The 227,396-nt window shown below is 58.2% G+C and carries 232 protein-coding genes, 3 tRNA genes, 1 other RNA gene and 1 pseudogene (2 of these 237 running past the window's edge); 100 read left to right on the forward strand and 137 right to left on the reverse strand.

Annotated features, from left to right (window positions below; translation table 11 throughout):
• From phnF to phnP, 14 genes are all read left to right on the forward strand, one after another.
• Positions 1–60, forward strand: the end of a protein-coding gene (phnF, locus tag LF599_RS08835) for a phosphonate metabolism transcriptional regulator PhnF (RefSeq protein WP_279523033.1). Its footprint begins 690 nt before the window's first position; the window shows 60 of its 750 coding nt (coding positions 691–750); its start codon lies beyond the left edge, outside the window; its stop codon occupies positions 58–60.
• 127 nt (positions 61–187) lie between these two features.
• Complete coding sequence (phnD, locus tag LF599_RS08840; RefSeq protein ID WP_279523034.1) at positions 188–1,066, forward strand: phosphonate ABC transporter substrate-binding protein; 879 nt, start codon at positions 188–190, stop codon at positions 1,064–1,066.
• A gap of 84 nt (positions 1,067–1,150) precedes the next feature.
• A complete protein-coding gene (gene phnC / locus LF599_RS08845; protein ID WP_279523035.1) occupies positions 1,151–1,933 on the forward strand; it encodes a phosphonate ABC transporter ATP-binding protein in 783 nt (260 codons plus the stop codon).
• Positions 1,893–2,696 (forward strand): phosphonate ABC transporter, permease protein PhnE, encoded by an 804-nt coding sequence (gene phnE, locus LF599_RS08850; RefSeq protein WP_279523036.1) that lies wholly within the window; start codon positions 1,893–1,895, stop codon positions 2,694–2,696. Before phnC ends, phnE (LF599_RS08850) begins: the two co-directional genes overlap by 41 nt.
• Positions 2,697–3,482: a phosphonate ABC transporter, permease protein PhnE gene (phnE, locus tag LF599_RS08855; protein WP_279523037.1), complete on the forward strand. Its 786-nt coding sequence runs from the start codon at positions 2,697–2,699 to the stop codon at positions 3,480–3,482.
• Positions 3,479–3,955, forward strand: coding sequence for a phosphonate C-P lyase system protein PhnG (gene phnG / locus LF599_RS08860; RefSeq protein ID WP_022661749.1), 477 nt, complete (start codon positions 3,479–3,481; stop codon positions 3,953–3,955). The genes phnE (LF599_RS08855) and phnG overlap by 4 nt, the downstream gene beginning before the upstream one ends.
• A complete protein-coding gene (phnH, locus tag LF599_RS08865) occupies positions 3,952–4,548 on the forward strand; it encodes a phosphonate C-P lyase system protein PhnH (protein WP_279523038.1) in 597 nt (198 codons plus the stop codon). The genes phnG and phnH overlap by 4 nt, the downstream gene beginning before the upstream one ends.
• Entirely contained in the window at positions 4,536–5,648 is a 1,113-nt protein-coding gene (locus tag LF599_RS08870) for a carbon-phosphorus lyase complex subunit PhnI (RefSeq protein WP_269943288.1), read from the forward strand. Before phnH ends, LF599_RS08870 begins: the two co-directional genes overlap by 13 nt.
• Positions 5,645–6,550, forward strand: a complete 906-nt coding sequence (locus LF599_RS08875; RefSeq protein WP_279523039.1) for an alpha-D-ribose 1-methylphosphonate 5-phosphate C-P-lyase PhnJ — start codon at positions 5,645–5,647, stop codon at positions 6,548–6,550. The genes LF599_RS08870 and LF599_RS08875 overlap by 4 nt, the downstream gene beginning before the upstream one ends.
• Positions 6,547–7,377, forward strand: coding sequence for an ATP-binding cassette domain-containing protein (locus LF599_RS08880; RefSeq protein WP_279523040.1), 831 nt, complete (start codon positions 6,547–6,549; stop codon positions 7,375–7,377). Before LF599_RS08875 ends, LF599_RS08880 begins: the two co-directional genes overlap by 4 nt.
• Positions 7,378–7,388: 11 nt before the next feature.
• Positions 7,389–8,111: a phosphonate C-P lyase system protein PhnL gene (gene phnL / locus LF599_RS08885; RefSeq protein ID WP_279523041.1), complete on the forward strand. Its 723-nt coding sequence runs from the start codon at positions 7,389–7,391 to the stop codon at positions 8,109–8,111.
• Positions 8,111–9,265 (forward strand): alpha-D-ribose 1-methylphosphonate 5-triphosphate diphosphatase, encoded by a 1,155-nt coding sequence (locus LF599_RS08890; protein WP_279523042.1) that lies wholly within the window; start codon positions 8,111–8,113, stop codon positions 9,263–9,265. Before phnL ends, LF599_RS08890 begins: the two co-directional genes overlap by 1 nt.
• Positions 9,258–9,866: a phosphonate metabolism protein/1,5-bisphosphokinase (PRPP-forming) PhnN gene (gene phnN, locus LF599_RS08895; RefSeq protein WP_269943294.1), complete on the forward strand. Its 609-nt coding sequence runs from the start codon at positions 9,258–9,260 to the stop codon at positions 9,864–9,866. Before LF599_RS08890 ends, phnN begins: the two co-directional genes overlap by 8 nt.
• Positions 9,863–10,735: a phosphonate metabolism protein PhnP gene (gene phnP, locus LF599_RS08900; RefSeq protein WP_279523043.1), complete on the forward strand. Its 873-nt coding sequence runs from the start codon at positions 9,863–9,865 to the stop codon at positions 10,733–10,735. The genes phnN and phnP overlap by 4 nt, the downstream gene beginning before the upstream one ends.
• Before the next feature lie 82 nt (positions 10,736–10,817).
• On the opposite strand, the gene LF599_RS08905 is transcribed toward phnP, so the two are convergent.
• The 44 genes from LF599_RS08905 to LF599_RS09120 all read right to left on the reverse strand — a co-directional run bounded on the left by LF599_RS08905 (position 10,818) and on the right by LF599_RS09120 (position 53,356).
• Entirely contained in the window at positions 10,818–11,855 is a 1,038-nt protein-coding gene (locus tag LF599_RS08905) for a type I glyceraldehyde-3-phosphate dehydrogenase (protein ID WP_022661740.1), read from the reverse strand.
• Positions 11,856–12,012: 157 nt separating this feature from the next.
• Positions 12,013–13,065, reverse strand: a complete 1,053-nt coding sequence (locus tag LF599_RS08910) for an HTH domain-containing protein (protein ID WP_279523044.1) — start codon at positions 13,063–13,065, stop codon at positions 12,013–12,015.
• Positions 13,055–16,048 carry a type I restriction endonuclease subunit R gene (locus LF599_RS08915; protein ID WP_279523045.1) on the reverse strand — a complete coding sequence of 998 codons (2,994 nt, stop codon included), beginning with the start codon at positions 16,046–16,048 and terminating at the stop codon, positions 13,055–13,057. Before LF599_RS08915 ends, LF599_RS08910 begins: the two co-directional genes overlap by 11 nt.
• Positions 16,045–17,088 (reverse strand): PDDEXK nuclease domain-containing protein, encoded by a 1,044-nt coding sequence (locus tag LF599_RS08920; RefSeq protein ID WP_279523046.1) that lies wholly within the window; start codon positions 17,086–17,088, stop codon positions 16,045–16,047. The genes LF599_RS08915 and LF599_RS08920 overlap by 4 nt, the downstream gene beginning before the upstream one ends.
• Positions 17,075–18,496 carry a restriction endonuclease subunit S gene (locus LF599_RS08925; protein WP_279523093.1) on the reverse strand — a complete coding sequence of 474 codons (1,422 nt, stop codon included), beginning with the start codon at positions 18,494–18,496 and terminating at the stop codon, positions 17,075–17,077. Before LF599_RS08925 ends, LF599_RS08920 begins: the two co-directional genes overlap by 14 nt.
• Complete coding sequence (locus LF599_RS08930) at positions 18,496–20,628, reverse strand: type I restriction-modification system subunit M (protein ID WP_279523047.1); 2,133 nt, start codon at positions 20,626–20,628, stop codon at positions 18,496–18,498. Before LF599_RS08930 ends, LF599_RS08925 begins: the two co-directional genes overlap by 1 nt.
• Positions 20,629–20,637: 9 nt before the next feature.
• A complete protein-coding gene (locus LF599_RS08935; protein ID WP_269943305.1) occupies positions 20,638–20,853 on the reverse strand; it encodes a helix-turn-helix domain-containing protein in 216 nt (71 codons plus the stop codon).
• A 160-nt stretch (positions 20,854–21,013) separates the two neighbouring features.
• Entirely contained in the window at positions 21,014–21,538 is a 525-nt protein-coding gene (locus LF599_RS08940; RefSeq protein ID WP_279523048.1) for a gamma-glutamylcyclotransferase family protein, read from the reverse strand.
• The gene (locus LF599_RS08945; RefSeq protein WP_011367004.1) at positions 21,535–22,332 is read right to left on the reverse strand and encodes a glucosamine 6-phosphate synthetase; all 798 of its coding nucleotides are present in this window, start codon (positions 22,330–22,332) and stop codon (positions 21,535–21,537) included. Before LF599_RS08945 ends, LF599_RS08940 begins: the two co-directional genes overlap by 4 nt.
• Complete coding sequence (locus LF599_RS08950) at positions 22,317–22,838, reverse strand: DUF5049 domain-containing protein (RefSeq protein WP_011367003.1); 522 nt, start codon at positions 22,836–22,838, stop codon at positions 22,317–22,319. The genes LF599_RS08945 and LF599_RS08950 overlap by 16 nt, the downstream gene beginning before the upstream one ends.
• 11 nt (positions 22,839–22,849) lie before the next feature.
• A complete protein-coding gene (locus LF599_RS08955) occupies positions 22,850–23,806 on the reverse strand; it encodes an amidoligase family protein (RefSeq protein WP_028588142.1) in 957 nt (318 codons plus the stop codon).
• 245 nt (positions 23,807–24,051) lie between these two features.
• On the reverse strand, positions 24,052–24,309 hold the full coding sequence (locus tag LF599_RS08960) for a hypothetical protein (RefSeq protein WP_028588143.1): 258 nt from the start codon (positions 24,307–24,309) through the stop codon (positions 24,052–24,054).
• A gap of 12 nt (positions 24,310–24,321) precedes the next feature.
• Positions 24,322–27,870: a DUF4815 domain-containing protein gene (locus LF599_RS08965; protein WP_279523049.1), complete on the reverse strand. Its 3,549-nt coding sequence runs from the start codon at positions 27,868–27,870 to the stop codon at positions 24,322–24,324.
• A gap of 15 nt (positions 27,871–27,885) precedes the next feature.
• The gene (locus tag LF599_RS08970) at positions 27,886–28,419 is read right to left on the reverse strand and encodes a hypothetical protein (RefSeq protein ID WP_269943311.1); all 534 of its coding nucleotides are present in this window, start codon (positions 28,417–28,419) and stop codon (positions 27,886–27,888) included.
• Between the two features lie 12 nt (positions 28,420–28,431).
• Positions 28,432–28,935: a hypothetical protein gene (locus LF599_RS08975; protein ID WP_269943312.1), complete on the reverse strand. Its 504-nt coding sequence runs from the start codon at positions 28,933–28,935 to the stop codon at positions 28,432–28,434.
• Between the two features lie 10 nt (positions 28,936–28,945).
• Complete coding sequence (locus LF599_RS08980; RefSeq protein WP_269941971.1) at positions 28,946–29,539, reverse strand: hypothetical protein; 594 nt, start codon at positions 29,537–29,539, stop codon at positions 28,946–28,948.
• Between the two features lie 10 nt (positions 29,540–29,549).
• The gene (locus tag LF599_RS08985; protein WP_279523050.1) at positions 29,550–31,124 is read right to left on the reverse strand and encodes a phage tail protein; all 1,575 of its coding nucleotides are present in this window, start codon (positions 31,122–31,124) and stop codon (positions 29,550–29,552) included.
• On the reverse strand, positions 31,124–32,533 hold the full coding sequence (locus LF599_RS08990) for a baseplate J/gp47 family protein (RefSeq protein WP_279523051.1): 1,410 nt from the start codon (positions 32,531–32,533) through the stop codon (positions 31,124–31,126). The genes LF599_RS08985 and LF599_RS08990 overlap by 1 nt, the downstream gene beginning before the upstream one ends.
• A gap of 99 nt (positions 32,534–32,632) precedes the next feature.
• Positions 32,633–33,550, reverse strand: a complete 918-nt coding sequence (locus LF599_RS08995; protein ID WP_279523052.1) for a GPW/gp25 family protein — start codon at positions 33,548–33,550, stop codon at positions 32,633–32,635.
• Positions 33,550–34,440 carry a hypothetical protein gene (locus LF599_RS09000; protein WP_279523053.1) on the reverse strand — a complete coding sequence of 297 codons (891 nt, stop codon included), beginning with the start codon at positions 34,438–34,440 and terminating at the stop codon, positions 33,550–33,552. The genes LF599_RS08995 and LF599_RS09000 overlap by 1 nt, the downstream gene beginning before the upstream one ends.
• A gap of 12 nt (positions 34,441–34,452) precedes the next feature.
• The gene (locus LF599_RS09005; RefSeq protein ID WP_279523054.1) at positions 34,453–35,463 is read right to left on the reverse strand and encodes a hypothetical protein; all 1,011 of its coding nucleotides are present in this window, start codon (positions 35,461–35,463) and stop codon (positions 34,453–34,455) included.
• The gene (locus tag LF599_RS09010) at positions 35,460–35,768 is read right to left on the reverse strand and encodes a hypothetical protein (protein WP_011366989.1); all 309 of its coding nucleotides are present in this window, start codon (positions 35,766–35,768) and stop codon (positions 35,460–35,462) included. Before LF599_RS09010 ends, LF599_RS09005 begins: the two co-directional genes overlap by 4 nt.
• Before the next feature lie 10 nt (positions 35,769–35,778).
• Positions 35,779–36,042: a PAAR domain-containing protein gene (locus LF599_RS09015; protein WP_013258605.1), complete on the reverse strand. Its 264-nt coding sequence runs from the start codon at positions 36,040–36,042 to the stop codon at positions 35,779–35,781.
• On the reverse strand, positions 36,039–36,413 hold the full coding sequence (locus tag LF599_RS09020; RefSeq protein ID WP_011366987.1) for a hypothetical protein: 375 nt from the start codon (positions 36,411–36,413) through the stop codon (positions 36,039–36,041). Before LF599_RS09020 ends, LF599_RS09015 begins: the two co-directional genes overlap by 4 nt.
• A 12-nt stretch (positions 36,414–36,425) precedes the next feature.
• Positions 36,426–37,475, reverse strand: a complete 1,050-nt coding sequence (locus LF599_RS09025; protein ID WP_279523055.1) for a phage baseplate assembly protein V — start codon at positions 37,473–37,475, stop codon at positions 36,426–36,428.
• Positions 37,468–37,887 (reverse strand): DUF1353 domain-containing protein, encoded by a 420-nt coding sequence (locus tag LF599_RS09030; protein ID WP_269941961.1) that lies wholly within the window; start codon positions 37,885–37,887, stop codon positions 37,468–37,470. The genes LF599_RS09025 and LF599_RS09030 overlap by 8 nt, the downstream gene beginning before the upstream one ends.
• Positions 37,884–38,258 carry a YcbK family protein gene (locus LF599_RS09035; RefSeq protein ID WP_279523056.1) on the reverse strand — a complete coding sequence of 125 codons (375 nt, stop codon included), beginning with the start codon at positions 38,256–38,258 and terminating at the stop codon, positions 37,884–37,886. The genes LF599_RS09030 and LF599_RS09035 overlap by 4 nt, the downstream gene beginning before the upstream one ends.
• Positions 38,251–39,534, reverse strand: a complete 1,284-nt coding sequence (locus tag LF599_RS09040) for a phage late control D family protein (RefSeq protein WP_022661715.1) — start codon at positions 39,532–39,534, stop codon at positions 38,251–38,253. Before LF599_RS09040 ends, LF599_RS09035 begins: the two co-directional genes overlap by 8 nt.
• A 66-nt stretch (positions 39,535–39,600) precedes the next feature.
• The gene (locus LF599_RS09045; protein WP_022661714.1) at positions 39,601–39,891 is read right to left on the reverse strand and encodes a LysM peptidoglycan-binding domain-containing protein; all 291 of its coding nucleotides are present in this window, start codon (positions 39,889–39,891) and stop codon (positions 39,601–39,603) included.
• Positions 39,888–40,358, reverse strand: coding sequence for a CIS tube protein (locus LF599_RS09050; protein ID WP_011366981.1), 471 nt, complete (start codon positions 40,356–40,358; stop codon positions 39,888–39,890). The genes LF599_RS09045 and LF599_RS09050 overlap by 4 nt, the downstream gene beginning before the upstream one ends.
• 9 nt (positions 40,359–40,367) lie before the next feature.
• On the reverse strand, positions 40,368–40,673 hold the full coding sequence (locus LF599_RS09055; RefSeq protein ID WP_269941957.1) for a DUF7768 domain-containing protein: 306 nt from the start codon (positions 40,671–40,673) through the stop codon (positions 40,368–40,370).
• An 8-nt stretch (positions 40,674–40,681) separates the two neighbouring features.
• Positions 40,682–44,317, reverse strand: a complete 3,636-nt coding sequence (locus tag LF599_RS09060) for a phage tail tape measure protein (RefSeq protein WP_279523057.1) — start codon at positions 44,315–44,317, stop codon at positions 40,682–40,684.
• 143 nt (positions 44,318–44,460) lie between these two features.
• On the reverse strand, positions 44,461–45,138 hold the full coding sequence (locus tag LF599_RS09065; protein WP_279523058.1) for a T4 family baseplate hub assembly chaperone: 678 nt from the start codon (positions 45,136–45,138) through the stop codon (positions 44,461–44,463).
• A 15-nt stretch (positions 45,139–45,153) separates the two neighbouring features.
• Positions 45,154–45,600, reverse strand: coding sequence for a phage tail protein (locus LF599_RS09070; protein WP_225940361.1), 447 nt, complete (start codon positions 45,598–45,600; stop codon positions 45,154–45,156).
• Positions 45,601–45,630: 30 nt separating this feature from the next.
• Positions 45,631–47,160, reverse strand: a complete 1,530-nt coding sequence (locus LF599_RS09075; protein WP_269941951.1) for a phage tail sheath C-terminal domain-containing protein — start codon at positions 47,158–47,160, stop codon at positions 45,631–45,633.
• 2 nt (positions 47,161–47,162) lie between these two features.
• Positions 47,163–47,420, reverse strand: a complete 258-nt coding sequence (locus LF599_RS09080) for a hypothetical protein (RefSeq protein WP_269941950.1) — start codon at positions 47,418–47,420, stop codon at positions 47,163–47,165.
• 12 nt (positions 47,421–47,432) lie between these two features.
• On the reverse strand, positions 47,433–47,981 hold the full coding sequence (locus LF599_RS09085; protein WP_054033025.1) for a hypothetical protein: 549 nt from the start codon (positions 47,979–47,981) through the stop codon (positions 47,433–47,435).
• A 59-nt stretch (positions 47,982–48,040) separates the two neighbouring features.
• Positions 48,041–48,526: a phage virion morphogenesis protein gene (locus LF599_RS09090; protein WP_011366973.1), complete on the reverse strand. Its 486-nt coding sequence runs from the start codon at positions 48,524–48,526 to the stop codon at positions 48,041–48,043.
• Positions 48,516–48,875, reverse strand: a complete 360-nt coding sequence (locus tag LF599_RS09095; protein WP_279523059.1) for a hypothetical protein — start codon at positions 48,873–48,875, stop codon at positions 48,516–48,518. Before LF599_RS09095 ends, LF599_RS09090 begins: the two co-directional genes overlap by 11 nt.
• Entirely contained in the window at positions 48,862–49,326 is a 465-nt protein-coding gene (locus LF599_RS09100) for a hypothetical protein (protein WP_279523060.1), read from the reverse strand. The genes LF599_RS09095 and LF599_RS09100 overlap by 14 nt, the downstream gene beginning before the upstream one ends.
• On the reverse strand, positions 49,313–49,672 hold the full coding sequence (locus tag LF599_RS09105; protein WP_011366970.1) for a hypothetical protein: 360 nt from the start codon (positions 49,670–49,672) through the stop codon (positions 49,313–49,315). The genes LF599_RS09100 and LF599_RS09105 overlap by 14 nt, the downstream gene beginning before the upstream one ends.
• Before the next feature lie 18 nt (positions 49,673–49,690).
• Positions 49,691–50,554 carry an HK97-fold major capsid protein gene (locus tag LF599_RS09110; RefSeq protein WP_049675249.1) on the reverse strand — a complete coding sequence of 288 codons (864 nt, stop codon included), beginning with the start codon at positions 50,552–50,554 and terminating at the stop codon, positions 49,691–49,693.
• Positions 50,555–50,572: 18 nt separating this feature from the next.
• Positions 50,573–50,935 carry a hypothetical protein gene (locus tag LF599_RS09115; RefSeq protein ID WP_013219066.1) on the reverse strand — a complete coding sequence of 121 codons (363 nt, stop codon included), beginning with the start codon at positions 50,933–50,935 and terminating at the stop codon, positions 50,573–50,575.
• A gap of 12 nt (positions 50,936–50,947) precedes the next feature.
• Positions 50,948–53,356 carry a DNA adenine methylase gene (locus LF599_RS09120; protein ID WP_279523061.1) on the reverse strand — a complete coding sequence of 803 codons (2,409 nt, stop codon included), beginning with the start codon at positions 53,354–53,356 and terminating at the stop codon, positions 50,948–50,950.
• Between the two features lie 131 nt (positions 53,357–53,487).
• Here LF599_RS09120 and LF599_RS09125 point away from each other — a divergent pair, with 131 nt between their 5' ends.
• Genes LF599_RS09125 through LF599_RS09135 form a run of 3 tightly spaced genes read left to right on the forward strand, consistent with a single transcriptional unit; the run spans position 53,488 to position 56,280 of the window.
• Positions 53,488–53,796: a helix-turn-helix domain-containing protein gene (locus LF599_RS09125; RefSeq protein WP_235896538.1), complete on the forward strand. Its 309-nt coding sequence runs from the start codon at positions 53,488–53,490 to the stop codon at positions 53,794–53,796.
• Entirely contained in the window at positions 53,789–55,327 is a 1,539-nt protein-coding gene (locus tag LF599_RS09130) for an Eco57I restriction-modification methylase domain-containing protein (protein ID WP_084458312.1), read from the forward strand. Before LF599_RS09125 ends, LF599_RS09130 begins: the two co-directional genes overlap by 8 nt.
• On the forward strand, positions 55,324–56,280 hold the full coding sequence (locus tag LF599_RS09135) for a BsuBI/PstI family type II restriction endonuclease (RefSeq protein ID WP_084458314.1): 957 nt from the start codon (positions 55,324–55,326) through the stop codon (positions 56,278–56,280). Before LF599_RS09130 ends, LF599_RS09135 begins: the two co-directional genes overlap by 4 nt.
• Positions 56,281–56,337: 57 nt before the next feature.
• On the opposite strand, the gene LF599_RS09140 is transcribed toward LF599_RS09135, so the two are convergent.
• The 5 genes from LF599_RS09140 to LF599_RS09160 form a co-directional block, all read right to left on the reverse strand.
• On the reverse strand, positions 56,338–57,897 hold the full coding sequence (locus LF599_RS09140) for a minor capsid protein (RefSeq protein WP_279523062.1): 1,560 nt from the start codon (positions 57,895–57,897) through the stop codon (positions 56,338–56,340).
• Positions 57,897–59,405 carry a phage portal protein family protein gene (locus LF599_RS09145; RefSeq protein ID WP_279523063.1) on the reverse strand — a complete coding sequence of 503 codons (1,509 nt, stop codon included), beginning with the start codon at positions 59,403–59,405 and terminating at the stop codon, positions 57,897–57,899. The genes LF599_RS09140 and LF599_RS09145 overlap by 1 nt, the downstream gene beginning before the upstream one ends.
• A gap of 114 nt (positions 59,406–59,519) precedes the next feature.
• Complete coding sequence (locus LF599_RS09150) at positions 59,520–61,043, reverse strand: terminase large subunit domain-containing protein (RefSeq protein ID WP_279523064.1); 1,524 nt, start codon at positions 61,041–61,043, stop codon at positions 59,520–59,522.
• The gene (locus LF599_RS09155) at positions 61,043–61,321 is read right to left on the reverse strand and encodes a hypothetical protein (protein WP_011366961.1); all 279 of its coding nucleotides are present in this window, start codon (positions 61,319–61,321) and stop codon (positions 61,043–61,045) included. The genes LF599_RS09150 and LF599_RS09155 overlap by 1 nt, the downstream gene beginning before the upstream one ends.
• Positions 61,318–61,590: a hypothetical protein gene (locus LF599_RS09160; protein ID WP_011366960.1), complete on the reverse strand. Its 273-nt coding sequence runs from the start codon at positions 61,588–61,590 to the stop codon at positions 61,318–61,320. The genes LF599_RS09155 and LF599_RS09160 overlap by 4 nt, the downstream gene beginning before the upstream one ends.
• Positions 61,591–61,729: 139 nt before the next feature.
• On the opposite strand from LF599_RS09160, the gene LF599_RS09165 reads away from it, so the two are divergent.
• Genes LF599_RS09165 through LF599_RS09175 form a run of 3 tightly spaced genes read left to right on the forward strand, consistent with a single transcriptional unit; the run spans position 61,730 to position 63,227 of the window.
• Positions 61,730–61,924 carry a hypothetical protein gene (locus LF599_RS09165; RefSeq protein WP_011366959.1) on the forward strand — a complete coding sequence of 65 codons (195 nt, stop codon included), beginning with the start codon at positions 61,730–61,732 and terminating at the stop codon, positions 61,922–61,924.
• A gap of 33 nt (positions 61,925–61,957) precedes the next feature.
• Entirely contained in the window at positions 61,958–62,332 is a 375-nt protein-coding gene (locus LF599_RS09170; protein ID WP_011366958.1) for a hypothetical protein, read from the forward strand.
• Positions 62,313–63,227: a tyrosine-type recombinase/integrase gene (locus LF599_RS09175; protein ID WP_011366957.1), complete on the forward strand. Its 915-nt coding sequence runs from the start codon at positions 62,313–62,315 to the stop codon at positions 63,225–63,227. Before LF599_RS09170 ends, LF599_RS09175 begins: the two co-directional genes overlap by 20 nt.
• 609 nt (positions 63,228–63,836) lie before the next feature.
• On the opposite strand, the gene LF599_RS09180 is transcribed toward LF599_RS09175, so the two are convergent.
• From LF599_RS09180 to LF599_RS09255, 16 genes are all read right to left on the reverse strand, one after another.
• Positions 63,837–64,325, reverse strand: a complete 489-nt coding sequence (locus tag LF599_RS09180) for a hypothetical protein (RefSeq protein ID WP_279523065.1) — start codon at positions 64,323–64,325, stop codon at positions 63,837–63,839.
• Between the two features lie 110 nt (positions 64,326–64,435).
• Complete coding sequence (locus LF599_RS09185; RefSeq protein ID WP_269943730.1) at positions 64,436–64,705, reverse strand: helix-turn-helix domain-containing protein; 270 nt, start codon at positions 64,703–64,705, stop codon at positions 64,436–64,438.
• Complete coding sequence (locus LF599_RS09190; protein WP_279523066.1) at positions 64,702–65,451, reverse strand: hypothetical protein; 750 nt, start codon at positions 65,449–65,451, stop codon at positions 64,702–64,704. The genes LF599_RS09185 and LF599_RS09190 overlap by 4 nt, the downstream gene beginning before the upstream one ends.
• Positions 65,452–65,929: 478 nt before the next feature.
• Complete coding sequence (locus tag LF599_RS09195) at positions 65,930–69,250, reverse strand: CHC2 zinc finger domain-containing protein (RefSeq protein ID WP_279523067.1); 3,321 nt, start codon at positions 69,248–69,250, stop codon at positions 65,930–65,932.
• Between the two features lie 29 nt (positions 69,251–69,279).
• On the reverse strand, positions 69,280–71,511 hold the full coding sequence (gene recD2 / locus LF599_RS09200) for an SF1B family DNA helicase RecD2 (protein ID WP_450091454.1): 2,232 nt from the start codon (positions 71,509–71,511) through the stop codon (positions 69,280–69,282).
• A complete protein-coding gene (locus tag LF599_RS09205) occupies positions 71,481–71,942 on the reverse strand; it encodes an ERCC4 domain-containing protein (protein ID WP_279520529.1) in 462 nt (153 codons plus the stop codon). The genes recD2 (LF599_RS09200) and LF599_RS09205 overlap by 31 nt, the downstream gene beginning before the upstream one ends.
• Before the next feature lies 1 nt (position 71,943).
• Positions 71,944–72,432, reverse strand: coding sequence for a DUF669 domain-containing protein (locus LF599_RS09210; protein ID WP_269943724.1), 489 nt, complete (start codon positions 72,430–72,432; stop codon positions 71,944–71,946).
• Positions 72,433–72,455: 23 nt separating this feature from the next.
• Positions 72,456–73,235 carry an ATP-binding protein gene (locus LF599_RS09215; RefSeq protein ID WP_279520530.1) on the reverse strand — a complete coding sequence of 260 codons (780 nt, stop codon included), beginning with the start codon at positions 73,233–73,235 and terminating at the stop codon, positions 72,456–72,458.
• 23 nt (positions 73,236–73,258) lie between these two features.
• On the reverse strand, positions 73,259–74,392 hold the full coding sequence (locus tag LF599_RS09220; RefSeq protein ID WP_279520531.1) for a PD-(D/E)XK nuclease family protein: 1,134 nt from the start codon (positions 74,390–74,392) through the stop codon (positions 73,259–73,261).
• On the reverse strand, positions 74,389–74,703 hold the full coding sequence (locus tag LF599_RS09225) for a hypothetical protein (RefSeq protein ID WP_269943721.1): 315 nt from the start codon (positions 74,701–74,703) through the stop codon (positions 74,389–74,391). Before LF599_RS09225 ends, LF599_RS09220 begins: the two co-directional genes overlap by 4 nt.
• Before the next feature lie 138 nt (positions 74,704–74,841).
• Positions 74,842–75,429 (reverse strand): sigma-70 family RNA polymerase sigma factor, encoded by a 588-nt coding sequence (locus LF599_RS09230; protein ID WP_269943720.1) that lies wholly within the window; start codon positions 75,427–75,429, stop codon positions 74,842–74,844.
• Positions 75,430–75,605: 176 nt separating this feature from the next.
• Positions 75,606–75,938, reverse strand: a complete 333-nt coding sequence (locus LF599_RS09235; protein WP_279520532.1) for a hypothetical protein — start codon at positions 75,936–75,938, stop codon at positions 75,606–75,608.
• A 423-nt stretch (positions 75,939–76,361) separates the two neighbouring features.
• Positions 76,362–76,784, reverse strand: a complete 423-nt coding sequence (locus LF599_RS09240; RefSeq protein WP_269943718.1) for a hypothetical protein — start codon at positions 76,782–76,784, stop codon at positions 76,362–76,364.
• Positions 76,781–78,367, reverse strand: coding sequence for a recombinase family protein (locus LF599_RS09245; RefSeq protein WP_279520533.1), 1,587 nt, complete (start codon positions 78,365–78,367; stop codon positions 76,781–76,783). The genes LF599_RS09240 and LF599_RS09245 overlap by 4 nt, the downstream gene beginning before the upstream one ends.
• Positions 78,360–78,884, reverse strand: coding sequence for a DUF2924 domain-containing protein (locus LF599_RS09250; protein WP_279520534.1), 525 nt, complete (start codon positions 78,882–78,884; stop codon positions 78,360–78,362). The genes LF599_RS09245 and LF599_RS09250 overlap by 8 nt, the downstream gene beginning before the upstream one ends.
• A gap of 63 nt (positions 78,885–78,947) precedes the next feature.
• Positions 78,948–79,169 (reverse strand): hypothetical protein, encoded by a 222-nt coding sequence (locus LF599_RS09255; RefSeq protein WP_279520535.1) that lies wholly within the window; start codon positions 79,167–79,169, stop codon positions 78,948–78,950.
• Between the two features lie 303 nt (positions 79,170–79,472).
• On the opposite strand from LF599_RS09255, the gene lexA reads away from it, so the two are divergent.
• From lexA to LF599_RS09270, 3 genes are read left to right on the forward strand one after another with little or no spacing between them, the layout of a single operon-like run.
• Positions 79,473–80,096 carry a transcriptional repressor LexA gene (gene lexA, locus LF599_RS09260; RefSeq protein WP_269943715.1) on the forward strand — a complete coding sequence of 208 codons (624 nt, stop codon included), beginning with the start codon at positions 79,473–79,475 and terminating at the stop codon, positions 80,094–80,096.
• Positions 80,097–80,143: 47 nt separating this feature from the next.
• Positions 80,144–81,310, forward strand: coding sequence for a hypothetical protein (locus LF599_RS09265; RefSeq protein ID WP_279520536.1), 1,167 nt, complete (start codon positions 80,144–80,146; stop codon positions 81,308–81,310).
• Positions 81,303–82,376: a hypothetical protein gene (locus LF599_RS09270; RefSeq protein ID WP_279520537.1), complete on the forward strand. Its 1,074-nt coding sequence runs from the start codon at positions 81,303–81,305 to the stop codon at positions 82,374–82,376. Before LF599_RS09265 ends, LF599_RS09270 begins: the two co-directional genes overlap by 8 nt.
• Positions 82,377–82,742: 366 nt before the next feature.
• Here LF599_RS09270 and ssrA read toward each other — a convergent pair.
• The 7 genes from ssrA to LF599_RS09305 form a co-directional block, all read right to left on the reverse strand.
• Positions 82,743–83,127: a transfer-messenger RNA gene (gene ssrA / locus LF599_RS09275) on the reverse strand.
• A gap of 519 nt (positions 83,128–83,646) precedes the next feature.
• The gene (locus LF599_RS09280) at positions 83,647–84,780 is read right to left on the reverse strand and encodes an ABC transporter permease (RefSeq protein ID WP_279520538.1); all 1,134 of its coding nucleotides are present in this window, start codon (positions 84,778–84,780) and stop codon (positions 83,647–83,649) included.
• The gene (locus LF599_RS09285) at positions 84,777–85,712 is read right to left on the reverse strand and encodes an ABC transporter ATP-binding protein (RefSeq protein WP_279520539.1); all 936 of its coding nucleotides are present in this window, start codon (positions 85,710–85,712) and stop codon (positions 84,777–84,779) included. The genes LF599_RS09280 and LF599_RS09285 overlap by 4 nt, the downstream gene beginning before the upstream one ends.
• A 15-nt stretch (positions 85,713–85,727) precedes the next feature.
• On the reverse strand, positions 85,728–86,696 hold the full coding sequence (locus LF599_RS09290) for an HlyD family secretion protein (protein ID WP_279520540.1): 969 nt from the start codon (positions 86,694–86,696) through the stop codon (positions 85,728–85,730).
• 258 nt (positions 86,697–86,954) lie between these two features.
• Entirely contained in the window at positions 86,955–87,860 is a 906-nt protein-coding gene (locus LF599_RS09295; RefSeq protein WP_319023418.1) for a THxN family PEP-CTERM protein, read from the reverse strand.
• 911 nt (positions 87,861–88,771) lie between these two features.
• Positions 88,772–88,848 (reverse strand) — tRNA-Met (locus LF599_RS09300).
• 93 nt (positions 88,849–88,941) lie between these two features.
• On the reverse strand, positions 88,942–89,733 hold the full coding sequence (locus LF599_RS09305; protein ID WP_279520542.1) for an undecaprenyl-diphosphate phosphatase: 792 nt from the start codon (positions 89,731–89,733) through the stop codon (positions 88,942–88,944).
• 138 nt (positions 89,734–89,871) lie between these two features.
• Here LF599_RS09305 and LF599_RS09310 point away from each other — a divergent pair, with 138 nt between their 5' ends.
• From LF599_RS09310 to LF599_RS09320, 3 genes are read left to right on the forward strand one after another with little or no spacing between them, the layout of a single operon-like run.
• Entirely contained in the window at positions 89,872–90,054 is a 183-nt protein-coding gene (locus tag LF599_RS09310) for a hypothetical protein (protein WP_269943706.1), read from the forward strand.
• A gap of 9 nt (positions 90,055–90,063) precedes the next feature.
• Positions 90,064–91,230: an LPS export ABC transporter permease LptF gene (gene lptF / locus LF599_RS09315; protein WP_279520543.1), complete on the forward strand. Its 1,167-nt coding sequence runs from the start codon at positions 90,064–90,066 to the stop codon at positions 91,228–91,230.
• Positions 91,227–92,360: an LptF/LptG family permease gene (locus LF599_RS09320; protein WP_279520544.1), complete on the forward strand. Its 1,134-nt coding sequence runs from the start codon at positions 91,227–91,229 to the stop codon at positions 92,358–92,360. The genes lptF and LF599_RS09320 overlap by 4 nt, the downstream gene beginning before the upstream one ends.
• Here LF599_RS09320 and yihA read toward each other — a convergent pair whose 3' ends face one another.
• Positions 92,361–92,942 (reverse strand): ribosome biogenesis GTP-binding protein YihA/YsxC, encoded by a 582-nt coding sequence (gene yihA / locus LF599_RS09325; protein ID WP_279520545.1) that lies wholly within the window; start codon positions 92,940–92,942, stop codon positions 92,361–92,363. It lies immediately after the preceding gene.
• A 108-nt stretch (positions 92,943–93,050) separates the two neighbouring features.
• Here yihA and LF599_RS09330 point away from each other — a divergent pair, with 108 nt between their 5' ends.
• The 4 genes from LF599_RS09330 (at position 93,051) to LF599_RS09345 (ending at position 97,175) form a co-directional block, all read left to right on the forward strand.
• Positions 93,051–93,509: a type II 3-dehydroquinate dehydratase gene (locus LF599_RS09330; RefSeq protein WP_269943701.1), complete on the forward strand. Its 459-nt coding sequence runs from the start codon at positions 93,051–93,053 to the stop codon at positions 93,507–93,509.
• A gap of 50 nt (positions 93,510–93,559) precedes the next feature.
• Positions 93,560–94,117 (forward strand): elongation factor P, encoded by a 558-nt coding sequence (gene efp / locus LF599_RS09335; RefSeq protein WP_269943700.1) that lies wholly within the window; start codon positions 93,560–93,562, stop codon positions 94,115–94,117.
• Positions 94,118–94,203: 86 nt separating this feature from the next.
• Positions 94,204–96,468 carry a DNA translocase FtsK gene (locus LF599_RS09340; RefSeq protein ID WP_279520546.1) on the forward strand — a complete coding sequence of 755 codons (2,265 nt, stop codon included), beginning with the start codon at positions 94,204–94,206 and terminating at the stop codon, positions 96,466–96,468.
• Between the two features lie 14 nt (positions 96,469–96,482).
• The gene (locus tag LF599_RS09345) at positions 96,483–97,175 is read left to right on the forward strand and encodes a LolA family protein (protein ID WP_269943699.1); all 693 of its coding nucleotides are present in this window, start codon (positions 96,483–96,485) and stop codon (positions 97,173–97,175) included.
• Here LF599_RS09345 and LF599_RS09350 read toward each other — a convergent pair.
• Entirely contained in the window at positions 97,172–97,927 is a 756-nt protein-coding gene (locus LF599_RS09350) for a pseudouridine synthase (RefSeq protein WP_279520547.1), read from the reverse strand. The genes LF599_RS09345 and LF599_RS09350 overlap by 4 nt on opposite strands.
• Positions 97,928–97,937: 10 nt before the next feature.
• Complete coding sequence (yedF, locus tag LF599_RS09355; RefSeq protein ID WP_279520548.1) at positions 97,938–98,564, reverse strand: sulfurtransferase-like selenium metabolism protein YedF; 627 nt, start codon at positions 98,562–98,564, stop codon at positions 97,938–97,940.
• Positions 98,565–98,730: 166 nt separating this feature from the next.
• Here yedF and LF599_RS09360 point away from each other — a divergent pair, with 166 nt between their 5' ends.
• Entirely contained in the window at positions 98,731–99,378 is a 648-nt protein-coding gene (locus LF599_RS09360; RefSeq protein WP_279520549.1) for a lysophospholipid acyltransferase family protein, read from the forward strand.
• A 123-nt stretch (positions 99,379–99,501) separates the two neighbouring features.
• On the opposite strand, the gene gcvT is transcribed toward LF599_RS09360, so the two are convergent.
• On the reverse strand, positions 99,502–100,587 hold the full coding sequence (gene gcvT, locus LF599_RS09365) for a glycine cleavage system aminomethyltransferase GcvT (protein WP_279520550.1): 1,086 nt from the start codon (positions 100,585–100,587) through the stop codon (positions 99,502–99,504).
• 21 nt (positions 100,588–100,608) lie between these two features.
• A complete protein-coding gene (locus LF599_RS09370) occupies positions 100,609–102,345 on the reverse strand; it encodes a hypothetical protein (protein WP_279520551.1) in 1,737 nt (578 codons plus the stop codon).
• Positions 102,346–102,619: 274 nt separating this feature from the next.
• On the opposite strand from LF599_RS09370, the gene LF599_RS09375 reads away from it, so the two are divergent.
• On the forward strand, positions 102,620–102,823 hold the full coding sequence (locus LF599_RS09375; protein ID WP_269943695.1) for a DUF6485 family protein: 204 nt from the start codon (positions 102,620–102,622) through the stop codon (positions 102,821–102,823).
• 68 nt (positions 102,824–102,891) lie between these two features.
• Positions 102,892–103,686, forward strand: coding sequence for an inositol monophosphatase family protein (locus LF599_RS09380; protein ID WP_279520552.1), 795 nt, complete (start codon positions 102,892–102,894; stop codon positions 103,684–103,686).
• Here LF599_RS09380 and LF599_RS09385 read toward each other — a convergent pair.
• Positions 103,683–104,219: an NUDIX hydrolase gene (locus LF599_RS09385; RefSeq protein ID WP_279520553.1), complete on the reverse strand. Its 537-nt coding sequence runs from the start codon at positions 104,217–104,219 to the stop codon at positions 103,683–103,685. The two genes, LF599_RS09380 and LF599_RS09385, sit on opposite strands and share 4 nt — an antisense overlap.
• An 86-nt stretch (positions 104,220–104,305) precedes the next feature.
• On the opposite strand from LF599_RS09385, the gene rimI reads away from it, so the two are divergent.
• The 6 genes and pseudogenes from rimI to tnpA all read left to right on the forward strand — a co-directional run bounded on the left by rimI (position 104,306) and on the right by tnpA (position 107,958).
• Positions 104,306–104,761, forward strand: a complete 456-nt coding sequence (rimI, locus tag LF599_RS09390; RefSeq protein ID WP_269943693.1) for a ribosomal protein S18-alanine N-acetyltransferase — start codon at positions 104,306–104,308, stop codon at positions 104,759–104,761.
• A gap of 11 nt (positions 104,762–104,772) precedes the next feature.
• Positions 104,773–105,969 (forward strand): phosphoglycerate kinase, encoded by a 1,197-nt coding sequence (locus LF599_RS09395; RefSeq protein ID WP_279520554.1) that lies wholly within the window; start codon positions 104,773–104,775, stop codon positions 105,967–105,969.
• 2 nt (positions 105,970–105,971) lie between these two features.
• Positions 105,972–106,727 (forward strand): triose-phosphate isomerase, encoded by a 756-nt coding sequence (tpiA, locus tag LF599_RS09400; protein ID WP_279520555.1) that lies wholly within the window; start codon positions 105,972–105,974, stop codon positions 106,725–106,727.
• Between the two features lie 40 nt (positions 106,728–106,767).
• Positions 106,768–107,118 carry a preprotein translocase subunit SecG gene (secG, locus tag LF599_RS09405; protein ID WP_269943692.1) on the forward strand — a complete coding sequence of 117 codons (351 nt, stop codon included), beginning with the start codon at positions 106,768–106,770 and terminating at the stop codon, positions 107,116–107,118.
• A 16-nt stretch (positions 107,119–107,134) separates the two neighbouring features.
• Positions 107,135–107,221 (forward strand) — tRNA-Leu (locus tag LF599_RS09410).
• A 307-nt stretch (positions 107,222–107,528) separates the two neighbouring features.
• A pseudogene (gene tnpA / locus LF599_RS09415) lies at positions 107,529–107,958 on the forward strand (IS200/IS605 family transposase).
• A 135-nt stretch (positions 107,959–108,093) separates the two neighbouring features.
• Here tnpA and LF599_RS09420 read toward each other — a convergent pair.
• From LF599_RS09420 to LF599_RS09485, 14 genes are all read right to left on the reverse strand, one after another.
• Positions 108,094–109,215, reverse strand: a complete 1,122-nt coding sequence (locus LF599_RS09420; protein WP_279520556.1) for an ABC transporter ATP-binding protein — start codon at positions 109,213–109,215, stop codon at positions 108,094–108,096.
• A 9-nt stretch (positions 109,216–109,224) separates the two neighbouring features.
• Entirely contained in the window at positions 109,225–110,037 is an 813-nt protein-coding gene (locus LF599_RS09425; protein ID WP_279520557.1) for an HAD-IIA family hydrolase, read from the reverse strand.
• Entirely contained in the window at positions 110,027–110,596 is a 570-nt protein-coding gene (locus LF599_RS09430; RefSeq protein WP_279520558.1) for a glycerol-3-phosphate responsive antiterminator, read from the reverse strand. Before LF599_RS09430 ends, LF599_RS09425 begins: the two co-directional genes overlap by 11 nt.
• A 57-nt stretch (positions 110,597–110,653) precedes the next feature.
• The gene (locus tag LF599_RS09435) at positions 110,654–111,907 is read right to left on the reverse strand and encodes an ABC transporter substrate-binding protein (RefSeq protein ID WP_279520559.1); all 1,254 of its coding nucleotides are present in this window, start codon (positions 111,905–111,907) and stop codon (positions 110,654–110,656) included.
• A 44-nt stretch (positions 111,908–111,951) separates the two neighbouring features.
• Positions 111,952–112,791, reverse strand: coding sequence for a carbohydrate ABC transporter permease (locus LF599_RS09440; protein ID WP_279520560.1), 840 nt, complete (start codon positions 112,789–112,791; stop codon positions 111,952–111,954).
• A 9-nt stretch (positions 112,792–112,800) separates the two neighbouring features.
• Positions 112,801–113,694, reverse strand: coding sequence for a carbohydrate ABC transporter permease (locus LF599_RS09445; protein WP_279520561.1), 894 nt, complete (start codon positions 113,692–113,694; stop codon positions 112,801–112,803).
• Between the two features lie 25 nt (positions 113,695–113,719).
• Complete coding sequence (locus tag LF599_RS09450) at positions 113,720–114,631, reverse strand: PHP-associated domain-containing protein (protein WP_269943685.1); 912 nt, start codon at positions 114,629–114,631, stop codon at positions 113,720–113,722.
• 322 nt (positions 114,632–114,953) lie between these two features.
• Positions 114,954–115,388: a GNAT family N-acetyltransferase gene (locus LF599_RS09455; RefSeq protein ID WP_269943747.1), complete on the reverse strand. Its 435-nt coding sequence runs from the start codon at positions 115,386–115,388 to the stop codon at positions 114,954–114,956.
• 28 nt (positions 115,389–115,416) lie between these two features.
• Positions 115,417–115,713 carry an AzlD family protein gene (locus tag LF599_RS09460; protein WP_279520562.1) on the reverse strand — a complete coding sequence of 99 codons (297 nt, stop codon included), beginning with the start codon at positions 115,711–115,713 and terminating at the stop codon, positions 115,417–115,419.
• A complete protein-coding gene (locus tag LF599_RS09465; protein WP_279520563.1) occupies positions 115,700–116,392 on the reverse strand; it encodes an AzlC family ABC transporter permease in 693 nt (230 codons plus the stop codon). The genes LF599_RS09460 and LF599_RS09465 overlap by 14 nt, the downstream gene beginning before the upstream one ends.
• Positions 116,393–116,395: 3 nt before the next feature.
• Positions 116,396–118,474 (reverse strand): tetratricopeptide repeat protein, encoded by a 2,079-nt coding sequence (locus LF599_RS09470; protein WP_279520564.1) that lies wholly within the window; start codon positions 118,472–118,474, stop codon positions 116,396–116,398.
• A 764-nt stretch (positions 118,475–119,238) separates the two neighbouring features.
• Complete coding sequence (locus LF599_RS09475; protein ID WP_269943681.1) at positions 119,239–119,514, reverse strand: transcriptional regulator; 276 nt, start codon at positions 119,512–119,514, stop codon at positions 119,239–119,241.
• A gap of 24 nt (positions 119,515–119,538) precedes the next feature.
• Positions 119,539–120,042: a 2-amino-4-hydroxy-6-hydroxymethyldihydropteridine diphosphokinase gene (gene folK / locus LF599_RS09480; protein WP_279520565.1), complete on the reverse strand. Its 504-nt coding sequence runs from the start codon at positions 120,040–120,042 to the stop codon at positions 119,539–119,541.
• Positions 120,039–121,205 (reverse strand): LL-diaminopimelate aminotransferase, encoded by a 1,167-nt coding sequence (locus LF599_RS09485; RefSeq protein ID WP_279520566.1) that lies wholly within the window; start codon positions 121,203–121,205, stop codon positions 120,039–120,041. The genes folK and LF599_RS09485 overlap by 4 nt, the downstream gene beginning before the upstream one ends.
• 206 nt (positions 121,206–121,411) lie before the next feature.
• Between LF599_RS09485 and xerD the strand changes: the two genes are divergently transcribed.
• The 10 genes from xerD to LF599_RS09535 all read left to right on the forward strand — a co-directional run bounded on the left by xerD (position 121,412) and on the right by LF599_RS09535 (position 133,623).
• Positions 121,412–122,335, forward strand: a complete 924-nt coding sequence (gene xerD, locus LF599_RS09490) for a site-specific tyrosine recombinase XerD (RefSeq protein ID WP_279520567.1) — start codon at positions 121,412–121,414, stop codon at positions 122,333–122,335.
• Positions 122,336–122,368: 33 nt separating this feature from the next.
• Entirely contained in the window at positions 122,369–125,047 is a 2,679-nt protein-coding gene (locus LF599_RS09495) for a CBS domain-containing protein (RefSeq protein WP_319023419.1), read from the forward strand.
• Positions 125,048–125,165: 118 nt separating this feature from the next.
• The gene (locus LF599_RS09500) at positions 125,166–125,654 is read left to right on the forward strand and encodes an HIT family protein (RefSeq protein WP_269943677.1); all 489 of its coding nucleotides are present in this window, start codon (positions 125,166–125,168) and stop codon (positions 125,652–125,654) included.
• A gap of 9 nt (positions 125,655–125,663) precedes the next feature.
• Complete coding sequence (locus LF599_RS09505) at positions 125,664–126,023, forward strand: LapA family protein (RefSeq protein WP_269943676.1); 360 nt, start codon at positions 125,664–125,666, stop codon at positions 126,021–126,023.
• Between the two features lie 8 nt (positions 126,024–126,031).
• Positions 126,032–127,177: a tetratricopeptide repeat protein gene (locus LF599_RS09510; RefSeq protein ID WP_269943675.1), complete on the forward strand. Its 1,146-nt coding sequence runs from the start codon at positions 126,032–126,034 to the stop codon at positions 127,175–127,177.
• Positions 127,178–127,222: 45 nt separating this feature from the next.
• Positions 127,223–129,832: a DNA mismatch repair protein MutS gene (gene mutS / locus LF599_RS09515; RefSeq protein ID WP_279520569.1), complete on the forward strand. Its 2,610-nt coding sequence runs from the start codon at positions 127,223–127,225 to the stop codon at positions 129,830–129,832.
• A 3-nt stretch (positions 129,833–129,835) separates the two neighbouring features.
• Entirely contained in the window at positions 129,836–130,282 is a 447-nt protein-coding gene (locus LF599_RS09520) for a hypothetical protein (RefSeq protein ID WP_269943674.1), read from the forward strand.
• 95 nt (positions 130,283–130,377) lie between these two features.
• Positions 130,378–131,616 (forward strand): diaminopimelate decarboxylase, encoded by a 1,239-nt coding sequence (gene lysA / locus LF599_RS09525; protein ID WP_279520570.1) that lies wholly within the window; start codon positions 130,378–130,380, stop codon positions 131,614–131,616.
• A 46-nt stretch (positions 131,617–131,662) separates the two neighbouring features.
• Positions 131,663–132,403, forward strand: a complete 741-nt coding sequence (locus LF599_RS09530) for an RsmE family RNA methyltransferase (RefSeq protein WP_269943673.1) — start codon at positions 131,663–131,665, stop codon at positions 132,401–132,403.
• Complete coding sequence (locus tag LF599_RS09535) at positions 132,400–133,623, forward strand: replication-associated recombination protein A (protein WP_279520571.1); 1,224 nt, start codon at positions 132,400–132,402, stop codon at positions 133,621–133,623. The genes LF599_RS09530 and LF599_RS09535 overlap by 4 nt, the downstream gene beginning before the upstream one ends.
• A 72-nt stretch (positions 133,624–133,695) precedes the next feature.
• On the opposite strand, the gene LF599_RS09540 is transcribed toward LF599_RS09535, so the two are convergent.
• Positions 133,696–134,967 carry a CgeB family protein gene (locus tag LF599_RS09540; RefSeq protein WP_279520572.1) on the reverse strand — a complete coding sequence of 424 codons (1,272 nt, stop codon included), beginning with the start codon at positions 134,965–134,967 and terminating at the stop codon, positions 133,696–133,698.
• A gap of 4 nt (positions 134,968–134,971) precedes the next feature.
• A complete protein-coding gene (locus LF599_RS09545) occupies positions 134,972–136,222 on the reverse strand; it encodes a glycosyltransferase family 9 protein (protein ID WP_269943672.1) in 1,251 nt (416 codons plus the stop codon).
• 104 nt (positions 136,223–136,326) lie between these two features.
• On the opposite strand from LF599_RS09545, the gene LF599_RS09550 reads away from it, so the two are divergent.
• The 6 genes from LF599_RS09550 (at position 136,327) to LF599_RS09575 (ending at position 141,289) form a co-directional block, all read left to right on the forward strand.
• Complete coding sequence (locus tag LF599_RS09550) at positions 136,327–137,004, forward strand: precorrin-2 dehydrogenase/sirohydrochlorin ferrochelatase family protein (RefSeq protein WP_269943671.1); 678 nt, start codon at positions 136,327–136,329, stop codon at positions 137,002–137,004.
• Positions 136,991–137,803, forward strand: a complete 813-nt coding sequence (locus LF599_RS09555; protein ID WP_269943670.1) for a cytochrome C assembly family protein — start codon at positions 136,991–136,993, stop codon at positions 137,801–137,803. The genes LF599_RS09550 and LF599_RS09555 overlap by 14 nt, the downstream gene beginning before the upstream one ends.
• Positions 137,800–139,170: a glutamyl-tRNA reductase gene (gene hemA / locus LF599_RS09560; RefSeq protein ID WP_279520573.1), complete on the forward strand. Its 1,371-nt coding sequence runs from the start codon at positions 137,800–137,802 to the stop codon at positions 139,168–139,170. The genes LF599_RS09555 and hemA overlap by 4 nt, the downstream gene beginning before the upstream one ends.
• Positions 139,170–139,517 carry a hypothetical protein gene (locus LF599_RS09565; RefSeq protein WP_269943669.1) on the forward strand — a complete coding sequence of 116 codons (348 nt, stop codon included), beginning with the start codon at positions 139,170–139,172 and terminating at the stop codon, positions 139,515–139,517. Before hemA ends, LF599_RS09565 begins: the two co-directional genes overlap by 1 nt.
• Position 139,518: 1 nt before the next feature.
• Positions 139,519–140,529 (forward strand): tRNA lysidine(34) synthetase TilS, encoded by a 1,011-nt coding sequence (gene tilS / locus LF599_RS09570; protein WP_269943668.1) that lies wholly within the window; start codon positions 139,519–139,521, stop codon positions 140,527–140,529.
• Between the two features lie 94 nt (positions 140,530–140,623).
• Positions 140,624–141,289, forward strand: coding sequence for an adenylate kinase (locus LF599_RS09575; RefSeq protein WP_279520574.1), 666 nt, complete (start codon positions 140,624–140,626; stop codon positions 141,287–141,289).
• Between the two features lie 421 nt (positions 141,290–141,710).
• On the opposite strand, the gene secF is transcribed toward LF599_RS09575, so the two are convergent.
• The 8 genes from secF to LF599_RS09615 all read right to left on the reverse strand — a co-directional run bounded on the left by secF (position 141,711) and on the right by LF599_RS09615 (position 150,060).
• Positions 141,711–142,775, reverse strand: coding sequence for a protein translocase subunit SecF (gene secF / locus LF599_RS09580; RefSeq protein WP_269943666.1), 1,065 nt, complete (start codon positions 142,773–142,775; stop codon positions 141,711–141,713).
• A gap of 10 nt (positions 142,776–142,785) precedes the next feature.
• Entirely contained in the window at positions 142,786–144,381 is a 1,596-nt protein-coding gene (gene secD, locus LF599_RS09585; RefSeq protein WP_279520575.1) for a protein translocase subunit SecD, read from the reverse strand.
• Between the two features lie 125 nt (positions 144,382–144,506).
• Positions 144,507–144,860 carry a preprotein translocase subunit YajC gene (gene yajC, locus LF599_RS09590; RefSeq protein ID WP_279520576.1) on the reverse strand — a complete coding sequence of 118 codons (354 nt, stop codon included), beginning with the start codon at positions 144,858–144,860 and terminating at the stop codon, positions 144,507–144,509.
• 42 nt (positions 144,861–144,902) lie between these two features.
• A complete protein-coding gene (locus LF599_RS09595) occupies positions 144,903–145,664 on the reverse strand; it encodes a GltB/FmdC/FwdC-like GXGXG domain-containing protein (RefSeq protein WP_279520577.1) in 762 nt (253 codons plus the stop codon).
• Positions 145,665–146,762, reverse strand: a complete 1,098-nt coding sequence (locus LF599_RS09600; protein WP_269943665.1) for a class II glutamine amidotransferase — start codon at positions 146,760–146,762, stop codon at positions 145,665–145,667.
• Between the two features lie 12 nt (positions 146,763–146,774).
• On the reverse strand, positions 146,775–148,061 hold the full coding sequence (locus LF599_RS09605; protein ID WP_279520578.1) for an NAD(P)/FAD-dependent oxidoreductase: 1,287 nt from the start codon (positions 148,059–148,061) through the stop codon (positions 146,775–146,777).
• Positions 148,062–148,071: 10 nt separating this feature from the next.
• A complete protein-coding gene (locus LF599_RS09610; protein WP_279520579.1) occupies positions 148,072–148,518 on the reverse strand; it encodes a 4Fe-4S dicluster domain-containing protein in 447 nt (148 codons plus the stop codon).
• 12 nt (positions 148,519–148,530) lie between these two features.
• The gene (locus tag LF599_RS09615; protein WP_279520580.1) at positions 148,531–150,060 is read right to left on the reverse strand and encodes a glutamate synthase-related protein; all 1,530 of its coding nucleotides are present in this window, start codon (positions 150,058–150,060) and stop codon (positions 148,531–148,533) included.
• 511 nt (positions 150,061–150,571) lie between these two features.
• Between LF599_RS09615 and LF599_RS18305 the strand changes: the two genes are divergently transcribed.
• From LF599_RS18305 to proC, 16 genes are all read left to right on the forward strand, one after another.
• Positions 150,572–150,706 (forward strand): symporter small accessory protein, encoded by a 135-nt coding sequence (locus LF599_RS18305; protein ID WP_404823752.1) that lies wholly within the window; start codon positions 150,572–150,574, stop codon positions 150,704–150,706.
• Entirely contained in the window at positions 150,703–152,310 is a 1,608-nt protein-coding gene (locus LF599_RS09620; protein WP_279520581.1) for a sodium:solute symporter family protein, read from the forward strand. The genes LF599_RS18305 and LF599_RS09620 overlap by 4 nt, the downstream gene beginning before the upstream one ends.
• 211 nt (positions 152,311–152,521) lie before the next feature.
• Complete coding sequence (gene dut / locus LF599_RS09625; RefSeq protein WP_279520582.1) at positions 152,522–152,980, forward strand: dUTP diphosphatase; 459 nt, start codon at positions 152,522–152,524, stop codon at positions 152,978–152,980.
• 15 nt (positions 152,981–152,995) lie between these two features.
• Positions 152,996–154,204 (forward strand): aspartate aminotransferase family protein, encoded by a 1,209-nt coding sequence (locus tag LF599_RS09630; protein WP_269943661.1) that lies wholly within the window; start codon positions 152,996–152,998, stop codon positions 154,202–154,204.
• 58 nt (positions 154,205–154,262) lie between these two features.
• Positions 154,263–154,472: a hypothetical protein gene (locus LF599_RS09635; protein WP_269943660.1), complete on the forward strand. Its 210-nt coding sequence runs from the start codon at positions 154,263–154,265 to the stop codon at positions 154,470–154,472.
• Positions 154,473–154,552: 80 nt separating this feature from the next.
• The gene (locus LF599_RS09640; RefSeq protein ID WP_279520583.1) at positions 154,553–155,416 is read left to right on the forward strand and encodes a 50S ribosomal protein L11 methyltransferase; all 864 of its coding nucleotides are present in this window, start codon (positions 154,553–154,555) and stop codon (positions 155,414–155,416) included.
• Positions 155,417–155,420: 4 nt separating this feature from the next.
• Positions 155,421–156,074: an endonuclease III domain-containing protein gene (locus tag LF599_RS09645; protein WP_279520584.1), complete on the forward strand. Its 654-nt coding sequence runs from the start codon at positions 155,421–155,423 to the stop codon at positions 156,072–156,074.
• A gap of 5 nt (positions 156,075–156,079) precedes the next feature.
• Complete coding sequence (locus LF599_RS09650) at positions 156,080–157,186, forward strand: murein hydrolase activator EnvC family protein (protein ID WP_279520585.1); 1,107 nt, start codon at positions 156,080–156,082, stop codon at positions 157,184–157,186.
• Positions 157,187–157,235: 49 nt separating this feature from the next.
• A complete protein-coding gene (locus tag LF599_RS09655; protein WP_279520586.1) occupies positions 157,236–158,519 on the forward strand; it encodes a S41 family peptidase in 1,284 nt (427 codons plus the stop codon).
• Between the two features lie 135 nt (positions 158,520–158,654).
• Entirely contained in the window at positions 158,655–159,776 is a 1,122-nt protein-coding gene (locus LF599_RS09660; RefSeq protein ID WP_279520587.1) for a divergent polysaccharide deacetylase family protein, read from the forward strand.
• A gap of 379 nt (positions 159,777–160,155) precedes the next feature.
• Positions 160,156–161,133 (forward strand): flagellar motor switch protein FliM, encoded by a 978-nt coding sequence (fliM, locus tag LF599_RS09665; RefSeq protein WP_279520588.1) that lies wholly within the window; start codon positions 160,156–160,158, stop codon positions 161,131–161,133.
• A 138-nt stretch (positions 161,134–161,271) separates the two neighbouring features.
• Positions 161,272–162,222 (forward strand): ABC transporter substrate-binding protein, encoded by a 951-nt coding sequence (locus LF599_RS09670; protein WP_279520589.1) that lies wholly within the window; start codon positions 161,272–161,274, stop codon positions 162,220–162,222.
• A gap of 126 nt (positions 162,223–162,348) precedes the next feature.
• Positions 162,349–163,248, forward strand: coding sequence for an ABC transporter permease (locus tag LF599_RS09675; protein ID WP_279520590.1), 900 nt, complete (start codon positions 162,349–162,351; stop codon positions 163,246–163,248).
• Positions 163,245–164,039, forward strand: coding sequence for an ABC transporter ATP-binding protein (locus LF599_RS09680; RefSeq protein ID WP_279520591.1), 795 nt, complete (start codon positions 163,245–163,247; stop codon positions 164,037–164,039). The genes LF599_RS09675 and LF599_RS09680 overlap by 4 nt, the downstream gene beginning before the upstream one ends.
• 80 nt (positions 164,040–164,119) lie before the next feature.
• On the forward strand, positions 164,120–164,542 hold the full coding sequence (gene ndk / locus LF599_RS09685) for a nucleoside-diphosphate kinase (RefSeq protein WP_279520592.1): 423 nt from the start codon (positions 164,120–164,122) through the stop codon (positions 164,540–164,542).
• Positions 164,542–165,345, forward strand: coding sequence for a pyrroline-5-carboxylate reductase (gene proC / locus LF599_RS09690; RefSeq protein WP_279520593.1), 804 nt, complete (start codon positions 164,542–164,544; stop codon positions 165,343–165,345). Before ndk ends, proC begins: the two co-directional genes overlap by 1 nt.
• A 242-nt stretch (positions 165,346–165,587) precedes the next feature.
• On the opposite strand, the gene cbiB is transcribed toward proC, so the two are convergent.
• The 9 genes from cbiB to rsmA all read right to left on the reverse strand — a co-directional run bounded on the left by cbiB (position 165,588) and on the right by rsmA (position 174,779).
• Positions 165,588–166,544, reverse strand: coding sequence for an adenosylcobinamide-phosphate synthase CbiB (cbiB, locus tag LF599_RS09695; protein ID WP_279520594.1), 957 nt, complete (start codon positions 166,542–166,544; stop codon positions 165,588–165,590).
• A 50-nt stretch (positions 166,545–166,594) separates the two neighbouring features.
• Entirely contained in the window at positions 166,595–168,346 is a 1,752-nt protein-coding gene (rpoD, locus tag LF599_RS09700) for an RNA polymerase sigma factor RpoD (protein ID WP_279520595.1), read from the reverse strand.
• On the reverse strand, positions 168,333–170,084 hold the full coding sequence (gene dnaG / locus LF599_RS09705) for a DNA primase (RefSeq protein WP_279520596.1): 1,752 nt from the start codon (positions 170,082–170,084) through the stop codon (positions 168,333–168,335). The genes rpoD and dnaG overlap by 14 nt, the downstream gene beginning before the upstream one ends.
• Positions 170,085–170,105: 21 nt before the next feature.
• Positions 170,106–172,400 (reverse strand): endonuclease MutS2, encoded by a 2,295-nt coding sequence (locus tag LF599_RS09710; protein WP_279520597.1) that lies wholly within the window; start codon positions 172,398–172,400, stop codon positions 170,106–170,108.
• 23 nt (positions 172,401–172,423) lie between these two features.
• A complete protein-coding gene (locus LF599_RS09715) occupies positions 172,424–172,870 on the reverse strand; it encodes a GatB/YqeY domain-containing protein (protein ID WP_279520598.1) in 447 nt (148 codons plus the stop codon).
• Positions 172,871–172,873: 3 nt separating this feature from the next.
• The gene (gene rpsU / locus LF599_RS09720; RefSeq protein ID WP_279520599.1) at positions 172,874–173,074 is read right to left on the reverse strand and encodes a 30S ribosomal protein S21; all 201 of its coding nucleotides are present in this window, start codon (positions 173,072–173,074) and stop codon (positions 172,874–172,876) included.
• Between the two features lie 184 nt (positions 173,075–173,258).
• Positions 173,259–173,432: a hypothetical protein gene (locus LF599_RS09725; RefSeq protein WP_279523125.1), complete on the reverse strand. Its 174-nt coding sequence runs from the start codon at positions 173,430–173,432 to the stop codon at positions 173,259–173,261.
• Between the two features lie 12 nt (positions 173,433–173,444).
• On the reverse strand, positions 173,445–173,717 hold the full coding sequence (locus LF599_RS09730; RefSeq protein WP_269942595.1) for an HU family DNA-binding protein: 273 nt from the start codon (positions 173,715–173,717) through the stop codon (positions 173,445–173,447).
• A gap of 276 nt (positions 173,718–173,993) precedes the next feature.
• Positions 173,994–174,779 (reverse strand): 16S rRNA (adenine(1518)-N(6)/adenine(1519)-N(6))-dimethyltransferase RsmA, encoded by a 786-nt coding sequence (rsmA, locus tag LF599_RS09735; RefSeq protein ID WP_279520600.1) that lies wholly within the window; start codon positions 174,777–174,779, stop codon positions 173,994–173,996.
• Between the two features lie 113 nt (positions 174,780–174,892).
• Here rsmA and LF599_RS09740 point away from each other — a divergent pair, with 113 nt between their 5' ends.
• The 14 genes from LF599_RS09740 to dapA all read left to right on the forward strand — a co-directional run bounded on the left by LF599_RS09740 (position 174,893) and on the right by dapA (position 188,616).
• Positions 174,893–175,414 carry an adenine phosphoribosyltransferase gene (locus tag LF599_RS09740; RefSeq protein WP_279520601.1) on the forward strand — a complete coding sequence of 174 codons (522 nt, stop codon included), beginning with the start codon at positions 174,893–174,895 and terminating at the stop codon, positions 175,412–175,414.
• Between the two features lie 12 nt (positions 175,415–175,426).
• Positions 175,427–176,176 carry an S-methyl-5'-thioadenosine phosphorylase gene (gene mtnP, locus LF599_RS09745; RefSeq protein ID WP_279520602.1) on the forward strand — a complete coding sequence of 250 codons (750 nt, stop codon included), beginning with the start codon at positions 175,427–175,429 and terminating at the stop codon, positions 176,174–176,176.
• Between the two features lie 3 nt (positions 176,177–176,179).
• The gene (locus LF599_RS09750) at positions 176,180–177,526 is read left to right on the forward strand and encodes an amidohydrolase (RefSeq protein ID WP_279520603.1); all 1,347 of its coding nucleotides are present in this window, start codon (positions 176,180–176,182) and stop codon (positions 177,524–177,526) included.
• Positions 177,527–177,654: 128 nt separating this feature from the next.
• Positions 177,655–177,942, forward strand: a complete 288-nt coding sequence (locus LF599_RS09755; protein ID WP_279520604.1) for a PxxKW family cysteine-rich protein — start codon at positions 177,655–177,657, stop codon at positions 177,940–177,942.
• A gap of 101 nt (positions 177,943–178,043) precedes the next feature.
• A complete protein-coding gene (locus LF599_RS09760; protein WP_279520605.1) occupies positions 178,044–179,267 on the forward strand; it encodes a M20 family metallo-hydrolase in 1,224 nt (407 codons plus the stop codon).
• Between the two features lie 15 nt (positions 179,268–179,282).
• A complete protein-coding gene (gene mnmG, locus LF599_RS09765; RefSeq protein ID WP_279520606.1) occupies positions 179,283–181,166 on the forward strand; it encodes a tRNA uridine-5-carboxymethylaminomethyl(34) synthesis enzyme MnmG in 1,884 nt (627 codons plus the stop codon).
• A gap of 131 nt (positions 181,167–181,297) precedes the next feature.
• Positions 181,298–182,119 (forward strand): hemolysin family protein, encoded by an 822-nt coding sequence (locus tag LF599_RS09770; RefSeq protein ID WP_269942593.1) that lies wholly within the window; start codon positions 181,298–181,300, stop codon positions 182,117–182,119.
• A 3-nt stretch (positions 182,120–182,122) separates the two neighbouring features.
• Entirely contained in the window at positions 182,123–183,640 is a 1,518-nt protein-coding gene (lnt, locus tag LF599_RS09775; RefSeq protein ID WP_279520607.1) for an apolipoprotein N-acyltransferase, read from the forward strand.
• Positions 183,640–184,759, forward strand: a protein-coding gene (prfB, locus tag LF599_RS09780) for a peptide chain release factor 2 (protein ID WP_279520608.1) whose coding sequence is annotated in 2 segments (ribosomal slippage) — positions 183,640–183,714 and positions 183,716–184,759 — 1,119 coding nt in all. Because the reading frame shifts where the segments join, the coding sequence is not laid out codon by codon here. The genes lnt and prfB overlap by 1 nt, the downstream gene beginning before the upstream one ends.
• A complete protein-coding gene (locus LF599_RS09785) occupies positions 184,737–185,588 on the forward strand; it encodes a GGDEF domain-containing protein (protein WP_279520609.1) in 852 nt (283 codons plus the stop codon). Before prfB ends, LF599_RS09785 begins: the two co-directional genes overlap by 23 nt.
• Before the next feature lie 12 nt (positions 185,589–185,600).
• A complete protein-coding gene (locus LF599_RS09790; protein WP_279520610.1) occupies positions 185,601–186,410 on the forward strand; it encodes a MinD/ParA family protein in 810 nt (269 codons plus the stop codon).
• 137 nt (positions 186,411–186,547) lie between these two features.
• Positions 186,548–186,823, forward strand: a complete 276-nt coding sequence (locus LF599_RS09795; RefSeq protein WP_272699714.1) for an HU family DNA-binding protein — start codon at positions 186,548–186,550, stop codon at positions 186,821–186,823.
• A gap of 1 nt (position 186,824) precedes the next feature.
• Positions 186,825–187,685: a UshA-like (seleno)protein family 2 gene (locus LF599_RS09800; protein ID WP_420705224.1), complete on the forward strand. Its 861-nt coding sequence runs from the start codon at positions 186,825–186,827 to the stop codon at positions 187,683–187,685.
• A 49-nt stretch (positions 187,686–187,734) separates the two neighbouring features.
• On the forward strand, positions 187,735–188,616 hold the full coding sequence (gene dapA, locus LF599_RS09805; protein ID WP_279520612.1) for a 4-hydroxy-tetrahydrodipicolinate synthase: 882 nt from the start codon (positions 187,735–187,737) through the stop codon (positions 188,614–188,616).
• Positions 188,617–188,835: 219 nt separating this feature from the next.
• Here dapA and LF599_RS09810 read toward each other — a convergent pair whose 3' ends face one another.
• The 15 genes from LF599_RS09810 to LF599_RS09880 form a co-directional block, all read right to left on the reverse strand.
• Entirely contained in the window at positions 188,836–189,117 is a 282-nt protein-coding gene (locus LF599_RS09810; RefSeq protein WP_269942588.1) for a hypothetical protein, read from the reverse strand.
• Between the two features lie 171 nt (positions 189,118–189,288).
• A complete protein-coding gene (locus tag LF599_RS09815) occupies positions 189,289–190,209 on the reverse strand; it encodes a manganese-dependent inorganic pyrophosphatase (protein ID WP_269942587.1) in 921 nt (306 codons plus the stop codon).
• Positions 190,210–190,301: 92 nt separating this feature from the next.
• Positions 190,302–190,976 carry a PTS sugar transporter subunit IIC gene (locus LF599_RS09820; RefSeq protein ID WP_279523094.1) on the reverse strand — a complete coding sequence of 225 codons (675 nt, stop codon included), beginning with the start codon at positions 190,974–190,976 and terminating at the stop codon, positions 190,302–190,304.
• Positions 190,977–191,004: 28 nt separating this feature from the next.
• Entirely contained in the window at positions 191,005–191,469 is a 465-nt protein-coding gene (locus LF599_RS09825) for a PTS sugar transporter subunit IIB (protein ID WP_279520613.1), read from the reverse strand.
• Between the two features lie 10 nt (positions 191,470–191,479).
• Positions 191,480–191,917, reverse strand: a complete 438-nt coding sequence (locus LF599_RS09830; protein ID WP_279520614.1) for a PTS sugar transporter subunit IIA — start codon at positions 191,915–191,917, stop codon at positions 191,480–191,482.
• A 2-nt stretch (positions 191,918–191,919) separates the two neighbouring features.
• Entirely contained in the window at positions 191,920–192,801 is an 882-nt protein-coding gene (rapZ, locus tag LF599_RS09835; RefSeq protein ID WP_279520615.1) for an RNase adapter RapZ, read from the reverse strand.
• An 18-nt stretch (positions 192,802–192,819) separates the two neighbouring features.
• Complete coding sequence (locus LF599_RS09840) at positions 192,820–193,269, reverse strand: PTS sugar transporter subunit IIA (RefSeq protein ID WP_279520616.1); 450 nt, start codon at positions 193,267–193,269, stop codon at positions 192,820–192,822.
• Positions 193,270–193,271: 2 nt separating this feature from the next.
• A complete protein-coding gene (gene hpf / locus LF599_RS09845; protein WP_269942584.1) occupies positions 193,272–193,811 on the reverse strand; it encodes a ribosome hibernation-promoting factor, HPF/YfiA family in 540 nt (179 codons plus the stop codon).
• A gap of 36 nt (positions 193,812–193,847) precedes the next feature.
• Positions 193,848–195,257 carry an RNA polymerase factor sigma-54 gene (gene rpoN, locus LF599_RS09850; protein ID WP_279520617.1) on the reverse strand — a complete coding sequence of 470 codons (1,410 nt, stop codon included), beginning with the start codon at positions 195,255–195,257 and terminating at the stop codon, positions 193,848–193,850.
• 237 nt (positions 195,258–195,494) lie between these two features.
• Entirely contained in the window at positions 195,495–196,220 is a 726-nt protein-coding gene (lptB, locus tag LF599_RS09855) for an LPS export ABC transporter ATP-binding protein (protein WP_269942583.1), read from the reverse strand.
• A 2-nt stretch (positions 196,221–196,222) separates the two neighbouring features.
• Positions 196,223–197,026, reverse strand: a complete 804-nt coding sequence (gene lptA / locus LF599_RS09860) for a lipopolysaccharide transport periplasmic protein LptA (protein ID WP_279520618.1) — start codon at positions 197,024–197,026, stop codon at positions 196,223–196,225.
• Between the two features lie 40 nt (positions 197,027–197,066).
• Positions 197,067–197,684, reverse strand: coding sequence for an LPS export ABC transporter periplasmic protein LptC (lptC, locus tag LF599_RS09865; protein ID WP_279520619.1), 618 nt, complete (start codon positions 197,682–197,684; stop codon positions 197,067–197,069).
• The gene (locus LF599_RS09870) at positions 197,685–198,209 is read right to left on the reverse strand and encodes a KdsC family phosphatase (RefSeq protein ID WP_279520620.1); all 525 of its coding nucleotides are present in this window, start codon (positions 198,207–198,209) and stop codon (positions 197,685–197,687) included.
• A complete protein-coding gene (kdsA, locus tag LF599_RS09875; protein ID WP_279520621.1) occupies positions 198,202–199,005 on the reverse strand; it encodes a 3-deoxy-8-phosphooctulonate synthase in 804 nt (267 codons plus the stop codon). Before kdsA ends, LF599_RS09870 begins: the two co-directional genes overlap by 8 nt.
• A 3-nt stretch (positions 199,006–199,008) precedes the next feature.
• Positions 199,009–200,646, reverse strand: a complete 1,638-nt coding sequence (locus LF599_RS09880; RefSeq protein ID WP_279520622.1) for a CTP synthase — start codon at positions 200,644–200,646, stop codon at positions 199,009–199,011.
• Between the two features lie 173 nt (positions 200,647–200,819).
• On the opposite strand from LF599_RS09880, the gene LF599_RS09885 reads away from it, so the two are divergent.
• The 6 genes from LF599_RS09885 to LF599_RS09910 all read left to right on the forward strand — a co-directional run bounded on the left by LF599_RS09885 (position 200,820) and on the right by LF599_RS09910 (position 204,309).
• Positions 200,820–201,635, forward strand: coding sequence for a phosphoribosylformylglycinamidine synthase subunit PurQ (locus LF599_RS09885; RefSeq protein ID WP_279520623.1), 816 nt, complete (start codon positions 200,820–200,822; stop codon positions 201,633–201,635).
• 9 nt (positions 201,636–201,644) lie between these two features.
• Positions 201,645–202,133, forward strand: a complete 489-nt coding sequence (locus tag LF599_RS09890) for a nucleoside deaminase (protein WP_279520624.1) — start codon at positions 201,645–201,647, stop codon at positions 202,131–202,133.
• A gap of 74 nt (positions 202,134–202,207) precedes the next feature.
• Complete coding sequence (locus LF599_RS09895) at positions 202,208–202,594, forward strand: NifB/NifX family molybdenum-iron cluster-binding protein (RefSeq protein ID WP_269942641.1); 387 nt, start codon at positions 202,208–202,210, stop codon at positions 202,592–202,594.
• A 265-nt stretch (positions 202,595–202,859) separates the two neighbouring features.
• Positions 202,860–202,955: transfer RNA gene (locus LF599_RS09900), tRNA-Ser, on the forward strand.
• 144 nt (positions 202,956–203,099) lie between these two features.
• Positions 203,100–203,276, forward strand: coding sequence for a helix-turn-helix domain-containing protein (locus LF599_RS09905; RefSeq protein ID WP_279520625.1), 177 nt, complete (start codon positions 203,100–203,102; stop codon positions 203,274–203,276).
• Between the two features lie 187 nt (positions 203,277–203,463).
• Positions 203,464–204,309 carry a hypothetical protein gene (locus tag LF599_RS09910; protein WP_269942581.1) on the forward strand — a complete coding sequence of 282 codons (846 nt, stop codon included), beginning with the start codon at positions 203,464–203,466 and terminating at the stop codon, positions 204,307–204,309.
• A 452-nt stretch (positions 204,310–204,761) separates the two neighbouring features.
• Here LF599_RS09910 and LF599_RS09915 read toward each other — a convergent pair whose 3' ends face one another.
• The gene (locus LF599_RS09915; RefSeq protein WP_269942580.1) at positions 204,762–205,082 is read right to left on the reverse strand and encodes a TIGR03905 family TSCPD domain-containing protein; all 321 of its coding nucleotides are present in this window, start codon (positions 205,080–205,082) and stop codon (positions 204,762–204,764) included.
• Between the two features lie 1,287 nt (positions 205,083–206,369).
• Here LF599_RS09915 and LF599_RS09920 point away from each other — a divergent pair.
• The 4 genes from LF599_RS09920 to LF599_RS09935 all read left to right on the forward strand — a co-directional run bounded on the left by LF599_RS09920 (position 206,370) and on the right by LF599_RS09935 (position 208,482).
• Positions 206,370–206,624 (forward strand): hypothetical protein, encoded by a 255-nt coding sequence (locus LF599_RS09920; protein ID WP_279520626.1) that lies wholly within the window; start codon positions 206,370–206,372, stop codon positions 206,622–206,624.
• 84 nt (positions 206,625–206,708) lie between these two features.
• Positions 206,709–207,041: an MGMT family protein gene (locus tag LF599_RS09925; RefSeq protein ID WP_279520627.1), complete on the forward strand. Its 333-nt coding sequence runs from the start codon at positions 206,709–206,711 to the stop codon at positions 207,039–207,041.
• Between the two features lie 57 nt (positions 207,042–207,098).
• Complete coding sequence (locus LF599_RS09930; RefSeq protein ID WP_279520628.1) at positions 207,099–207,968, forward strand: DMT family transporter; 870 nt, start codon at positions 207,099–207,101, stop codon at positions 207,966–207,968.
• Between the two features lie 67 nt (positions 207,969–208,035).
• Positions 208,036–208,482 carry a DUF1499 domain-containing protein gene (locus tag LF599_RS09935; protein ID WP_269942576.1) on the forward strand — a complete coding sequence of 149 codons (447 nt, stop codon included), beginning with the start codon at positions 208,036–208,038 and terminating at the stop codon, positions 208,480–208,482.
• A gap of 68 nt (positions 208,483–208,550) precedes the next feature.
• Here the strand turns inward: LF599_RS09935 and LF599_RS09940 are convergent, their stop codons facing one another.
• A complete protein-coding gene (locus LF599_RS09940) occupies positions 208,551–208,730 on the reverse strand; it encodes a ferredoxin (protein WP_269942575.1) in 180 nt (59 codons plus the stop codon).
• Between the two features lie 158 nt (positions 208,731–208,888).
• Between LF599_RS09940 and LF599_RS18310 the strand changes: the two genes are divergently transcribed.
• Both LF599_RS18310 and LF599_RS09945 read left to right on the forward strand, forming a co-directional pair.
• Entirely contained in the window at positions 208,889–209,269 is a 381-nt protein-coding gene (locus tag LF599_RS18310; protein ID WP_404823691.1) for a sulfite exporter TauE/SafE family protein, read from the forward strand.
• Positions 209,190–209,402, forward strand: coding sequence for a hypothetical protein (locus LF599_RS09945; RefSeq protein WP_269942574.1), 213 nt, complete (start codon positions 209,190–209,192; stop codon positions 209,400–209,402). Before LF599_RS18310 ends, LF599_RS09945 begins: the two co-directional genes overlap by 80 nt.
• A 124-nt stretch (positions 209,403–209,526) precedes the next feature.
• Here LF599_RS09945 and LF599_RS09950 read toward each other — a convergent pair whose 3' ends face one another.
• Complete coding sequence (locus LF599_RS09950) at positions 209,527–210,789, reverse strand: NAD(P)/FAD-dependent oxidoreductase (protein WP_279520629.1); 1,263 nt, start codon at positions 210,787–210,789, stop codon at positions 209,527–209,529.
• A 246-nt stretch (positions 210,790–211,035) separates the two neighbouring features.
• On the opposite strand from LF599_RS09950, the gene LF599_RS09955 reads away from it, so the two are divergent.
• From LF599_RS09955 to LF599_RS09965, 3 genes are all read left to right on the forward strand, one after another.
• On the forward strand, positions 211,036–212,454 hold the full coding sequence (locus tag LF599_RS09955; RefSeq protein ID WP_279520630.1) for a biotin carboxylase N-terminal domain-containing protein: 1,419 nt from the start codon (positions 211,036–211,038) through the stop codon (positions 212,452–212,454).
• A gap of 3 nt (positions 212,455–212,457) precedes the next feature.
• Complete coding sequence (locus tag LF599_RS09960; protein WP_279520631.1) at positions 212,458–214,704, forward strand: carboxyl transferase domain-containing protein; 2,247 nt, start codon at positions 212,458–212,460, stop codon at positions 214,702–214,704.
• Positions 214,705–214,936: 232 nt separating this feature from the next.
• Positions 214,937–217,168 (forward strand): GGDEF domain-containing protein, encoded by a 2,232-nt coding sequence (locus tag LF599_RS09965; protein ID WP_279520632.1) that lies wholly within the window; start codon positions 214,937–214,939, stop codon positions 217,166–217,168.
• Between the two features lie 217 nt (positions 217,169–217,385).
• Here LF599_RS09965 and ettA read toward each other — a convergent pair whose 3' ends face one another.
• From ettA to dnaX, 8 genes are all read right to left on the reverse strand, one after another.
• Complete coding sequence (gene ettA / locus LF599_RS09970; RefSeq protein WP_269942567.1) at positions 217,386–219,068, reverse strand: energy-dependent translational throttle protein EttA; 1,683 nt, start codon at positions 219,066–219,068, stop codon at positions 217,386–217,388.
• Positions 219,069–219,106: 38 nt separating this feature from the next.
• Positions 219,107–219,937: a 2-oxoacid:ferredoxin oxidoreductase subunit beta gene (locus LF599_RS09975; protein ID WP_279520633.1), complete on the reverse strand. Its 831-nt coding sequence runs from the start codon at positions 219,935–219,937 to the stop codon at positions 219,107–219,109.
• Positions 219,938–219,954: 17 nt separating this feature from the next.
• On the reverse strand, positions 219,955–221,640 hold the full coding sequence (locus tag LF599_RS09980; protein ID WP_279520634.1) for a 2-oxoacid:acceptor oxidoreductase subunit alpha: 1,686 nt from the start codon (positions 221,638–221,640) through the stop codon (positions 219,955–219,957).
• A gap of 72 nt (positions 221,641–221,712) precedes the next feature.
• Positions 221,713–222,219 carry a ferritin gene (locus tag LF599_RS09985; protein ID WP_269942566.1) on the reverse strand — a complete coding sequence of 169 codons (507 nt, stop codon included), beginning with the start codon at positions 222,217–222,219 and terminating at the stop codon, positions 221,713–221,715.
• 162 nt (positions 222,220–222,381) lie between these two features.
• A complete protein-coding gene (recD2, locus tag LF599_RS09990; RefSeq protein ID WP_279520635.1) occupies positions 222,382–224,592 on the reverse strand; it encodes an SF1B family DNA helicase RecD2 in 2,211 nt (736 codons plus the stop codon).
• A gap of 11 nt (positions 224,593–224,603) precedes the next feature.
• The gene (recR, locus tag LF599_RS09995) at positions 224,604–225,209 is read right to left on the reverse strand and encodes a recombination mediator RecR (RefSeq protein WP_269942565.1); all 606 of its coding nucleotides are present in this window, start codon (positions 225,207–225,209) and stop codon (positions 224,604–224,606) included.
• Positions 225,210–225,305: 96 nt separating this feature from the next.
• The gene (locus LF599_RS10000) at positions 225,306–225,617 is read right to left on the reverse strand and encodes a YbaB/EbfC family nucleoid-associated protein (protein ID WP_269942564.1); all 312 of its coding nucleotides are present in this window, start codon (positions 225,615–225,617) and stop codon (positions 225,306–225,308) included.
• 22 nt (positions 225,618–225,639) lie between these two features.
• Positions 225,640–227,396, reverse strand: the 3' portion of a protein-coding gene (dnaX, locus tag LF599_RS10005) for a DNA polymerase III subunit gamma/tau (RefSeq protein WP_279520636.1). It continues 103 nt past the right edge of the window; only the last 1,757 of its 1,860 coding nucleotides appear in the window; the start codon falls outside the window, past its right edge; it ends in the stop codon at positions 225,640–225,642.

Consider the following 227,396-nt stretch of genomic DNA (forward strand, 5'->3'; position numbering starts at 1 on the left):
CGGGCAGATATGATTCAGTTGCGAATCGACATGAACGACAGCGTTAATTGTTGGATGTGAGATTTAACGAAATTGAAACATGCGCGACACATAACTCTGACATCTTCACTGTATCTTTATTGCTGTCGACAGGATCAGGCGGCCTGATCCTGTCTAGATAACTATGCCTGATAAGGAGAAAGAAGAAATGAAGACGGTCTTGAAAAAAATTGGTGTTTTTTGCGCTGGAGTGGCGTTATCAGCCATGCTTGTGCTTCCGGCTGCAGCCGGGGAACTCGTCATGGGTCTGATTCCAGCCGAAAACAACGAAGAAATGGTCAAGCAGTTCGAACCGATGCGGGCCTACCTTGAATCAAAAACCGGCCAAAAAGTCAAAGTCTTTACCGCCACCGATTATACCGGCGTTATCGAGGCGATGCGCAAGAAGCGGGTCGATATCGCGTGGTTTGGTCCTCTGTCTTATTACCTTGCCGAGCAGGAAGCAGGCGCGGAAGCGTTCGCGGCCGGTATCCGCAAGGGCAGCGATTCCCACACCTATAAGAGTATTTTTGTCGTTCCGGGCAACAGCACCATCAGGACTATTCAGGATCTGAAAGGGAAAAACGTGGCCTTTGTCGACCCTGCCTCCACTTCAGGAGGGCTGATGCCCACATTCATGGTGAAAAAGGCCACCGGCATGATGCCTCAGGACTTCTTCGGCAAATTCACCTATGCGGGCTCCCATGACGCCGCAGAGCTGGCCGTCAAAAACAAGACCGTGGATGCCGCCGCCGACAACGACATCACCTACGGGAAGATGTTGAAAAAAGGTCTGATCACCAAGGAAACAAACCGAGTTCTGCTGGAATCCGATCCCTTACCCGGTTCCCCCCTCGTCTATCGCAAGGATCTTCCCGAAGATCTGAAAGCCAAGATCCGGGAGGCGATTCTGGATGCCCACAAGGACATCCAAGTCACCGGCTACGGTGAGTTGAGCCATTACGTCGCCGTGACTCCTGCGGACTACCAGGTCATTCGGGATATGGTGCGGGAACTCGGGTTGAAGAAAGAGAATATACTCAAGTAATTTTTACAACAACTTGTTCAAACAACACGGATGCAGCGCCGCTCGAATGCGGCGCAACATCCTTCTTTATAAGGAGGCCAGCAAATGGCAAGCATTTCCCTGCAAGGGGTTACAAAGAAATTCGGCAATGGTTTTCAAGCATTGCGCGGTGTAAGCGTTGACTTCGCGCCGGGTAGCCTGACGGCTATCATCGGACCTTCAGGGGCGGGCAAATCCACCATGCTTCGGATGATCAACGGACTGGAGCTGCCGACAAGCGGCGAGGTAAAAGTGGCGGAGCGGGTCGTCAACCGATCCAATCTCAGAGAGGTGCGCGGCGACGTGGGAATCATCTTCCAGCATTACAATCTCGTGAGCCGCCTGTCCGTCATGACCAACGCCCTGACCGGCAGGTTGAAATACCGCTCCTGGGTGGGGAGCATGCTGTATCTCTTTCGAAAGAGCGACATGGATCACGCTTTTCAGTCGCTTGACCGTGTGGGACTGCTTGATCGCGCCTGGGATCGGGCCGACAGGCTTTCCGGCGGACAGCAACAGCGAGTGGGGATTGCCCGGGCGTTGGCGCAACAGCCCCGGGTTCTCCTGGCCGATGAGCCGGTTGCAAGCCTTGATCCGGTGACCAGTGAAGAGATCATGCAATTGCTTCGGGAGATCTGTGACCGAGACGGCATCACCGTGATCGTCAATCTGCATCAGGTGGATCTGGCCAAACGTTTTGCCTCCCGGGTCATCGGCCTGAATGCGGGGCAAATTGTTTTTGACGGTCATCCCAATGACCTTGATCAGCGCTCGCTTGACCAAATCTATCACACCAAGAAGGAAGCCAATGATGAACAACAGCCTGCCCCTTTGCTGGCCTACGCGTAACGGGCTTCCATCTATCGCGGTAGTGATCGCTTTCGTTGTCGTCGTCGGTTTGTTGGCCTGGGCCGCTCCCATCGCGGAAATCGATCCTCTGCGTCTGGTGGCGTCCATTCCCCGCCTCCTGAGCTTTCTCGGCAACATTTTCGTCATGCCGGACATTGAGTATTTGCCCGAACTTTTTAAGAAAATGCTGGAGACCATCGAAATGACGCTGCTTGCCACGAGTATCGCTCTGGCAATCAGCCTGCCCCTTGGCTTCCTTGCGGCGAAAAACACCAGCCCCCACCCGATTGTATTCCATGTTACGAGGACCTCACTCTCATTCATGCGTGCCTTGCCGGAATTGGTCTGGGCGCTAGTTTTCGTCTCGGCGGTCGGCCTCGGCCCACTCCCTGGCGTCATGGCTCTGTCATTCGTGACGGTCGGCTTCATGGGCAAGTTTTTCGCCGAGAGTATCGAAGTAGTCGACGTCAAACCCATTGAAGGGGTTGAGGCGCATGGGGCCGGATGGTTTCAGGTCCGAACCTATGCCTACCTCCCCCAGGCCATGCCTGATTTCATCGGTTCGACGCTGTACATTCTCGACCATAATCTCCGTGCGGCGGCGATTCTCGGCCTGGTCGGGGCGGGTGGCATCGGCTACGACATGATCATGGCAATGCGTCTTTTCGATTATGACCGAATCCTCGGCATCGCTTTGGCCATATATCTCATCGTTGCGTTACTGGATCGTCTATCCAGCCATTTCAGGGCGAGGGTGATTTAAATGAAGAAGCTCTCCGCGCTCCCGCCCAAAAAACCGTTCAATCCCGCGCCGGTCTGGTTTTCCTTATGGATTGTCCTGCTTTGGCTGATCGTTTTCGACCTGGATATTTCCTTCCAAACGCTGCTCTACGGCGTGGAGGACATGGCTGAATATTTCAGCCGCTATACGGCTCCGGATTTTTCGGAGATGTCTAGATATCTACAACTCATGGCACAGACCATCGCGACGGCCTTGTGGGGCACGCTCATCGCCTTCGTCACGGCTTTTTTACTGGCCCCTTTCGCGGCGCGCAACCTGACGCCCGGCAGGGCGACATACCGGATTGCCCGAGAAACACTGAATTTTCTCCGCGCCATGCCCGATCTGTTGCTGGCGCTTATTTTTGTAGCGGCCCTGGGCCTCGGTCCGCTTCCCGGCGCATTGGCCCTTGGTGTTCATACCGCAGGATTCCTAGGGAAATTTTTCGCCGAGAACCTGGAGCGTATCGACAAGGGGGTTATTGAGGCGGTCCAGGCGACCGGCGCGAGCAGAAGTCAGGTTGTGATGTACGCGGGCTGGCCTTCCATTCTACGCGAAGCCATCGGCTACACCCTCTACATCATGGACCGGAATGTCCGCATGGCGTCAGTGCTTGGCCTGGTAGGAGCAGGCGGCATCGGTCTCGCCCTCCACGATACCTTGCGACTGGTCAAGTACGATGAATCCGCCGCCCTGATCCTGGTGATTCTGAGCGTCATTCTTGTTTTTGATTATTTTTCAACCTGGTTGAGAGGAAAACTCACATGACCGATTCCATATCATATCAGCGCCGTGACTGGCCGCGTTTGCTTTTATCACTACCACCGCAAAAGATTAAAGAAGCTGTGCGAACCATTACGGAGCTGTGCCGGGTCGATGACCAGGCCCTGCCGCAATCGGGACTCGCACTGCTTCAATTACGCGACGGTGCCTTGGCTGAACCCTATTTTATCGGGGAAATTCCTCTTTCCCGAGCCCAGGTCAGGGTCATTGATAAAAACGGTAAAAAGGGCGCGGGCGCGGCACAGATTCTTGACGACCGGACGAGCTTGGCGAGAGATGTCGCCATCTTGGACGCCATTCTCGCCAACAGGTTAAACGGGCATGAAATCATCGCGCATTTACTTGAGGAAGGCGCGCGTGGACTCGCGCGCAATGAAGCATCCCGCAGTGTGATCCTTGAGCGCACCCGCGTGGACTTCTCTCTGCTCGACGCAACCGGTGAGGACAATGACATATGAAGATCGAACCAATCTGCAAACCACAATCAGCCGTATGGGAACCAGCCGTCCAACAGAAGGCTTTTCGCCAACTGATGAATGCCTTCGCCTTCCCGGGGTCACTTGAAACACTGCTTCCTGAGGTTCAGGAACGCGAAAACAACCTGTTGCGCCTAATTCTGGCGACTCTGACCGATGGTGCGGTCACCGTCGCTGATCCGCATCATTTGATAGACGACCAGGACTGGGCGAAACTTGAAACAAACAAGGAAGCACCAGAAAAGGCGAGATTCATTGTCGCTCGCGGCGATACCGCCCCGATATTTTCTCCGGCTCTTGGTTCCCTGGAATGCCCCGAGATGGGGGCAACAGTCATCCTGAACGTTGCCTACATCGGTCGGGGCGAAGCCTTGGTCATGCGAGGCCCCGGGATTCAATCTGAAAAAGTAATTGCCTGCTCGGGACTCACCCCGGCCTGGCTGAACAAAAGAAGTGAGTGGAACGGAGCATTTCCGCTGGGCGTGGACATGATTCTCTTTGATACGGCTCGGGTCATCGCCATTCCCCGCACCACGCGGATCAAGATAAAGGAAGGACAGTCATGGGATATGTAGCGATCAAAGGTGGCGGCGTCGCCATCAAGGGGTCACTGGAAGCGCTTGAAGCGCTGCGTGCCGCCGAGGGAGAGCAGGGCGTTCCGCTTTCTCTTTCAGCCATCGAGAATCAATTACGTCTGCTCACCTCACGAATCGTTTCCGAAGGTGGGCTGTACCACCCGCGCCTGGCCGCTCTGGCGATCAAACAGATGCAAGGGGACACGCTTGAAGCGGCCTTCGCCCTGCGTGCCTATCGTTCCACCAAGCCGCGCCTGATGTCGACGCCGGTACAGGAGACCAGTCGCATGCGTGTCATCCGCCGCATTTCCAGCGCTTTTAAGGACATACCAGGAGGGCAGATGCTGGGGCCGACCTATGATTACGCGCTGCGGCTCATGCGGATCGATCTGACGGATGAGTCTCCCGAGGTATTTCGGGAAATCGCCGCAAAGTTCATGGCCGACACTCCGGGCGATGCTTTGCCGGAAACCTACCCCAAGGTTGTGGAGGCGTTGCGAAAGGACGGCTTGCTGCCGGAAGCCCCTGCCCACGACATCGAGCCTTTCGACATCACGAGAGAACCCCTTATTTTCCCCATTCCGCGCTCGGCTGTGCTGTCGAGCATGGCGCGGGCGGAGACCGGCTCCCTGCTGGCTCTGGCCTATTCCAACATGCGCGGCTATGGCGATGTCCATCCGACCATCGCTGAACTGCGCGTCGGTTATCTCCCGGTTTACTTACCCCATCCGGTTACAGGGGAAGAGATTGAGGCCGGGGAAGTGCTGATCACGGAATGCGAAGTGGTCGCCATGTATGAAAACAGCGACAACAGGAGCAAGCCGGTGTTCACGCTCGGCTACGGAGCCTGCTTTGGTCACAACGAAACCAAGGCCATATCCATGGCGGTACTGGATCGCGCCCTACAAAAAGGGATGAAGGAAGGTCCGGCGAATCCGTCCGAAGATCCGGAGTTTGTAGTCCTGCATATCGATGGCGTTGATTCCATGGGTTTCGCCAATCATTACAAGATGCCGCACTATGTGACGTTCCAGTCGGACATGGACCGGTTGCGCACGACACAAGCGAAGGCAGAGCAAAAACAAGGAAACGAAAAATGAACCCATATTATGAATTGCCGCAGGACGAAGCGGGATACAGCTTCGGTTTCCTGGATGAATACGCAAAGCGGGAAGTGAGACGCAACATCCTCAAGGCCATCTGCATTCCCGGATACCAGACCCCCTACGCTTCCCGTGAAATGCCGATGGGACGTGGTTTCGGCACGGGGGGGCTGCAACTGACCCTGAGTCTTGTCGGCCGGAGCGACACACTCAAAGTCATCGATCAGGGATCGGATGATTCGGTGAACGCGGTCAATTTGCGCCATTTTATCGAATTGACCTGCCCAGGCGTAGACACCACGGAACGCACCCAGGAGGCGACGCTTATCCAATCACGCCATCGCATCCCCGAGAGGCGACTGACGAGTGCGCAAATCTTAGTGTTGCAGGTGCCGTATCCAGATCCATTGGTCGTTGTCGAGCCTTCAGAAGCACGGCGTAAGATCATGCACGGCGAGGGAGATTATTCCCGGTTGCTGACCAAACTGTATGAAGACATAGTCCACTTCGACGAAATCACCATCTCGCACCGCTACCCCACGCGCATCAACGGCCATTACGTGCTTGATCCCAGCCCTATTCCCCGGTTCGATGTACCGAAGCTTCACCAGTCGCCCGCACTGATTCTGTTCGGGGCCGGTCGTGAAAAAAAGATATACGCAGTGCCACCCTATACCAACGCGGAACCCCTGGTCTTTGAGGACGTGCCATTCAGGACAGAGGACTTTTCCGACGCACAGGGGCGGCGGCGATCCTGTCACCGTTGCTGCGCGACGGATTCTTTTCTGGATGAATTCACCAGCAATGACGGCGTGCGGATCTATCAATGCTCAGATTCGGATTACTGCAATCAGCGGTTGTCCACGCAACACAGTGCCGCAAATGAGGCTTCGCGATGAAAAAAATTCTTGGAGTAAAAAACCTCGGCAAGATTTACGGCTCCGGATGCCCTCGCTGCCTTGAAAGCACTGGGCCGGAAGCGGGCAGCAACATCTGCTCCCACTGTGGCTCCGTGGTGGCCGCAGCCAATATCAGCTTTGATCTGCATGCCGGAGAAATTCTCGGCATCATGGGCGAATCGGGTAGCGGCAAATCAACCATCGTGAAAATGCTTTTTTTCGATGAAGAGCCATCGCTTGGCGAGGCCGTCTTTTTCGATGACGAACGCCAGTGGGATCTGTTTAGTGTCAACGCCGCCGAGCAGCGTTGGCTGCGCAACCATCGTTTCGGCATCGTCTATCAAAACCCCCATCTCGGACTCAATTTCAATTTTTCAGCGGGCGGCAACATCGCCGAGCGGCTTCTCATGAGCGATCTTGCGAATTACGGTCAAATTCGCGAGCGGGCGCGCGACCTATTGACCCGCACCGAGGTCATGCCCGAACGAATGGATGAGTCGCCGAAAAAGTTTTCAGGCGGCATGCAGCAGCGTGTCCAGATCGCCAAGGCGTTGTCCACAAGCCCCCCTGTTCTCTTTCTGGATGAAGTGACCACCGGCCTCGACCTGTCGGTCCAGGCCAGGATTCTCGACCTCATTCTCGAAATTCAACAGGAACTCGGCACGGCAATGATCGCGGTGACTCATGATCTCGGCGTCATACGCTTGCTGGCGACTCGTACCATTGTCATGAAGAACGGACGAATCATCGAAGCGGGGCTGACGGATCAGATACTGGAAGACCCCCAGCACGCCTATACCCAGCAGCTTGTTGCGTCCGCATTATAAGGAGAATTATTGTGAATAAAAGGATTTTAACTGTTGAAAAATTAAGCAAACAGTTTTTCCTGCACGAACAGAAAGCGTTCATTCCTTCTTGCAAGGACGTCAATTTGACAGTTTACTACAAAGAGATGACGGCCCTGGTCGGGCCGACCGGCTGCGGCAAATCATCTGTGCTGAAATGCATCTATCGCACCTATCTTCCGCGCGGCGGCCGCATACTTTATCACGACGAGACGGGCCATACCACCGATCTGGTGCAGGCGTCGGATCATCGGATACTGGAATTGAGGAAGCGGGATATCGGGTTTGTGACCCAGTTCCTTCACTGTCTGCCGCGAAAGGCCACCCTGGACGTGGTCGGGGAGCCACTGGTCGTTCGAGGCGAGAAAAAAGAAGCGGCCCGTGACGCCGCCGCCGATATTCTGCGTCTTCTCAATGTCCCGGAACGTCTCTGGCATGTGCCGCCCGCCACGTTTTCCGGAGGAGAAAAGCAACGAGTAAACCTGGCGCGCGGGCTCATTTCAAGACCCCGTCTGCTCCTGCTCGATGAACCCACCGCAAGTCTTGATCCGGCAACCACCGACCGAGTCATCGATCTCCTTTCCTCCATCAAGGCCAAGGGCGTCGGCATGCTGGCTGTGTTCCACCACCCCGAACTGGTCCGCCGTCTCGCGGACCGGGTCGTTGAACTGACGCCTCAAGGGGCGGAATTCCATGTAATCGAGGAAAAATTATAATGAAGCAAACTTTGCTGACCCATGCTCGGGTCGTATTTCCAACCGAAGTAGTTGAGGACATCGCTGTTTTAATAGAAGACGGGCGCATCGCCTCCATTGATCCTGACAGAACGGAAAAAACGGAGATCATCGATCTTGACGGAAGGATTCTTATCCCAGGCATGATAGACCTGCATTGTGACGCCCTGGAAAAAGAAATCGAACCGCGTCCCAATGTGCATTTCCCTTTGGATTTCTCCTGTGCCCAAGCAGACAAACGTAATGCTGTGGCTGGAATTACGACTGTATTTCACGCTTTGTCCTTTGCTAATCATGAATTAGGTGTGCGCAATAATGCCTTCGCCGCCAAGATCGCCCGTGCCATAAGATCTTTTAGGCTACAAGCATTGATCGACAATCGGGTGCATGCCCGCTATGAAGTTACTGACGAAACCGCGCCGCCGATCTTGCGTGAGCTTATTGAACAAGGCGATGCCCATCTGATATCCTTCATGGATCACAGTCCAGGTCAAGGCCAATTCCGAGATGTGGAGACCTATCGCAACTACCTCTCTCATACTTACAAAACAAATGAGGACACGATTGAGGGGATTCTGACCCGCAAGCTGAAGGCAGCACAGGGGGCAATGGATCGCATGCGGTACCTGGCTGAAATAGCCCAACTCCACGGAGTACCAATCGCTAGTCACGACGACGACTCGCCGGAAAAGATTGCTACGGTGCAGGCGTTTGGCGCAGTCATCTCCGAGTTTCCGATCAACATAGAAACCGCCCGAGCCGCCCGCAAAAACGGCTTGGCAACCCTGTTCGGAGCACCCAATATTTTGCGCGGAAAATCCCAGTCGGGCAATATGCGAGCGCTTGATGCTGTCATCAACGGTGTAGCTGACTGCCTTTGCGGAGATTATTCCCCTGCTGCACTTTTGCCATCCATTATGCGTCTGCCTTCTCTTACAGATATTACCCTTAGCCAAGCTGTGGCCATGGTGACCGTCAATCCAGCGCGCGCCATAGGGTTGTCTGACCGTGGAGAGATAGCAATTGGCAAGCGAGCAGATCTTGTTGCTGTGAAAATGTATGGTTCTCTCCCTCATGTGGAAAAAGTCTGGAAAGACGGTAAGCTCGTAATCTCAGCAACATATAATCATGTTTAATGAAGATCGTAAGATGAAAGCCAATCTCATTTACATTATGGGAGCATCAGGTAGCGGCAAAGACAGCCTGATGCGTTACGCCCGGGAAAAACTTGCAAAGCACACCAACATCGTTTTCGCCCATCGCTACATCACCCGTCCAGCGGATGTAGGAGGTGAAAATCACGTGTCGCTCAGCCCTGATGAATTTTCCTCGCGGGTTGCGGCAGGACTTTTTGCCTTGCATTGGCAAAGTCACGGTTATTATTACGGGATCGGCATTGAAATCGATCTATGGCTTACAAGAGGCTTGACCGTAATTGTAAATGGCTCCCGTAAATACTTACAAAATGTGTACAATCGATATACTAACGTAGTGCCGATTTTGATCGAGGTTTCACCGGATATCCTACGATTAAGGCTTCAGAATCGAAACCGTGAAACCGGGGAACAGATTGAAAAACGTCTGCAACGTCACCAGATTCTGGCTAACGCCTGCGAGGGCTGTCTAAAAGTCAATAACGACGGACAGCTTAACGAAGGCGGTGACACTTTAATCGATCTCATCCTGCATTATTCCGTTAATGACTTTTTACACCCAGACAGGGGTATTCATCCATGAGCACACTGAAATCAGGGATCCTTCGATCATCCATGGAAGTTGGTTCAAGATATGACTTCAGGAATGGCCCAAAGCCACTGAAAAACACAGATGATTTGCGTTTAATCCTTCTGGGAACAGGCGATGCAGGTGGTGTGCCGCTTTATGGGTGCAAGTGTCCTGCCTGTGAACGGGCAAGGTTTGATCCCCGTTTCATAAGGCGTCCAAGCACGGCACTTGTTGAATCCAGAGGTACGCAGGTCTTAATCGACGCAGGGTTGGTCGATCTCGTCGAACGGTTTCCTCCCGGAAGCATAACCGCGATCCTGCTCACCCATTTTCACCCCGATCATGTACAGGGGCTGTTTCATCTCCGCTGGGGCAAAGGCCCGCGGATAGATGTCGGAGTACCTCCCGATCCGGAGGGTTGCGCCGACCTTTACAAAAACAACGGCTTGCTGAAGTTTCAGCGGCTCCAGGAATTCAGCCCGGCTCTCTTTGGTGACGTGAGGGCTACCCCTGTTCCTTTGATGCATTCCAAGATGACCTTTGGCTACTGTCTTGAAGCGGCCTCGGCAAGGATTGCCTATCTTTGCGATACCGTCGGTTTGCCTTCCGACAGCATAGAGTTTTTGAAACAGTGGCAGCCTGATTGCGTTATCCTCGATTGCTGTTATCCACCTCTGGGAAGGAAACCACGTAACCATAATGATGTGCACACCGTATTGGAAAGCGCGGATGCCATCGGAGCAAAGAGGGTGATCCTCACCCATGTAGGTCATGAGTTGGATTTGTGGCTGATGGACCACGCAGGAACCCTACCCCGCCACGTTGCGGTTGGAAGGGATGGAATGGTAATCGATGATCGAAATACTGAGCCCTCAAGGTAATCACTTGGTTTGAGTAAACACTGGGATGCTTATTCGATTTTTATTTTTTGACGGGGCAAGACTCGAAGATCTTCCTATAAGCTTATTCCCCCGCCAGGCTCTGCCAGGTTTGCGCTACATCGAGCATGCGATTGGCGTAACTCCACTCGTTGTCGAACCAAGCCATGAGTTTGAGCAGCCTGCAGGCGCTCACCCGGGTCTGAGTTCCGTCGATGATCGCCGAGCGGGGGTCGGTGTTGAAATCGACCGAAGCGTGGGGCTCTTCGGTGTATCCCAGGAGCCCCAGCAAGCGTCCTTCCGAGGCTTCACGAAAGAGGGCGTTGACCGAAATGGCATCCGCAGGACGACGTAGGTTGATGGCCAGGTCCATCAGAGAAACATTGATGGTCGGTACGCGCAGGTGCAGACATTCGAAACGGCCGCTCAGGGCGGGCATCATCTTGCCAATCCCCTGACTCAGGCCGGTATCGACCGGGACCATGGACTGCATGGCGCTGCGGGTCAGCCGCAGATCGGTGTGGTGATAGCTGTCGATCACCGGCTGGTCGTTCATTGCCGAATGGATGGTCGTGGTTACGCCGTTCTCGATCCCGTAATGTTGGTCGAGCAGGTCGAGGATGGGAACGATGCAGTTGGTGGTGCAGGAGCCGCAGGAGACGATCCGATGGCCGGGTTTTAGGTGCCTACTGTTGAAACCGTGGACAATGGTGGCATCTATGTCCGCATCGGCGGGCTGTGAAAAGAGCAACCGTCGCGCACCGCTGGCCAGGTGGCACTCCGCAGTGGAGCGATCGGTAAAGGTACCCGTGCATTCGAAAACAAGATCGACATCCAGGTCCTTCCAGGGTAGATTCTCGGGGCTTCTCTCGTTCAGTGCCCGGATGCGGTCTCCGTTGATCAGCAGATGGCTGCCGTCGTTCCTCACCTCCACGGGGAAACGGCCATGGGTGGTATCGTAGCGTGTCAGATAGGTCAAAGTGTCGAGGTCGGACAGCTCGTTGATCGCCACCACCTTCAGGTCGCTGTGGCGGCGACCGACATAGAGCGCCCGCAGGACGCTTTGACCGATGCGGCCATAGCCGTTAATGGCGATGCGGAATTTTGGGGCGGTTCTGGACATGGCGGCTCAAGCTCCTCTTGATCAACCAATCCCTTTGAATAGGGGGTGTGAAAACCGGTGAATGTCAGCAGGATATCCATCACTTTTTACCCCGCACCAATTCGTGTTGTGGATTGATAGGTGACGCCAAAGATTGTTTCTACATCATTCCATATGGCTATTCCTTAATTGCATTCTGGTGAGCAGCAAACTCCTCATCGATCTCAAACAGATCAGGCGTCGAGCGATGAACGCCGATGCCGTGTTCCATCAGCAGCATCACAAGCTGGTCCCCGTTCATCAGGGCGATGGGGGTTTTGTCTGCCTGGGCGGCCTCCTTGACGGCTCCGGGGCTGAAATCGCTTGTGGTGATGATCAGGCCTTGCTCGTGCGCCCCCAGGCTGCCGCGCACCTGCTGCACCACCGGAGCCTGGATGTTGTTCTTGAGCTTCCATTTCTTGACCTGGACTGCCATCTTGATGCGGACCACGTCACCGACCACCAGGGTGCCCCGGACATCGATGCCGCCGTCGCCGCTGAGCTTGGTCACTTTAACCATCTCGAAGCCCATCTCCGCCAGCAACTGCGAGATAAGCTCCTCGAACTCGCCGGGTTTCATTGCCAGCAAGCGCTCACGCAGGACCTTCCGGACCTGGTGGTTGTGCTGTTCGATCTGGAACGCCAGTCCGCGTCCCATCCATTGGCTCAGACCGATATAACCACGGCCGTGCTGAACGAAGCGGGGCCGCTCACCGCGTTTCTGCTGACGCTTGATCTCGGTGATCACCTGGGCGTACATGGTGGCCTCGGGCGTTTTGCCGCCTGTCACCAGCCAACCTTTTTGTAGGGCCTTCTCGGTGATCTCCTTGTAGTGCATCGGCTTCTTGTCGCCGAACTCCTCGAGCACCTTCTGAGCGCAATCGGTAAAGGAGAAACCCGCGTTCGGATGATGTTTTGGGGCTTCTTCGACGGCCACAGGAACCGACGCAGCGCCGCTCGGTATTTCAGTGGAATCCCGAAGAGCGAAGGTCTGAGGGCCGACCTTTACAAAGGGTGACTTGTCTCCGTTGTTCTTGATGTCGGAGTAGAGCCGGGCGCTGACAGTGGCGTCTGGGGTCTTGCCATCGGACTGCCAGAGACCGGCAGCCATGATCTGCTCGGCGATGTCCTTGGCGTTCAGTGCCATTTCGGCCTGCTGCAAAACCTGAATAGCTGCCGTTTTAACGTCCATGGCTCGCCCCCGTTGCGGATTGTTCGGCCTGTTGCTGATAGGTCACGCCGAAGATGGTGTCACCCAGCCATTTCTTGAAAGACGGGTTGTCGCTGAACTGCTTGAACAGCTCGGTGTGGTCGGACAAGAGGTCGATCATGACCCGCTGCAGCGCGGCGTCGTGCTCGATCCGGGCGGTCTTCTTGTCGTTGTTCTTCATGGCGTTCTGGTAGGCCGCGTCAGCCGCCACCTTGGCCGGGATCTCCTCGGCGATGACCTTGCGGATCTTGTCACCGTCTTTCCACTCGATGTTGCCGAACTGGTCGTTGAACGCCTTGATGATGTTGCTCAGTTGGTCCAGCTCCGGTTCCGGTTTGCGGCCGCCGCCGCTGGTCGGCACCGGTCCGATTTCGGCATCCTGATCCGCAAGGCCTATCTTCAGGCTGGTCTTCACCTCGACACGGTAGCTGTCCATGTCGATGGCCTCCAGGATGCCCCGGGACAGGTCCTCTTCCTTGGGCGCGGGGAGTTTCGGGATCAGGAAGTTCAGGAAGATCGACAGCTTTTCCCAGTCGGCATTCGAGTACGCCAGGATCGAGGACAGAAAGCCGTAGGTGCGGACGAAGGCCTTGGCTTTGCCTTTGAAGTCCACCTGGCCGTCCTCATCGAGATCGGCGTTGTAGGTGGCCACGCAGGCATCCAGGATCGGGTCGAGCTTGTCGCGGTCCGCGCCGTTCAGATAGAGCCCCACCAGGTCGTCGATTTGTACCTGCGAATAGACCTGGTAGCCGTCCAGATCCGACTTCAGATCATGGAGCTTGTTGGGGTCGGTCTCGTCACTGAGGATGGTGGTGCGGTAATAGGGCTCGAACGACCTCTGGATGGTCTCCGAGTCGTTGTAGAAATCGAGCACAAAAGTGTCGTGCTTCTGCGGATGGGCGCGATTGAGCCGCGAGAGGGTCTGCACCGCCTTGATGCCGGAGAGCGCCTTGTCCACGTACATGGTGTGCAGCAGCGGTTCGTCGTAGCCGGTCTGGAACTTGTCGGCGACGATCAGGAAGCGGTACGGGTCCTGTTGTACCTTGTCCGGGATCTGGCTGCTGGGAAAGCCGTTCAGCGTCGACTCGGTGACTTTCTTGCCGCCGTACTCGTGCTCCCCGGAAAAAGCCACGATGGGTGCGTAAGGGCTTTTGCGCTCTTTGAGATAGTCCCTGAAGGCGTGGAAATACTGGATGGCCCGCTCGATACCGTTGGTGATGACCATGGCCCGGGCATGGCCGCCGATCTTGCGGTGGCCGATCACCTGGGCGTGGAAATGGTCCACCATAATCTCCGCCTTCTCGCGGATGGCGTGCTCGTGGGACTCCACATAGCGGCGCAGCTTTTTCTGGGCCTTGTTGGCGTCGAAGAGCGGGTCGTCCTCCACGGTCTTGGCCAGGCGGTAATAGCTCTCCACCGGGGTGTAGTTCTTCAGCACATCGAGGATGAAACCCTCCTGGATGGCCTGCTTCATGGTGTAGCTGTGGAACGGGTGATGCTTCACGGTGCCGTCCGGCTGCGGGTCCGGCTCGCCGAAGATCTCCAGGGTCTTGTTCTTGGGGGTCGCGGTGAAGGCGAAGTAGCTGGCGTTGGTCACCATCTTCCGGCCTTCCATGATCTTGTTGATCTTGTCCTCGACCGTCTCTTCCTCCTCGTCATCAGAGCCGCCATAGGGCGCGGTCTCCTCCAGCACGCGGTTCATGGCAGCGGTGGTTTTGCCGCCCTGGCTGGAATGGGCCTCGTCGATGATGATGGCGAATTTGCTCTTGCGGTGTTCGTCACCGATCTCGTCGAGGATGAACGGAAACTTCTGCACGGTGGTGATGATGATTTTCTTACCGGCCTTGAGGAAGCGGCGCAGGTCGCCGGAGTGTTCGGCATGGCCGACTGTGGCGGAGACCTGGGCGAACTGCTTGATGGTGTCGCGGATCTGTTTGTCGAGCACCCGTCGGTCGGTGACCACGATCACCGAGTCGAACAACGCCTTGCCGTCCTTCTCCAGTCCCACCAGCTGGTGCGCCAGCCAGGCGATGGAGTTGCTTTTGCCGCTGCCCGCCGAGTGCTGGATCAGGTAGCGCCTGCCGATGCCGCTCTCAGCGGCATTGGCCAGCAGCATGCGCACCACCTTCAACTGGTGGTAGCGAGGGAAGATCTGCTTGTACCTCTTTTTGCTGGTCTTCTCGTCCTTTTCCTCCACCACCTGGGCGTAGTTTTCCAGGATATCGGTCAACCCCTCTTTGGAGAGGGTCTCCTTCCACAGGTAGTCGGTGGCGAGCCCGGCCGGGTTGGGCGGATTGCCAGCACCGTCGTTGTAGCCTTTGTCGAAGGGCAGAAACCACGAGCCCTTGCCCTTGAGGTGGGTGCAGAAACGCACCTCGTGATCGTCCACGGCAAAATGAACGACGCAGCGGCCGAACTGGAACAGCAGCTCCTTTGGGTCGCGGTCGCGCTGGTACTGCTGCACGGCATCGAGCACCGTCTGCTTGGTGAGCTTATTTTTGAGTTCGAAGGTGGCGATGGGCAGGCCGTTGATGAACACGGCCATGTCGAGGGCGAGCGCGGTTTCAACGCGGCTGTAGCGGAGCTGGCGGGTGACGCTAAAGATGTTGGCTGCGAACCGTTCCGCCGCCTTCACGTTGCCCGGCGTCGGCGTGCCGTAGAAAAGGTCCACATGGGCCGGGCCGTGCTTGATGCCGCCGCGCAGCACGTCTACCACGCCGCGCTTGGCGATCTCGCCCTGCAGGCGGTGCAGGAATTGTGTGCGTTTGGGGCCTTCCTCGTCGATGCCGAGAGCCTCATAGGTATCGGGCTGGGTGGCGGCGAGGAACTGCAGCAGTTTGGCCAGGTCGACAGCGTGTTCCCTGTCGTAGTCCTGCGGATCACCATGAACGTATCCGGCTTCCTCCACGAGGGAGGCGACGATGATCGATTCCAGGCCCTTTTCGCTGGTGTCGGTAGGTTTCATAGATCCTCCAGCAAATGGGCGATGTCCTTCGGCGACGGCAGTTGGCCTTTTAGCGCCTTGGGCAGGGTCTTGGTGATTTCATAAGTGGCCACGCCGATGGGCTTGCGGGCGTCGTGCAGGGCGTATTCCACAATCGTGCGGCTCTTCTCCTTGCACAGGATGATGCCGATGGAGGGGTTCTCGTCCTCCTGGCGGACCTGCCGGTCCAGAGCCGCCAGATAAAACTGCATCTTGCCGACGAACTCCGGCAGGAATTCGCCGACTTTCAATTCAATGGCGACAAGGCAGCGCAGGCGGCGGTGAAACAACAGCAGGTCGATGAAAAACTCTTTGCCGTCCACCTCTAGCCGGTATTGACTGCCCATGAAGGCGAACATGCCGCCCATGGCCCGGAGAAAATCCTCGATCCGGGCGATGAGCGCCCGTTCCAGCTCCCGCTCGCTGTGTTCCTCGCCCAGCTCCAGAAAATCGAAGGTGTATTCGTCCTTCACCGCCAGCTTGGCCTGGGCGCGAAGTTCCGGCGTCAGCGCCTGGTCGAAATTGGTCTGGCCCAGCAGGGATTTTTCATAGCTCTGGTTATCGATCTGATGAATGAGTACATTCTTGGACCAGCCGAACTTGCGGGTCATGCGCAGATAGAATTCCCGCTCCAGCGGCTCCTTGCAGCGCTCCAGGATGGCCAGGTTGTGGCTCCAGCCGATTTCTCGCACCAGTGGTGCGAGTTTTTCCAGACCGGTGTAGGCTTCGAAAAAGGCCTTCATTCGCCAGAGGTTGGAAGCCGAAAAGCCACCTACGCCGGGGAACTCCGTCCGCAGATCGGCGGCGAGCTGTTCCACCACCGCCTTGCCCCAGCCTTCAACATCCTGCCGCTCCACGATCATCCGGCCGATATCCCAGTACAGGCCGACCAGCTCCTTGTTGACCGCCTTGAGGGCTTCGTACTGGGCGGAGCGGATGCGCTCCTTGATCTCGGTCAGCAGGCGCGGATAGTCCTTCGGTTTGCTGATGCTGTTTTTTGGGGTTTTGTCAGTCGGTTTCATCCATGTCCCCCTCGTCATCGATTACGTCATCGGCATCGGTGGTGTCCTCATCCAGCGCCAGCAGTTTTTCCTCGGCGACCTCCGGCACCTCGACGCCACGTACATCCACTTGGCCGGTGACGACATCGGAAATCAGCCGGGTGCGGTATTCGCGCATCAGCTCGATCTCGCGTTGGGTGCGGTCAATAGCCTGGTCGAGTACACTTGTTTCGCTCCGAATAAAGTCACAGATTGCGGATTGCTCTGAGATTTCAGGAAGAGGCAACTTTGATGACAGATACTCTCCCACACGCAGATTTGGATAAGTGCTGCCTGCCACCATTCGCTTGACCCTCTCTCGGGTCAAATGCGATGTAAGCAAATAGAAGAGATATAACGGCAAGACTTTCTCGTGCTTGGCTGTTAGTCGCATCAGGAAATTACTGAATGCGAAATCAGGAGTATCCTCAGTAAATATCCCGGCTTTCCCAGTAATGACGTTTGAAATCGAACCGCTCGATTTGACAACGAGTATTTCACCTGGCTTGCACGAATAGCGCTTCGCCTCAGCTTCAGTAAACCCTCTGATTGGCATTTTTTTGACGAGAAATCTGCCGTCTTTGTCTATCTGAGCAGTTGTCGCGACAGGCAGAACGACCTCTCCAAGTTCTGGCTCTACACCATAACTTCCACTGTTATCTGCTCTGGCAATCTGCTTGAGGGGTATTTCCGCCCAATGCTCCGGAATATCTCCAATCCATTCCACGCCGCTGGGCTTGAGCTTGACCTTGGGATCGAGCCCCCGGGTCACGGCCTGGTTGATGATGTTCTGCTTCTGTTCCTTGAGCAGTTCGATGAGCCGCCGCTTATTGCGGATGAATTTGTTGATCTGTGCGGATTCATTTCTCATGAACCGAGAAATTGCCTTTTGCTCTTCCGGCAAAGGAACGGGGAGCGTTAGTGACGCGAAGGTATCGAATCGAAAATCTGTTGATCTCTCCCTGATACCCTTTGCAAGCGAAGTTATAAAATACGAGCGAGACATCTCACGCACCAGTTGTGCGTAGTAATGCGTGTCTAAATCTCTTTTGGGGAGACAAACAGAATAAACTGGAGTCCCCTTCCCATCGGAGTCAGATACCCCAACTGCGCCAGCAAAGGCATCCATTTGATGGATAACCAGATCGCCTTTGCGAATACCTTGGTATCCGATTTCCTTGAGAGATTCGGTAAAGCCCCGGATTCGACGATTCTTTCGCAAGGTAACTGTTCCATCGCGAAAGCATGTGACTACTTCATCTTGCGAGCGAACCGGCCTTTCCATTTTGCGAAAAAGCCATTTTCCACGATGTAGTTCCCAGTGCGCCGGTATCTTCCCTAACCACGGAACACCAGAATCCTTGTATTCTGGATAAGGGGCCAGCTTCATCACTCAGCCTCCCCGACAATCTGTTCCAGCAGCCCCTCGGTCTCCTGCTCCAGGGCGTAGATATCGGCCTTGATCTCCTCCAGGGTGCGCATGGGCGCGGGCTTGTAGAAATGGCGGGTGAAGGAGATCTCGTAGCCGATCTGGGTTTTGCTGGCATCAATCCAGGCATCCGGGGTGTAGGGCAGCACCTCGCGCCGGAAGAAGGCCTCGATGCCGCCGTCTTCCAGCAGCGGCACCTGTTCGCTGTCGCGCAGGGCGGTATCCGGCTCGTATTCGACCACGCAGGTCTTGCCGTTCACCTCGGCCTCAAAGAGGCCGTGGATGGGATCGGGCGTGGCCTTGCCGGGCTTGTGAACCTTCTTCAGTACCGGCGCGGCGTCCTCGCGGGTGTCGCAGAGGTCGCTTTGCAGCAGCTTCTTGCGCTTGGCGGTGAGCTTGACGCCGTGCTTGTCGGCATCGGCATGGGCGACGTCCATAAAGGCGTTGAAATCCAGGTGAGGACCGGCTCCAAGCGTCTCTGCCACGCGGCGGGCCAGCTTGGCCAGCGGCTCTTCCTTGGCCTTGGCGCAGGCCCGCTCGAACCGTTCCAGCCGGGCCGGGCTCAGGTGGGCGGCGAGGCGCAGCGGGCGGTCCACCGTCACCTTCCAGTAGCCGAAGGCCTCGTTGGGGAAGATCTTGGATTTCTCGGTTTCGACCGGATTCACCACCAGATCGCAGATGGCGCGGATGTGTTCCTCGGAGAACTCGCAGTTCTTCTTGCCGAGGTTGCGGCGCAGTGGCACGTACCATTCGGTGGCGTCAATGAGCTGGACCTTGCCTCGGCGCGTATCAGACTTGCGGTTGGTCAGTACCCAGATGTAGGTGGCGATGCCGGTGTTGTAGAACATGTTCTCCGGCAGGGCGATAATGGCCTCCAGCCAGTCGTTCTCGATGATCCAGCGACGGATGTTGCTCTCGCCCTGACCGGCGTCGCCGGTGAAGAGTGACGAGCCGTTGTGGACCTCGGCGATGCGACTGCCGAGGCGGGTGGTGTGCTTCATCTTGGAGAGCTTGTTGACCAGAAACATGAGCTGCCCGTCCGAGGAGCGGGTGATCATCTTGTATTCCGGGTCGCCGCCGTGCTGGGTGACAAAGCGCGGGTCCTTGATGTCCCCCTTGCCGCCCAGGCGCTCCAGATCGGTCTTCCAGCTCTTGCCGTAGGGCGGATTGGAGAGCATGAAGTCGAATTCCTGCGACGGGAAGGCATCGCTGGAGAGCGTGGAGCCGTACTTCATGTTCTCGGCCTCGGCCCCTTCGCCTTTGAGCAGCAGGTCGGCCTTGGAGATGGCGTAGGTTTCCGGCTGCACCTCCTGACCGAACAGATGGATAGAGACATCCTTTTCGTGACTCTGGGCCAGCTCGGCCAGGCGTTCCTCCGCCACGGTCAGCATGCCGCCGGTGCCGCAGGCCCCGTCATAGACGAGGTAGGTGCCGGATTCGATGTCGTCGGCCACCGGCAGGAAGATCAGGTCGGCCATGAGCTTGACCACGTCGCGGGGGGTGAAGTGTTCTCCGGCCTCTTCGTTGTTCTCTTCATTGAAGCGGCGGATCAGCTCCTCGAAGATGGTGCCCATCGAATGGTTGTCGAGCGCTGGAAGGATCTCGTTGCCGTCCACGTCCCGCACCGGCTTGGGACTGAGGTTGATGCGGCCGTCGAGGAACTTCTCGATCAGGTGGCCGAGGATGTCCGCCTCGATCAACGTGGGGATCTGATTGCGGAACTTGAACTTGTCGAGGATCTCCTGGACGTTGGGCGAAAAGCCGTCCAGATAGGCTTCGAAATCGGCCTTGAGCTGTTGCTGCTTGGCGCGGTTCTTCAGGTCGCGCAGGGTAAAGGGCGAGACGTTGTAAAAGGCCTCTCCGGAGGCCTGGCAGAGCGCGGCGTGTTGATTGGCGATCCCGGCCCCGTCGAGCTGCTTCTTCATGCCGAGCACCTTTTCTTTGCTCGGCTCCAAGAGCGCATCGAGGCGTCGGATGACCGTCATCGGCAGGATCACGTCGCGGTACTTGCCGCGCACATAGACATCGCGCAACACGTCGTCGGCAATACCCCAGATAAAATTCACAATGCTGTTGTGGATCACATGGTTCATAGCCCGTTATTACTCCTTGCGCTTCTTGTCGGTTTCTACAGGCTCGGCCGCGCCGCCAGCCTTCACCCACTCGTCAACCTCGTCTTTCTTGAACTTCCAAAGACGGCCCATGCGATGGGCGGGCATCGCATGCTTGTCGATCCAGCGGTAAACGGTGTCACTACTGACACCGAGGTACTTGCAAATCTCGGTTATTGATAACCAGCGGTCTTCCATCTCGTTCATTCTCTTGCTCCACGGGCGTTTTGGTTGTTTGCCACGTCCGCCAGAGGCGAAACGGGAGAGACTGGACGCACCTCTCCCAGGTTAAAAAACTTCATCAATATACAAAGGCACTATGTGCTATGTCAAACGATCTTTACCGATTTGAACCGATTATTTTCTATCACGCTCGATGCCAGACGCCGGAGTCAAGCCGGGTGCCGTTTTCAACACGGGGCATCCAATAGGTCCAAGCGGGGACCGAAGTGCGCCCACACAGCACCGCCACCATCACCCGCTGGTACATGCTGTGCCCCCCGGGCCGGAAGCCTTCCAGCCGGTCGATGGGCGGCAGGTCGCGTTGCGGGTCGGTGAAGGTCACCAGCTCTCCGTGGATCAGATTCCAGTCGCCGGTCGGGCGGCCGAAGCACGGCGTGCCGATCTCCTGCTGTCTGCGGGCGTCGGCCAATGGATCAACACTGCCCCGGGCCAGGATCAGGCCTTCCGGCACCTCGATGGCCGGGAACCCGGCGTGGAGATGGTAGAGCCTGCCCCAGACCACGGCTGGTTCGATGCTGCGGGCCTGGGCGCAGAAGCGCTGATGGTTCCAATAGCCCCGTTTCAGGGTGCCGTAGACGAAGAGCCGGAGGATGGTCTCGGGACTGTCTTCCGGATTTGTGTTCAGCTTTGATGGTTCTCCAATGTTCATGCATTCACTCCTTCGGGCAGTGTCCCTTTGCGCTCCTGGGGTATGAAGCGGAATTCGCTGTTTTCGATGGCCCGCACATCCTTGTGGCGGATGGTGAGCATGGTCATGGGCGGCACCTCCAGCTCGCGCCAGCCCGGATCAAAGTCCACGGCAAAGTCGATGAAGGCTGGCTCCGAGGCGTAGAGCACCACCCGGTGCTGGCGGTGGATGCGCAGGCAGAGCGGTTTGTTGCCCTTGAGCACGGTGATGGTGCCGGGGTCGAGCCGCGAGGCCAGCACGGCGCTCATCTGGCCGCGACAGAGGGCGAGCGCCTTCTTCAGGCCCTCCTGGTCGATGGGGCCTTCGGGCGCGAAGCGGTCGGCCAGGCGGAAGATCAGCTCGCTGTCCACTTCGGCGAAGCGCGGCAGCCCGAGACGGCGGAACAGATAATCGGCGTTGTAGATGGTGCCGTTGTGGGTACCGATGACGATCCCGGCCCGGATGGGATGGTTGTTGCGGTTGTTGAACTCGTTGCCCCGGGTGCGCCAGCGGGTGTGGCCCATGAGGATGGTGGTCTCGTTGTCGACCTGCCCGAGCAGCTCCTGGAACGGCTTCTCGTAGACCAGTTCGTGCGCCCGCATCGGCCGCTTGAAGATCCGGTGGCTGCCGTCGATCTTGAGCCAGGCCAGACCGGAGGCGTGCGGGCCGCGCTCCTCGCTGTGCAGCAGCATGCGGATGAAGACCTCGCGCAGGTAATCCTGCTCGTCCGGCCGTCTGCGCTTGCGGCCGAAGATGATGCCTACTTGTCCGCACATGGAGCCGGGTCCTCCTTGCCGCCGAAGTTCTTGCCGAGCGGTCTTGTCCCATCGAGGACGAAGGCCGCGTACTCGCGCCGGTGGCCCGTCAGCCACTCGGCCACCTCTGGGTAGCCCATCTCGGCGGTCAGCCGGGTCACCTCCAGGTGGTCGAGCATGTTGGTGCGCCCGGAGAGCCGCACCGTTTCCAGGGCTTCGAGGAATCGTTCCGGCCAGGGATCGCTGGCCTTGTCGTCGGGCAGGAACTCGATCAGGCCGTGCCGCGCCAGGCGGGTGAGAAACTCGGCGGCCGCAGCGGCGGCGTCCTCCGGCAACGGCTGGGTCGGACCGCCTTCGATGCCGGAGAGCACCTCGGTCATGTAGTCCCGGGGCGCTCGGCTGGCGGTAAACGGCGTCTGGCCGCGCATCAGTTCGACAACTTCGAGGCAGTCGGCGGCCTGCAGGGTTTCCCCGCTGCCGGGGATCGGTTCGCCGGAAAGCCGGGTGGAGCGGATCAGAATTTTCATGGAGCCCCTCCTTAAACAGTGAGGCCGGGAACTTGCCCGGCCTCGTTGGTGTGAGTGGTGGTTTCGTCCGGAAGGACCTCCTCCGGTTTAGGCCGTCCGTTCTTGAAGGCGGCGTCGCCGGGCATGTTGGCCATCAGATGCTTGCGGGCGGTCTTAAACTCGTCGCCGATCAGGCCGAGGTGGAGCAGGAAGACTCGAAAGTCGTACTTGGCGCTCTGGGGATCGAAGTCCCGCTTGCGGCTGGAGGCGGCCCGACCGTTGAGCGCCTTGGCGGCGACGGCGAGGCAGAACTGCAGGTAGGCCTTGATCCGTCCCGCGTGGAGGGTCGCCTCGAACCAGCGGAACTCCACCGTGCCCCGGTACCAGATGTTGTGCAGGTTGACCCCGTGGTAGCGGCTGTTGTCGTAGTGCTGGGGCTGGCGGTTGTGATAGCCGTACCAGATGCGGTTGAGCTGGTCCTTGGTGCGGGGGCGATGCTGTTCGATGCGCTGGATCAGCTCGTCGCTCACCGGCCGGGTGTAGCGGTTGAGCCGGTCGCGGCTGATGCCGAGGGCGTGGAGGATCAGCGGCTCCTGCTTGTAGATGATCTTGGCCAGGTTACCCAGGTGCCTGCCGTCGAAGGGCGCGGCGTCGATATGGATGTGGATGCCGCACTGGCTGTTGATCTTGCCTCCGGCGCGGCGGATGGCCCGGACCGCCTCCTGCAGTTGCGGGATGTCGTCGTAGCCGAGCACCGGGCTGACCACCTCGGCCCGCAGATGGGCCGGGACGCTGGTCAGGGAGGCGTCCCCCACCACCTTCCAGACGCGGCCGCGCAGGTCCTCGACCTCCCAGGGGTCATAGCTGCTGGGGATGCCGACATGGCGGACCGTGCCGCCCACCACCGAGTGGATGGCCCAGGCGATCTGTTCCCGGGTGCGTTTTACGGTCTCGATCTCGATCCCGTAGTGGATCTCTTTCAGGTTCATGCGTGCCTCCGTCGTTCGTGGCGCTTCTAAGTCGTTGTCAGGCAAGGCTTTTTAGCCTCCGCTTACACCATGAATGCTTCTTTCCGGACACAAATCAAGTAGAAGAACAGCCGAAGCCGACATTTAACACGTTTATTTTCAATGACTTGCGAACTAGGCCGGATTGGGCGGCGCACAGGCGGCAGAAACCCCGGAACGGGCTGGCCGTATCCGGGGTTTCTGGGTTGGCGGTGGCAGTGAGCCGGTCAGCCGGAGGCGGTATCAGCGGTGATCAGGCTGGCGTGCAGCTCGAGGTTGCGCGACTCGTCGGCCCGCATCCGCGCCAGCAGCGCCGTGAAGGCCTCCGCTTCGTCGGCCGGGAGCTTTGATGCCCGTTCCAGCCGCGCCAGGCGCTGGTGCAGGTTTTCGAGCAGGCCCAGGGCATGGTCGCGGATCAGCCCGTCGCGCTTCTCCTGCGGCGAGGGAATGAACTCGGTCAGGCCGCCTTTGCGTCGAACGATCATGGCCGTGCCTCCTTAGCTCAGGGTCGCGCCCAGCGAATGGATGCGCGGGTAGATCAGCGGCGTGCCGGTCATCTCGGCTTTGTAGCGCACCTTGTTGCCGGTGTTGTCGGTGAAGGTGCGCACCAGGGTGTACTCGGTCCAGTTCTCGTCGATGGGCCGGGTGTCCTGGATGGTCATCGCCTCCCAGGTCAGGCCGCCGTCGTTGCTGGCGAACCACTGCAGGGTGGTGCCACTGGGGATCTGCATCTGCACATAGGCTTTGGTCGATTCCACACCCTGGGTCAGCTCGTTCTCGCGGGTCAGGTAGGCCCCGGTGGTCTTGTTGAGGTAGCCCACCAGGTTGACGTCGCGAAAGTTGATGGCCGGAGTGTCGTTGGAAAGCGAGCTGCTCAGGCGCACGCGGATCTGGACCCGGGTGGCGAGGTTGGGCAGCCGTTCCTCCTCGGCGGGAACCATGGCGTCCCAGGTCACGCCGCCGTCGGTGGAGTATTCCCAGTCGAGACCGGTACCCTGGGGGATGGCCGAGTATTCGTCGAGGTTGATGTCGGAGAACTGCACGCCGGTGATCGGCTGAAAGCGAATCATCCCCTCGGACTGGAAGTTGTAGCCGTAGATCTTCATCGCCAGGTCGGAGCCGTTGAGCGGCGTCCAGGTCTCGGCGTTGGAGCTCTCCAGCAGCACGCCTTCCATGTAGGTCTGCCGGGTGATGATGCCCCAGCGGCCCATCTTGCCGAGGGTGGCGGTGCGCACCTTGTAATTGGTGCTGTTGGTCAGCAGCACCACGGAATAGCTGGTGTTGGCCTCGGCGTAGAACGGGTCGTCGAAGCGAATGCGGGTCTCGCCGCTCAGGCTGATCTCGTTCGGGGCCAGCACTTTCTCGGCGAACACCACGCCGTTGGGCAGACCGGTGGTGACGCCGCGAATCTGCACCGTGACCGGAATGCTCGGGTCCCTGGCGGTGAACTGCAGTCCGATGCTGGAAATCACCTGGTTTTGGGTGAAGCTGAAAGTCTGGGCCAGCGGATCGCGGGGCACGAAGATGGTCTGGGTGCGCCAGACCACCTGCACCACGGGCACGCGGATGATGCGGTTCTCGATGATGCGCTCGATGCGGGTGATGACCAGCGGATCGTTGATCTGCAGGCTGGCCCGGGCCGAGTAGACGCCGTCGGCCATCTCCACGATGCGGTTGCCGTTGCGGGCGTTGGTCGGGATGGTGAAGGAGGCGCTGACCCGACCGGCCTCGTCGCTGATCAGGTTGCTGGCCATCACCTGGCCGTCGCAGCGCAGTACGATGCCGGATTTGCTCGGGGTGAAGTTGATGCCGGTGACGGCGATGCCGGTCTGGCCGCGCCGCCCGAGGTTGGGCGTGATCTGCAGCATGGCCGGGGGCTTGTCGAACACGGCATAGGGGTTGATGTTGCGCTCCTCGGACCAGTCGTTCTGCTCCACCAGCACGGTCTCGTTGCCCGGCAACAGCGCCAGGCTGCCGAAGAAGGTAGCAACGCTGCCCGCCTGATCGACCGAGAGCACCGTGGAGTGCGGAATACGGTCCGGCGCGACGAACCGGGCGATCTCGTTGACTCGGGCGTCCCATTCGGCGTGGTAGATGTCTGACTGGGCGGTGTTCGAGAAGTCGTCCGAGTAGATGCCTTTCTTGGTCTGGGCGTCCCGGTTCTGCAGCTCGTTGTTCATCTGGTACTGGGCGTCGTTGTACTTCAGGTCCTCGACGTCTTGGATGATGTCGTGGATCTGGTCCATGGTGATGCGGGTCAGGCCGAAGTTGCGGATCTCCATGTCGGTGGAGTTGGGCGGGCAGTCGATGCTGCACAGCCCCAGGGCGTTTTCCGGCACGATGGGCAGCTTCGGAAAATCCGCCGGAGCCCCTTCCAGCCGTTTGATCTCGGTGGTGGTGGCGTAAACGATGTCGCGGCGGCCGAGGTAATAGTCGTAGTCCAGGCTGCAGTTGGAGCCGTTCACCGGCTGATCGCCGAGGCTGCCGCGCCCGAAATTGATCACGTTGAGGTTACCCAGCTCGAGCTGCACTGGCGACATGGTGAGCCCGGCGGTGTTGGTGGCCGGAGGCGAAACGGTGCCGATCTCCTCGACGCCGTCGTCGACGTAGGATAGCGCCTCGCTGCCCAGTTCCATCAGGCGCTTGTAGTCGGTGCGTGCGCCGTTGGTGGCGGCCCGGTAGACGCGATAGCCAGTCGCGCCGCTGACCGGCAGCCAGGAGAGCTTGTTCATCTCCCCGGCGGCGGTTGCCCGGGCGATGACCGCAGCGGCGTTGAAGGCCGTCTCGCCGGTGGCGTTGTAGGCAGTCACCAGATAGAAGTAGTTTCCGGCCGCCGGATGGTTGGCCTGCCCGAACCAGCCGCTGTCCACGTAGTCGGTGCCCTTGACCATCTGCTTGGTGTAGGTCCAGCGCACCGTGTAGGTGGTGCCGATGGCCGGTTCGTTGCCGGAGCCGAGCCAGTCGACATGGTTGCCCGACTGTTGCCAGTCCACGCCCTCCTGGAAGATGGTCGCCCCTTGGCTGACCTCGAGGATGTCCACCACGGGATTGGGGTCGAGCAGGTCTTCGCCGCCGCCCACCGAGCCGCGAGTGACGTTGCGGGTAATCTCGACGATGGCCTCCACCTGGGTCGTCTCCTTGAGCGGCGTGGAGTTGACCGGATAGCGGTGCTTGTTGATGTCGAAGGTCTTCTGCTCCCCGCGCACCGACTTGGTGGCGATGGATTTGGGCACCAGGGTCGAAGTGGGCAGATCGCGCTGATGCCGGAAGCCCTGGATGTAGGCGCGTCCGGCGTTGGTGATCGCCTCCACGCTGTCGTCGTCGACGCCGCCGATGAAGGTGTCGAAGCCCCGCACCAGATAGCTTCCGGCCTGGTCGAAGGTGCGTTCGGCCAGATTCTGAATCAGGGAATTGAGCCCTTCGGCGGCGGCGAAGGAGAGCTGGTCCTCGGTGATCGAGGAGACGGTGATCCGGCTGCCCGGCAGCGTGCCCAGCAGATCCCGCAGGTAGAGGTTGGACTTCTCCTGCACCGTGGGCGTGACGTCGCCGCTCTCCCGGTCGAACTTGTAGATCGGGATCACCCGGCGCTCGGCCACGTTGTTGGGCAGCGTCTGGCCGCTGGTGTCCGTCGCCTTGAGGGAGAGCGCCCATTTTTCCCGCTCGGCGGTGGGCTCGCCGGTGGCCGGATTGATCAGGGCCGGGTCCTGGGTGTAGCCGTAGTTGTACTTCAGCAGCTCCACATAGACGTAATCGGCTCCGCTGGTGGTGGCCGGATCATAGGTCAGGGTCGCGCCGCTCACCTGTTCGAGATGGCCGTCGATGTAGACCACGCCCGGGGCCAGGGTCAGGACGTTGGCGGCCGCGCTGACCTCGAGGCCCATGATGATGGAGCCTTCCTTGAACAGGATGTCGGCGATCTTGCGCCGCTCCAGGTTGATGATGTCCTGCTGCTCGTTGAGTTCGGAATCCAGCAGGTCGCGATCCTGATGGTAGCGGATGCGCTTGTAGTTCTTGGTCGGGTCGAATGTCTCGCGTGAGATGCTCATGTTTGAATCCTCCAGTTAGATCTTGATGATCCCGACCAGCTCCACGCGGGTGTCGGAAATCTTGTTGAAGTCGGGAATGTTCTTCACCTCGTACAGGTAGCCCGGGTGCACCACCTCACCGGTCGGGTTGGTGTCCTGATGGAACACGCCGCCCATGGCGAGATCCCCGGTGACGCTTTGCACGTACTGCACGTCGCCGCCGAAGAAGCCGTATTCGCGGATGGTGATGCCGTTGGCCTCGGCCTCGTCGAAGCGGAAGAAGACACCGATGGTGTTGGTCTCCTCGCCGGTTTCGAGATAGCGCACGCCGTTGACCAGCAGCGCCCCTTCAGCGTCCTCCTTGAGGAAGGTCCGCTTGTAGTAGCGCTTGCGGGCGCGTTCGTTTCTGAGCCCGGTCTGGCCGATATCCGGCGCGGGTGGATTCTGCGGGTCGTTGAAGCTGGCATCCCCGTCGCCGATGGCGCAGTGGGTGATGCCGTCCACGGCCTGGCCGAGGAGGAGTTTGGCCGTCAGTATCCGGCCGGTTTTGACGATGAGTCCCAGTGCCATTGCTGTTCTCCTTTAAGTCTGAATTTCGTGGTCTTGATCGATGAGCACCGCGAACAGGATCTGGCGCGTGTCGGCCAGCAGCCCGGCCGGGATCGCGATGCGCTGAACGGTGTCGGATAGACTGATGTGTGCGCCGGATGTCCGGACGCTGGTGTCGATGCTCCGCAGCCAGGGGCGCGTCACCCGCACCGCCGCGTCGGCATCGACGCCCAGACGGCCATGGACGACGAGCCACAGGTCGGCGCTCCGGTTCAGGCGGTTGTGGACTGCCTGGCCGGTGGCGAGCAGCCTGGTGATTTCGGCAAACACGACAGCCTGAATCCGCGCCAGCACATTGACGGGCTGATGAATACGGCACGCCGCATCCACCTCAGCTTCGAAAGCGCAAACCACCCGGTTGGCGGTATCCGTATCCACCAGGATTGAGCCCAGGAGCACTTGACGTGTGTCCAGGTCGCTTGCCCAAGGCCGGGTCACCCTTGCGGAAATATCGATATCAATCGTGATGCCAGCCATCTATGCGCCTTTAGAGAATCGGGTTTTCCGTGCCGGTCAGGCGCAGCTTGATGTCGAGTTTGTTTTGCACTGGGGTGCCCGGGAGCACGGTGCAGCGCCGCCAGAAAGACAACGTCTGCTGAAATGCCTTATCACCGAGGTTGAGCGGTGCGCCCTGGGTGGCGGTATCGAGTTCGGTTTGGGTCAGGGCCAGGCGGTACCAGACCGATTCGTCGGTGCCGGTCTCATCGATGGGATCGAGCACCAGCCCGGTGTAGTCGTAGCCGGAATAGACGGTCGTCCCTGCGTCGTGCGCGGCCGGAGCGGTGTTGGCAACGCCTCGCTGCACGGTGAGATTGACGGTGCCGCAGCCGCTTTCGACGAGCATCTGCTCGCCGTCGATGATGATGAGTTCGCCGTCGTCAAAGCGCGGTTCGGCCAGGACGATGGAGGTCTGCGCCGCGTCAATGGCCGTAAGGAGGCTCGTCTGCTCGTTGGCGACGTAGAGCTGCCGATCCTTGATGTCGCCGTCGGTGCCGTTGTAGCTCTCGGCCTCGGGGCGGCTGAAATCCCCCTCGGAAATCTGCTGAGTCAGCGCTTCGTCAAGATAGAGGTGAATCGCCATGGGTTCTCCTTCAGGTGGGCCACTGGGTGGCGCGATAATTATTGGTGGCGGCCTCGAACCCGGCCTGCGTGGGCGCGTGCAGGTCCTGCTGACGGAACAGCCAACGGTAGGACGGCCGCGACCAGCGGAATCCGGCCTGGTTGAGGCGCATGCGGCTGACGCGCATCGGGCGGGTCCGATCCACGGAGAGGCGCAGGCCGGTGGTGTTGAGCGGGCTCGCGCCCAGCTTCATGGTCTCTACCCGATGGCGCTGGAGAGAACCTGTGTCCACGTAGATCTCAAGCGAGGCCCGTTCGCCGGTCAGATTCGCATTGCTCAGATACCGGGTGTTCAGGGTGTTCGCGTTGAGCCGGAACACAGGCCCTCTCCGCCGCCATCGGTCGATCCGGTCGACGGCCAGGGTGACGTCCGCGTCGCAGCCAGCGGTGGAGGCGAGCAGCAGATTGCTGATGCCGCCCTGGTTGGTGGTGAGATCGAGACCTTCGTTGAGCCTGGCGCGGCCAAGCTGGAAACAGAGGCGGTGCCGGGATTCCAGGGGCAGGCGCAGGTCGTACTTGGCTTCCGCCCGTTCGACCGGTTCCGCCAGCGTGTCGAAGAAGAAATCCTTCTGCCGGAAGCAGTAGCGCAGCGCGGTCTCGCCATGGGTCAGCGGCTTGCGGTTGAGATGGCTCTCGCCCAGCCCGAAGCCGCTTTCCAGCACATCCCCTTCGAAGTCGCGGCCGGTGTAGATGGGCGTGCAGAAGGAAACCCGATCTTCGCCGACGCGGGTGTGCGGCAACCGCCAGTCGTTGAGGGCCTTGTGGTTCAGACGCATCCGGTTCTGGCGGCCGTGAAAACGGGAGACCTTCACGGCGGCCCGGTCGATCTCCGGAATCATCTCCGTGGTGCTGGTGAGCTGCAGCAGCTCCCAGGCCCTCTGCTTGTTGGTCAGGTGACGACAGGAACCGAGCGAGGAACGTCCGAGGACGAAGGTTTCGTCGAGGAACGCCAGCACGATCCGGCGCACGGCGTTGGCATGCCCGAAGTCGAGCATCGCGCCGCCTTCGATCCATTCGAGCAGGAACTGGAGCCAGAAACAGCGCGTGCCCGCCGGGTGGTGAAACACCAGGGCGTCGCGCAGCCCCTCAGTTTGGTTGAGACACAGCACGCGAAACACGCCGAGGCTGAACACCAGCCCGGGCAGCTTGGCTTTGCTGAGTCTGGAGCGGGCATTGAGACGCAGAGCCGAGCGGAAGGTCTCCTGCAGTTCCCCCTGCCAACCGAGCGCGTTGAAGTCGCGTTCGATGGCCGGAATGGTGCCCTTGCGGCGATAGATTTCGACCGCCTCCCGCACGCGGCGGCGCTGGCAGTCCGGCGAACAGGTGCCGTCCACTTCGAGGCCGACCAGTCTCGCCAGCAGCGGCAGGAAGCGCTCGTCGCAGTGATCGACGTCGAAAATGGTCGGGAAGTCGTCGATGGCCTGCTTGAGCTCGTCGAGCGTTCCGGCGGGAAGGCTCAGAAAGGTGCGCAGGTCACCGGCCTCGTCGTTGTGCTCGTAAAGCGGCGGCAGCAGGCCGAGCAGATTGTCCTTGAACCAATCCGACATCAACCGGCCCTCCGCAGATCGAGGTTGACACTGCCGAGGACCGGGATTTCGCCGTGGCGCAGCTCGATGTCCTGCTGCGGTGCGTAGAGGTGCATGTGGCTGACGCCGCGCACGCCGTCGATCAGGGCCACCAGGTCGGAGAAGTGAATGGTCTGCCCGAAGGAGACCCGGTCGAAAGAAAAGAAATCGGTGAGCGCGGCTTCGATACGGCTGCGCACGTTTTCCAGTGGTTCACCGGGCCAGACGTAGACCTCGGCGTCGATGGAAACGGGGCGGTAGATCGGATCGAACAGATTGATCTCGACCGTGATGACCTTGCGGCGTTCGAGAAACTCGGCGAGGTCCCGCTTGAGCAGCGCCGAGGGCATTCCGCCGCCGTTGGGGGCGATGGCCAGTTGGACGTTGTAATAGCGGATGTTCTGGCAGGCATTGGTGTCGAGCACCTTGGCCTTGGCGACGCCGGGGTAACCTTCGGCGAGGGCCTGATAATCCTCCAGGGTGACGGCCTTCCAGAGACTGCGCAGCTCCGCCGGTGCCTGTCGGCGGGCGTGTTCGAGGGCTTCCCGCGAAGCGCCGCCGGTGGCGGGAACCGGGTTGGTGACGGTCAGGGAAACCTGGCCGCCGTCGAGGTAGACCGGGCTCAGCAGTTGGGTGATCCGGTTCGGACCGAGATTGCCCTGGTCCCCGATGGTCTGCAGATAGCTGACGGTGATGGCGCTTTCCTGAGCGGGTACAGCGCCGCTTTGCCCGTCGCCGAAAATCAGGGTGGAGATGTCGAGGGCGTCCAGGTCGGCCATGAAATGACGGCTGTCGGCCAGGCTGTCCTGGAAATGATCGACCTCGCTCCAGGCGTCGTCCCCCACCGTGACGGTGATGGTGCCCTGGGCGATGACGTCGCCGGTCAGGCGGATGCGCTGGAATGGCAGCCCCGTGGAAGTGAAGGTCTCGGTGCGACGCACGCCTTGACGGGCCGGGATGTCCACCGAGAGCACGCCTCGCGGGATCAGACCGTCCTCGACCGTCTCGAAATCCGCCTCGCCGTCATTCAGCAAGGCGCGGCAGGCCGTCCCCGCCGGAATGGTCAGATCCTTGCCGAGCGGGGCGGAGAGCCGAAAACGCAGCGTGGTGGTGGAGGCCACCGGCGAATCCAGCCGGTAGCCGATGAGTTTGCAGAGGTTGATGACGTTCTGGCGCTGGCGGGCCGTGGGCAGAAAGGCCTCCGCCGCCTGGGCGTCCAGGTAGTAGGCCAGCATGTCTCCCACGCCGCAGAACAGATCGAGCAGGACGACGCCGAGATCGGAGTGGTTGAAATCGGTCCAGCGGTCGGTGAGCTGCGGGATCTTCGCCAGCAGCTCCTGGCGGATCGATTCGTAATCCTTGTTGATGTATCCGATGCTTGCGCGGCCCATGGTCTCTCCGGTTTTCGGCGGTTATGCGAGAGCGCCTGATGCTCTCGCCACGCCGGTTACTTACCGGAAGGGACCTGGATGTGTCGGAGGCGGGATGCCTCAGAGCGGGCCGCGCAGTTGCCAGACGGGATTGGGCTGCCCGGAGGTGTTGTTGAGGTAGTGGGATTCCTTCTTGCCCTCGAAATAGAACAGGCCGATGCGACCAGACTCCGACGTGGTGATCCGGTGAACGGTGCCAGCGGCGTTGTCTTCCGCCTGGCTCTGGGTGTTGAAGCCCAGACCGCTCGCAGCCAGATAGAGGGCATGCTCGGCCTGGGGCGCTTCCGTTTCAGGCGCTCCCTCGAAGACCAGATAATGGCCGTGATTGTCACCCGGATCGCTAACGATCCATTTGCCGTTGCGGTCCTGAAAGGCTCCCTCGATGTAGGCGATCTCGTATTCTCCGGCTGGCCAGATGAAGGAATCGTCCGGATCGGGACTCATTTCGGCCGCGTCGAACCAGAACAGATTGAACAGCGAGCGCACGTCCGGTGACAGGCGCACGCTGCGCACCGGCGGCGGTTCCGGCTCGGGTTCCGGTTGGGGATAGCTGGGCGCGGGATTGTTCGGGTCTTCTCTGTAGAAGGGATAGACCAGGTTGCCGTCCACCTGGCTCTGGATCACCCGGTAGGCGATATGTACCAGCAGCAGGTTGCCGTCGATGTTCAGCGGCCGGTCGTCGAAGCGCACCTCCGTGATGATCACCCGCTTTTCCCAGCGCTTGATAGCGTCGATCACGTAATGACGCAGCAAGCCCTTGAGCACCTCGTCGTTCTGTTCGAACACCAGATCCTTCAGCCTGGAGCCGAACTCCGGATTCATGAACCGTTCGCCGATCCGGGTGCCGAGGATCTGCAGGATGCTTTCGCGGATGTGCTCGTGCTCCCGCGAGGTGGCGGTCGAGACCTGGGTGCCGCCGGATACCGACTGAAACCGGAACGGGTAACGCAGCCCCTTGCCGAGAAAGTCGTAGCTCATCAGGTACGCTCCTCGCAGTCGAGGCCGCACTGTCCCGAGCAGCCATTTTCCGGTGCGCCGTCGTCGATGGCTTCTCCCTGGAACCGGACCACCAGATCTAGACCGCTCTTGAGTCCCAGATGGATGGTTCCGTCCGCCTCGATCAGTCCGCCGTGGACGGACTGGCCGCACTGGAATCCCTTGGCTCCGCCGGAGAGCAGACGGACAGCGATGGTTTCGCCGATGCCCTCGATGCGGCCGATGCCGATGATGTCGATAGGACCGGACGGGTTGATCAGGGTGATGAACCGCTCCCGGTGATCGACGTCGAGGCGGATGCCCTCGGGCAGAACCACCGCGAAGCGTTCCGCGCCCATGGCGGTCGGATCGATCCCGGCAGGCAGTCCGCTGATACCGGCTGCCTCCTGGGTCGAACGCAGATAGGACTCGACCAGGGTGTAAAGGCGTCCCGGGGCGACCTCGACGGCCGTGCCGGGTCCGGGGGTGATGACCTGCTGTTCCCCGCCGTCGATGACGCAGATTCGCTGGTCGTCCGTGGTTCGCAGGATCATGCCGTCGGGCAAGGTGAAGAGCCGGTTGCCGTCCGGCAGATCCCGGGGTTCGGTGCCCGCAGGCAGTTCGACGAAGGGATAGAAATCGGGCTCCGGCTCGATCTGTACCTGGTCCAGATACTCCTGGGTCCTGGCCTGCTGGGCCTCAAGATAGGACTGGGCCTGGCCGCGCATCGCCTCAGAGGCGGCGTGACCGGCCTCCAGCAACGTGCGGATACCGGAAAGCTCCTCACGGATGCCGGACAGGTGATCGCAGAGCGCCCGCAGCACATACTGCTGTTCGCCGGAATCGGTCTGTTCGATGGTGGCCTGCAAGTCGGCGGGTTCTTCGGAAATCATGGACAACCTCCACTACATGCCGACGTTGGCGGGTTGGGATTGATAGCTCATGGCGTTGACCGGCGTCACTGTTCCGGTCGCGCCGTCGATTTCGAACACGGTCCAGACCGTACCCGGGGCGTTGGGAACGGTGAAGGTCTGCTCACGGCCATCGCTCAGGAACACTTTCACAGTGGCTCCGGACTGCGCCAGGCCGGTGCTCGGATTGGCGTTGCGGTTGGTGTAGTCGTGGACCGCGTAACGGTAGACGCCGGGGATGAGCCGATGGATGGTGATGGTCTCTGGCCCGTAGGAACTGGTGTCGTCCACGTCCAATTCCGCCGCCTCGTTTTCGATGGTGTGGGAATAGAACACATGGAAGCGACCGCCCGATGGCGTCGGTCCGGTGAGATGGGAATCGAGATCCCGGGGGTTGAGCCCCCACTGCAACACGATGCGGGCGACCTGGCCGTCGAGTTCGGGCGAGAGAACGATCTGGATGTCGCCGGAGGTGTTGGTGTCGGCGTTCACCCAGCCATGCCAGGCGATGTATCCCGGCGCGGTGACCTCCACGTAATAGAACCCCTCGGGCACGGTCAGCTCGAACCCGCCATAGGCGTTGGCGAAGGTCTGGAACGCCGCCGGGCCGGTTTCCGAGCGGCGGAATTCGATCAGCGCGTTGCCGACGCCGCTGGTGTTGAGGGCGTTGACCACAGTGCCGCTGAGGAAGACCGATGCTCCGCTGGCAAAGTCCGGGTGGTCGGCGAACCAGGACGGATCGCGGACCTCCACCAGAACATGGCGGAGGCTGTCCCGGGCCGAAGACCGCCAAACCATGAGCACGGCGTTGCCGATGGTCCAGCCGCAGCGAATGACGCCATCCTGCCCGATCTCCGCGACCTCCGGATTGCTGGAGGCAAAGACCGGGGCGTCCACGTCGCCGCGCAGGGAGAGCGGAACCCTTTGCTCGAACTCGCCAGCGGAGAGGCGGATGGAGCGAGGCTGAACCTCCCAGTGGTTATAGGCTGACGCGGTATCGGTCATGAAGGAACCTCCACCGGTGCGGAGACGCCGCCGCCATAGACCTCGACCTGGACGTGACGCAGGCTGAGCCGCTCGGCAGAATCCCAGACCAGGATCATGGCCGCCCCGGGAACGAAGCCGCACTCTACATTGCCGTCCTCATCGACACTGGCCACGTCGGGATTGGACGATTCGAACACCGGCGCTTCGGGTAGACCACGGATCGAGAGCGGAATGCGCTGGACGAATGGGGATCGCGAGACCCGGATCAGTTTCGGGAAAACATCCCAGTAGTGCGGTTCCTGCGGCTGTTCAAGATTGTTCATGGCGTCCCCCTCAGTTGTCGATGGTGTTGGGACTGCCGGTGACTATGATGGCTCCGCAGGCGGTGATGTCGCCGATGCGGGCGTTGGGCAATCCTTCGGTGATGGTGTCGAAGCTGCCGGTCACGATGGGCGTCACGCCATGCCCTGGGATGGGACAGACGTGCAGATCCCCCATACGGGCCACCGGCATGCCGTTGTCCAGCGTCCGGCTCGCCCCGGTGATGATGACGCCGCCGTGACTGCTGATGTCGCCGAGTCGCGCCTGGGAGCTCATGGGTTCACCTTCAGCAACAGGTGGATCAGAAAGCCGACGAGTCCGCCGATGGTGCTGCCGATGGTCAATACCAGGCCGACGATCTTCCACATGGTCTCGGTTCCCATCTTGGAGCCGACCCGGGCATGCAGCCGGTCGATCTCCTCGGCGTGCCGGTGCAGATCGGAATAGATCGAGCGGACCAGCACCTCGACGTTTTCCTTGTCCGATTTCTTCTCGATTTCGCGCTCGATCTTCTCGAGGCGATCCTGGATTTCCCGGCGGTGGTTTTCGAGGATGCTGCGGAATTCCTCCCGCCAATGCTCGAAGGTCCTGGCCAGCAATTCCTCGCTGGCCGAGAGTCCGGAGGGCGTTGTTGTTCTTTCTCCCATGCGATGCTTCCTTCAGGTGTTGATCAAGACGGTGTTCGTCGAGCGAATGATGATGTTTCCGGCCACCCCATCCATGAACACGAGGCTGCCGGACTTGTCGGTGGCGCTGATGCTCTCCTGGCCGGGCGCGGCGTTCATGCGCACCACCTGACCGGCCTTGTCGGTGAGGCGGATCTGTTCGGCGGCGGCGGTGGAATCGACGAGGATTTCCTGGGTGCCGCCCAGCCCCCAGATGTGAACCTTCTCTCGGCCCTTGGTGGTATCGATGAGGATCTTCTGCCAGCGGGAGCGGCCCTTGTCGCACGAGAGGATGTGGACCTTCTCCTTGTCCTGCCAGGCTTCGAGGATCACCTGCTGGCGGCAGAGGTCGGTGAGCTGGACGCGGGCGCGGGAGCCGACGATCTGCGAGGCGATGTCGAGCTGGTCGCCCTTCTCGGCGTCCTTCGTGCCTCGGCGCAGGGCGTTGCCGCTCTGCATCTCCGGCTTCACCTTCCCTTCCATGGTGAGGATCTGTCCGGCGCGGTCGATGATCCGCAGCAGCTCGTCGCCGTCGCGGTCATCGGCCAGGATGGTGTGGCCGGTTTCGGTCTTGAGCAGGACCTTCAGGCGCGGGCAGTAGTACGGCGGATGGCCGTGGTACTTCTTGTGTTCGAGATCGTCGTGCCGGTTGGCCTGATGCTCGACCTTGTCCTCGCAGTCATGGCAGAAGGCATTCGCGCAGGTGCGCTTGGATTCCTCGGGCTGCTCGCCGGGATTGCTCTTGGCCAGCCAGACCCCGGTCCAGATCGGATACTGGACGACGCCGCCCTCGAACTCGGCCCAGACCGAGGCACCTTCCTCGGGGACCAGGAACATGCCGGTGTCGTCGTTGCCGCCGTAGGGGAAACAGGGAGCGGCCCATTCGGACCAGTTCTCCCGCCCGCTGCCGAGCACGGCGGGGATCTCCAGCCGGACCCGGCCGAGGCGTTCGGGGTCGTTGTTGTCGCGCACGAAGGCCCGGTACTTGCCGTACCAGCGGTTGCGGTAGCGTTCCTCGGATTGACGGTCGCGGGTTTCAAGCATGCTCCGCCTCCCGCTTTCGACTGGCGTCCCAGGCCAGCCAGCCGCCCAGACGAACCGCCCAATACATGACCTGCCTTTTCCACAGAGGCACGCCCAGGGCCGCCATCAGTTCGAGAAAGAGGCGGTCGGCAGCAAGCCGCGAGACCTTGCCGGTGTGGTAGAGATAGTCGTGAACGACGGCCGCCGGGGAATATCGTCCCCAGGGCGGCACCACGCGCCAGAACAGGCGCGGCACCGAGGCGAAGTCGGTCTCGAACCCGGCGGGCACTTCGATGATGCGGCCAGCGCCGGTGCGGACACGGAACGGCTGGGTCAGCCTCGCGGTCATTCCATTGGGCAGGATCTCCACCCGAAGAGGCCCGGACAGTCCCAGCGCGGTGCCGGAAAACAGGGTCTTGGTTTCGGTGCTCATGACCGCCACCTCGCCTTGCCCGACCGGCGCACGTCGAGATGAACCCAGGAGGCATAGACGCCGATGCCGCCCTCGCGGAAGAGAGGGATCTCCTCGGCGATGACCGCCAGTTCCTCGGGCCAAACGCCTGCGGGACAGCTCACGTCGGCCGCCATGCCCAGCGTGTGGAAACTCTGCTCCGCGCCGCCCACCGCCTTGTTGTGTCGGTTGCAGCGAAAGCCGCTGGTGATGGACAGCGGTTTACCGATGCGGTCGCGCAGCGTCTGCAGGGCGTCGACCAGGTCGGGATGGACCGCAGCCGAATGGCCGCAGCAGTTTTTGCCCTTGCAGGCGAATTCCGAACGGTTGAAATTTTTGCTGAGATCACCCATTGCCGCCTCCTTGTGTGACCGCGCCGGAGTCCGCGTCGATGGTCACCATGGCTGGCGGCTCGTTTTGCGGCGTGGGCGGGGCCTCCTTGTCGTTGGGTTTGCCCTGGGACTCGGCGGACTTGTCGCCCGCGCCCTTGCCGAGGGCGTTCTTCTTGAGTTTGAGTTCGCAGAGATAGCCTGCGCTGCTGATGCTGTGGCGCACCGAGTGGCAGTAGTAGATGCCGGAAAACTTCTGGCCCACGCCCTTGATCTCGACGTTTTTCTTGGCGCGTAGCTGGGGAATGCCAATGGTGGCGGCGTCCGCCTCGACCTGGCGCAGCTCGGCCTCGCGGAACTTGCCTTCGGCGCTGTCCTGGGCGGGCTCCTGGCGCGGCTCTTCGTGAAAGCCTTCGGAACGGTCGAAGCAGGGCACGATCTGCCCCGTCTCCTGTTCCTTGAAGCTGCCTTCGCCGGTGTTGCCGTCGACCAGATAGGTCTGCTTGCCCAGGGCCGTCCGCTCGGGCGTGGTGGCGTTGTTGGCCTTGTGCTCGACTACGTCCTTCTTGCGCGGGTCGACGCCGACCGTCTTGGTCTCGACACCCGCGCCCTTGGCTCCCTGGGATTGGGTGCTGGGGCGGAACGAGCGCAGCAGGCCCTTGGTGTCGGTGAAATATTCGAGGGTCAGAAGCGGCGTCTGGTCGAGTTCGCGGGGATGGAAATGGAGTTCGTCGTCCTGGATGTAGAAGACATAGCCGCTGACGCCGTCGCCATCGCGGTCGCGGGCCTTTTCCGCCAGCTCCTTGAGGAACTGGGCGTCCGAGATGTTGCTCTGGGTGACGCGGAGATGGGTCCCCTTGGTGGCCGTGACCACCGGCGTGAGGCCGTTGGCGGCGGCGACTTGTTCGGCGATTTCCGAATAGAGGATGCCGGGAGCAGGTTTTTGCCAGACCTTCTGGTTTTCCTTGCCCGCGAGTTTGAAGCCCTTGTCGTAGGCCTTGATGCGGATGGTCGGATCGCCGTTTTCCGGGAAGTCGTAATCGATGTCCTTGATGACCGCTTTCTTGCGCGGAGAGAGGTTCCCCACGTAGCCGAAGCGGGCCACGATCTCGTTGCCTTCCTGGAACAGCGGATCGTCGACGAACTGCAGGTTGCGGTCGGTCACCGACAGTTCGAGGACATCCAACTCCTCCTCGTTGTCGGTGAAAACGAACGAGGTGATCTCCTGGGTGATGTCCTTCGAGAGGTCTTGCCCCTCGATCTGAATCAGAAATGTCGGCTTGAAGGTATCCAGATCCATGCGTCTCTCCGGTAGTTCGCAGTTCCCTGCTTACTTACCGGAAGGCATGGCGAGGTGTCGGACGCTTCAGTCGAGCAGGCGCATCTGGACGTGTTCGCGGGAGGGAATGCGCAGCGCCAGACCCGGCTCGAGCGCCAACGGGAAAAAGAGGTCGTTGTAGTCGCAGATGATCCACCAGAGCCTGGCGTCACCCAGATAGCGGTGCGCGAGCAGATCCAGGCGGTCGCCCTCGACCACGGTGTGCAGGCGGTCGTCGTGTCTGGGGGTGGTGTCGATGCGCTGGCGCATGCCGAGGGAGGTGCCGTCGCTGTCCCGGTAGAGAACGCAGCGGGCGTAGCGGGAATCACGGCCGATCATGAACGTACCTCCGACCAGTTGATGGAACGGTCCACATATTCCTCGAGGACGATGTCCACCTCGGCCCGTTGCGGCAGCAGGTTGTCCCGGTCGAACAGGCCGAAGAAACGCGCCTTCACCTGCCGGACGATGCAGGTCACGCCCGGGTAGAGATCTCCGAAAATCAGCAGCACACGGTGCGGCGCGTTCTTGAGCATGGTTCCGGCGTGTTCCGGATATTGCAGCGAGCGGAGCCAGTCGACCTTCTGTTTCACCGGCCCCTTGAACAGCTCGACCTTGAAGGCGATCCGGCGCGGTTCCCCGGCGACGTACTGGTAGCGCGGATGGCTCATGCCGGGGATTTTGATCGTCGCGTAGTCGGTCGACTTCTCGTCGCTGATGGAGTTGGGGTTGTACTGGAATTCGAGCCGCTCCCCCGTGTCGGCGTCCACCAGATATCCCTTGATGGGCTGTTGATCCCAGGCCATTCCTTACACCTAGGCGATCTCGATGATCGGCTTGCCCAGTTGTCCGGCCCGGTCGAGTTCCAGCCGCATGCCGCTGGAAATGCCGTTGCCGGTGAACGCCCACACCTCGTCGCAACATTCCATGTAGGCCAGGCCGCAGGCGATGCCAGTCTCCCGCTGCTCGGGAACGCTGTCATCGGTGAAGGTCGGATACAGCAGATGCGGCGCGAACGGCGCGTGACCGTTTCTCATGACCTGGCGGCAAAGCGCCTCGGCGACCTTGACGTTTCGGGCTATGTCACCCGCGAACGGGCTGCAGACAAAGATGCGTTTCATCGGTCCTCTCACAGGGTTTCGTAGTTTCTGATCTTCCGCTCCCGCAGGTCCCTGTAGACCGCCTCGGCCACCTTCCGGCCATCGATGTTGGTGGTCACGCTCAGTTCCACCGGGCGGTCGGCCAGACCATCGAGGCGTGAGAGCAGGGATTCCAGCAGCTCGCGCAGACCCGGACCGGCTTCCTCTCCCCGCAGTGGTGTCGCGGGAGCGGTGCGGGCCGGAGTAATCAAGCGTTCGGAAGGCACCGTCTCGGCGAGTCCCGATTGCAGGGGCTTCGCTATCGGAGTCGGCGCGGCCGTCTTGGGCCGTTCAATCCCGGCCAGAGCCGGAGAAGCACTTCCGATTTCCGGTGCCGGTTCCACCGCAAACGGCTGGATGTAATTCTTACTTACCAGTTCGACGGCCGCCGCGACGGTCTGCACGGTGCCGTTCATCGGTTGCGGGGGTGGCGCGGCCGTGGCCATGACCGGCTGGAGCATCAGCATGGCGCTCAGGGCCTTGGGCACCAGGCACTCGTCCAGACGCGGCACGAGACTGAGCACGCTTTCGATGATGCGTTGCCCAATCGATTCGGCGGGCGGCGCAGCTCCGAGCGGTTGCTTCTGTTCGGCCACCTGCGGAATCGGGGTCTGGACTCCCAGCATGGCGCGAGCGGAGGAGAGCAAACCGTTGGCGATCCCAGCGCTTCTATCCTTGATCGCCTGGATGCCCGCGCTCGCGCCGCTGGAAAGCCTTTGCCAGAGGGATTGCCCCTCGGTACCGGCACTGGCAAAGATTCGGCCCACAGCCCCGGGGACGGCAGACAGCGTGGCAACGATCCGGTCGCGAACAGTGACGGCTCCCGTGGCCAGCGCGTCCCAGGCATTGACCTGGGGCGGCGTGATCGCCAGCTCAGGCGTGCCGCCAAACAGGGATTGTTTGAGACCTTCGAAGATGGCACCGGCCTTGGCCGCGACGGTTTGTGCGCCGGAGGTCAGACCGTCCCAGAGTTTTCCGGCCATCCGGAAAGGAGCCGAGGCGGCGTCCATGAGGTTTCCGCCCGCCGTTTTGACCTGCTGCCACGCTCCCGCAGCGGCCGAGAGAATCCCGCGAGCGGCGAAGCCGAACACTTTCGCGGGCAGCGACTGGGTAAGGCTCATGCCGTCGGCGAGAGTCTTGAGCAGCGCGGAACCGGAGGCGGTCAGGCTGGCGAGTGGTCCCTCGCGGGCATCGGAGAACGGCAGCAGATTGCGCAGCTTGCCCAGGGCGTTCTTGAGCATGGTGAAGGGATAGGTCACCGCCGACCAGATCCCTTCGCCCAGGGCGATCAGCAGCTTTTTGCCCGCCTCGAAGAAGGTGGTGTCCCCGGCGAAGAAGGAGCGCACGGTGGCAAACAGATCCCGCAGGGTGCTGATGATCGGCAGATTCAGAATCGCCTGGCGGATCTGTCCGGCGGCGTCGGCCACCAGGCGTCCGAAGGAGGTGAAGATGCCGGAAATGAAATCCCAGACACCGACCACCACATCCCGCGCCCAGCGGAACGGGGTGGCAAGAAAATCGTAGACCGCGCCGCCAATGGCCTTGAGACCATCCAGCAGGGAGATGTCACCGGTCAGCACCTGCCAGACGGAATAGACGATCTTCCCGGCGGCCACGAAGGCCTCGCCGATCATGCGCACGGGCAGCAGGAACTTGTAGATGAACTTGGTCGCGCCGACCAGGGACCCGACGATGATCTTGCCGACCCAGACCACGCTGCGCACCACCACCGCCAGGGCTCGCACGATGAGCGACAGGTTCCAGGCCACGATCTTCAGGGCGAACGCCAACCCCTGCAGAAGCACACCGGCGACGGTGCCGATAACCGTGCCGAAGTTACGCCAGGACGACCCGTCGGTGGCGCTGGCGGCCACGCCGAAGATCTCCACTACTGAAAAGACCGCGCTGGCCAGTGCCGCGTAGGCGCTCATCAGTGTGCGGACGGTCGGTTCGAGGATGGCGCGGATGCGGCCAAAGGCATGAGAAAAAGCGTCCCACAATCCGGCCAGGGCCTCACGAACGCGGTAATAGGCCTTGAAGACGGTGACCACGAAACCCAGCAATCCGGCGGATTCGAGCTTATGGGCCAGTTCGGCCGACATCTGCCCGACGCCGCCGCTGAGCGAACCCACCAGCTCTCTGATCCCCTGAAACACCAGCGAGACCTCGTTCCAGGCCCCGGTGATGACATCCTGGATGCCGCCGAAGTTGGTTTCCCAGGCGCGTTTGAGCAGATACACCGAGAGGATCACGCCCGCGATGATCGCGGTGACGGGCAGAAAATAGGTCGCGACCGCCGAACCCACCCCGGCGAGCGCGGCGCTGATGGCCACGAACCCGGCCTTGATGGCGGGAAGCATGAGTCCCACCATGCCTACGGCGGCGGTGACGGCTCCGGCCACGACCAGAATGGTGCCGAGAGCCATGGACAGTCCCAGGACCACCCGGGTCACGCCCGGCATCGACTTGGCCATGCGCTGCAGGAACAGAATGAAGCGGGATACGCCGTTGATCACCGGCGTGACCACCGGCAGCAGAGTGCGGCCCAGAATTTCGCTGAGGTTGGCCATCTGCTGGCGCAGGAGCAGAAACTGGGCTCCGATGTCCTGATTCATGGCGTCGGCCATCTGTTCGGTGACCGCCGTGCCGGTCTTCATGGCCCGGCCTACCGACTGGATATTGCCTTCGAGGCTCTCCATGCCCGCCGACATCTGCAGCAGGAACTTGACCGCCTCGTCGGAGCCGAAGGCCTTCTTCAGCTTCACCTGGGCGGCGGCGTTGGAGAGATCGGGGAACTGGCGCTTGATCTCTTGCAGGATGGGAACCACGCCCTTGAGGCGGCCGCTGGTGTCGGTGAAGGACAGGCCAAGCTCGTCACCGGCCTCGGCCGCCTTCATGATGAACGCCTTGTACAACGTGCCCGCCTCGGAGCCGGGCATGGTGGTCTGAAGCTGGCCAAGCACGGCGAGCTGCTCGTTCAGGGGAATGTTGCTCGCGGCGGCCACCGCGCCGATGTTCTTGATGGCGTCGGCCATCTGGGTGCCGTTGGTCTTGAACGAGGCCACGGTCTGCGCCATGGCTCCGGAAAAGGCGGTCGCCCATTCCATGTCGTTCATGTCGGCCATGATGGGCTTGAATATCCCGTAGGCCGTGGTGAAGGTGCCGACCATCTCCTGGGTGGTGGCCTTGGTCGCCTTGGCGGTCATGGCGGCCATGGAGGTGAAGACGCCCACGGCCTCGTCGCTGAGGTTGGACAGGGCCGATTTCACATCGTAGGTGGCGGTGATGAAGGCGGCCTTGTCGGCACCGGACCATTGGTTAGTGAAGGATTCGGCGGCGTCCTCGATGGCCCGGAGGTCCTGCACGCCGAGGGACGCCAGCTCGCCCAGGGCTTTCTGGGTCGCGGCGGTGGAGGCGACCAGGGCGGCGGGTACTGCCATCAGGGCCAGTCCCGCCCCCAGCATCATGGTGCCTTGCTGGATGCGGTCCAGGTTGCGGGTCATCCGCTCGCTGGCATCCGCCACGGTGGAATCGAGGTCCATCATGGAGCCACGGATGCGCTGCGCGTTCTGCGAGAACGCATCCTTCATCGATACCACTATGCCCAGTCCGAGATTGCCGTTCATCTATCGCCGTTCCGTTTGCTCACGTTCAAAATCAAGTTGCCGCTCGAGGGCCTCGACGAACTGACGCCGGACCCTGAGCGGCAGCGAGCGGGTTTCCGACCAGCCCCAGTGCAGTCCGCCGTAAGCGAGAAAGAATGCGTCGCTTACAAGCGAACTCCTGGGAACAAAAAAGACGGTTCGGCCTCCAGTCGGGTGCGGATCTTGGTTCCGCAGCCATCGCATTCGGTCTCCACCGAGGTGTCGATTCCCGCGTCGACCCGCGACATCTCCTGCCGCAGCGCGTTGCGGTCGCGCATCGACATTTCCGACAGGCTCTTCTTGGAAGGGGCCTTGCCGTCGATGTCGAGGATGCGAATGAGCATGGCCGAGGAGATGTTGGGCTCGCGCAGGCTGGCCAAGCGTTTTTCCTTATGGCCGTCGAGATATCCGAAGCGCACGGTTTTCTTCGAGCCGGGCAGCTTGAAGACGAACTCCCGCTCCTCGCCGTAGGGGGTGAACTTGAGATCCTCGAGATTGATGGTCACAAAGTTGGTCATGCGGCAGGCGCTGTTCGGGCAGCTCAGCTCCAGCTCCACCTCGTCCCCCAGGGAAATCTGGCGCAGGCGGACCAGAGCGAACAGCCGGTCACCCGAGAGCAGGTTCATCACCTCGGAAAGATCGGGATCGGTCTTCTCGCCCAGCCGGACGAAACAGTTGCGGAGCACCTGGTTGATCGCCTCTCCGGAACGGATCAGGCGTTGGTTGGTGAGCAGTTCTTCCTCGGTCCCGGTCATTTCCCGGAGTTCGAGTTCAGTGCCGCTTGGCAGTTCAAAGCTGTACATGGTCGATCCTCCGGTTTAGGTCCAGTATTGGAAGCAGATGGTGAGCTTCTCGATGGTGTTCTCGGTGTTGCCGCCCTCGAGCTCGTCGTATTCGAGCGCCTTCACCCAGGCCCCGTGCAGGGTCCAGCGGCGGGTCTCGTTACCGGTGCGGTCGTAGCGGACAACATCGATGTCGCGCATGTAGTCGGCCGGAAGACCGCCGGTGACGGCGTTCACGTCCACCTGTTTCTTGATCCATTCGCGGGCCGCCTCGTCGGAGCCGTCCTGCAGGTTGCCTTTCTCGAGGGTGATGTCCTCGAATTTGACCCGCCCCGCCACCTTCTGGTCGAACATCGAACCGGCCGGGGCAAAGGCCACTTCCTCGAATTCGGTTTTGGGCTCCTGTCCCTTATGGAACAGGGCCACGTCGAAGCCGTTTACCTCGATGGCGAACTGCCAGTTCTGGTAAAGGCTCTTGGGCATATTTCCGCTTCTCATAGCCGTGTTCTCCCGTTAGATGATTTCTTTGAAGTCCGCAGAGGTAGCGGTCAGGATGAAGTTCAGCTCGATGAACTCCGCCGTCTTGGTCGGCTTGACGAACACGCGGGCCACCATTTCGTTGCGGTCGATGACCGCCGGGGTATTGGTCTCCTCGTCGCACTGGAAGGCGAAGTCGTACAGGCCACCCTTGTCCTTGATGTCCTGCAGGAAGGGATTGATCAGGCGGCCGAGGGCACGCCAGGTCTGGGGATGGTTCGGCTCGAACACCACGAAGCGGGAGGATTCCGAGATGGCTTCCTCCATGAACATCATCAGGCGGCGGACGTTGATGCGGTCCACGGCCGAGGGCTGGCTTTGCAGCGTCTTCTGGCCCCAGATGTTGATGCCGGTGTCGGGGAACACGGCGATGACGTTGACCCCTTCCGGATAGAGCACATCGCGCTCGCCACGGCTGGTCTTGTAGGCCAGGGAGAGCGTGTTGAAGATGCGGCCACGGTCGATACCGGCGGGCGCGTTCCAGACGTTGGTCTTCTGGTCGCTGCGGGCGATGCAGCCCGCCACCGCGCCGCAGGGCGGCACCAGCTTCTTGCGCGAGTTGACCGGATCGCTGATCTCCAGCCAGGGGTAGTAGAGCGCCGCGTAGGAGGAGTTGAATGCCGCGTGGCTGTACATCCCTTGTCCCTTGCGGAAGTCGACCGCTTCGAGCGGCTCCAGGTGCATGGGCGTGTCGGCGATGAACAGCAGATCCTTGCGCCCCTCGGCATAGGCGATTCCGGCGTTGATCACCGGCACCGTGGTGACGCCGGGGACCATCAGCAGATTCAATGCGTCGATCTCGTCAAAGCCATAGAGGCCGGTACGCTGCGAGGGATCGCCGATGAAATCCGCATCGGCCAGATCGGTCAGCCCGTTGTCGCCGCCATTGAGCGTGAACACGCCCAATGCCGGACGGTCGCCGGGTGTTCCCGTTGCTGCGGCCAGATCCTGGACCAGGATGAAATCCGAGCGGTCGTTGATCGCCAGCTCCACATGGTTGGGCAGCGTCTCGTCCATGCTCAGATCCTTGAACACCTCGACCACATCGCCTTTGTGCCGGACCACCAGGTTGAAATGGTTGGCCGGATCGAGAGAACCGTCCTCGATGGAGATGGAGAGTCGGTCGCCCCAGACGCCTTCGTTCACGGCCTCGATCCGCAGGGCGTCGGCGGGCGTCGCCTCCCGGTTCTGCAGCACGATGGAAGATTTGAGCGCCGTCAGGGTGTCCCGGTCGGTGGAGTCGGTGAGATGGGCGATGCGGGTGACGTAGAGGACCGACCCGCCGTTGTCGAAAAACGCCCGTGCGGCGTAGGCCAGATAGCTTTCGTTGATATAGGAGCCGAAACGGTTGATAAACTGTTCCCAGCTCGTCACCAGCACGGGCTTGTTGATCGGGCCTTTCTCGGCCACTCCGACCATGGCAGCCGACGAGGTCGAGATCTGCTTCACATAGAAACTGAAGTCCGTTTCCCGGGTGTAAATCCCGGGCGATAGATAGGTCGGCATGGTTATTTCCTCCGCTTGCTGGTGGTCTTGGCCTCATCGGCTGCGGCGTCCTCGGTCGCCGTTGGCTTTTCCGGCTCCGGTTCCGCGCCGCCGGTCAGGTCGGTGATGCGCACCAGGCCGCGTTTTCCGGCGGTCTTGATCTCTGCGGAGAGGTCCTTGCGGGCGATGCTCTTGCGCTCTCGCGGCCCGAGGTGGAGGGTTCCCTGGTCGGAGAGGTTGAACGTCAGGGGTTGGAACTGCAGGTTTCTGATCTCGATCACGGTTGTTCTCCTTTACGGTTGAATGGTTCGTTGCTCTGTCACGTCGCCGTGAAACTGGAAGGTCCGGTCCCGGATCAGCCGACCGTCGCGCAGGTCGCCGTCGTACACCGGGCAGGATTCGATGCGGATGCGTCCGGAGCTTTGCCGGAGGTTGGAGAGGTTCACCCGGGCCAGGCCGCCCAGAGGAACCAGTTCGGTAAGATTCAGGCTGCCCTGGTCGGCGATGGCGATCTCCGGGTAAAGCTGGAGGAACCGCGACACCGATTCGTGAAAACCAAGCAGTTCGGCCTCCCGGTCCACGGTCACCACCAGGTCGAAATCGAGGTGATAGAGACGGGGAAACCGGCACTCCTCGAAACTCAGCTCCGCGACATTCTTCTCGAATAGGCGGCTCTGGCTGCGGCGGAAACGGTCTTCCGTCAGTTTCGGCCCCTGGAGGATGACGCTGGGGGTGCGCTGGACCTCGAACAGGTCATCCGGGAACACCAGCACGGTGTCCGGATGGATGGCCTGCTTGGCCAGGCGGATCAGGGTTTCTGTGACGGTCTGTATCGTGCTCAAGGGACGCCTCCGTTTTCTGCCTGGTTACTTACCGGAAGCGCTGGCGATGTGTCGGAGGCTCAAAGCGCGGAGCGGATCGCCTCACGATAGTTCTGGAGGATCTGCTCGCGGTACTTCTCCATCACCGGATGTAGAAAAGGTCTGGCGGGGATGATGATGGTCGCGCCGTTCGGATGTTTGATGGTGGCTCCGTACTCCATGACGGCACCGATGTTCACCATGTCTTCACCGTCCTTGTTGACGGTGCCGCGCAGCAGTCCGACGAACGCCTTGTCTGCCATGATTTTTTGGGTGATGGCGTTGATGAGAAAGCCGGTGTCGATGAGCGCCTTGCTGGAACCTTTGCGCTCGATGGTGCTTTCGGCGAGTTTCACGAAAGCCTGTCCGCCCGGGGCCTGGGAGCGAATCCCCCGCTGGATCTCGCGCACCAGAAAAAGGGCGTTGCGGATCGTGGCCTGACGCAGGGCCGTGGCCAGGCGCGGCCCCATGCCGGTGGTCAGCTTGGCGCGGGCCTTGTCCCAGTCACCGGTCCGCCTAACGCCCATTGAGCTTCACCAGTTGCAGGTTCTTATGAGTGACGGTGCCGAAGAAGTGTTCTTCTTCCACACTCTGTATGCGATAGGTTTCCCTGTCTGAGGCCAGGCGGTCTTCACCCCGGACATCGGCATCCGGAAGGACACAGGCAAGCGCGTCGATCTTGCCGCTCAGCTCCTCCGGCGGGGTTTCATTCAATTCAAGGGGGATGACAGAGACTTCCGCGTATTCGGCATCATCGGTGCCGTAGAGCCGCTCGCCGGGAACGACGCGCAGGACGCGTGCGGTCTGGCCGGAGGAGAGGATCAGCCGGGCGACGTCGGCCACGGCTTCGGCGCGTTCCCGGTCATTCAACAACATCGAGATCGATCCCTTGTTCGTAGATGACCGGCATAAGGCCGCTCGGAGTCAGGATGTAGGCTTCCTGATCGAGCTGGGTGGCCGGACGCAGCTCGGTGAGCCGCTGGCGGTAGTCGACGAGCAGATCGGCTTCGAGCTTGGCCCAGTGGCCGGGCTGGCCGGTTTTGTCCACCCGCTTGTCACCGCTGGAAAAGGAGAAGGCGTTGGCGGTGGCCGAACGCATGACCTGGCAGGCGTGGATCTGCGCCATGATCACCAGGAGCTCGCGGACCTCGCCGGTGGGATCGGGGGTGATCTCTCCGACCGTGATCGTCAGCGATTGGTCGAGGTCGCGGCCAACCCGGAAAACGGCTTTCCGGACGCATCTCTCCAGAGTCTGGTCCTCGAAGAGAGATGCGCCCGGATCGGACAGGTCGAGCCGCAGGTCGGCGATCAGGTCACTCAGCAGCACCTTGCAGGCCCTCCAGACGGCTCTTGAGCGCGTCGATCACCGTGCGGCGTTTTTCGGTTTCCATGTAGCCTTTGAGGGTTTCCGGATTGGCTTCCTCATTGACCTTGGAGATGGCGTCGGTGGCGGAGAGTTTGCTCAGGTCCACCGGTTCCGCGTCCTGGTCGGGCTCTGGAGGGGCGAGCGGTTCCTGCTTCGGTTTGTCGGCCATGGCCAGGCGGCCGTTCTTGAGCGCCGCCTGGATCTGCTTGGTGAGGCGTTCCACCTCGACCACCTGGCCGGGCTTGAGTTTCAGCCCGGCGTCGGGGATCACCAGAACGCCGGGACGGATGTTCTTGATTCGATTCATCTCACGTCACCTCCCGGATTACGGAACCAGTTTGACCTTGGCCATGATGTCGGGGCGGGTAATGCCCTGGCCGATTTCGGACCACACCAGCCAGCCGGTCTTGAAGCGGGTCTTCTGATCGATGGACTCCGTCTTCAGGTTTTCGCGCACCGGCATCTTTCCGACCTCTTCATCCGGGACGATGATGATCTCGTCCAGCGGCATGGAGGCGGTCAGCAGAATGCCGCCGGTGCCGTAGTTCTTGATGACACCCTTCTGGCGCAGCTCGAGCTTGGTCTGGGGATCGAGGTTCCAGCCGCGCATGTCGTTGAACCGGCGGCCGCGCAGGACGATGTACTTCACCGACAGCTCCAGGTCCTCGATGATCGAGATGGCCTCGTTCAGTGCATCCTCGGTGAGCAGGTCGCCAGTGACCTCGATGGTGTTGGTCGCCGGGATGGCCGAGGAGAGCACCGAGATGGTGCGGCGGTCCATCTCCTTGCGAATAGCGTCGGCGGCGCTGGTCTGGATGTCCATCAGCGTGCCGATGTTGCCGTTCTTGAGGACGGAAACGTCCACCATCGGATTGGAGTGGATGCGGTTGGTGGGGAACTCGACCTCGTCCTTGCCCACCTCCTGCTCCTGGGCGTCGCCGTCCTTGCTGATCCAGTGGGCCTTGACGGTCGGTTTCTTCTGGTAGACCGGACGTTCGCCCTTGGGCAGCGTGTGCTTGGTGAGCAGCAGCGAGGAAATCTCCTTGCGCTTGATCTCCTGTTCGATGGGCGCGGCAATGGCGGCGGCAAGCGCCCGCATGCCTTCGGGCGACTCGAGAGCCTCGCTCATGAGCCGCGCCATGGTTTCCATGTACTCCTGGGAGTGGATCTTCAACTGATTGGTTTTCATGTGCGTGGGCTCCTTGGGTTAGACGAGCAGGCGGAATTTGAGGACGCCGCTCTGTACGGAAATGGCGTGGGCGACGACGTGCTCCCCGGCCGCGACGCCGTTGGTCAGACGACCGCCCGCCGAAACTTTCAAGTCGTCTCCGGCGACGACGGTCCCTTCGAAGGCGTCGGTCTCGTAAACGCCGCCGTCGCAGTAGATGCCTGGCATTTCGCCACCGGCGTAATCCTTGATCAGGATGCCGAAGGAGCGCTTGGTGGGATCGGTGTTGACGGCGAACAGGTCGTCGCCGACCACGCGGACCACCTGGCCGAGTTGGCCGTCGCCCTGGATGTGGCCGTCGCCATAGGCGAGGCTGCGGTGACACGGATTGATGAATGACATGGTGTTTCCTCCTTAAGCGTTGATTTCCGAGTGTTCGGGAGTGTCCTCGCCGACACGGTTGCGGTAAGCGGCCATGAACCCGTCGCGCAGGCGGTCCTCGAGCGACACCTTGCGGTCGTCCACATCGTGGGGCCGGACACCGGCGTCGCTGCGCAGCGGGGTTTCCGTCGATGCCTTGGCGGCGGGCTTGCCGCCCTGGTCGCTGTCGGCGGGTTTCTCTTCCTTGTCCTTGTCCGCTTTTGCCGACTTGGGCAGGCGTTCGTAAGCGGCCTCGGTGGCGGCGAATGCTTCGTCGGACAGTTCGGCCAGGCGTTTCAGTTCGGCTTCCCGGTCCTCATCGGAAGCGAAGGAGAGTCCCTGCTTCTCAAGCCGGGTGAGCAGCTTCTTGGCCCGGGAGCGGCAGGCGGCCGCCTTTTGTTCGGCTTCCAGTTCCTGGACGCGTTTCTGCAGCTCGGCCACCTGGGCCTTGAGCTGCCGGTTTTCCTTTTCCAGGTCGGTAACGCGGGCAGGATCGCCTTCCTGCTGGGCCGGTTTCTTCTTGGCCGCGTCAGATTCAGTCTTGGCGGCCGGGTCTTCGGTAGGTTTGGTTTTGTCTTCCATCGTGGAATCTCCTTCGGGTTGGGATTGGTCGGGCTGGCTCTGAAGGGACGCCACCTGCAGAATCCTGGCGTTCTCGTCCGCGCCTTTGCGGTCGAGCAGTCCCAGTCCGGTGAAAGTGACGCCGTGCAGAATCTCGAAAACGGGTTGGCCGCCCACATCACGGCCCTTGAATTTGCGCAGGTGGGTGCAGTAGTCGGCCTTGTTCTGGAAGCGCTTGTGGCAGACCGAGCATTCGCCTTCCTGGTAGTCGCACTCCATGGAGACCTGGGAGATGATCCCGCGCTTCATCAGCTTGTAGGCCAGCCGGGCGGCCGGGGTGTCGTGGACATACAGCTCGCCGACGCATTCCACGCGGCCGCCGTTGTCGTCCTCCAGGTAGTCGGCGGCGACGATGCCACCCACGATGTCGTTGAACTCCTGCGAATGCTGCAGATCGACCTTCTTGTTCACGGCCGTCATGTGCCGACCGGACAACTCCTCGGCGGTGAAGTGGTCGCCGTTCTTGTTGGTCCCGGTTCGGCAGAGCACGAAGCTGAACTGGGGGTCGCCCGCCGAACCGACATCCATGGCCTCGGTCGCGAGGCGTTCACCATCGCCCAGCCGGATGTCCACGGGGATGCTGGTGTGGAAGTTCGCGGCGGCGGCCATCGGAACGGGTTTCTCCTCCCGTTCGGCGCTGGCCTTGGCCCCGGGAGCGCAGACGAACAGACGTTCTTTGGCGTTGGAAGCCTCGCCGTGCTTGGAGGTGATGGCGTAGTGGTGATCCTTGGACTTCATCCGGCTCTGTTTGCCGAAGGAGCCGATGATCCGCTTCATCTCCTGCTCGTTGGGATAGGCGTGATCGCGGTAGGAAATCAGCCAGTGCGGAATGTGCTTGGCATTGCCGAGAAAGGTCTGGAAGAACTCGCTGGCGTTGGCCTTGGTGACGGTCTTGTGGTCGGTCTCGTAATACTTGACCTTGGTGTCGGCCTTGATTTCGAGCCCTTCCCAATAGGTCATGAGCCCTTCCACGAAGTGGTAGGCCCGCTCGTAGTTGGTAGTCGAAAACTCGGTGGCGTAGGGCGGATCGAAGTAGGCCAGATCCGCCTTGGCTTTCGGCAGCAGGTCGTTGATGTCCTGCCGGTGGGCCTTGTTCTCCTTGTCGTTGTCGAAGACCAGGGCGTTGATGCGCTGCAGGTTCTTGCGCAGACGATCCTTGAATTCGTCTGGGGTGTCCTGGCGGCGGCCATAGTCGGTGGACGACGAGAAGTGGCCGAAGCCGCCCTTGCCGCTCATGCAGGTCTTGCCGAGGCCGAACAGGGCGATGTCTTTCTTGAAGCCGGAGAGCTTGTCGCAGTTGGCGCGGATGGTGTCGATCAGCGCATGGACGCCCTTGGCGAAGAAAATGCCCTTGAAGTTGTCCTGAACGAAGCTGCCCGCCTTGGCGTTGTCGGCCAGGAGCGCCTCGATCTCGTCCTCGCTCAGGCGAACCGAGTTGTTCTCGATGATCGCCTTGGCGGCGTGGTGGCAGTAGCGGAGCCGGTCGTTGGCGATGACCTGGAGGCCCTTGGTCTTGTACATGTAGGCCACGACCGCAGACCCCGAAAAGGCGTCGAGCACGGTGCCAACGCCTTCCGGGGTATGCTTCCAGATCCAGTCGACGAGCTTCTGCTTACTGCCGATGTAGTTGGTGATGTACTTGGGGCGCTTCTCGGGAGGGAGCTCTTCAGGAGCGGACTGTTCGGCGGCCTCGGTCCCGAGCGCATCGGGATCGAGAGTCAGCGCCGCATCGGCCTCCAGTAGAAACGCCAGCCTTTCCAGGTCTGTGGCGAACAGTTCCATCAACGTCTCCGGTCAGTTTGCTGTGCTCTCCGCGACCTGCGGGGAGCGTTCAGCGGTTACTTACCGGAAGCGTCGGCGATGTGTCGGAGGGTGACGGCGAATTTCAGCGGACGGGACTTGGGGGGAAATTTATGGAAGTTGCCGAGATTTGGCTTGAAAATCGGCCTGGTATTCGTTATTTTCTATTATCATGTTTTATTACAGAATTCAGAAAAGCGGTGACTGACATGGAACCACAAGACAAATGGCTGACCATCGAGGAGCTTTCCGGTTATCTGAAGATGAGCCGCAGCAAGCTCTACCAGATGGCCCAGAAAGGCGAGCTGCCCGGTTCCAAGATCGGAACCCAGTGGCGGTTCGACCGGGACCGGATCGATGCGTGGATGAACGAAAAAATGAGCGCACCAAGCAAACGAAAAACGGGGGCTCAACATGCCTGAAGCTTTATTGAAAGAACCTCTAAATCTTCTGTCTCGGGCGGATGCTTCGAGGAAAATTGCAAACGGCAAGCTCAAGGTGGAAACCAAAAGTGCTTTTGGCCAGTATATGACCCCGGCCACGGTTGCCTCGTTTATGGCTTCGTTGTTTCCCGCCCCATCAAGTCAGAATATCCGGCTGTTGGACCCCGGAGCAGGTGTCGGCAGTCTGACATCCGCTTTTGTCGAACATCTCTGCAAAGGTAAAAACGGCTATCGTATTGATTTGGACGCCTACGAAATAGACTCGGTAATGCGTTCCTATCTGGAGAAGAATCTTGATCTGTGCGAAATAACCGCAGCGAAAAGCGGTGGTTCGGTGGCGTGGCGCATTATTGCTGAGGACTTCATAACCGAAGCATCAAAGAAGGCGGCTTCGCTTAATAGCCTGTGGCCTGAAAAGGTGGATAAGTACACGCACTGCATTATGAATCCTCCCTATAAAAAGATTTCCAGCGCATCACGCCACCGGGCATGTCTTCGCACCGCCGGAATTGAAACGGTTAACCTGTATTCAGCTTTCGTTGCCTTGTCCTTGCTGTTACTGGAAAAAGGCGGATATCTGGTTGCAATCATTCCCAGGAGTTTTTGCAATGGACCGTACTATCGTCCATTCCGGGAGTTCATGCTGAAACATGCCGCTGTGCGGCGCATTCATCTGTTTGGCTCCAGAAACAAGGCGTTTAGGGAAGATAAGGTTCTTCAGGAAAATATCATCGTGGCGCTTGAAAAAGGTGGTCTGCAAAAAGGTGTCACTGTCTCGACTTCCACCGACGATACATTCTCCGACACATTCATTTCCGATTATCAATTCAGAGAAATTGTCCGCGAGGATGACAAAGAACTTTTTATTCATATCCCGGCGACACCGGAAGCTGATTTTCTGGACGATGCGAAAGCATTTAACTACTCGCTTTCGCAACTTGGCATACAGGTTTCAACCGGTCCGGTTGTGGATTTTCGCATGAAGGATCACTTGAAAGCCATGCCTGAAGCCGGAACAGTGCCGTTGTTGTACCCATGTCATTTCAAGGGACAGTCCATGCAATGGCCGATAGTAGGAGGGAAAAAGCCCAATGCGATTCTGTGCAATAAGGAAACGCAAAAATGGCTTTATCCGAATGGCTTTTATACTGTGGTGCGCCGTTTTTCATCAAAAGAAGAAAGGCGGAGAATTGTGGCGAGCGTTGTTGCCCCTGCGGTGTTTGGTGGAGTGGAGAAGCTTGGCTTGGAAAATCACCTCAATGTTTTCCATAGCAATAAAGGGCCGCTAACAGAGGCCCTTGCAAGAGGGCTTTCCGTCTTTCTGAATTCAACGGCTGTTGATGACAACTTCCGGCGGTTCAGCGGCCACACACAAGTCAATGCAACCGATCTTAAACTTATGAAGTACCCGAGCCGCAAGGCCCTCATTGAACTCGGACAATGGGCAATCAAGCAAGGGGAGTTGACTCAGGATATGATCGACGAAGAAATGGAGAGAATTGCGGAATGAACCAGACCAACAACCATAAGCAAATCAGTGACGCGATCAATATCCTGGTAGCTCTTGGAATGCCGAGGGCGCAGCAGAACGAACGTTCCGCGCTCTGTCTTCTTGCCTTGTTGAATCTCACACCCGGCAAGAAGTGGAAGGAGTCTGAAAAACCGTTGATGGGGATAACGCCCATCATGGATTGGGCGCGTGAGCACTATCAAAAAGAGTACGCCCCAAATACTCGGGAAACCGTCAGGCGGCAAACCATGCATCAGTTCGTGGATGCAGGAATCGCACTCTACAATCCAGACAAACCCAACCGGCCTGTAAACAGCCCCAAGGCCGTTTACCAGATCGAAGATACCGTTCTGGAGTTGCTACGTTCCTTCGGTACTTCGATGTGGCATGACAACCTGACGTCCTACCTTGCCGACCGCGAAACCCTTGCGGCGCGTTACGCAATGGAACGGGAGCAAAATCGGGTTCCCGTGAAAATCGCCAAGGGCAAGGAGATCACCCTGAGTCCCGGCGAGCACAGCGAATTGATACGAGACATTATTGAGGAGTTCGGGCCTCGATTCGTTCCCGGCGGCGTGCTGATCTATGCTGGCGATACCGGTGACAAATGGGGATATTTCGATGCGCCTTTGCTCTCCGATCTTGGCATCAGTGTCGATTCTCACGGGAAAATGCCCGATGTCGTTCTGTTCTGTCCGAAAAGAAACTGGCTGTTACTCGTTGAATCCGTTACCAGTCACGGCCCTGTGGACGGCAAAAGACATGCGGAACTGTCACAGCTTTTCGCCAATTCCAAAGCGGGGCTTGTCTATGTCACCGCCTTTCCAAACCGTTCTCTCATGGGGCGGTATCTTGGAGAAATCGCCTGGGAAACGGAAGTATGGGTGGCTGACGCCCCTTCCCATCTGATTCATTTCAACGGAGAGCGATTCCTCGGACCTTACAAGGACTGAACAACTACTGCCTTCCCCGTCCATTCATGGTCCAAAGCCTCTTTCGGCAAGGTTTCATTATCGGTCCCGGATCTGCCGGAGAATCCACTTTCTCAGCGTTTCCTCGGTCGCCAGCCGGATCAGCGCCTCGACAAGCTGCTGCTTGTTCTTGAGGATGCCGATGCCGTGCTTCTGTTTGGCCGCCGCGAGTTCCTTGCCCATCAGGCCGCTGTGATCCACGCCGGGCTCCAGCTTGTCCAGCAGCTCGATGGTCTCCTGCTTGGTCATGTTGAGGGAGATGCCGTTCTCCTTCGCCATCTCCTTGAGCTGCTGGGCGGTCATGCCCTCCAGCCCCTCGGCGGGCGGGATCTTCGCCATCTGGGCTGCGAGCAGCTTGGCCTGTTTGAGTTCCGCCTGTTTCAGTCCGAGCAGCTCGACCAGTTCTTCCTTGGTCCGCAGCAGGCCGATCTTGTGTTCCTTGAGCTTGGCGCTGAGCGCCGCTCCGGCCAGGTCACCGTGATCGATCCCCGGTTCGGCCAGGTCGAGCAGCTTGATGAAATCGGCCTTGGTCCGGGCAATGGCCACGCCGTTCTGTTTCGCCAGGGTCTGGAGCTGTTTAACCGTCAGCGAGCCGAGGTCGGCAATGTCGCCGTTTTCAAAGGCGCTCTTGAGCTTGGCGTTCTCCTTGGCCTGGGCGTCGGCCATGCCTTCCAGCACGTGGGGCGGGAGAATGCAGGCGTCCCCCTGCGATGCCTGGGCGGCGGCCTTGGTGGCCATCTCGCTACCGCAGACGGTCATCGGCCAGGCCACGATGTTGGTACAGCGGCAGTGCGGATGCGCGGGTTGCTGGGGGAACTTGTCGATGGGAAAGGTCTTGCCGTCCAGGCCGCCGCAGACCGGGCACATGCGCTCATCCTCCATGGCCAGCCATTCCAGTTTCTGGATGCCGACCCGCTCGTGGAACTTGAGCCTGCCCATGTTGTGGGCGCGGAGGACCTCGGTGCGGGCGATCATCTCCATGCGGTACTGAGCCTTGTTGAACACCCGGCTTCCGGCCTGGCGAAAGGAGTCCTTGTCGATGATCACCTTGCCCATATCCCGGACGATGTCGTCGGCTCCCTTGCCCGTGGCGACGCCGTTCAGGATGGTGCGCTTGATGCCGTCTGCGAGTTCGCGGTGAACGTCACCGGCGAGTGTGAGGTTGTACTGCGCCATGAAGTCGAGAGCATTGGTGTCGACGATGGTGAACACCTTGGTGGCCAGCTTGTCGATGCCTTCGGGTTTGAGGTCGGCGTAGAACGGCAGCGCCGCGTCGGCGAGTTCGCCGATTCCCTGCTGGATGCCGAGCTTGAAGGAGTCCTTGGTTGTCTTGCGAAAGACCAGGGTCTGCTCCCGCTTGAGCCGCTTCATGGTGTCGTCGAGTTCGAGCTGGAGCTTTTCCAGCCCTTTGAGGGCGGCGAGCTTGTTGTCCGGCAGGGAGCCGAGGGAGCGGTACTGGAGAATGGCGCGGGCGACCTCGTCTTCGGCCTGTTTCAGTGCCTGGGTGAGTTGGGCCGTGACCTGGTCGTTGTAGCGGTTGCGGGCCGTCAGGCTTTTCAGGGTGGCCGCCTGGATGCGCTGCTTGAGGTCCGACGGCATCAGCGGGGCTCCCGGCGGTCGATGAAGCGACAGGCCGGGGCGTCGAAAGTACGCTCGCTGTTGTGGACCCGGCAGTGGTTGGTGTCGGCAATGAAGTGGCTGCACTCGTCGCACACGGCAGCAATGCCGGTGGACTCCAGGTCGCCCGACCAGACCAATGCCGCCTCCGCCGTGGGTTCATCGTTCTCGGCCGGAATCCCGAGCATCTTCCGGGCGCGAGGCACGCTGAGGATGCCGGAGACGACCATATCCACCACCGGCTTCACCTGCTTCTCGTCCATCAGGTCGATCTGCTTACGTTCGGTCTCGCGGTTGGCGGCCTCGATGTCCGGGTCCAGGTCCATCTTGAGCTGAAGGCTGGAGCGGCTGATGAGCTTGCGGTCGTAGAGTTCGATGAGGAGCTTCTTGAAATCGACCGCGTCGCTGGGGTCGAGGTCGTTGAAGATGAACTGGATGCTTTTGTCGCCGTGGCCGTTTAGCTCCATCCAGTCGTCGAACACCCAGTCGAGGAGCTTGCGTGCGGCCTGTTTGATCTCGCGGATCATGACCATCATCTTCTGCATGCTCACCGAGGCGGTGGCGAAATTCGGGCCGTCGCCGGTCACCAGCGAGCGTGACAGACCCAGGGCCACCACGATGTCTTCCTTCACCTCCTTGACCTTGTCCTCGACGTTGAGGACCTGACCGTCGGTGCCGTGGGTTTCGACATTGACGTAGAACGGGACCACCAGGCCGCTTTTCATGTCCATCTTGTTGACCATGTCGCGGACCTGTTCGAGCATCCGCTGATCCGGCATCACCATCTTCTGGCCGAACGCGCCGCCCACCTTGAGCAGGCGGAACGGTGTGGCCCAGCGCTTGGCGATGGCCTGTTCGGCCCGGCGGTAGTCGCGCAGCAGTTCGATGGCTTGAAAAGCGGGAAGCACGAGGGAGTTGCCCCGGGGCGAGAAGGCCGGTGCGTCCCATTTGAGGTGGACCACCTGCTCGACGGGCAGTGGAATGGATTCGCCGCCGCCGGGTGTGTCCTCGGGAAATTGCCGGGCCTCGATCAGTTCGCCCTGGGCGTATTTGACCTTGACCGAAACCGGGTTGACGCAGACCAGCTCCTCGATGTCCTGGCCGGACTTGGTGAAGCGCTTGAAGCCGATGGCGTCGCCTTTCACCAGGAGCTGAAGAACCATGTCCTTGATGAACTGCGAGACGTTCAACCGCCAGGCAGCCTCCAGAGCCTGCTCCTTGAGGGTCTCGTCATCGCTGGTGATTTTGATCTCGTCGCCCACGGCGAAGGTGCGCCAGGAGTTGACGCAGTTCTTCACCAACGGCTCCTCGACGTAGTATTCCCAGGCCTTGCGGGCGCGTTCTTCCCAGGTGGCCGGAATCGCTTCGGCGGCGTTGACCTTGCTGAAGGCGGCCGAGTCGAGCGCGGCCGCTGCGGCCAGCGGCGCGATGACAAAGCCGGTGGTGTCCAGGCTTTCGGGTTGTTCGTCCTGATTGGCGGTGCTTTCCACGTGATCCTCTCGGTAGTTTCGGCCATGACAGCCGCACATCCGGCCCGTGTGGACCGAACCCGGCTCGATGCCGGTTACTTACCGGAGCGGGGTGGAAAGCGTCGGAGGATGCGATCAGATGAAGATCGGATTGGTGAGTACGGGCTTGAGCGAGACCACCTCTTCGCCGACCGGGTCGAGGTTGCCTTCCTCCCGGATCAGCATGGCGCAGCGCACCGCGTCAATGATGTGGTCGTTGCCCTTGGAATAGATGATCTTGCCGTCCCGCAGGGTGTAGGTGTGGGTGGTGAACTGGTCTTCCACCTCCAGGTCGTCCGAGGGGAAAATGATCTGCTTGCGCTGCAGTGCCCCGTTGATGAGGCTGGTCATCAGCTCCTTGGTCTGCTTCTTGATTTCCTTGCCGTCGCGGACCGCCAGCCGGGTCATGCCGCCGAAGTCGTATCCCTTTAGCCTGCCTTCCAGTTCCAGCCCCTTGTACTTGTCCAGGGTGAGCAGTTCCTGAACCACGGCCAGGCCATTGCCGCCGTTGTCCACGCCGATTCCCGCCGGGGTGTAGTACCGCTCCAGCAGCGCGATGATCTGGGCGATGTGCGGATAGGAAACGTGTTCAAGATGCACGCGCAGGATCATCTTCAGCAGCGTCCGCTCGCCGATCTCCATTTCCTGGAATACGACAATCTCGGTGGGATCGTTGGTGTAGCCCAGGTCGCCGCCGACCCAGAACTGCCCGCTGCGGGGCGTGAGGTTGAGCAGCATCTCCAGCCGGTCGTGGGCCGCTTCCTCGGTGTCGCAGTCGCGCAGCTCGGAATCGGTGATGACGATCTTCTGGTACTCCAGCAGATCCTGCCGACAGAGGTTGAACTGCTCGACATTGAAGGCCCCATAGGAGGGCTTGCCGTGTTCACCGGCCACCTCGTGCTGCCAGCCGGAGCTGTCGCGGCCGCCGTAGAACTCCAGCAGTTCGGCCTCGCGATCTTCGGTCCACAGGGGATTGAGCCAGGACGGCCAGCGGAACACATGGAACTGATCCGACGAGGTGAGCCGGTAATAGGTTGTGTCGCGCAGGCCGTTGGGTGTGGAGTAGATGCGTAGCGTCCCCCCGGCCTTGAGGCACTGGCGCAGCGCCTTCCAGGCCCGTTCGGTCAGCCAGGCTCCTTCATCGACCCAGACACGGCCAACATGCAGGGACCGAAAGGCGTCACCATAGGCCCCGGCCGGGCGGAAATAGAGCACCGAACCGTTGGTGAACTCCAGCCGGAAATAGGGTTTGCGGTGGATCTTGGGCTTGCCGTACTTGGTCAGGGCGATGCTGTTCATCAGATCCGGGTTGCTGTCGAGCTGGAACTCGATCTCCTCGATGATGGTGTCGAGGTGCCCCTGGTGCGGAGCCGCGATGAGGCCCTGGCCGCCTCGGGTGGTGAAGGCGTAATGGAGCGCGTCGGTCGAGAGCACGATGGACTTGCCCACGTCCCGGCCGTCGAGGTGGATGATGTTCTTGGCCGGGCAGCGCAGGTCCTCCACCTGGTGCAGCCAGTAGTCGCGGCCTGAGCCATCCCGGTTGTAGAGGTAGGCTTGCCCCCACAACACGGGATCGCTCAGGGTCGCCGCAAGTTTGCGCTCCTTGTCGGTTACCGCCATCAGTGCATTCCCGTCCTCAAGGCGCTGCCGAGGATGGTGCCCACCAGTTCCGTCAGGATCTGCTGCACAGCCAGAGTGTTCTTCCTGTCGTGGACAGCCTCCTGAATGTCGATGATGGCCTGGTCCAACTCCGCCCAGGCCCGGTACTGCTGCTGGGCCGCTTCCAGACGGCCGAGGGCGTTCTCGATCCGTCCCGCCGCCAGTTCGGTGCCGATTTCGACCAGGGCCTCACCGGCCTGGCGAACGGCATCGCTGTTTTCCTGAAGGATCTCTTTCATTGGCCTGCCTCCCGGTTCGAGCCGTTGGCCCACTGGTCAAGGGCGTCCACGGCGGTCTGCAGGCGCAGACCGACTCCGGTCAGGCGCTCGGCGTCCGGGTGGCCGACCTCGCGCAGCGCCTTGTTGGCCTCGGTCACGTACTCGGGCGTGTGGCGGTTGACGGTGGCCACCGCCGACTGGATCTGGGCCGGAGGCCGGTAGGTGGCGCAGCCGGTCATGATCCCGGCCAGCGCCAGTGGGATGGTCCATTCGAGGGTCTTCTTCAACATGTTGATCTCCTTTGGGTTATGGGTTTGGGGCACATGCAGAAAGATCTCTGCAAACACTTGATTTCCAACGAAATAGAAGCGTCATTGGATGTGACGCGGGATGGTCCCGCATCCACGAAAACGGAACCGGAGGCAGGCCATGACCTACGACAGAAACCGCCAGCAGGCACTCAAGGCGTACCGAGAAAAGCAGGAGAATATCGCCCGGCTGATCGAGGGCATTCGCGGCAAGCTCGAAGCAGACGCGAAGCAGCCGGACATCACCTGGGCGAGCGTCGGCTCCCTCGGTCACGTCGAGGAACTGCTGCGGGAGCTGGACGAGTTCCTGTCCTGAACACACCGGGCCACCGACAAAGGAGACATCGACATGACCGAATGCACCGTGCATCAAGCCGCCGAGGCTTTCATCGGCCACCTGCGGGAATCCGGAAAGAAAGAGCGGACCCTTTACACCTACCGGAAGGACCTCGATGTAGTGGAGGTCTTCTTTGGGGCGGATCGCCAGCTCACCGAGATCCGGCTTCCCCAGGTCGGCAAGTTCTACAAGTCGGATCTGCTGCTCAAACTCCCCGACGGCAAGGAGCGGGCTGAACGCACCGTCGCCAAGACCGTCCGGGTGTTCCGCATGATGATGGTATGGGCCAGGGAATCGGGGCGCATCGAGGAGCTGCCGCTGCCCAAGAGCACACCCATGGGTCACAGCAGGGTGAAGGAGTCCAGCGATGAGCAACCGAACGGCTGACCTCGACCTGACGGGCGCGACAGAGGCGTTCTGTGCCCGCCTGTCGGCCGAAGGACGCTCCCCGGCGACCATAGCCGCATACCGCCGGGACCTTGCCCTGGTGGCCCGCGTTGCCGATGAGCTGGCCCCGGGCATCATCTGCCGGGCGATCACGGCCGGGCTCCTCGACCGGGCGTTCTCCGCCGGGGCGGTCACCGAGAGCGGGCGCGGCCCACGCTCGGCGGCCTCGCTCCATCGGATGAAGGCGGCGGTGCGGGCCTTTTTCGCCTGGGCCTCCGAGGCTGGCGTGGTCGATGACAATCCGGCCCGGTCCATCCGCATGCATCGGCTGCCGAGAAAGCTGCCGGTGTTCCTGACCACCGCCGAAAAGAAACGACTGCTCAAGGAACTCAAGGGACGGACCGACTTCTCCGCTCTGCGCGACCGCGCCATGATCGAGGTGCTGCTGGGCACCGGGATCAGGCTTGGCGAGCTGGCCGCGCTCGACATGGATGACATCGACCTCGACGCCAAACATCTGCGGGTGCGGGCCAAGGGGAATGTACCGCAGGTCAAGTTCATCAAGACCGACCTCCGCACATTGCTGCGCCGTTACCTGGCCGAGCGCCGCCGACATGGCCGTCCGGAAATGGAAGCCCTGTTCCTGTCGAACCGGGACGGCAGACTCTGCCAGCGGCAGATTGCCAACCGGCTCGCCCACTGGCTGCGGAAGGCCGGGATCGAAAAGGAACTGACGCCGCACGGGCTGCGGCATACCTTCGCCACCCACCTCTACGGCGCGACCAATGACCTGCTCGTGGTGCAGCGGGCCTTGGGGCATCGGGACGTGTCCACCACCCAGATCTACACCCACCTCGTGGACGGCCAGCTCGAGGAAGCCCTCGAACGCCTCTGATCCTTCCGGACCCGACGATGGGAGCGGCCTCGGCTGCTCCTGTTTTCGTTGGGGAAGACAGTATCGAAGACAGTGAATGACAGTGCCCGCAGAAGAACACATCCGCCGATGATGAATGATCATGACGATGGTTCTCGGCCTCCCGGGCGGAGCGGGAAATATCGATTGACCGGAATTTCTCCTTTTCTGTCTGTCGGCCGCACATCGCTATAACTGCTTGGCTTGTGCGCTCCGGGCGCGGAACACACATGGCAATATCTGCTTGGCTTATGTGGGGGCCGCTGCCGAAAAAATGGCTGTTTGCGGGGCCTGGCCGGTTCTGCCTGGGGCTCGACATGCCCATATTTACTTGGGTTGTGTGAGAGAGCCCCGGCGTGAACATGCCAATATCTGCTTGGCTTATGCGGCTCGGCTTATGCGCACACATGCCAATCGGGTATCGAGAGCTGCAGGAAGAAATAGAGGAGTGGAAATGATGATCGGCGGCCGAAGAATGCCGATTCCGAAAGTGCAAGGAACACGTCTTATCTGACATTCCCTCAGACAGAAACGCCGTAAACCCGCGTCCCTGGCGGTCTCTTTTCCGGGTCGCTCCGGTGTTATCCGACATCATTTCCGCGTTTTCCTTCTCTTGGCCGACTTCCCGGCCGGTTTCTTTTGCGACTCGGCCAGTTTTTCCAGCAGGGCGGTGGCCCACTCAGCGGGTGTGGTTTCCGGTCCCCTGGAGGCTTCGCCCTCGCGGGCGATCTTGGTGGCCTTCAGATCCTTGAGATGGCAGCGGATCATCCGGTCGAGTTTTTCGGAAGCGTCCATGTCCCCGTTGATCTGTGCCCTCACGAGCTTCACGGAGTAGACCGCCACCAGCTCGACCTGGAGGAAGTCGCTGGATTTGTTGAATTCGAAATCATTCCAGAGCCGCTGAATGATCTCCCTGAAAAGCTCCCGTTCCTCGTCGTTGAGGCACTGGTTGGCCCAGATGCCGTGGGTCATGGGGTTGAGGTTGTTTTCTGGGGCACCGGTACGCTTGGGCGGTTTGGCTGTTCCCTCGGCACGATGCCAGCGGTCCAGGTGCTGCTTGTCTTTTTCGTTCAATCCCACAGTCGGCTCCGGATATATGTTCAAAACAGAGATTCTTGTGTCCCCATCTCGGGGTTCGGGGCGGGAGGCGGATTTCGCCCCATATCGCGTCCTCGCGGACCGCCCCCTGGTTACCTACCGGAGGCCGCTTCAACGTGTCGGTTTTCGATCTCCTTCCGGTGTGCAGCGAGGATCTGATTGACCCGTCGTGTGGTGACTCCGGCCAGCTGGGCTATCTCCTTGGTGTTGACGCCCTGTTCATGCAGGGCAATGACGAGTTGGCGACGTTCCTGGTAGAAGCGGCTTGGGCAGGGAATCCAGAGCACACCGGTATGATATTTCTGGACCTTCTTGAGCAGTTCCTTGGGCAGGATCTTTCCCGCGTTGGCGTATCTCTTCATTTGTCGGTCTCCACCTTCTTGAGCCATGGCTGCGGGACGTCCGGGTTGTAGAACCGCAGGGTGCTGGGCCGCTGTGTTCCCGCGCCATGGATGATTTCAATGAATCGGTCCGTAACCGCTCCGATTTCCCGGTCTCCGTCGACAAAGCAGACCAGTCCGTAATCCTGGCCGCAGGGAAATCGAAACCGGCCCTGGTTCTGGTACAGCCGGGCCTCACGCCATCCCTTGGCCATGGCCTCCTCGCGGATGGCGTCCACTTTGGCAACGGCCCGGGAAGTCACCGGCTGCTTACACTTCCAGGCTTCTTCCGCGGGATAAATCCAGTCCTTTTTCTGATGCTTGGCGGGCGCTTCATACGTTTTCGGATTCAGGCTGCGAACAGACTTCTGCAGGGCCTTGTCGCCGAGCTCCTGAATCGCCAGTTCTTGTACGCGGTTGAACCGTTCCCGCAGGAGGTTCCAGGTTCTGTCTGGCAGTTTCCCGGCCTGATGGGCGTTGCGGGCCGCGACCATCCTGGAACGAAGCCAAGCGAAGTATTCGGGATCGAGCTGGCGGAATACTTTCCCGTCGTATTCAATGTCGCGATCCTTGGCTTCCACCTGGTCGAATTTCCGGAACTCCAGGTCGGTCGCCACGAAAAGGATGCGGGTAGGAACGGGAACTTCTTTGGTTTGCTCGACGGGATTCTGGACGGGCAACTCATCCTCTTTGCCGAGGTGAGTCATCATCGTTCGTAACAGGCTCATACGCACCTCTCCGGAAGTTGGGATTTACCGTTCTTCCCGTTACCTACCGGAGAGCCTGCCTGAACGTCGGGCTGCCGAATGTGCCGAAAGGTCTTTCGGCGCTCCGAGACTTTCGGCACCACCTTTCGGCGCAGCAGGCAGCCTTTTATCTCCTTTTATTACAATAAGTTATAGATAGATGTAGATAGATATGCCGAAAGCGCCGAAAGGTTACGGGTATGTTTCCACGTGTGGAGCCATTTTTTCCTACACAGCGCGTTCGAACCTGATGAGTGAAAAAAAATATCAAATATGGGGTGAGACCTCTGAAACCTTTCGGCACTTTCGGCGCTTGGCCTTAAATCCAGTATTGACAAGCAGTTACAGCGCCGAAAGTACTTTCATGCCGCCGAAAGGTAGCTTTCGGCAAAGACTACATCGGGCACAAAAAAAGCCCGAAGGCGTGAGCCAACGGGCCTGATATGAGCTGATTGTTGTTTCAGTCCGCTTGTATCGTGTAGAGCTTCGTGCCGTTCCTGTTTTTCGTGATGTGGACTTCGAATCCCGCCTCGCGCAAGGTCTCCAGGTCGTTTGCGAATCGCTGGGCGAACTGCCGGGATGAATCCATGTCGAACCGCAGGCCAAAATCGCGAGCGATGCGTTTCAGCGCCACGAAGAGGTCGCGGGAAAGGACGTTCTCGAGCCTTCCCTCATCGCTGAAGATGACCTGGTAACGCTGGACGAATTCCTGCACGTGATTTTCTTTCCTGTCGCTGTATGCCAGGTCCCGGTCCGCCTCGACGGCGTTGCGCCATGCCTTGAACAGCGTGGCCAGAGCCGTGGCGGTGTGATTTGAATCCCGGGCCGTTTCCCGGCTGGTCCGGTTTATGGCTTCTATCTGTTCGGTGAAGGACGGGACCAGGCGTTTCATCCCCGCCTCGATCTCTTCGGTGGGCGACCCGGCCAGGAGCATGAGATACATCAGGCTCAGGTACTCGTTGCACCGGCGCTTGTCGTGATTCCCAAGGGTCTCGTGCAGCAGTTTCATCGTCCGCGTCCGCAAACCGGCGCGCATCATGGCCAGGACTTCCCTGGTTCTCTTCATGATGGCCGAGATGATCAGGTCCCGGTGTTTCTGGATTGCGGCGATGATTTCGGACTCGATAAAGCAGTCGTTCCCCTGGTTGGCGATATCGAAGTTGATGACAAAGGTCCGAGACTGGATTTCCGAGAGTTCTCCCAAAAGAGGTTCAATGCCGGTGGTGTTGAGCAGGCATTTCGTGCGCTCGGTGACGGTCTCGCTGTCGGTGCCGCTCTTGCGCTTCTCCTTGGCGATGCCGGTGATACTGGTCAACATGAAGGTCGTCAGTTCTTCGGTCATCTGGCGGGCTTCGATATTGTCCAGCACGATGAGCGGATTCTGCGAGCCATCGGTGTAGTTGGCCGCGTCGGTGGCCTTCTTGTGCTGCGGCTCCCCGTAAAGCAGGGCCGAAATCAGCTTGCTGGCCGTGGTCTTGCCCGAGCCGGCCGGACCTTCGAAGCGGGTCATGGGGCGTGTCCCGGTGAAATCGAGCAGCAGGAAACAGGAAAGCCAGGAGAGGATGAGAAAGCGGTCGCCCTTGGGGCAGGTGATGTTGCCGACCAGCAGTTCCACCAGCTTGCGGTCGGCTTCCTCCGGATCGGCGTCGTCCAGGTACTTGATCGGCTTCATTTTCCGCGAGCCGTCGAGGATAATGCCGTCGGGGTTGCCGCCGTTTTTCATGATCTCGATAGCGTCCGGTGTGATCTTGGCTATCTCGTGCTCGGCGTTGTTGAGGTTGAAATAGACCGTGTAGTTCGAGACATCGGTGTGGAGCCAGGAGAAGTGATCCCGCACCTGTCCGCGGATGATGGCCAGGCTCGGCAGCACCTCGAAAAACGTCCGGCCGCCGCCCGATGTCGGCACCAGCCCGGTGTGTTTATAGAGCATGGCCGCGTACTGGCGCTTGCGGCCTCGGTCCGGGGAGTCCATCCAGTAGATGGCGTTGTCAAAATACATGAACGGTTCGCCCTGCCGGGTGTGAAAGAACTGAGCGCCGTTGGCGGTGAACCAGTCATAGGCGGCCTCGGCGGCCTGGGTGTAGTCCGGAGCACCGTTTTCCAGCTCGGTGTCTATGAGGATTTCCTCAATCCTGGCGCGGCAGGAACCGGATGGTGCGTTCGACCGCCGTTTCTCCCGCTTTTTCTCCTGTTTGGCCTGGGCGCGTTGGTCTTTCTGGATCGCCCGGACCTGGTCGCGTAGGGTGGCGAGGGACAGACCGGATTTGCCGAAGTGTTCCTGTATGAGTTTCAAGTGCCGGGTCTGCTCCAGGGGCGACAGTTGCGCCACCTCGCGCAGCACCGGTTCCAGTAAGCGGTTCCTCTCTTCCTCGGACACGTCCGCGGGCAGCCGCGAGATCCCGAACTCAAGCGGCATCTTCGCCTCGGCGATGAGGCCTTCGAAATCCTCAGCGGTGTGCCCGGCGGCGAAGTAGTCGTTGACATCGATCTTGGCCGCGGCCAGAAGTTCTTCCGCTTCCCTGACTTCTTTTTCCGGTCGTCCGGTAAAACGCTGGGTGAGCTCCCGCGGACCCACCGCCGCGTCCAGGCCGAAGCGCTCCTTGAGCTCCTTGCGGGCGTTTTCCCGACGCTCGTCGAGGGGAAGGACCACCAGCCTGGTTTGAATCTTGTGTCCGGCGAGGACGGACGCGGTTTTGAGCGCACCGTGCAGTCCGGCTTCGGATATCTCGTTGTCCTGGCAGATATAGACGGTCTTGACGCTGCGCAGGCGAGGCAGCAGCCGTTCCCAGTCGGCCTCCCGGATATGGACCGTGACCGGCGACACCGCTGCAAACCCGTGTTCCATCAGAGAGATGCAATCGGTGACGCCTTCGGTGATGATCAACCGCTCCGGGTTGGCGAGCAGACAATCCTCGTTGAAGAGATACCCGTTGTTGACACAGGGGGCGATGTGTTTTTTGAAAGCGTCGTTATGGACCGGGAGCTTCTTGTACTTGCTATGCTCCCAGTTGGTATCGGGCGTCCACGGCGTTTTGCGTCCGATCATGAAGACCACGCGGCCGCGGCTCCAGTAAGGGAAAACGATCCGTCCTTTAAAGAAAGGGATAAGGCCGTCCTGGCCGGTCGGGACAAACGCTCCCGTGGCGGCGAGCTCTCGCAGACTGAAGCCGTGTTCCTTGCCGGTCAGCGTGGCGATGACGCCTTGACGATTTTCCGCGCCGGGACCATTGTCCGCGTAACCGATCAGCAGTTCCTCGATGGTCTCGTCTTTGATCCCGTACTTGGAGCGAAGCCACTGAAGCGCCTCCGGTGATTCCTTGAGGCGGCGGTGATAGAATTTTGCTGTCTCGGTCAAGACCGCTTGAACGCGGAGTTCCAACATCCGCGCCGATTCGGCCTCGGCCATTTGCTCCGGCGACAACCCGTAGCTGGACAACGGGGGAAGCCCGGCCTTGGCGGCCAGGAAATCACGAGCCTGCTGGTGGCTCTCCGGCATGGGGCCGGACTGGCCCCGCGTTACGACTCCGAAACGGACGAACTCCACCAACTGCAGCACATCGCCGCCCACGCCGCACCCGAAGCAGTACCATCCCTGCTTGTCCAGCATGACATGCAGCGACCGGTGGGATTGGCTCTTGTGGTTGGGGCAATCGCACTGAAGAAGGCGGGGGGACTCCTGCACGATCCTGCCGGCCAGAAGTTCTCTCGCCACGAGGCCGATGTCGACCTCGGTAACCAGGCGATAATACTCCTTAACGTTGTTCGGCTGTTCCGATGCCATGCCGGTTCCGCTCCCATTGATATCCACGCCTACAACTCGACCGAATTCGCCGAAGCGCGTGACGGTTCCACGGGAGGATGGGCAAGAAGCAACGAGAGAAATGTCTTTCTTTCATCCTGCCGGCGCTTTCGGGCGCAGTTCTGCATTCCCCAGCGATCCCCGATGATGACCGCCGTTTTCCTGGCCCTGGTCACACCGGTGTACAGGAGGTTGCGGTGATGCATGAACGAGTGGGCCTTGTGGACCACCACTATGGCGCACGGAAACTCAGATCCCTGGGCCTTGTGTATCGTGAGCGCGTAAGCCAACTGCAGGTCCTGCAAATTCGGTGAGCCCGATTCAATATCTACCGGCACTCCGTCGAATTCGATGGTCATCGATCCATCCCGGCCTATGTGCGTCACCTTGCCCATCGCGCCGTTCATCACGCCGAGTTCATAATTGTTGCGGGTCTGAATGACCTTGTCGTGGACGAGGAACTTCGGTCTGCGTCCCGGCTTCGGAACCGGTGCCTCGACGCCCCACAGCTTCTTCTGGATCAGCCTCTGAAGCTCGGCGTTGAGCGCCCTGGTGCCGAGTGGGCCCTTGTGCGTCGGTGTCAGGACCTGGACGTCGTCCCGGAGGTGAAATCTCAGCCGCTCATCGAGCACGTTCTCGAACAGTTCGAGCAGGAATCTTTGCGCGTCGGATTGGTCGGTGAATTGATCGACCACATACCACGCCCGGCGACCGGAATCTTCCGGGTCACTGGTCTTGCGGATCTCGCCGCCCAGCACGGCTATGCTGTTTTCCTTGAGCACGCCCGCCTGACGAACGACCGTGTCCAACAGCACCATGGGGACGGCCCGTGACTGTGTGAGGTCGCGAAGCAGGCTCCCGGGCCCCACCGGGGGCAGCTGGTTATGGTCCCCCACGAGAACCACCGCGGTACGCTCCAGGTCGATGGTCCTGAACAGGTGCCAGGCCAGCGGAATGTCGACCATCGACACTTCGTCGATGATGATGACATCGGCATCGATGGGATCTTCCGGGCCCCGCACATAGTTCTTGCCGTTGAAACCCAGGAGACGGTGAATGGTGCTCGCGGAATGCCCGACGACTTGCTCGAGCCGCTTGGCGGCCTTTCCGGTCGGCGCGGCCAAGACCACTCGCAGGTCGTGTTCCTCGAATATGTCCGTGACGGCTGAAACGGTGAAGGTCTTGCCGCTGCCCGCGCCGCCCGAAATGAGCGAGATGGAATTCTTCAGGACGGTCAGAACGGCGGCCCGTTGCCCCTCGTTTAGCTGCGGCGCGACGTGTGAGATCAGCGTTTGCAGGTCGTCCTCACCGTCGAAGTGGGGATTCGCCCGCTTTCCGTTTGCGAGAGTCGCCGCCAGGTCCTCTTCCATTCGGCGAATCTCGGGTTTCGCCACAAGGAACCGTCCGCCCCAGGATGTACACGAGAGCGAGCCATCCTCTATAAGGGCGTCCAGCGACTTTTCGATCCGCTCACGGCTGTCGAGAACATCCATGACAAGCAACGTGTTGGCCCGGTCCACCAACTCCTCGTACTCGACCCAGCAGTCGCCGTCATTGAGAGACTCCTCCACGCAATGGAGCAACCCGGCCCGGATGCGCGTACCGTGCTCCTTGGGCGTGCCCATCTTTCGGGCGATCTTGTCCACCCGTTTGAATCCGAAGCCGCGCACCTCCCGGACGATGATGTACGGGTCGGCTTTGAGCAGGCCGAGGACGTTGTTGCCGAGTTTCTTGACGAGGCTTGTCACCTGGTGGTGGGTCAGACCGAAAGCGGCCAGCCAGGTGATCGCCCTGTTGACCTCCCTGGTCTTCCGCCACTCGTCACGCAGCCTTTCGACCGCCGCCAGCGGAAGTCTCGCCGCTTCGGATACGGTTTCCGGTTGTTCAATGAGCACCCGGTCGAAATCCCCTCCGAAGCGTTCGGCGATGAGTCGCGCCTTGACCGGCCCGATGCCCTTGATCTCCGGATGATTGGCCAAGTAGTGGGCGAGTCCTTCCGTATCCAGCTCGAGGTCGTATTCCATGGCTTCGACATCAAACTGGCGTCCGTACTTGGGGTGTGTGATCCAGCGGCCGCGGAGGACGACCTGCTCGTGCTCACGCACAAACAGCCGGCCCGCGAATTGGATCTTTTCGCCGGAGGGCGTTACCAGCCTGCCCGCGGAAAAGCGCGGACCGGCATAGAACACCGCTTCGACGCGACCGCGGACAGTTACTGGAGCTTGGGTTGTTTTTCTTCGCATCGTCTCGAAACCTTCCGGTGAAATCGCAGTAAAAATTCCTCCACAAACCGGCAGGCGACCTGCCGGTCGGAGCAAAAGAAGACCGGAATTTGGAAGTCGACGACGATGGAAAGGACGGTTCCAAGGACCGCGTTCGGATGGGCTCCTGATCGATAATGCCCGTTCAGGACATCACGCAGATCGGATTCGACCACGACGCACGCGGCTTCGCACTCTTCAAGGCGCTGCAGCTCCCTGTAAAACCGCTTCCTGTTGCGGATGACGGTGGAGACGAAATCCTCGAGGGTCTTTCGCTCCACCGCCACGGAGTCTTCGAGTCCTTCAATCGAGTAATCTCCGGCGGGAAGTGCTCGGCGGACCACCTCGCACCGGGGATCGAAGGCGTAGGGCTCCTGTTCCCGCGTATCGACGACGACGGTAATCCGGTCCACGTTAGAACGGAGCCAGGGCGTCTTTGGCCGCGGTGTCGTACTCGTCGCCGCCGTCTTCGAGCACAATGCGCTTGTTGAGGTACACGTTTTCGTTTTCGCCCCGCGTGCGTTTGGTGACCTCCAGCTTGATGTTGATCAGCTTCTCGAGGTTGGCCGGAAGATCCGAGATCTTCTCAAGGCTCAACCCGCATGTGTGCAGGTCGGTCTTGAGCCACTTGATATTCTCTCGGGTGGCCATGACGTTGTTGCGCCAGAGCAGGCGTCCCCGGAACCGGGGCGCGATGATGCGCAGGGTCCACTTGAGCATCGGATTGCCCGAGGTCTGGGCGCGTGTCAGCTCCACCCGCTCGACGTTGACCTGGTACTTGCCGTCGGGGATCGGCTCGAAATCGCGCTCTTCGACTTCCGCTTCGGCGAAATCATCGTCGAACTGCGTGAGATCGATGTCGTCCTGACCGTAGTCGTAGTTTCCGTAGTTTTCGTTTTCCATGGTTCTATCCTCCAATCAGGGGTTTATTTCCCGGCGGAAGCAGGCACCTTGCTCTGCTTATCCCCGGAGCCGACTTGAGACCGCGAGGCACTCGCCTTGTGCGCGGTCGCCGGCGCGTTGAACACTTCAATGAACTTGTTGAAATCGAGATCGATGGTCTCGGGAAGGCGTCCGGTGCGGTCGCCGGCCTCGTAGTTGGGACTCGGTTTCGTCCGCATCACACGGCGGTACGTGGGATTGCCGTCCTCGTCCTTCGTTACCTCGAGGTCGCAGAAGAGAATGAGATCGACCATGCCGAGCACGATCTTCCGCGCCTTGTCGGGCAGGGTCGGAACGATGCGGGTATGTTTGCCCGTGCGGGTTTCGATCTCCTTTTCCTGGGAGTGCGAAACGAGAAAGAGGCCGTAGAACATGAAGGCCAGCTTGGTCAGGACGCGGTGGAATTCGTTGTTGATCAGCGCCCAGCCCTTGCCGTAACCGAGATCGGATTCATGCTCGATCTTGAATTTCTTGCAGATGTAATCGCTGCACATCCGGTAGGCGTTGTCGACGGTGTCGATGATGATGGTCTTGAATGGATGCTTGCCTTCGGCGATCTCGCCGCAGGCGGCAAGCAACTCGTCCCAACTGCTCACCGGAACCTGGAAGACATCCAGGGCGTTGAGTCCGGGTTCGGTCGCCAGGAACAGCGCGCCGTCGGACTTTGAACACCAGGTTGATTTGCCGATCTTGCTGCGGCCATAAACCAGCACCGTGAGATCGGCCAGGTCTTGTTTGGGTGGGGTTTTCTTCGTCGGTAACATGTTCATCTCCTTTTCTTTGGTCCTCAGAATGCCGGGGCCTCTTCGATGTGCGAGCCGCACAGGCAATCTTGCGGTTCGCCACCGGTCCCGGCTTGCCGTGGCGGATTGTGTCGGCCACAACAGGCGTTTGCGCGGCGAGCACAATTCGCCTGCGGTGGCTCACCGCCCCCGTCCCGCAGCTCTTCATGCGGGGGGACTTTGTGGTACAGGTTCTCGATGACGTTGGGACTGCCGCCGGAGCGACACAGCGGGAAGTAGGCGCAAGGCCGGTGGTAGTGGAAACAGAAGGCGGTGTTGCGGTAGAAGACACCGCGCCTCCGCGCGTCCAGGAAAGCCTGGGTCAGTTCCCAGAGCTCCGCCTGCAGAGCGGCGAACTGGTCGCGGGAGATGTAGAGGGTCTCCCGGTGAAACATGCCGGGCTCGGCATATTTGGCGGCCAGCCGCTCCTGGAACGCTTCATCTGATTCAGGGAGTTTGCGCTTGGCCGAACTCTTGCCGGTCTTTGACTTGGCGGCAAGACGCCGGCGGCGTTCCTCGAACTCCGCTTCCGTCTCGCCGCGGCCCTGCTGAAGTCGGGCTTTGACCAGGATATTGTAAAGAATGCCCGCGATGCGGAGCCCCAGCGTCCGCTCCACATACCAGGCGTAAAGAATGATCTGGAAGTCGGTCCACAACCGTTCCAGGTAATCGGCGTCGATCTGCGAGGCGGTCTTGTGCTCCAGCAGGAAGAACTCGTCGCCGATCTGGACAATGCCGTCGACTTTCCCCGCCAGGACGAAGCTCCGGGATGAAGCTCCCGTGGCAGGGTTGACGATCTTTCCCTTAAAGGTCTTCTCCAGCGCGACGACCTCAAACTCCTCGGTGGGGTAGCGCGCGGCGTAACCCTTCATCATGGCCGTGGCCAGATGCCAATCGCGCAGCTCGCGCTCGTCCTGGGCCTGGTTGGGACACGCCCGGTCGATGTGGTCCAGTACCCGCTTCAGTTCCCGGTCCCGATGCCAGATCTCCAGGCATTCATGGATCAGGGAGCCGAAGCTGAGATTGTGGTCGCGCTCCAGCGGCACGAGCTCATGCAGATAGCGCCAATCGCAGGCCTTCCGGCAGTTGCGGAAGAGACTCCACATCGAGTAGGTGGTCAGCATAGGCCCGCTCATCATGCCGCCCCCGTTGCCTGGAGTTTTCTTTCCTGCTCACCACTCTGGCCCAGACGTTCGACCCTGAAGGCCTCCTCGCCGAACTCACGAGTAATGAAGCCGGTGAAGATGCGGGCGATGTGGCGGCCCACTTCGGTGCCGGCGTCGACAACGCAGGTCCGTTTCTTCTCTTCCAGGCAGAAGGATGCGTCCAGCCGAACAAGGGAGCGCCCATGCAGACTCTCAGTCGCAAGCACCGCCAGGAGCAGCGACTCCTCCACGTCCCTGAACGGGACTCCGGCGGTGAAGTTGTATCTGTAAATTTCTCGGTTCATGACTTTGCCTCCGTTCCCTTCGATTGCTGTTTACAGAAGGGGCGCGCCCGGGTCCGATGCCGGGAAGCCTTGTTGCGCTTCCTCCGGACATCCGACCCGTTCAATACCTACCGGAGCAGGGCGAAGAGCGTCGGACGATTACAGGTAGTCCTTCAGGCCCGCGTCCTCGAAGATGGCGCGAAGCTTCTTGATGGACTCGTAGATCGTGCCCCGCGGGATGCCCGTGTCGCGGGAGATCTCCGTGACGCTCTCGGTTTGGAGCCGCTTGCACAGTTCACGGAGTTCGGGCGGCAGCGTCTGAACGGCGCTTCGGAGATCAATGGACAGATGCCGCAACTCGGACATGGGGCGGGAGAGCTTGCCGGTGCGTCGCAGGTAGTCTTCCTGGTCGATGGTCTCCATCCGCTCTATGGACCTGCCTTCTTCGTCCTCCAGGCGGTCGTTCAAAGAGCAGGAGCAGAGACGGTAATCCCGCATCCCGGCTTTCTGTGCCTCGATGATCGTGGCGACCTTGTGCTCGACAATCCGAGCGATGAACGTGTTGCGCCCGGCGCGTTTCGGATCGAACTTCGGCAGGCGGCGGAGCAGGTCGAGCACCATTTCCTGCTCCAGATCTTCGCGGTCGGACTCGGTAAACCCGACCCGTCCGACCAGTTGCCTTGCCTTGTACTTGATGAGCTGAACTGCATAGTCGTCGATTCCCTGATAGCGATTTTCGTAACCCATTTGAGCCTCCTCGAGGCCGAGGAGGAGCTCGTGTGGGTGCCGACATTCGCCGGGACGGCCGCGTTACCTGTGCCTTGCGGAGGAGCTGCGAGTTCGCCGGTTCTGGCGACACCCACAACGACCTCCGCTCTGCGGCCAGTCTGTTGTCTGGTGACCTTGTTTTGTGGCTCGGGACTTTACACCCGAACCGTCTCTTTCAAACTCATGCGGAAGGGGAGCCCGTGCTTGATTTCCAGGCTCAGCACCGTTCCGTTCCCCAGGCGGTCGAGCTGCGCGAAAAGCTCAACGGCCTGGGACTTCAAGGCGAAGTCTTCGACCGTCATCTCTCGCCTCGGGCCGTTTTCTCCGCCGAACTTGATTTCACGAACCACTTGCGGGGGCGGATCGAAGTCCGGTTCGCCGTCGCGCACGGCCAGTTCCTCGATCCGCCCGAAGTTGATCCCCTGCATCAGTTCAAGCAGGCGTCTCCGTTGGGGAGACAGCGACGCCTTCGTTGCCACGTTGTTCATTCCGAACCTCCTTTCGCGCCTCGCGGCGCACAAAAAAGCCCCTGGGAGGCAGGTCCGGCGAAGGGTCCTCCCAGGGGCACTCGCCCGGTTTCCCGGACGATGTTCTTACGGGGTGAAGGTCTCGCCGAACCTGTCACCCTTCTTTGGCGAAATTTCGTTCGAGGCTCGGATTGGTGTGGCCTGAAGAATGGAGCGGAAGGAGAAATGCTTGAAAAAGCGGTGGATTGGCGGAATCAGAGAGGAGAAATTTTTCTTAACTTTTTTTGCCGCCCCTCAGTGAAATTTCGCTGACCTCACCGATTACCGGACAATTCGGCAGGACAGCCGAAGGGTGCGAGCCAGGGACGGCGAGCATCAAACGGGCATAAAAAAAGCCGCCCGCGAAGGTCGGCCCCTGTGTCGGCTGCGGTATGTGGTTTACGTTCAGTCGGTGGTGAACCCGAACATGGCCCGCTGCTCCTCCCAGTCCACCGGGAAGGTTCTGGTCAGCTTGGCCAGCGACAGGCCGGCCGGCTGCTCGCCGTTCAGGATCGCTTCGATGATGTCGGGGGCGAGCGTGGTCAATTTCAGAATGCGGGCCACGTAGGAGTTGTCCACATCCAGGTTCGTCGCAAGTTCACTGATGGACTTGACCTCTCCGCTCTCGATCACCTCCGCCCAGGAGAACGCCCGGGCCAGTGCCTGCACGATGGCGGTCTGCACCGTTCCCGGGCTGTCGGAAACATCTCCGTCAAGCGCCTTGGGAACGATGATGACCTTCCGGCCGCGCATCCGGCGGATCAACATCGGAATATGGATATGCAGATTGCCCGTCTCGGTAACAGTGATGGTGGGTTGCTTGCTCATTTACCATTCCTCCGTTCCCTGACTTCACACGCCAGTCCGGTCAGCTCGGTGATGAGGGTGGTCAAGCCGTTGGTTTTGAGCTCCATATCGATGCCGGTTTCCCTGATTTCCACTTTCTCGACCAGCAGTCGCACAAGCCGGTTACGTTCCAGGGGAAACAGGTCTTCCCAGAAGGTTTCGATGCTCTCGAAGGCTTCCGATACATCCCGTTCGGTCACATGATTACCCTCGAACACCCGCAGCCTGGCCGACACGTTTGCCAGATGTCGGGTCAGGGTCACCGCGCGCTGGTTGACCTTTGCCAGTTTTTCTTCCCGGTCAGGCTCGTTGTTGCCGGGTGACATCAGTTCAAGCGCCCGCTTGCGGACCGCAGCGAGGTTTTCTTCAAGTTGCTCTTTCTGTTTCACTAATCTTTCCCGCTCCGCTTCTTCCATCTCCTTGGCCGCGAAGTAGGTTTTTGCCACCAGCGTCGGGGTTCGGAATACAGCGCCCAGCTGTTCCAGCACAGCCTTCTCGATGTCTCCGGCCGGGACCCGCTTCAGCGGACATCGGCTGACAGCCCGCTTGGCATCCTTCTCACAGATGTAATAGGTATAGCGCCGCTCACCCTTTTGGGTGTAGGTGGGGCCCATCGAACAGTCACAATGGCCACAGCGAATCACCCCCTGCAGGGGGGAGATCATCTTGGTCTTTGCTTTGCTGAGCTTGGCCCTGGTGTTTTCCGAAAGAATCGACTGGACTTTCTCCCACAACTCCTTGTCGACGATGGCCTGGTGCTCTCCGGGATAGCTTTCACCCTTGTGGACCACCTCGCCGATGTATATGCGGTTGCCCAGCAAGCGGTAAATGTGGCCGGTGTTCCATTCGGTCCCTTCCCGATGTTTCCCTTTCTTCGTGACCCACGACTTGGTTTTGTATCCCTGCTCATTGAGTTCCCGCGCCAGCTTTCTGGCCGATGCCAGTTGCGTGAATCGCCGGAAGATGTGTTGCACCAGCGGCGCTTCATCCGGATTGACCAGCAGTTTCTTGTTCTCCCGGTCGACATCGTATCCGAGTATGGCCGGGCCGCCGCAGTATTTGCCCCGCCGTTTCGCCGCTGCCACCTTGTCCCGGATTCGTTCGGCGATGACCTCCCGCTCGTATTGCGCGAAGGTTATCAGGATGCCGAGAAACATCCGGCCGGTCGGGTCGGTGGTGTTGAAATGTTCGGTAACCGAGACGAAATTGACACCCTTCTTATTGAACAACTCTATCATGTTCATGAAGTCGAGCAACGAACGTGAAAGGCGGTCGATCTTGTAAACCACGATCACATCCACTTTCCCCGCGTCCACGTCGGCCAAAAGACGCAGCAAGGCCGGACGCTCCATGTTGCCGCCCGAGAATCCACCGTCGTCGTAGCGGTCGACCAGGGCCCGCCAGCCCAGCATTCGTTGGCTTTCGATATACGACTCGGCAGCCTCCCGCTGGGCATCCAGCGAGTTGAATTCCTGTTCCAATCCTTCCTCGTGACTTTTCCGGGTATAGATGGCACAGCGCAGCGGCTTCTTCCTGGTGGAGGTCATGTTGACGTTATCAGGCATTCTTGCCACCTCCGTTCTTTTTTCCGTAGGTCTTCTTCAGGCCGAAAAAGACCTTGCCGTTCCAACGGGTGCCGGTAATTTCCCGAGCCACCGCGCTGAGTGATCGAAAGATCCGGCCGTCGTATTCAAAGCCTTTTTCCCGGGCGACGACCTCATATCGACGGTCATTCCAGACCCTCACGAACCTTGTACCCGGCAGGATGTTTTCATTGGACTTGCGCTCCTCGGGCACCTTGCGCTCGACCGTCGCCACGGGATCATCCTGGGCGATTTGCCGTAGACGCGTCTTGGCGCTCTCGGACAGGCCACCGTAAAAGAGCTCCTGAATACGATAGGCGAGGCGTTTGACGAGGAACTGTTTCTTGTACCGGGGCGGGTCGCTGCCATAAAGGTCGAGCCACTTCTCGCGAAGTTGCTCCAGCGTCATATTCTGTAACGTCGCCAGTTGCCGCAGGACGGAATTCCGGGTCCGTCCGCCGTTCTTCCCGTTGCGGGTTTGTTTTTGTAACTCATTCATACACAACTCCTTATCATGCGTTCCGGACGCGTTTGTCATGAATGAATGCTTAAGTTCCTGCAACTAATCAAGTCCTTCTCCGGCAGTTCCGGAAGATTCTTCGATATCCTCCATACGCCAGCTGGAAGCGGCTTTGCGGACTTTCGAACGCAGCACAGCAACCGCCAGGATCGAGGCGATTGCCCCCAGTCTCTTTTCCGGGGAAAGGAGTTCGGACTCGGGAAATACATCCGCTTCAAGCGGGTCGGGATCGGTTGTTTCAAGAGCAAAATCGGCATCCAACATCGTGACCTCCGGCTTGCGTGACCGGGTCGGTCGGTGTGGATGCCGGGAAACTCGCCGGACGGTTGGGATGCGGGTTCACTGGCACCCACAACCGCCTAAGCTCTGCTTCCGGTCAGTTGTCTGGTTTCTAACTCTCAAGTCCGGGCGAAATGCCCGGCCCTGTCGATGGTTACATACCGAAGGCGTTCCCCGACTGTCGGAAGGGTTTTTCCATAAGACTTCTTGACCTGACGGATATCAGGTCGTATATTATAGTTTTATTCGGCCCGATGGGGCTTTTCGTTTTTGGTAAATGTGGGAGCCATGGGCAGAAGCAAAACAGACGAGATTACACCACTGCAGCGGGAGACCCTGGACGAGATATGCCGCCATATCGACGCCAAGGGGTACCCGCCGACAGTGAAGGAATTGAGCGAGACCTTCGGGATCAGCCATTCGAGCGTGCATGAACGTATCAACCAGCTGGTCCGCAAGGGATATCTGAAACGTGAAGGCCGCAAGGCTCGCGGGCTGACCGTGGCCAAGCGGCCGGAAGACATGGCGGCCGCCCTCGTGGCGGTGCCCGTTATCGGTACGGTCGCTGCGGGACAACCCATCCTGGCGGAAGAAAACATCATTGGGGAAGTACTGGTTGAGGCATCCACGGTCAGGTCAGGAGAGTATTTTGCTCTCCACGCTTCCGGCGACAGTATGATCGGAGCGGGGATAAACGATGGCGACCTGATCATCGTGCGACGTCAGCCGCTGGCGGAAACCGGAGATATCGTCGTGGCTCTTCTGAATGACGAGGCCACTGTGAAACGATTGAGAATCGAGAATGAGCGTATCGAGCTCGTCCCGGAGAATCCGAGACACGCGCCGATTACGCTTCGTCCGGAGGATGACCTCCGGATATTGGGTAAGGTTGTGGGTTGGAAACGAACATGAGAGTAGCCCATGAAAGGAAACTGACGAACGGAAAGTAGGAGGAAAAAATGGCAACTTTTAATCTACGCCGCTTTTCGAAGCCGGAAATGCTCCGGAGGATCGACCGGGAGCACCTCATTGCATTTCTTGAACCGCATGCCGACTATTTTTCGGCTCGCGGCGTGGAGTTGCCATCGTTGAACACCGAGGACGAGCTGGATTACAACGCTCTGAGCGAGGTCCTGCTCAACCCGAGCACTTCCACGCCGGAGGACTTGGCCGAAGCGCTGTATTACGTGAACGAGATGTCAACCCCGGAAGGCTTCGACTCCATCCAGGACGCGATTGACGGGACCGAGATCGACGTTGTCATCGACAAGGACGCCGCCCGCGCCGATCTGGCCATTCAGGTGTGGATGAAGGACCGCGATCTCATTGAACGTCTTCATGCCGAACAGTTTCTCTTCCGTCCCCGTTCGTTCGAGTATTTCAGGGCCACAAACGGTTCCATCCCCGAGTTCGAAGATCCTTCAGAAGAGACAATCCACGCCCTGGAGGCCGAACTTGACGAGTGGTTCTCCAAGAAGCGGCGGGGCCGGGCGTCAAAGGTGTTTGTGTATGTGAAGCCCGACTTTGTCTGGTTCCTGGTTCGCCACGGAGAACCCTTCACCCGCGAGAGCATCATCAAGGACGGGGAATCGTCGAGTGTCTACTATCGCCCCGAGAAATACGATGTCCTCGTTTACAACCCTGAGACCGGGGAAATCCGCATGAACGCCCGATCCAAGGGCGAGAAGGAACTCTACCGCACCAAGTTCGGCCAACATTTCTTTGGTGACAGCGAGTTCTTCAACGGCAAGAGCAAGTTCACCCTCGAGCCGCTGCGGGAGGTCGGCGAGGATTCCCTCCTGTGCGACGACATTGACGGGCTGGAGTGGGTGAGGCTCAAAGAGTTCCAGATCTTCCGTGGCGGTTCTCAGAAGGAAGTGGAGATCCGCAAAGCCGAGGATATCTTCGCATCCTTGCGCGAGCGTGAACGGTCATTCCCCAACAGCGGTCCTATTATCAAGGCCAGCTTCCTGATCAAATTCACCGACTCCAAGACCGCTCGAACGGTCACCATAAGCTCCGGCAACAGGGCCGGGTTCAAGCGTGATGACGATGCTGACATCCTTGAAACCTGGATGACCAGGCGCGGGTTCATCATCGCGGATGCAGAGAACGGCGATGAGTGAATACGCGATCTGGAAATACCTGGAAGACTTACCCGGCCAAGCCGCTCCTCTGGTCGAGTGGAATCAGCACCTTGACGGGTGGCCGGGATTTCAGGGGTTTCACGGACGCTACCTCAAACTGACCCGCGATCACGCAACGGCTGTGGATTGCCCGACGGAATGTGGCCTGGGGTGCCCGCGCAAAGTCGTAACGCACTCTCGCAACGACATCGTGGCCGTGTGCCCTGAGCAGGAGGAAAAACCATACCCCCTCAAGCGGCAGGACATTCTCATCTATTCGGTGAACAGAGCTTCCCTGCACAAAGACATCTGTTCGGCGTTGGGGATCGAGCATCGCGAAAGCAAGGTCGACGCATGCCGGCGAACGTGGCGTCTGGGTGACTTTGTGCCCACGGCCGGGCTGGTCTTTCCCGTATTCCTGACTCAACAGGAAAATCCGGACGAGTTGCTTGAGGTCGTAAAGAACATTTGTCTGCTCCATGGCGATCCCTTCGTACTCTTGGCTCCGACGCGGCGACGGGTGTCCCCTCCAGTTGAACAGATCCTGGCGCAGCGCAACGCCATCTTCCTGGCACTGGATGAAGAGATGCCGTTCGACGAGCAGGGCTGCCTCCAGGTACGTCGGACTCCCGACGAGCTGTTCGCACCGCTCCACGAAAAAGTCCCGGAGCCTGGTTCCGGTGGCATGGTGCATTTCCCAACGCCGGCTGGAACCCGTTGGTCCGATATCAAGATTCAGTTCCGGGATGGATTCACAGTCACAGTCTGGGCTGGCGAAGAGTCTGGGCGATACAATTACACCCAGATGGGCATGGCCAACAAACGGAATGGAGAAGCGACAAAGCAGTGGACGCTCCTCCTGGACTTTGCTGAAAACCGCGGGGAGATTGATAAAAACAGCCGCAAAGAGACCCCGTATCATTTCTTGAAAAAACGAAAGCAGGAACTGTCGAGATGCCTGCGGGAATTTTTCCGCCTTGACGAGGACCCCATCGAATGGGTCAAGGGAGAAAAATGCTACCGCTGCCGGTTCCGTATCCTGCCCGAGAGCGCCGACGATTATTGATATTCCCCGCCGGGAAATCCGCATTAATCCCATTTCTCAAATCCTGCGAGGGACTTTTGGTTCGAAAATTCGGGTGTTTTTTCATACCACAGGACGTGTTTCCATAACTCCCAAACTGGCTGGTCGGCTCAAATCCTTAATATATCAGGGATTGCCCCACCGGACGAGCTTCGGACTTCGTCCAGAGAAAACAGAGAATCAGGGGGCAAACAGAGAATGAAAGACTGGAGAATGGTAGAAATGAGGCGGGTGGAGAGGGGGCGGGCGTCGATGTGAAAATCGCTCAAACCCTTTGAAAACAAGGGGAAATAGAAAACCCGTCGTCCCGGAGAATAACCCCGGAGAGACGGGTTGTCTTTTTTCAAATGGTGGAGGCGGGGAGAGTCGAACTCCCGTCCGAGAACGATCCGCGAAAGCGTCTACAGGTTTAGGTCCGGAATGAAGTTTCGCCAGTCGGGTTGCTCCGGGCCAGACGGCCGACTGACTAGTCCCTTAAAGAGTTTCGCATCAAGGGCAAGGAACGAACGCTTGATGCTAGCCCTATGGTTTGACGATTCAGCCCGCTTATAAGGCGTCGGCGAGTGAATCGTGACAAGCTATGTTGTCAGGTGCAACTCTGCAATTAAGCAGCCATTGCGTATTCGTAATTGTCGTTGGCAATTATCTTTGTGGTCGATTTTAACGAGGCCATCGACCAACCTCGACCTGCAGCTTCGGCTTCAACTATCCCCGTCGAAACCAGTGCGCCCCCATGTCAAAGAACTATTCGGACAAGATCTATATAAGTTCTTTCCCCTGTTTGGCAACCAAAACCGGCGTTTTCCTTTTTTTCGTGGATATCTGAACTTTTAAAATAATACGCAATATTATCAATTGGATGAGAAAAGTCTAGAAAAAGTCTAGATATAATCTAAATTTCTAGTGACCCGAAATTGTCTAGTCTTACGGTGCAAGACGCATCGTTTGTGTGTGTTTTTAGGTGGCTTGATAGCGGATTTTGCGCATGTTGTGCATTGACTCGGGCTATGCGCATAAAGGCGACTGAATTGAGAGGAGGAGAGTGGGACGGGCGGCATCATCCGAATAGGTCCGGATGCCTGTGTCGAGGTTTGGAAGACGAATTGATGGGGTCGGCAACCGTTTGGACAAAGGGTTCATGAAGAGTCTTGTCACTATGATGGTGAGTCTGGAACGAAACTTGGTGGAATGACTTGGCATGAGAGGCCGGGGATGTTGTGTGCGTCCTATGTGGCGCGCACGACCCGCGTGGCTAATCCAAGGTCCGGCGGTAGCGCTTGAGGCCGATGGCGACGATTACAAGCCAGAAAAGGAGAATGGGCCAAACATGGATCATGGACTCCTCCCATCCGTTGCCTTTGAGCAGAATGCCTCGAATGAGGCGCAGATAGTGGGTCAGGGGAAGAACAGAACCGATCCACTGCGCCCATTGGGGCATACCGCGAAATGGAAACATGAAGCCGGACAGGAGCAGAGAGGGCATGAAGAAAAATATAGAGACCTGAACCGCCTGCAACTGATTCCGCACCGCAGTGGAGATGGTGACGCCCACGGACAGGTTCGCGCCGATGAAGATCAGGGACAGGGCGAAGACCAGGGGTATGCTTCCATGCATGGGCACGCCGAACAGGAGATTTGCGGTAGTGATGATGAGAGTTATCTGGATGTAGCCGACGAAAATATAAGGGATAATTTTACCAAGCATGACTTCAAGAGGGCGGACGGGCGTGGCGAGCAGATGTTCCATGGTGCCTCGTTCCGACTCTCGGGTGATGGCCAGGGAGGTAATCATGACCAAGGTCAGGGTCAGGATGACGCCCATAAGGCCGGGTACGATAGTGTATTGCGTCTCGACTTCTGGGTTGTAGTCGTAATGAACGCGAATATCTACCGGCGGTTGGTTCTGGTTTAGGGCGAGAGCCGGGCCGGTCAGGTCCTTGGCAAGGGCGCGGCGCACGATCTCGGGGAACGCGCTGCCTGCATTGCCGGTGGCCATGGGGTCCGTGGCGTCGGCTTCTAGGAGCAGCACGGGGCGGTCTCCCCGAAGCAGGTCTCGGGCGAACTGCTCGGGAATGGTCAGGACGAACTGCACTGTTCCTTCGTTCAATAGTTGTTCGGCCTCGGACCGGGTTGCAGGGTGCTTAGTGATATCGAAAAAGGTGCTGGCCTGCATTCCGGCCACAATGGATCGGGAATACGATGAATTGTCGCCGCTGAGTATGGCGGTTGGCAGATGCCTGGGATCGGAATTGATGGCATATCCAAAGAGAATAAGTTGGAAAAGCGGAATGCCGATAAGCATGGCAAAGGTCAGCCGGTCCCTGCGCATCTGCACGAATTCCTTGGCGATCATGGCCCCAAAACGCTTGAAGGAGAAGGAACTCATTTGAGCGCCCCCTTACTTTGTTGCGTGAGGTCGATGAAGACTTCTTCCAGGCTTGTCTCGATCTTGGACCACGCATAGGGGCCGCCGCGGAACGGTTCGATGTTTCGTTCAAGCTTTTCGGCGTCTCGCCCGCTGACATGCAGCGTATTGCCGAAGGCCACCACTTGCTCCACGCCGGGGAGCGGCTTGAGTTGTTCAGCCAGGGTGTGAAGCGGGGAGCCGCTGTCTTTTGAGCTTACGGCCCAGGTTGTGAGTTTCGCGTCCCGGATCATTTCTTCCAATGTGCCCCTGGCCAGAAGTTTGCCGTAGGCGATGTAGGCCAGCCTGTGGCAGCGTTCCGCCTCGTCCATATAGTGGGTGCTGATGAGGGCGGTGATGCCTTCGGCGGCAAAGGCATGAACTTGGTCCCAGAAATCACGCCGCGCGCCGGGGTCAACTCCCGCAGTGGGTTCGTCGAGCAGGAGAAGTCTCGGGGAATGCAAGGTGGCCACGCCGAGGGAAAGACGTTGTTTCCAGCCGCCGGACAGATTTCCAGCCAATTGCTTTTCGAAGGGGCCGAGCCCCATGCGCTCTATGCATTCGGTTGTCCTTTTCGCGGGAGCGGGGAGTTCGAAGATGCGGGCCGTAAATGCAATATTTTCCCGGACGGTCAAATCCTCATATAAACTGAACTGTTGGGTCATGTAGCCAACATGCGGTTTGATCTTGGCTGACTCGGTGATGACGTCGAAGCCGAGACAGGTGCCGGAACCGGCGTTAGGTTTGAGAAGTCCGCAGAGCATACGGATGGAAGTGGTTTTGCCCGAGCCGTTGGGGCCAAGAAATCCGTAGATTTCGCCTTTGCGAATCTGCATGTCCAAACCGTCCACCACGGTCTTGGGACCGAATGATTTGGTCAGTCCCTGGACGTCGATGATGATGTCGGAAGCCATGGCTGGGCGGCGGGGTCAGGGGGCAAGGCCTGGCACAGTGACGTCCACAGGCTGCCCGGGGTGGAGCTTGGCCGCGTCTTTGGGGGACGGGGCGGCTTTGAGTTGGAAGACCAGCTTGGCCCGGCTTTGGCTGGAATAGATGACCGGGGGCGTATATTCGGCGGACGGAGAAATATAGGAGACGGTAGCTTCCACTGGGGACGCTGCCCCGTCAAAATTGACATTGACCTGCTGGCCGATTTGCAGCTTGCTCACCACGGTTTCCGGCACATAGAAGCGCACTTCAATGTTTTTGGGCGGCAGTAGGGAGACCACGGGTTGTCCGGCGGGTATCCATTCGCCTTCCCGGAACAGGGTGTCGAACACAAATCCGTCGGCCGGGGCGGTCGTTTGCTTCTGGTCTAGGTTCCATTGGGCCTGATCGAGTTGAGCCCGGGCCTGGCGGACTTCGGATTCGGCTGCCAGAATGAGATCGCTACGCGCACCCAGGCGGGCGGTTCGCAGTTCTGATTCTATTTCACTTACGAGTTGCTGTTTTTGTTCGTAATCGCTTTCGGCCCGGTCCAGCTCCTCCTGGGAGATGGTTTCCGCGGCCACGAGCTTGACGCGGCGTTCATATTCGATCTTGGCCAGGGAAACGGAAGACTTGGCTTTTTGCAGCCGCGCCTGGATGGAGGCTATCTCCGAAGGCCGTTGGCCCTTGCGGAGGTTGGCGAGATTGTCCTGTGCGCGTTGCAGCCCGTGCGTCGCTTCGTCCACGGCAGCTTGTTCGTAATCGCGCTCCAGAGCAAACAGGGGAGCTCCTGCGGCCACGATTTGGCCTCGTTTTACGGCCAACTGCTGAAGGGTGCCGCCCAAGGCGGCGGCTACATGCACGTACTCGCCTTCCACATACCCCTGGAAGACGTTGCCGGGTTCACGGGAGCACGCCGCTAAAAAAAGCAGGGCGAGGAATATCTGTATGAAACGTGTCGTGTTCAGCATGATGCACCGATTTCTTTGGAATATTTCTACCCTTGTTTTGAAAAGAAAACAATATGGCTCGGTGTATTGGAGCAAACGTGAGATTCGATTCACTCCGTATGTCGGAAATTCGGGCCATACTCTGGAGGGAATCATGTGTTTTCCCGTTCTGCCAAGAATGTGCGGCGGAACGGGAAAACATGAGGCATATGTTGTGAAGAGAAGAAAAAAGTAAAGCCCATGTATTGCTACATGGGCTTTGAGGGGGGATTGATTAAGCTATTGCTTGCGCTGCATCCTTCTGCCGACAAAGGCCAGGGTGGCGATGCCGAGACCAAAGATGATGAAGGTGGACGGCTCGGGAACGGGCGGGGTGCCGGTGACCGTCAGTTCGGAATCAATCAGGGTCAGGGTGTCTTCCGGGGTTTCCCAGCCGAAGTACAATCCGCTTTCAGGGACGTAGTAGTAGGGGCTACCTTCGGTCTGCAGCAGATCCCACACGGAGGCGTAACCGCCGCCAGTGGCCGGGGGACCCATGTGCATGGCGGTCAGGCTGTCCGGATTGATAGGATCGATGCCGTTGAGGAACGAGAAGGAGTACTCCCAATCATCGTACATGAAGGTCTGCGAGGCAGCCTCGGGGTTCAGCAGAATGAACAGGTCGTTGGTGTTCGAGAATTCGGAATTGTTCGAAGTTTCGAAGAACAGGAATTCCAGAACGGTGGAGAAGGTTGCGACGGTGTCGGAGTAGGGATTGTAGCCCTGCAGGGTCAGAGTCGCACTCAGCTTGCCGCTCATGAGAGAGTCGGTGCTTGCACTGATGGGCTTGTTGAGGTGGAACAGATGGGCTTCGATGGTGGTAGAGCTGTTGGTAGTAACGTTGCCGGTTTTATCCACGGAACCGATGGAGCTTCCATCAGGGTGTAACGCGTCAACGCCCCAAGTAAGCGTCCATCCATCATATCCCGTGGGGGTTAAGTCGAGGGTCATTCCATCCTGGGTGCCCGCTTCATTCGTGTAATCACTCAGCTCGTAGGAGAGCGAGTAAGACCATTCATTGATGAAAGCCGCATACGCAGGTTGCGTCACGAGCATCATCAGGAAGAAGGCTGCCAATAACTTGATCGAAATCTTTTTCATAACGGTCCTCCCATTTTTTGAGGGATAATGCACAACCCGTTCCATTTATGTAACCATCTGTAGTTACTTCTTTTCTAGGTCAAATTATGGAACTAAAAGGGCATATTTGGTGTAAATTATTCCGACAGGAGTGGGCGTTGGTTTACACTTTTTTGTTTCGCCGGGGTTCGATTGTTCGGACGACTACGCAGCGTCACATCTGCTAATTCAATAACTATTCTGATTTATCGCTAATCATAGCTTTGGATTGCTGATTTTTAATGTCGCGTGCGAGCAATTGAGGCAGAGCTGGGAGGAGTCAGGTGATGCCTGGGTTGAAAAGAAAAGACCTTTTTATTTGTGCCGAAGGAAATGGGGTTCAGTCTCATGTCCTTCCGTTGTTTTTCGGCGTTTTATACAGGAAAATCATCTCGCTAAACCGAATGCCTTTTTTGGTTCACGTTGGTTATGACTTGGTTGAGACGGGCCAATTTCGCGTCACGCCGGATGCCGTTCAAGGTACCTGAAGTATGGCGGGTTTTACGGGCGATTTTCGTAAGCTTTCGTTTTCGAAGACCGTACGTCGGAATCCATTACATGCTAACCGACTGATCCAGTACGCGATCCGTGGCCGCATATATAATGATATGAGGCCGGTCCGGATAATCCGCTACACTAGATAAGTTGGGCATGGCTCGGTTTGTCGAGATTCGCTTTCAAGCCACATAGGCGGTCATGTGTGAATGAAACATCGAAATGTGAACCCGCCAAAGTTGGGTGGAAGAAGGCGTAATCGGCAGGGCGGGAAGGCGAGTCTCCAATGAGAATCGAGAAAAGGACGGAAACCTATTCCAAGTGTTGCCTTAAAGACGAATCCCTCGGAGGTACGTGTAAGTAAACGGCCGGGGCGTGAAATATGGCAAAAAAAGAAAGCCCTTGGAATCTGATGTGATTTCAAGGGCTTTCGATTTCATTCGTGGTAGCGAGGAGAGGACTTGAACCTCCGACGCTGCGGATATGAGCCGCATGCTCTAACCAACTGAGCTACCTCGCCACGTTTGTTCCGTCGAAGCGGTCACAGTCTATAGACCGTCTTTTTGGGCTTGGCAAGTGGAAAATCCTTGTTTAGGCAAAAAAAAGGAACATATTACAAAAACAGGAGAATCAGGGCCGCCAGGATAACGCGGTAGACCGCAAATGGACGCAGTGTGAGCCTGCCGAGCAGGACGATGAATCCTTTTACTGCAAGCCAGGCGGAAATGAAGGAAACCACAAAGCCTATGAGCAGGAAAAGGAGGTCTCCGCTTTCGAATAGTTTGTAGTTTTTGAGAAAGTCGTAGCCGGTAGCGGCGAACATGATGGGCACGGCGGCGATGAATGAGTATTCAGCGGCAACGGTGCGTTTCGTGCCCAGGAGCATACCGCCCATGATGGTGGACGCCGACCGCGAGAAGCCGGGCCACAGCGCAAGGCATTGGAACAGGCCGATGCCGAAGGCTGTCTTGGGAGTGAGGTCATCCAGGGAGTGGGTGACAGCGCGTTTGTTCATGCCTTCCACAATGAAAATGAGTCCCGCGCCTACGGCAAGGGCCAGGGCCACGGTGAAGGGGGAGAACAAGTATTCCTTGATGTAGCTGTGCGTCAGCAGGCCGACGACCGAGGCGGGCAGGGACGTCAGGAACAGAAGCCAGAGGCCGTAGATTCCGGAAAACTTGCGGTCTTTGGGGGGAAAGAGCAGGCCCACGAAACGGTCCCAGTACAAAACCACCACGGCCAGGATAGCCCCAAGTTGGATGACGATCTCGAAGGTTTCGGCCTTGGGCCCGGTGAAATCGAGGAGGTTGCCCGCAATAATCAAGTGCCCGGTGCTTGAGATGGGCAGAAATTCGGTCAGGCCTTCGACAATGCCGAGAATGATCGCAACATACCAGGGTGCCATATAATCCTCAGGGGGTAATGAAAGGTTGGGGTGCGTATTACGCTACGATCTAGACCAACTAACACCGTCTTGCAACCCCTCGGAAGCTGGTGTATTTCCAGTTCCACTGGGAGCACGTTAAAAGACAGGAGACTATTCATGACGACCGTAATGCCTCAGAGCGAATTGAGCCGCAAGGCCGTGGCCTGGATCTGCGAGATGCGGGACAACGGAGACGAGAGAGCCATCTCCGCTCTTATCGAGGAAGCGGGCGCCCGCTTTAACCTCGGCCCGAAGGATATGGAGTTCCTCCTGCGCTTCTTCAAGGAAAACAAGGGCTGATTTCAACCTGTGAAGCTTCTCCACCGCCAAATATTTCTCGAACTTCTCAAGCTCTTTGGCTTGACCGTATCCTGCCTTTTGGGTCTGATCCTTGTGGGCAGGATGCTTCAGTTGCGTTCGCTTTTTCTTTCGCAGAACATCGGCATTCTGAACATCTTCCAACTGTTCTTTTTCCTGACGCCGTTTTTTCTGCTGCTGATAACTCCCATCGCCACCATGCTCAGCGTTTTTCTGACCTTTCTGCGCATGAGTTCCGACAACGAGCTCGTGGCGCTCAAGGCCAACGGAGTCAGCTTGTATCGGATGCTTCCCGCTCCCTTGCTTTTTTGCAGCCTGTGCACGCTGTTCGCCTTCTTTATTTCCTTCTGGGGATTGGCCTGGGGCATGGATATGTTCAAGACCAAGCTTTATGAGTTCGCCAAGACGCATTCCAAGTTCGCATTGCAGCCGGGCGTGTTCAATAAGGAATTCCCTAGGATCACCTTTTATGCCCATCAGGTCGACAACGAGAAGGGTGAGTTGAAGTTCGCCTTTGTTCGCGATGACTCCGTCAAGGGCGTCTCCGTGGTCGTGGTGGCCCCTGAGGCCGAGATCGTTTCCAACCCGCAGGAAGCGAAGATTCACGTTGTTTTTCATAACGGTCGGATTTTTCGGCAGGACGGCGACGAGTTGAATATTCTCCGTTTTGGAAGATACGCCATCAAGCTCGATCTCGGAAAGCTGCTGACAGGCTTTAATTTCGCCGAACAAAAGGCCAAGGACATGCCGTTTTTTCGTTTGCGGGATATTCGAAAGGATCACAGTCTCATGCCGAAGGAAGGCGACCGCTTCTTCAGAAAGGTGGATACCGAGTATTTCAAACGACTGACGCTGCCGTTGGGATGCTTTATTCTCGGTATGTTCGCCATTCCCATCGCTTCGGTGTTCAGAGGGTTGAAGCAGCAATACGGCCTGCTCTTGGCCATGGGTTTGTTCATGGTCTATTACACCATGTTCTCCGTCGGCGTGAGCATGGGTGAATCAGGAGCGATTCCACCGCAGTACGGAATGTGGGCTCCGAATCTCCTGTTTGTATTCGTGGCCCTGTTCGGTATGCGGTACGCCAATCTGGAAAGGACGCCTTCGGTAGTCCATCGTCTGTTGCATTTGCGGCTGCGAAGGAGGGCCAAGGCGTGAAGATCATCGGCGTTCTGAGTCGGTATCTTATCCGGCAGAATCTTTATCTCATGGCCATTTGTCTGGCCGTGGGCACGAGTCTTTATCTCTTGTCGGACGTTTTCGACCGGCTGGACGATTTCATTCGGGCGGAGTTGGGCGCACAGACCATCCTGTTTTATTTCATCGTCAAGATTCCGCTTATTGTCTCGCAGCTCATGCCTGCGGTCTTCCTGCTGGCCATGGTCATTCAATTGGGAATTCTGGCTCGTTCCAGAGAGATGCTGGCCCTGCGCGCCGGGGGCGTGTCTTTCGGCTGGTTTATTCGCTTTTTTGTCGTGTATGCCCTGATCTGGAGCGCGGGACAGTTGGTCTTTTCCCAGGTTCTTGGCGTATTCGGCGAGCGGGAGGCCAACCGAATCTGGAAGGAGGACGTCCGCAACAAGCAACTGGACGAGATGACAATCCGGGACCTGTGGTTCAGGGACGGCCCGTTCATTGTCCTGGCCAAGGAAGCTCAGCCAAGCAAAAGCCGGGCGAGCGACATCACCGTTTACGAATTTACCACGGACAATCAGGAACTTATCCGCATTCTGACCGCCAAGAAAGCGCTCATCGACGATCATGGGTGGGGGCTTCTGGATGTACATGAATTGGACACCAGAACGTTTGTTACCGTGGCCCGCCAGTCTCAGTTCTTGTCGGTGCGGCAGAACCTCAAGGCTTATGCGGCGGTGGAGCTCAAGGGAGACACGGCACAGTTGCCGCTGCTTGAGTTGTCAAAGGCCATACAGCGCCTGAAGGAGTCGGGCTCAAACGTCGAGATGCTCCAGACCATTTGGCACGGCAAGCTGTCCTATGCTTTTTCCATAGTAATAATGGCGTTGCTGGCCCTTACCCTCGTGACCTATTCGGAGAACGTCTACGCCAATATCGGCCTGTCGCTCATTATCATATTCATTCAATATGGGGTGCATGTGGTCGGAGAGACGGCCGGGGAAAAGGGCGTACTGCCGCCGATCTTGGCGTCGTGGCTCGGCAATGGCGTCATGGGCGCGTTGGCTTGTGTGCGTCTGGCCTGGGTGGCCATGCCCGGTTTCAAGCCCATGATCCTAACGGCTGTCGAGGGACTTCTTCCCCGGCGGGCGTGATTACGCCCCGACGTATTCTCCGAGCCTGGTCCAAAGCTTCTCCTCGCCTTTCCCCGTCTTGCTTGAAAAGAGCAGGGGGAGGCTGTCCTGTTGCAGGATATCCTGCCACTGCTTTTGAAGCTTCGCCAGATCGCGCTGCTTGGGCTTGTCCGCTTTGGTCAGGATGGGAATGACCGGAATGGACAGGCCGCGAACGTAGGAAGTCAGCTCCAGGTCGAGTTTTTGCGGGGCGAGTCTCGAATCCAGAAGCACTGCCACGGCCTTGAGGCGTGTGTTGTTCTTCATGTAGGCTTCGATGAGCTTGGCCCATTTGAGCCGCTCCTGTTTGGAGCACTTGGCGTATCCGTAGCCGGGCAGGTCCACCAGAAAGTAGCCGTCGGGCTCCACCCGGTAGTAATTGAGACTGCGCGTCTTGCCCGGCTTGGAGCTGATCTTGGCCAACGCCTTGCGTCCGGCCAGCCGGTTAACCAATGAGGACTTGCCCACATTGGAGCGGCCCGCCAAAGCGATTTGGGGTTCCTCGAAATCTTCAAGCTGCTTGATTTCGTATATTGTTTTGACTAACTCGATGGTTCGGTTCATAACTAGGTACCGTTTTGTAGTTGTTTTTTTTCGCCCTACTGTTCTTTTTTTCTCGGGGCGCGTCAAGGATGCGGGCAATACACCATCCCGCCGCACAAGGGAAGACGCATGGCTAATCTTAAATTTCTTATACTGAATGGCCCCAATCTCGGCCATATAGGCAAACGCCAGCCCGAGATTTACGGTTCCCGGACCATGGACGACATGCCCGAGCTTCTGATGCAGGTTATGGGCGACAAAGCCGAGGAAGTGGACCTGGTCCATTTTCAGTCCAATTCCGAGGGCGGACTTATCGACCGGCTGGAGCAGGCTCGGGAAGAGGGCGTGGACGGCGTGGTTTTCAATGCCGGTGCCTACACGCATACCTCGCTCGCTCTGGCCGACTGTCTGGCCTGGATCGGTATTCCCTGCGTGGAAGTGCATATCAGCAACATCTGGGCGCGCACGGACCAGCCCTTGCGGCAACAATCCCTGATGGGCGAGAGGTGCGTCGGCGTCATTGCCGGATTCGGGATTCTAGGTTATGCCCTCGGTGTTCAGGCGCTGTTCCAACGGCTTCGCGGCTGATTCATTGAACAATACCCGGGGAATCCCCGGAAACCATTTGGAGACGATATATGATTTCAACCAAGGATTTCAGGACCGGCCTGAAGATCGAGATTGACGGCAAGCCCTTCGAAATTATCGAGTTCCAGCATTTCAAGCCCGGAAAGGGCGGAGCCATGGTTCGCACCAAGCTGCGCCAGATGATGACCGGCCAGGTGCTCGACAAGACTTTCCGTTCCGGCGAAAAGGTTCACAAGCCTGACATGACCGTCACTGAGATGCAGTACATCTTCAAGGATGGCGATAACTTCGTCTTCATGGACCTCGAAACCTACGAGCAGATGCATGTGCCCGGCGCCAATGTGGGCGAGAAGGGCGGTTTCATCAAGGAAGGGGACACCGTGAAGGTCCTTCTGTACAACGGCGAGCTCATCGGCGTGGACCTGCCCGCCAATGTCAGCCTGACCGTGTCCCAGACCGATCCCGGCATCCAGGGCGACCGCGTGAGCAACGCCACCAAGCCCGCCACCATGGAGACCGGACTGAAGGTCAACGTCCCGCTCTTCATCAATGAAGGCGACGTAATCAAGGTGGACACCCGGAGTGGAGAGTATCTTGGTCGCGAATAAAGCGGACTTGCAACACCTTGTGTAAATTGCGTAAAAAGGTCGTGGGCGGGTTGCCGTCCAGGACCTTTTTTATCAAGTGAGGCTTAATGGCGAGACGACGGAAAACCACTGTTCAGGTAGAGAAGCGGAAGGGGCGCGGCAACGAAGCTGTCGGGCTCTTCTTCCTTTTTCTCTCCGCTTTTCTTTTTCTGAGCATTCTATCCTTCAGCCCAGGCGACCCGAGCTTCAACCAGGCCGTCACCGCCGGGCGGAAGGTGCAGAACGTGGTCGGGTACGCCGGAGCCTACTGCGCCGGCTTTCTCGTGGAAATGTTCGGTATGGGGGCTGTTTTCTGGCCTCTATACTTCCTGTATCTTGGTTTGGCCCGTTTCGTGACGCGGCTCAAGCTTTCGCCTTTGCGTTGGCTCGGCCTGATCGGTCTGTTCGTGGCCTTTGAAGCTTGGGCCATGCACCCCTGGTTTTTTAACGTGCCCGAGGACGCCTACGGCCTGATCGGCAGCGGTTTTGTCGGTCGGTCGATCATTACCCAATACACCATGCCGTACCTGCGGCCCGTGGGATCGTTCCTGCTGTGGCTGTTCGTGACCATAGTTTCCTTGCAGGCGGTGATTGGTTTTACTTGGGCTTCGGTCTGGTCTCTGTTTGTTCGTTGGTGGGGCGCGTACCGCGAGGGAGCCGTAATCCGGGCCGAAAAACGGGCCGAGCGGCGTGCTGAACGCCGGGCGGCCAAAGCGTTGGCCGAAGAACGGGAAGCCGAACCTGCCGATGAAGAGGATCTCGGTCTTCAGTTTGTGGATTTGTATGCAGGTGAGGAGGACCAGTCGGTCAAGCCTGTGAAAGTGGCCAAGCCGGTCAAGCCTGTCAAGCCGAAAAACAAACCGGCTCCGGCAAAATCTGCGGCGGCCAAGGCTTCGGCTGCGCCCGGCGGTCTGCCCAGCGTGGATCTGCTGACCGCACCGCCGACTCAGCAGACGTCACAGACTTCGGCCGTGTTGCAGCCCCTGGCAGACAGGCTCAAGGAATGCCTCAACGATTTCAATGTGCAGGGTGAAATGCAACGGGTGGTTCCCGGCCCTGTGGTCACCATGTTCGAATTCAAGCCCGCGCCCGGTATCAAGGTCTCAAAGATCGAGAACCTGACCGACGATATCGCCCTGGCCTTGCGTGCCGAATCCGTGCGCATCGAGGCTCCCATTCCGGGCAAGGACAGTGTGGGCGTTGAGATTCCGAATATCGAACGGGAGATGGTGTATCTGCGCGAGGTCTTGGAATCCAAGGAATTTACCGGGTCCAAGTCTCCGCTGACCCTGGCTCTGGGCAAGGATATTCAGGGTGCCACCAAGGTGGCCGACCTGGCGCGTATGCCGCATCTCCTGGTGGCTGGCGCGACCGGCGCGGGCAAATCCGTCGGCATCAACGGCTTTCTGCTTTCCCTGCTGTACAAGGCCGGGCCTGAAGACGTGAAGTTGCTTCTGGTGGACCCGAAACGCATCGAGCTGGCCCCGTATGCGGACCTGCCGCATCTGGTCCATCCCGTGGTCACTGACATGAACATGGCCAAGAGCGCTCTCGAATGGGCTGTTTTCGAGATGGACTGTCGCTATGAGAAGATGGCTCAGCTCGGCGTTCGCAATATCGAGGGATACAACAAAAAACTGAAAGAGATGGGCGACGATATTCCCGAGGAATTCGAGAACATGAAGCACATGCCCTATCTGGTCATCATCATTGACGAGCTCGCCGATCTGATGATGACCGCTGCCAAGGATGTGGAACAGTGCATCGTGCGTCTGGCCCAGTTGGCCCGAGCCGCAGGCATCCACATGGTTCTCGCCACGCAGCGGCCCAGCGTGGATGTTGTCACCGGCCTCATCAAGGCCAACTTCCCTACGCGTATTTCCTTTTTCGTGACGTCCAAATTCGACTCCAGGACCATCCTCGACGCTGTGGGCGCGGAGCGTTTGCTCGGCAAGGGCGACATGCTCTTCAAGCCGAGCGGCGGCAAACTCCAGCGAATGCACGGCGCGTACGTGGACGAAACGGAAATTGCGCACGTGGTTGATTTCTGGAAGGAGGCAGTGCCTCAGGAATTCGATCTGGATTTCAGCGATTGGAGCCCCAAGGGGGGCAATGACAGTGAATCCGGCGGGGTCGGGGCTACGGGTGATCCCGTGTATGACGAAGCGGTACAGTTCGTGCTTTCCCAAGGCAAAGCGTCCATCTCCCTGTTGCAGCGCAGGTTGCGCATTGGTTTCAACCGGGCGGCGCGGTTTATTGAGCAGATGGAAATGGACGGGATTCTCGGTCCCCAGGAGGGGAGCAAGCCGCGCAAGGTCATCAAGCCGGAATAATTGGAGCAAATTCTATGTCTAGAATGTTCGTTGTCGTTTTCGCCACTGCGTCCTTATTGCTGCTGCCTGTTTTTGCGCAGGCTGCGGAGTCCATTCCGGCGCAGGATTTGCCGGACCTGATCCAGAAACGATATGAGACCATGAAAACGTTTCAGGCCACTTTTTCCCAGGAGCTGACCAACGTGGCCAGCGGCGAGGTGGAGAAGCGCGAAGGGAAGATCTGGTTCCGCCAGCCTTCTCAGGTCCGTTGGGAAACCTCTGCTCCCGAGAAGGAACTCCTCGTGGTCGGTCCCGAGTTCGCTTGGGATTACATTCCGGACGAGGAGCTGGCCATCAAGTATGGCGTGAGAACGTTGCTTGATTCCAAGACCATCCTTCGTTTTCTTTCCGGACAGGCCAATATCAAGGAAGACTTCGTGGTCAAGACTGATTGGCCCAATGCGGACGAGGTCCGGTCCAAATGGGGAAAGGATTTGACCGTGTTGCAGCTTCTGCCCAAAGAGGCTGAACCCGGCATGGTCCTGGCCTTCATAGGCGTGGAGCCGGATACCGGACTGCTCAAGCAAGTCATGATCGTGGATTTTTACGGCAACGGCAACGAAGTCAAGCTCGACAACCTTGAAATCGATGTTGACCTTGCCCCCGAGATGTTCACCTTCACCCCACCTCAGGGTACGCAGGTTGAGGACAACACCCAGGGATTCTAAAGCCCGACGTTCTTTTTGAGCGCGGCTGTTTCCTCGGCGGTCAGTTCACGCCATGCGCCACGCTTGAGGTTGCCCAGGGCCACAGGTCCCTGGCTGACCCGCCTGAGGCGCAGGATGGTCAGTCCGAGTTCGTCGCACATCCTGCGAATCTGCCTGTTGATCCCTTGAATAAGCGTAATTTCGAGCTGTTGCGTTCCGGCAACCGGCTTTTTCAGGCGCACTTTGGCCGGGGCGAGTTTGTCGCCTTCCTTGAGGGTCATGCCTTGGCGCATGGTCTGCACCGCTTTTTGCGGGACACTGCCCCGGATGGTCACAAGATAGACCTTGGGGAGATGGTATTTGGGGTGCGTCAGCCTGTAGCAAAGGTCGCCGTCCGTGGTCAGCAAAAGCAGGCCTTCGGAGAAGAAGTCCAGTCTTCCCACGGGGAAGGGACGTCTCTTGCGGATTTCCGGGGGCAGAAGGTCCAGGACGGTCTTGCGGCCCTGGGGATCCTTGGCGGTGGTCATGGTTTCCACCGGCTTGTGCAGCATGATCGTCAAGTCGGCGGCGTCAGCTTGCTGTCCGATGGACTTGCCATCCACGCAAACATTGTCCCGACCGGGCGTAACCTTGACGCCGGGCGAGTCGGCCACGGAGCCGTTGATGGTCACCCGGCCAGCAAAGACCATTTCGTCCGCGCCGCGACGGGACGCGACGCCGCATTGGGCGATAAATTTGTTCAGCCGTATGGAGTCGGAAGGGGCATTTGTCATGCCCCGTCTTCTAGACCCGAATGGTCTTGGTGGCAAGCTGGAAGCTGGTGACCACGTCGAGCATGTTGGTCACGTCGCCCACGCCGCGCTGATCTGTCAGGCCGAAAAATTCCAAACAGGTGCCGCAAACCAGAATGGAGACGCCGCTTTCCTCAAGCTTTTTAAGCTCTTCGAAGCATCGGCTGCCGGGTACCGCGAGCTTCACGCCGCCATTGACCAGGATGATGCGCCACAGCTCGTCTCCGAGTTCCTTCAAGGTAACCATGAAGTTGAACATCAGGCTGGCGCCGAGTTCGTCGTCGCCCGAGCCCATGGTCTCGGCGGGCACGAAGACAAGTGTTTTTTCGCTGACGGGGATTTTGGGGTCGGCTTTGGCGAGGACGGCGCATTCATCGGAGTCCGTGCCAGCTTCAGCCGTGTTTTCCCGTTGGCCGGTAACAATGTGGTCCGAACCGGAGCGCTCCGTTTGCACCGCATAGCCCTGCATGGTCAGGAAACGGGATACGTTTTCCCTTGCGGCGTCGTTGTCCACGACGACCACCAGTTTGGCCGGGCCGTCCTTTTCGATGGTTTCCTTGCAGCGCAGCACGGGCTGGGGGCAGGGAAGTCCTTTGCAATCAATGGAAATGTCGGACATGTCTACTCCTTATATACTTGAACTCAGCATAGAATTTCTCTTCTGGTCAAATTGATAAGATGTATTGATATGTTCAGTCTTAGAGAATTCGTCGATGATTTTGTCCTCTTGCCCTTCGTCGGGCGAGCCTGTAAAGAAAGGAAAATCCGGAAACGAGCGACCAAATATGAAAACACCGATTGATTCCGCCGCGTTTACGCCTTTCATCGCCTCGCTGTTCAAATTGTGGGTGCGTACGATCCGCTTCGAGCCGGTGGGCGAGTCTGAACGTTTGCTTGATGCGAACCGACAAGGTTCCCCAACGGTCCTGGCCCTTTGGCATGGCGAGATTTTTCCTGTGGCCGCCTACGGCTTGACCATGAGTTCGCATTTGGTGACCTTCGTTAGTCAGAGCAGGGACGGCGAGTTCATTGCCCAGGTTCTGGAGCGGCTGGGGCATACCACGGTGCGCGGTTCCAGTTCGCGGGGCGGAGTCAAGGCGCTGCTCCAGGCAAAGCGTGTCATGGAGCGGGAGAACCGCATGGCCGTTTTCACCATCGACGGCCCGAAAGGCCCGCTCCACAAAGCCAAGGACGGAGTTATCTTTTTGGCTCAACGGGTTGGAGCCAAGATTATCCCGCTTCGCGCCTACCCCAAGCGCAAAAAAATCTTCGACAAATCCTGGGACCATTTCGTCCTGCCCATGCCGTTTACCCGATGCCCGATCTACATCGGTGAGCCCATGGAAGTGACCTCCGAAAAGTTGACCAAGGAAGTCCTTGCCCAAGAAGCAGCCAGGCTTGAAGCCCGGATGCTCTCCCTTGGCCCGGAGTAGGGCGTTTCCACAGGATTCATCTTTTTCAACTTATGGATGATGATGTTGTTTTGTGTGATTGCACGGCGAAAAAAAGCCCCCGGCCTGTGAGCCGGGGGCTTTGGTTTGATCTTTCGGAAACAGTTACTCCGTTTTCATCCTGGCCGTTCCTTCTTTGTAGAAGGGAAGGCCGGTCTTTTTCGCTTCCAGTTCGGCGCGGGCGGTCTTGATGATGAAGGTGTCCTTGTCCGCGTCTTCGGCCCTGACGTAGGCCAGGGCAACGCAGTGCCCGAGGCTGGGGGCGAAGGAGCCGCTGGTTATCACGCCGGTTTTCTTGCCGCCGGGCAGGAAAACTTCATCGTGATGCCGGGCGGTTCGGCGGCCTTCAATGGTCAGGGGGATCAGAGATTCGTCCACCCGGCCGAGGCCTGATTTGCCGATGTAATCGGATTCCTTCTTGAGGAAGAATCCGGCTCCCGCTTCTACGGGGGTGCGCTGCTCATCCAGGTCTTGACCGTAGAGCGGATAGCCGATCTCCAGGCGCAGAGTGTCGCGAGCGCCCAGACCGACAGGCTCGACGCGCTCGTCGGCGATCAGTTTCTCCCAGATTTCCAAAGCCTTGTCGGCGGGGAGGTAGAGTTCGTAGCCAAGCTCGCCCGTATAGCCGGTGCGGCTGACGATCATGGGAAAGCCCAATGCGTCGGTCGATTCGAAATTGAAGTATTTCAGGTGATTCCATTTTGATCCGAAGAGGTCGTTGAGCACGTCAAGACTTTCGGGACCCTGCACGTCGATTTTGCCGGTCTCGTCGCTGATGTCGGTGAAGGTCAGGCCGTCGGGCAGGTTGGCCGCGATGTGGTCGAAGTCCTTTTGGCGGCACGCGCCGTTGACCACGAGCATGTAATCATCCTCGGCCTTGCAGTAGATTATCAGGTCGTCGTTGATGCCGCCGGTTTCATTGAGCAGGAAGCCGTAGCGGCACTTGCCGGGGCCCAGCGTGTCCAGGTCGTGGCTGACGATCTTGTTCAAACCGTCCTTGGCGCCGCTGCCGGAGAGCGTGAATTCACCCATGTGGCAAATGTCGAAGATGCCGGCCTTTTCGCGGGTGTGCTTATGCTCGATGATAATGCCTTTGTACTGCACCGGCATGTCGAAACCGGCGAACGGGGCCATCTTGGCGCCGTTATCCCTGTGCCATCGGGTGAGCGGGGTGGTCTGCAGGTTTTCCAATGTATGCTCCTTGCGGTGTTGCTATTGTCCCGAACCGGTCTGGCTTGATACGCGGGATTTCCGGATGGAACGGAACTCGTCGAGCAGCATGACCAGCTGTTGGTACAGTTTCTTGATGTCCCGCCCGTAAGGCGAGAGGTCCTTGTCCTCCCGGTGTACGTATTTACGCAACAGGTAGGAATCGGAGATCACGTCATTGCCGATGATCAATATCTTGACCACGAGTTTGTCGAAATAGTTTACGATTTCGAATTTGAGATCATTCAGGATCTCGGTCATCAGTTCCAGCATTCGTTTATACGAAATGGTCTCACCCTTGTACTTGCGACAGCGCAAATCTTCAAGGACCCTTATCTTTCTCGCCTGCTGAATCTGTCCGTATCGCGACCAGACTTCCTGATGCAGGTCGTGGAGTTCGTTGAATATTTCGTAGTTGTCCGGAGCCAGGAGATAGGCGTCCAGAACGCGGACCAACTGAGCGTAGTAGTCGTCGGAGTAGTCGACGATGCGGTGCATGTGCTTGGAAAGCCAGACGAACAGTACCTTGAGTCGGTTTTCGTGGGTTTCGGTGTTCTCAAGCAGTTCCTGGCGTTTGTAGTTTACCGGAATTCGGTATTCGCCGCGTACGATGTCGTTCAGGCGCAGAAGCATGTTGCGCACGTTCTGGATAATGTTCAGCCCCTCGATCGTGCGTCCGGTTATGGGGTGGATGATCTCCTGCTTGAATACGGACAGGGCGCGGTCTTCGCGTACGTTCTTCGGGTTGTAGTCGTGTTGCTGATAGGTGACCCTGAGAATGACCACGCGTTTTTTGGGGTCGATGAAGAATCCCTGGTCCTTGAGGACTTCGGCTAGCTCCTTCTGATTCTCGTTGACCTGGATCAGGGCGATTTTTTCCACCCTGGGATACTTCATGGACCGTCGGGGAGTGCCCCTGGGGGGAGACATCAGGGTGGTGATGGTCCGGTCGCTCTGGCCCAACACCCGCACGATGAACCGCTCATGCTGGCGGAGCAGCCGAATGGCGAACATGGCCGAGGAAGTACGCCGTTCCGAAACGATGGGGAAGCCGTACAACTCCATCATGAACTGATAGACGAACAGGCGGTTGCACTCATAGAGCAGGTTGTTGCCCGGTTTGAACTTGCCGATCTTCAGCCCGAATTGCTTGAGTTCACTATCCAGGTTGGACGGCAGGGAGGCATATACGCCCTGTAGCGTGAATTCCCCGGCGGAGTTCAGCGCCAGGACGTGCGCCCGCTCCAATTGCAGGAGAAAGGGCAGCATTTTGTCGTAGTTGCGGATGCTGCAAATGTCTTTGGAGTCAATTTTGCCTTGGAAATCCGGGTGGTAACGTTTGGGAAGGCGGCTCAGGAATGTGCGGATGTTGGTGGCCCGGGCGTTTTCTTCCACTGAACAGGAGTCCTGGACCACCATCTCTTCCCAGTCGGACGGTGAGTGCAGGGCATCGAACTGGAAGATTTCCTGAAAGGAGTTGAGCTGCCGCTCGAAGGCGACCATGGAAAAGCCAGGCAGGTTCTTGTGTTCGTACAGATCGACTTCGAAGGAGGGCAACAGCTCTCGCGCTTCCACAAGTGGATAATTCTGCTCTTCGAAATACGGTCTCAGCAGGCAGTGCTTGATGTGCTCGTAATCAATGAACTCCTTGAACTCCTCAAGGGTTTCGAGCCTGATGCGGGACTTCTTTTTCCCTTTACTTTTATAGCCAGGCGCCTGGCTGAATGCTTTTTTCCACATCGGGAGCGGTCCGGGTCGAGTCAAAAGAGCGGAGGCGGTCAGCCTCATGTGATCATCACATATCTTTATACTCATCTGCCCTGAAATACAATGATTAGCGTATTATAATCGCGTTAAGCGCTTGCATCCCGCCTGTGGGGCGCTCAAGCGCGTTCAGCCGGGGCGGGATGAAACAATGGGCCTGAATAATTGACTCTCTGTCTGCTGTTGGCTAATGTGACAAAGCTTTTAAGCATCAATCGTACCGCACATCTGCGTGATCAGAGGGGTCGTCATGAAAAAGAAGGATCAATGCCCGCGATCGAAAATCAACGAGCAATATTGTACTTGCACCCATAACTGCGACAAACATGGCATTTGTTGCGAATGTCTGCACTACCATCGGCAGAGAGGAGAACTCCCCGCCTGCTATTTCACTGCGGAAGAGGAGAAGACCTTCAACAGGTCCGTGGAATTTTTCATCCAGCGCAGGTCTTGAGACCGTGCGACCGGGATATTTGAGCAGGGCGGCCGGTTGACCGCCCTTTTCTTTGAGGAGAGTCATACATGACGGGTGATTTCGACGCCACGCGAGTTATGCAAGGGCTTGAGCGCGTTGCGGACAGGGCCGGAGAAATCGTGCGGGAAGGCGCCGGCCGGACCCGAACCATCAGGCACAAGGGCCGTATCGACCTGGTTACCGAGACCGACATGGCCGTGGAGACCATGCTCAAGGACGAGCTTGCCGCGCTGCTGCCCGGATCGGATTTTCTGGCCGAGGAGACGGCCAAGGATACTGAGCCCGGCGAATTGACCTGGATCATCGATCCCGTGGACGGGACTACGAATTTCGCCCATGGCCTTCCATTCGTGGCCAACTCCATCGCTTTGTGGCATCGTGATCGGGTGGTTCTCGGCATGGTCAACATGCCTCTCATGAATGAACGGTTCACCGCCATGGAAGGGCGGGGAGCTTTCCTGAACGGCACTCCCATCAGTGTGACCGGCGAAGCCGATCTTGAGCAATCCCTGTTGGCCACGGGTTTCCCCTACGACATCGAGAAGCACCTCGAAGACATTCTTCGGAATCTCCGTACGCTGCTGCCTTTGACGCAGGGCATCCGCCGGGCGGGCGCGGCTGCCGTGGACCTGGCATATGTCGCCTGCGGACGGCTGGATGGTTTCTACGAGCGCGCTCTGAATCCGTGGGACACGGCGGCCGGAACGCTGCTTGTCCGCGAGGCGGGCGGCATGGTGAGTGAGTACGAAGCCTCCAGGCCCTATTCGTTCGCATCGCCTTGTATCCTGGCCACCAACGGCCGGATTCACGGAAAGGTAAGCGGGCTTATCGCGAAGGGTTAGGCCGGCACGAGCAGGCCGGATTCCCACAGAATGACGAGGTTCGGCGTAAGCAGCTCCCGGAATTCCTTGACCAGGCAGGTCAGCTCCTCCGGAGAGTAGTAGAATCCTTCGGACGCCGAGTCTTCATTGGGGACAACGGACAGGGTGTTTCTGGTCACCTCGAACAGAGAGACGTGTTCGAATCCGGTTTCAGGCCCGGCGGGCAGCTCTCTGACCAGTTGGGGATGTTCGATTTCCAGATTCAGCTCTTCCTTGAGGGCGCGCACGGCGGCATCGAACGCGGATTCACCGGCCCGGGGATGGGTCCGGGCGGAGATGTCCCATCTGCCCGGAAAGAACAGTTTGTTCTGGTTGCGCTTTTGCAGGAAAATTTTTTTTTCGGGATTGAAAACGAGCACCTGGACGGAACGGTGCATCAGCAACTGGCGGTGTACGCTGCGCTTGGAAAGCACGGCCAGCGGGCGGTTGTCCTTGTCGATGACTTCGACCAGATGGTTCGCGTCTTGTTCGAGGGAGTCTTGGGGAGAGATCATATCCGTGTGCTCTTTTGTTTTGCTTTCAAACCCTGTATACACGCAATGTTTCAACATATCCAGCCCCATATGGGCGCGGAGGGGCAATGAGAGACGTGGTCGTCGAATTGGGAGCGCCGGATGTCGGCGACCTCATCGAGCTTGAAGCGCTTTGCTTCGATTATCATTGGACCGAGGAGCAGTTCCTGCTTGGTCTTGAGGCGGGAGCCTTCAAGGTAATCGGCGTGCGCAGGGGCGGCATTCTTGCCGGGTACATGGCTTTTTCTCTCATTGCGGACGAGATGGAGATACTCAACCTGGCCGTACATCCGGATTTTAGACGGCAAGGGCTGGGCGAAGCCCTGCTGGCCAGGAGTTTCGAGATATGCCGCCAAAGCGGCATCGCCAAAAGTTTTTTGGATGTAAAGGTCTCCAATGATCCGGCCTTGGCATTATACCGCAAGTTCGGATACAAGAAGATTGGCATAAGGAAGAAATATTACCCGGACACCAAGGAAGACGCACTGTTGTTCCGGTACGATTTTCAAAACAACGAAGCGTGAGGATTTGACGTATGCTGTTTATAGATCAGGTGGATATCGCAGGAAAAAAAGTACTCTTCAGAGTGGACTTCAATGTTCCCATCGAAGACGGTGTCATCACCGATGACAACCGTATTCGTGCGGCCCTGCCGACCATCCGGTACGCCCTGGACAAGGGGGCTTCGGTCATCCTCTGCGCACACCTGGGCAAGCCCAAGGGCAAGGTTGTGCCCGATCTTGCTCTTGGCCCGGTGGCCAATCGGACCGGCGAGCTGCTCGGCAAGGGCGTGCCGCTGGTGCCGGGCCGGATCGGCGATCAGGCCGTAAAGATGGCGGCCGAGCTCCAGCCGGGACAGGTCATCATGCTCGACAACCTGCGTTTCAATCCGGAAGAGACCGGCAAGACGCCGGAGGAGCGGGGCGATTTCGGCAAGCTGCTCGCGTCCCTGGCCGATGTGTACGTGAACGACGCCTTCGGGGTCGCGCATCGCGAAAACGCTTCCGTAGTGGACGTTCCCAGGCACGCCAAGGTCTGCTGTTGCGGCTTTTTGCTTCAGCGCGAGTACGAGTATCTCGGCGAGGCGCTGAAGGCCCCCAAGCGGCCTTACGTCTGCGTCTCGGGCGGTGCCAAGGTGTCCACAAAGCTGGGTATCCTGAATAATCTGCTGGGGAAGGTGGACGACATCATCATCGGCGGAGCCATGGCCAACACCTTCCTGCTGGCTCAGGGGTACGACGTTGGCCAGTCGTTGGTGGAGCCTGACCTGGTGGACGCAGCTGCGGAGATCATGGCCAAAGCCAAGTCCATGGGATCGGTGCTGCATCTGCCTGTGGACTTTCTTTACGCCAAAACGCCCAAGGCCAAGCAGGCCGAAGGTGTATGTACGGCCAAGACCATTCCGTCGGACGCGCTGGTATTGGACATCGGGCCGGAAACCATCACCAATTTCGTTTCCGTTCTCAAGCTGGCCAAGACCGTTGTATGGAATGGGCCCATGGGCCTTTTCGAGACCACGGCATTCGCCAACGGCTCGTTGGCTGTCTGTGAGGCCATCGCCGGGCTGGACAACTCTCTGACCATCGTGGGCGGCGGGGATACCGATGCCGTTGTGCATCTGATGAAACTGGAGGATAAGTTCAGCTTTATCTCCACCGGCGGCGGCTCTTTCCTGGAATTTCTCGAAGGCAAGGAGCTTCCGGCCTTCAAAGCCTTAAAGGAGTGCATCTAATAATGAAGAAGCTGATGGCAGCCAACTGGAAGATGTACAAGACCTGGGACGAGGCGCAGGCCACGGCTCGGGATCTGGTCGGCCTGGCCGCGGGCAAGCTCCCTGCGGACAGGGAGGTGCTTGTCTTTCCTCCTTTCACCGCACTCAAGGCGGTGAGTGATGTCCTGGACCCTGTGCCCGGTTTCTCAACCGGAGGGCAGGACTATTACTATGAAAAGGAGGGGGCTTTCACCGGGGAGATATCTCCGGCCATGCTCAAGGATGTCGGCGCGGCCTACGGCCTTACCGGACATTCCGAGCGCAGACACATCCTTGGCGAAGGCGACGAGTGTGTTGGCCGAAAAACAGCCTATGGGCTCTCCAAGGGGCTGAAGGTCATCCTGTGCATCGGCGAGCTTATCGAGGAACGCAAGGCGGACCGTGTCGAGGAAGTGCTGGAGCGGCAGTTGCGGATAGGTTTGAAGGATGTTTCTGCGGACTTTGATCCTGAGCAACTGTCGGTTGCCTACGAACCCGTCTGGGCTATCGGCACCGGAGAGGTGGCCGGCCCGGCTGAAATTGTCGAAGCACACACTTTTATTCGGAAAAATCTCATTTCTCTCTTCGGAGAAAAAGCTAATGAAATGAGGATATTATACGGAGGAAGTGTCAAGCCGGAAAATTGCGGCGACATTATTGCGCTTGACAACGTGGACGGAGTGTTGGTAGGAGGCGCGAGCTTGCACGGCGAAAGCTTCAGTCGGATCGTACTGGCTTGATATTGCAAGCGGAAAGAAGTTTTAAGAAAAGGGAAAAATTGTGGAAACCATCGTCATAGTCATACATGTTTTGGCTTGCATCTTTCTGATCGGTGCTGTAATGCTTCAGTCCGGTCACGAGGGGATGGGAGTCATCTTCGGCGGCGGGAGCAGCACTATGTTCGGCAGCACCGGCGCAGGCGGACTCCTGGTTAAGGTAACCGCTGGACTTGCAACGGTTTTCTTGGTAACCTCCCTCGGATACAATGTCCTGACTGGCAACAAGGTATCCAATCAAGACTCCATCATGCTGCAGCAGAATGTGCCTGCGGCTGAGACTGAGGCACCGGCCGCACCGGCCAAGCCCGGAGTCACCTTCAAGGATACCGGAGACGACGCCAAGAGCGAATAAGCTCAAAGCATATCGTGCCGAGGTGGTGGAATTGGTAGACACGCTGTCTTGAGGGGGCAGTGGAAGAAATTCCGTGGGGGTTCGAATCCCCCCCTCGGCACCACGAGAATAAGAGGGTTGCAGCTAACAAGCTGCAACCCTTTTTCTTTTTTGCGATCGGTTACAGCTAAAAGGCCCGAAATACCGTGGTTGAGTCAAGTGTGCCAAACCGGTGGGTCAAACTCTCTCGAAAACCAGGGGGGAGATGAGGCTGTTTCCGTATGCAACTAACGCCATTGTGCTCCCTCGGCACCGTTAGTCCGGTGAGCCCCCCCCCAGCTTTGCTGGGGGACCAGCAAAGTTTGACTTATGTGGGAATAGCATAAAGCCTCCCCTGGTGAGCTGCTCAAAGTGAGCACAGGAGAGGCTTCATGAAGTGCAATTCAAGCCTATGTCACACGCGGTGGGGCTGCAAGTATCACATCGTTTGGATACCCAAGTGCCGCCGGAAAATCTTGTTCGGAAATATTCGGACGTACTTGGGAGAAGTCTTCCATAAGTTGGCAAATCAGCGTGAGAGCCAAATTTTGGAAGGGCATTTATGCAAAGATCACGTGCATATGTATATCGCGATTCCATCCAAATACTCCGTGGCGCAAGTCGTTGGTTTCATAAAAGGAAAAAGTGCAATCCACATAGCTCGTGAAGTCCAGGATCGAGCGCGTGGTTATGCTGGCCAAAGCTTTTGGGCAAGAGGGTACTTCGTTTCGACCGTGGACGAGATGAAAAGTGATTCGCGAGTATATCCGTAAGCAAGAGCAGGAAGATCAGCGAATCGAGCAACTGAAATTCCGCCTTTAGGCGGTTCTTAAAGCCGCTTTGAGCGGCTCACAAACTTAAGCCCCCGGCTTTGCCGGGGGTACTATGACTCGGTTATTTTTTTGTCTTCATACTTCGGATTTCATAAGTCGACATTTCCAAGGTGAGCATAGCGCCTTAGTTGTAGTTGCAGTTCCAGCCGTCGGCATCGAAATATCTGACGCTTTCCACACTGGGATTAAGACGGACCGAACTTCCCAGCTCCGGGACGGCCTCTCGCGTATCCCTGCGGCTGATGGTGTTTATCCCCAACTCTTCAACATTGCAGTAGATCAAAAAGGTCGATCCCAGGTCTTCAATATTGGTGACCACAGCCCGCAGTCCGGTTTCGTTCATGTCGGTGTGGACACGCAGCCGGCTTGGTCTCACCCCGATGGAGCATTCGCCTTGCAGGTTGGACGGGGCCGATATCTTGATTTCTCCGATCTGCAACACGCCCGATTCAACGACTCTGCCCGGAATGATATTGATTTTGGGGGAGCCAATGAACTCCGCAACGTCCCGGTGTTTGGGATTCCTGTAAATGTTCCTGGGGGCATCGACCTGGATGAGCTGGCCGTCCATCATCAACGCAACCCTGTCCGAAAGCGTCATAGCCTCTTCCTGGTCGTGCGTGACATAGACGAAGGTGGTGCCCAGGCGGCGGTGGATGGCCGCCAGTTCGGTACGCATGTGGGCGCGCATTTTCGTATCGAGATTGGAAAGCGGTTCGTCCATTAAAAAGACTTCGGGATTCCGGACCATGGCCCGTCCAAGCGCCACCCGCTGCCGTTGGCCGCCGGAAAGCTGCGAGGGCTTACGGTCGAGCAGGTTTCCGATGTCCAGCACATTGGCGGTTTCTTCGACTTTGAGCCGGATCGAGTCGTGGACGGATCGAGCATTGCCGATGAACCGTCCGGCAAACGGTATGCGCTGGAAAGCGGATAGCCCTCGCATGACCAGCGGCATGGACATGTTCTGTCGGACGGTGAGGTGCGGATACAGTGCGTAAGACTGGAAGACCATGGATACTTTTCTATTTTTGGGCGTCACGGCGGACACATCCTTGCCGCCGATAAGAAGCGTTCCATCCGTCTGCTGTTCCAGGCCGGATATAATGCGTAACAAGGTGGACTTGCCGCATCCCGATGAACCGAGCAACGAAATGAATTCTCCGTCCTTGATGTCGAGGGATATGTCTTTCAGTACTTTTGTCGCGCCGTAGGATTTTTGGATGTTGTCGATGGTTATGGAAGCCATAATTCGCTCCTACAAAGGTTGATGATGGGATTGGGCAACCGTCTGATACAGGGCGTATGTTGAAGGAAGCACAAGGCGGGGCTCCTTCAGATTGTCCGGGTATTGCGTCGCATTGTTGGTCAGCCAGCAGGCGTCGATGCCTGCGGCGATGGCCCCGGCAATGTCCGTGGCGGGCGTGTCCCCGACCATGAGGCATTCCGAAGGCGTGACTCCGAGCGTGTCGAGGATGTGCTGAAAGGCATAGCCTTCCGGCTTGGTGACGGCCTGGGGCTTCCGCCCGGTCACAGCTTCGACGGCGGCGGCCAGCGATCCGGTTTCCGGTTCGCGCATCCCGTCGTCTCTCGGATGATAAAGATCCATATTGGTGCTGTAGAATTCCGCCCCTTGCTGCACGTGTCTGGCGCAGTGGCGCAGGGTGTCCATGGAAAAGGCCGTGTCGCGTCCGAGCAGCATGATGGTGCACGCGTTCTCACTGTGAATCGGAATGCAGGTGTGGCCGAACGATTCAATTTCGCGCACGAGACTTTTTGTTCCCGCCACGCACACGCTCGTCCCGCCAAAACGTTGCAGCAGGTGGATTCCCGTTATGGTGGACGCCAGGAAAATCTGTTCGCGCTTTACGCTAATCCCCATTCCCCGCAGTTTGTCCTGCATGGAGCGCGGAGAATGAGTGGAGTTGTTGCTCAAAAAGGCGATGCGTTTTCCCTGGTTCTTCAGCAACGATACAAGCTCGGAAGCACCGGGGGCAACGGTTTCTCCGAAATGAATGCACCCGTCGAGATCGAATATATATGTTGAATATTTTGAAAAATTATTTTTCATTGCGGAAATTCCAGAGGCGTTGTTCGCTCATGGCCAGTGCGTCCACCCCCGCATCCAGCATGGACCGAACCTCGTGTTCGTGCCTGATGAGTCCTGCGGCGAACAGGGGGACGTTTAGCAACGCCTTGAATTGTCCTGCAATGGAGGGGACCAGGCCGGGCATGAGTTCAACCGCGTCCGGCTTGACGGATTCTATGTTTCGAATGCCGGTGTGCAGAGCTTGGGTGTCGATGAGGAAAATCTGCAATATGGTGGTCACCCCGAGGTCCCTTGCCGCCGCGAGAAGGTGGGGCTTGGTTGAGACAATGCCGTTCAAAGGACCTTGCTCCACCAGAAACGCTATCCCTTCCTGATCGCGCCCCAGTCCTTTCACCAGTTCGGCGTGGAAGAAAATGTGCTTGTCCGCCTCATAGGCCTGACGGGCCAGGTCCCGTACAAGGGAGACGGTGCCTCCCATCATGAAAATGGTGGAGACTTCACTTTTCAGCGCGAGCTGAAATTCTTTTTCCGTCCGTACCGCGGCGATGATCGGCCGCTTGGTAAATGTCTTGAATTTCAAGGTGTAATACTCCAGAGGCAGGAAGGAGGGTGTTTCCCTCCTCCCTGTAGTGGGGTGTTAGCGGGGAAGGAGGGCCTGCACTTTGTGCGCGACGTCCTTGAGAACACCATCGGCGTCGGTGGTCTTCCCGGTGGCCAGGCTCTCCATGCCTTCATAGATCACATCGGTGATCTTCAGACCGTTTGCACCAGGGAAGGCATACCAGCCGGTCATAAGGGGCAGGCTTTTGACGGCGGTAAGGTTGTTCGGATTCTTTTCGTAGAATTCCTTGAGGTTTTTTACAGCCAGTTGGTTGGCGGGCATGTAGCCGGTGTAGCGAGCGACGATTTCCGCGCCTTCGGGACCGCACCAGAACTTGATGACGCGCCAAGCCGCTTCCTGCTTCTCTTTGTCCTTGGTGAGCATGAGGACGCCGTTTCCGCCTGCGGGCAGGGTTCCGCCGGGTTTGACGCTCGGGAAAGGAACGGTTTTCAATTCGAACAGGCCGCCGATGCTCTTGTTGAAAGCGGCCAAGGTAGAGGTGGAGGTGAAGTAGCAACCTGTTTTGCCGGTGACGAAGTTCGTCTTGGAAGCCTTGCGGCTGCTGTTGGGCTGCTTGCCCTTGGTAATCATGTCGCGGAAGGTGTTCATGGCCCATTTACCTTCCGGGCCGTCAAAGGCGACTTTTTTCTCGTCGGGAGTCAGCATGGCGCCGCCCTGGGAGAAGACAAGGGCCTGGAAAAGCCAGTTTCCGGTGATACCGTAATCGAAAAACATGCCGTCCACTTCGTCGCCGAGGGCGTCCACCTTGGCGGCGTAAGCGATGACCTCGTCCCAGGTCTTGGGAAGAGTTTCTTCCGTGTAGCCGGCCTTTCTGGCCAGATCCATGTTGTAATAGGCGATGGGCAGAGAGATGGCGAAGGGCAGGGCGTAGATATCGTTTTTGAACCGGCCCGAATTAATCATGCCTTCGTGGAAGCCTTCGGCGCTGATATCTTTTTCCTGCTTGATGAATCGTCCCAGGGGCTGGGCGATCCCACGGTCCACGAAAATGCGGAAACGGTTGAGGCCCTGGAAGGTGATGTCCGGCGTGTTGCCGGTCATGGCCTGGCGCAACACGTTCTGGGTCGCATCTTCATAGCTGTCGTAAGTCGAACGGATTTCCACGTGGATATCCGGATTTTTCGCCTCGAACGCTTCGATGATGCGGTTGTGCACCTCGCTAAACATGAAAGCGTAGGGGTATTCCAGGGTAATGGTGGTTTTGGCGAACGCGTTTTGGGCCAGGAGGCAGGTCACGAGACATGCCGCAATGAGTACAAATCTTTTCATGAGGTTCTCCGATTTGAGGTCTAAACGTTTTTCAAGCAGACGGACTAACCCTTCAGCCCTGCCTGCATGGCGATACCTTTGATGAATTTTTCCTGAGCGGCCAAAAAGCCCACGACGAGAGGCGCGATGATGACGGTGGCCGCGGCCATGAGCGCGCCATAGTCGTTGCCCGCTTCGTCGTTGGCGAAGAAGCTGACGCCGAGCGGCGGGGTATAGGTGTGCTTGCTGCTCAGGACGATCAGGGGCCAAAAATAATCGTTCCAGTGAGCGACAACGGAGATGATGCCGAAGGCCGTAAGGGCCGGAACGGCCATGGGAACCATGAGGCGCCAAATAATGCTGAATTCGCTCATGCCGTCCAGGCGCGCGGCGTCGAGGATTTCATCCGAAACGGTGAGAAAGAACTGGCGCATCAGGAAGATGCCCAGAACGGATATGGTCCAGGGGATGATGAGCGCGCTGTACGAGTCCAATGCGCCAAGCTTCCAGAGGAGCAGGTACACCGGAATGGATATGGCCTGCGCCGGGATCAGCAGCCCCACCAGGATAAGGGTGAACAGCAGTTTTTTCCCTTTGAAGTCCAGTTTTGCCAAGGCGTAGGCGCACGGCGTGGCGATGCAGGCTTGGAGCACGAAAATGGCGCTGGTCACGATGGCTCCGTTTATCATGAACGTCAGCAAGGGCTGGGCCGTAAACGCCTTGCTGTAGTTCTCGATCACGTACCAGCGCTCCGGAAGGAGTTGAAAGCCGCTGTTGAAGATTTCCTCCGGCGGCCGCAGGGAGGCCAGAAACATCCATACAAAGGGAACCAGCATGATACATGCGCCGGAAAGCAGTATTGCGTGTCGCAGGAAAGGCTGCCAGCGGAAGTGTTTTGTTTTCATGTCCCGCTCCTAATTGTAGTGGACGTGTTTTTCGGCCACATAGGTTTTGATGAGGGTGAATCCGAGAACGCAAAGGAGAAAAATCACCGTGATCGCCGACGCATATCCGGTGCGAAAGAATTCGAAGGCTTCCTTGAACATGGTGTAGATGAGCACTTCCGAGGCATTGTTCGGGCCGCCCTGGGTCAGGACGTGAACCGCGTCGAAGACTTGAAAGGAACGGATGGTCGTGATGATCGAGACAAACAGGGTCACCGGCGAAAGCAGCGGCCAAGTCACCAACCAGAAGCGACTCCACCCGCTTTCCGCACCGTCCAGGGCGGCGGCCTCGTGCAGTTCCTTGGGGATTCCGGAAAGCCCGGCCATGAACAGGACCATGTTGAATCCCATGTTTTGCCAGATTCCTATGCCGCAGAGTGTAATCAGCACCGTGTTTTCGTTGTGAAGCAGCTCGAATCCTCCCAGTCCGAAGAGGGGGAGTATGTGGGCGGCCAGTCCCACCCGCGGATGCAGAACGAATTCCCAGGTGATGGCCATGGCCACGGAGCAGGTCATCACAGGCAAAAAGAATACTGCCCTGTAGAATTTCTTGAGGGATTGGCCTGATTCGATAAGCAGGGCCACGCCAAGTCCCATGAAGATGGTGAGCGGTACGGTGACGAGTGTATAGATGCACGTGTTGCCGAAAGAACGTCTGAATGTTTCGTCGGCGAAAATCTGCGCATAGTTGCGCAAGCCGATGAACTCCAGGGTGTCGCTGCCGAACTGCCAGTCCGTGAAGGAGAGGCCGAACACCACGAGCAGCGGGCCTATGAGTAGAAGGAACAGTAGCAGAGTGGCAGGCGTTACAAGGAGATACGCTACCCGTACCTGCGCCGCTTGCAGGGAAGATTTGAAAGCCATGATGGGTCCTTTGAAAGGGGTTCTTCTAGCGGAAGAAAGGTTGCGTCCAGGCTTGGCAGCCGTAGTTCCCGTGCACCTCAACCCGCGCGTAGGGCGTGGTGTGCTCTTGGAAGCTCCACTCCAAGGCTTCGGAGAGTTCTGTCTTCAGGCAAATCCCCGCCTGACCGATCACCCGGATCAGCGCTTTGTCGGGCAGGCTGACTCGGATCGTGTCCCCTTCCCGTTCAATGTGTGTGAAAGCCGGTCCGTTCGACGCGTAGAACCGGCCTTTTCCGAGTGCATCGAAGATGCTTTCGGGCGATTTGTCGTCGGCGTTGACCATAATCCACCCTCGGCCGACACCGTCGCTTTGGTGCGCATCGTCGCTGGCAAAACCCAACAGCCGGAAGCCGGAGCTAAGCAGGATGTCCCATTCCCTGACGGCGTAGGCGTCTCCTTCCAGGCGATCGATCACGGCATTATAGATTTCCATCCCGTCAACATGGGGGGCGGTGGTCAGCAGGGTGGCCAGATCATAGTGGCGCGGAAGTTTCCAGTTCGGGTGGTTGATGACGGTCAGCACCGAATTTCGGTCGGAAGCGAGCAGGGTCCGTAGCTCTCTCGGCGGAAGCAGGGCCGCGAGAGCCTCGCTGTCGAGGCTGTAGAGGCCGAGGTGATCCTGATGGGAAACGACGGAGTCGCCCATGGAGCCCATGCGTGAGTTCCACTCGAATCCCGGGAGGAGTGTCAGATTGGGATGTTGGGCAGGGGTGATCCCCATATGGTCGGAGACGGAGATGAAGTCATATCCTTTGCCTTCGTAGCAGAGGAGCAGTTCATCCAGCGAAATGCGGCCGCACGGGCTGGCGGGCGAGGAGTGTGAATGGAGGTTGCCTTTGTACCAGGAACGGGAAGCCGTGACGGAGTCATACGGATTTTGCCAGTTGACCGTTTGCATAAGAGATTCCTTTTTGAACGCCCTTGAAGGCGATGCTAAAATATACAGAAAAACTTCCGGCCCATTCCAGATGGCGGGGCCTTTTTCGATTCACACGGAAGTTAGTCTGCGTAAGGAATTTCTCTTTAGCTCTTCCCTCAGCACAGGATGGCGAAACATACCCGGAAAAAACGACGGGAGTATTTCCGCAATAAGGCAAGTATGTGACAAGAACAGAATCACGATTTCGTTTTCGGTGTTCGTGCTCGACGGGCCCTTTGTCAGAACAGGGGCTGGATAGGGAGACCGCGAAGCCTAGAAGAGGAGGAAAGCGGCAGCGGTATCAGGATAGTTCCAAATGCAGGAGTGGAAAGGGCTTTCCCTGCCCGTCCAGAGAGGAGCGGCCTACAACCTTGAAACCGAAGTTGATATAAAAGCCCAAGGCTTGAGGATTTTGTTCGTTGACGTCCACCTTGGTCACGCCGAGCGTATCCACGGCATGGCGGCAAAGAGCCGTGCCGACGCCGTTGTTCCGGCATTCTGGTCGGATGAAAAGCATCTCCAGGGTTTTTCCGCCGACTCCGCAGAAGCCAAGGATGAGGCCTTCGGCGTTTCGCGCGCAGCGCAATTCCACGGCATCGAAGTATCGCTCTAGGATGAGCGGCTTCAGGAATAGGATGTCTTCTTCGGACAGGAAGTCGTGGGTCGCGCGGACCGATGCCTCCCATACGGCGAGGAGTTCCGGGAAATCGTCTTTGCCGCCACGTTCGATGCGCATGAATACCCCTCTCATTTCCTTGAGTTGATTATATGAAATGGCGCAGAAGGACCAGTGAGCCGACACCAGCCGCCAAGGCGAGGGGCATATTCCGAAATCGCAGGGAAACGAGGAGGGTGACGCCCGAAGCGATGGCCTCTGCCGTTCCAACGGTAAAGACGAGGGGGGCGAGAAGGGCGGTCAGGATGGAGCCCGGCAAGCGGGACAGGCACGCTTCCACCCGGCGGTTGCCCTGAACCAGCCGCACCAGCCATGGGCCGCTTATGCGGGTCAGGTAGGTGACGGCGGCCATGCCGAGTATGGCGAGCAGGCTATCTGTCTGCATTGGCACCCCACAATCCGGTCAGGCTTCCGGCCAGTCCTCCGGCCACGATGTACCATTTTCCTGGCAGGAAATGATGAACCGCCAGAGCGGTAACAGCAGCCGCAAGCCACGGAGGAATGTCGCCTTTTCCCTTCCAGAGCCCGGCCAGCAGGGACAGGAACACGGCGGTGAAGGCGAAATCGAGGCCGAATGCCTCGGGATCGGGGATGGCGGCTCCGGCCAGCCTGCCCGTGATGGTGGCTCCCATCCAGGCAGCCCACAAGAGCAGGCCGCTGCCCAGAAGAAAACCGATGTCCGCCTTGTCCCGCTGCACGGCTCCGTAAGTCATGGCCCAGCTTTCATCCACCAGGAGGAAGAGCAGAGGCAGGGTGGTGCGGGGCGGAAGCCCGCGCATCCACGGAGCCAGGGACGCGCTCATGAGCACATGGCGGAGATTTACAATGAATGTGGTGAAGATCAGGGCCGTTATGGGTAACGGATGTGTCCACATGTCCAAGGCTACGAATTGGACCGAACCGGCAAAGACAAGCCCGCTGGACAGGATTGATTCCGTCATGCTCAAGCCAGCCTGGCGGGTAAGCAGTCCGTAGACCATGCCATAGGCAAAGACGCTGAGGGCCACCGGCAGGGTGCGCAAGGCACCCTGCCGGGCCGATTCGAGGGAGAGTCGTGCCGTCACGGTCTAGAACGGGTAGATCAGGGTGCTTTCACCCTCGCTTTTTTCTTCACCCATTTTTTTGTCGATGGCGTCGATGCGGGCCTGGGCGGCAACTCGCTGCTCCTTGCGGGCCGCGTTGCGCACCACCGTGCCGAGCAGTCTTTTGGCAGTTTCGTACTTGCCCCGTTTTTCGTAGATCAGGGAGGCGCGATACATGGCGGTCAAGGCCCAGATGTTTTCCTGGGGATATTGCCAGGCCAATTTAAGGTAATAGTCCAGCGCCTTGTCGGGATTGCGCATGGCCTGTTCGCCTTCACCGAGCCAAAACAAGGTCTCGGCCTGCAAAGCTGTGGTCATGGTAGCGCGGGCATCCCACATGGCCAACAGTTCCTTTTGAGCGGCCTCGTATTCCCTTCGCTGCTGGTAGAGAAGCGCCATACGCAGGCGGGTCATCACCGGAATGGGTTCGTCGGTTTTGACCATGTCCTGATAGGTTTCAAGGGCTTTGCCCTGGCTTCCCGCGTCCAGTTCCAGCCGGGTTTTGATGTCCAGCCAGGCCATCCGCAATTCGGGGGGCAGGGTGGTCTCGTCTATCCGGTTCAGATAAAAGGCGCCAAGCTGTAATTGCTTGGCCTTTACCGCGTCGTCGGCGAGATAAATCAGGCTGCGAATGCCGAAGGAGGTGTCGTCAAAAAGATACGCGCCACGCTTGGCCAACTCAACGGAGGGCGAGTCGGCAAAACGCTGTTGCCAATAGGCCAAAAGCAACAGTCGATCCAGGGGATAGCTGACAGTGGACAGAACCTGCAATTGGTCCTGCGGCGCGGCGGTCCAGAAGGGGGCCTCGGTATCGGGATGGACGTCCATGCCGGCGGCGCCGGAAAGAGCGGCCAAAACGGGATAAAGGGTGAAGGCTTCGCTCGGTGTTTCGGGTAAAACTTTGTTCAAGTGTTCCTTGAAGGTCAACATCCCAGCCAACCGCAAACAGATAGGAAGCGATGTTTTATCCGTGCTGTTCCAAGTGGTTGCGGCAGCCTGAGTATTGCCGTTGGCGAGCGACAGGGCGAGTTTGAAGTTGCGTAGCAAGGCGGCAGTCTGCTCGGAAATGAGCATGGAGCCCAACTCGTTGTCGATGGCCTTTTCCGCCTCGACCGCGGGCATGTTCAGGATGTTGTTGCGGAACTTGGTCCAGGCGGCGGAGTCTGGATTGCCCAGAAACCAATCGGTTCGCGACTTGGAGTAAGGGGCCAGGATATTGCCCGACCAGAACGCATGAGCCTTGAGGTAGTTTCCTTCGAGAAATGCATCAACGTTTGTGGGAGTGTTGCCGCTGTTGAGGAAATACAGGGTTGAAGTCCAGAATTGGCGGACCATCTCGTTGGACAGCTTGGCGATATGGGCCGTGGCTTCATCGAATTTCTCAAGTGAAACTGCTGCCATAGCCTGGGCGATGAGCATGGTGTCGTTCTGCGGCACCAGGACAGTGGCGGGCACCGCAACATCTGTTGTCGAATTGGCAGCCAGCGTCTTGTTGCTCAGGAGAGCGTGGACGCCGTTCCAAAATTCGTTGGGCCAGACTTTGAGGCCAACGGTCATAATCAGATCGAGGGCCTCCTTCTGGGAATCCCTGGAAAGAGTGTGGTTTGCAAGCCATGACCAGTACATTTTAAGCCAGACATCATGCCAGATGGGTTCCAGATCGGGCTCAGCCTTGAATCGGGAGAGAACCTCTTCGTCGGGCATGAATTTGGCGGCTTGGGTGTACCAGAGCACGGCTTTGGTTAGATCGCCCAGACCTCTATGAGCCTGGCCTCCGAGCCACAGGCGGTCGGCTTCGGCTTGCCCGGGAAAAGCGGGTGTCATTTCGATGAGTTCAAGAGCTTTGTCCGGAGAATTGAGGTTCAGGTAGACCTGAGCGCGTTTGAGCACGGCGCCGGGAGTGTCGGCGGAGGGCTCATGAGCATATTCCTTTTCCAATCTGTCCCAGGCCCGGTAGTGTTCAAGCCATTGCTCGAAGGACTGTTTTTCTTTGGCATGGGCGGGGGTCATTCCGGCAAACGCCAAAAAAGCCGCCAGAAGCGAAAATACGAGTCTCGATTTCATTGTTCCTCAAATTTGGCCGTAACGGCCTTTTTGTCTGTTTGTGATGGGGCATCATTAACAGCCGCATAAAAAATGCTCAATGGTCACCTTGATCGGTAGCTCGAATGTCCACAGGTCGGTTTGAGGCATTCCTCGTTCGGACTGAAGAGAAGTCGAAGGGCAAATTTCGAGGGTGACGATTACCCTTGTTTCGGCCTTCATTTGTTCAAAGTTTACATAATTTATATTATGAGACAAATTCACAACATACTGAAAATAAGAACTTAAAAACTTAAAGTGTTCGAATTGGATTACGTAGATCGTCGCCTACTGATGGCTTGCCGAATAAGTGGATTCGACAAATGCCCTGTGCCGCATTTTTGCCTCGCAGGCCGACTGTGGGCATCGTCTTGGCGGGTAACGTTGCTCAGGAATAAATCTGGAGTGAAATAAATTGTGGGGACTTTTGGGATGGGCAAGGAATGTGTCTTGTCCAGAGGATGATGCCCCCGACTCTTTGCGGCCTTACGACTTTTAATGAGTCAGCGCGTTTCAGGGGAATCCCCTTTTGTATTCCGATGTCTGCATCCTTGTCTTACGAGACCCGGATCAGAACGTGGACGGCGCTTGTTCGTTCGTATGCCTTCGACAATTCGCCTGTGTCGCGTTTTAAGCCGATTTGTGTGCGGACGTTCCTCCTGGTGTAGAAACGGGCTTTGGCCGGAATGAGGGCACAAAAAAAGGCCCTAAGTCGGGCCTTTGTCTTTTGGGTATGGGCTGGTCGCCTATTCTTCGTCCTTGGGGACCGATGCGCCGATGCGCTTCAGGTATTTGTCCCGGCATTCGTAGGAACAGAAAACGTGGACCTTATCCCCTTCGCGAACACGGATGTCGCCATCTTTTTCCACATAGGTGCCGCAGGACGGGTCCTTGACCATTTCACCAGAGGCAACCTTCTGCTTGATGGATTTGTCCTTTTGCTTGTCCCGTTTTTGCTTGTCGCCCATGAAGAGCTTGTAGACCAAGAACAATGCAGCCGCGATGACAAGGAATTTAAGCATGGGTAGCCTCGTTGGTTGGTTTTATCAGGAGTCCTGCCAGATCTTGCGATCTTCCAGCCTGTACTTTATGCCGTCCAGGGCCTCGTCGACGGTTGTGCCGTCAGGGAAGACATAATCCGGCGCGATCTCTTTGAGCGGCACGAGGACGAACGCCCTTTCCTTGGCGCGGGGATGCGGCAGGGTCAGGAAATCCATGTCCATAACGGTGTCGCCCCACGCGATGATGTCCATGTCCAAGGGCCTGGGGCCGCCGGGGACAGCCCTGGTGCGGCCCATTTTGGCTTCGATGGCCGTGCAGGTGGACAGGAAACCCGGCGGCGACCAGATTTCGGCGTCGATTTCAAGCTCCACCACCTGGTTGGTGAACCATGGCTGATCCTTGACCTCCCCCTGGGGCTCGGTCACGTAATAATCAGAGACCTTCCGCAAGCGGATGTCGTCGCCGTAGTCCTCAAGCAGGACCAGTGCCTCGTGGAGGTTTTCTTCAGTGTCTCCCACGTTGGAGCCTAGGCTCACGTAGCAGATCACAGTTTCGAAATTCTGGATACGGCCTCCTCAAGCTTGTCGTTGTTCACGGTCAGGGAAATGCGGAAGTACCCTTCCCCGGGAGTGCCGAAGCCGTTGCCGGGAGTCAGCACCACGCCGGTCTTCATGAGCACGTTCGTCACGAATTCAGCGGACTTGTACCCTTCGGGGACGTTGCACCACAGGTAGAAGGATGCGTCCGGGACACGGTGTTTGATGCCGATCTTGGTAAGAGCGGCGCTGACCACGTCCCTGCGCTCCTTGTAGATGGCCCGGAAGCTTTCGGCAAAGGGCTCGCCCTCTCTCAGGGCGGCGACGCCGGCTTCCTGCACGGCCTGGAAAATGCCGGAGTCCACGTTTTCCTTGATCTTGCCAAGGCCCGCGACGAGGCTTGCGTTGCCCACGGCCATGCCGATACGCCAGCCGGTCATGTTGTAGGTCTTGGACAAGGAGTGGAATTCGATGCAGACGTCTTTGGCGTCCTTGCATTCCATGATGGACAAAGGCTTGTTCTCGGGATCGTAGTAAATTTCGGTGTAGGCGGCATCGGAAACAACGATTACGTTGAATTCCTTAGCTTTTTCGATGAGCTTTTCATAAAACGGCTTGGTCGCCGTGGCTGCGGTCGGGTTGTTCGGGTAGCAGACGAAGATCATCTTGGCCTTGGCCCAGGTGTCGTCGGAAACCGCGTCCAGGTCGATGAGGAAGTCGTTTTCCTCAAGCAGAGGCAGATACTCTACCCTGCCGCCGGCGAATTCGGTGGCGATGCCGTATACCGGATAGTTGGGAGTGGCCACCAGGACCGTGTCGCCGGGATTGACGTAGGCCAGCGGGAAGTGGGCGATGCCCTCCTTGGAGCCGATCAGGCTGACGATCTCGGTTTCGGGGTCAAGGTCGACGTTGAAGCGCTGCTTGTACCAGTCGGACACGGCCTGGCGGTAGGCCAACATGCCGATGTAGTCCGGGTACCTGTGGTTCGGGGCCTTCTTGGCGCTTTCGTAGAGGGCTTCGATGATGAAATCCGGGGTGGGCAGATCGGGATCGCCGATACCCAGGCTGATGATGTCCATGCCCTTCTTGGCTACTTCCGCCTTGGCCTTGTCAATGGCGGCAAAAAGATACGGAGGCAGGGTCGACAAACGGTCGGCCAATTTGAAATCAGACATGTATATCTCTCCTTGAAATCCGATATTGAAGAACTTTCATAATGGGGGCATGACCCAGTGTCAATGCGAACCATTGCGCTTTGACCCTCACCTTGGTAGCAAGGATGCTGACAATTGCGCTTGTTTCCCGTGCAGTGTGGCAATTACCTTTTTATCCAGGATATCATCCAATACTTTAATAGTATCAAACCGATTCGGCAAAGATTATGACACACCCGGAAAAAGAAAAAAACATCAACGAGTATAGTCATCCCTGGGTGGACCGTTATCTTGAATACCTGCTGATTGAAAAGGGGTTGTCCGAGAACAGCCTGACGGGGTACGCCAACGACCTCGGTTCCCTGCTCGCCTTTTTGGAAGAGAAGTCCTTTGCCCTGAAGGACCTGACGGACAGGACCCTCTTTCTTTATCTTACACATCTGCGGGCCAGAGGGTTGAAGAGCCGTTCCCTGGCGCGTCACCTCTCCTCCCTTCGTGGTTTCTTTGCCTTCGCTGTGGGAGAGAAATGGTACAAGGAAGACCCCGGGCAACTTCTTGAAAATCCCAAGCTGCCACGCAAGTTGCCGGAATTCCTCACTCGTGAAGAGATGGGACGAGTCCTCGCCCTGCCCGACACCTCCACTCCGCTTGGTATGCGCGACAAGGTGATGCTGGAGCTTCTTTATGCTGCCGGATTGAGAGTCTCCGAGCTTATCGGCATGAAGGTTCTGGACTACGACCCCCAGGTCGGGATGCTCAAGGTCTTCGGCAAGGGCGCCAAGGACCGGCTTATCCCCATCCATTATACGGCCCAGGATTTTCTCAATCATTATCTGGAGTTCACCCGGCCCGGATTCAAGCCGTGCATGGATTTCATGTTTTTAAATCGATCGGGCAAGGGGCTGACTCGCCAGGGCGTATGGAAACTCATCAAGAAATACGCCGAGGCCGCGGGCATAAAGCGGCCCATTTCTCCTCACACCTTTCGGCATTCCTTTGCCACACATCTGCTGGAGGGCGGCGCGGACCTGCGCGCCGTGCAGATTCTTTTGGGTCATGCGGACATCAGCGCCACCGAGATTTATACCCATGTGGAGTCCAGCAGGCTGAAGAACCTGCACCGGAGATTCCATCCGCGATCAACCATGTGATCTCAGCAACCGCCAGAATACCAAATGAAAAACATGCCAGAAAAGATAAAGGCCCCGATCGTGATCACGGCCCACGCCAATGCGGATTTTGACGCCTTGGGAGCCATGGTTGCGGCCAGCAAGCTCTACCCCGGCGCAGTGCTCATTTTTCCCGGCAGCCAGGAATCCAACCTTCGCAATTTTTTTATCGAGAGCACCACTTATCTCTTCAACTTCAAGCCCTTCAAGGATATTGATCCCGAGTCCGTGGAGCTGCTGGTGGTCGTGGACACACGGCAGCGATCGCGGATTCCCCACGTTCGGCCGGTCCTGGACAACGATGGGTTGCGCATTCATCTCTACGACCATCACCCCGACAGCGAGGAGGATTTGCCCGCCGAGAAGGTCGTGGTCCGGGATTGGGGCTCCACCACTACCATCATCGTGCATGAAATAAGGGAACAGGGCTTGTCCCTCAATGCCGAGGAAGCCACTTTGCTCGGCGTCGGCATTTACGAGGACACCGGCTCTTTTGGCTTCAACACCACCACTCCGGAGGATTTCGAGGCCGCTGGCTGGCTCAAGTCCCAGGGCATGAATCTTGAGGTCATCGCCGACCTGCTGTCTCATGATCTGTCCGCCGTGCAGGTCACGTATCTTGGCGAATTGTTCAAGAACGCCAAGACTTACGACATCCATGGTATTGATGTGGTCATCACCGAGATGTCTACGGACAAGTTTGTTCCGGACTTCGCCCTGCTGGTCCACAAGCTTATGGACATGGAGAAGATCAAGGTCGTCTTCGCGCTGGGCCGCATGGCCGACCGTATCCATCTGGTGGCCCGGTCCAAAAGCCCGGACGTCAACGTCGGCCGCATCTGCGCATCTCTCGGGGGCGGCGGGCACGATTCGGCGGCCTCGGCCACCATCAAGGACCGCACCCTTGCCGAGGTGCGCGACGACCTGTTCGCCCTCTTCTATTCCCAGATCAATCCGCAGATCGTGGTGGAATCACTCATGTCCCGACCTCCCGTCGTTATCGAGAGCAACAAGACCATTGCCGACGCCGTGGAGCTGATGACCCGCTACGGGCTCAAGGACGTGCCGGTGGTGAAGGGCGGCACGATGCGATGCATTGGCATCATCGGTCACAAGATCGCGGACAAGGCCCTCTCCCACCACTTGGGTGAGGTAGGTCTGAGCGAATACATGACCAGGAATTTCGAGACGGTGGAATCGAAGACCGATCTCTATCGGGTCATGGAGATAATTTTGAACAACCGCCAACGGATGCTTCCCGTGGCGGACGGCGAGAACCTGGTCGGGGTCATCACCCGCACCGATCTCATGAACATGCTGATCGAAGAGCCCGCACGTATCCCGGACTCCCTCATGCCGGACCGCCGCCGGGAGAGGAATATCGCCGCCCAGGCCAGGAACCGGCTGCCACAGCGTATGCTCGACCTGCTCAAGGAGGCCGGGGATCTGGGGGCCGAACTGGATTGGGAGGTCTATGCGGTCGGCGGCTTCGTGCGCGACATACTGCTCGGGCGGCCCAATCTTGACCTCGACCTGGTGGTTGAAGGCGACGGCATTGTTTTCGCCAAGCGTTTCGCAAAGAAGCTCGGCGGTCGGGTCAAGGCGCATTCCAAGTTCAAGACCGCTCTGGTCATCCTTGAAGACGGCCAGCGCGTGGATGTGGCTACAGCCCGACTGGAATACTATGAATACCCCGCCGCCTTGCCCACTGTGGAGCTTTCCTCCATCAAGATGGACTTGTACCGACGCGACTTTACCATCAACGCCCTGGCCTTGCGCATCAACCCTGGGCGTTTCGGCCAGTTGGTGGACTTCTTCGGCGCCGACCGGGATATCCGCAACCGGACCATCCGCGTGCTGCATTCCCTGAGCTTCGTGGAAGATCCCACCCGTATTCTGAGGGCCATACGGTTCGAGCGGCGTTTCGATTTCCAGATCGGCGGTCAGACCATGCGCCTCATCAAGAACGCCCTTAACCTCAAGCTGTTCAGCAAGCTTTCCGGGACTCGTGTTATGCATGAGTTGCAGCTCATCATGAATGAGGATGACCCTCTTTCCTGCCTGCTGCGTATGCAGGAACTGGGGATCATGGAAGCCATCCATCCCCTCCTTTCCCTTGACAGGGATCGTATCCAGATTCTGACGGAATTGGCCAAGGTCCACAATTGGTACAAACTTCTTTATCTGGAACCGTCTGTTATCCCGTGGAAACTCTACATTCTGGGCATGACCATGGGCATCAAACGCGAGGACATCGGCCAGGTGACCAAGCGGCTGCATTTCACCCAAAAAGAAGAACGGGATTTCTTCCAACTCCGGGATATGATCGGCGAGGCGCTGATGAAGCTCATGGGCTGGAAGGAAGGGCGCTCCAAGTTGAGCCGCCTCTACCAGATTCTTCACCCTGTCCCGGTCGAGGGTGTTCTCTTTCTCATGGCGCGTAGCCGAAAGGAATACATCAGGAGGAATATTTCTCAATATCTCGCAAGATTGCAATACATTGAGATAGATGTTAACGGCAAGGACCTCAAAAACATCGGCATTGAGCCCGGCCCCATCTATACGGCCATTCTGGACAAGCTGATGATTGCCAAGATCGACGGTCGTGCTGAGACTCGTCACGAACAATTGAATCTGGCCAAGAGATTGAACAGGGAACTCGCGGCGAGTTTCATCGAAAAGAGCGAGGACTAGGCGCTTTACCCCCTTGCCCTCCACGGGCAAGCCGTGTAGAAAATCAAGATGTTGGTATGTGCGAGCGGTTGTCGCCAACATATTCTTCAACCGCATGAAATTGAAACGGAAGTGGATAATGGATGTTCTGTGGGCGCCTTGGCGTCTTGAATATATACTCGGTCCTAAACCCGAGGAATGCGTCTTTTGCATACCCGAGGGCACGAGTGAGGACGAGGAGCGTTGCATCCTCGCCCGCGGCGAACATTGTTTCGTAATTATGAACAAGTTCCCATACAACAACGGGCACCTCATGGTTACGCCTTACCGTCATGTGAGCCACCTGACGGATTTGACTTTGGAAGAGTCCCAAGACTGTATGCTCTGGATAAGGCGCTGCATCGAAGTGCTGGAAAAGGCATTCCACCCTCAAGGGATCAATATGGGACTTAATCTGGGCGAGGCGGCAGGGGCCGGTATCGCTCAGCACATGCATTTTCAGATTGTCCCCCGGTGGAATGGGGACGCGTCGTTTATGGCCGTCTTCGGCGAGACCACGGTCATCCCCGAACACCTGTCTTCAACCTACAGCCGTCTCAAGCCGCTGTTCGATGCAATAACAGCTTAGGAGAACCGCATGCGTTTTATCAAGGTCCTGTTTCTGTTGGTGCTTTTTGTCTTTTCCATCTTGTTCTTCAGCCAGAACAATGATGTCCTGCTTCAGAACCTGGTACTGGTTCTCGATATTCCTTACGTAGCCACCCTGCATTCCATTCCCCTGCCCTTCGGGTTCCTGATTCTGACCGCATTCGTGGCCGGCTCCCTGCTGACCATGATCTATTTCGCGGTGGATAAATTCCGCAGCGCTTCCAAGCTCAAGGAATGCCGCACCCGCATGGCCAGCCTGGAACAGGAACTCAACTCCCTGCGCAACATGCCTATCAGCGCGGATACCTCCTTCTCCTCCGTCGAGACCAAGGAAGAGGAAAACGCCTAGGCGTCGTCATGGGCTGGAATATCTTCAACCGCAAGAAGACGCCGAGCTTCACGAGAGATACGACTAGAGCCGCGGGAAACGGGGAGTCTCTGCCTGTGCAGGATACCCGTGCGGCCATAGAGGAACTCAGCAAGGTCGTCCAGAACGATCCGGAAGCGGTTGAAATCTATCTTGCGCTCGGCAGCCTCTACCGCTCTCAGGGCGAGATCGAGCGCGCTATCCAAATCAGAAACAGTCTTATTGTCAGGCCGGGCCTGGACCGAGAGTTCAAGGCCCGTGCCTGGTTCGAACTGGGCCGGGATTTTCGTCGCGCCGGTTTCCTCGATCGTGCGGAGAAGGCCTTTCATCAGGCTCGCTCTCTCGGACAGGACCCCATCTCCATTCATAGGGAAATGGCCCGCCTGACGGCCGAACGCGGCGACTACGAAAAAGCCGCCGAGTCCTATGGCCAGCTCGACCTGCCCTTGCCTCAGGCGCATTTTCTGGTCCGTTTGGCCAAGGATCGTTTTGCCGAGGGTAATGTCTCTCAGGGCCATCGAGCCTTGCGCCATGCCATCCGTGCCTACCCCGGCGCGGTGGAGGCTTGGTTGGAGCAGATGACCCAGGCTTACAAGAGCGGCAATGCCGCCAAGGTCGGCGATATCCTCGCCCAAGCCTTGGCGCAGGTGGCACCCGAACTGCGTTTCGTTCTTTTCGAGGGGCTGCTGCAGGCCTTGGCCCAGGCGGAAAAGGTCCGGGTCAATTCCTTTGGCGAGGAAAACGAGTGGTCTGGGACGTGTCCGGATCAAAAGATCGTTCAGGTTGTGATCCCCGTCATCGAGACCCAAGAGCCAGACGTCCTGTTGCTTCATTACGGAGCCCTGCTTCTCCTGCGCATCGAGGACACGGAAAACGCCCGCCCCTGGCTTGAAAAGGCGCTCATGCTCAACGCCGATTTCTGGCAGGCGCGGCTTGAGCTGTTTGATCTGTCGCGAACCGAACAGACCTTGACGCCCTTCTTCAAGGAACAGCTTTCCTTTTTCATCGACCGGGCCAGACTGGTCCGGAGGTTCTTCTGCCGCCATTGCGGCCTGAAGCGCGATCAGCTCTTTTTCAACTGCCCGCGTTGCCATAGCTGGCACTCCATCGCCTTCAGAACCGAGATCAACGAATAATACAAGCGTACAGACCTTCTCGTGGTACAAAAAAAACTGACTCCTATGCTCGAGCAGTACCTCCGCTTCAAGGAGGAAAACCCGGGCTGCCTGCTTTTTTTCCGCATGGGCGACTTTTACGAGCTCTTCTTCGAGGACGCCGAGGTCGTTTCCCGCGCTGTCCAGATCGCCCTGACCAGCCGTAATCCCAACGACGAAAATCCCATTCCCATGTGCGGTATGCCTCACCATTCGGTGGAGCCCTACCTGAGTCAGCTTCTCGACAAGGGGTACAAGATCGCTGTCTGCGACCAGATCGAGGACCCCAAGGAGGCCAAGGGGCTGGTTAAACGCGACGTAACCCGCGTGCTCACCCCCGGCACCGTGGTCGAGGATTCCAATCTCAAGTCCAAGGCCAACAACTATCTCGGCGCACTCTATTGGGACAGCTCCAAGGACGCCGGCGGCATCGCCTGGCTCGATTTTTCCACGGGGCAATGGTCCGGCCTATACAGCCGCAAGGAGCCGGAGCTGTGGCAATGGATGGTCAAGATCGACCCGAGCGAATTGCTTCTCCCGCAGGGGATAAAGGTACCGCCTCAGTTCATTGACCTGGCCGGTCAGGTTACGTCCGTTGCTCCTGGCGCGTTCTTCGATTTGGCCGGAGCGCGGAACCGCGTTCTGGAGATGCAGAAGGTTACGGACCTGGAAAGCCTCGGCCTTAAGGGCAAGGATGAACTTGTCAGAGCGTGCGGAGCGCTCCTTACCTATCTGGACCAGACACAGAAAGGCGAATTCGGACATTTGGGCGAATTCAAGCCGCTCAACCTTGGCAAGCATCTTCTCCTCGACGAAGTAACCGAACGCAATCTTGAGATTTTCCGTAGGCTTGACGGCAGAACCGGCCTCGGTACCCTGTGGCAGGTCATGGATCGGACCATGACGCCGATGGGCGGTCGTTTGCTGGAAGCCCGCCTGCGACAGCCGTGGCGCAATCTTACGCCCATCGAAAAGACCCAGGAGTGCGTCGCTTTTCTCTTTGAACGCGACCGCCTGCGTGGCGACATCCGGCACGGCCTGGATTCGGTCTACGATCTGGAACGGCTCTCTACCCGTATTTTTCTTGGCCGTGCGAATCCCAAGGATTTCATAGCCCTGCGCCGCAGTTTGACCATGCTCCCCCCACTTCGCAAGCTTCTTGCCGAAGAGGAATCACTGGAGCAAGCCCAGGAGTTGAAGCGTATCTTTAACAAATGGGACGCCATGGAGGACCTGTGCGCCCTGCTTGATGCCGCTCTGGTGGACAGCCCTCCGCCCGTAATCACGGACGGCGGCCTGTTCCGCAAAGGATACGATCCGGTTCTGGATGAGCTTATCGAGCTCAATGAACACGGCGAGGACCGGCTCAAGGAGCTGCATCAAGCAGAGCTGGCCAAAAGCGATATTCCCAAGCTCAAGCTCGGTTTCAACAAGGTTTTCGGCTATTACTTCGAGGTTTCCAAAGCCTACAAGGGACAGGTGCCGGACCACTTCATCCGCCGTCAGACCCTGGTCAACAGCGAACGGTACATCACTCCCGAGTTGAAGGAGCTTGAGGACAGGATCATTTCCGCCAGTGAAGAACGCAAGAGCCTGGAATACAAATTGTTCCAGGAGTTGCGCGAATTGCTGGCCAAGGCCCGTTCCCGGTTCCTGTTCATGGCCGACGTGGTCGCCTCGCTGGACTACTGGCAGGGACTGGCCGAGGCCGCACGGGTCAACGAATGGACCCGGCCTGTTCTGCACGAAGGGCTTGAGATTGATATCGAGCAGGGACGCCATCCTGTGGTCGAGGCGGCTATGGGCGCGTCCAACTACATCCCCGGCGACCTCCGAATGGACGAGAGCCGCCGCATCCTGCTTATTACCGGCCCGAACATGGCAGGTAAATCCACGGTGCTGCGCCAGGTGGCGATCATGACCATCATGGCGCAGATCGGCTCCTTTGTTCCGGCCCGGAGCGCACGCATCGGTCTGGCGGACCGTGTCTTTTCGCGGGTGGGCGCTTCGGACAATCTGGCTCAGGGGCACTCCACATTCATGGTCGAAATGACCGAGACCGCGCGCATCCTGAGACAGGCCACCAAACGGAGCCTGGTCATTCTCGACGAGATCGGCCGGGGCACCAGCACCTACGACGGCCTTTCGCTCGCCTGGGCCGTGGTCGAGGAATTGTCCACTCGCGCGGGCGGGTCGGTTCGCACTCTGTTCGCCACCCATTATCACGAATTGACCAGCCTGGAAGGCAAGATCGAGGGACTGCGGAACCTCAACATCGCGGTCAAGGAGTGGAAAGGGGATATCGTGTTTTTACGCAGGCTTGTTCCCGGACCGGCAGATCGGAGCTACGGCATCGAAGTGGCCCGTCTTGCCGGGGTGCCCCGCCCCGTGGTGGAGCGCGCCAGGGAAATCCTTGCGAAGCTCGAAGAAAAATCGCAGGATAGTCAGGCTAAAGGGGCTGTTGACCGCGCGTCCCAGACCTTGCTGCCCGGCTTCGGCGCACCGCCCATCAAGATCGACCGCGAGTTGTGCGAACACCCGATTATTACCCAGCTCACGGACCTGGACGTGGACGGTATGACTCCCATCCAGGCGCTTATGCTTCTCAATCAGTGGAAGGACATGATTAAGGACTGATCCATGCGTAAATTCGTCATTCTCACCGCCCTCCTCCTCTTTGGATTAACCGTGCTGTCGAGCTGTGCCTTGGGGCGCAAGCAGTGGCCCCAGGCGACCAGGAGTGAGGACCGTTTCACTCTCAAGCTCATTGAAGGCGTGCGGCAGGATGGATGTCTGGTCCTCGAAGTGGGCGTTGGCGGTGCGAAGGAACGGCTGTGGCGCGCCAGTGTCCTTTATGAAGCCGTTGGCGACGGCGAGGGACAGGGCTGTGTCGGATGTCCGTTCGTCCCCCGCAATGCGCAGCATTTCACTAGCGGCCAGGAGGGATTCGACCTGGACGGCAATGTCCTGAAGTTGAGCATCTGCGGGCTTGAGCCGGGCGTCGAGTACAGGTTTCGGGTATCCGGCAAGAACGAAATTTCGACCATGCCCTTGCAGTACACCGACGTGTACCGGGCCGAGCCCTAAAGCCGGACATTCCTTTTATATCTGAAAAGTATTGGATGATATCTTTTTTTAGGGCGTATTGATCCCCATACATCTTTATCAGGAGATCGAACCTCATGCATCATTTCGAACATCGGGACGGCGTTCTTTTTGCCGAGGAAGTCAGTGTTTCCGAGCTGGCAAGCCAGTACGGCACTCCGCTTTATATTTATTCCACCGCGACTTTCAAGCGGCATTTCCACGCTTTCGATTCCGCTTTCAACGAACTGGACCACCTGACCTGTTTTTCGGTCAAGGCCAACTCCAATCTGTCCGTGCTCAAAATGCTCGCCAAAGAAGGAGCGGGCATGGATATCGTTTCCGGCGGCGAACTCTACCGCGCTCTTAGGGCCGGTGTTGATCCCGGCCGGATCGTCTATTCCGGCGTGGGGAAGCGGGATTCCGAGATTCGCGAGGCTCTGGAAGCGCGTATTCTCATGTTCAACGTCGAGTCTTTGGCGGAACTGGAACGCATCAACCAGGTGGCGGAGGAAATGGGCACCGTCGCGCAAATCAGCTTCCGCATCAATCCGGATGTGGACCCGCAGACCCATCCCTATATTTCTACCGGAATGCAGAAGAACAAGTTCGGATTGGACATTGATCTGTCCATGGAGGCCTACAAGCGGGCCGCCGAACTCGCGCATATCGAGCCTGTGGGCATGGACTGCCACATCGGCTCCCAGTTGACCAGCCTGGATCCGTTCCTGGAGGCCCTGGACAAGCTCCTGGTCTTCTATGAAAAGCTCGGGGAGCTTGGAATCAAGATCAAGTATCTCGATCTGGGCGGTGGCCTGGGCATTCCCTACAACGAAGAGGAACCGCCCCACCCCGCCGAATTCGGCAAGGCGCTGAGCGAGAGACTCAAGGGGCTGCCTCTCAAGGTCATCCTTGAGCCCGGGCGTGTCATCGCGGGCAACGCGGGCATCCTGGTAACGGAAGTGGTCTATACCAAGTCCAATCCGACCAAGAATTTCCTCATTGTGGACGCGGCCATGAACGACCTGGTCCGCCCGAGCCTCTACGGTTCCTATCACCGCATCGCCGAAGTCGAGTCCAAGGGACGTGAGCCCAAGGTCTATGACGTGGTCGGCCCCATCTGCGAGTCCGGCGACTTCCTGGCCCGCGACAGGGAGCTGCCCGCCGTCGAACAGGGTGAGCGGCTGGTGCTATACTCGGCCGGAGCCTATGGCTTCACCATGTCCTCCAACTACAACTCCAGGCCGCGCGCCTGCGAGCTGTTGGTGGATGGAGACAAGGTCATTGTCGCCCGGAAACGGGAAACGTACGATGATCTCATAGAAAACGAACTCTAGCTCGAAGGGCCGGAGGTTCGCCTCCGGCTTTTTTTTCGGATTTGCCATGGCGCGATTGAACTCCTTCTTCCTGCCGGTGGACCAATGGCCTGCTAATTGCGGCGGCACCGTCATCCTCACCGGCCCCGAGGCCCGGCACATGGGCACCATCCTGCGCACGGAACGGAACCAGATGGTCCGTTTATTTGACGGACAAGGGCGCGACGGACTGTTCAAGGTGCTTGATATTGCAAAGAATCGCGCTGAATTGGAGGCCGTTGAGCTGGCCGAGCATCCAGAGCCCGAGGGCGGGTTGACCCTGGCTATCGGCTGGGGCAAATCCAAGCGGCGCGACTACCTTCTGGAAAAAGCCGTGGAGCTCCAGGGGCGTGGGATCGTCTTCTGGCGGGCCGTGCGCAGCCAGGGAACGCCGCCCGACGATCCGAAAGCCACCTGGAACGAGAAATTCATCCAGGCGGCAAAGCAATGCGGAGCCGTCCGCCTTCCTGATCTGGAGACGGTTCCCGGAGGTTTGGATGGATTGATTTCCCGTGCCGGAAATTTCGACAACCTCTATTTGGCCTGGGAAGCGGAAGAGGTCACCGTTCCTCTGTCGCCGTCAATGCTTTCCAAAGGGCGCACTCTTGTAGTAATCGGTCCCGAAGGCGGTTTTGACTTCGCCGAAGCGGACAGGCTTATCAAGGCCGGCTTTGTCCCGGTTACGCTTGGCCCATCCATCCTGCGGTGGGAGACCGCCGCCGTCTACTGCCTTAGTCTCGCCTTGTTTGGTGAACAGGATAGGTCATGAAACTGGAAATAGAAGAAAGCCACCCACTTGCCGACAGGATCAGGCCTGTCTCCATGGACGATTTCGTGGGCCAGAGCCACATCCGCAACCGGATCGAGGCCTTTGCCAAGTCCAAGCGTATGCCGAGCCTTTTGCTTTTCGGCCCTCCCGGCTGCGGCAAGTCCACCCTGGCCCTTCTTCTGGCCCAGATGACCGGGAAAAAATATTTGCGGGTCAGCGCCCCCGAGGCCGGACTGACCGCTTTGCGCAAAATGTTGCCGGGGCAGGAAGTCCTTATTCTCGATGAGCTGCATCGGTTTTCCAAGGCCCAACAGGACTTTTTCCTGCCCATCCTTGAGAGCGGCGAAATCACCCTGCTCGCCACCACCACGGAAAACCCCTCCTTCAGCGTCACCCGTCAGCTCCTCTCACGCCTTCACGTCCTGCGACTGCGTCAACTCAGCCGTGAGGAACTGATGGGCGTATCCCACCGCGGAGCCGAGGAACTCGGCGTGGACCTTGAGGAGGAAAGCCACAAGATGCTTGCGGCGATGGCCGGTGGCGACGCCCGCACCCTTCTGAATTTACTGGAATATACCGCAGAGCTTCCCAAGGACAAACGATGCCCTGAATGTTTGCGCGATTCCTTGCCCGAGATCGTGGTCCGGGGCGATCGCGACGGCGATTCGCATTATGAATTGGTCTCGGCCATGATTAAGTCCATACGCGGTTCGGACCCGGATGCGGCACTCTATTATCTCGCCTGCCTACTGGAAAGCGGCGAAGATCCGCGTTTCGTCACCAGGAGGCTGATTATTTCCGCTTCGGAGGATGTGGGACTTGGCGACCCGTTCGCCTTGAACCAGGCCATGGCCTGCCATCAGGCCGTGGAAGCCATCGGTATGCCCGAGGGATTCATCCCCATGGCGCAGACAGCGGTGTACCTTGCCCTCGCTCCCAAGAGCAATTCCACCTATGCCTCCTACCGGACCGCCCAAAAAGAGGTGCGCGAAAACGGACCGCATCCGGTCCCGCTTCATCTGCGCAACGCCACCAGTTCCTTGCAGCAGGAATGGGGTTATGGGCGTGGTTATCTTTATCCTCATAATTTCCCCAAAAGTTGGGCCGATCAGGACTACCTCCCCACCGAGCTTACGGGGCGTCGGTTCTACCACCCAAAGGACCAGGGCGAAGAGCCGAGGCTCAATGCCTGGTTGCGTCAATTCAAGAAACAACGATAATTTATTCCTGTAAAAAAGCCTGGTTGGAATCTCAACCAGGCTTTTTCTTCATGAAACACTTAAAGTTTTTTTTCAGGACTTTTTCTTATATAATTTGCGCCATTCATCCAGGAATAAAATGGATGTATCCAGGTCGTTCAGCTTGCCCTGCTGCTGCCTAACCGCCCAGACCAAGTCTTCAAAGGACACGTCTTCGGGCAGGCCGAGCCGGGACAACAGATCAAGGATGTTGCGCTTCAATTCGGGCGGATAGTCTACTCCGAAGATCGGAGAGGCGTCGCGCGGTTTGGGCCAGCCGGGAATCCGTTCGGCGGTGAACCGGAGCAGGGAATTCATGCGCTGCGCATAGGTATGGTCTTTGAGCACTCGGGCTCGCCCTCGGTCCGCATAAGCCTGCCGCTCCTCGGGGCGCGAGGAAAAGTATTCAATATTTTCAACGAGTTCATCCATGGACGAGAACGTCGCCAGTTCGTTTTCCGCGAAGGCCTCCGGCATGAGGGTTCGTCTGTCCACCAATTGAAACGCGCCGCAAGCGGCTAATTCGAAAGTGCGCGGATTGACGAAGTCACCGAACGTGACCAGCTCGTCGGCCTGAATGCTTGAATGTAAGTTGAGATTGATTTTGGTCGCGTTAAAGATTTTTACGCATTCTTCCGGGGTTACGCGAGCCCCCTTGAGTTGCACGAGCGGTTCGAGGACATGGTCGCCCTCCCATTCCGTGCCCCATATCTTGAAATCGAAATTGACCAGTTCGCGGAAGGCCTTGCGTCGGTTGGGATACCCCGCGCCCATGAACGAGACCTCGGAACCAAATTTGCGCCGTTCCACGGGCGACAGGTCCATGGGCCGATGGAAGTCCGGTTGGGCGGCCAGCGGCAGATAGAGCGCGTTCGGCTGGCCGATGGCGGCAAGGTCTTCGAAAAAGGCGCCTTTCTGTATCACGGCGAAAACGTCATACAATGGCGCGAACGCCTTCCAGTAGGTGAACAGGTTGTAATCCTCGACGAACCACATGGCCGTGGCCACTCCGTCGCGTCGAAGTCTTTTGAGGGCCTGTTGATTGAGCGGGGCCTGTGCCATGGCCAGGACCAGATCTGGCTGGAAGGTCTCCACCTTGGCCAGAATGGACTGGCTGACCACGTTCAGAAAGGAATTCTGCAAATAATCCAGGCGGTCGGTGGTCACCTTGAGGTCGCTCAGGGCGGTATATGCCGGGTAGAAGGCAGGAGCCTCGAAGACTTCGATCAGATGCCCGTCCTGCTTCAGTGCGGAAGCCGCGTACCGGCCGATGGGCAGGGAGCCGCCGTAGAGCGGCAGTATAACGAGAATACGTAGCGTTTCCATTAGGTTATCCCTGTATCCCGTAGTGCGTGTCAGCAGTCATCCAGTCCTTATCCCTGTATAATTGTTGGGCGAAAGTCTGTTCAAGTTCATCGAAGAGCGGTTCCGCGCCCGTAAGGTGGTGAAGAAGAAAGCGTCTCAACACTTCGCGCCGAGGCGCGTCCGGATCATGCCCGGCCATCGGAATGTAGGTCTGTCCCAAGGCGTCGAATTCCGATCGCAGGGTCAGGATACCGTCCGGGGAATGTCCGGGCTTTCCAGTGACCAGGAATCGCTGGAAGCCCGGATCGGCGAATCCGTTCAGGCATTTGACGTTTTCCTGGCAGGGAGCGGTCTCCAGGCACGGCAAGCACTCTGTCGAGGCCTGATAAACGATGTGGCCGAGGCCGTAGGGACCTGTCTCGAAGCACCAGGCGGAAGAAAGGAAGAATGCGGCCACCGGCGTGCCCAAATGGGCGGCGAGGTGCATGGTTCCGGTGTCCGGGGTTATCAGCAGGTCCAACCCGGCAACGGTTTCCACAAGTTGCTTCCAGTCGGTCCGGCCCGCCATATTCTCGGCGTTTCGCTGCACGGCCGCAGGCAGGTCCTTGATTACCGCCTGCCCTGCCGCCTGTTCGGTCCGGCCACCCAGGAGGACGAGACGTTGCGCCTTGCGCGAGCCGGCCAGAGTGGCCGCAATCCGGGCCAGCAGCGGCGCGGGGAGAGACCGTCTGGTTTCGCGACCGGCCAGAACCACGCCGATTCCGCCGCCTTTGGGCGTTGCCTCGGGATTGACCTGTCCGGGAGGGAGCATGTCCGGGCAATACGCTCCCCAGAAATCCACCAGATTGATGCCAAGCCGACGAAAACCCGACCAGCGCATGGCCATAGCGGGCCAGTGGCCGATGACTTCCTGGCCGTTGCGCCATGCATACCCTTCCACTTTTCCCGGGTCGAACAGAGCGGCCAGCCGAAAATTCAAGCCGGAAAAGTTGAGGTTGTAGATGGCGACAAAGTCCAATTCGACGAGTTCGGCAAAGACCCGCCGATTGTTATCCAGCATTTTCAGGAATGCGTTTTCGTCAGACGTTCCGGCACGGTGGGCCATGATCGGATGAAGGATCGCATCGGGATAAATCAGCCGGGCCAGCGGGGCCAGTGAGGCGTCCAGGCAAAGATGAACCGTTGCTTCCGGCCGGGCCAGAAGCGTTTTTATCAGCCGTTTGGTCTGGACGAGGTCTCCGAACCGGGCGAGTTGTATGACGAGGTAATTCTTCATGTTGAGTTCGCGTGTGTCAAAATCCTAGCGTAATTTCAATGATTCTTGCAAGAACCGGGCAATTTCCCATTTTACATGTTCCCGTGCATTGGTTATCAAGAGCCATGCGATATTACCCCATCTTCGTGAACCTGGAAAACAAGGGATGCCTGGTCGTGGGCGCGGGCGAAGTCGGCAAGCGCAAAATCCAGTCCCTGGTCGACTCCGGGGCAGGCAGCGTGACCATCATCGACACCCGCGGCGCAGACCCGGAAATGACGCCTATTCTGGCCCTGCCCAACGTCGACTTCCATTGCCGCGAGTTTGTCGATGACGATCTGGACGGCAAATTCCTGGTCATCGCCTGCACCTCCTCCGAAGAGGTCAACTGGCGCATCAGCAATCTATGCCGTGATCGGGGCATTCTTTGCAATATCGTGGATCAGCCCGAAAAATGCAGTTTCATCGTGCCTGCCACGGTCAAGCGCGGCGATTTGACCGTGGCCATCTCCACGGCGGGCCGCAGCCCTGCCATGGCCAAGCGCATTCGCAAGGAACTGCAGGAAAATTTCGGCGACGAGTATGCCAATTTGCTGACCGCCATGGGGCGCATCAGACCCCTCATGCTCGGTTTGGGATTGACCACGGCGGACAACACGGCGGTCTTTCGGTCCCTGGTGAACTCAGCTCTGCTCGACGCCATGAAGAACCGCGATCTTGACGCGGCCGCGCAAATTCTTAAAGAATCTTTACCCGACCCGCTGCACGACAACATCCCGGAGTTGCTTGATGGGCTTGTTTGATTCGCTCCATATCGTGATTATTGCGCTCTACGCGCTCGGCACAGTGCTTTTCCTGACATCCGTGTTCACGGAAAACGACCGGCTCAAGCGCATCGCCATTTGGCTCGCCGTTCTCGGTTTCTCCTTCAATACCGTGGACCTGGCCCTCACCCTGAGCCGTGATCCCTCCGCACTGAGCGGGGGCACTTTCTATTTCAACATCATTGGCTGGTGCGCTCTGGCCCTGTATTTCTTTTTGTGGTGGAGGTTGCGTCTTGAATACCTCGCCATCACCGCCCTGCCCTTCGCTCTGCTGCTGTTCGTCGCGTCCCTGGCTCTGGGCGGCATCAAGGTGGTCATGCCTCCGCATTTGACCGCCCTTTTCTTTGGTCTGCACATCGGCGCGTTGGTCCTGACCCTGGGGGCTCTCATCATGGCCTTCGGCGCGGGAGCCGCCTTCATCTATTACAATCGCAAGCTCAAAACCAAGGAGGGGCTGGCGCGCATGGGGCAGAACATTCCGTCCCTCGACAAGTTCGATACCGTCAACCGCTGGGCCGTGCTGATAGGCTTCCCGCTTTACACCTTGGGACTTTTCTCCACGTTCTTCTGGTACCTGATCGCGCCGTTCAAGCCGTTCGCGTGGGACATCATGAAGATCGGCTCGCTGGCTGTCTGGTTCCTCTACGCCTTCCTTTTCCATCAACGGCTGGTGCTTGACTGGCGCGGACGCAAACCCGCCATCCTGGCAATCTGGGTCTTTGCCGGAATGTGCATTTCCCTCATTCATCACACCATCACCTTCAGGGCCGTGCCATGAACAAGCAGATAATTCTCATTGGCCTCAATCACCGTACCGCGGGCGTGGAAGTGCGCGAAAAATTCGCCCTGACCGACGTGGACAACTTCGAACAGGGCCTTATGGCCAACTGTCCCGTGCAGGAGTGTCTCGCGCTCTCCACCTGCAACCGCGTGGAAATCGTGGCGGTGGTCAAAAACGTCCCGTCGGATCAGGCCATGAATGCCGTGATCCAGTATTGGGCCACGGCGTGCAACGGCTCCCCTGAACTCCTGATTGAAGATATTTATCAGTATTCGGATTTGGACGCGGTAAAGCACATTTTCTCAGTGGCCTCCTCGCTCGACTCCATGGTCATGGGAGAGCCTCAGATTCTTGGACAGCTCAAAGACGCCTACCGATCCGCCGTGGAAAAGGGAACAGCCAAAACCATCATCAACCGGCTGCTGCACAAGTCCTTCTCCGTGGCCAAACGCATCCGCACCGAGACAGCCATCGCCTCCAGCGCGGTTTCCATCAGCTATGCTGCCGTTGAACTGGCACGTAAGATATTCGGCGATCTCAGGCCCACCAAGGCCATGCTCGTGGGCGCGGGCGAAATGGCCGAACTTGCCGCCATGCACCTTCTCAGGAACGGTGTTCAGGACATCATTATCGCCAACCGCACCCTTTCGCGAGCCAGGGAGCTTGCGGACAGCCTGGGCGGGGAACCCATCCAGATCGAAAACATGCCTGACCGGCTGCATGAGGTGGACATCGTCATATCCTCCACCGGGTCTCCGGTGTCAGTGATCCGGGCCAGGGACGTCAAGGCAGTGTTGCGCAAGCGTAAAAACAAGCCGATGTTCTTCATCGATATCGCAGTGCCCCGCGACATCGACCCGGACGTCAATACTTTGGACAACGTCTATCTTTACGATATCGACGATCTCACCGAGGTGGTCGACGAGAACATGGCTCATCGCCAGGAAGAGGCCACCAAGGCTCGCGCTGTTGTGGACCTTGAAACAGTAACATTCGGCAAGTGGCTCAACTCGTTGAATATCCAACCCACCATCGTGGACTTGGTGGGCAAGGCCGAAGATGTGGCTATGCGGGAATTGCACAAAACCATGAAAAAGATTGGTCCGGTGGACGAAAGGACCCGAAACTCTCTGGAGCGGCTTGTTTTGTCCATCGCCCACAAGTCCCTGCACGAGCCCATCTGTTTTCTCAAGCGGCGCACCCAGGAAGAGGGATCGGCCGACCGATTCATCGATCTGGCCCGACGTATGTTCAATCTGGACGACGAGACCGTGCCGCCTGACGCACATTTGGACCGCAAGGCGGCGACTTGTTCGCCCGAAGAGATCGAAAAGTACGTTGAAGTGTCGAAAAAGGAACAATAATGCGCACATATCTCATAGACGATCTGACGGACAAGGACTACCAAACCGTGCTCAAAGCCTTTGACGACCTTGGTTTGCGCGGGTCTTTGGAGGGCATCTATTATCTTCCTCTGCCCGAAGATCTCCTTCAGGGCGAGCAAAAGGCCCACCTCGGCGATTGCGGCCCCTTCTTCATGGCCCTGGAGGGTGTCGAGTCCCCGGATCAGAACAGCCTGCGCCTTGAATTGCTCGTCCGCGCCCGCAACAAGATTCGTTGTTCCTGCGTGTCCTACGCCACCACAGCCCAGCGTGAGCATATGATCGAATACCTCGACCAGTTCGTCGAGGAGCTGGAAGTCTCTGTCTAGCATGACCAGTACGCCTGCCGATATCCCCTCGTCCCTGCAGGACCTTTTGCCCAAGTGGGCGCATTTCTGTCTCTATGTGGGGCGGTTTGTCGAAGAGGAACTTGGGGTCGATCTTGAGGGGCGCCGTGTTCTGGTCGGTTTTTCCGGCGGGGTGGATTCCACTGCCCTGCTCATGGTCCTGCATTATCTTTCCAAGCGGGCGAATTTTACCGTGGGCGCGGTGCATCTCGATCACTGCCTTCGTCCAGAGTCTGCGGACGACGCTGACTTCGCCCGCTCCCTGTGCGAAACACTCGGCATCGAATGCGTCGTCGAATCGCGCGAAGTGGCCCGGATGGCCGAAACTCGCGGCATCGGATGTGAAGAGGCGGGACGCGAAGCGCGCTATCGCCTTTACGCCGACCTTCTCCGGTCCGGCGACTACGATTACGTGGCCTTGGGCCATCAGTTGGACGATTTGAGCGAAGACGTGCTTATGCGTCTGATTCGAGGCACAGGCTGGCCCGGGCTGTCCGGTATGACCGGGTATGATCCGAAACGCGCCTTAATTCGCCCCTTGCTGCTCATCCCCAAATCCACGCTTGCGGCCTTCGTTACCCAATTGGGCATCCGATGGCGCGAAGACCATTCCAACACCGATTCGTCCATGACCCGTAATCGGGTGCGCAACGAGATTCTTCCGCTCATCGAACGGGAAAATCCCAACTTTTGGCAATCCGTGGCCCGGTTGTGGCGAATTGGCCGGGTTGAGCAGGATTTCTGGTCCAACCTTGAAAACGAGGCTTGTGAAATCCTGGATAATGCCCGTCTTGAAGGCTTGCACAAAGCCCAACGGCTTCACCTGTACAAAGCGTGCCTGGACCGTCTCGGCTCGGGGCAGGCTTTAGCGGATACGTTGTTCAAGCTTGACGAGGCGTGGCAGGAACATCGGAATAATGCCGTCTTTCAATTCCCTGGCGACAAGACTGCGACCGTAACCGTTTCAGGTGTGGTTTTCACCACCAAGGATTGACTTCCAGGCGGTCGCGGTATAAGAGCATGTGATCTTTTGCACAATGTGTCGAGATGACCAATAGGCATTTCGTTTTTCATCATCAGGAGGAATTATGAACATTCTGATTTTCGGTCCCAATGGCTCCGGTAAAGGCACCCAGGGCGACATCGCCAAGGAAAAGTACAACCTGGACCACATCGAGTCCGGCGCCATCTTCCGCAAGCACATCGGCGGCGGCACCGAACTCGGTCTGAAGGCCAAGGAGTACATCAACAAGGGCGAATTGGTTCCTGATGATATCACCATTCCCATGGTTCTGGATGTGCTGTCCCACTCCAAGAGCGGTTGGCTTCTGGATGGTTTCCCCCGCTCTCTGGTGCAGGGTGAGAAGCTTTGGGAAGCCTTGCAGAAGGACGGCGTGAAGCTCGACTACGTTATCGAGATCAAGCTGCCCCGCGATATCGCCAAGGCCCGTATCATGGGTCGTCGTCTTTGCGCCAACAACCCGAACCATCCCAACAACGTCGGCATCCCGGTCATCGCCCCCGACGGCGACAAGTGCCGTGTCTGCGGCGGCGCGTTGACCGCCCGCGAAGACGACCAGGATGAGGATGCCATCAACAAGCGTCATGACATCTACTACGATGACAAGACCGGCACCATGGCCGCCTGCAACTACTTCAAGGACTTGAAGGATGGCGGTTTCAAGTACATTCAGCTCGATGGCGAAAAGTCCATCAACGAGATCAAGGAATACCTGGTCAGCCAGCTCGACTAAGCTCGTTCGATTGACAACAATAAAAAGCCCCTCCGGTACTGCCGGAGGGGCTTTTTTGATAATGTGCGCCCCCCCTACCGAATTCGTCCCGCTCTCCCCTTCATAGGGGTGATCTGTTACGCCATCCGTGAAGACATTTGAAGAATAGTCATACGAGAAACAGTGCGTTGATTCGGCTGTTGCCGCGTGAATCCATCGTTTTATGGCGGGTCGTTGATGCTCACGCCCTTTCGCTTTGTCGGGAGCAGGGATGCTGCGTACGTCTCGTCGCCGGAAATGACTCTCCTTTCAAAGGGGGTTGTCGTCTCCGGTTATTGAATCGCGAAATTCTCTGCCAAACAGGACACCTTGTCGACGCAATAAAAAAAAAGGGAAGACCGTGAGGCCTTCCCTTTTCAATTCTATGTACCAGACTAGTAGATTAGTCTTCTTCTTCCGTTGCCTTGAGTTCGCTGGGGCCAAATCCGTAGAGGATCGGGCTGGCCACGAAGATCGAGGAGTAGGTACCCACGGTGATGCCGATAAGCAGCGCCAAGGCGAAGTCGTGAATGACGGAGCCGCCCATGATGTACAGGCAAAGCACGACCAGAAGCGTTGTGCCCGAGGTCATGATAGTGCGGGACAGGGTCTGGTTCACCGACAGATTGATGATCTGGCCGAACGGCATTCTGCCCTGCCTGGCGATGACGTTCTCGCGAATGCGGTCGAAGACAATGATGGTATCGTTGAGCGAGTAACCAACAAGAGTCAGCAACGCGGCGATGATGGTCAGGTCGAATTCCTTGTTCATGATGGAGAACAGGCCGACCGTGATGAGCACGTCATGGATGAGTGCCGCAACCGCGCCCAGGGCGTAGTTCAGCTTGAGATACCAGCACAAGCCGACCGTGATGAACAGAGCCGCCAGAATGAGCCAGCCCATGTCCAAGCCGAGAAGGCCCAGGCCGTATACGCACCCGCCCAGGGCCGCAGCCATGACCGCCGCCGCTGTCCAGCGTTGCTCGAATCTGCCGGAGATATACACGGCAATGAGCAGGACCGCGTAGAACAGGGCTTCGAGAGCCTGGGAACGAAGGTCCGCGCCCACCTTGGGGCCGACCATTTCGAGCCTTTGAATTTCGAAGCTTGCGCCGAGGTTGTCGGTCAACGCCTTGTTGATCTTCGTCCGAACCTCTTCGGAAGTGATGTCCGAGGAGGATGTGCGGATCAGGTATTCGTGGTCGCCTTCCAGGCCGATGGACTGTACCACCAGGCCGGGCAGGTTGACTTCTTTGACGGCTTCCTTGACGGAAGCTGCGTCGGTGGCCTTATCAATTTTGACCTGGACGATCATGCCGCCGGCGAAATCGATTCCGTACTTGGGGCCGCCCTTGATGAGCAGGGAGCCGAGACCGCACAGAATGAGGATCGCCGAGACAATGAAGGCTATCTTTCTTAAGCCGACAAAATCGATCTTGGTATCAGGTTTGATTATTTGAAGTCCCATTGTCGTCCCCCTAGATGCTCAGCTTCGCATTGTCGCTGCGGTTTTTCAGGTACAGGTCGAACAGGATGCGCGACACGAAGATGGCCGTGAACATGGAGGTTATGATGCCGAGCGTCAGGGTGACTGCGAAGCCGCGGATCGGGCCGGTACCGAACTGGTACAGGATGATGGCGGCGATGACCGTGGTCACGTTGGCGTCAAGGATGGTCAGGGTCGCCCTGCCGTATCCTTCCGCCACGGATTGACTGGCCGACAGGCCGCGCCTGAGTTCTTCGCGGATGCGTTCGTAAATGATGACGTTGGCGTCGACCGCCATACCGATCGTAAGAATGATACCTGCAATGCCCGGCAGAGTCAGGGTAGCGCCGAACGCCGCCAGACCGCCCATGATAAGCATGATATTCAGGATCAGCACGATGTCGGCCACCATGCCGCTGAAGCCGTAGTAGATGACCATGAAGACAAGGACCAGAGCCATGCCCACCATGGCGGACATGACGCCGTTGTCGATGGATTCCTGTCCGAGGGACGGGCCGACGGAACGCTGTTCTAGGATGGTCACGGGCGCGGGCAGGGAACCGGCGCGAAGCACGACCGCCAGGTCGCGGGCTTCCTCACGGGTGAAGTTGCCGGTGATGGAGGCACTGCCGCCCGAAATGCGCTCGCGGATGACCGGAGCGGAATAGACCTTGCCGTCCAGGACGATGGCCATCCGCTTGTTCACGTTGTCAGCGGTCAGATCGGTGAAGATCTTGCCGCCGCGCGCATTGAAGGTCAGCGAAACGTAAGGGGTGTTCCACTGGTCGAGCCGGACCTGGGCGTCGGAAACATATTCGCCGGTCAGCACCGCGTCCTTCTTGAGAACGATGGGCGATTCCGTATAGGAGCCGTTGGCCTGACGGTGCAGGAGCGAGGACAACTCGCGGCCGGGGGCCAGGATGCCCTGCTGGGCCTTCTTGAGATCGGCGGAATCGTCGACCATCTTGAATTCAAGATGTGCGGTCTGGCCGATGATCTTGATGGCCCGTTCGGGGTCCTGCAGGCCGGGCAGCTGGACCTGAATACGATTGTCCTGCTGCTTGCGGATGTCCGGTTCGGCCACGCCGAACTGGTCGATCCTGTTGCGGATGGTCTTGATGGCCTGTTCCATGGTCAGCTTTTCAATCTCGCTGCGGTACTTGGGCGACACGGACAGGATGTACTTGATCTTGTCGCCTTCAAGCGGAGTGCTTTGCTCGATGCCGAACGGAGTGGAATCCTTGATCACGCTTTCAAAGGTGTCCTTTTGTTCACCCTTGATGAGCGTAACCTCGATCTGGCTTTCATCCAGAACGGTCGGGCGCAGGATGTAAACTTCCTGCTCGCGGGCGGAAGCCTTGAGGTCGTCGCCCAGACGGGCCAGGCTGTTGTCCATGGCCGTTTTCATGTCCACGCCGAGGGTCAGGTGGATGCCGCCCTTGAGGTCGAGGCCGAGACTGACCCCTTTGCCCGGCAGAATCTTGCCGAGGGACGAGTCTTTTACGCCGGGCAGGGACGGCAGCATGAAGGCCAGTCCCAAGAGCACGACAGCGAGAGCGATGATGGCTCTCAAACGCAAACTTTGCATGAAATCTCCCTGTAATACAGAGTGGTTGCTACCGACCTGAGAACACCAGCGACAAACGCAAGCGCGGACCGGGCCACGTCGTGGTGGTCCGATCCGCACGAAGTCTCAGGTACTGGTGCAAGAACCTACTTCTTCTTGTCCGTCGCAGGAGCGCCGCCATCCCTGTCGGCAACGAAACCGCGCTTGATAACGACATTGACGCCAGAGGCGATCTCGATGGTCAGGTTGTCGCCATCGATATCGGTGATGGTGCCGAGAATGCCGCCGTTGGTCCAGACCTTATCGCCCTTCTTGAGTTCGTCGAGCATGGACCTGTGAGCTTTCTGCTTCTTTTGCTGCGGGCGGATGAGCAGAAAGTAAAAGATGGCGAACATCAGAATCAGCATGGGCAGGGGGCCGCCGAGGATGGCGCCGAGGCCGCCTGCTTCACCGCCGCCAGCGGGCGGAGCCATGGCATAGGCTACGGAATCGAAGAACATTGGTTCCTCCAAAGGTAATGAGTGTTGTATCTTCCCCGCCGTCTAGCAAGGGACGTACAGGTTCCCATACGGCCTGTGCGAAAACGGACGAATTTTCACGAAGTTCTCGCTTAAAATCGCCTTGCTGTCCAGCTTCAATTCATTGGCGTATTCGTTGACCAGCCCTTCGATGACCTTGAGATCGTCGGAGTCCACCGGAGTGGCCGTCAAACCGGGACCAAGCTGGTCCTCGGGAACGGTGCCGCGAACGTAGATCACGCCGCCGTGCATACCCGTTCCGAGACTCCGTCCCGCAATAGGCGCATCCGGCTTATCAGAAAACATACCCAAGAGCAAAATAATTCCGCCGGCCATATACTCGCCGAGGAAGTCCCCCGCCTTGCCGCCGACTACGATTTTCGGCTGGTGTTCGAGGTATGCCTTCATGTGGATTCCGACGCGGTAGCCCACGTCGCCCTTGATGAATATCTCGCCGCCGCGCATGGCGTAGCCGATGACGTCTCCGGCGAGACCTTCGATAATGATCCGGCCGTTGTCCATGGTGTTGCCCACGCCGTCCTGCGCGTTGTTGTGCACGCGCACCTTCGGCCCGCGCATGAACGCGCCCAGATCCTGCCCGGGAACGCCGTAGATGTCGAAGTTGAGATCGCCGTCAAGGGCTGTTGCCAGGTACCGCTGGCCGTTGCATTCCTTGATGATGAAGTCGGTCACACCGTCCCGGACAAGGCTGCGGATTTCCTCGTTGAACTGCTTGTAGTACGTCCGCCCTGCCGTGAGGGTCTTCTGTTTTCTCTTGGCTGCCATCTAATCCTCCAGATCAACGATGACGGGTTCGCCCGCCTTGGGCATCCAGACGCGGTCCAGATCGGGACAGACGTCGCGCACGGCCGATTCTTCGCTCGACATGAAGACCATGTCGTCCTTCTCGGCGACCAGGAGAGGCCGGAGCTTGATGCGGTCGTTGAGGCCCATGAGCCTGTTGTTGTCGGCCACAAGAATGGCGAAGGGGCCGTTCAGCATGGCCGGGCCGTAGGTGGCGCGCAAGGTGGTGTAAAGATCCTTTTCCTCATCGCCCATACGCTCGATTTCGTCCCAAAACGGCGGCGCGAAGCATTTGGCGGCCATTTCCCAGGACAGGCCGTGTTTGCGGATGAGCATGTCCAGCTCATAGGCCACGACCTCGGTATCGGTCATCATGGTGCAGAGGTAGTCGTGTTCGCACAGGTAGCGGCGGTTGATGCCGTAGGAGGATATCTCGCCGTTGTGCACGATGGACCAGTTGAGAATGGTGAACGGATGCGCTCCGCCCCACCAGCCCGGGGTGTTTGTCGGGAACCGGTTGTGGCCGGTCCAGATGTAGGCGCTGTACTCTTCGAGACGGAAGAAGTCGGCGATGTCCTCGGGGAAGCCCACGCCCTTGAAGGCGCCCATGTTCTTGCCCGAGGAAACCACGAAGGCTCCTCCGATAGTGGTGTTGATCTTCATGACAACGGCCACCACGTAATCCTCTTCCGGCAGTTCGCGGAACTCGTTTTCGGGCTTTTCGGGCACGGTCACGAAGTAGCGGTTGAACTTCGGCGGATTGGGAATGGCCAAGGTCCGACGGGTCGGGATGGGCTCATAGAAGTGCAAGTCGAAGTACTGCTTTATCATCTCCTCGGAGCCCTTGATGGCGGCATCGTCGTCGCACATCATGTGGAAGCAGTATTTCTCGGCGTGCTCGGGGTAAATGCCGTAAGCCGCAAACCCGCCGCCCAGGCCGTTGCCCCGGTCGTGCATACAGGCCATGGCCTGGATGGGCATGTCTCCGGGGATGAGGCCCCGCTTCTTGTTGATGACTCCGAATATCCCGCAGCCGGAGATATCCTTCTGGAAATCATAATATCTTTCAGGCGCTTTCATTCTATCCTCTCTCTAGTCGGGTTCCACGACGCCGGGGTTCCAGGTCTCCTTGAAGAAATCATCCGGCCACATGAGCACGTCGGGCTCACCGGCCAGGATCTGCTTCTTGGCATCCTCGGGAACGGTCATCTGGAACTTGACGAAGGCGGTGTACATGCCCGCCATGTCGATGTCTCCCACCAGCACGTAGCCGACCAGGCGGTCGTTGTGGAAGACGAGTTTGCGGTAGCTTTTCTTCTTTTCGTCCAAAGCGACGGCCATGTCGTAAGCGTCGTCGTTTTCGGGCGGATTGACCGTGCCCACGGAAATGGTCGGCAGGCCGTAGAAGGAAATGGAATTCATGGACAAGGAGCCGGTGAAGGGCACATCCGTGCCGGTCATGTTCTTGCCCGCGCAGAATCCCTGATTGTAAGCGTTGGTCCAAATGGGAATGACACGGTCGTCGCCGAACAGGAGGTCCTTGGCCTGAGCCACGTCGCCCGCGGCAAATATCCCTTCCGCGCTGGTGCGCATGTGGTCGTCCACCTTGATGCCGCGGTCCACTTCGATCCCGGCCTCCTTGGCCAGGTTGTAGTTGGGAACCACGCCGATGGCGATGACCACCACGTCGCATTGCAGGAAGTCGCCGTCGGTCAGGTGCACGCCTTTGAGGTTGCCCTCGGCATCGCGCTGAATCTCCTTGGCGGATACGCCGCAACGCACATTCAGGCCGACCTCGGCAAGTCGGGAACCCGCCAGGGAGGCCGCGTTCTCGTCAAAGGCGAGGCTCAGAATGCGCGGGGACAGCTCCAGTATGGTCACGTCCACGCCCCGGTCAAACAGGGATTCACCGGCCTTGAGACCGATAAGTCCGCCGCCGATGACTACCGCCCTCTTGATCTCCTTGGCTTTGGAGATGAGGGTCTGGGCGTGCGCCAGATTGGTGAAGTTGTAGACGTCGGCGCCGTCGGACCCCGGAATGGGCGGAGTGAACGGGATGCCGCCCGTGGCGACGAGCAGATTCTCGAATTCCACGGTGTCGCCCTTATCCGTGGTCACTGTCTTGGCCTTGGGGTCAATGCCGGTGACCTTGGTGCCGAGCATCAGGGAGACGTTGCTTTTTTCGTAGAACTCCTGGGGTCTGAGAGCCAGACGGTCCGGTCCGATCTTGCCCGCCAAAAGGTAGGAGATGAGCGGGCGGCCGTATGCCGGGGCGTCTTCGGCTCCGATGACCAGGATTTCGTTTTCGGTGTCGACCTTGCGGATGCCCTCGATGGCACCGATGGAGGCGATGCCGTTGCCGATGATGACGTATTTCATGGTCAGCTCCCTATCTCTCCTCGAATTTCAGGGCCCCGTTGGGGCAGGCGGCCACGCAGGCCGGTCCGCCCTCCCGCCCTTCGCACAGGTCGCATTTGACGATCTTGTTCTCCGTGGGGTGCCGCTTGATGGCCCCGTAAGGGCAGGCCATGAGACAGGACCAGCAGCCGACGCACTTGTCACGGTCGTAGACTGTGCGGCCCGTCTCGGGGTCCTTGTGCAGGCCGCCGGAAATGCAGGCGGCCACACAGGAGGGTTCGTCGCAATGGCGGCAGGAAATGGCCACGCAGATATCGCCTTTCTCGAAGACTTTTTTGCAGGCGGTCAGGCCATCCTTCCCCCGCTCCTCGCGGAAAGCGATGATCGGGTCCTTGGACTTGGAGTGTGCTGTGATGCAGGCCACCTCGCAGAGGTGGCAGCCGATGCAGTATTCTTTGTCCGGATAGACTCTCTTCATACGCTCCTCCGTTTAACGTCCGGCATGTTTGATGCCGAGGATGTCGAGTTCGGTGTCGGAAAGACCTATGCCCCTGAGCTTGTCACGGTTGCCGCGCAGGGATTCGATGGAGTTGAGACCCATGCCGCCGAGCATTTCCTCGATCTCGTGGCCCCAGGCGCGGATCAGGTTGGCCAGTTTTTTGGCCGCGATGTCCGGGTTCTGCCGCTTGGAGAGCTTGGGATCGTTGGTGGCGATGCCCCACGGGCACTTGCCGGTGTAGCAGCGGCCGCAGAGGGTGCAACCCACGGCGATGAGGGTGGCGGTGCCGATGTATACGGCGTCCGCGCCAAGAGCGATGGCCTTGATGACGTCGCCGGAGCAGCGGATGCCGCCGGCGGCCACGACCGATACCTTGTTGCGGATGCCCTCGTCGCGCAGCCGCTGGTCAACTTGTGCCAGGGCCAGTTCTATGGGGATGCCGACGTTGTCTCGGATCATGGCCGGAGCCGCGCCCGTGCCGCCGCGCATACCGTCGATGGTGATGATGTCCGCCCCTGCCCGGGCGATGCCGGACGCGATTGCGGCCACGTTGTGCACGGCCGCGATCTTGACCGAGATGGGGGCCTTGTATTCAGAGGCCTCCTTCAGGGCGTAGATAAGCTGGAGCAGGTCCTCGATGGAATAGATGTCATGGTGCGGGGCCGGGGAAATGGCGTCGGAACCGATGGGAACCATGCGGGTCTCGGACACCTTGTCGTTGATCTTTTCGCCGGGGAGGTGTCCGCCGATGCCGGGCTTGGCGCCCTGCCCCACCTTGATCTCGATGGCCGCACCGGCGCGGAGATAATCGCGATGCACGCCGAACCGGCCCGAAGCCACCTGCACGATGGTGTTGGCGCCGTACTTATATAAAGATTTGTGCAGCCCGCCTTCGCCGGTGTTGTAATAGGTCCCGGTCTCGGTGGCCGCCCGGGCCATGGCGCGGTGCAGATTGAAGTTGATGGCCCCGAAGCTCATGGCCGCGAACATGATCGGGATGTCCAGCTCCAACTGCGGGGAGAGCTTGGTCTTGAGCTTGGCCTTGCCCGTCTTTTCGTCCTTGGCGAGCTCCACCTTGCGAGGCTTCGCGCCCAGGAAGGTCTTGAGTTCCATGGGTTCGCGCAGAGGGTCGATGGACGGGTTGGTCACCTGGCTCGCGTCGAGCAACATGCGATCCCAGTAAACCGGGATGTCTACGGGGGAACCCATTCCGGCCAGCAGCACGCCGCCGGTGTCGGCCTGTTTATAGATGTTCTGCAGGAACACCGGCCTCCACAGGCTGTTCGTCCTGAAATCCGACGGCTTCTTGACGATGTTCAGGGCCGCGGTGGGACACAGCGCCTCGCAACGATGACAGCCGATGCACTTGGTATTGTCGTGCACGACCTTTTGCCGGGATTCATCCCAATAGTGAGCCTCGTACGAACACTGGCGGACGCAGACCTTGCAGTTGATGCACAGCTCCGGGTCCCGTTCAATACAGAACTCATGGTAATTCTTGTTGATGGGTTGAAAAAGCAAGACAGGTAACCTCTCTCGTTAGTTGCCAAAAAAGTCATCTCGCGGACAAAATGTTCGGAGCACTTCTCCAAAACTTTCACAATTCGGGTAATATTACCGAACTACAAAGGGGAGTCACAAAACCACAAGTCCATATTCCCTGTCAAGAAAACTTTTAAGATACTGATTTTACTTACAATGTATATATTTGAAAAGTGTCTTAAACCATATCAAAATCGTATCAATGGCCGATCCGGCCTCCGAACAGCCGCTCAACCCGCCGTAAATCGCGCCAGCCTTGACTTTCGGGGGATTCACGACTAATGAAACACAAATGCAAACACCCCACAACCGCTTCGGCTTCTTTTTCTTTTTTAGCTTTCGCTTTTTTAGAAGCGCCTGCGGTTTCGAGGTGTGCGTGTAGCTGAACACTAGTTTCATCCACAACCAGGGCCGCAGGCGACAAGTCTGCGGCCCTTTTGTTTTTGGCGGCAGACGTGTTTCAGGCCCGCAATCAAGGGGCAAAATCATGATGCTTGGACTGGGGAGTGTAGAGATTGCGCTGGCATTTTGGCTGTCCGTCGCGGCGACGGCCTTGTGCGTTGTTTACGGAATTGTAAATTGGAACAACAAGGGCAACGACAAAAACGGAGGAGGCGCCTCATGACCGGCAAAATCATCGGCGTTCTCGTCTATCTCGCGGTCATTTTCTATCTCGGCTACAAGGCATGGCTCAAAACCAGGGAGTCCACAGACTACATGCTCGCCGGAAGGTCCATGAACCCGTTCGTGCTTGCCATGTCCTACGGAGCGACCTTCATCTCCACATCGGCCATCGTGGGCTTCGGCGGCGTGTCCGGTATGTTCGGCATGTCTCTGCTCTGGCTGACCTTTTTGACAATTTTTGTCGGGATTTTCGTGGCAATGGTCTTTTTTGGAAAGCGTACCCGGCGTATGGGGCTTGCGCTCGACTCGCACACCTTCCCTGAATTCCTGGGCAGGCGGTACGGATCGAAGTTCATTCAGCAATTTTCCGGGGTTGTCATTTTTGTATTCATCCCGGTTTATGCGGCAGCCGTCCTCATCGGCATCTGTCGAATGCTCGAAGTGGCTTTCCCGGCCGTGAGCTACGGCGTATGGCTGATCCTCGTCACCGCCGTGGTGGCTGTTTACGTGATTACCGGCGGACTCAAGGCGGTCATGTACACTGACGCGTTCCAGGGGACCGTCATGGCGGCCATGATGCTCATCCTCATCGTCACCACCTATACCCTGCTCGGCGGCGTGACCGAGGCGCACCAGGCGTTGACCGATCTGGCGGGGCTGGTTCCGGCCGGACTGGCCAAGGGCGGCATGACGGGATGGACCACGGGGCCTGATTTCGAATCGCCCATAGGCCTCACCGTATACACGACAATAATCTATGGCGTGGGCATCGGCGTGCTGGCGCAGCCGCAGTTGGTCATCCGGTACATGACCGTGCCTTCCGACCGAGAACTGAACCGGGCCGTCGCCATCGGCGGAGTATTCATCCTGCTCATGACGGGCGTGGCCTTTGTGGCGGGCGCATTGTCCAACGTGGTCTTCCACAAGGAATTCGGCAAGGTGGCCATCGCCGTTGCGAATAACAACTTCGACAGCATCATTCCGCTGTATATCGATAAGGTCATGCCCGGCTGGTTTTCCGGCCTGTTCCTGGTGGCCATGTTCGCGGCGGCCATGTCGACCATGAGCTCCCAGTATCATGTTGGCGGGACATCGCTTTCCCGAGACTTTCTGGAGCAGTATGTGTCCGTGGGCAACGGCGGATCGTCCATGAAGCTCAACCGGCTCGGCGTGACCGTGGCCATCGTGGCTACACTGGTCTGGGCCTGGCTCCTGCCCGGCGGCGTCATTGCCCGGGCCACGGCCTTCTTCTTCGGCCTGTGCGCGGCCTCCTTCCTGCCCATTTACGTGCTCGGCCTGTATTGGAAAGGGATGACCAAGACAGGAGCCAAGGTTTCCATGGTCGGCGGTTTCGGCGCATCCATGTTCTGGCTGCTCTTCATCCACGTCAAGGAAGCGGGGTTCATCGGCCTGTGCCAGGCCATGTTCGACAAAGCGACGTTGGTGGCCGACGCCGCGCCCGGTTCCTGGATGTGGCTGATGCAGTGGGTGGACCCCAATGTGGTCGCCCTGCCCGTGTCTCTGGTCCTTGCGGTGGGCGTCAGCCTGGCCACCCGACGAATCGAGGAAAAACACCTGGACCTTTGTTGGGAGGGACTCCGTTAATTCATCATACCTAAATGTGACCTCAGGGCGTCGCTCCGGTGGGGCGGCGTCCTTTTCATCGTAATGGACACGGTGCGAGCGCGATTTGGGCGATTCATTGCGAAAAGGCATTCCGGTTACGACTCGAAACCCTTTATCTCCGCCGATTGACAGTTGCTTTCAATGCGAACATAAACAACCATTCGTTCAACACAAAGTATAGAGACGCACAATGAACAAGATCGACGTAAACGTGAAGTTCCTGCATGAAGTTTGGAAGGAAAACAAACTGGCCTACGCCACGGAGCACTCGGCGGGTTTGGACCTGCGCGCCTGCATCGACACCGACGAAGTCGAGATCGGCCCGGGTGAAAAAGCGGCCATCCCGGCCGGAGTGGCCATCGAAATCCGTGAACCGGGCGTGGCCGGGTATGTGTTCTCCCGTAGCGGCCTGGGCACCAAGGAAGGACTGACTGTCAGCCAGGGCGTCGGCGTCATCGATCCGGATTATCGCGGAGAGATCAAGGTCTCGCTGCTCAACACCTCGGGCGAAATGCGACGAATCAAACGCGGGCAACGCATTGCCCAACTCGTTTTCATGCCCATATTTCAAGCGACAATCACCCCCGTTGAGGAACTCGGCGAGACCGCGCGCGGCGCGGGCGGGTTCGGCTCCACCGGGAAACACTAAATAGCGAGAACGACAATGTCTCAGAAATTCGATGCGATAAAGGAACGGGAATCGAATCTGTTGTGTAATACCTACGGCCGCTATCCGCTGGCCGTGTCGCGGGCCAAGGGCTGCCGCCTCTATGATTTGGACGGCAACGAATACCGCGACTTCCTGGCGGGCATCGCCGTGTGCTCCCTGGGCCACAGCCGCGACGATCTGGCCGACGTAATGGCCGAGCAAGCGCGGAAGATGGTTCACGTTTCAAACCTCTTTTATCAGGAACCTCAGCTCGACCTGGCCGAAAAGCTGCTCTCCACCTGCGCGGCAGGCAAGGTCTTCTTCTGCAACTCCGGAGCCGAAGCCAACGAGGGAGCCATCAAGCTGGCCCGCAAGTACATGCGCACCGTGCGCAACGAGGACCGCTACGAAATCATTACCCTCGAAAAATCCTTCCACGGCCGGACGTTGTCCACGCTGACCGCCACCGGCCAGGCCGGTCCCATCAAGGAGGGGTACAGCCCTCTGCCCGATGGATTCGTGACCGTGCCTTTCGGTAACGTCAACGCGTTGCGTGGAGCCATCAACTTGCATACCGCCGCCATCATGGTCGAGATGGTCCAGGGCGAAGGCGGCGTGCGTCCCCTGCCCACGGATTACGTCAACGACATCGTGGCGCTGTGCAAGGAAAACGGCATTTTGCTCATCGTGGACGAGGTGCAGACCGGCGTTTGCCGCACGGGCCGTTTCTGGGCGCATCAGCATTACGGCGTCACTCCCGATATCTTCACCTCGGCCAAGGCCTTGGCCAACGGACTGCCCATGGGCGCGGTCCTGTGCTCAAACGAGGTCGCCAAGGGATTTACACCCGGCTCCCACGCCACCACTTTCGGCGGCGGCGCGCTGGTCGCATCCGTTGCTGCAAAGGTCATCGACATCATGATCGAGGAAAAGATGGCCGAACGCGCTCTTAAAATGGGCGAATTCGCCAGGGAGCAGGTTTTCAAGCTCAAGGAAAAGCACCCCGATACCATTGCCGGAACGCGTGGCCTGGGACTGCTCTTCGGCATTGAGTTGTCCAAGAACGGTCGGGAGATCTGGAACGGCCTCCTTGAGCACAGGATTGTCTGCAACCTGACCCAGGGGACCATCCTGCGTCTTGTGCCGCCCCTGACCATCACCGAGGACGACATCACCGCTTTTGTCCAGGCTTTGGACGAGGTCCTGACCGCTATCGAGGAATAGGCGGCCGGCTTGACCGTCTGATAGCTAAGGCGTATTCCGTTAATCGAGGTATCGAGTCATGAACGGCGTCGCTTCCATGGATTCCGCGTCGGAGTATTGGACCGGGCGCGAGCAACAAACGGAACGGGTCTCCCCTTCCGAAAGGGTGTCCGACGACGTGAAAACTCCTGCCGAAATCCAGGCGGATGCCGTTGCACAGGCCGAAAAGACCACTCTCAACGATTTTCGGTATACGGGCAAAGGCTCGTTCATCGACAAGGTATTCTAGCTTGGCTCATTGACGACGCAATCAATCAAGGCCGGGGCACGTACCCGGCCTTGTCATATCAAATGGAGACAATCCACCCCATGTCCACCCTTCTGAAGATCGAATTTATCATCCCCGAGGAGACCGCCGACGCAGCCGGTGTGTTCATCGCCTCCAAAATTCCCCAAGGCTGGGAGGAGACCCTCACCGGAGACGGCCGCAAGTTCACGTTGTACCTTGAAGACCATCCTCTGGGACAAGAGGTGGTCGAAGCTTTCCGCGAGCATTTCCCCGAAGGCGGCGTGACCTGCTCCGAACAGGAGTCCGAAAACTGGGCCATGGCCTGGAAGGACTTTTTCGTCCCGGTCAACTGCGGGGATACGTTCCGCATCTACCCCCCGTGGCTGAATGACGACGAAGAGAACGGAACCACCCATATCGTCATCGAGCCGAAGATGGCCTTTGGAACCGGCCACCACGCCACCACCTCGCTGTGCTTGGCGACCATCGGCAGACTGGCCAAGGCCGGCACCATCCGCGCCGGACAGACCTTCCTTGACCTTGGCACCGGCTCCGGCATTCTCGCCATCGGGTTGTCCAAGCTCGGCCTGACCGGCATCGGCCTGGACATCGATCCGCAGGCAGTGGCCTGCGCCGTGGAAAACGTGGAGGCCAACGACGTTGCCGAATCCATCAACTTGGCCGTCGGCTCCATCGATTGTGTTGAAGAGGGACGAACCTTCGACCTCGTGGTGGCCAACATCCTCTCCGGGCCGCTCATCGAAATGGCGGGCGACATCCTCGCCAGGGTCGCTCCCGGCGGCTCGTTGGTTTTGTCCGGCATCCTCGCCGACAAGCAATCCGACGCTGTGGCCGAGGCCTACTGCCGACATGGCCTGGACGAGCCTCAGCGGTTTATCGAAGGTGAATGGATTTGCCTGGTCTGGGAGAATTTGAGGAGATAGCCGCATGTCCAGGTCCGGTCTGCTGATGGACATGTACGACGCCATGCTGGCGACGCTCGGCCCAAGCAAATGGTGGCCGGGCGAAACGCCCTTTGAAATAGCCATCGGGGCCATTCTCACACAGAACACCAATTGGAAAAACGTGGAAAAGGCTTTGGGCAACCTCAAGAACGCCGGAGTGCTTGAGGCGGAACCGCTTTATGCCTTGCCCGTGCCGAGGCTGGCCGAATTGATTCGGCCAGCCGGGTATTACAACGTCAAGGCGCGACGTATTCACAATTTCCTTGAATTCCTCAAAGAAGAGGCCGAGTTCGATCTGCTTTCGCTCAAGAACAGGGACTTGGCCGAACTTAGGCTCAAGGTTCTCGGCATCAACGGCATCGGCCCGGAGACGGGGGACTGTATCCTGCTTTACGCATTGGACTTTCCTACCTTTGTGGTGGATGCCTACACCGCCAGGATCGTCGGCCGCCACGGACTGGCATGGGAAGACATAGACTATCATGGGCTTCAGGGCCTTTTCATGGACGTCCTGCCGGAAGATGTGGCATTGTACAATGAATATCACGCCCTCATTGTCCGCGTGGGCGCGAACTGGTGCCGAAAAAAGGCGGGCCTTTGCGAATCCTGTCCCCTTCAACCTTTCCTTGAACAATAGGTCGCATGAGAAAACTTCTCGCCATCATAACGTGCTGTGTCATTTTGCTGCCCTCCGTGGCGCTTGGCCAGGCCCGCGACGAGGTTTTGAGCGAGTCCTTGCAGAAGGAGCACCAGAAGGCGGACGAAAATGAGCAGAAAGTTCGCGATCTGACAAAGAAGGCCGGAAGGATATCCACCCGGCTTGCGGATATCGGAAGCGAGGTGACGCAGCTCAAAGGACGCATCAAAGAGCAGGAGAAGACGCTGGCTTCCATCCATGAGCGCGAGCGGCTGGCGCGCCAGGAGTATCTTGCCCTGGAAAAGGACAAGGAGCGCATTTCCCTGGAGCTTTCCGGGCTCATGCGCACCCTGTGGCCGGTGCACATGCAAAACGTCAGGTCGCGGTTCAACGGGGTGGAAGACTGGGCCATGTTCGACCGGCGCTTCAACTGGCTGGCGGATATCTATGCGGCCACAAGCCGCAAGCTCGACGAAGCGAAGACCAATTCCGAGCGGATCGCCGAAAATCTGGAAAATCAGCGTCGCCTGGCCGAAGCGGCGGAAAAGCAGCTTTCGCAGGTGAACAAAAGCAAGGATAAACTGCTGGACAACCAGTACGCCCTGCGCCGGAACCTCAAGAAGGTCAACCGGGAGAAGGAAAGCGCCGAGGCCGAGCTGACCGCGATTCTGGGAACCATCGCCGATCTCAAGTACCAATTGCAGTCTCAGAAGACCAAGCGGTTCGCCCTGTACAAGAGTGCCCTGCCCTGGCCGGTCAGGGGACGCGTGGTATCAAGTTTCAATCTGAAAGCCACTCCCCCTGTGCGCGGTCTGGCCATCGGAGCCGCCGAAGGGAGCACGGTACAGTCCGTCTTCTGGGGCAAGGTGGTGCACAATGATACCCTGCGCGGCTTCGGACGCGTGGTCATCATATACCACGGATACAATTATTACAGCCTTTATGCCTATTTATCGGATACGTTCGTTCGTAATGGGCAGGAAGTCGAAAAGAATGAGCCCCTGGGCACCGTGGGCTATTTCCCCAAGGTGGACGGGGCCGGGTTGTATTTTGAATTGCGTTTTCACCAAAAACCAATTAACCCAGAAACTTGGTTAACCGCAACAAGATGAACCGTCGTTAACCCAACATTTTCAGGACTCCGTTATTCGGGAGGCGTTCATGCGTGTCACGCTTTGGATAGTCACTTTCTTGCTTCTTTTCACTCTTACCGTCGCCCCCGGCCAGACCATCGCGGCCAAGGGAGACCAGTTCGAAGCTCTCAAGACCTTTTCGCAGGTGCTGGACCTTGTTGAAGGCAACTACGTCAAGCCTGTTACCAAGAAAGAGCTCATCGACAACTCCATCAAGGGTATGCTCGAAGAGCTGGACCCCCACTCCACGTATCTTTCCCCCGAGGACTTCAAGGACATGCAGGTGGATACCGCCGGCAAGTTCAGCGGCATCGGCATCGAGATCAGCATGGACCAGGGGCGTATCGTGGTTGTCTCCCCCATCGAGGACACTCCGGCCTACAAGGCTGGCCTGCTGGCGGGCGATATCATTCTTGAGATCGACGGCGAATCCACCCAGGACATGACCCTCATGGACGCGGTCAAACTGATCCGCGGCGAAAAGGGCTCCACCGTCACGCTGCTCATCCTTCACAAGGGCTCCAACAAGCCGCTTGAGGTGGCCATTGTTCGCGGGACCATCCCCATCGTCAACGTCAAGACCCAGTCTCTTGAGGACGGGTATCTCTATCTCCGCCTGACCAAGTTCCAGGAGTCCTCCACCAAGAATCTGCGTGCCGCCATCGCCGGGTATCGTAAGCATCACGAACTCAAGGGCATCGTCTTCGACCTGCGCAACAACCCCGGTGGTCTGCTGAACCAAGCGGTTTCCGTGGCTGACACCTTCCTTGAGGGCGGCACCATCGTCTACATTCAGGGCAGGAACAAGGCCGATCGCAAGGATTTCTACGCTTCCAAGGAATCCGGCGAAGTCAAGGTGCCCATGGTCACGCTCATCAACGCGGGGTCTGCTTCGGCTTCGGAGATCGTCGCCGGAGCCCTTCAGGATCTCAAGCGTTCCCTCATTATCGGCGAGCGTTCCTTCGGAAAGGGATCGGTCCAGCAGATCATCCCCCTGTCCGACGGCTCGGGCATCAAGCTGACCACTTCGCTCTACTACACCCCGAGCGGACGCTCCATTCAGGCCAAGGGCATCGAACCCGACCTGCGCATTCCGTTCGTGGCCCCGAGTGAGGACGAGATGAGTATGCGCGATCGTTTCACGGTTCGTGAGAAGGACCTGAGCGGCCATTTGGAAAATGGTCAGAAGACCGCCAAGCGCAAGCGTGACGAGGACGCCGAAAAGGCCAAGGACATGCTCGCCCGGGACAACCAGTTGCGTATGGCCCTGGAGTTGGTCAAGAGCCTGCCAAAGATGAAGGAAATTCAGTAAAGGAACTGAGCTTCGCCAATGGACGAACACGCTCCGGAAACGAAAAACGAAAAACAGACCGGGCTCGACAGACTCCTTACGTGGATCTATCGGCCCGGTCCTCTTATTGTTCTCTTTACTTTGGCCTTTTTGGCCATGGCCGGATTAGGTTGGAAGCTTCTGACCGCGAAGACGCCACCGCCTCAGGTCATCGCTCCCGTGACCGAGGAACGGGCCCCCCAGGTCGAACCGCAGCGCGACAAGGTCTATGAAGAAGCCGCTTCCGATCTGGAGGATCGAGTCAAACAGGCCGACCTGGCCATCATCGAGACCATGCGCGACCTTGATATCAAGATGCACGATCTTGAGTTGGTGGATGTGGAGCTTCGCCGTTTCGAAGATCGCGGGTACCATTATCAGGTATTGCAATTCCCCAAGGTTTCCGACCGAGGCCGTTTTCTGGTCACATTGCGCAAAAAGCTCTACAAGCGTCTCCCCGACGCGACCCTGCTCGATAACGGCGACACAGAAGCGGCGGTCGAGATAGACGGACAGCGCACCCACCTGCTGCTCCTTGAAGCCACGCCGCAGATCATTGCTTTGCCCGAAGCCAAAGGTCCCAAACTGGCGGTGGTCATAGACGACGTAGGCGAAAACTATGGACTGCTCCGGGGACTCGCCGCCCTCGACATCCCGCTTTCCTTTGCGGTATGGCCCAACGCCAGCCACACAAGGGAATGCGTGGACCTCATCACCAAAACGCATCATGACCTGCTCATCCATTTCCCCATGGAGCCCATGGGCTACCCCGCAGTCAAACCTGGAGACGACGCCCTGTTCGTGTCCATGTCCGACGACGAGGTCCGACAACGTATCGGGGACAATCTTAGGCGTATACCCGAGGCCATCGGCGTGAACAATCACATGGGTTCGCGCTTCACGGCAAACGCACGGGGAATGCGGGCAGCCCTTACGGAGTTTCGGCGGCACGGCCTGTTCTTTCTGGACAGTCTCACATCGGGCAAGAGCGTTGGCCGCGCCACGGCCAAGGACGTGGGAATCCCCTTCTACGAACGGGACACGTTTCTGGACAACGTCAAGGACGTGAACGCCATTGTGCTGCAACTGCGCAAGACCGAGCGGGTGGCCAAGCGCAAGGGGTGGGCCATTGCCATCGGCCATCCCTACCGGGAAACTCTGGCCGCTCTCAAGCAGTGGCAGACAAGCCGCGACCAGTCCATTCAGGTTATTTCCCTGTCGAAACTTCGTCCCGAATAAATCTTGCCCGGCTTTTGTTGAAGCCCGCGCCACCGATTGCGCGGGGCCTTTCGTCCGTGTCTTTGGAGGCTAACCGGGGCCATTTTTTTGAATACTTGCGGGACGTTGCCCTGCCAACCATTTGAATGTATTGATATTGACATTAGGCAATATTTCACGTTAGCCACCGCGGCCATCAGGACCAATCGGGCGGGGATTTCGTCTTGCCGTTGCAAGCGAATCGCGGGAGAGGTACAATAAATCTTAAGAATCGAACGGATTCCGTCGATAAGAAAAGACGGATCGGCCCGTTTTTTGCTTGTTGTTTTACGATGTTCAATTTCCCGGCACAGGCCGGCCAAACGGGCCGTAGAATCGGCGACCATGAGGCTTTGTCCAGATGAGCAAAATCCTCGAACAAGATGAAGTAGATGCCCTGCTCCGGGGTCTTTCCGGCGGGGATGTCGAAACCGAGACCGAGATTCCTGAAGATGATACCGGCGTGGTCGCCTTTGACCTGGCCAATCAGGACAGGATCATTCGCGGCCGTATGCCCGTGCTCGAGATCGTCAACGACCGCTTCGCTCGTCTGTGCACCAACGCGCTGGCCAACACCATGCGCAAGCGGGTCGACATCAACCCCATTTCCATAGACATGTCGAAGTTCGGCGATTTCATGCGTTCCCTGCCGGTGCCGACTTCCATCTCCATATTCAAAATGGACCCCCTGCGCGGCAATGCCCTGCTGGTTGTCGATTCCCGCCTGGTGTTCGCGCTGGTCGAAAATTTCTTTGGCGGCGCGGGAAGCCAGCCCAAGGTTGAAGGGCGCGACTTCACCCCCATCGAACAAGCCATTGTCGAGCGGGTAGTCAAGATCGCCCTTGCCAATATGGAGGAATCCTGGAAGCCGGTGCACGAGGTTCACGTGGAGATGGTCCGCACCGAGGTGAACCCCCAGTTCGCGGCCATTGTTCCGCCTTCGGACGTAGTCATCGTCGTCACCTTCGAAGTCGAACTGGAAAACGCCATCGGGTCGCTCATCGTCTGCCTCCCCTACGCCACCATGGAGCCCATCCGCTCCAAGCTCCACGCCTCCTTCCAATCTGAACGCCTTGAAGTGGATCACGTCTGGATCAATCGATTCAAGGAGCGACTCATGGAAACTCCGGTCGAAATGGTCGTGCGCCTGGGCCGGACATCCATTTCGGGCCGCCAGCTTCTCTACCTTCAGGAAGGCGACATCATCCTGCTCGACACTGATGAGGATGAGCTTCTCGAAGCCGAGGTCGAAGGCGTCCGCAAGTTCAAGGGACTGCCCGGCAGGGTCAAGGGCAACAAGTCCTTCAAGGTCGTGAAGGAAGAGGAAATCCGTTTCTGATTTTCTCCCCAGTCAAGTCTTCAAGAGCCGCTCCAAGCGGCTCTTTTCATTTCCTCCAAAAATGAAATACCTTGACGAAAAGCCCGCGACACGATCAAAGTCCCAACTTGAAAAGCATTTCGAGAAGGAGTTTTCCCGATGAAAAAAATTCTGTTGCTTGCGGCGGCCTTCCTGCTGGTCGCCTCCACCGCCTTTGCCGGTAAGACATATGTCATCTCCGTGACCCAGATCGTGGAGCATCCCGCTTTGGACGCCATGCGCATCGGCATGGCCGACCGCCTCAAGGAAAAAGGCATCGATTTCACCTACAACGTCCACATCGCGCAAGGCAATATGGCCACCAACACCCAGATCGTCAGCCAGATCATAGGCGAACGTCCCGATCTGGTGCTGGCCATCGCCACTCCGGGGGCCCAGGCCTGCGCCCAAAAGATTCATGATCGGCCCATCCTTTTCACCGGCGTGACCGATCCGGTCACTGCGGGACTGGTCAAGGACCTCAAGAATACCAACGGGAAGAACATCACCGGCATGTCCGACTTCAGCCCCATGGACAAGCATGTGGCCCTGATCCGGGAGATCGTTCCCGGCGTCAAGACCATCGGCATCATCTACAACTCCGGCGAACCCAACTCTGTTCCCAATCTCAAGGCGTTGAAGGTAGAGGCCGCAAAGGTCGGCATCAATGTCGAAGAGGCGACCATCGCCAACTCCAGCGGTGTCTATCAGGCCGCAAAGAGCCTGGTGGGACGTTGCGACGTTGTCTACATCGGGACGGACAACACCGTGGTTTCGGCCATCGAGTCCGCCGTGAAGGTCTGCACGGACAACAAGCTGCCGCTGATCGTCGGCGATGTGGATTCCGTGGCTCGCGGCGCCATCGCGGCCGTGGCCGTGGACTATTACAAGATGGGTTTGCAGACCGGCGACATGGCCGCCCGCATCCTGGTTGACGGCATTAATCCCGCCGACATGCCTGTTGAATTCCTCAACGATCTCAACCTGCACGTCAACCTGAAGGCCGCCAAGGCCATGGGGGTGACCCTGCCCCAGCCGGTCATCGACCGGGCGTCCAAGGTCATTGAATAGCGCGAAACGCATTTGCCAATTGTGCCCAGAAACGATACAAGGCGCGCTGCTTCGACAACGCGCCTTTTTTTGTTTTTCAGCCGGATCCGCGACGGTTTCGGCTCCGGCAACCATTAGGATTACTACATGACTCTCTATGCATTGTTCGGCGCCATCGAGCAGGGATTCGCCTACGGCCTCATGGTCATCGGTGTATACCTGACCTTTCGAGTGCTCGATTTCCCGGATCTCACCGTTGACGGCAGCCTCCCTCTTGGTGCGGCCGTTTCAGCCATGGCCATTACTTCCGGCTACTCCCCGCTCCTGTCCATTTTCATGGCCGCTGGAGCCGGACTTCTGGCGGGAATGGTCACCGGCATCCTGAACACGAAGTTCAAGATCCTCCATCTGCTCGCTTCCATCCTGACCATGACGGCACTCTATTCCATCAACCTGCGGGTGATGGGGCGGCCCAACATGGCGCTACTCGGGCAAGAAACCGTGGTGGACAAATTCGTCGGTCTTTCCGGCCTGCTGCCGCAATACGCCACCCCACTGCTCTTCGCCCTCATCTGCCTGGCCGTGGTGGCCGCGCTGATCTGGTTCCTGCACACCGAGCTTGGACTGGCCTTCCTGGCCACGGGCGACAACCAGCAGATGATTACCAGCCAGGGCGTGAACACCGACAACATCATTATCTTCGGCGTGGGCCTGTCCAACGCCTTGGTGGCCGCGTCCGGGGCGTTGGTGGCGCAGAATCAGGGCGCGGCGGACGTGAACATGGGCGTGGGCTCCATCGTCGCCGGGCTTGCCTCGGTCATTCTCGGCGAGACCGTGTTCGGCGACAAGACCATCTCCCGTGCGCTCATTGCCGCCCTGCTCGGCTCGGTGCTCTACCGTATCGCCATCGGCCTGGCCCTGGGGCTGAAGCTCGGCTCCTTCTCCATCACTCCCAGCGACCTGAACCTGATAACCGCCATTCTGGTGGTCTTCGCCCTGATTATGCCCAAGATGAAACGCAAGTTCCTTGCAGGGAGGTCCAAATGATCTCCGTCTCCGAAGTGACCAAAGCCTTCAACAGGGGCGACGTCAATGAGGTCACCGCACTCAGCGGGGTGAACCTCGAAGTCAAGGATGGCGATTTCATCACCATCATCGGCTCCAACGGTGCCGGAAAGTCCACGTTCCTCAACGCCCTCGCCGGGTCGTTCCCCGTGGATTCCGGCCGGATCGTCCTAGACGGCCAGGACATCACCAAGTGGCCGGAACACAAGCGCGCCTCGCTCATCGGCCGAGTCTTTCAGGACCCGTTGCTCGGTACATGCGCCGGAGCGACCATCGAGCAGAACTTGGCCATGGCCAACAAGCGTGGCATGTTGCGCGGGCTCTCCCGAGGCGTCAAAAACAGGGACCGCGAGTTTTTCCGCGAAAAACTGTCCATCTTGGGGCTCGGCCTTGAAGACCGCCTGAAGACACATACCGGCCTGCTTTCTGGTGGCCAACGGCAGGCCCTGACCATGCTCATGGCAACTCTGGTCAGACCTCGCGTGCTCCTGCTCGACGAACATACCGCCGCCCTGGACCCCAAGACTGCGGGCATGGTTCTGGGACTGACCGAGGAGATCGTCGGCTCCCTCAACCTGACGACCCTCATGGTGACCCACAACATGAAACAGGCTATCGCCCTGGGCAATCGGCTGATAATGTTCCATCGCGGCCAGGTGGTGCTGGACATCGAAGGCGAGGAAAAACGAAATCTCAAGGTCGAAGACCTCTTGGAACGCTTCTCGCGTCTGCGCGGGGACGAAGGTGTCTCCGACCGCATGTTGTTGGGTTGAGGCCGGTGCGGGCTTCAATCCACATGCTGGCAAATCGGTGCCGACAGGTATAAGACAGTAACTGACAAACGGAGGCTTACATGGCTATTGAAAAGACCTTTTCCATCATCAAGCCCGATGCGGTCGAGCGCGGCCTCATCGCCGAAATTCTGAAAATGATCACCGACTCCGGCCTCAAGATCAAAGGCTTGAAAATGATTCACATGGACCGCGCAAAGGCCGAAGGCTTCTACGCCGTGCACAAGGAACGCCCCTTCTTCGGCGAGTTGGTCGATTACATGATCTCCGGCCCGGTGGTGGTTTCCTGTCTCGAAGGCGAAAACGCCATTGAACGGTACCGCACTCTCATGGGGGCAACCAATCCGGAGAACGCGGCCGAGGGCACCATTCGCGCTACGTACGGCCAGAGCATCCAAAATAACTCCTGCCACGGTTCAGACGGTCCCGACACCGCCAAGACCGAGGTGGCATACTTCTTCAACGACGACGAGTTGGTGGGATAATGACAAAGAAAATCGGGTTCATAGGCGTAGGAAACATGGGGTCCGCCATCGCCAGGGGGCTGGCCTCCCGCGATGACATCGAACTGCACGGAGTGGACTTCAACAAGGCCAATCTCGAAAAGCTCAACAAGGAATTGGGGCTTATCGTGCAGGAGAACGCGACCGACCTCGCCAAGGCGTGCGACTACATTGTCCTGGCCGTCAAGCCGCAACATGCCGAACCCGTGGTCAAGGAGTTGACGCCCCTGCTGGACATGAGCAAATGCCTGATCGCCATCTGCGCGGGCATCCCCCTGTCCACTTACGAGGATTGGACGGAAGACCGTTGCCCGGTTGTGCGCATCATGCCCAACACCCCGGCCCTGGTGGGCCATGGCGTGTCGGCAGTCTGCCTGGACAACCATAATCTGACCGACGAGAACAAGGCGCTGGTTCCCGAACTCTTCGCCTCGGTCGGCCAGGTGCACATTCTGCCGGAAAAGCTCTTCGACGCCTTCACCGGCGTTATCGGTTCCGGCCCGGCCTATGTCTTCTATTTCATGGAGGCCCTGATCGAGTCCGGAGTGGCCTTGGGCCTTACCCGGGCGCAGTCCGTGGATATGGTCAAGGGGTTGTTCCTCGGCTCCGCCGTCATGGCCGACAAGAGCGAACACTCCGTGTCCGAACTTCGTGAAATGGTCACCTCCCCCGGAGGGACGACCGTTCGGGCTCTCATGCACTTCGACCGGCAGGCTCTCAGAGGCGACATCATCGACGGCGTCTTCGAGTGCTACTATCGGAGCATGGAACTCGGCGAAAAGTAATATCAACTCCAGCGCAAAGAGAAAGAAAAGCCGTTAACGGCAGCCGCGCTTTCGCACGGTCATTTCTCCTTGAATTTAACGGGTTGCCGGTTTTTTACCAGCAACCCGTTTTTTGCATATCGAATCCGTTTGACCTGAAAAAAATTCATCACGCCCCCACATATCGCGGATGGCCAGGCGCGACACGGAGGCTCATTCCGGGAGTGCGTTCAAATAGGCAGCCTTTCCCCCCTCGGGAATCGTCAAACAAAAAATAACAGTCGGATCAATCCAAGGGCAGGGATCAACACCAATGCGGTCCGTGTGCCGGTCTTTCGGGTCAGCGCAAAAAGCGTGCGAAGCATTTCCCGTGTCCACGGATGCCCTTCCGGGCCGAGAACAGGTTTTTCCTTCACCTTGCCGAAATAAACGGTAGGCCCGCCCATCTGCCCTTCAAGGAGCCAGGCTGTAGCGGCCATGGGCCAGCCGGCATTGGGACTTTCCATCTTGACGGCGTCGGCGCGAAACCGGCTTTTGGCCATAGCGGCATTCAGCCCGAGCCTCCCGCCTGTGAAAAGGAGAAGAAACGCCGTAAGTCTTGCCGGAATCCAAGCCAGAAGGTCGTCGGTCAATGCCCCACCCTGCCCAAGATCGCGGAAACGATCCGTGCGATAGCCCCACATGGAGTCCATGGTGCTGACGGCCTTGTAGGCCCACATGCCGCCGGGGCCGAAGAGCGCGAGATAAAACAGGGGCGCGGTGAATCCGTCGTTGAGATTTTCGCTGACGGTCTCGGCCAGGGTGCGGCGAATGTGGGATTCGTCCAGTTCGGCGGTTTCACGGCTGACAAGCATGGACAACGCACGTCGCGCACCGGAAAGGTCCCCGGAATCGAGAAACGCGGTCACCTTTTTGGCCTCGCGCATAAGACAGCCCAGGGCCAATCCGGCGTAAGCGAAATATACGGCCAGCATCGGGCCAAGGTATGAAATGCGAGTGAATGTGCTCACGGTAAACCAGGCGAGCCCGGAGAAAAGCACAACAGCGGTCCAGCCTGCCGCTCGAAGATTTACGCCAAGACGACGAACGATGGATTCGTAGAGATCAAGGCCTTTGCCGATGATCCGAACCGGATGTGGAAACCCTGCCGGGTCGCCCAAAAAACGATCCAGCAGAACGGCGGCTACAGGTACGAGAAAAACGGCGGTGAGTTGATCCATGAGCGTAAAAAGGGCCGGGAAGAGATACTCTTCCCGGCCCTGTGTTGTGTCTAGTTTTCGAAGTAGGACCTGAGGAGCGCGCTTCGTACAGGGTGGCGAAGCTTGCGCAACGCCTTGGCTTCGATCTGGCGGATGCGCTCACGGGTGACGTTGAAGAGCTTGCCGACCTCCTCAAGGGTATGGTCGGACTTTTCGCCGATTCCGAACCGCTTGCGCAGGACCTGCTCCTCACGAGGGGTCAGGTCGGACAGGACCGAGGCGATCTGTTCGCCGAGTTTGGTGGAGACCACTTCCTCGGCGGGCGCGGTGGCCTTCTTGTCTTCAATGAAATCGCCCAGGCTGGAATCTTCCTCGTCGCCGATGGGGGTTTCGAGGGAAATGGGTTCCTTGGCGATCTTGAGCACCTTCTTGACCTTTTCGAGCGGATAATCCATGCGCTCGGCGATTTCCTCGGGAGAGGGGTCGCGGCCCAGCTCCTGCACCAGGTATCGAGAGGTGCGGATAAGCTTGTTGATGGTCTCGATCATGTGCACCGGGATACGGATGGTCCTTGCCTGGTCCGCGATGGCGCGGGTGATGGCCTGGCGAATCCACCAGGTCGCATACGTCGAGAACTTGTAGCCGCGCTGGTATTCGAACTTGTCGACCGCCTTCATCAGGCCGATGTTGCCCTCCTGAATCAGATCCAGGAATTGCAGGCCGCGGTTGGTGTACTTCTTGGCGATGGACACCACCAGGCGGAGGTTGGCGCGGATGAGCTCCTGCTTGGCCCGACTTGCGGTCCGGTTGCCGGACTTGATCCGCCACAGGACCTCTTCGAGGTCGTGTACCGAGTGGCAGCATTTGTCCTGCAAGCGGGTCATGATCTCCAACTTGCCCGCCAGCATTTCCTTGAAGGAGAAGAACTCCTCCACGGTCATGCCGAGCTGGTCGGCGGCTGCCACAGGGTTGATCTCGCGATCGTCCACCTGCTTGAACAGCTCTTTTATCTCGGCTTTGGTCATGCCCACGGACAAAACATAGGCGGACAGATCGCGCTGACAGTTGTGCATCTGCCGAACGTAATCGTTGACCGTCTCGATGATCCGATCGATGAGGGTCTTTTCAAGCTTGATGTCGCGCAGCCGGGTGACGATCTCTTCCTTGTAGCTGAGAATCTCCTGCTGAACGCCGTACACGCGCTTGTCCAGGCAGGCGCAGTAGTCTAGCTTGTCGTAGATTTTTCTTTTCTTCTGATAGAGCTTCTTGATCTCGGCGAGCAGAAAGATGACCCGCTGACGCTGGTTCATTTCATCTTCGGACGGATCGTCCTCCTCGATGGTCTTGACCACGTCCTTGAGCTTGATGCGGCCGTCTTCGAGGTCTTCGCCCACGGCGATCAGCTCCTCGACGGCCACAGGCACTTCCACCAGGGAGTACAGGACGTCCATCTCGCCGTTTTCGATCTTCTTGGCGATAACGACTTCGCCTTCGCGGTCCAGAAGCGGAACGGCTCCCATTTCGCGCAGATACATCCGCACAGGATCGGTGCTTCGCGAGGCATATTCCGTGGAATCTTCTTCGTTATCTTCGAATTCCAATTCCTTGTCGTCTTCTTCTTCGGTCAGCTTCTTGCCCGAATCATCCGAATCCACCAAGGCGATATCCATCTGATCGAAGATGGCATGAATTTCCTCAAGCTGCTCCGGACTGGTGCAGTCCGAAGGCAAAGCCTTGCTCAGCTCCTCGTATGTCAGGAATCCCTTTTTCTTACCTTCGGCGATAAGAGCTTTGATCTGTTGGATTTCCTTAATGTTGCTCATCTTCCCTCCTGCGAGATTCCTTCAAGGCCAGTAGTTGCAACGCCCTTTCGGTGTCCCCGCTCTGCTGTGCCTGTCGTATGGCCTCTGTGAGCTGGCGCATGTCCAGCTTTTGCTGTTCCTGCGCGATTGTGCGACAAATATGATTCCATTCCGCCAGCAGTTCCCGGCCGGAGAGGGTTTCTTCATGCAGTTCTTCGCGGCATTGGATGTAGAAGCCTTTTTCCTGTTCGTTCAGCAGGCTCGCGACATGGCCTTGCTGCGTCGTTTCGAGCTTCTCCCACAGTGCCTGCGCCCAAGGGGTGCGAAGAATCTGACTCAGTCCTCTTTTGGCCAGTTCCGGCATATAATCCGGATACTGGATCGTAAACCGTAGAAAATACCTATCATCAGCATAGTCCTTGCCGACGCCCATGGCCGGTTGCTGGGCGGCTCGCTGCATTTGTCGAGGCTGCTGCCGTACGGTGCGCTGTTGCGGTGCCGCTGCACCCGCGTCGCGCCTGAAATCAGCCTCCGACAACCCGAGCCCGCTCACCAGACGGGGCAGGTAATACGCCCGCAAGGACGGGTCGGACAATTCCGACAAAAAACTCTTGGCCCAAGCCATGATATCCCTGGGGGCGTATTGCTCCCGCAGGGTGTTCATACAAAAGGTCAATCCATCCGGGGCCTCGTTCATGCAGACCTCGAATCCTTCCGCTCCCCTGGTCTGGAGCAGACTGTCCACATCCTCGCCGTCCGGCAAGAGGATGGCCTTGCAGGCCACGCCCTGCAACAGGATCATCCTGCTGGATTTCATGGCCGCCTTTCGTCCCGCTCCGTCGCCGTCGAAGACCAGGTCCACACGCGAACAGAATCCGGCCAGCCTCTTCACCTGATCGGCGGTCAGGGCAGTGCCCAAAACGCCGCAGGAGTCGGTGTAGCCGAACTGATGGAGCGATATGACATCCATGTATCCTTCGGTCAGGATGGCCCGCTTTGTGCGGGTCATGGTGGACCGGGCCAGGTTGAGCCCATACAAGTGGTCGCCCTTCTTGTATATAGGCGTATCCGAGCTGTTCAGATACTTGGGTTCTCCATCAGTAATAATTCTACCGCCAAAAGCAATAACCCGGCCCGACAAATTTTGTATGGGGAAGATCAATCTTCCACGGAACCTATCGTATATATTGCCTTTATCGTTTTTTGACAAAAGACCGGCTTCGACCCCGGATTCAGGACTTCTGCCCTTGGTGCGCAGGAAATTGTCCAATCCGTGCCAATCGTCGGGCGAATAACCCAGCCCGAACTTGGCTATCATTTCCGGAGTCATCCCCCGGTTGGCGAGGTAGCGGCGGCAATGATCCCCGGATGCCAGGGACAGGTTCCGCTGAAAAAAACTGTTGGCCTCGTCGTGCATATCGAGAAGCATCTGCTTCCTGGCCTTGCGTTCCGCAGCGTGCGGATCGCGCGGGGCGGACCCCAGCTCCACACCGCACTCGGCGGCAAGCTGTTCCAAGGATTCCCGAAAATCCAGTCCGTTGATGCGGCCGTAAAAATCAATGACGTCGCCCGACGCCTGACAACCGAAGCAATAGAAGAAGCCCTCTTCGTCGTTCACGGACATGGAGGGCTTTGTTTCCTGATGAAACGGACATGCGCCCATCCATCGGCCTGAAACGGGTTTCAGGTCGACATACCGACGCACGATATCCGATATGTTGATTCGGGCCTTAACGGCCTCGACATCACTTCTGTCCACCTATAGCCTCCGGCAACGCCACTATTTGAGCGTCACTTCGGTCATTCCGTCCCCGCCCCGGTCTTCCGGAGCCAGGGTGAAACTTTCCACCGCCGGGTAATGCTTCAGAAATTCGTGGACTTCCCGCCGGAGCGCACCGGTCCCCCGACCGTGCACGATCTCCAGTTTGCCCGCGCCCTTGCGCAAGGCTCTGTCCAGTGCCCGCTCCAACTCGCTAATGGCTTCGTCCGCCCTATTGCCGCGCAGGTCGATTTCAACCACCAAATCGCTCGGGGACGGAGTCTTTGCCCGAGGCTTCGAAGCCTCGGTGGCAACCTTGTCGGCCGGTCCCAGGTGCTCGGTCTTGACCCACATTGCCACTCCGCCGATGTCGACCTTGGCCTGCTTCTTTTTCCCGTTGATTTCCAGCACGGTACCCGACTTGTTCCATGCCGGATACGATACTTTTTGGCCCGGGACAATATCCGAGAAAGAAAAGACGGGGTCTTTTTTGCGTTCCGGGACAACGTCCTCAATGCGCAGCCGAGCCTCATGGAGCTTCTTGCGAGCCTCTTTCTGGCCGATACGCTCGCTTTTCCACTGCTTGACGACTTCCTGCGCCTTGGTCTGGACATCCTTGAGAATCCGGGTGCGTTCCTTTTCGAATTTCTGTTCGAGATTCGCCCGCTTCTTCTCTATGCGAAGGCGCTCGTCTTCAATGGCGTCCAGTTCGGCTTCTTTTTTCACGGCCATGGCGTTGAGGCGGTCCAGCACGGCGGAGGTGTCGGAACCGTCCAGCAAAAGATATTTCTCGGCCCGTTCCAGTATCGCGGAGGGCAGGCCATGTTCGCGGGCCACGTCCAAGGCAATGGACGCGCCAACCTGGTCGTAGGCAAGCCTGAACAGCGGCTTCTTAGTGTTCGGGTCAAAGAGGACGCTGGCGGCCCGGACGCCCTTGGTGGCCATGGCATAGGCCTTGAGGGCCGGAAAATGAGTCGCCGTAAAGGCGGTGGCCCGCTTCTCCATTAGCGAATCAATGACAGCCTGGGCCAGGGCCGCGCCCTGTGTCGGATCGGTGCCCGCGCCAAACTCGTCGAGAATGAACAGGGAGCGTTCGTCCACCATGTCCCAGACCCGCCGCAGGTATTGAATCTGGGCGGTAAAGGTGGAAACGTTTTCCTCCAGGGATTGTTCATCACCCATGATGACGAAAATATCGCGCCACATAGGCAGGGAGCTGCCTTCCGCAACCGGAACCGGGAGTCCGGAAAAAACCATCAGGCCGATGAGCCCCATGGTCTTGAGGCAGACCGTCTTGCCGCCCGCGTTGCCGCCGCTGACGATCATGGCTTTCTGGTCGTCCAGCAGCTCGATGTTCACCGGATGGACCGATTCGTCGGTCAGGGCCAAGAGCGGATGACGGGCCTTGAGCAACTTCGGCGCGCCCTCCTCCTCTACATAGATGGTCCGGCCGTCATAGGCGGCGGCCAACTGGACCTTGGCCATGAGCACATCCAGCGTGACCAGCCCGTCGTAAGCTTCGCGCACCTGATCCTGTTCCTGGCGAACCAGGGAGGTAAGGTATTGAAGGACCTTGTATTCTTCGGCCCGTTCCTCGCGCTTCAACTCCTGAAGCCTGTTGTTGGTCTCCACCAGGAAAAGGGGCTCGAAATAACAAGTCTCGCCGGTTTGCGAGTAGTCGTGGATAATGCCCTTGGTCTTGTTCTTGTAGTTCGCCTTGATGGGCATCACGTACCGATCGGACGAGATGGTCATGAACTCGTCCTGCATGGCCGCGCTCATGTTTTCCTGAAGGATAAAATCCTTGACCCGTTTGGTGCAACGCTGATGGATGGACCGGATCTCCTGGCGCACGGCCAGCAGGTCCGGAGAACTTTCATCCTTGATCTGCCCTTCGGCGTCGAGACAACGGCCGATGCCGGACACGGTCTTCTGCGGCCAGGCGTAAGCGAAGAGTTCCTCTTCGAGCACATCCCAACCGCGGTCGGGAAATCCGGTCAGAGAATCCCGGGCGTCCCGGGCCAGATCGAGAATAATCTTGAGAGCAAAGAGCGCGTCCTGGTCGAGTACCGCCAGTTCACTTCCCAAATGCGGGAAGATGCCGCCGAGCTCGGGGAAAGGACGCATGCGGAAGCCGGACTCGCCCACCCAGGCCGCAGCCTGATCGAACAGGGAACCTGCCCGCCGTACGGCCGCGAGGGTATCGTAAGGGCGGATGGCCGAGCACGCGTCAACACCGGGTTCGGACACGGCGAAACCGGACAGTGCCCCAAGAATCTTGGGGAACTCCAATACTTGGAAAGTTCTGGACTCCATGGATGAGCCGGGCTGTTGAAAATTCAAGAGAGCTTGGACTTTACCAGTCCGCTGGCCTTTTTGCCGTCGATCTGTCCCTTGTACGCACCGAGCACGGCCTGCATCACCTTGCCCATGTCGGCCATGGAAGATGCTCCAAGGTCGGCAATGGCCTTGTCGATGGCGGCGGAGAGGTCCTCGTCGGAGAGCTGCTTGGGCAGATACACTTCGAGGGCGGCGAGTTCTTCGGCTTCGACCTGGGCAAGGTCGTCCCGTCCCGCTTTGGAGTACTGGTCAAAGGAGTCCTTGCGCTGCTTGACCTGCTTGGCGATGAGATCGAGAACGATCTCGTCGGAAAGGTCTTGCGCCTTATCCTCGACCATACGGTTTTTAATGGCCGTCTTGAGATGTCTCAAGACGGCCACTTTTACCGTAGCTTTGGCCTTATAGGCCTCTATGTAGTCTTTGTCTATTTGCTTTGACAGACTCATAATCTACATGCTGCGCATCTTGCGCATTTTTTTGGCGAGCCTCTTCTTGGCGGCAGCTTTCTTTTTCTTCTTCTGCACGCTGGGCTTCTCGTAGTGCTGACGTTTCTTCAGCTCGGACAGAATTCCGGCCTTCTCGACCTGCTTCTTGAAGCGACGCAGGGAGATGTCGAAATTGTCGTTATCGTCAAAATACACTCCGGGCAATGAGAATCACCTCCTCGGTGAACCGCCCGCTCTTTGTCGGGCTGGCGAAATAAGAGACACTTGATATATACAAAAATCAGAAAAAGCAACCATAAAAAGCGGACAAGGCAAAAAAACGGACATGAAAAAAGGGCCGTCCGGCAATGCGCGGGCAGGCCCTTTTGATATCGTTGATGTCCGGGGACTAGTGTTCCGCCTTTTTCGCGTCACGCAGGGACTGCAGGACCGTGACCGTCAGGGCGACTCCGATTACGCCGAGGACGATATACAGAACGCCGAAGAAGACGAAATGGTCAGGCATCCACCAAGGAAGATCCATTGGCAGCGGGCTGTGAACGGTTTCACCGTGAATCATCATATTATCTCCAGGCTAGTTGACGGCATCCTTGAGAATCTTGCCAGGACGGAACTTGACGACCTTGGTCTCGGGAATCTTGAGTTCGAGACCAGTGCGGGGATTGCGTCCCACGCGGGCTTTGCGGAGCTCCACGACGAAGGTGCCGAACCCGGTCAGGGTAAGCTTGCCTTCGGAAACCAGAGTACTTTCAACGGCCTCCAGGAACGCATTTAGCGCGCGCTCGGCATTCGCTTTGGTCAGATTGGCCTTTTCCGCAATTTTGACAACCAATTCAGCCTTTGTCATCAGTCCTTCCTCCTCGGTGAAATAATAACCTGATGGTATTAGTTAAGTGCAGCCAGAGCACAAAATATTTTTTGCACCCTGTTTCCGTCACCAACTCACCTCTTGGCCTTTAAATGAACTTTCGAGCCGTGTCCAGCCCGAGTGTCGGAAAAAGTCGAAAAAAACTACGCTATATGGTGCTTTCTGGCCATTTCGTTCCCGCATTTTTCGCGCTTGGCGCAGCCCTTTCCACACCACTGAGGATCGGTATCCAACGGGAACTTGTGAAAAATTGTACTAATATATTAAGGAAAGTGAACGAAATTGCGTTGGAGTAAGGTTTTCCGGCCGCAACGAAGGGCTCACGCCCTCTTTTTGGAACCATTCTTCGATTTCCGGCTTCATACGCTTCCGCAGGATGGTCGAAATCTGTTTGCGCCGCTGTTGAAAAAGAAGCTTGACGAGCCCGGACAGCCTCTCCCGATCCACGGGGCGGTCCGTCAGCGGGAACGGATCGAAGCGGACAACGGCCGAGTCGACCTTGGGGCGGGGGCGGAACACCGTGGGCGGCACCTTGAAAAGATACCGGGTATCGCAATAGTTCTTCACCCAGGCGGTAAGTCCGCCGTAAGCCTTGGTACCGGGTTCGGCAGTCAGTCTCAGGGCCACTTCATGCTGCACCATGAACACCGCCCGCGAAAGAGTCTCCACCTTGCTGACGATGTCCCAGATAAGCTTGGAGCCGACATTGTACGGGAGATTCCCGATGATCTTGCACGGACCAGTGTCGTTCAATTCATCCCAGGGGAACTTGAGGGCGTCCGTTCTCACCACGTCCAGGCCGGGCCAGCGTTCTGCGAGCCTATCAGCCAGATCATAGTCCATCTCCAGCGCGCGAAGCCTGCGCGCCCCGGTTTCCACCAGGTGTTCGGTCAACGCGCCCTGCCCCGGCCCTATTTCTATAATATAATCGTCTGCGGACGGCGCCAAGGCGTCCACGATCTTGCGGCAGATGTTCGGGTCGGTCAGGAAGTTTTGGCCAAGGCTTTTCTTGGCCCGATGCGGCGGGTCTTGTCGTGGCATGTGTGTTCTCCGTTGCACACGGATAGCGAAAGCCCGCCCGGCTGGCAACAGCATTGACACATTCTCCATGAAAAACGTATGAATCCTCGGTATTCATTCCATGAGGAGGATTCATGAATTTACGTCATTATGTGCGGGACATCCCGGACTATCCCAAAAAAGGGATCACTTTTTACGATATCACGCCTATTCTGAGCTCCCCCAAGGCGTTCGGCTACGTCATCGACCAAATGTACGAAAAGTACAAGGACCTCGGGATTAACAAGATAGTGGCCGCCGACGCGCGAGGATTCATCTTCGGCGCGCCCCTGGCGCTTAAGATGGACGTCAGCTTCGTGCCCATCCGCAAACCCGGAAAACTGCCGTTCAAGAACCGTTGCGTCACCTACGATCTCGAATACGGCTCCGATACTCTTTGTATGCATGTGGACGCCATTGAGGAAGGCGACAAGGTCCTGCTTATTGATGACCTGCTCGCCACGGGCGGTACGGCGGAAGGCATGATAAAGCTGGTCCGTGAGGCTGGCGGCGATATCGTTGGTGCGGGCTTCGTCATCCAGCTTTCTTTCCTGGATGGAGATGAGGTCATGCGCGCGGCCGATGTAAAACATGATTTTCTCCTGGAAATCGAATAGGAAGGCTCAACCATGACCAAGATAGGGATCATCGGGGGCAGCGGTCTGGACAATCCGGACCTGTTGCGAGACGCCCGAGACATTGAGGTGGACACCCCATTCGGCAAGCCCTCCTCCCCGTTGAAGACGGGAACCATCGCGGACCGGGAAGTGGTCCTCCTCGCCCGGCACGGCCGCGAGCACACCATCCCGCCCACCTTCGTCAATTATCGGGCTAACATCCGGGCTCTTCAGGACGCAGGCTGCACCAGCATTCTGGCCACCACGGCCTGCGGCTCCCTGCGTGAGGAGATCGACCGGGGCCACCTGGTCATCCTGGATCAGTTCATCGATTTCACCCGACACAGGCCGGTTTCCTTCTTCGAGGAATTCCAGCCGCATGGAGCCGTGCACACGGCCATGGCCGATCCGTTCGACGAGAATCTGCGCGGCCTGTTCAATCGGGCGTGCGACAAGCTCGGCCTGATTCATCACAAAACAGGCACGGTCATCACCATCGAGGGTTCACGGTTCTCCACCAGGGCCGAGTCCAACATGTTCCGCCTGTGGGGGGCGGACGTCATCAACATGAGCGTCGCGCCGGAGTGCATCCTGGCCAACGAAGCGGGCCTGCCTTACGGCGCCGTGGCCATGAGCACGGACTACGACTGCTGGAAGACCGACGAGGCTCCCGTCACCTGGGAGGAGATTCTCGAAGTCTTCAAAGGCAACGTGGAAAAGGTCACGTCGCTTTTGGTCGAAGTCATTTCCAGCATGGATTAACGCATGTCCACTCCCGCCGCAAAAGCCACTCCTGCTGCCTGCGACCTGCTGGTCCGTGCCGACGCCATCGTCACCCAGGACGACGAACGGCGCGTCCTGACAGACGCGGCCGTTGCCGTGCGCAACGGACTTGTGCTTGAAACGGGCGATTACACGGACCTTGAAGCAAACTACGAACCAGCCCGGCGGCTGGACATGTCGGGCAAGATGCTCCTGCCCGGATTGGTCAATGGGCACACACACCTGCCCATGACTCTGTTGAGAGGATTTGCCGACGACCTTCCGCTCATGGAATGGCTGGAGCGGCATATCTGGCCGGTTGAAGCGCATCTGGACGAGGACTTGCTCCGCATCGGCGCTCAACTGGGCTGTGCCGAACTCATCCGCACGGGATGCACGGCCTTCATGAACGGCTATTTCCATGAACACGTCACGGGCGAAGCCGCATCGAACTGCGGCCTGCGAGCGGTCCTAGGCGAGGGATTCTTCAACTTTCCCTCTCCCTTCTTCCCCTCTGCCGAGGCGTGCTGGGAAACCATACTGAAACTGGAGGGCCGGTTTCGCGGCGATCCGCTGATCCGCACGGTGGTCACGCCCCATGCTGCCTTCACCGTGTCGCCCGAGATTCTCAAGGCGAGTTTCGAGTTGGCCGAGAAGTTGGATGTCCCATGGCAGACCCATCTGGCCGAATCCCCCACGGAAACGTCCGCTTGCCAAGGCAAATACGGTATGCGCCCGGTCGAAATCCTGCGCAGGAACGGTCTCCTTTCACCGCGCGCGACCCTGCACCATTGCGTGGACGTGACCGACGAAGAGATCGGGCAGCTTGCCGGGGCCGGGGTAAACGTGGTCCACAATCCGGCATCAAACCTGAAACTCTGCTCCGGCATGTCCCCGGTGCAGAAGATGCTCGACGCAGGCGTCAACGTGGGCCTGGGCACGGACGGCGCATCGAGCAACAACCAATTGAACATGTTCCGCGACATGGGGCTGGCCGCCCTGCTGGGCAAGGTGCGCATGGGAGACGCCTCGGCGGTAAACGCCCAGACCGCCCTGGACATGGCAACCCGCCGCTCGGCCCGCTGCATCGGCTGGCCCGAGCTGGGCCGGATCGAGGCGGGATACCCGGCGGACATGATCGCTCTGGATCTTTCCTCGCCCAATCTCATGCCCGTGTTCAGCCACGTATCCCACGCGGTCTACGCCGCGACAGGCATGGAAGTGTGCATGACGATGGTTGCGGGCGAGGTATTGTACCTGTATGGCGAGTTTCGGACCCTTGATATCAGCGGCCTTCGCAAGGAAGCGACACGGTGCGCAAAATGGGTTCGGCACGCCTCCGAAAACTGAAAAAGACAGCAAATAGCTTGACAACACCCACCATGGGTGCATATCGAAGTCTGCTCTTGCACCAATATGAAATTACGTATGCCGCTGGCATCCTGTGAGCCGCATTATTTTTAGGAGGAAGGCACGACATGGCCAAGAAAAAAGGTATCGTTTCCCTGGAAGGCGCCGTAAAGACCGATGAAGGTCTGACTTACAAGGGCGTCATCATGGAACCCGTTGATGAAAAGTGCGAAGGTTGCGATCGTATCGTTCCCTTCGAAGACGTTAACTACTGCCCGACCTACGCCCATCCCTCCCGCAAGTGGGCAAGCGGCGTGTGCAACTTCGCCACTCACGTGCGCGCAGAGATGGACAAGGCCGGCAAGGTCAAGGTCAACCCGCTGAAGGCTTCCAAGCGCGCCGCACGCGGTCGGTAGACCTCTGCAAGCAGAAAAGGCGGGGCGATGTCCCCGCCTTTTTTTTGTTTGTGCAAGCTGATTTTTGAGCTAGCTTCATCGAAAACTACATGGGAGGTCTCATGGACGCGCTCTTTTCCGAATTGGACAACCAGACCGAGAAGGTTGTCGAACTACAGACCAAACTCACGGCCATTCCCGCACTTGGTCCCCGCAATGGCGGCGAAGGCGAGAAAGCCAAGGCCGATTTCCTGCTCGACCATCTCAAATCCATGGGCATTGAAGACATCCGCGAGTACAACGCGCCCGCTTCCGACGTGCCCTGCGGCTACAGGCCCAACATCGTTGCCGTCATCCCCGGCAAAAACACGGAAAAGACCCTGTGGATCATCTCCCATATCGATGTGGTCCCTCCGGGAGACCTCGGCCTTTGGAATTCCGATCCTTACACCGTTCAGCGCGACGGCGACACCTTGATCGGCCGGGGCGTCGAGGACAACCAGCAGGGCATGGTCTCTTCCATTCTGGCCGCTCAGGCTCTGCTTGACCTCAAGATCACCCCCGAGATCAATCTGGGTCTCATTTTTGTGTCCGACGAAGAGACCGGTTCCGGCTTTGGCCTGGAATACATGGTCGACGAGCACGAAGACATCTTTCGCAAGGATGACCTGTTCCTTATCCCAGACTCCGGCGAACCCTCTTCCGAAATGGTCGAAATCGCCGAAAAGTCCATGTTCTGGCTCAAGGTCACCGTCATCGGCAAGCAGTGCCACGCCTCCACTCCGGCTCAGGGGATCAACACCATGTATCCCAGCGCGGAACTCATTCTGCGCATCAAGGAACTGGAAGCCCTGTTCCCGGCCGAGGATTCGATTTACAATCCGCCCTGCTCCACTTTCCAGCCGACCATGCGCGAAGCCAACGTGGCCAACGTGAACACCATCCCGGGCCGGGACGTGTTCTACGTGGACAGCCGCGTCATGCCCGAATACGAGCTGGACGACGTTCTCGCCTCCATCAAGGGCTTTGCCGCCGAGGTCGCCGAGAAATACGGTGTGACCATCGAGTGCGAGCCCGCCCAATGGGAGCAGGCCGCTCCGGCCACTTCGGCCGATACCGAGATCGTGGCCCGGACCATGGCGTCCGTGCGCAAGATATATAACAACAATCCGCGCACCGTTGGCGTCGGCGGCGGCACTGTTGCGGCCATCCTGCGTCGCAAGGGCTATCCCGCCGTTGTCTGGTCCACCTTGAACCACGCCGCGCATCAGCCCAACGAATGGTCTTCCATCAAGAGCACCATCAACGACGCCAAAGTCATGGCGGACATGCTGCTGACCAAATAGCGGCGACGAGGAATCATGCAGCGCAAAGGACCGATCCCTGCCAAGTTCGACCTTATTGTGGTCGGCGCTGGCCATGCCGGTTGCGAAGCCGCCATGGCCTCGGCCCGGCTCGGCCTTAAGACTCTGCTGTTGACCATCAACGTCGACCGCATAGGGCATCTCTCCTGCAATCCGGCCATCGGCGGCCTCGCCAAGGGGCACATGGTCAAGGAGATCGATGCCCTGGGCGGCATGATGGGACTTTGGGCAGACGCCGCAGGCATCCAATTCCGCATTCTGAACACGAGAAAGGGCCCGGCCGTACGATCGAGCCGGGCCCAAATCGACCGCGCCCGCTATATGCAGGCGGTCCAGGGTTCCGTGTTCTCACAGGAAAACCTGTGGGTGTTCCAGGACATGGGCGCGGCGGTGCTGACCGAAAACGGCAAGGTGTCGGGACTGCGCACCGAATTGGGCGAGGTGTTCCCGGCAAAGGCCGTACTCCTGACCACCGGCACATTCCTGCGCGGCCTCATGCACGTCGGCCTGGAACATTTCAGCGGCGGACGCATGGGTGATCCGGCCGCCAACTCCCTGTCCGCCAACCTGCGCGAGCTCGGTTTTGAACTGGGGCGCCTCAAGACCGGCACTACCCCCCGCCTGCTTCGGGACTCCATAGACTTTTCGGCCATGCAGGAGCAGCCGGGCGACAATCCGCCCGTGCCCTTCAGCTTTCGCAACAAAACCGTCCCCCTGCCGCAGGTCTCCTGCTGGCTGACCTACACCAACGAGCAGGCCCACGAAGCCATTCGCTCGGGGTTCGACCGTTCGCCCATGTTCACCGGGATCATCGAAGGGACCGGAGCGCGCTATTGCCCCTCCATCGAGGACAAGGTGGCCAGGTTCCCCGAAAAGAATCGGCACCAGATTTTTGTCGAGCCGGAGGGGCTGGACAGCCCGGAGATGTATCCGAGCGGCATTCCCACCAGCTTGCCCTTCGATGTCCAGAAGAAGATGATCCGTGCCATTCAAGGCCTTGAGAACGCCCAAATCGTTCGGCCCGGCTACGCCATCGAATACGATTTTCTGCCTCCCACCCAGCTCAAGCCCACCTTGGAGACCAAAGCGGTCCCCGGGCTTTTCTGCGCTGGCCAGATCAACGGAACTTCCGGCTACGAAGAGGCCGCGGCCCAAGGATTGTGGGCCGCCCTGAACGCGGCCTGCAAACTGCGCGGGATGGAGCCGTTTCTGCTCTCCCGTGACCAGGCGTATATGGCCGTGCTGGTGGACGACCTCGTGACCAAGGGTACCGAAGAGCCCTACCGTATGTTCACATCCCGCGCCGAGCACAGGCTCTTGCTTCGTGAAGGCAATGCGGACGAACGGCTTACGCCGCTGGGCCGCGATTTTGGCCTCGTTGACGACAACCAATGGCGGTTGTTCTCGGACAAACGGGAAAGACTTCAAGCAATCCTTGAAGTCATGCATTCCGTCCGCATCAAGCCCGACGCGCCCACGCGGGAAATTCTCAACGATATCGGCGCATCCGTTCCGGGTAAAGCGGTGCAACTGGCTGCCTTGCTTCGCCAACCGCAGATGGAAATCGGCCGACTGGCCGCGTTTCTCCCCGAGCTGGCCGATGCGGACGAGGAAGTGCTGCGCGAAGCCGAAGTCCAGGTCCGCTACGAAGGCTATCTGGTCAAGCAGGAGGAACTGGTGGCCAAGTTCAAGTCCCTTGAGGGCAAGATCCTGCCCGAAGACCTGGATTATTCCTCTGTTTCCGGCCTGACGCGTGAGGTCGTGGAAAAATTGACCCGCATACAGCCCCGGACGCTGGGCCAGGCCGGGCGTATTTCCGGCGTTACTCCTGCTGCACTGTCCTGCCTCGAAATCCACTTGAAAAAACTCGGCCTATCGTAACAGATCATTCCTTTTCGCGAGTTGACAGGGTGTCGCAGTCTGTCTAAATACATGAATATCGATGCGACATTCGCACGAAAATGGATCTGCGCAATGCGCATCGTTTTTGAACCCCTTCAAGGAGTCTGGTCTTGGACGAAGGTTCCGACAGTCGATTTCGCAATATTTTTAAGAAATTATTTGGCAATAACGATCATCAGATAGAGGAACACATCCTCGAAGCCAAGGCTGACGGCGAGCTGGAAAGCCATGAGGTTTCCATGCTCCTGAATGTTCTGGGACTGGACCAGAAGCTCGTGGAAGAGATCATGGTTCCGCGCACGGACATGGTTTGCGCAGACGCGACAAGTACCGTCAAGGACGTGGCCGAGATCATCTTCAGCCAGGGCGCACACTCGCGTATTCCCATCTTCCAGGATAACAAGGACCATATTTTCGGAGTGGTCCACGCCAAGGATCTCCTAGAGCCGCTGCTCAATGGCCAATTGGACCGGCTTGTGGTGGATCTGTTGCGGCCTGCCTTTTTCGTGGCCGACAACAAGCCCCTGGACGAGGTGCTGGCCTATTTCAAGAGGGAAAAACTCCACATGGCGATCGTCCAGGACGAGTACGGCGGAACGTCCGGCATGGTGACCATGGAGGACGTCCTCGAAGAGATCGTCGGCGAAATCTCTGATGAATACGATGAACAGCGTCCCGACGAAATCCAGGATTTCCCGGACGGAACTTTCGTCGTGTCCGGTCGCGCGCCTCTGGAAGACGTAAACCGCAAGTTCGGCCTTGATCTCGAAAGCGAGGAAGTGGACTCCATCGGCGGCTATCTGGCGGCCATGGCAGGCAGTATTCCCGAGCAGGGTTCTATTTACACCTTCTCCGGGTGGCGGTTCACCATCATGGAGGCTGACGAACGACAGATCTGGACCATCAAAGTCGAACCTTTGGGGCAGATGTAGACCGTGCTCAAGCTGGTTCTTTTCGCGACCGTGGGCGCCTGGATAGGCTTCGCCAATCCGCTTTTCCATTTTCCCGCGGCCGCTCTCGCCTTTCCCCTTGGGCTGGCCTGGATTGGGCTGAGGGCGACCTCCGGCGGCCGCAGCTTCCGATTCGGTTGGCTGGCCGGAACGCTCGCGGCCACAGGCTGCTTCTATTGGATGGTTATTCCGGTACAGATATACGGCGGCCTGCCCTGGTTCGTGGCCCTGCCGTGCCCGGTCCTTCTGGCCGCGTTCATCGGCCTGTATTTCGGTTTATTCTCCTACGGCATTCACCATGCAGGCAAGCTCATCGACGGCATTCCCCTCTGTCTCCTGGCCGGGTTCGCCTGGTCCAGCATGGAAATGCTCATGGGCAGCCTGTTTTCCGGCTTCCCGTGGATGACCCTGTCCTCGGCTTTCGCGTCCTGGCCTTTTGCGGTTCAGGGCGCTTCCCTTGTCGGGGCGTTCGGTCTGTCCGGTGTGTTTGCCGCCCTCGCCACAGCCATCCTGCTTTGCTCCACGTACCGAAGCTCACTCTGGCTTGCCGTGGGCCTGTCGGTCTTCATCGTCGGGTTCGGCTTCTACCGCACCGACACCTTTGATGTGGGCACCCGCGACTACATGGTCAGCATGGTTCAGGGCAACGTGGACCAGGGACAGAAATGGATTCCATCCTATCAAGCTAAAACCATCAAGAAATACGGCAAACTGAGCATTGAGGCCATCACCGCCGAACACCCCAAGGTTATCATTTGGCCTGAAACAGCCATGCCTTTTTATCTTCAGGATCCGACTCCCCTTCGCAAGGCGATCGAAACGCTGGCCCGCGAAACCGACACTCCGATCATCACGGGCTCGCCCGCTTATCGCGTGACTGACATGAAGACCAACGCCTATGTCCTCTACAACCGCGCATGGCTAATGGATTCGACAGGGCGAACCACCCAGTATTACGACAAGGAGCACCTTGTTCCGTTCGGGGAGTACATGCCTTTCGAGGAATGGGTGCCCTTCGAGAAGCTTGTTCAGGCTGCGGGCAACTTTCAGTCGGGCGAGGACAACAGGCCGCTCAAGCTCAACGGCGTTGCGCTGGGGATGCTCATCTGCTATGAAGCCATCTTTCCGGAACTCGCCCAGCAACAGGTGGAGCGAGGTGCCAACGTGCTGGTAAACATCAGTAACGACGCCTGGTTCGGCAACACTTCCGCCCCAGGACAGCATCTCGATCTGGCCACCATGCGGGCAGTTGAGCAGGGACGCTGGCTGGCGCGCTGCACCAACACCGGCATTTCCGCGTTCATCGACCCGGTGGGACGCAGGGCCGCTGAGGCCGATCAATTCCGGGCGAAAACCCTCAGCATGAAAATCGCTGCCATCAAGGCGAATACCGTGTATCATGCAATCAGCCGCAGGCTGGAAGTCTTTGTGTATGTCATGACCGTGGCCGCCTTTGGCTTCATCGCCTATGCGGCCAGACGAAATAAAGGAATTACTGAATAATGTTGGAATATCCCGAACTCAAAGCCGCCTCCGCGGACCTCATCGAACAATACGAATCCCTTTGGGGGCGTCTTTGACTACGCCGAGACCAAAACGCGGCTCGACGAGATAGAAAAGGAACTCTCCAAGCCCGGGGCATGGGATAACCCCGAGGCCCTCACTCCGCTGCTCAAGGAAAAGAGCCAGCTTTCGTCAAAACTCGAAATGTATGATGGATTGTCCGAAGCCAAGGACGATCTGGACGCCTGGCTTGAACTTGCCCATGAAGACCCGGAGGAAGAATCCCTGGCCGCCCTGAACCAGCAGGTGGGCCTGCTCAAGGAACGTCTGTCCGGCATCGAGTTGGCGACCATGTTCGCCTTCGAGCACGACAAGGGCAACGCCATCCTCGAAATCCATCCCGGCGCGGGCGGCGTCGAGTCCCAGGACTGGGTTGAAATGCTGCTGCGCATGTACAACCGATACGCCGAACGCAAGGGATTCAAGGTCACTCAACTCGACTACCAGGCGGGCGACGAGGCGGGCGTCAAGTCCGTAACCCTTCAAATTGAAGGACTTTTCGCCTACGGCCTGCTCAAAGGCGAGACCGGCGTGCATCGACTCATCCGCATTTCCCCCTTCGACTCTTCGGGGCGGCGGCATACCTCCTTCGCCTCGGTGGACGTCTACCCCGACATGGACGACGACATCGAAATCGAAGTCCGGGACGAAGACCTGCGCATCGACACGTTCCGGTCGAGCGGCCCCGGCGGGCAGTCGGTGAACAAGACCAGCTCGGCCGTGCGCATCACCCACATCCCCACGGGCATCGTGGCCCAGTGCCAGAACGAGAAATCCCAGCACCGCAACAAGGCCACTGCCCTGCGCCTGGTCAAGGCCCGCCTGTACGAACAGGAACTCAAGAAGATCGAAGAAAGCCGCAGGCAGGACTACCAGTCCAAGGGAGCCATTGCCTGGGGAAGTCAGATACGGACGTACACGCTGCAACCGTATCGCCTGATAAAGGACCACCGATCCAACTGCGAAAGCGGCAACGTGGACGCCTTTTTGGATGGGGATCTGGACGAAATGATCAGAAACTACCTATTATTCATCCATGCCCACGGACAAAAAGATTAATTTCCCCGAGCCCGCGCTCGCGTCGGAACTCTCCTCGCTCCAAAAGGAGCTGTGCGAGCATTACAACGAATGCAGCGCCCCGCTCAACCAGGCCGTCTGGATTTTTAGGCTCCTCAACGGAATGTCGCCCGAGGATTGGGACGCCTTTGCCGCCGAGCACGACCTCGGGCAATGGCTCTCGCTGCCCATCGACAGCGATGCCTATCCGAACCTCAAGCGATTCCAGGAAACCCTGGAGAAGCTGGCCTATCAGACCGACCACGATCCCCTTACGGGGCTGGCCAACCGCCGGGCCTTCGACCGCATCTTGGATATCGAGATCGAGCGGTCCAAGCGTGCGCGCACTCCGCTTTCGCTGGCCATTTTCGATCTGGACGACTTCAAGCGCGTCAACGACACCTACGGACATCCCCAGGGCGACGAGGTCCTGCGCGCGTTCGCCGGTCACCTCAAAGCAACCACCCGACGTTATGATCTGGCCGCCCGATTCGGCGGCGAAGAGTTCGCTCTGGTCATGGCCGGGTCCGGTGTGGTCAGAGCGCAGAGAATGCTCGACCGCCTGCTCCACGAGTTCAGACAGCTCGAATTCACGACTCCGGACGGAAATGACGCCTTCAGGGTCACCTGCTCCGTCGGCCTCACCTGCTACAAGGGGAGCGTGAACATTACGGACAAGGAACTGATCAAAATGGCCGACGGTGCGCTCTATGACGCCAAGGCTGCGGGGAAAGATCAAATCAGGGTGTCCAGGCTTCCCTTTGCGGATAATGTCCCCAACGACACCCTGGTTCATGCCAACGAAAAGCAGTTCCTGTTTGGCGGGAAATAACGGAGACGGATAATGAACAACAATAAAACACTGAGCCTTTCGATCATGAGCGGCAAGGGCGGCGTCGGCAAGACCAACATCGTTCTCAACCTGGGGTACGCCCTGCACGCCATGAATATCTCGTCCCTGCTCATGGACTGCGACCTCGGGCTGGCCAATCTCGATGTCCTGCTCGGCATATCCCCCGACCGCAACCTGCACGATCTGCTTCAGTCCGGAGTGGACGCTGAAGATATCCTGGTTTCCATTGAAAACGGTTTTGATATGCTTCCCGCGACCAGCGGGGTGCCCGAACTGGTTGAGATGGATGAAGACTTCCAGGACATCCTGTTCAAGAAACTCATCACCCTGGCCGGCGAATACGACTTCCTCATGCTTGACCTCGGAGCGGGCATCAGCCACACGGTGCTTTCCCTTGCCTCGCTCACCCAATTGCGCGTGGTGGTCGTCACCCCGGAACCAACGTCGCTGACAGACAGCTACGCCATGATTAAGGTGCTGGCCACCCAGTACGGCGTGAAAGACTTTCTGGTGCTCATCAACCAGGCCGCCAACGCCAAAGAGGCCAAACTGACCTTTGAACGGCTTGACGCGGCCTGCCGCAATTTCCTGAACATCGAACTCCGCAACCTGGGCTTCGTGCATCAGGATCGCACCTTGGTCGAGGCGGTTCGCCACCAGACGCCGCTCCTGAAATTCGCCCCGCAGACCACTGCCAGCAAGGATATCGTCGGCATCGCCAAGAAACTTCTTCGGTACCGTGAAGACAACCTGAAACGGATAGCCGGACGCCCCATTTTGAAGAATTTCCCCTCGGAATGAAAATCAGGAAATAATGGTTGACGAAAAGAGCCATTTTTCGGCATAGTTAGTGAGAATTACGGAATTGATTCCTTTATTGTTACCTCGCAGGCCCATTGTCGGGACCAGCGGGAAATGCCTGTCTCAGGGGGAACACCATGAATAAGAGCGAATTGATCAAGGCTCTGTCGGAACAGAAGAAAATGCACGTTGACGAAGCCACCAAAGTGGTTGGAGCCTTCGTGGATTCGGTCAAGGAAGCCCTGCTTCGCGGAGACCGTGTGGAAATTCGCGGTTTTGGCAGCTTCAAGATCAAGGATTACGAAGGGTACACCGGGCGCAATCCCAAAACCGGGACCGTCGTTTCGGTCAAACCCAAGAAGCTTCCCTTTTTCCGTCCCGGCAAAGAGCTGAAGGAATATATAAACCAGTAGGATGCGACGACTTTCATACTGCCTTTTTCTGGCAGTTCTGGTCCTTGTGTGCGGCGACGCCCGTGCGCAGGGTTCTGTTCTGACCATCCTTTATTCGGCGAATACGTATGGCACGGTGCGGCCATGCCCCACCTGAGGCGGTAAAACCCTCGGAGGGGTGGCCCGTCGGGCCACGTATTTTATGGACGTTCATCATACCGACGCCCCAAGGCTGCTTGTTTCCGGCGCCTGGGAGTTTATGCGCCCGGCCTATGACCCTGAACCAGCGCGAACCTTGACGGATCTGAACAAGGCCTTCAACGCCATGCATTATGACGTTGGCCTGCTCTCCGCCCGGGAAGCCGAGACTCTCCGGGAAAACGGCGTAGTCCTCCAATCATGGAGAAAGAGCGCCAAGGAAGAGCCCTTCACCGTAGCGAAGATCAGGGACGGCCGCAAAGTCGGATTTCTGCGTTTCCCGTCCCTGCCCGACGGGATTGATGAAGCCCCCCAAAAACTCATAGCCCGTCTCTCGCGGCAAATACGCGAGAATCGCGACAAGGTGGATTTGATGATCGGCCTGTGCGACTGGGGCTGGGTAGCGGAAAATGCCTATCTCAAGTCCAATCCCGAGTACGTACCCGACATGCTTTTCGGCAGCGGCGGCGGATCGGGCATCAACGGACGGGTACTGGCCGATGGCCGATGTCTCTGGGTCCGCCCATACGACAAGGGGCGCAGCATATCCGAAGTCAATGTGCTGCAATGGCCGAAAAGAGAAAATTCATTTGCGTGGGACGAAGCGAAGAATTATACATCGGCATCCGTAGGCATTAACGACGCAATCAAGGACGATCCGAAAATTAACGCCCTCTTTCAATGAGGATGGTTGAAATTTCGGATAGCTACGTATACTTCAGGAGGAGATGACGATGGAATTAAGAGGAGCTTTCACAGCCCTCTCGACGCCCTTCAAGGATGGCGAGGTCGACGAATCGACCTATCGCGATTTCATTGAATGGCAGATCGAGCAGGGCATTGACGGCCTGGTGCCCTGCGGCACCACCGGCGAAGCGGCGACCATGTCCCACGAGGAACAGGGGCGGGTCATCAAAATTTGCGTGGACCAGACCAAAGGGCGCGTTCCCGTAATAGCCGGAGCCGGATCCAACTCCACCAAGGAAGCCATCGAGTTGACCAAGATGGCCAAGGATGCCGGTGCCGATGCCGCCCTGCAGATCACTCCCTATTACAACAAACCCACTCCCGGCGGTTTGGTGGCCCATTTCAAAGCCATTGCCGAAGCCGCTTCCCTGCCCCTGGTCATCTACAATGTTCCTGGACGCACCGGCCTGAATTGTCTGCCGTCTACCCTCAAGATGATAAAGGACGCTGTCCCCGAGGCCATCGGCGTCAAGGAAGCGACTGGGAACCTCTGTCAGGGAGCAGAAGTTGTTGAGCTTTGCGGCCGCGACTTCACATTGCTGTCCGGCGATGATTTCACCGTCCTGCCCTTGCTGGCAGTGGGAGGTTCCGGGGTCATCTCTGTCGTCTCCAACATCATGCCCAAGGCCATGAGCGACATGTGCAGCGCATTTTTCGATAAGGACCACGAAAAGGCTCTTGAACTGAGCCTCAAGATGGCTCCGGTCAACCGCGCCATGTTCATGGAGACCAACCCCATTCCGGTCAAGACCGCTCTGGACATGATGGGCGTTTTCAAGGATGCTCAGTTCCGTTTGCCTATCGTTCCCCTGCTGGACGAGAACAAACCCAAACTGGAAGCCGTGCTGAAAACTGCCGGTCTTTTGTGATATTCCAAGGCCTCGGCTTATGCCGAGGCCTTTTTCGTCATCTCCTCGAAGGGACGGCCACGAGCCGTCCCTTTTCCTTTTCGAAGCACGGATTAACGATGGCAACGGCGTACATTAGGAATGTAAACAGACTTTCGACTCGCCAATAATGTACAGAAAGAAATACCGCCCTGTATCAAGGAAAACTCCCGTCTATCCTGTTTGCGCTATCCGATGCGATCAATTGGCGGCACATTTTTGCGGAGGTTCGCTTTCCATCTCCTCGACCTTGCCTCCATCCATTTCAACATCTGCACAAGCCCCCACGTTGAGCGGCCCATAATCCTCGTCAAGTTCGGTTTGTTCCGTAACATTCAAAGCTTTGCCCCCAATGATCCATGTGCCCACCTTGGATGTTGGGCGGCTTTCAATAATACCGTAAAAATCATCTTCCGCCCCGGCGATATTACCTACTGCTAATATCACCAACGCCACCACACATCCTGCCACAATCATTTTCATACGACTTCCTCCAATGGTTGTTCGCGCGGTCGACCTGTTCTCCCTTTAAGGCACAACCGGACAGGAAAACCCATTATTATCCTCTGAGTCCCCTCGCGCAGCCAATACAAAAGGCCCGCCAGCACAACGCTGGCGGGCCTGACTTTGCGCACTAAATCAACAGTCTTCAGCTTAGCCTTCGAAGGCCTTGATGAAGTTGGGGGCGACCTGCTTCTTGCGGCTCATGACGCCGTCCAACCAGACGGACTCGCCCTTGGTAGCGATACCGAAAGCCTTCTCGACAACCGCGGGATCCTCGGAAGCGATGAGCATCTCGGAGCCTTCCTTCATGATGTCGGTCAGGAGCAGGAAGACGGAGTGACGGCCGTCAGCCTTGACCTTTTCGATCTCGGCCTGCAGGGCGTCCTTATGAGCGTCGAGCATGGACAGATCGACAACTTCCAACTGGCCGATACCGACCTTGTTGCCAGCCATATCGAAGTCTTTGTAATCACGGAAAACCAGCTCGTTGGCGGAAGCGCCGTCAACAGCGGACTTGACCTTGAACATCTCCATGCCAAGGGCCATGACGTCATCGACACCGGCGATCTTGGCCAGGGCTTCGACGGCAGCCTTATCGGCATCGGTGCAGGTAACGGACTTGAACATGACGGTGTCGCTCAGGATGGCGCACAGCAGGATACCGGCGATGTTGGCCGGGATTTCCACGTTGTAGAAGTCGTACATGGACTTCAGAACAGTGGCGGAACAGCCCACGGGCCAAACCCACATTTCCAGGGGACCGGGAGTGGTCACGTCGCCCAGCTTGTGATGGTCGACGACGGCCAGGAGCTCACCCTTGTCCAGATTGTCGATGGTCTGGGAAATGTCGGTGTGGTCGACCAGGATAATCTTCTGGTCGGTGGCGTCGGTGACGATTTCGGGAGCGGCGAAGCCAAACTTCTCAAGCACGAATGCGCTTTCGGGAGCGATCTCGCCCTGAGTGACGGCCTTGGCCTCCATGCCACGTTTGCTGTACAGGTCGGCGGCACCGATCGCGGAAGCAACGGTGTCGGTATCGGGGTTCTTGTGTCCAACAACCAAAATAGCCATATCAAGTCCTCCTAATTGATTTATCCTTTATCAGGAATTTGAGCATCTAAAACAGAATGTGAGAGATATCACAAACTATGCCGACTGCCAAGCTAAAAGCGAGGCCAAAGTAAGAAAAGCGAGAAAAGAATTATGCCCGTCGTAAGAACGACATAAGCCCGTTTCAGGCGCAGAGCCATTAGGCCCCCGAGAGATGCGGCCACCCAAAGGTAGGCCCAGGTCACGCCCAATCGCGTAAAGATAGCCGGATACAATGTGAATATGATCTCAAACCCCTGCTTGAGGACAAGGACAGCAGCCAGAAAGGAAATCCAGCTCATGAACAGATTTCTCGTCATGGAACGCAAAATGAGCATTCCAGGGAGATGGACGGTGCCGGGATTGCGCGCCCAGTTCAACAGCATATTGTAGCTTCCCTGCTCACGTTCGCGCAACCACCCTTCCACCTTGGTGCCTATCCAGGCCAGCGGCATACTGGCGAAAAGCACAGGCATGATCCTGGAGGGTTGGTCCAGACCAAAGTAGGTGGTCAGCGTCAGTGCGGAAAACGTCGCGGCGGTAAGCTGCGGTGGAATGTAAGTGCCCGCCGGAATGAGGTCGAGCCAGAACAGCTCGAAGAAAATGGCGATGTAAAGGCTGGTGGTAAACTCGCCAGTGGCTGCTCCCCAGAAGAAACCCACCACCAGGGGACGCTCAAGTAGCCCGATGCTCAGCGCTGAACGAAAAAGGGAGAAGAGGGCAAAAAAAAAGCGACCAGTGCAAACCAGGCGAAGGAATGGGGCAAGATCATGACGGCTAGAACCTCACCTGTATGGGGTCATTGGGAACACATCGAAAATCCAGCTCCACGCCCTTTTTGTTGAGATGCCGCAGGCAGGTCTCGTCTTCGTCGGACAAGGCCACGCTCGGCGAAATCTGCCGTTTGCCCGGGCTGTAGTGAACGTTTCCGATGTTGAGCACATGAAAACCGAACCCCGAATCGAAGGCGCGGCGCGCATCGGAACAGTTGGAAAAAAGGATGATGGCGGCGTATTCGCCGGAATTGGAACTCAGCTTGGTAACGGCTTCAGGCACTTCCTCCACGGTGATGAAGGAACTTTTCACCGCCTGGGGAATAGCCAAAGACATGATCTCCTGCTGCAGAATGTCATGGGCCAGCTCATCGTTGGCAACGATGACGGTCCTGGCCCCGGTATACGGCAGCCACGTCTCGATGATCTGGCCGTGAATCAAGCGATTGTCGATACGAACGAGAGTCACGGCTTCATTCCTACTTCTTTGCTTTTTTACGCAGCATCGCTCCGGCGACCTTGATCCCCTGCTGTCCCGCGACCATGGCCTGTTCGGCTAGATCGTGCAGTTTCATGGTCCGCCCCTGCAGGGCCGCCACAAGCATGGGCAGGTTGACACCGGTGATGACCTCGACATTTTCCGCTTTCATAAGAGAAAGGGACATGGTCGTGGGAGAACCGCCGAACAAATCGGTAAGAGCCAGGACACCCTTTCCCTGTTCCAGGGACTGGATAGCCTTTCGCACGCCCTCCAGAGCCTCGTCCACACCCTTCTGCACGTCAATGCCCACGGCCAGGCAATTTACCTGAGGACCCATGACCATCTCCGCCGCCTGAAGCAAGCTTTCGCCGAAGGTACCGTGCGTGACCAGTACCACGCCGATCACTCCGTCCTTTTTTCCAGTTTTTGCAACCATGTCTATCCGAGTTCCATGTGTCGATGTTCAATCGATACTGTATAGCCTTTTTCCTTGAGTGTCGCCAGTACCGACTCGGCAACGGATACCGACCGATGCCGGCCTCCGGTGCACCCCAGCGCCAGGGTTATCCTGTAGCGCCCTTCATCTGCATAAAGGGGAAGGATATAAAGCAGGAATTCATGAAACCGCTTGATGAAACCACTTCCGGCGGGGTTGTTGAGGACATAATCGGATACGGCCTTGTCCATCCCGGACATGGGACGCAACGATTTGTCGAAATAGGGGTTGGGCAGAAAACGTAGGTCAAAGACCAAATCCGCCTCGGAGGGCACGCCGTACTTGAAGCCGAAGGTGATGATATGCACCCGCATACCCATGCCCACGTCCTCAAGGGCCGACCATTTTGTTTGAATGACCCGGCGCAAATCATGGATCGAATAGTCCGTGGTATCCAGAACCAAAGCGGCCTGGGAACGCACCAACTCAAGAAGCTGTTTCTCCTTCTCCAAAGCCTGTTCCAACCCGAGATTGCCATACTCCAGCGGATGCGGCCGACGGGTCGTGGCGTAACGACGGACCAGCTCAGCCATCTTTGCCTCAAGGAAAAGGACCTGCGGGGTGATGCCGAGTTCTCGAAAACCTTCCAGCGCCTGAGCCCATCCGTCCACAAATTCGAGCTGGCGCAGGTCCATGCCTAGCGCAAGCCCCCGATACTTGGTATCGAACTTGAGAATAAGGTCAGCCAGCTTGGGCGACATTTCGGACGGCAGGCCGTCGATACAAAAGAAGCCGAGGTCTTCGAAAACCCGAAGAGCCGTACTCTTGCCGGAACCCGAGAGTCCGGTAACGATGACCACGGGAAAGGAATTGTTCGACGTCATCGGTGCACACCCATCGGTTTAGACGCTTTTGAGGAGAGTCCAGAGAGCCTCAGTATCTTCAGCCGTGAGGAAAGCCTTGCGGAATTCCTCGTCCTTGAGAAGACGGGATATCTGAGCCAGAACGCGCAGATGCATACCCGCCACCTGTTCCGGCGCGAGCACCAGGAAGAAAATGTTGCAGGGGCTGTGATCGAGCGCCTCGAACTCCACGCCTTTCAGGCTGCGGCCCACGACAACGATGACCTTCTCCAAGTCCTCAAGCTTGCCGTGCGGAATGGCGATGCCATCGCCGATCCCGGTGGATCCGAGTCTTTCTCGATCGAGAAGGACACGGACCGCCAGGTCCGTGTCCATCTCTGGATATTGTTCGCCCAAGGGGGCGACTAGTTCATGCAATACGTCCGACTTGTTCTCGGACTGCAATTCGGGAAGGATCAGCTCCTTCGCCAGATAATCACTGAGTTTCATGCTTAGTTACCGGGGTCGATCAGTCCGTAATCGCCGTTTTTTCTCTTGTATATGACGTTAACGCCTTCGGTCTCCGAATTGCGAAACACCAGGAACTCATTTTCAAGGGCATCCAACTGCATGGCGGCCTCGTCCACGGACATGGGCTTGGGCTCGTATGCGTCGGAGCCAACGATGGTTGGAGCTGCACCGCCGCCTTCCTCGAAGGACAGGTAGTTCATCTGCGCCATTTTATTGGGACGCGCCTGTCTGGGGCGGTTCTTCATCTTTTCCCGCATCTTGCGGAGCTGGGCTTCCAGCTTGTCCAGGACCATGTCGATGGTCGAATACATATCTTCAGAATCTTCGTAGGCCGAGATATGAATGCGATCCGAGTTCAGGATCACATCCGCCTTGTGGCGGAACTTGTCGACCAACAAATTGACCTGGAGATCTGCTTCCGCATCGGAAACGTATTTCGCTACCTTTTCAAAACGCTTTTCCGCGTACCCCTTGAGGTGATCGGAAGGCTCGAAATTCTTGAAAGTGAAGCTGATGTTCATACGCTGCCTCCTGGTTGCGTTTGCGGCAAGCAGAATCTAGAAATACTGCTTGCGTTTGGAAGAAGAAGGAATGCCCATGGCCGAGCGGTATTTGGCGACCGTGCGCCTGGCGATATTCACTTCCAGCTTTTCCTGGAGGATTTCGCCGATTCTCTCGTCACTGAGCGGTTTCTTCGTGTCTTCTTCCGAGATCATTTGCTTGATGAGCGCCTTGACGCTCTCCGAACCCACCTGGGAACCGTCATTGAGGTCCAGGGCCGAGTTGAAGAAGAACTTCAACTCGAAAATTCCATGAGGAGTCGAAACATACTTGCTGGTAGTGATCCGGCTCACGGTGGACTCGTGCATCTCTATATCCTCAGCCACCTCCTTGAGGATCAGGGGTTTGAGCTTTGTTACGCCTTCCTCGAAAAAGGCTCTTTGAAAACCGACAATACTTTCAACTACTTTATACAAGGTTCGCTGCCGCTGGTACAGACTTTTCATCAACCACGCGGCGGAGCGCATCTTTTCCTGAAAGTATTCCTTTTCCTTGTCGGCCGCCCCCTTCATGGAGTCCATGTAGAAGGTGTTCATCTGCAAACGGGGCATCCCATCTTCATTAAGAATGATGACAAAATCTTCCCCGTATTTGTAGACGAAGACATCAGGGCTGACATAGTGCGGCTCAGTGCTGGAAAAATTGGCGCCCGGCATGGGGTCCAGGGTCTGGAGAAGATCCAAATACTCCTTGAGCTCTTCCATGGAAATCTTGAACTTGCGGGCAAGGGGCTTGTAGCGGTTCTTTTCCAGATCTTCCAGATGGTCCTGCACGAGGGACACCAGGATCGGGTCGTCGTAATCAAGAACCTCCATCTGAACCAGAAGACACTCCTGCGGAGTGCGCGCGCCCACCCCGACGGGATCGAGATGCTGAATGCGAGTGAGTACGCTCTCAATCTCCTCCTCGGAAGCCTGAACCATGGCGGTCAACTCTTCCATGGAAGCCTGGAGATAGCCGTTGGAATCAAGATTGCCGAGGATGACATCACCAATCGCAAGCTCGCTTTCGCTGAAACTGGAAAGCCGCATCTGCCAATTGAGATGGCCTTCCAGGGACGGCTTGGAAGCCAACCGCGCCTCAAAGGAAACGCCCTCCTCAGGCACTTCCAGGTCGCGGGACAACGCCTGCTTGGAGGTGGAGGAAAATTCGCCGAGATAGTTCTCCCAATCCGCATTGCGGACCAGTTCCTCTTCGGCCTGAGACTCGGTCAGAACCTCGGACTTGTCCGATACCTCGGTTTCGGTTTCGGTCTCATCCAGGAAAGGATTCTCCAACAATTCCTGCTGCACCGTCTCCAACAGTTCAAGACGGGAGAGTTGCAGCAGCTTGATGGCCTGCTGCAACTGGGGCGTCATGACCAGTTGCTGTGAGAGCTTGAGCTGTTGTCGAAGTTCCAATCCCATGATTCGTCACTCGCTTAGGGTTGCGTTTATCGGCTGCCGGATAAAGAAATTTTTTTTGCTCGGCTTGCCATTTCTTTCGGTTGAACTATGCCACAACGAATTAAAGGATGCAACACCATTGTGATAACATCCTGTTTCTATTCGCAATCAATCGAATATATTATGGTATGAAAAAAGTGTACCAACCTTTGGGTACAGTGTAAATCGAGAAAGCTAAAAAAAGATGTGGGCGGTGAATCAGAGCCGGAAATCTTCGCCCAGATAAATCTGCCGGGCTCGGCTGGACTTCACGATATCGGTCGGAGCCCCTTCAAGAATGACCGTACCTTCGTAAACGAGATAGGCTCTGTCACAAATATTCAAAGTTTCCCGAACGTTGTGGTCGGAAATGAGAATACCGATCTCCATGGACTTGAGTACGGAGATGATTTCCTGGATGTCGATGACCGCGATGGGGTCGATACCCGCGAATGGCTCATCAAGAAGAATGAACTGCGGGTCGAGAATAAGCGCCCTGGCAATCTCCAGCCTGCGCCGCTCACCGCCGGACAAAAACATGGCCGCCTGATCCGCCAGCTTGGTGATGGTGAACATCTCAAGCAATTCATCCGCCCTCGCCCGCTGCTCCTTGGAAGTCATGGAGGTCTGTTCGAGAATGATCTCCAAATTCTGGCGCACGGTCAGCTTCTTGAAGATGGAGCTTTCCTGCGGCAGATAACTTACCCCAAGCCGGGCGCGTTCGTGCAGCGGTTTGTCCGTAAGCTCCTGCCCATCCAGGGTGACCACCCCGGTATTGGGCTGCACGATGCCCACAAGCATGTAGAACGTCGTGGTCTTTCCCGCGCCGTTCGGGCCAAGCAGGCCGACGACTTCCCGGGAGTTGAGCTCGATGTTGATGCCATGCACGACCTCTTTCTGGCCGTACCGCTTGGACAGGTTGGTTGCGCGCAGACCTTCGCCCATGGCTATTGCACCTTCATGTTGCCGGGGGTCATGAAGATGGCCTTGACGCGCTGCTCGCCGCCTATGACCTCCGACCGGTCGTCCTTGATATGGAAATTGATGACTTCGCCCGTCAGGGAATTGGGGCCGTCCTGCAACTTGGGATTCTGTTCCATCTTGAGAAGCTGCGGGCCGACCAGATAGGTCAGTCTGCCGCAGGTTCCCTCGGTGTTGCCCTTCTTGGCTCGAACACTGCCCTCGGCAACGATTCGCTCAACGCTGTCGGCCGAGAATTTCCTCTGTCCGTCAGCCAAAAGGTAGGCCGAAAGTTTGTCGGCCCAAAGGGTCAGTTCGCCGTGGACCGCGACAACGTTGCCTTCGAAGGAAATGACCTTGCCCGCCTCGTCATAGGTCATGCGGTCGGAGGTGATCTTTACCGGCGCACGGCTCGGATCGACACTCACCGGAACGGATGCGGGCGGCGGAGTCTCGGCCACGGGCGCCTTGACCTCGCCTTCGCCGGAATCCTGTTGCGGAGCGGCGGCCGGCGTGGGTTCGGCCTTCTTCACCTGTACTGTTTTGAAATATTTGGCGTTGGCATACCCGATGGCTTTGGACAGGTCGCGTTCCTTTTCATCGAGTTCGAATACTGCCACCCAGCCGTTTTGCGGAAAGTCGGTCCTCACCCGCTGCCCTTTGGTCAGCGTGACCACATGAGCCGAGCCCGGAGCGGGTTCCTTGCGAACGTTGAGGTTGACCGTAGCCTCGGACACCTCGCCCCAGTCCTGGGCCATCGCCCCGGCCGGAATCAGGAGCACAACCAGCATCAGCAAAATAACCGTTTGGCGAACCGTATTCAGCAACGTCTTATTCCTTGTCGTCTTGCAAAGGACTTCCAACCAGTCCCTCGGGGGCCAGCAACGCTTCCACGCCACCTGCGGCCACCAGTTGTCTCGTGACAAGATCGATCTCCAGGGCCTTGGCCTGGACGATCATGTCGGAACGGCGCAACGAGACGCCGCCTTTGAGGTACACCTTACCTATCGCCCCCACATAATCAAGCTGCTGGGCATCCAAGGCCAAATCGCCGAAGCGGCCGCTGACCCTGTCGTACAGTGTGAGGTTGTCATTCTCCTGATCCACCTCGCCACGCTCCGACTGCACATAGACCTCTTGGCGGTCATCGCCGAAAAACGCGGTGAGCTGCGGGAAATTCACGGCAATGATACCGAGTTCCTGATTGTACTTCGCGCTTTTGGCCAGGAGCTTCCAATTCAGACTTCCCTGCTTGCCCTGCACCAATTCGATGTCCTCAGCCGAAATATCGGCGTCGGCGAACATGGCCTCACGGGATATGGGGGCGCGCTCAACGTCTTCCTTCGGCTCCAGAATAGGATCGGAAAGAAAGAGTTCGTTGACGCCCACGCCTAAAAGCAGCCCCAAAGCGAATATGACGAGAAGAATCAGAGCCGGACGGCCTTTCATCTAGTCCACCCAGTAATTGAGGGCTTTTTCCTTGAGGCCCCGGGCTTCAATGATGAAGGTGACAGCCTCGCGAACCGCGCCCTCCCCGCCTTTGCGGGTGGACATCCAGTCGGCGGCCTCGGCCACCTCGGGCACGGCGTTGGGCACGCAAAGGGCCAGCCCCGCGCGTTTCATAACGGCCAAATCAATCCAATCGTCGCCCATGAAGGCGGCCTCGCTCGGATCGACCCCGGCTTTTTCACATATTTCCTCAAACAGAGGGAGTTTGTGGTGGTGGCCTGCGTAGTAGAACTTGATGCCCAGTTCCCGGACGCGATTCTCCACGGGGGCCTGGTTCAACCCGGTGATGACCCCGATCTCAAGGCCGACGGCCTGGGCCATCTTGATGCCGAGACCGTCCTGCACGTTAAATCGTTTCATAAGCAGGCCATCTTCGCCATAGTAAAGGCCGCCGTCGGTGAGCACGCCGTCAACGTCGAGCACCAGCAGCCTGATCTTCCGCGCGAGCGCGGTCGCGTCAGCCACGATTGATCTCCCACAAGGCCAAAAGTCTTTTCAGAAGGCTTTCCACCTCGGCAAGCGGCAGGCTGTTGGGACCATCGCACAACGCCTTGTCCGGGGCTGGATGAACTTCCATGAACACGCCATCCGCACCCGCGGCAACGGCAGCCGAGGCCAGAACGGACACATATTCCCGCTGTCCGCCCGATGCGCCACCCAATCCGCCGGGAAGCTGCACCGAATGGGTGGCGTCCATGACGACAGGAACGCCGAACGCCTTCATCTGCGGAATGGAGCGCATGTCCACGACCAGATTGTTGTAGCCGTACGTGGACCCCCGTTCGGTCAGCCAGACCTTGTCGTTGCCGACGGAACGGATTTTGTCCACCACGTTTCGCATGTCCCAAGGGGCCAGGAACTGCCCTTTCTTGACATTGACCACCCTGCCCGTTTCGGCTGCGGCCACCAGCAAATCGGTCTGGCGGCACAGGAACGCCGGGATCTGCAGGACGTCCGCCACCTCGGCCACAGGCGCGGCCTGCTCGGGATGGTGGATGTCCGTGACCACGGGCAACCCCGTGGTCCGCTTCACCTCGGCCAAGATGTCCAGCCCCTTCTCCAGACCGGGGCCGCGAAAACTGGTTACCGAGGTCCGGTTGGCCTTGTCGAAGGAACTCTTGTAGACAATGGGAATATCCAGCTTCGAAGCCAGTCCGGCGAGCACGTCGGCCGTTTCGAGGGCGATTTCCCTGCTCTCAATGGCGCAGGGTCCGGCCAGAATGAACGGGCCGGACCTGCTGACTTGATAAAGATCCGCCATAAACTACTTCTTGGCCTTCTCGTCCTTGGCCGCCTTGATGAATTCCCGGAACAGCGGATGCGGCTTCATGGGATTGGACTTGAACTCCGGGTGGAACTGACAACCCAGGAACCACGGATGGTTGGGCAGTTCCACGATCTCCACCAGGGACTCGTCGGGAGCCGTGCCGGACAGGACCATGCCGTTCTCCTCGAACTGCGCGATGTACTTGTTGTTGTACTCGAAACGATGGCGGTGGCGCTCATCGATGTTCACGGTCTTGTAAGCCTCGTAGGCCTTGGTGTCCTTCTTGAGCTTACAGGGGTAGGAGCCCAGACGCATGGTGCCGCCCTTCTCGGATTCCTCGCAGCGGGTCTCGGTCTTCTTGGTCCGGAAGTCGTACCACTCCTTCATTAAGTAGATGATATTATGCGGGGTGGCCTTGTCGAACTCTTCGGAGTTGGCGCCTTCCAGTCCAATGACGTTGCGGGCGAACTCGATGCAGGCGCACTGCATACCCAAGCAAATGCCGAAGAAGGGAATCTTGTTCTCGCGGGCGTGCTTGATGGACAGAATCTTGCCCTCGATGCCGCGCGAACCAAAGCCGCCGGGCACCAGAATGCCGTCCAGTCCCTTGAGTTTCTTCTCGACGTTGGCAGGAGTGACCTTCTCGGAGTTGACGTACTCCAATTCCACCTTGACCTCATTGGCCACACCACCGTGAATCAGCGCCTCGTGCAGGCTCTTGTAGGCCTCGGTCAGGTCGACGTATTTGCCGACAATACCGATTTTAACCGCCCCCTTGGGGTTGGAAAGAGTCTCGTTGAGTTTCTCCCACGGGCCCAGCTCGGCGTTCTTGGCGGGCAGCTTCAGCAGGATCGCGATCTTCTGATCCACGCCTTCATCATAAAGCTTCAGCGGCACCTTGTAGATGGAATCCACGTCCACGCAGGTAAAGACGGCGTCCTGGTCCACGTCGCAGAACAAGGCGATCTTCTTCTTGAGATCGTCGGCAAGATCCACCTCGGAACGACAGATAATGATGTCGGGCTGGATACCCACGCTCCGCAATTCCTTCACGGAGTGCTGGGTGGGCTTGGTCTTCAGCTCACCGGCGGCCTTGATGTACGGCACGAGAGTGAGGTGAATGAAAAGAACGTTTTCCTTGCCCAAGTCGTTTTTGAGCTGACGAATGGCCTCCAGAAACGGCTGTCCCTCGATGTCGCCCACGGTGCCGCCGATCTCGATCAGAGCCACGTCCTCGCCGTTGGGCAGGTTGATGACCGCCTCCTTGATGGCGTCGGTGATGTGCGGGATGACCTGCACTGTGCCGCCCAGGTAGTCGCCACGGCGTTCCTTCTGGATAACGGAGTTGTAGATGGAGCCGGAGGTGTAGTTATTCTGCTGGGTCAGGGCCGTGCCGAGATAACGCTCGTAATGGCCGAGGTCGAGGTCGGTCTCGGCGCCGTCATCGGTGACATACACTTCACCATGCTGAAAGGGATTCATGGTGCCGGGGTCGACGTTGATGTAGGGATCAAGCTTCTGGATGGTGGCCTTGAGCCCCCTGGCCTGGAGAAGCGCTCCAATGGATGCAGCGGCCAACCCCTTGCCCAGAGAAGAAAGGACACCACCGGTTATAAATATGAACTTGGTTTTCATGCGTCAGAAAGCCCCTTGGTTATGCTTGAATTGTAAGGATATATCACAACCGGTCTCGTTCTCCGGCCATGTTGACTGTCGTGCGCCGGACACGTATGTTCCTGCCCAGCACGTCGCTGCTTCGCGAATTTTGCAGGGTACTGCGACAAAGTCAATATGAAGAGGAGAATTTCATGGCCCGCGTCAATGCACTCGTCATCACCGGATACGGCACCAACTGCGAGAAGGAATCCGCCTACGCCTTGCAACAGGCTGGTGCGGATAATGCCGATATCGTTTACTTTTCCGATCTCGCAGCGGGCCATGTCCGCATGGACGAATACAATTACCTGCTCTGCCCAGGCGGATTTTTGGACGGCGACGACCTGGGAGCGGCCCAGGCGGCCGCTTTGCGCTGGCGATGGTCCATTGACGCAAACGGCAAGCCGGTCCTCGATCAGTTGAAGGGCTTCTTCGACAAGGGCGGCATTATCCTCGGCATCTGCAACGGCTTCCAGCTTCTGTGCAAGCTCGGTCTGCTCCCGGCCATCGGCGGGCGGTATTTCGAACGCCAGGTCTCCCTGTCCTACAACGACTCCGGCCGATTCGAAGACCGTTGGGTACGGCTCAAGGCCAACCCCGCCTCGCCCTGCGTTTTCACCAAGGGCATCGACTGCCTGGATGTGCCCATCCGCCACGGCGAAGGCAAGATCATCCCCATGGACGACGCCACCTTCCAGGCTCTGCAAAAAGAAAATCTCATCGCCGTCCAATACATCCATCCCGAGACCGGCGAGGTCACCCAGGAATATCCGTACAATCCCAACGGCTCGCCGCTCGGCATCGCCGGGTTGACCGACCCCACGGGCCGCATCCTGGGCCTCATGCCCCATCCCGAAGCGTACAACCACAAGACCAACCATCCTTCCTGGACGCGCGGCACGGACCCGGAAATGCCGCTCGGTCTGGTCATGCTCGAAGCCGGGGTGCGCTACCTGAAGGACAGGTAGTCCACGACCATGGCCGCGCCCATCGCTCCCCAACCGCCCGCCGGGACCTCCTGGCGCGATCTTATGGATGTGGCGTTTGGCGAGGCGTGCAAGGCCGCCAAGGCGGGCGAAGCTCCCATCGGCGCGGCCTTGTTCACGTCTACGGGCACATTGCTTGCGGCGGCCCACAACAGGCCCATCGCCACCCATGACCCGACCGGGCACGCGGAAATTCTTTGCCTGCGCGAGGCGGCGCGCACAATGCGCAACTACCGCCTGCCCGGCACCATCATGGCCGTAACCCTGGAGCCGTGCCTCATGTGCACTGGCGCGCTTATCCACGCCCGTGTGGCCGGAGTGGTCTTCGCGGCCCGGGACGATCGCGCCGGAGCCCTGGTCTCCAACCTGCAGGGGTGCTCCCTGCCGTTTGCAAACCATCGGCTGTGGACCGTGGAGGGCGTCATGGGCGGCGAATGCTCATCCCTGCTCAAAAGGTTCTTCCTGGAACGCAGAAAGTAGGACCCCCCTTTACACGGAACGATTCCGTCTTATCATATTTCATTCGAACCCATTCATCCATCCAGGAGAGACATATGATAATCGCACTGCCTACCCGTGAAGGGCTCATCGACGATCATTTCGGTCACTGCGACCACTACACCCTCGTGACCATAGAGGACAACCGAATCACTTTCAGCGAGCGCATGGATTCGCCTCAGGGATGCGGTTGCAAATCCGACATCGCTCCGGTTCTGGCCGAACGCGGCGTCAAGGTCATGCTGGCCGGCAACATGGGCCAGGGTGCGTTGAATATCCTTAAGAACGCCGGCATCGAAGTAATCCGCGGCTGCTCCGGTCCCATCGAGGACGTCCTCGAAAAATGGCTGTCCGGTGAACTGAAGGACAACCAGATCACCTGCGATCACCACGATTGCGACCACCATGACGGGCACGATCACAACAACCTGAAACCACTATAAAACACTTTTTCAAATCCCCGTAAAAACGCCTCCCGGCCCGACCGCGAGGCGTTTTTTATCCCCTCCCCCTCGTCAAAAGATCGCCCCGCCCCCCGACAAATCCCAAAAGGTGCTTGCCAGCCGCGCCGACTCTGTTTATAAACCCAATTCCACAACGCGCTCCGTATGTTTCGAGCAAGACAAACAGTTTTGCCACATACAAAAGCACAACGAAAGGAACGGGATTCACCCCCGCCCCTTCAGAGCAGCGCACAGTGGACACATTGGAGAGGTAGCGAAGTCCGGCCGTAACGCGCTCGACTCGAAATCGAGTTACGAGTTAATAGCTCGTACGTGGGTTCGAATCCCACCCTCTCCGCCATATTTCAAGGGGTTACGGATTTTCCGTAACCCCTTTTTTCCTGTTTTTTGAAAAAAGATGCAAAGAACCAGGAGAAGACCTTTGAACTTTGCGTCCTATTGAGTGATCGCACAATTCAAACGGGAATTTGTATAAATCCGCAGTGTGAAAAAAATCGCCAAGGCACAGGCCAGGGGCAAGCACTGTGGACGCACGTCGAAGCTCTCCAAGGAACAGATGGGGGAGATCAGGCGGCGCAGTGGTGAGGGGGAGGAAAAGAAGGCGTTGGCAATCGAGTTCGGGATCAGCCGCCAGACTTTGTACAGGATCATAAAGGTATAGCCTGTAAACGGCCTCCATATTTCCCCTCTGACGCATTCTAGCCGGTCACCCTTGCCGAGGGGTCAAATCAGAAGCCAGGATGCCCCATACGGCGTCTGCAAATGCCCACCCTGACTACGTTCCTGGGTGGGCTTTGTCTTTGCGTGTTTTTGTCTTGGGGTGTATCTGTCTTTTTTGGAGGACAACCATGATCGATTCTAACGGAAAAGAGCATTCCATCTCTGCCATCGAAGCGGAAGTGATCTCTCTTCACACCACCAACCGAGCTATCGATGGCATGGTGAACCATCTACTCCTGGAATTCTGCTCCAATGAGTATGGCACGGAAGCACATTTCAAGGGCATTCCCGAAGCGACACTCTTCAACTCACGCCTCACTGACTTTCTCACCCCAGATCGTAGCGAGCTATGCACCAAGCAGGAATCGAGACTTGCGTCAACAATCCGTATCACGCAAGCTCCTCACTTCAACAACGAAGGCACAGTAGATGGTCTAACATGTGCCTGTATGGTGTTCAAAAAGTGGCTTGAATATGAACCCACCTTTGATAACGTCAACCTCCCCTCCATCGACAAAGTGGTGAACATAACAATGCCACGTAGTTTTTTCATCAAAAACTGTGGAAATATTCTCAAGCACAACGACATGAGCCTGAACTCTGTAGCCAACAACCTGAGACGCCTACTAGCGCGGAACGGGTGCACCATCAGCGCACAGGATTCCTACATCGTGTTGGATGACTTCATTGAATGGTTTCATAACGATATTTTCATCTATCACGGCTGCGTTATCGTACAAATGCTCAACGACATTCGACACGCCATCAAGGCCTACGTTACACCTGAAGCCGCAAGCGTAACACGGTACGTCTATCACGATCTCCTCAAGGAGCAGATTCCACGCATAATCGTACCAGATGAGATGGAGGCGGAATACGCTCGTCATTGCTACTACCACTTGATGCAAGACACCCGACAAAGTGCCTATGTGAAGCAGTTCAAGACACCGGACCATTTCACTCTGAGGTATTGAGGAACATCGCCGGAATTGGCTGTAGAAGCACTGTAGGAACGTAGTGGCGTCCTGCCCCTTGCCAACTGCCACACCAGACTGCTATACTAGACTGCTACACCAGAGTCGGATTGCGGACACAAAAACATCAATGATAACAGGGATTGATGACTCCATTCCTGGAATCCCACCCTCTCTGCTATATTTTAAGGGGTTACGGAATATTTCCGTAACCCCTTTTTGATGGTGTTTTGACGACGATATGCGAAAATTGATGCGATTGATCACAAATTCCATCCAAACAAGACAACGAGTAAGCGACTGTTAATCACTGTCAGCTCTTTTTTTGAACAACACACAGTCTTTACCATTCGCCTTCTTCGAACCTGAACCAGCAAACGCAAGGGCCGACGAAAAATCGTCGGCCCTTGTACAATTTGCAGGTCCGGCCTGGGGCCGGTGGGTAGCAGAACTTATCTGGACTGGTGCTTTTCCTTGTATTCCTGCAGGGCGTGACAGAACTGATCCATGCAGGAAGTGGACTTGGAGCCACAAGTGATACCGCTGAAACGATCAAGAACGAAGTCCACGTTCATGCCTTCGATCATGGAAGCGATGGCCTTGAGGTTGCCCTCGCATCCACCGGAAAAGTTGACGTAGTCGATGCTGCCGTTGTCCACGACGAAATCGATTTCCTTGGTGCAGACACCCGCTTCGGGGATGTAATGCTCAACGTTGACTCGGGAGGACGGGGCTGCGACTGCGGAAGCTGAGTGATGCTGTGCGTTATCCATTGTATTTTATCCGTATTATTTAAAATTCCAACCGGACAAACCCGGCTAAAGAACAACTCGTCTTTCCTTGCGGCATGGCGTCATGCGGGCAAGACTTCCCTCCCTCCGGCTTGGTCCCGTATTCGGGGCCGTCGGAAGGTTTCATACGTCTTCCGTTCGGACAGAGACGATTCCTCAAGGCGACCAGGGAACAAGGGCCAATCAACACCGAGTCGTACAAAATCGGGGTCGTCGCCCAGGAGCCGTACCACGGCCCCTATCCGTTCCTTCGGCAAAAAGCGTGCGGTCCAAACATCTTGATCCAAGACAACTTCAAATCCGAGATTGTGCCATTTTTCTCAAACCAGACCGGAAAGCGACACACTCAGCAGAAGTAAATCTAAAACACTTTCTACCGACCAACGCACAAACAACGGTCTCACGTGCGTTGAGAATCGAACTACCTAATCATAAAACGCTTGTCAAACGCCAATTGTGAAACATGGAACATAATTTTTCCACTGCACTACTACCAGTTGAGCACTCCAATCCTGCTATTCCCAGATCCAAATCCAGACTTAAACAAGAAACATGCCATGTGAAAAAGATCACAAGACACTTGTTTCCACTAACACCACCTTCTTGCTCCGCCGCCAAACCTTTCATCTGAAGACAGGACAATTGTAAATCGGGAATTTCCGTCAACCAATTTTACTACAATCCAGCCAAAATCGTGGTTAAGCCCTAATCCCAGCGTGATATGCTCTATTCTCAACACAGGAACACGCGTCAGCCCACACACGGACAAAATTCGGGGGGGGCTGACTCTCATTGCCCAAGGAAATTCAAAGCTAAGGCCAGTGCGATGTCGCCGCTTCCTTTGACCAGGTCTATCGGGTTCGCCAAGGGGAAACATCTGTTCACTGGTCGCCCCTCGCTGGACGACAGGAGTTGCCGCCATGCCACCACAACACGGCTGTCTTACAACCGGCTTTGCTTTTGCCTTGTCATGGGCTATATATTTTACTCTCCTAAAATGGCTGCTCGCTGTTCCTGGATCAAATCCCGAAACATGCCCGTTATACGAACGCGGCTGGAGCGCATAGCCATGACATTCCGACCAGTTTATTTTACTCCAGCTTCCCAACTTCTTTGTTTCCGCGTCACAAAATACGTGGAGGCCATGGTCGGGCCCTATCCGATTCTGAAACGTTCAAAAAATAAGCGGCCGGACGCAATCGTGTTGCCGACCCGCAGCGCAAGCGCGCCCGGCTGCATGGCAGTAACACATAACCACATGGAGACCCCATGGAACCTTACATCACGGCGACAAACGGCGTGATCTTGGTCTTCCTCCTCATCCTGACGCTCATCCTTCTTTTTTGTCTAATCCTCGCCCCGCTTTTCATCTGGAAATGGACCAAGGCCACAAAGAGAGAAATAACTCGACTCAACTCCAACACGATCGCGCTTATCACCATGCTAAAGCGATGGGAGAACCGCTACCTTCTGGTGGATGGAGAACAAAGCCCCGACCACAAAGACGAACGGCTGTTTAAATAACGGCCAGTTAACGGTGCGAGGGGAAAACCGTGGAACAGACGTTGGAGTCTTGCCTTGCGGGCGCTCCACGGTTTATTTATCGGCATGTCCTCGCTCTTCACTCGAAACATCATTGAAACCATACGGGCCATCCCAAAGGGTCGGGTATCCACTTACGGCCGCGTGGCCGCTCTGGCGGGCAATCGGCTGGGAGCGCGACAGGTTGCCAGAGTGCTGCATTCTAGCTCCCGCAAAGAAAATTTGCCGTGGCACAGGGTGGTCAACCGCGAAGGCCGGATCGCCCTGGGGAAATTGCAAGGGCGCGATGAGCAAAAACGTCTGCTCCAAGCCGAGGGCGTGGAGTTCGACCACGCAGGGCGCATTGACCTGGACCGATTCGCCTGGCTGCCGAATGAGCCAATAGTGACAGATAGATAGCGATTGCCAAGTGTTCCGGCTTCGACTATCACACTCTCCATGTCCGGAAATCGTCCATTGGGATTCTTCTTCGCCTTGCTCGCCGTGACCATATGGTCCGGCAATTTTCTTATCGCCAGCGGTTTCGTGGACGATATTCCTCCCGTCACGCTGGCCGCCCTCCGTTGGTTGACGGCCACTGCTGTCTTCCTGCCCTTCGCGAAACGCGACATGCAACGCGACATGCAGGCCTTGCTCGACAATCGCTACGAGCTTCTTGCGGCGTCGATCACCGGCGTGACCTTGTTCAACACCATGGTGTATATCAGTGCGCGCACCACAGACACGGTGAACATGGCCCTGTTCGCAGCCACCGCGCCGGTCTTCGTGGTCATTCTGGCCCGCATATTCCTCAAGGAACGAATCTCTCCGCTACGCTGGACCGGCCTGGCCATCGCCATTTTCGGAATGCTGGCCATCGCCACCAGAGGTTCTCTGGACACGCTCCTTCACATGACCTTTCGGCTGGGCGACATCTGGATGTTCGCCGCGGGCTTCCTCTGGGCCGTGTACTCTATTCTGGTCAAGCGCAAGCCCGCGACTATTAGCCAAAACGCCTATCTCGGCGCGACCTTTTTACTGGGGACCATCCCGCTTGTCCCCGCAGCCCTCATGGAACAGTGCTTCGTATCCTCCTGGACTCTCACCCCGGCCGTGATCGGCGTTATTCTGTACACAGGCGTGCTGGCCTCCCTGGCCGCATTTTTCCTCTTCAACACTGCCATCATGCACATCGGGCCGGGCAATGCCGCCCTGTTTCAATATTTCATTCCGGTCTTCAGCGGAATCGGCGCGTGGGTCCTGCTCGACCAGCCCATAACCCCGGTCCACGCCGCAGGCTTCGTGCTCATCTTTTCAGGCGTGGTCATGGCCACCCGCACCCGCTGACCGGGCAGCTGTTGCCACTCGAAATGAGGGTTGCTTTTCCGTTCGATTTTACAATATATTGAGAGCCATGAAACAACTACTCGCCACCATAATTCTTGCCGTCTCCCTAGCCGCCCTCCCCGCCTGTTCGACCAAGGCCCCGGACCTGGGAATGGCCAATGGAATGTTCGCCGTCTGCCCGGACGATGTCGACTGCATTTCCTCGCAAGCCGACGATGCAAAACACAAAATCGCTCCCATCACGGCCACCGGCGATCCAAACAAGGTAATGGTGGACCTACGCAGCGCAATTGAATCCATCTTCGGCGCCAAGGTGGTCCTGAGCGAGGGCAACTATCTGCGTGCCGAGTTCCGAAGCAGCGTCCTGCGGACCATAGACGATGCGGAATTTTTCTACGACGAGCAGGCCGGTCTGATTCATATCCATGCCCTGTCCCGTGGCGAAGCCCTGAATTTCCCGGACAGCCGGAAGCGTATCGAAGAGGTGCGCGTCAACTTCGCCAAATTGCAATAATCATTTTCCCAAAGCGCACAAAAAAAGACCGCCTCCAAAAGGCGGTCTTTTTTTGTACAGTCGTTCGGCTACTTGGATATGGCTTCGTTGGGACAGGTCTCAATGGCTTCATCCACGCAATCCAGAGTCGAATCCGGATCGATGACAGTAGCCTTTTCCCCGTCGGCGTCCATTTCGAAAACTTCAGGACAGATCTCAACGCACGATTCACAACCAATACATTCATCATGATCAATGACAATGGCCATAACTCAACCTCCTGAGATACTGGAATTAGTTAAAAATGGATTTCCATTTGTTGATACCTATACCCTGCGATTCAATTTGGTGGCAACTGTTTTATTCTGAATTTAGAGACAAAGCGATCGTCATCGGCAGCCCACTGCAAATACAGTAAGTCACGACCATGCTCGAAACAGTCTCCATCATTCTCATCGTGCTCGCCGCAGCATTCCTTCAGGGACTGACCGGATTCGGATTCGGACTCATTGCCCTTCCTCTGCTGGGATTCTTTCTGAGCATCAAGACCAGCGTTCCGCTCATGGTCCTGCTCGCTTTGATCATAAGTCTCTACCTGACCATCCGTTTACGCAAATGCATCAATCTCAAATGCACTTTCACACTACTGGCCGCCAGCAATTGTCTATGCTGCCCTTCAACCATGGACCAAGAACGAGGCCAAGGCCACGCTGGCGTGCTTCTTCGCCTTGTCCGGTCTAGTCATCATCCTCTCCCAGGCCCTTTCCGGAATGATTACCGGCGAAGTGCTGCATCTGTACGCCCTTAGCCTGCCCGCTCTCTTAACCGACATCTTTCTCGGAACCAGGGCGTACAAACACCTCTCCGACAAGGGCTACAGGACACTCGCACTGGCAGTCGTCTTCCTGCTCGGCTGTATGATGATCTACCGCAACATCTGAGCCTGGAGAACGCCTGGCCGATAATTCCGAGGCTCTTGATGGATGAACACGCAATGAAGGCCGACCGCTTGCCAAAAAAAGAGCCGCTTCAAGCGGCTCTTGGTGTTTCGTATGAATTTCCAGTCTAAGGGTTGTTCATCATGGCTTCGATAAAACTGTCGGGCCAAAGGGCCGGAGAAGGATCGCCCTCCATGAGGCGCTCCTTGCCCGCTTCGTCCAGTTCGAAACCGTTCTTGATGAAACTGGTGTAGAACCCGGCCGCGTCGATGGCCCCGATGAGAATACAGCCAGCCAGGACGTTGTCCTTGAAAATCAGCTTGCGATAGACAGAGTTTTCCCGGTCGAGGAACACGGCGGCTTCATACAGCTCGTCATCGGCAAGATTGGTCTCGCCCACGGAAATGGTCGGCAGTCCATAGTAGGTGATGGAGTTCATGGACATCCCGCCGGTGTACGGGGTTTCGGCCCCGGCCATGTTCCGGCCCGCGTAACGCCCCTGAGTGTAGGCGTTGGGCCAGATGGGGCGAACCGTATATTCGCCGGTCAGCAAGTCCTTGGCTTCGGCGACATCTCCGGCCGCGAAAACATCCCGGTCACTGGTCGCCATGTAGTCGTCCACGCGGATGCCCTGCCCGGTGGTCAGCCCGGCCTGGATGGCCAGCCCCATGTTCGGGCGCACGCCCGCGGCCACGATGACCACGTCCGCCGGGACCAGCCCCTGGTCGGTTTCCACGCCTTCGATGGAACCGTCCTCGTGGCGGATGACGGCCTTGGTGTCCGTACCTTGCAGGAAACGAATGCCGTTCTTTTCCAGGTGTTCGACAATCAGTTCGCCTGCGGTCTCGTCGAAGTAGGTACGCATGATCCGGGAGCGAACCACGATGGTCACATCGACTCCCTTCTCGGCAAAGCCTTCGGCGGCCTTGAGCGCAATGAGGCCCGCGCCGATGACAACGACTTTCTTGACCTTGTCCACCAATTCCTTGAGGGTCTCAGCATGGGCCACGGTGGTGAAATTGTACACGCCGGGGCCATCGATGCCCAGCAGGTTCGGCTTGACCGGAGTGCCTCCGGTGGCCAGGAGCAGCTTGTCGTATTTGACCTTGTCGCCGCAGTCGAGAGTCAGGACCTTTTCGGAAGCGTCCACGGAAAGTACCCTCGACCCCAGCCGCATGGCGACCCCGTTACGCTCGTAGAACTCCTCAGGGCGGAACGGCAAGGTGTCGAACTTGATCTTATCCGAGAGATAATAGGAAATGAGCGGGCGGCCGTAAGTCGGCACGGCCTCGTCGCTGATAACCGTGATGGGACCGGTCTTGTCGTGCTGGCGAATACCCTCGATTGCACCGATGGCAGAAACGCCATTTCCCACAATAACGTAATCCATTCGGAACTCCTCTTGGTCAAAATCTCAACGTATTGACAATTCTGGCAACAATGGCCTGAAAAAATTTGCCGGACCGATTTTCTACACATATTTTAGTTAAAAATCCATAATTATTAATTCAAACGGGTGTTTCAAGATAACACTCTGATTTAAAAGAATAAACACCATTTCAAAAGATTTGCAAGATAGCGGAAGAAAGGCTATTTAGTGCTCCGCAAAAAAACATACCCGAAAGAGAAATTCGACGTGAGCTTAGACGGACAAAAGATACTCATTGCCAACAGGGGCGAGATCGCCGTGCGGATCATGGAAGCATGTTCCGATCTCGGCCTGCCCTTCGTTGCCCTGTATACCAAAGAGGACTCCCGGTCCGGTCACCTGGACGTGGCCCGCAGGCTGGGCGGGGAGAAATCCCTGTACCGCATCCACAACTATCTCGACGCCGGCGACATCCTGTCCGTGGCGGACGAGTCGGGAGCCACGGCCATCCACCCCGGATACGGCTTCTTTTCAGAGAACTACCGGTTTGCACGCCGTGTGGTTCAACGCGACCGCCCCATGACCTTTATCGGCCCTTCCTGGGAAGTTATCCGGGACTTGGGCGACAAGATCAACACCAAGCGCATCGCCCGCACCCTGGGCGTGCCCACGGTGCCCGGCTCCGACCGGGCCATATATGACGAGCTTGAGGCCGAGGCCATCGCCGAAAGCCTGTTCGAATTCCAGGCCAAGATGGGCATCAGCCGTCCGGTGGTCCTGGTCAAGGCGTCGGCGGGCGGCGGCGGCATGGGCATCGACGAATGCGAGGACATGGCCCGTTTCCGCCAGACCTACCGCCGCATTCGCAACTATTCCCTGCGGACGTTCAACGACGAAGGCGTGCTCATCGAGCAGCGTGTGTTCAACTTCAACCACCTTGAAGTGCAGATCGTCTCCGACCGCTCCGGGACCAATCCGGTCCACTTCGGTACCCGCAACTGCTCGGTCCAGTCTCCCGGCTTGCAAAAACGTATCGAAGTCGCTCCCGGCTTCTGGCCGCAGGGGCTGACCTACGGCTTCGACGCCCAGAAACTCCTCGACGACATCACCCGCTACTCCCTGTCCATCGCCAAGGAAATCAAATACGACAACGTCGGCACCTGGGAGTGGATCGTCACTCCGAACGGCGACCCCTTCCTTATGGAAGTGAACACCCGCATCCAGGTGGAGAACGGCGTCTCGGCCTGCATAGGTTCGGTCAACGGCAATCCCGACGTGAACCTCATCCGCGAGCAGATCCGCACCGGCCTTGGCGAGCCGCTGGGCTACACCCAGGACGACGTTTCCTTTGGCGGCGTGGGTATCGAATACCGTCTCATCGCCGAAGACACCACGAACGGCTTCACCCCCTGGGTCGGCCGGATCGAGGAGCTCAAGTGGCAGGAACGCGACTGGCTGACCGTGCACACGCACGTTCCCACTGACCGCACCTATCAGATTCCCACGGAGTACGACCCCAACCTGGCCCTGGCCATCATCTGGGGCAAGGATCTCGAAGAAGCCAAGGCCCGAGGGCTGGAATTCCTGCGGGACCTGCAACTCAACGGCTCCGACTCCGCCGGGGAGGCGATGAAATCGAACATCCCCTTCCTCATTGAAAAAACCGAAAACCTCCTCGTATTCTAAGCTATGAACATAGAAAAGACCCTGCAATCCCTCCTGGGCCGGGTGAACTACGCCCGCGACATCCTGGGCAACAAGTCCCGCCCCGAGCTGGACGCCTTTGCCACGGAGATCGCCCAATTCCAGGAGAAGAACGCCGATCTCTCCGAGGAGCGGGCCATCCGGGCCGTGGAATCCCTGGACAAGCGGCTATCCACCATGGAAACCGCCATCGACGCTCAACTGACCGCCATGGACAAGGTGCGCATAGTCCGCCACCCCCAGCGAGCCAGCCTCAAGGACATCCTGGAGAACGTCTACGACAACTACACCGAGATGGGCGGCCAGGACGAGCATTCCATCGACCCCGGTATGCTCATCGCCCGCGCCTACATCACCCGCCGCCGGGGCAAAAAGATCATCAACCAGCCGGTCATGGTCGTGGGCCAGGAAAAAGGCCACGGCGAGGAATTCCGCAACGGCGGTTCCATCAAGCCCTGGGGCAACTCCAAGGCGCTCAAATACATGAAGGTCGCGGCCCGGGAACAGATTCCCATCCACGCCTACGTGAACACGCCCGGTTCCTACCCCATTGAGGACTTCCCCGGCGCGGCGCAACAGATCGCCGAAAACATTTATGAAATGGCCGGACTGGATGTGCCCATCGTTGCCATCTTCTCCGAAGGCGGGTCCGGTGGCGCCGAGGCCATCGGCATGGCCGACAAGCGCATCATGCTCTCCCACGGTTACTACTCCGTCATCTCGCCGGAGGGAGCGGCCGCCATTGAGGGACACATTCGCGGTTCCGAGCGGGCTCCGGCCGAACTCATCGAGTCCTGCGCCATGGCCCAGCGCATCACCGCCCAGGACAACCTCGCCAACGGCTATATCGACGAGATCATCCAGGAGCCGCCCCTTGGCGCGCGCGCCGACCACTTCGATTTCTTCAAGCAGGTTCGCGAGCAGGTCGTCCGCGCCACCGACGAGGTGGCATTGAGCGTTCGCGGCGTGCGCCTTTTCCGCGCCGTTGCCCTGCGCCACTTCAAGAAGAACACCGACGTCATTGTGCGCTGGTCCCTCAACGAGAAGGCCCGCGAACGGCTGGTCGCCAAGCGGTTCCGCAAGTACCGCCGCATGGCTCAGCACGCCTATCAGGACAACCGATCCCTTCTGGAAAAGCTCAGCGCCACCAGCTCGGGCATCGTCTCCAACTCGGCCAGCCTTATTCTGTATGGGCTCATCAAGCCTTTTAAACACCGCGTGGAGCGGATCGTCGAAGAGGTCTCGGACGAGGCCCACGTCATCACGGCCAAGATCGATGCCGTGCTGCGCAGCGCGCTGAAGAAAATCGGCATCACCTCCACCAGTGACAAACAAAAGGAAATGGAGCTGACGGGACTGTCCCAGGCCGAGCCGGAAGCGCCCGCCCTGGTGAACGACAGCGACTATGTCAGTCCCCAGGCCCTGGAGGACCGCGAAGTCACTTGCCCGCACTCCCGCAAGCGCGGCTGTCTGGACATCTGGGCGCGCGACCTGTTCACCGACTACGCGGGCGTCTGCCCCAACTGCGGCTACAACTTCCCCATGGAATACCAATGGTATCTCCACAATGTCTTCGACCGCGGGTCCGTGCGGGAATTCAACCGCGACATCGCCTCGGGGAACCCCACCGACTTCCCCAACTTCGCGGCAAGGATTGAAGCCGCAAAGAAGAAGACCGGCCTGCAATCGAGCTGCCTGACCTTCAACGCCAGCCTCGAAGGGCTGCGCGTTACCTGCGCCACCCTGGTGGCCAAATTCAGGGGCGGTTCCGTTGGAGCGGCCGAGGGCGAAAAGTTCATTCGCGCCCTGGAACTGGCCCGGACCAAGCACCAGCCGTTCCTGGCCTACATCCACGGCACGGCGGGCATTCGCATCCAGGAAGGCGTCAACGGCCTCATCCAGATGCCCAGGGTCACCATGGCCGTACGCCGCTACATTGAGGAAGGCGGACTGTATATCGTCCTCTACGACACCAACTCCTATGCCGGTCCAGTGGCTTCGTTCCTGGGCTGCTCGCCCTACCAATACGCGGTGCGCTCGTCGCGCATCGGCTTTGCCGGTCCCGGAGTCATCAAGGAAACCACGGGGCTTGAGATTCCGCCCAACTATCATAACTGCTACAAGGCGCTCTCCAGAGGCCACATTCAGGGCGTGTGGAGCCGAAAAGACATCCGCAAGAACCTGCACCAGGCCTTCCTGACCATTGGCGGCCGGAACCTCTACTACCGATAGCCGCAGCACCTCGCTCAATCAAAAGGCAGCCGTCAGGCTGCCTTTTTTATTGGCTGAAACAAAATTTTATGAGACCCGTCACCAAGTGGTAACAACCGATCCCGCCTCCCATGTAAGAAAATTGTTGCGCGAGTCGCCTGGCGGTGACAACTCGACGTACGGTGGCGGCATGAGCCATGTCGCCTCGTCAACTCATATTTGATCCGCCTTTTCCAGTTACAGGGGAACGACGATGCATACGGAACTACCAGCGGACATTCTCAGGGAAATCCCGACCGGCCCCATGCTGACCAGGACCCTCATTCTCATCACTATCAAGGACTATTCCAAGCTCAAGGAGATGTACGGACAAAACTTCGTAGACCTCCTGGAAAAAGAGCTCAGCGACTCTCTAGCCGCCACAGCCGCCGCCAACAAAGCCCGCAACATGCGCGTCATCAGGCCCGCATCGGGCAAGGCCGCATTCATCGTTCCCCAAGACAACAATCCGGCGGATATCGCATACGAATACAAGACACAGGCCCAAAAGGACATGGAGCCGACAATGCTCCGCCACACGGGACTGGGCATCGACCTCGGCATGGGCTTCGCACCGATCCCGGTCGCCCCGGACGACGGCCAATGGGGCGCGGCCCTGAATAGAGCGCTCAACGCGGCCCTGCGCATGGAGAGCCGTCCGCTGAACATGAACGATCTGTCCATCACCAGCCGTTTCAACACAATCCTCGTCCAGGGGTGGGTCTCGGCCCATTACCAACCCATTCTCGACTTCCGGACGGACACCATCCTTGGATGGGAGGCCCTTGCGCGCGGTCCCGAAGGGTCCGCCTTCCGCTCTCCGGTCATGCTGTTCCAGACCGCCGAAGAGCTGGGCCGCCTGTTCGCCCTCGAAAAGCTCTGCCGCGAAGCGGCCATCCGCAACGTGGGAGAGCTAAAGGACGGCCAAAAACTTTTTCTCAACATCCACCCGAAGACCATGGCCGACCCGTCGTTCTCCCCGGGCCAGACCCTGGACCTCATGGACAAGTACGGGTTGACCCCGGACAACGTGGTCTTTGAAATCACCGAACAGCACAGCGTCCAGGATTTCGACCTCTTCTACCGCGCCCTGGCGCACTATCGCAGCCAGGGATTTCAGATCGCGGTGGACGACGCGGGAGCCGGATACTCGGGGCTGACCCTCATCGCCGAATTGCAGCCCGACTACATCAAGCTCGACAAGTCGCTCATAGACGACATCCACAAGGACCCGGTCAAACGCGCGCTTGTGGAGACCACGGCCACATTCGCGGACAAAATCGGCTCCCGGATAATCGGCGAAGGCATCGAGACCAGGGACCAGGCGATCTGCCTCAAGAACATCGGCGTGCATTGCGGCCAGGGGTATTTCCTGGCCCGACCTGCCGCCCCCAAGCCGGACGTCAACGAGGAATGCCGCCATCTCAAAACCGTCGGCGACATTTCCAACAATATCATCTGCTCTCCGCCTGTTGGGGACCTGGCCAAGGCCCCGCACTCCATGGAAATGTCCTGTCTGGTCGCCTCGGCCCACGAGTTCTTCCGCAAAAACGACTCGTTCACGAACATCGTGGTGGTCCGGGACAACGTACCAAAGGGCTTGGTCATGGAGTACCACCTCAACCGGCAACTTTCCTCGCAATTCGGCATAGCCCTGTACCACAAGCGGAGCATAGACACGGTCATGGACAAGAGCCCACTCATCGTGGACGCGGACATGCCGGTTGAACAGGCCGCGCGAACGGCGATGAAGCGGGAACATATCAAGACCTACGACGACATCATCGTGACCAAGAAGGGACTGCTCTACGGCGTGGTCACGGTCCAGGACCTGCTCAACGTGCTGGCCAAAATCCAGGTGGAGATGGCCAAGGGGACAAACCCCCTGACCGGCCTGCCCGGCAATGTTGCCATCGAGCAGGAAGTGGAATCCCGCATCAAGCAGAAACGGCAGTTCAGCATCATCTACGGCGACCTGGACCACTTCAAGGTCTACAACGACACCTACGGCTTCAAGAACGGCGACAGAATTATCAAGCTGGCTGCCGACATCATGTCATGGGCCACGCGCAAGCACGCGCCCCACGACGCCCGCCTCTGCCACATCGGCGGCGACGACTTCGTGCTCATCACCCCGCCCGATTCGGTCCACAATCTGTGCAAATCGATCACCCGCTGTTTCGGCCGATTGGTCAAGAGCTGCTACTGCATGGAAGACAAGGAGCGCGGTTGGATTCTGGCCAAGGGACGCGATGACAAGGAGCGCAAATACCCCCTGGTGACGATCTCCCTCGGGGTCATCGAGATCGACGGCCCCTGCTCCCTCATGGAAATCGGAGAGCGCGCCGCGCACATCAAGAAATACGCAAAGTCCATTCCCGGCAATTCCGTGGCCATCGACCGCCGCCCCGCCATCGGCAAGGTCGAGGAAGCCGTGTGCAACTGACTCTGTTCAAGCTGAACTTGAAATCAGCGGCATGACGATTGACGAATGATTGCGCCACAGAACAACCATCCTCTTTGCATCCCATATCGCACCATCGGTGCGGCTTATGGTTTCACAGGCCAAAAGGCGCATAATTCGGGTGAATGAGTGGAAATTTCGAAAGCCAAGAAGCACAAACAAAAGCGGGCCGGTAAAACCGGCCCGCTTTTCATTTTATTTATCGCGTCAATTTGCGGAATTTCAGTCGATGCGGATGATCGGCCTCGGCGCCCAGGCGTTTTCTGCGGTCGGCGTCGTAGTCGCTGTAGTTGCCTTCGTTCACGACCACCTGCGCATCGCCTTCGAAGGCGATGATGTGGGTCGCGATCCGGTCAAGGAACCAGCGGTCGTGGCTGATGACCAGGACGCAGCCCGCGAAGTTCTCCAAGCCGTCCTCCAGGGCGCGCATGGTGTTGACGTCCAGGTCGTTGGTCGGTTCGTCGAGAAGAAGCACGTTGGCCCCGGACTTGAGCATCTGGGCCATGTGCACGCGGTTCCGCTCGCCGCCGGAAAGGACGTCGACCTTTTTCTGCTGGTCCTGCCCCGCAAAGTTGAAACGGGAGCAATAGGCCCGCGCGTTGACTTCGCGGTCGCCGAGTTTGACGAACTCCGCCCCGCCGCTGATGATCTCATACACGGTCTTGCCGGGAATGAGGGAATCACGGTTCTGGTCGGCGTAGGCGAGCTTGACCGTGGCGCCAAGGGTCAGGGTTCCGGAATCGGGCTGTTCCTCGCCCACGATCATCTTGCACAGGGTGGACTTGCCCGCGCCGTTGGGACCGATGATACCTACAATGGCATTGGGCGGCAGAATGAAGCTGACATTCTCCATGAGCAGCTTGTCGCCCATGGACTTTGTCACGTTTTCGGCCACAATGACCTGCTTGCCAAGATGAGGTCCCGGCGGAATGTAGATCTGAAGATCGTCAGCCAGACGCTCGGCCTCGTGGGAAAGCATGGACTCGTAGGCATTGATACGCGCCTTGGACTTGGCCCGACGGCCCTTCGGAGACATGCGAATCCATTCCAGCTCGCGCTCCAGCGTCTTCTGGCGGTCGGCCTCCTGCTTGCCCTCCTGGGCGAGGCGGTTTTGCTTCTGCTCAAGCCAGGACGAGTAATTGCCCTTCCAGGGAATGCCCCGTCCACGGTCGAGTTCAAGAATCCAGCCCGCCACGTTGTCCAGGAAGTAGCGGTCATGGGTCACGGCGATAACGGTGCCGGGGAAGGACGAAAGGTATCGTTCCAGCCAGCCCACGGAGTCCGCGTCCAGGTGGTTGGTAGGCTCGTCGAGGAGCAGGATATCCGGAGACTGGAGCAGCAAGCGGCACAGGGCGACGCGACGGCGCTCACCACCGGATATGACGGAGACCGGAGTATCGGCCGGAGGGCAGCGAAGGGAATCCATGGCCATTTCGAGCTTGGAATCAATGTCCCAGGCCCCCTTGGCATCCATGAGTTCCTGCACCTGGCCCTGGCGCTCGATGAGCGCGTCCATCTCCTCGGCTTCCATGGGCTCGGCGAACTTCTCGTTGATGGCGTTGTATTCGCGGACGATGTCCATAATCTCGGCCACGCCCTCCTCGACGACCTCGCGCACGGTGCGCGTCTCGTCGACCAGAGGCTCCTGTTCAAGATAGCCGATGGAGTATCCGTCCTTGACTTGGATGTCGCCCTCGAACCGATCGTCCACTCCGGCCAGGATCTTCAAGAGCGACGACTTGCCCGAGCCGTTCAGGCCGAGCACGCCGATCTTGGCGCCATAGAAATAGGACAGGGAAACATTCTTGAGAACTTCCTTCTGTCCGTGACGCTTGGTCACCTTGTACATGGAATAGATGATCTTTTCCGCTTCGTTGCTCATTATAACCTCATTAAAAGTGAATTTACGCAGCAACCGACCTATGTATACGACTGCAATACCGCTTTCAAGTCGTTTCTATCGTATTCCTGTTCGGCCAATCTGCCGCCGAGGCCGAAGACGGGCTTGTCGGCGCGGTAGATGATCCCCAACGGGATTCGGTCGCCGAATTCCTCGCTCAGGGCCATGGCCGCCCCCCAGTCAGACGGATCATGGTCCTCGGGGAAATACACCCGCTGGCTATACCAGCCATAAGTGTTGACCTTGTTGAAGGAGACGCAGGGTTGAAGGATGTCCACCAAAGAAAAACCCTTGTGGTTCATGGCCTTCTTGATTACCTCGGCCAGATGCTCAGGCTCGCCGGAAAAAGCGCGGGCGACAAAGCCCGCCTTCATGGCCACGGCGACGCTTAGCGGGTTGAACGCGTCGGATCGATTGCCTTCAGGCTGGGCCTTGGTCACATGGCCGCGCGCCGAAGTCGGGCTGGCCTGGCCCTTTGTCAGGCCGTAAATCTGGTTGTCGTGGACGAGCAGGGTCAGATCGAGATTGCGCCTGATGGCGGCAAGGAAATGGTTACCTCCTTCGCCGTAGGTGCAACCGTCGCCGGAAACGCAAAGCACGGCCGCTTCCGGGTTGGCCATCTTGATACCCTGCGCCACAGGCAGCGCCCGGCCGTGCAGTCCGTTGAACATATTGCAGCGCAGATAGTGCGGCAGCTTTGCCGCCTGGCCGATTCCGGACGAGACGATGACGTCGCGCGGCGCGATTCCCTGCTCGGCGAGAGCCTGTTTGAGGCTCTTGAGGATGGGGAAATTACCGCAACCGGGACACCACGATGTTTCAAAATCGCCGTACTCTTCAATGGAAACCATAATAAACCGCTCCAAGGCTAGAGGATGTCGGTGAGGCCCTTGAGGACGTATTCCCAGGTCATTGCCCGGCCGTCGAACCGCAGGATGCGGTCGGGAATCACGAAACCGGTCTCACTGGCGATGAGCCGGGCGAATTGGGCCGTGGCGTTGCCCTCCACGGCGACAACCCTGCCCGCGCCTTCCAGGAATTCCATGAACTGCTCCTCACGTAGCGGATAGACCTGTTTGAAATGCAGGACGGCCAGGGACTCGTCGCCCTCGTACCGCTCCACGGCCTCCAGACAGGCCCCCAACGTGGGTCCCCAACAGACCAGCAGCGCGTCGGCGTTCTCCTCACCATAATAGTCGGGACCGATGACTTCCTCGAACAGCCCGGACTCCTTGCGCAACCGCTTGGAGTTCTGGGTCACGCGGACAGTCTTGTCCTCGGTGATCCGGGAATTTTCGTCGTGCTCATGGGAATCGGCCCGAACCAGGGCTTCGGAAAAGCCGGGGACCAATCGCGGCGAGACGCCGTCATCCGTCGCGGCGTATCGTTTGTATTCCTCGCCGTCCCATTCCAAAAGCGGACGGGACGTCTTGGGAAGACCGTCCAGGTCGAACGGCTCCACATCCCGATAGGAGTCCGCCAGATATTGCTCCGAAAGGACGAAAATCGGAGTCTGAAAAGTCTCGGCCAAATCAAAGGCCCGATGGGTCAGGTAGAAGCAGTCCTCGGGCGTTGCAGGCGTAAATACAGCCCTGGGGAACTCTCCGTGTCCGGCGTGCAGCACCAGATCAAGGTCCGCCTGTTCGGTACGGGTGGCCATACCCGTGGCCGGACCAGGACGCTGGACCACCACACAGACGATGGGAGTCTCTGAAACGCCCGCCAGACTGACGGCTTCGCCCATAAGCGCAAAACCGCCGCCGGAAGTCGTCACCAAGGTTCTTGCTCCGGCATAGGAGGCGCCAATGGCCATGTTCATGGCCGCAAGCTCATCCTCGGCCTGTTCGTATTGCAATCCGAGCGGCGCACCTTTGGCGATGAGGGCCATGGCCACGGAGGACGACGGCGTCATGGGATAATAGGAAACGAAATTGCAGCCTGCGGCCATGGCGCCCAGGGCAATGCCCTCGTTGCCGTTTATCATCATCCGTCCCGATCCGCTTCCGGGCCCGATACGGCCGGGAAAGCCGTGATCCCGGCCAGAGGCCCATTCATAGGCTTTGCGCAAAACGTCGACGTTGGCCTCAACCACTTCACCACCTTTCCTGCCGAAAGTCTGCCCGAGCAGGTCTTCGAAAATACCGCGATCAAGACCGATGGTCCGACCGAGCACGCCGAGCATGACGGTGTTGTGAAAAAGCGGTTTTGGAGCCAGCTCCTCGAAGGGAATACGAAGAGCGTCGCGCTCCCCGGTTTCGAGATCGGTTCCGGCCACGATCAGCCCGCCGTCACGGACATCATCGACATGCCGTGCAAAGGCCTCGGAATTGAGCGCGGCCAGGATGTCGATGGATTCGGTCCCGCCGGACAGGTAATCCCCACCCATGCGAATGGCGTAGGTGTTGTGGCCGCCGCGCACCCGGGACATGTACCGCTGCGTCACCAAAAGGTGGTGCCCCGCCCTGACGACAGCCTTGGCAAGCAATTGGCCTATGGTGACCAGTCCCTGGCCCGCCGCACCGCCTATGACGATGTTGATATCTTTTCGCGACATGCCTTCCCCTGCTTTGCGTTAAAAAAAAGCCGGGAGGAACGCACGTTCCTCCCGGCCGACTGATTCTGTCGGCTACGCGTTGGTCGGCGGGGTGAAAACCCTGGTGCCGAGATCGCGATCGAGCATGAACAGCCCGCCGCCGTCGCCCACGAGCTTGAGCTTGCCGACGGCATCGCTCACGGAATCCTCTTCCTCGACCTGCTCGGAGATGAACCACTGCAGGAAGATGCCCACGGCGTGGTTGCGCTCCTCCACGGCCAGATCAGCGATCTTGTTGATACGCGCGGTGACGCCCTTCTCATGCTCAAGAGCTTCCTCGAAGGCGGCCAGCGGAGTCTCCCAGCTATGCTGCGGGGCCTCGATGGTGCCGAGCTTGGCATGTCCGCCCGCCTCGTTGATGTAATTGAAGAAACGCATGGCGTGGAACATTTCCTCCTGGTACTGGGCGTACATCCAGGCGGAGAAGCCGGACAGCCCCTCGTTGGCGAAATGGGAGGCCATGGAAAGATAAATATGTGCGGAATAGATTTCCCAATTCATCTGCGCGTTGAGCGCATCTTCGAGTTTCTCGCTGAGCATGACTGACGTCTCCTTGGCTTTATTGTTCTCTCATATGCGGGGCGCGTGAACCGTGCGCCCCTTCCAGTGGGGAATAATAATCATCACAAACGGAATGACCAGATCATTCCACACCATTTTTTCGAATGTTTTGCAACCTCCCGCCCCGTGGCGGGGCGGAGGCTAATAGAGGCGGTTCTGATCGAATACGTCCCGCAGACGGTAGGCCAAATGAGTATGGCGGCTGCCGGAAGTGGCATTCTTCAAACCTATTTTGAAGGCCCGCTCCGAGCCGATAAGCACGGCGAGCCGACGGGCGCGGGTTAGGCCGGTGTAGAGCAGGTTCCGCTGCAAGAGCAGGAAGTGCTGGGTGACGATGGGCATGACCACGGCCGGGTACTCGCTTCCCTGCGACTTGTGTACGCTGACCGCGTAGGCAAGACCGAGTTCATCCAGATCCGAGGACTCGAAGTGCACGTAGTTGCCGTCGAACTCCACCATGAGTTCATGGTTTTCCTTGTCCGCCTCCATGATCCAGCCGAGATCGCCGTTGAACACTTCCTTGTCGTAGTTGTTCTTGAGCTGAATGACCCGGTCGCCCTCGCGGAACGTGGCGAATTTGCGCTTGATTTCGCGCACCCCCGGACCGGGAGGATTGAGACGCCCCTGCAGGGCCATGTTCAGGGCCTGGGTGCCCACATCCCCCTTGTGCATGGGAGTCAGCACCTGGATGTCGCGCATGGGGTCCAGGCCGTACCGCTCGGGAATGCGTTCGCACACCGAATCAAGAATAAGCTTTTGGACTTTGACCGGGTCCTCCTGGGGAATCCAGTAGAAGTCGGCCTCAGGCGGCGAGCACGGATGCTGGCGCGGAAATTTCCCCTCGTTGATGCGGTGGGCGTTGACCACGATGAAGCTCTCCTGCGCCTGGCGGAAGATATGGGTCAGCACGGCGCACGGCACACGGCGGGAATCGATGAGATCACCCAAAACGTTGCCCGGCCCGACACTGGGCAGCTGATTCACGTCGCCTACGAGAATAAGGCGGCAGGTATGCGGCAACGCCCGCAGGATGGAAACGAAAAGCTGGGCGTCCACCATGGAGGCTTCGTCCACCACCAGGACATCCGCCTTGAGCTTCTGGTCCTCGCAATAATGGAATCCGCCTTCGGGCTGGAACTGGAGCATCCGGTGCACGGTCTTGGCCGAATGGCCTGTGGCCTCGGCCATGCGCTTGGCCGCCCGCCCCGTGGGCGCGGCCTGCATGACCTTGAGTCCGAGCTCCTTGAGGGTCAGGAGAATCGCCTTGGTGATGGTCGTCTTTCCGGTGCCGGGTCCGCCGGTAATGATAAAGACCTTGTTGGAACACGCCTCGAAAACAGCTTCCCGCTGTTCCTCGGACAGGGTGAAGCCGAGCTTATCCTCCACCTTGGGCAGTGTCTTGTCGATCTTCTTGCGGGAAATGGGCGTGGGGTGGCTGACCAACTGATACAAACGCTGGGTGGTCTCGTTCTCATAATGAAAGAAATACATGAGATAGACCGCCTCGGACACGCCCTGCGCGGACAGGTCCTCAATGCGGATGCGCTTTTTTTCCTCCAATCCGAAGAGAGCCAGCTCCAACTTGTCGTAGTCCGTGGTGTCGAGCATCCGGGCCACGTCCTCAAGCAGCTTCGGCTTGGGAATGAACAGGTGGCCGTTGCGCTCGCAGGAGGTCAGCATGGTGTAGGCGATGGCCGCCTCCAGGCGCTGCGAGCAATCCGGAGGGAAACCGAGTTTCATGGCCATGTGGTCGGCGGTCTTGAATCCCACTCCCCGAATCTCGTAGGCCAGGTCGTAGGGATTTTCCCGAAGCTTGGCCTCGGCCTGCGCTCCATAGAGATGAAATATCTTTCCCGCAAAAGTGGTCGGCACATGATGGGACTGAAGGAACACCAGCAGGTTCTTGATCTCCCGCTGGCGGCCCCATGACTCGATGATATCCTCAAGTTTCCGCTTGGAAATGCCCTTGATCTTCAAAAGCTGCTCGGGGTCGTCGTCCAGCAGGTCCAGGACTTCCACACCGAACTCCTCGACGATAAGGGTGGCGGTCTTCTCCCCCACTCCCTTGATGGACGACTGCAAAAAACGGATGACTCCGTTCTCTGTGGCGGGCCGGGCCTGGTCGAAAGTGACCACCTCGAACTGGCGGCCGAACTTGGGGTGCACGGTCCACCGGCCCCGAAGGTTCAGCGTCGCGCCGCCAGCCAGTTCGCCCAAGGTTCCGACAATGGTAATCTGCCCCGGCTCGTCCTTGATCCGGACCCGGGCGATGGCATAGCCGTTCTCCTTGTTGTGATAAACCACGCCGACGACTTCGACGTCGGACAGAGAAACAAGTTGTTCGTCGCTCATGCGGATGCCCGTTAAACCTTCTGCCGATGAACCAGGGACTGCTTAAGGGTCTCCTTGTCCATGAACTTGACCTCGCCCCCGATGGGAATGCCCTGGGCAAGCCGGGTTGCCGAAACGCCCGGGAATTCGGACTCCACCAGATTCTTGACGTAGGAAGCCGTCGCTTCGGCGTCCAGGGTGGCCCCAAGGGCGAGAATCAGTTCGGAAAAATCGCCGGAGGAGAGCCTGCGCCGCAGCCGGTCGATCTCAAGCTGCCCCGGGTCCACGCCGTCCAGAGGGGACAACAATCCGCCGAGAACGAGATATTTTCCGCGATAAACGCCCATCGCCTCCATGGCCAGGAGCGCATCCCACTCCGGCACCAGGCAAATCTGTCCGGTATCGCGGGAGGGATCGGCGCAAATAGCGCACGGGCTGGACTCGGCCAGACAGGCACAATCCTCGCAAAGGCAAAGCCGCTCGCGCAGCTCAATGATGGACTGCCCCACACCGGCCGCCCGCTCGCGGGGCATCTTGAGCAGGGTCAGGGCAATGCGCAGGGCGGATTTCGGGCCGATGCCGGGCAGGCTCGACAATTGATCGACCACTTCCTTGAGTGGTCCGGGAAGATTCTGCAATTCGACTCCTTGGGGAAAACCGACGTTCGAAGGCGTGCGAATATGGCGGCCGGGCCTTGCGCCGGGCCGCTTCCGCACGCCTTCGACAGGCCGGAGCTAGAACATGCCGGGGATGGAGATGCCGCCGGTAACGCCCTTCATGGCTTCCTCCATCATCTCCTTGGATTTCTTGAGCGCCTCGTTGGCCGCGGTCATGACCAGGTCTTGCAGCATCTCCACGTCTCCCGCCTCCACGACGGAAGGTTCGATGCGCACCTCGGTGACTTCCTGGGCACCCGTGACCTTGACGGTGACCATGCCGCCGCCGCTGGTAGCCTCGACCTCGCGGGTCTTGAGGCCATCCTGGGCTTCGGTCATCTTACGCTGCATGATCTGGGCCTGACGGAGCATTTCGTTCATGCCTTTCATTATATTCTCCTCAAGTCGTATCTTAGTGTTTTCTATGACTTACAGAAAGCATCTGGGCATTGAAGGCCTCCATGACCCTAATAACGCCAGGATGATTTTCCGCCTCTTCCATAAGCTGCTTATCCGATTTCGGCTCGGCAATATCGCCTGTTTCCACACGAACCTCAACCGTTGGACCGAAATATTCCCTGGTCAGGCCGTCAAGGGCGGCCAGAGTGGACTTCTCCTTGAGTTGAGAACACATCGTCCTGGTTTTACAGACGATCTTCAAAGCATTCTTTTCCCGCTCGCCCTGAGTAAGATGGAGCATGGAGACCCTGACTCCGGCCTCTCCGTTGCGCGCCTCCACGAATTTAAGAAACCCGTCCCAGTCGCGCGGACCGGGGATAGACGCGGGCGTCACGGCCTGCGTCGAGGGCTCGGACAGCGGGGTAGCCTCGGATGGGCCTGCGGGCTCGGGTTCCGGGTCGGGCCGAGGAGACGAAGCGTTCTTCGGCGGGACCGCGCCGGACTTATGCGGTTCACGCGCGTCATGCGCCGGTCGGGGTGCTCGGGGCGAAGGCGCGGCCTGGGTCTGAACGGGCTGCGGCGGAGCCGATTGCCGCCGGGGAGGCTGTTGGACCGGCTGCGGCGGAGCGAACTGCCGACCGCCCTGGGGCATATCGCCCCGTCCGCCCTGCATGGAACCGCCGGGACCGCCCTGCGCCGGGCCACCCTGCCCGCCCACACCGGATGCGGGAGGCCTGGGCACGCCGCCGGAGCGGGCTCCCATGGTTTCCAGATTGATGAGGTCCGGCAGGCTGGTCAGGTTGAGCAACAGCAGCTCCAGGGCCAAGGCGGGCTCCAGGCTGGTCATGACCTTGCGCTGGCCGTCCAGAGTCATCTGCCAACAGGCATGAATGTGGGCGGGCTCGAATTTGTTGGCCCAGCCGAGCCATCCGGCCGCTTCCTCGCCGGACATGCCGAGAAGAGGCAACGCCGCCTCCCCCGCCTGCCGGAGCAGAAACATGTTCCGCCAGCAACTGGTCAGTTCGCGCAGGAAGAATCCAAGGTCGAGTCCCTGATCCAGGACCTGTCGCAAGACCTGGCCCACGGCCACCAGATCGCGGTCATGCATGGACTCCATGAGTCCGAAGAAAACGTCCTGGCCAGCCAGGCCGAGAAAACTGCGCACATCCGCCTCACGGAGTACGTCCTCATCCATCGCCAGGGCCTGACCGAGCAGGGACATGGAATCGCGCACACTGCCCGCACCGCGTTTGGCAATGATGGAAAGCGCACCGGGCTCGAACTTGAGCCCTTCGAGATTCATGATCTTTTCCAGATGCGCCGTCAGTTCGGCCTGGGGCAGCATCTTGAACGTATAGTGCTGGCAGCGACTGATGATCGTGGCCGGGAACTTGTGATGCTCGGTGGTGGCCATGATGAAGGTGGCGCGCGGCGGCGGCTCCTCCAGCGTCTTCAGGAGGGCGTTGAACGCCTCCTTGGTGAGCATGTGCGCTTCATCGATGATGAACACTTTGTAGCGGCATTCGATGGGCGCGTACCCGATGTCCTCCTTAAGGCGGCGGGCGTCGTCGATTCCCCGGTTGGACGCGCCGTCGATCTCGATGACGTCCGGAGCCACACCGGCGGTGATCTGCCTGCAATGATCGCATTCGTTGCACGGTTCACCCGTAGGCGCGTTCACGCAGTTGAGCGCCTTGGCGAAGATGCGGGCGATGGTGGTCTTGCCCACGCCCCGCGTCCCGGAAAAAAGATAGGCGGGCGCGATCCTGT

This window comes from Pseudodesulfovibrio thermohalotolerans, from assembly GCF_021353295.2.
GTDB lineage: Bacteria > Desulfobacterota > Desulfovibrionia > Desulfovibrionales > Desulfovibrionaceae > Pseudodesulfovibrio > Pseudodesulfovibrio thermohalotolerans.

Bases quoted from the DNA above. Each gene is read 5' to 3' on its own strand.
- LF599_RS18305 (WP_404823752.1), top strand. From the start codon at position 150,572: ATGCTTGGACTGGGGAGTGTAGAGATTGCGCTGGCATTTTGGCTGTCC.
- LF599_RS09230 (WP_269943720.1), bottom strand. From the start codon at position 75,429: ATGGGTTACGAAAATCGCTATCAGGGAATCGACGACTATGCAGTTCAG.
- LF599_RS09755 (WP_279520604.1), top strand. From the start codon at position 177,655: ATGGCCAAGAAAAAAGGTATCGTTTCCCTGGAAGGCGCCGTAAAGACC.
- LF599_RS09125 (WP_235896538.1), top strand. From the start codon at position 53,488: ATGGAAGTTGCCGAGATTTGGCTTGAAAATCGGCCTGGTATTCGTTAT.
- secD (WP_279520575.1), bottom strand. From the start codon at position 144,381: ATGCAAAGTTTGCGTTTGAGAGCCATCATCGCTCTCGCTGTCGTGCTC.
- LF599_RS09440 (WP_279520560.1), bottom strand. From the start codon at position 112,791: ATGAAAACAAAACACTTCCGCTGGCAGCCTTTCCTGCGACACGCAATA.
- yihA (WP_279520545.1), bottom strand. From the start codon at position 92,942: ATGAACCGAACCATCGAGTTAGTCAAAACAATATACGAAATCAAGCAG.
- LF599_RS09730 (WP_269942595.1), bottom strand. From the start codon at position 173,717: ATGACAAAGGCTGAATTGGTTGTCAAAATTGCGGAAAAGGCCAATCTG.
- LF599_RS08980 (WP_269941971.1), bottom strand. From the start codon at position 29,539: ATGGCGATTCACCTCTATCTTGACGAAGCGCTGACTCAGCAGATTTCC.
- LF599_RS09575 (WP_279520574.1), top strand. From the start codon at position 140,624: ATGAACATTCTGATTTTCGGTCCCAATGGCTCCGGTAAAGGCACCCAG.
- hpf (WP_269942584.1), bottom strand. From the start codon at position 193,811: ATGAACATCAGCTTCACTTTCAAGAATTTCGAGCCTTCCGATCACCTC.
- LF599_RS09965 (WP_279520632.1), top strand. From the start codon at position 214,937: ATGCATACGGAACTACCAGCGGACATTCTCAGGGAAATCCCGACCGGC.
- LF599_RS09455 (WP_269943747.1), bottom strand. From the start codon at position 115,388: ATGCGCATCGAACGTGGCGGCAAAGACGATTTCCCGGAACTCCTCGCC.
- LF599_RS09495 (WP_319023419.1), top strand. From the start codon at position 122,369: ATGCCAGAAAAGATAAAGGCCCCGATCGTGATCACGGCCCACGCCAAT.
- phnC (WP_279523035.1), top strand. From the start codon at position 1,151: ATGGCAAGCATTTCCCTGCAAGGGGTTACAAAGAAATTCGGCAATGGT.
- LF599_RS09485 (WP_279520566.1), bottom strand. From the start codon at position 121,205: ATGTCTGATTTCAAATTGGCCGACCGTTTGTCGACCCTGCCTCCGTAT.
- LF599_RS09035 (WP_279523056.1), bottom strand. From the start codon at position 38,258: ATGGGTGATCTCAGCAAAAATTTCAACCGTTCGGAATTCGCCTGCAAG.
- yedF (WP_279520548.1), bottom strand. From the start codon at position 98,564: ATGTCCGACATTTCCATTGATTGCAAAGGACTTCCCTGCCCCCAGCCC.
- LF599_RS09175 (WP_011366957.1), top strand. From the start codon at position 62,313: ATGAGCAACCGAACGGCTGACCTCGACCTGACGGGCGCGACAGAGGCG.
- phnE (WP_279523037.1), top strand. From the start codon at position 2,697: ATGAAGAAGCTCTCCGCGCTCCCGCCCAAAAAACCGTTCAATCCCGCG.
- phnP (WP_279523043.1), top strand. From the start codon at position 9,863: ATGAGCACACTGAAATCAGGGATCCTTCGATCATCCATGGAAGTTGGT.
- LF599_RS09500 (WP_269943677.1), top strand. From the start codon at position 125,166: ATGGATGTTCTGTGGGCGCCTTGGCGTCTTGAATATATACTCGGTCCT.
- phnN (WP_269943294.1), top strand. From the start codon at position 9,258: ATGTTTAATGAAGATCGTAAGATGAAAGCCAATCTCATTTACATTATG.
- ettA (WP_269942567.1), bottom strand. From the start codon at position 219,068: ATGAGCAACGAAGCGGAAAAGATCATCTATTCCATGTACAAGGTGACC.
- phnE (WP_279523036.1), top strand. From the start codon at position 1,893: ATGATGAACAACAGCCTGCCCCTTTGCTGGCCTACGCGTAACGGGCTT.
- LF599_RS09840 (WP_279520616.1), bottom strand. From the start codon at position 193,269: ATGAAACTCAGTGATTATCTGGCGAAGGAGCTGATCCTTCCCGAATTG.
- LF599_RS09240 (WP_269943718.1), bottom strand. From the start codon at position 76,784: ATGAGCAAGCAACCCACCATCACTGTTACCGAGACGGGCAATCTGCAT.
- LF599_RS08990 (WP_279523051.1), bottom strand. From the start codon at position 32,533: ATGGGCCGCGCAAGCATCGGATACATCAACAAGGATTACGAATCGATC.
- LF599_RS08935 (WP_269943305.1), bottom strand. From the start codon at position 20,853: ATGAACGAGATGGAAGACCGCTGGTTATCAATAACCGAGATTTGCAAG.
- LF599_RS08915 (WP_279523045.1), bottom strand. From the start codon at position 16,048: ATGAAACCTACCGACACCAGCGAAAAGGGCCTGGAATCGATCATCGTC.
- LF599_RS09130 (WP_084458312.1), top strand. From the start codon at position 53,789: ATGCCTGAAGCTTTATTGAAAGAACCTCTAAATCTTCTGTCTCGGGCG.
- LF599_RS09115 (WP_013219066.1), bottom strand. From the start codon at position 50,935: ATGTCATTCATCAATCCGTGTCACCGCAGCCTCGCCTATGGCGACGGC.
- dut (WP_279520582.1), top strand. From the start codon at position 152,522: ATGAACAAGATCGACGTAAACGTGAAGTTCCTGCATGAAGTTTGGAAG.
- LF599_RS09010 (WP_011366989.1), bottom strand. From the start codon at position 35,768: ATGAACAATCTTGAACAGCCGCAGGAACCGCACTACTGGGATGTTTTC.
- LF599_RS09225 (WP_269943721.1), bottom strand. From the start codon at position 74,703: ATGAACCGAGAAATTTACAGATACAACTTCACCGCCGGAGTCCCGTTC.
- LF599_RS09065 (WP_279523058.1), bottom strand. From the start codon at position 45,138: ATGTACAGCTTTGAACTGCCAAGCGGCACTGAACTCGAACTCCGGGAA.
- LF599_RS09195 (WP_279523067.1), bottom strand. From the start codon at position 69,250: ATGGCATCGGAACAGCCGAACAACGTTAAGGAGTATTATCGCCTGGTT.
- recD2 (WP_279520635.1), bottom strand. From the start codon at position 224,592: ATGAGCGACGAACAACTTGTTTCTCTGTCCGACGTCGAAGTCGTCGGC.
- LF599_RS09680 (WP_279520591.1), top strand. From the start codon at position 163,245: ATGATCTCCGTCTCCGAAGTGACCAAAGCCTTCAACAGGGGCGACGTC.
- LF599_RS09810 (WP_269942588.1), bottom strand. From the start codon at position 189,117: ATGAAAATGATTGTGGCAGGATGTGTGGTGGCGTTGGTGATATTAGCA.
- LF599_RS09670 (WP_279520589.1), top strand. From the start codon at position 161,272: ATGAAAAAAATTCTGTTGCTTGCGGCGGCCTTCCTGCTGGTCGCCTCC.
- LF599_RS09095 (WP_279523059.1), bottom strand. From the start codon at position 48,875: ATGTTGTTGAATGACCGGGAACGCGCCGAAGCCGTGGCCGACGTCGCC.
- LF599_RS09370 (WP_279520551.1), bottom strand. From the start codon at position 102,345: ATGTGGAAAAAAGCATTCAGCCAGGCGCCTGGCTATAAAAGTAAAGGG.
- LF599_RS09565 (WP_269943669.1), top strand. From the start codon at position 139,170: ATGCGCACATATCTCATAGACGATCTGACGGACAAGGACTACCAAACC.
- LF599_RS09815 (WP_269942587.1), bottom strand. From the start codon at position 190,209: ATGGCTATTTTGGTTGTTGGACACAAGAACCCCGATACCGACACCGTT.
- LF599_RS09280 (WP_279520538.1), bottom strand. From the start codon at position 84,780: ATGAGTTCCTTCTCCTTCAAGCGTTTTGGGGCCATGATCGCCAAGGAA.
- LF599_RS08920 (WP_279523046.1), bottom strand. From the start codon at position 17,088: ATGAAACCGACTGACAAAACCCCAAAAAACAGCATCAGCAAACCGAAG.
- LF599_RS09105 (WP_011366970.1), bottom strand. From the start codon at position 49,672: ATGAATCGAATCAAGAACATCCGTCCCGGCGTTCTGGTGATCCCCGAC.
- LF599_RS09740 (WP_279520601.1), top strand. From the start codon at position 174,893: ATGAATTTACGTCATTATGTGCGGGACATCCCGGACTATCCCAAAAAA.
- LF599_RS09305 (WP_279520542.1), bottom strand. From the start codon at position 89,733: ATGGCACCCTGGTATGTTGCGATCATTCTCGGCATTGTCGAAGGCCTG.
- LF599_RS09210 (WP_269943724.1), bottom strand. From the start codon at position 72,432: ATGGAAAACGAAAACTACGGAAACTACGACTACGGTCAGGACGACATC.
- LF599_RS08975 (WP_269943312.1), bottom strand. From the start codon at position 28,935: ATGGCTGGCATCACGATTGATATCGATATTTCCGCAAGGGTGACCCGG.
- LF599_RS09120 (WP_279523061.1), bottom strand. From the start codon at position 53,356: ATGGAACTGTTCGCCACAGACCTGGAAAGGCTGGCGTTTCTACTGGAG.
- LF599_RS09450 (WP_269943685.1), bottom strand. From the start codon at position 114,631: ATGCAAACGGTCAACTGGCAAAATCCGTATGACTCCGTCACGGCTTCC.
- rpoN (WP_279520617.1), bottom strand. From the start codon at position 195,257: ATGGGATTGGAACTTCGACAACAGCTCAAGCTCTCACAGCAACTGGTC.
- LF599_RS09675 (WP_279520590.1), top strand. From the start codon at position 162,349: ATGACTCTCTATGCATTGTTCGGCGCCATCGAGCAGGGATTCGCCTAC.
- LF599_RS09140 (WP_279523062.1), bottom strand. From the start codon at position 57,897: ATGCCGTCGGACCTCAAGCAGCGCATCCAGGCGGCCACCCTGAAAAGC.
- recD2 (WP_450091454.1), bottom strand. From the start codon at position 71,511: ATGCGAAGAAAAACAACCCAAGCTCCAGTAACTGTCCGCGGTCGCGTC.
- LF599_RS09235 (WP_279520532.1), bottom strand. From the start codon at position 75,938: ATGAACAACGTGGCAACGAAGGCGTCGCTGTCTCCCCAACGGAGACGC.
- LF599_RS09005 (WP_279523054.1), bottom strand. From the start codon at position 35,463: ATGACCGATACCGCGTCAGCCTATAACCACTGGGAGGTTCAGCCTCGC.
- lysA (WP_279520570.1), top strand. From the start codon at position 130,378: ATGCATCATTTCGAACATCGGGACGGCGTTCTTTTTGCCGAGGAAGTC.
- hemA (WP_279520573.1), top strand. From the start codon at position 137,800: ATGAACAAGCAGATAATTCTCATTGGCCTCAATCACCGTACCGCGGGC.
- LF599_RS09660 (WP_279520587.1), top strand. From the start codon at position 158,655: ATGGCCGGATTAGGTTGGAAGCTTCTGACCGCGAAGACGCCACCGCCT.
- LF599_RS08870 (WP_269943288.1), top strand. From the start codon at position 4,536: ATGGGATATGTAGCGATCAAAGGTGGCGGCGTCGCCATCAAGGGGTCA.
- LF599_RS09795 (WP_272699714.1), top strand. From the start codon at position 186,548: ATGAATAAGAGCGAATTGATCAAGGCTCTGTCGGAACAGAAGAAAATG.
- LF599_RS09725 (WP_279523125.1), bottom strand. From the start codon at position 173,432: ATGATGATTCACGGTGAAACCGTTCACAGCCCGCTGCCAATGGATCTT.
- LF599_RS09895 (WP_269942641.1), top strand. From the start codon at position 202,208: ATGATAATCGCACTGCCTACCCGTGAAGGGCTCATCGACGATCATTTC.
- LF599_RS08945 (WP_011367004.1), bottom strand. From the start codon at position 22,332: ATGTGCGGACAAGTAGGCATCATCTTCGGCCGCAAGCGCAGACGGCCG.
- LF599_RS09935 (WP_269942576.1), top strand. From the start codon at position 208,036: ATGAAACAACTACTCGCCACCATAATTCTTGCCGTCTCCCTAGCCGCC.
- LF599_RS09505 (WP_269943676.1), top strand. From the start codon at position 125,664: ATGCGTTTTATCAAGGTCCTGTTTCTGTTGGTGCTTTTTGTCTTTTCC.
- rapZ (WP_279520615.1), bottom strand. From the start codon at position 192,801: ATGACGTCGAACAATTCCTTTCCCGTGGTCATCGTTACCGGACTCTCG.
- LF599_RS09395 (WP_279520554.1), top strand. From the start codon at position 104,773: ATGCTGTTTATAGATCAGGTGGATATCGCAGGAAAAAAAGTACTCTTC.
- LF599_RS09285 (WP_279520539.1), bottom strand. From the start codon at position 85,712: ATGGCTTCCGACATCATCATCGACGTCCAGGGACTGACCAAATCATTC.
- LF599_RS09960 (WP_279520631.1), top strand. From the start codon at position 212,458: ATGAACATAGAAAAGACCCTGCAATCCCTCCTGGGCCGGGTGAACTAC.
- LF599_RS09445 (WP_279520561.1), bottom strand. From the start codon at position 113,694: ATGGCTTTCAAATCTTCCCTGCAAGCGGCGCAGGTACGGGTAGCGTAT.
- LF599_RS09340 (WP_279520546.1), top strand. From the start codon at position 94,204: ATGGCGAGACGACGGAAAACCACTGTTCAGGTAGAGAAGCGGAAGGGG.
- tilS (WP_269943668.1), top strand. From the start codon at position 139,519: ATGACCAGTACGCCTGCCGATATCCCCTCGTCCCTGCAGGACCTTTTG.
- LF599_RS09190 (WP_279523066.1), bottom strand. From the start codon at position 65,451: ATGAGCCTGTTACGAACGATGATGACTCACCTCGGCAAAGAGGATGAG.
- LF599_RS09220 (WP_279520531.1), bottom strand. From the start codon at position 74,392: ATGATGAGCGGGCCTATGCTGACCACCTACTCGATGTGGAGTCTCTTC.
- LF599_RS08905 (WP_022661740.1), bottom strand. From the start codon at position 11,855: ATGTCCAGAACCGCCCCAAAATTCCGCATCGCCATTAACGGCTATGGC.
- LF599_RS08965 (WP_279523049.1), bottom strand. From the start codon at position 27,870: ATGAGCATCTCACGCGAGACATTCGACCCGACCAAGAACTACAAGCGC.
- mtnP (WP_279520602.1), top strand. From the start codon at position 175,427: ATGACCAAGATAGGGATCATCGGGGGCAGCGGTCTGGACAATCCGGAC.
- LF599_RS09385 (WP_279520553.1), bottom strand. From the start codon at position 104,219: ATGATCTCTCCCCAAGACTCCCTCGAACAAGACGCGAACCATCTGGTC.
- LF599_RS09950 (WP_279520629.1), bottom strand. From the start codon at position 210,789: ATGGATTACGTTATTGTGGGAAATGGCGTTTCTGCCATCGGTGCAATC.
- LF599_RS09830 (WP_279520614.1), bottom strand. From the start codon at position 191,917: ATGGTTGCAAAAACTGGAAAAAAGGACGGAGTGATCGGCGTGGTACTG.
- LF599_RS09760 (WP_279520605.1), top strand. From the start codon at position 178,044: ATGGACGCGCTCTTTTCCGAATTGGACAACCAGACCGAGAAGGTTGTC.
- LF599_RS09050 (WP_011366981.1), bottom strand. From the start codon at position 40,358: ATGGCCTGGGATCAACAGCCCATCAAGGGATATCTGGTGGACGCCGAC.
- LF599_RS09250 (WP_279520534.1), bottom strand. From the start codon at position 78,884: ATGAATGAGTTACAAAAACAAACCCGCAACGGGAAGAACGGCGGACGG.
- mnmG (WP_279520606.1), top strand. From the start codon at position 179,283: ATGCAGCGCAAAGGACCGATCCCTGCCAAGTTCGACCTTATTGTGGTC.
- rimI (WP_269943693.1), top strand. From the start codon at position 104,306: ATGAGAGACGTGGTCGTCGAATTGGGAGCGCCGGATGTCGGCGACCTC.
- LF599_RS09910 (WP_269942581.1), top strand. From the start codon at position 203,464: ATGATCGATTCTAACGGAAAAGAGCATTCCATCTCTGCCATCGAAGCG.
- rpoD (WP_279520595.1), bottom strand. From the start codon at position 168,346: ATGAGCAACATTAAGGAAATCCAACAGATCAAAGCTCTTATCGCCGAA.
- LF599_RS08970 (WP_269943311.1), bottom strand. From the start codon at position 28,419: ATGGCACTGGGACTCATCGTCAAAACCGGCCGGATACTGACGGCCAAA.
- lexA (WP_269943715.1), top strand. From the start codon at position 79,473: ATGGGCAGAAGCAAAACAGACGAGATTACACCACTGCAGCGGGAGACC.
- LF599_RS09920 (WP_279520626.1), top strand. From the start codon at position 206,370: ATGGAACCTTACATCACGGCGACAAACGGCGTGATCTTGGTCTTCCTC.
- xerD (WP_279520567.1), top strand. From the start codon at position 121,412: ATGACACACCCGGAAAAAGAAAAAAACATCAACGAGTATAGTCATCCC.
- LF599_RS09975 (WP_279520633.1), bottom strand. From the start codon at position 219,937: ATGGTTTCCATTGAAGAGTACGGCGATTTTGAAACATCGTGGTGTCCC.
- LF599_RS09255 (WP_279520535.1), bottom strand. From the start codon at position 79,169: ATGTTGGATGCCGATTTTGCTCTTGAAACAACCGATCCCGACCCGCTT.
- LF599_RS09270 (WP_279520537.1), top strand. From the start codon at position 81,303: ATGAGTGAATACGCGATCTGGAAATACCTGGAAGACTTACCCGGCCAA.
- kdsA (WP_279520621.1), bottom strand. From the start codon at position 199,005: ATGGCGGATCTTTATCAAGTCAGCAGGTCCGGCCCGTTCATTCTGGCC.
- LF599_RS09295 (WP_319023418.1), bottom strand. From the start codon at position 87,860: ATGGAACGGGTTGTGCATTATCCCTCAAAAAATGGGAGGACCGTTATG.
- LF599_RS09000 (WP_279523053.1), bottom strand. From the start codon at position 34,440: ATGATTTCCGAAGAACCCGCCGACTTGCAGGCCACCATCGAACAGACC.
- LF599_RS08960 (WP_028588143.1), bottom strand. From the start codon at position 24,309: ATGATCGTTCGACGCAAAGGCGGCCTGACCGAGTTCATTCCCTCGCCG.
- LF599_RS09520 (WP_269943674.1), top strand. From the start codon at position 129,836: ATGCGTAAATTCGTCATTCTCACCGCCCTCCTCCTCTTTGGATTAACC.
- LF599_RS09550 (WP_269943671.1), top strand. From the start codon at position 136,327: ATGCGATATTACCCCATCTTCGTGAACCTGGAAAACAAGGGATGCCTG.
- LF599_RS09045 (WP_022661714.1), bottom strand. From the start codon at position 39,891: ATGATCGGCCGTGATTCCCGCTACGCCCGCTGCGTTCTCTACCGGGAC.
- LF599_RS09555 (WP_269943670.1), top strand. From the start codon at position 136,991: ATGGGCTTGTTTGATTCGCTCCATATCGTGATTATTGCGCTCTACGCG.
- LF599_RS09020 (WP_011366987.1), bottom strand. From the start codon at position 36,413: ATGGGAGAAAGAACAACAACGCCCTCCGGACTCTCGGCCAGCGAGGAA.
- LF599_RS09715 (WP_279520598.1), bottom strand. From the start codon at position 172,870: ATGAGTCTGTCAAAGCAAATAGACAAAGACTACATAGAGGCCTATAAG.
- fliM (WP_279520588.1), top strand. From the start codon at position 160,156: ATGAGCAAAATCCTCGAACAAGATGAAGTAGATGCCCTGCTCCGGGGT.
- LF599_RS09630 (WP_269943661.1), top strand. From the start codon at position 152,996: ATGTCTCAGAAATTCGATGCGATAAAGGAACGGGAATCGAATCTGTTG.
- LF599_RS09980 (WP_279520634.1), bottom strand. From the start codon at position 221,640: ATGTCGCGAAAAGATATCAACATCGTCATAGGCGGTGCGGCGGGCCAG.
- LF599_RS09075 (WP_269941951.1), bottom strand. From the start codon at position 47,160: ATGCCGACCTATCTATCGCCCGGGATTTACACCCGGGAAACGGACTTC.
- LF599_RS09460 (WP_279520562.1), bottom strand. From the start codon at position 115,713: ATGCAGACAGATAGCCTGCTCGCCATACTCGGCATGGCCGCCGTCACC.
- LF599_RS09750 (WP_279520603.1), top strand. From the start codon at position 176,180: ATGTCCACTCCCGCCGCAAAAGCCACTCCTGCTGCCTGCGACCTGCTG.
- secF (WP_269943666.1), bottom strand. From the start codon at position 142,775: ATGGGACTTCAAATAATCAAACCTGATACCAAGATCGATTTTGTCGGC.
- phnD (WP_279523034.1), top strand. From the start codon at position 188: ATGAAGACGGTCTTGAAAAAAATTGGTGTTTTTTGCGCTGGAGTGGCG.
- LF599_RS08985 (WP_279523050.1), bottom strand. From the start codon at position 31,124: ATGTCGGATTGGTTCAAGGACAATCTGCTCGGCCTGCTGCCGCCGCTT.
- LF599_RS08910 (WP_279523044.1), bottom strand. From the start codon at position 13,065: ATGGACGTTAAAACGGCAGCTATTCAGGTTTTGCAGCAGGCCGAAATG.
- LF599_RS09610 (WP_279520579.1), bottom strand. From the start codon at position 148,518: ATGAAGAGAGTCTATCCGGACAAAGAATACTGCATCGGCTGCCACCTC.
- LF599_RS09150 (WP_279523064.1), bottom strand. From the start codon at position 61,043: ATGGCGGTAACCGACAAGGAGCGCAAACTTGCGGCGACCCTGAGCGAT.
- LF599_RS09090 (WP_011366973.1), bottom strand. From the start codon at position 48,526: ATGGGCGTTAGGCGGACCGGTGACTGGGACAAGGCCCGCGCCAAGCTG.
- LF599_RS09535 (WP_279520571.1), top strand. From the start codon at position 132,400: ATGAAACTGGAAATAGAAGAAAGCCACCCACTTGCCGACAGGATCAGG.
- LF599_RS09510 (WP_269943675.1), top strand. From the start codon at position 126,032: ATGGGCTGGAATATCTTCAACCGCAAGAAGACGCCGAGCTTCACGAGA.
- LF599_RS09600 (WP_269943665.1), bottom strand. From the start codon at position 146,762: ATGAAAGCGCCTGAAAGATATTATGATTTCCAGAAGGATATCTCCGGC.
- LF599_RS09880 (WP_279520622.1), bottom strand. From the start codon at position 200,646: ATGAAAACCAAGTTCATATTTATAACCGGTGGTGTCCTTTCTTCTCTG.
- tpiA (WP_279520555.1), top strand. From the start codon at position 105,972: ATGAAGAAGCTGATGGCAGCCAACTGGAAGATGTACAAGACCTGGGAC.
- LF599_RS09595 (WP_279520577.1), bottom strand. From the start codon at position 145,664: ATGGCAGCCAAGAGAAAACAGAAGACCCTCACGGCAGGGCGGACGTAC.
- LF599_RS09185 (WP_269943730.1), bottom strand. From the start codon at position 64,705: ATGAAGAGATACGCCAACGCGGGAAAGATCCTGCCCAAGGAACTGCTC.
- LF599_RS08995 (WP_279523052.1), bottom strand. From the start codon at position 33,550: ATGAGCTACGACTTTCTCGGCAAGGGGCTGCGTTACCCGTTCCGGTTT.
- LF599_RS09885 (WP_279520623.1), top strand. From the start codon at position 200,820: ATGGCCCGCGTCAATGCACTCGTCATCACCGGATACGGCACCAACTGC.
- LF599_RS09890 (WP_279520624.1), top strand. From the start codon at position 201,645: ATGGCCGCGCCCATCGCTCCCCAACCGCCCGCCGGGACCTCCTGGCGC.
- LF599_RS09540 (WP_279520572.1), bottom strand. From the start codon at position 134,967: ATGGAAACGCTACGTATTCTCGTTATACTGCCGCTCTACGGCGGCTCC.
- LF599_RS08930 (WP_279523047.1), bottom strand. From the start codon at position 20,628: ATGAACCATGTGATCCACAACAGCATTGTGAATTTTATCTGGGGTATT.
- LF599_RS09055 (WP_269941957.1), bottom strand. From the start codon at position 40,673: ATGAAACGCATCTTTGTCTGCAGCCCGTTCGCGGGTGACATAGCCCGA.
- LF599_RS09015 (WP_013258605.1), bottom strand. From the start codon at position 36,042: ATGAGCTCCCAGGCGCGACTCGGCGACATCAGCAGTCACGGCGGCGTC.
- LF599_RS09060 (WP_279523057.1), bottom strand. From the start codon at position 44,317: ATGAACGGCAATCTCGGACTGGGCATAGTGGTATCGATGAAGGATGCG.
- LF599_RS09790 (WP_279520610.1), top strand. From the start codon at position 185,601: ATGAACAACAATAAAACACTGAGCCTTTCGATCATGAGCGGCAAGGGC.
- LF599_RS10000 (WP_269942564.1), bottom strand. From the start codon at position 225,617: ATGAAAGGCATGAACGAAATGCTCCGTCAGGCCCAGATCATGCAGCGT.
- LF599_RS08890 (WP_279523042.1), top strand. From the start codon at position 8,111: ATGAAGCAAACTTTGCTGACCCATGCTCGGGTCGTATTTCCAACCGAA.
- LF599_RS09475 (WP_269943681.1), bottom strand. From the start codon at position 119,514: ATGCTTAAATTCCTTGTCATCGCGGCTGCATTGTTCTTGGTCTACAAG.
- LF599_RS09650 (WP_279520585.1), top strand. From the start codon at position 156,080: ATGAGAAAACTTCTCGCCATCATAACGTGCTGTGTCATTTTGCTGCCC.
- LF599_RS09110 (WP_049675249.1), bottom strand. From the start codon at position 50,554: ATGAAAACCAATCAGTTGAAGATCCACTCCCAGGAGTACATGGAAACC.
- LF599_RS09380 (WP_279520552.1), top strand. From the start codon at position 102,892: ATGACGGGTGATTTCGACGCCACGCGAGTTATGCAAGGGCTTGAGCGC.
- proC (WP_279520593.1), top strand. From the start codon at position 164,542: ATGACAAAGAAAATCGGGTTCATAGGCGTAGGAAACATGGGGTCCGCC.
- LF599_RS09435 (WP_279520559.1), bottom strand. From the start codon at position 111,907: ATGAAAAGATTTGTACTCATTGCGGCATGTCTCGTGACCTGCCTCCTG.
- LF599_RS09155 (WP_011366961.1), bottom strand. From the start codon at position 61,321: ATGAAAGAGATCCTTCAGGAAAACAGCGATGCCGTTCGCCAGGCCGGT.
- LF599_RS08925 (WP_279523093.1), bottom strand. From the start codon at position 18,496: ATGAAGCTGGCCCCTTATCCAGAATACAAGGATTCTGGTGTTCCGTGG.
- LF599_RS09345 (WP_269943699.1), top strand. From the start codon at position 96,483: ATGTCTAGAATGTTCGTTGTCGTTTTCGCCACTGCGTCCTTATTGCTG.
- lptC (WP_279520619.1), bottom strand. From the start codon at position 197,684: ATGAAAGGCCGTCCGGCTCTGATTCTTCTCGTCATATTCGCTTTGGGG.
- lptB (WP_269942583.1), bottom strand. From the start codon at position 196,220: ATGGGCGAAGGTCTGCGCGCAACCAACCTGTCCAAGCGGTACGGCCAG.
- LF599_RS09420 (WP_279520556.1), bottom strand. From the start codon at position 109,215: ATGGCTTCCATAACCATCGACAACATCCAAAAATCCTACGGCGCGACA.
- dapA (WP_279520612.1), top strand. From the start codon at position 187,735: ATGGAATTAAGAGGAGCTTTCACAGCCCTCTCGACGCCCTTCAAGGAT.
- LF599_RS09915 (WP_269942580.1), bottom strand. From the start codon at position 205,082: ATGGATAACGCACAGCATCACTCAGCTTCCGCAGTCGCAGCCCCGTCC.
- LF599_RS08880 (WP_279523040.1), top strand. From the start codon at position 6,547: ATGAAAAAAATTCTTGGAGTAAAAAACCTCGGCAAGATTTACGGCTCC.
- LF599_RS09350 (WP_279520547.1), bottom strand. From the start codon at position 97,927: ATGACAAATGCCCCTTCCGACTCCATACGGCTGAACAAATTTATCGCC.
- LF599_RS09925 (WP_279520627.1), top strand. From the start codon at position 206,709: ATGTCCTCGCTCTTCACTCGAAACATCATTGAAACCATACGGGCCATC.
- LF599_RS09135 (WP_084458314.1), top strand. From the start codon at position 55,324: ATGAACCAGACCAACAACCATAAGCAAATCAGTGACGCGATCAATATC.
- LF599_RS08940 (WP_279523048.1), bottom strand. From the start codon at position 21,538: ATGAACATTGGAGAACCATCAAAGCTGAACACAAATCCGGAAGACAGT.
- phnG (WP_022661749.1), top strand. From the start codon at position 3,479: ATGACCGATTCCATATCATATCAGCGCCGTGACTGGCCGCGTTTGCTT.
- LF599_RS09640 (WP_279520583.1), top strand. From the start codon at position 154,553: ATGTCCACCCTTCTGAAGATCGAATTTATCATCCCCGAGGAGACCGCC.
- LF599_RS09710 (WP_279520597.1), bottom strand. From the start codon at position 172,400: ATGGAGTCCAGAACTTTCCAAGTATTGGAGTTCCCCAAGATTCTTGGG.
- LF599_RS09655 (WP_279520586.1), top strand. From the start codon at position 157,236: ATGCGTGTCACGCTTTGGATAGTCACTTTCTTGCTTCTTTTCACTCTT.
- LF599_RS09605 (WP_279520578.1), bottom strand. From the start codon at position 148,061: ATGAAATACGTCATCATCGGCAACGGCATCGCCTCCATCGGTGCCATC.
- LF599_RS09170 (WP_011366958.1), top strand. From the start codon at position 61,958: ATGACCGAATGCACCGTGCATCAAGCCGCCGAGGCTTTCATCGGCCAC.
- LF599_RS09985 (WP_269942566.1), bottom strand. From the start codon at position 222,219: ATGCTCAGCGAGAAACTCGAAGATGCGCTCAACGCGCAGATGAATTGG.
- LF599_RS09025 (WP_279523055.1), bottom strand. From the start codon at position 37,475: ATGCTTGAAACCCGCGACCGTCAATCCGAGGAACGCTACCGCAACCGC.
- LF599_RS09360 (WP_279520549.1), top strand. From the start codon at position 98,731: ATGAAAACACCGATTGATTCCGCCGCGTTTACGCCTTTCATCGCCTCG.
- mutS (WP_279520569.1), top strand. From the start codon at position 127,223: ATGCTCGAGCAGTACCTCCGCTTCAAGGAGGAAAACCCGGGCTGCCTG.
- LF599_RS09530 (WP_269943673.1), top strand. From the start codon at position 131,663: ATGGCGCGATTGAACTCCTTCTTCCTGCCGGTGGACCAATGGCCTGCT.
- ndk (WP_279520592.1), top strand. From the start codon at position 164,120: ATGGCTATTGAAAAGACCTTTTCCATCATCAAGCCCGATGCGGTCGAG.
- LF599_RS09635 (WP_269943660.1), top strand. From the start codon at position 154,263: ATGAACGGCGTCGCTTCCATGGATTCCGCGTCGGAGTATTGGACCGGG.
- LF599_RS09425 (WP_279520557.1), bottom strand. From the start codon at position 110,037: ATGAAAAATAATTTTTCAAAATATTCAACATATATATTCGATCTCGAC.
- LF599_RS09070 (WP_225940361.1), bottom strand. From the start codon at position 45,600: ATGCCCAAGAGCCTTTACCAGAACTGGCAGTTCGCCATCGAGGTAAAC.
- LF599_RS18310 (WP_404823691.1), top strand. From the start codon at position 208,889: ATGCTCGAAACAGTCTCCATCATTCTCATCGTGCTCGCCGCAGCATTC.
- LF599_RS09165 (WP_011366959.1), top strand. From the start codon at position 61,730: ATGACCTACGACAGAAACCGCCAGCAGGCACTCAAGGCGTACCGAGAA.
- LF599_RS09620 (WP_279520581.1), top strand. From the start codon at position 150,703: ATGACCGGCAAAATCATCGGCGTTCTCGTCTATCTCGCGGTCATTTTC.
- yajC (WP_279520576.1), bottom strand. From the start codon at position 144,860: ATGTTCTTCGATTCCGTAGCCTATGCCATGGCTCCGCCCGCTGGCGGC.
- LF599_RS08950 (WP_011367003.1), bottom strand. From the start codon at position 22,838: ATGAAAATTCTGATCCGCTCCACCCGGCTTTCCGGCGAACCGATCCCC.
- LF599_RS09215 (WP_279520530.1), bottom strand. From the start codon at position 73,235: ATGTTACCGACGAAGAAAACCCCACCCAAACAAGACCTGGCCGATCTC.
- lptA (WP_279520618.1), bottom strand. From the start codon at position 197,026: ATGCTGGTTGTGCTCCTGATTCCGGCCGGGGCGATGGCCCAGGACTGG.
- LF599_RS09040 (WP_022661715.1), bottom strand. From the start codon at position 39,534: ATGGATCTGGATACCTTCAAGCCGACATTTCTGATTCAGATCGAGGGG.
- LF599_RS08875 (WP_279523039.1), top strand. From the start codon at position 5,645: ATGAACCCATATTATGAATTGCCGCAGGACGAAGCGGGATACAGCTTC.
- LF599_RS09290 (WP_279520540.1), bottom strand. From the start codon at position 86,696: ATGCTGAACACGACACGTTTCATACAGATATTCCTCGCCCTGCTTTTT.
- LF599_RS09470 (WP_279520564.1), bottom strand. From the start codon at position 118,474: ATGAAATCGAGACTCGTATTTTCGCTTCTGGCGGCTTTTTTGGCGTTT.
- LF599_RS09375 (WP_269943695.1), top strand. From the start codon at position 102,620: ATGAAAAAGAAGGATCAATGCCCGCGATCGAAAATCAACGAGCAATAT.
- LF599_RS09265 (WP_279520536.1), top strand. From the start codon at position 80,144: ATGGCAACTTTTAATCTACGCCGCTTTTCGAAGCCGGAAATGCTCCGG.
- efp (WP_269943700.1), top strand. From the start codon at position 93,560: ATGATTTCAACCAAGGATTTCAGGACCGGCCTGAAGATCGAGATTGAC.
- LF599_RS09330 (WP_269943701.1), top strand. From the start codon at position 93,051: ATGGCTAATCTTAAATTTCTTATACTGAATGGCCCCAATCTCGGCCAT.
- phnH (WP_279523038.1), top strand. From the start codon at position 3,952: ATGAAGATCGAACCAATCTGCAAACCACAATCAGCCGTATGGGAACCA.
- rsmA (WP_279520600.1), bottom strand. From the start codon at position 174,779: ATGCCACGACAAGACCCGCCGCATCGGGCCAAGAAAAGCCTTGGCCAA.
- LF599_RS09245 (WP_279520533.1), bottom strand. From the start codon at position 78,367: ATGCCTGATAACGTCAACATGACCTCCACCAGGAAGAAGCCGCTGCGC.
- LF599_RS09940 (WP_269942575.1), bottom strand. From the start codon at position 208,730: ATGGCCATTGTCATTGATCATGATGAATGTATTGGTTGTGAATCGTGC.
- LF599_RS09785 (WP_279520609.1), top strand. From the start codon at position 184,737: ATGCCCACGGACAAAAAGATTAATTTCCCCGAGCCCGCGCTCGCGTCG.
- LF599_RS09645 (WP_279520584.1), top strand. From the start codon at position 155,421: ATGTCCAGGTCCGGTCTGCTGATGGACATGTACGACGCCATGCTGGCG.
- cbiB (WP_279520594.1), bottom strand. From the start codon at position 166,544: ATGGATCAACTCACCGCCGTTTTTCTCGTACCTGTAGCCGCCGTTCTG.
- LF599_RS09545 (WP_269943672.1), bottom strand. From the start codon at position 136,222: ATGAAGAATTACCTCGTCATACAACTCGCCCGGTTCGGAGACCTCGTC.
- LF599_RS08955 (WP_028588142.1), bottom strand. From the start codon at position 23,806: ATGAACCTGAAAGAGATCCACTACGGGATCGAGATCGAGACCGTAAAA.
- LF599_RS09030 (WP_269941961.1), bottom strand. From the start codon at position 37,887: ATGAGCACCGAAACCAAGACCCTGTTTTCCGGCACCGCGCTGGGACTG.
- LF599_RS09310 (WP_269943706.1), top strand. From the start codon at position 89,872: ATGACGACCGTAATGCCTCAGAGCGAATTGAGCCGCAAGGCCGTGGCC.
- LF599_RS09160 (WP_011366960.1), bottom strand. From the start codon at position 61,590: ATGTTGAAGAAGACCCTCGAATGGACCATCCCACTGGCGCTGGCCGGG.